We start from the raw sequence: 227816 nt of genomic DNA, 5'->3' as shown, positions 1-227816 counted from the left end.
TCTCCGCCAGTTTGGCGCTTCTCGCGGGAAGCGCACATAACAGGCGGATGCGAGTCGAGCTGACGTGACGGCTCGCATTGCACTGCACGTCAAAAAAGCCCGCATGGTTTGCGCCATGCGGGCTTTTTCTTTGTCTGCTGCTCTGTAGGCCGCGCAGCCTGACATGCGCGCCCCATCCGAAGATGACGCGCGCATCCATGCATCAGCCTTGACCGACGCTCTCCGGCACGCCTGCGGTCACGTTGAAGCCGCAATCGACGTAGGTGATCTCGCCGGTCACGCCGCTGGCCAGGTCTGACAGCAGGAACGCGGCCACGTTGCCGACTTCCTCGATCGTGACGTTACGGCGCAGCGGGGCCACGTCTTCCATGTACTTCAGCAGCTTGCCGAAATCCTTGATGCCGGACGCGGCGAGCGTTTTGATCGGGCCGGCGGAGATGCCGTTGGCGCGAATGCCCTTCGGCCCGAGCGCGCCGGCCAAGTAGCGCACGCCGGCTTCCAGCGACGCCTTGGCCAGGCCCATCGTGTTGTAGTTCGGGACGATGCGCTCAGCACCCAGGTACGTCAGGGCGAGCAGCGAAGCATTCGACGACAGCATCGGCAGCGCAGCTTTTGCCAGCGCGGGGAAGCTATACGCCGAGATGTCGTGCGCGATGCGGAACGATTCGCGCGACAGGCCATCGATGAAGTTGCCGGCGATCGCTTCGCGCGGTGCAAAACCGATGGAATGCACCAGACCGTCGAAGTGGCCCCAGTGCTGGCCGAGGTCTTCGAACACCTTGGCAATCTGTTCATCGCTGCCGACGTCGCAGTCGAACACCAGCTTGCTGTCGAACTCGGTGGCGAATTCCGTGATGCGGTCCTTGAAGCGTTCGCCGACGTAGGTGAAGGCCAGTTCCGCGCCTTCGCGCTTGCAGGCATTGGCGATGCCGTAGGCGATCGAGCGGTTGGACAGAAGGCCGGTAATCAGAATGCGCTTGCCAGCGAGGAATCCCATGGTTTCTCCGTACAAATGTGGGGCAACGTCGCGCCCGTATGTTGCTGTGGTCACTCGTCACTGCGGCTGCGCAGCGTCGGCATCCGGGGCACGAGGCAATTAGGTGGGCGCGATCATACCGGAAAGCGCGGGGCGCCTGCCCATTTGCGCAGTGCCGCACAATCCCCGCCAGCCTTGTCAATGCGGGACGATCCCGGGCCGGAATTGGTGGGATTGCCGCGTGAGGGCGTTAGAATCGTCGAAAACAGTTTTTCAGACAGCGATCAATCGGATCAACGCATGCAAGGACTTTGGGGGCAAGGGGCGCAATGAGCGTGCGCGTTGTGGCACACAAGCGATTCATGGCGCTGTTCAGCCTGCTGGCGGCGATCTGCGCGACACCCACCCGGGCGGCACACGGCTACGCCGAATATGGCGACCTCAAGTATCCGGCCGGTTTCTCCAACTTCGGCTATCTGAACCCGAAGGCGCCCATCGGCGGCATGCTGCTGCTCGGCAATCCGGACCGGCGCACGAGTTTCGACAAGTTCAATCCGTTCACGATCAAAGGGACGTCGGCGCCGGGCCTGAATCAGTTGGTGTTCGAAAGTCTGCTCATTACGAGTTGGGACGAAACCGCCAGCGGCTATGGCCTGCTTGCGGACGACGTGGCAGTCGCACCTGACGAACTTTCGGTCACGTTTCACATCAACCCGCGTGCGCGATTCTCCAATGGCGATCGCGTGCGCGCGTCGGACGTCAAGTACTCCTACGACATGCTGATGGGCAAGGGCGCGAGTCCCGCCTATCGCAGCATGACCGCGGATGTGGCCAAGGTGACTGTGGTGGACGCCAGCACCATCCGTTACGACTTCAAGCGCAAGAACAAGGAGCTGCCGCTTATCGTCGGCGGCCTGCCGGTGTTCTCGCCCAAGTGGGGCAAGGCCAGCGGCAAGCCCGACGACCCGGATGGCGGCAAGGATGTCGCATTCGACAAGCTGACCTTCCAGGATCCGGTGGCCAGCGGGCCGTATGTGGTCGAGCGCTTCGATCCGTCGCGCGGCATCACCTTTCGGCGCAATCCCGAGTATTGGGGGCGTGACCTGAACGTGCGCCGTGGCTCGTTCAATTTCGAGCGCATCCAGTACAAGCTCTACAAGGACGAAACCGCCCGCCTGGAGGCGTTCAAAGCTGGCGAGTACGACGCCATGGTGGAGTACCGCGCCAAGAACTGGGCCAAGAGCTATGTCGGCGTGAAGTTCCGCAGCGGCGAGTTGATCAAGAGCGAATTCCCGCATCGGAATGGCGCGGGCATGCAGGGCTTTGTGATGAACCTGCGGCGGCCGCTGTTTCAGGATCTTCGCGTGCGCAAGGCGCTGGCGTTGGCGCTCGATTTCGAATGGCTCAATCGACAGCTTTTCTATGGCGCATATCGCCGGCTGGACAGCTACTTCGCCAATAGCGAGCTGGCCGCGTCGGATTCGCTCACGGGCACGCCCAGCAAGGGTGAGCTGACGCTGCTGGAGCCGCTACGCAGCAAGCTCGACCCGGACGTGTTTGGCGTGCTGTCCGCCCCGCCTTCGACGGATCCCCCCAGCTCACTGCGTGACAACCTGCGGCAGGCGCGTCGCCTGCTGGCCCAGGCCGGTTGGACTTACACGGACGGCGCGCTGCGCAACAGCAAGGGCGAGCCGTTCGTCTTCGAGATGCTCGACGACGGCGGCGCCATGAGCCGTGTCATGGCGGCGTATGCGCGCAACCTCGAGAAGCTCGGCATCCAGGTCAACCAGCGTATGACCGATTTCGCGCTCTACCAGAAGCGGTTGGAAGAGTTCGATTTCGACATGATCTCGCTGCGCTTTCCGGATTCGCAAAGCCCCGGCAACGAGCTGAAGGACCGCTTCGGGTCAGCGGCGGCTGACGAGGCCGGCTCGGACAATGTGATCGGCCTGAAATCGCCTGCCGTGGACGCGCTGATCGACGATGTGCTGCGCGCCGACAATCGCGACGAGCTGATCACGGCATCGCGCGCGCTCGACCGTGTGCTGATGCAAGGCTGCTATGTGATTCCGCACTGGTATTCGGCCTCGCACCGCGTGGCTTACAACAAGAACCTGATGTACCCGGATCGTTTGCCGTATTACTACTCGGCCGAGGCCTGGGTGCTGACGGCCTGGTGGCGGATGCCGGAATCCGCCCAATCGGCTGCCAAATGACCGCATCGGTGACACCATGTTCGCGTACCTGATCAAACGGTTGCTGCTCCTGATCCCGACGCTGATCGGTGTGATCACGCTCACGTTTGTCGTGATCCAGTTCGTCCCCGGCGGGCCGGTCGAGCAGATGATGATGGAGATGAAGGGGCGGGGCGGTGGCGGCGAGGCCAGCGGTGGCGGCGCGTTCGACTATCGCGGGCGTCGGGGCGTCGACGCCGAGAAGATCAAGGAAATCCGCGCCTTGTATGGTTTCGACAAAAGCCCCGTCGAACGCTACTTCCTGATGCTTGGCCGTTTTGCGCGCTTCGATCTGGGTGAGAGCTACTTCCAGCACCGCAGCGTGTGGGATCTCATCAAGTCGAAACTGCCGGTATCGATTTCGATCGGCCTGTGGACGTTCTTTCTCACGTATCTCATAGCGGTGCCGCTCGGCATTGCGAAGGCCGTGCGCGCAGGCAGCCGGTTCGATCTGGTGACCAGCATCATCGTGCTGGTCGGCTATGCCATCCCGGGGTTTGTCCTTGGCGTGCTGCTGCTGGTGCTCTTTGGCGGCGGTACCTTCTTCCAGTGGTTCCCGATCCGTGGCATCACGTCCGACAACTGGGATCAGCTCAGCCTGCTCGGCAAGATCACCGATTACCTTTGGCACATCACGCTGCCCGTCATGGCGTCGGTGGTCGGCAGCTTTGCCGTCATCACCATGCTGACGAAGAACGCGTTCCTGGAGGAAATCCGCAAGCAGTACGTGCTGACCGCGCGTAGCAAGGGCCTGTCGGAGCGGCGCGTGCTGTGGAAGCACATCTTCCGCAACGCACTGCTGCCGCTGGTGACGGGCTTCCCGTCGGCGTTCATTGGTGCATTCTTCACAGGTTCGCTGCTGATCGAGCAACTGTTCTCGCTCGACGGCATGGGGCTGCTCTCGTATGAGGCCGTGATGCGACGCGATTATCCGGTCGTGCTCGGCACGCTGTACTTGTTCACGCTGATTGGCCTGGCGGCGCGTTTGATTTCCGACGTGTGCTACGTGCTGGTCGATCCGCGCATCCACTTTGGCTCGGTTGGGCGATAGGCGGGCCGGCAACCATGACCCAGTATTCGCGCGCTTCCACGCATGCATCCAACACGGCAGCGCCGCATCCGGTGCGCCATTCGCCGTCGCCGCTCAAGCGCGCGTGGCGTCGCTTCAAGCAGCATCGGCTGGGCTATTGGAGTCTGCTGATCTTCGTCGTGCTGTTCGTGCTCAGCCTGGGCGCGGAGTGCATCTCCAATGACCGGCCGCTGGTCGTCAGGTATCACGGCAACTGGTATTTCCCGATCGTGAAGACCTACCCCGAAACGACCTTCGGCGGGGATTTTCCGACACCGACGGATTACCTCGATCCGTTCATCCGAGACAAGTTCAAGGAGCCCGGCAGCTTTGCGATTTACCCGCCCAACCCGTATTCGTACGAGACGCTGAACTACTTTTCGAAAGAGCCCAATCCGGCACCGCCTTCAGCGGAAAACTGGCTCGGCACGGATGATCGCGGCCGCGATGTGTTTGCGCGGCTGCTGTATGGCTTCCGTGTGTCGGTACTGTTCGGCTTGGCGCTGACCGTGCTCGGCGTGCTGGTCGGCACGCTCACGGGCGCGCTGATGGGCTTCTTCGGCGGGCGCTTCGACATGGTGTCGCAGCGGCTGATTGAAATCTGGAGTTCGATGCCCGAGCTGTATCTGCTGATCATCTTCGCGTCGATCTTCACGCCCAGCCTCGGGCTGCTGATCATCCTGTTGTCGCTGTTCGGCTGGATGAGCCTGTCGGATTACGTGCGTGCGGAGTTCTTTCGCAACCGCTCGCTCGACTACGTAAAGGCTGCCCGGGCGATGGGCCTGTCGAGCTGGCAGATCATGTGGCGCCACATCATGCCCAACAGCCTGACGCCCGTGATTACCTTCCTGCCGTTCCGCATGAGCGCGGCCATTCTCGCGCTCACGAGCCTGGATTTCCTTGGCCTCGGCGTACCGCCATCGACGCCGAGCCTGGGTGAGCTGCTTGCGCAAGGCAAGGCCAACCTGGATGCGTGGTGGATCTCGCTGTCGACCTTCGTGGTGCTCGTGCTGACCCTCGTGCTTTTGACGTTCATGGGCGACGCGCTGCGCGATGCCTTCGACACGCGCCTGTCATTCGCGCAGCTGCGCACGCGCCAGAAACCGGCGGGGGTGAAATGACCCGCGTTGATCTGCGTGCCTCCGCCCCGAAGTACGACGGTCCGCTGCTGCGCCTGGATGACCTGTGCGTCAATTTCGAATCCGAGCACGGCGAGGTGACGGAAGCCGTCAAGCATGTCTCGCTCGACTTGCACGCCGGCGAGCGCTTCGCGTTGGTGGGGGAATCGGGCTCCGGCAAGTCCGTGACAGCGCTATCGATCATGCGACTGCTGGCCGATGCGCACTACAGCGGCCGCATCCTGCTCGAAGGCCGCGACCTGCTGGCCGCCAGCGAGCGCGAAATGCGCGGCCTGCGCGGCGCCGACGTCGCCATGGTGTTTCAGGAGCCGATGACGGCGCTCAACCCGCTGTACACGATCGGCAACCAGATCGTCGAAACGCTGGAATTGCACGAAGGCCTGGACAAGCGCGCCGCCAAGGCACGAGCGATTGCGCTGCTGGAACGCACCGGCATCGCCGAGGCGCCGCGCCGGTTTGACGCTTTCCCGCATCAGCTTTCAGGCGGTCAGCGACAGCGCGCCATGATCGCCATGGCGCTGGCATGTTCGCCCAAGCTCCTGTTGGCCGACGAGCCGACCACCGCGCTCGACGTGACGGTGCGCATGCAGATCCTGCAATTGCTGCGCGAGCTGCAGGCCGAATTCGGCATGGCCATCATGCTGATCACGCACGACCTGAACATGGTCCGTGCCTTTGCCGAGCGCGTCGGCGTGATGGAGCGCGGCGTCTTGGTCGAAACGGGCAACACGGCCGACGTGTTTGCCGCGCCACAGCATCCTTATACCGTGCGCCTGCTCGAGAGCCGTCCGCAGCGCGATGTGCTGCCGCTGGTGCCACTGGCGCCCGTGCTGCTCGAAGCCGACAAGCTGACCGTCACCTACGAACGCCATCGCCCCGGTTTTGCCGGCTGGTTCCGGACTGACCCCTTCACCGCGGTCGATGCCGTGTCGTTGCAACTGCGCGAAGGCGAGACGCTCGGCATCGTCGGCGAATCCGGTTCCGGCAAGACGACGCTCGCGCAGACGCTGCTGGGCCTGCAAACGGCAAAGAGCGGCGACCTGCGTTTCCTGGGCAACTCGCTGCTGCGCATTTCGCGCGACGAGCGCCGGGCGGTGCGCGCGCGCATGCAGGTGGTCTTTCAGGATCCGTACGGCTCGCTGTCGCCGCGCATGACGATTGAGGAGATCGTCGGCGAAGGGCTGGCGCTGCACCAACCGCACGTTAACGCCACCGAGCGCCGTCACCGCGTGATCGAGGCGCTGCGCGAAGTGGGCCTCGACCGCACGGCGCTAGGCCGCTATCCGCATGAATTCTCGGGTGGGCAGCGCCAGCGCATCGCCATTGCGCGTGTGCTGATCCTCAAGCCGCAGTTGCTGGTGCTCGATGAGCCGACTTCGGCACTTGACGTGTCGATCCAGCAGCAGGTGCTTTCGCTGCTGTCAGCCCTTCAGAAAAAGTACAACCTGTCGTATCTATTCATCAGCCACGACCTTGCGGTCATTCGTGCGATGTCACATCGCGTGGTGGTGATGAAGGACGGGAAAGTGGTGGAAGAGGGCGACACCGAAGCGGTGTTGGCGTCGCCTTCACACCCGTACACCTGCAAGCTGATGGCAGCGGCTTCGCTCATCCCCTCCCGGGATAACCCGTAAAATCCACCGTTTTCGCCCCAGGGCAGTGCAGTTTGGACGCGCTGTTTTTGTAAGAATGCGCATCTAAAGTCATGTCTAAGTACATGATTTGCATGTGGATTCCGAAGAATTTGTAACGACCTTTGACAAGTCAAAGTGTCACTTTTATCATCCTGCGAGATTGTTTTAACAAGATTCGGACTGTTCTCATTTGCGGTGGCGTATGTCGACCGCATCATTACAAGTTTCCGAGGGAGAGCCAATGCAGCATTTCGTACTTCATTCCATGGCGCGCCTGGCGGTAGGGGTTGTGATCGGCTGCGGCGTGATCGTGTCGAATGCAGTGCATGCTGATACGGTCTTCAAGGACACGGAAGTCCGCGCCGACGTCAAGCCCGAAGCCAAGCCGGGCCTCATTTCCAACGTGATGAGCAAGACCGGCGACGTGGTCATGAACGCCCTGGGCATGATCGGGCTGCGCTACCGTTTCGGCGGCAACACGCCGGAATCGGGCCTCGACTGCAGCGGCTTCGTCCGCTACGTTTTCAACGACACGTTCGGTTTCCTGCTGCCGCGTCGCGCCGTGGAAATGAGCCGCGTCGGCACCAGCGTGGACACGGCTGAACTGCGTCCGGGCGACTTGGTGTTCTTCAACACCATGCGCCACACGTTCTCGCACGTCGGTATCTACATCGGCGACAACAAGTTTGTGCACGCACCGTCCACCGGCAGCAAGATCCGCGTGGACGACATGACCGCCTCGTACTGGGTGACGCGCTACAACGGTGCCCGCCGCATCGAAGGCAACTCCGGTGCCGCAATCAAGGACGGCGCCGACAACTTTGTCGAGCAACTCAAGCGCGTCGACCCGAACGCCGCCGGCAAGCCGCTGGCCATGTACGGCGGTTGATTCGCTGGGATTCGCTGTCACGCAATAGAAAAAAGACCGCTGCGGCGGTCTTTTTTGTTGCCTGCTGACGGCGGCGTCAGTGCGGTGGCAGCGGGGCGCCCACGACGGTCTGCGTCAGATGCAGCTTCTCACGCAGCAGCGGCATGGCGGCCTGGGCAGCCTGCTCGCCTGCGAGGATTGCCTCGTTGCGGGCGGTAAAGTCGCTGCCCTTCACAAACGGCAGCGAAGGCGTGATCACCACATCGGCCTGGGCCAGCTCCGTCTTGCTGATGCTCTGGCCCATGATGGCCGTCGTCTGCAGCAGCATGCTGGCCTGTCCAGACACCGCCTGGTTGGCGGGGTCTGCCGAGATGTTCACTGCAATCACGAACGTCGCGCCCATCTGCCTGACGTAGGTAACGGGCACGGGCGCCACCAAGCCGCCGTCCACATATTGGCGACCGCTGATCGTTACCGGCTGGAACACGCCCGGGATGCTGCAGGACGCACGCACCGCCTGACCGGTATTGCCGCGCCGGAAGAGGATCGGCTTGCCGCTCGCCAAGTCCGTCGCGACGATGCCGAGCGGAATGCGCATCTGCTCGATGCTCTTTTGCTTGACCAGCCGGTTGATGTATTTCTCCAGTGCCTCGCCCTTGAGCCAGCCGCCAAAGCGCGTGCCGAAGGGCAGGGCCCAGTCGGCGATCATGGCCTCGTCCATCTTGAGTGCCATGCGATTCATCTCCAGCCCCGACATGCCCGATGCGTAGATCGCCGCCACCACGCTACCCGCGCTCGTGCCGGTGATGAAGTCGATCTGAATGCCCTGGGCTTCCAGCATCTTGATCACGCCGATGTGCGCAAAACCGCGCGCGGCGCCGCCGCCCAGTGCCAATCCGATCCGCAGGGGCTGCGTGGCTGGCTGGGCCGTGGGCGGAAGCACGGCCGTGGCGGGGGTCACGGGCGTTTCGGTTTTGCCGGACGAAAAGCCCGTCACGGTGCAGGCGGAGAGCATCGAGGCGCCGGCGGCGCCCAGGAAGAGGCGGCGTTGCATGAGGAGGTTGGGGCGGTTGGGTATGTCGCGCAGTGGTGTTCGGTCGTACCCGAGCGCGCTGCGGCCGGCCGCCATTGTGCCAAAGTTCGGCGACGGATCGGCCAGACAGGCGCAGCTCGGTTGCTATAATTTCGGTTTTGATAGAGGCCGCTCAGGATCCGCGCTCAGGATTCGCTCACGCGGCCTTATTCGTTCAGCCATTCCTATGACACAGCGCGTCCGCACTCGTTTCGCCCCCAGCCCCACCGGCTTCATCCACCTTGGCAACATCCGCTCGGCACTTTATCCGTGGGCCTTCGCACGCAAGATGAAGGGCGATTTCATCCTGCGCATCGAAGACACCGACGTGGAGCGCTCCAGCCAGGAAGCCGTCGACGTGATCCTGGAGGCGATGGCGTGGCTGGACATGGATATCGACGAAGGTCCGTTCTACCAGATGCAGCGCATGGACCGTTACCGCGCCGTGGTCGCGCAGATGGTGCAGCAGGAACTGGCTTACCCGTGCTACATGAGCACCGAAGAACTTGACGCCCTGCGCGAAGCGCAACGCGAGCGCGGCGAGAAGCCCCGCTACGACGGCACCTGGCGCCCTATGCCTGGCAAGGTGTTGCCGACGCCGCCGGCCGGCGTGCAGCCTGTGATCCGTTTCAAGAACCCCATTGGCGGGAGCGTCGTATGGGACGACGCCGTGAAGGGCCGCATCGAAATCTCCAACGACGAACTCGACGACCTAGTGATCGCGCGCCCCGATGGCACGCCCACGTACAACTTCTGCGTGGTCGTCGACGACATGGATATGCAGATCACCCACGTGATCCGCGGCGATGACCACGTCAACAACACCCCTCGCCAGATCAACATCCTGCGCGCGCTCGGCGGTACGCCGCCGGTCTACGCGCACTTGCCGACCGTGCTCAACGAGCAGGGCGAGAAGATGAGCAAGCGCCACGGCGCCATGGCCGTCACGGGCTACCGTGATGCGGGCTATCTGCCCGAGGCGATCGTCAACTACCTTGCCCGCCTGGGCTGGGCCCACGGTGATGCCGAGATCTTCTCGCGCGAACAGTTCATCGAATGGTTCGACCTCGAGCACCTGGGCAAGTCGCCGGCGCAATACAACCCCGAAAAGCTCGCCTGGCTGAACAACCACTACATCAAGCAGGCCGATAACGCGCGCCTGGCCGATCTGGTGAAGCCGTTCATTGAAGAGCTGGGTGGCAAGGTCGATGGCGGCCCCGTGCTGGCCGACGTGATTGCGCTGGTGAAGGATCGCGCCAACACGCTCCGTGAAGTCGCCCAGACGGCGCTGCTGTTCTATCGCACGGATATCACCGTCGAGCCGGAACTGGCCGCGCAGCATCTTACCGACGACGTACGCCCTGGCATTGCCGCGCTGGCAGAGAAGCTCGGCGCGCTGCCTGAGTGGAAACGCGAGGCCATTGGCGCTGCCTTCAAGGAAGTGTTGGCTGCACAGGGCTGGAAGATGCCGAAGCTGGCAATGCCGGTGCGCTTGCTGGTGGCGGGCCAACTGCAAACGCCGTCGATTGATGCCGTGCTGGAACTGTTCGGTCGCGACGTTGTTCTGCGTCGCTTGGCTGCGTGATGAATGCGGCTCAAAAATTTTTGCGAAAGGGTATTGCCAAGCGCTAAACACTTCCCCTATACTCTTGTTTTCGCTGCAACACGAAGCGAAATGCAGTAAGAAGCAAGCAGTAAAAGGCAGTACCTTGGGGCTATAGCTCAGCTGGGAGAGCGCTTGCATGGCATGCAAGAGGTCAGCGGTTCGATCCCGCTTAGCTCCACCAAAATGCCGGAAGATTCGATTCAAAAATAAATTTTGAAAAGAGGCTTCCAAAACGCAAAAAAGTTCGTTATAGTAGCGGACTTCGCAGCGTAAGACAGAAAGCGTTGCAAAACAGTTTCTGTCCCCTTCGTCTAGAGGCCTAGGACATCACCCTTTCACGGTGAGTACAGGGGTTCGAATCCCCTAGGGGACGCCAAAACAAGAGCTTAACCAGAAGCTCATTAGCGAAATCAGTCTCTAGCTGATTTTGCAACCGACACGGAGCGGTAGTTCAGTCGGTTAGAATACCGGCCTGTCACGCCGGGGGTCGCGGGTTCGAGTCCCGTCCGCTCCGCCAAATCAAAACCCGCTGCTTGCAGCGGGTTTTTTCTTTTGCGCTTTCTATTCAATTCCAGTCGATCCGGATTGATGTCGTTTTAAAGCGGCCGCGAATGGCTTGCTTTAATCGGCGGTGCGGCTGACGCGATTGAAATAGCTGAGCAGCAACGCGCCGGCCACCATCAAACTGAGCGCATTGGCCGCCCAGAACCCGGCTGCGCCACGCAGTGCCGTCGCAACGTCCCCCAGCAGTCCAAATCCGAGCACATAGCCGCCGCCCAGGCCTACGCCCCACAGTGAGAGTGCGTAGATCACGGTCGGGATGAGCGCGATCTTGTATGCGCGCAGGATAAACGCCGTCATAACCTGCACCGCATCGAACATCTGGTAGAAGGCAATGAAAGGCAGCAGCGGCACTGCAACCGCCAGAACAGCGTCATCGGTCGTATACAGCCCCACCAGCTCCCGCCGCAGGAACAACACCGCCGCGGCAACGACAACCGCACACATCACCGCCAACCTGATGCCGTTCAACGAGATGCGCCGGGCCGCCACGCGATCGCGCGCGCCGATCGATTGCGCAGCCAGTGTCGATGTCGCGATCGACAGGGACAGCGGCACCATGTAGGCCACCGCGCCAAGGTTGGCGGCAATCTGATGTCCTGCCAGGACTACCGTGCCAAGGCGTGCGATGAAGATCGCCATCAACGTGAACGACGTGATCTCGATCAGGTAGGTGAAGCCCATCGGCACACCCAGGCGTACCAGCGCCCACAGCCGCGCCCGATGGGGCGGCGAGTACTGCGTGAAAATCGCAAACGGCTTGTACGCTGGATTACGCATCAGGATGGCAGCCGCAGCGACAAACCAGAGCCAACTGATGATCATCGAGGCGAGTGCGCATCCCGGGCCGCCCATCGCCGGGATGCCCATGCCGCCATACAGGAACAGCGCATTCAGCGGAAATTTGAGGACGAGGCCGGCAAGCTGCAGCACCGTCACCATCACAGGCCGCGACAACGCGTTGTTCAGCGCGGAGTAGATCCGGAAGCCGAGCGCTGCAGGCAACGCGAGCGCTTCATACCGCAGGTAGGCGGTGGCTTTCTCGGTGAGTTCCGGCGTGGCGTCCGCCAGTTGGAGAAGTGGGGCAGGGAACCACAGGATCAGCATGCCGATCGCCGCGAGCACCAGTCCGAGCCAAACAGCCTGGCGCACTTCCTCGCCGATCTCGCTGTGCCTTTGCGCGCCGTACAGTTGTCCGGCGATGGGCGAGAGCGCTTGCAGCACGCCCATCAAGCTGATGTAGACCGTCACGTAGATCGACCCGCCGAGCCCGATGGCAGCAAGATCCGCCGCCGAGGCGCGGCCCGCCATCGCCGTATCCAATACGCCGAAGGCAATCACAGCCAACTGGCCGATCAGTACCGGCCAAGCCAGTGCGGTAATGCGGCGGACGTCGGCGACAAACATGTGCGTGCTACCGGATGCGTTACGGGCGCAGCTTGCGTCGGCGTGTGGTGGCCGGTGTGGGCGGCGGATGTGTGGCGGCAGCAGCCTCGGTCAGGCGGTACATGCGGAAGTGCTCGTCGCGGTCGGCGGGGCGGCGGCCTTCCCAGATCAGGCGCCACTCGTAGTTCGACACGCTTGTCGGCGCGCCGTAGTCATACGGGTCATGACGGAGCAGGATGTCGCAGTTGTCCTCGGCGCTGCCAAAACGGATATGGCCGAAGTATGCGAACGACGCGAGCTGCGCATCGCCCATGCGGATCGGCTGCACACACGTGTAGGTGCGCGGCAGCGCCAGGGCGGCGGACTGCGCGACATCGCGGTACGTCTTGGCGTAGTTGATGGTGGGCAACCACAGCGTCATCATCAGCACCCACATGAGCGTGGTGCCGGCGGCCGAGATCACCACCGCGCGCCAGATGGCCTTGGGCGCGCGCGATGTGCGCCAGACGACGATCAGCACCCACGCCGCAGTCACGAGCAGCGCGCAGACCAGTGCAGTCCAACTGAACTCGGGGCGATAGCCCGGCACGATGCGGTACACGTTGCGCGCAAGCTGAGGCGGAAAGCCGGTCATCTTGGCGATCCACAGCAGCCAGAGGGTGCCGCCTAGAATGGTGAAGGCCAGCAGCGCAAACCAGTCGATTGCGCTGATCGCCCCACGCTTGAGCGTGGGTAGCGCGAACGTCGCCATCACGGCCATCGGCGGAATCAGCAAGAGGAAACCGTCGTCGCCCGGATGAGGCTGCATGAGCAGCAACACAAATTGCGGCAGGAAGACAGCCAGCGGCAGCGTGATATGCGGAGCGGTACGCATGCCGCCCCAGCTCTTCCACGCCCATGCGGCCAACGGCCAGACCGGCCAGGCAAACAGCGGCAGGTTGCGTGCGACAAAGCCAAGCGAATGGGCGGTCGGGCCCGCGTATTGGTGGCGATCGAAGCGCGCCCATTCGCGGATATAGGTCACGGCGTCAGTCGGATTATTCGCCAGCAAGTACGCCATTGCCGGCCACGAGCAGCCGAGTACGAGCGACACGGGCAGCGCCACTGTCAGCAGCGGACGCAGTGGCACCACGCGCGTAGCATGTGCGGCGATCAATACGGCCACCGTGATTGCCAATGGCAGGATCGGGCCGCCAGCCAGCGACAGGCAACCGATGCCGATGCCGTAGATGAGGCTGCCGTGCACCGGTTTGTCGAGCGCTCGGATCAAGCCATACACCGCGACCGCCACGAAGCACAGCGCCCCAACGAGCGGCGTCGTCTCGTGGCCGCGCTGCGCAAGGCCCACACAGGCCAGGAAGATCAGCAGCGCACCATCCGCCAGCGTACGGCCGTAGTCACGCGTGTTGGGCTGGCCGCCGAAGACGAATTCAAAGGGTTGGACTTCTGCGCGGCGACCCAGCAGATACGCGCCATACCAAATGCACGCGCTGGTGACGAAGAAGAAGAGCGCGGTGGCCAGGCGCGACGCATCTGCCGGCCCTAGCCATTGTCCGAAGAGGCGAATGAAGGCACCACCGATCCAGAACACCAGCGGCCCCGATTGCACGATCGGGCGGCCGACGATGTTGGGCATCAGCCAGTCCTGCGCATTGCCCGTGGCCAGCGTCCACATTGCGCCGAAGCCCGCGGCGTCTTCGTTTTTCCACGGGTCGCGCGAGAACAGCCCCGACAGGCCGTAGATGACGCAGATGGCGAGCAGCAGCCAGCGCGGCAACTCGCGGGTGGCGGCGGCAGTCAGGCGGATGCGCGAGACGCGGGTGGTGTTCATCGAGTGTCAGACCGGGCGAGCCCGGCCGGGGTTGCACAGCGACGTGCGGATCGTAAAGAGGGGCCGAATCAATGGCCTACCATGTGCCGAGAAACAAAAAAGGCAGCCGGAGCTGCCTTTTTCTGACCACTGAGACGGTCTGCACTGAGCGGGTCATGCGCTGAGCCGTCTCCGGCGCCGGTATTACTTGGCAGCCTTGCCGATCTTGCTGCCGAACTTGTTGCGGAACTTTTCGACGCGGCCGGCCGTGTCCAGAACCTTTTGCTGGCCCGTGTAGAACGGGTGCGATTCGGACGAGACTTCGATCTTGGCCAGCGGATATTCCTTGCCGTCCAGCGTGATCACTTCCTTGGTCTGGATGGTCGAGCGGGTGATGAACTTGAAGTCGCTGGACATGTCCTGGAACACGACTTCGCGGTAATTCGGGTGAATGCCTTCTTTCATGATGGGCCCTGGGGTAGAGGTAGCCAATTCGCGGCGCGCTTCAGGTGCTCAAAGGGTAGGAGCCACCGTGCGACCAGCCCTCGAATCACTTGCCGGGTGGAGAAACGAGAATTATGCCAGAGAAACAAAGGCTTGAGCAACGCGCTTGCCGCAAAATCCGTCGTGCCGGCGTATCGAAAAGTGACTAATCAAGCCTATTTCGATCACGGCGCGGCCAAGCGCTCGATCGTCAGCACGCCGTGGCCGTCCAGATCCATCGTTTTGGTGTCGCCGATGCGCAACGAGGTGTCGAGGTTGCGTGTCCAGGTATCGACCCGGGCAGGGGCCTCCGCGTCGGGGGAGGGCTGGAACCGATGGAGCGTTACGCCGATGGAGAGTGTTTGAAACTCGCCCGACACGACCATCGGCCGCAGGGTGACGTCGACGCCGGTCTTGGCCCAGCGGTGACGTATGAATTGGCACGTGGTGGTGTCGCAGCCCTGCGGGATCGTGTCGTCGGGCAGGCCGGCGGCGAAGCGCGTCTCCCATTCTTTGCGCGGCATGGAACCGCCCACGTCGTACGTATGCGTACGTTCGAGCAAGGCAACGTGCTGCCCCGTGGTGGACGTGTCCGTCGCAAGCGTGACGCGTTTGGTTTCGGATTGCCCATCGAATTGCGCGGTGATGCTGAGGACCACGGGCACGGTGGGTTGTGCCAACACCGTACCGGCAGCGAGGCAGCAACCGAGCAGCGTTGCACGAAGCGCTTGGCGAATCGTCATGGCAGGAAGCCCTCCTGGCGTTGTTCAGATTCCAGCACGCGCCGTGCCGGATCCTGCAGGTAGAAGGTCTGCAGGAGCGCGTACAACGACGGCAGCGTCTCTAGCATGGCCACCGGTTCGACGAAGAACACCTCCGACGCCACCGCAAAGAACTCAGCCGGATGCTCTGCGCCAGAAGGGTCGAGCAACGACAGGATCGGATCGTCGCTCCACCGGCGCTCCGGAATCTGCTCGCAACGATGGGCAAAGGCGTCGTACTCGGCGTAGAGGTCATCGGCCCATTGCTCGCGGTCGACGCTGCCATGCAGGCGCGATGAAAACGCCGGGATGCCGTCCGACTCGCCGTTGAGCATGTCCAGCTTGTGCGCGAACTCATGCATGACCACGTTGTACGGCTGCGCGCCGGGCTCGGCCAGTGCACCTCCGAGTTCGATGTCCTGCCACGACAGGATGACCGGGCCGTGCTCCCATGCTTCGCCGGCGGCTTCTTCACGCACGTTGTGGACCACGCCGTCTTCGTCCATGACTTCCTTGCGGATGATGAACTCGCCGGGGTAGATCACCACGCCGTGCCATCCGCCGTACCACGAGATGCCAAGCTCCAGGATCGGCACACTGGCCTGCACGGCAATGCTGATCACGATGTCGTCGGTGAGCGGCAAATCGTGCGCGGTGGTGAATTCCTTTTCGGCGATGAAGAGCGTGGCTGTTTCACGCAGGCGCGCGAGGTCCGTGTCGGACCAGTCGAGCAGAAAGGGCAGGCCATCGAGCGCGCGTGACCACAGCGCGTCGGAGATGGCGTAACGCGCCAGGCGCCGCGTACGTGCGCGGCCTGAGAACCAGCGGAAAACAGACGAAAGCATGCGGCCAGTATATCGGCCGTCGCGTGCGACTCTGCGACGTGCGCTCTCGCTTTGGATGGAGTCAGGCGACCGAGAGCAGGCGCGCGCCGCGCTGATTGGCGACGTACACCGCTTCGGTGCGGCTGCGGACCTTCAGGCGTCGATACAGCGTGCTGATATGCGCCTTTGCTGTTGCTTCGGAGATATTCAGCATGCGGCTGATGGTCTTGACCGGATGCCCGCGCGAGAGCAGCACCAGAATCTCGTACTGCCGCGGCGTAATCCCGAGCAGCTTCGGATCGGTCTGCGGATCGCCTGCCAGCGCCGGGTTAGGCGCGCCATCCAGGCGCGACTCCGGTAGCAGGGCGCTGGCCGGAATGTATTGACCGCCCACCAGCACGAGTTCAAGAGAGGCCGCGATGACTTCGCCGGGCGAATGCTTGAGCGTGTAGCCGGACAAGCCCATCTGCATGAGCGTGCGGATGATGTCGGGCGATTCGGATTCGGCCAGCACGACCACGTGGCGCGCGTGCGGCCTGTGCATGATCTCGCCGATGGCTGACAGCTCATCGAGATGTGGCAGCGGCAGGCCGATGACAAGAAGGCCCGCGTCGGCATTGGTTTCGATGGCGTCGAACATCCCTTCGTCTGGCTCGACGACAGTGACGCCAGTGACGCCCTTGAGCGTCCGTAGCAGGTGCGCAATGCCTGTACGCACCAACGGATGGGCTTCGATCAAAACAGTGTTCATCGTTGTTCTCGACCTGTTACCGATCTTGCGAACATCCTTGTCGCCCAGGCGAGATACAGGCCGGAGCAGACCCCCGTTCCGAATCATTTTAGTGGCGGAAGTCAAAAATGACAGCCGCCACGGCCATGCCTCGGGACCTTCGTTGCCGAGTCCTGGCTACTGTAGCCCAGCGTTTGCCAGGGTGCGCAATTCGACCACCTGAGAGCCTGTACCCGTCAGCAGCGGCATTTTTATCGCGCCAGCTGTTTCAATCGCGACACAAAAATCGCGTGCAATGCCGGGTTGCTTGGTTCTCTGCGTGGAAAATATCCCGTTAAAACAAGGCGTTAGCCGTCATGGCATGGATGTCGCTCTATACCCTTCGGGGAGGAGCGAGCCATGCCGACATTCGCGCAGCGCTGTGCTCGACGTTTGCCGTTTGGGTGGACGGTCGAGAAGACGGGAGTGGTCGCGAATCGCACGGCCATGGTCGTCATGAGGCCGGCGTCCGGAGTAGACGGCGATTTCATCGTGCGGCGTGCAATCACGCTGCTGATCGCCCTTCGAAGTGTTCTCGCCGATACGTTGCCGGCGCGACTCGCCTTCGGTGTCATTCCCACCCGCGCATTCGATCCATCCACTGATTCTGTCGTGTCCGCGCTCACGGACGGCGAACTGAGTACGTCGCATGCGTGGCTTAACAATCCAACGGCGACGGGGCTTGCGCAATCCCCCCGGAAGTGGGGTGTGTATCGATATATGCCCGCTGCCAGGCCGGATTCCAGACGCCGCGACCGTCTTTGGCCAGTCTCGTTACGCGTTGCGCGACGCCGCACGCACCAAAATGTGGCGCTTTCGCAACGTGCTGCGAACGCCCTGTCGCCGCAGCTGTTCAACGGTTTCGTGCTCCGTCCCCCGGCGGGCACTCTTTTCTCTGCCGCTATCCTCGAGTGGGGTCACGATGCAAACCAATCTCACGGCGTTCGCCGCGCTGGCGCCGCCGCTTTATTCCGCGTCCGCAGTTCAATCCGGTGCATTGAACCAGGTCATGGATGGATCGGATGAGGGAAGGAGGGCGTCCTGATCGAGCGTTCCTGCCGCATCCAAGTACGCGAGAGGGCGCAGCCTCAAGCCGCGCCCTCCTGAGAGGAATCGCTCCGATGCGACGATGCCTAAGCCGGATGCAGCGGATGCTCCGCCCGAATGCCGTGCTTCTGCATCAACCGATACAGTGTGACCCGCGACACCGCCAGTTCGCGTGCCGTCATGCCCATATGAAAGCCGTTGCGGGCGATGGCCGTGCGGATGGCATCCGACTCCGCACCTTCGCGTGCTTCTTCCAGCGTCTGGCCCGACACGGATGCGTAGCCTTCGAGGTGCAGATCGGCGGCGGAGATCTTGCGGTTGTCGGTCATCACCAGTGCGCGGCGCACGCGGTTGATGAGTTCGCGTACGTTGCCCGGCCACGGGTAATGCATCATCGCGTGCAACGCGCAGGGCGTGAAGCCGCGGATGCGGTGCGAGGCTTCGCTCGCGTGCTGCGCCAGAATGTGTTCGGCCAGCAGCACGATGTCGCTGCCGCGCTCGCGAAGCGGCGGCACGGACAAGGTCAGCACGCACAGTCGATGAAACAGATCGGTGCGAAAGCCGCCGTGGTGCTGGGCCGCTTCCAGATCCACGTGCGTTGCCGAAATGATGCGGATGTCCAGCGGAATCGCCTGGTGCCCGCCAAGCCGCGTAATCGTGCCTTGCTGCAGGAAGCGCAGCAGGCTGACTTGGCTCTCGAGCGGCAGGTCGCCGATTTCATCGAGGAACAACGTGCCGCCGTTGGCGTGCTCGACCCAACCGATATGACGCTGGTGCGCGCCGGTAAAGGCGCCTTTTTCGTAGCCGAACAATTCTGACTGGATCAGATGCGGCGGAATCGCCCCGCAATTGATGGCAATGAACGGGCCGCCTGCGCGCGAGGACGCCTCATGAATGGCCTGCGCCGTCAGCTCCTTGCCGGTGCCCGACTCGCCCGCGATGAACGCCGGTGCGCTGTTTTGGGCGACCTTGCGAATGGCGCGAAACAGGCCGTGCATGGCGGGGCACTCGCCCAGCATGCGCGCATGATTGGCCTTCGGCGCTGGCGTGACTTCCTGCGCGAGCGACGCCATGCCCCAGGCGTGACGCAGCGAATACGCAGCCTCGTCGGTGCGCAGCGGCATCTGCACGTAGTCCACGCAGTAATCGCGCACGAGCTGGCGTACGCGTTCGTGATTCAGCATGGCCGGCGGCAGCGCGGCCACCCAGCCCACATGCGGCACCTGCATGCAGCGCTCGAGCAAATCCAGCTCCGCAGCCGAGAACGCGCTGCCGAAATCGACCAACCCCGCCTTGGGAACGCCGTCACGAATGGCACAGCCCAGCTCACGCATTGACGTCACGCGTCGCACGTGCCAGTCCGCACCCAGAATCGTCTCGTCGATCTCCCCCATCCCCGCACGTGACGCCACTACGACGGTTCGGCACGCAGCAGCACATTCCAGCGACTCTTCGCGCATGGTTTCCCCCGTTCGATTTTTGGTGTGGTTCCTTCTTTGCCGAGGCGGCTCAGCCAGGGCAGGCTTGCAGTATGGTTGCCGGGTTTCTGTTTTGCGATGACGTTTAAGGACGATGGTGGCAAACGCTTGCGCCCGGCACCTGTAATGCAAATGAACTAGCGAATTTCACAACTTTGACGAGAAAATCCGCTGGGAAAACAGGCGATTGACGGGGCAATAAAAAAGCGCACCACAACGGGTGCGCTTTTCGCTATGCAGGCAGGAGACTTAGCCGCCGCGTCGCATCATGTCGAAGAACTCGGCGTTGTTCTTCGTCGTCTTGAGTTTGTCGAGCAGGAATTCCATCGCCTCGACTTCATCCATGTCGTGAATGAACTTACGCAGAATCCACACCTTCTGCAGGATGTCCGGCTTGATCAGCAGTTCTTCGCGGCGCGTGCCCGACTTGTTCAGGTTGATGGCCGGGTAGACGCGCTTCTCGGCCAGGCGGCGTTCCAGGTGCACTTCCATGTTGCCGGTGCCCTTGAATTCTTCGTAGATCACGTCGTCCATGCGGCTGCCGGTTTCGATCAGCGCCGTACCGATGATGGTGAGCGAGCCGCCTTCTTCCAGGTTACGTGCGGCACCGAAGAAACGCTTCGGGCGCTGCAGCGCGTTGGCGTCGACACCGCCGGTCAGCACCTTGCCCGAGGTCGGCACCACGGTGTTGTAGGCGCGGGCCAGACGCGTGATCGAGTCCAGCACGATCACCACGTCTTTCTTCAGCTCGACCAAGCGCTTGGCTTTTTCGATGACCATTTCCGCCACTTGCACGTGACGCACGGCAGGCTCATCGAACGTCGATGCCACCACTTCGCCGCGCACGGTGCGCTGCATTTCGGTCACTTCTTCCGGACGCTCGTCGATCAGCAGCACGAACAGCTCGGCTTCCGGATGGTTCGTCGCGATGGCGTGCGCAATGTGCTGCAGCATCACGGTCTTGCCCGACTTCGGGCTTGCCACCAGCAGTGCGCGTTGGCCGCGGCCGATCGGGGCAATCATGTCGATGATGCGGCCGGTGATGTTCTCTTCGGCCTTGATGTCGCGTTCGAGCGTGAGCGGCTTGTTCGGGTGCAGCGGCGTCAGGTTCTCGAACATGATGCGGTTCTTGACCGCCTCAGGAGGCTGCGCGTTGACCTTGTCGACCTTCACCAGCGCGAAGTAGCGTTCGCCGTCCTTGGGCGTGCGGACTTCGCCTTCGATCGTGTCACCGGTGTGCAGATTGAATCGGCGAATCTGCGACGGGCTGATGTAGATATCGTCGGTGCTGGCCAGATACGAAGTCTCGGGCGAGCGCAGAAAACCGAAGCCGTCGGGCAGCACTTCAAGCGTGCCATCACCGAAAATCGTTTCGCCCTGTTTCGCCTTCTTTTTCAGGATGGCAAACATCAATTCCTGTTTGCGCATGCGCTGCGCGTTATCGATCTCCAGCTGCCCCGCCATTTCCAGCAATTGGGACACGTGCAAGGATTTCAGTTCTGTCAGATGCATAGACGAAAGATGAGGGAAGGGCCCGAACGGGCGGCGAAACGAGAAACGGGGGAGGGGGGAAAGGTCGAGCGAACGCTCGGGGAAACAGATTGGCTGCCATCTTAGCACAACGCTGGCGAGCTTCCAGGCGGAAGTGCGCCAGCGTGTGTGGGGGGCAACGCGAAGGGTTGCCCGCAGCCGAAAACGGCTTACAGGTGGCTGTCCAGGAATGCGGTCAGTTGCGACTTGGATAGCGCGCCGACCTTCTGGGCGGCCACAGCGCCATTCTTGAACAGAATCAGCGTCGGGATGCCGCGAATGCCGAACTTGGCCGGCACGCCCTGGTTCTCATCGACGTTGATCTTGGCGATCTGCACTTTCTCGCCGTAGTCCTTGGAAACTTCGTCCAGGATCGGGGCGATCATCTTGCAGGGACCGCACCATTCGGCCCAGAAATCGACCAGCACGGGTTTGTCGGACTTGAGCACGTCTGCCTCGAAGGACGCGTCGCTCACATACTTGATCTGTTCGCTCATGGCGGGAACCTCTGTTATTTCGTAAAAGCTGGCGACGTGCGCCGAACCCATACATTACACGATTACACGAACCGGCGTGTATTGGGACCACTGTCGGCGCGGGTGCTGCTGATATAGTACCGAGGCCCCCATTTTCAACCGATTTGACCGTTGATTGTGGCTATCGCGCCGATAGCTGCAGGTCTTCGCTTCCCGGTATATCGCCCTATTCCACGCATGCAGACGCTTGCCTTCGCGCCTGGCCCAGCATTTCTTTCCCGTGCCGCCGACGCTGCATGGCGCTTTCTGGATGCGCATGCGCAAAACTCTGGCAGCGCCACGATCGTCGTGCCGACCGCCGCGCAGATACCGGGCGTGCGCAGTGCCCTGCATGCCAGCGCGCAGGCGGCCGGCACGCTGCGTTTGCTGCCGCGCATTCTGACCTTGGGGCATTGGTTGCTCGATTTGCCGCCGGAAGCAGGTTTGCCCGCCGCGCGCACGCCGCTGTCGCGATTGCTTGCGGTGCAGCAGGCCCTCAAGACACAGGCTTGGCTGCGTGAAGCGCTCGGTGCGCAGGACGATGCCGCCCTCTGGGGCGTCGCGCAGGTGCTCGTGACGGTGTCGGATGAGCTGTCGCAACGCTGGCTGACGCTGGACGCTGCGCACAGCGGCGCAGATGGACGGCCCGATGAGCTGGAGTCGGCGTTGGCCGAGGCGTTGGAGCGCACCTACGCGCAATTGTCCGAACGCTTTCTCGGTACCGAATCGCGCATTGTGCTGACGTTCTGGCGCTTGCTGTCAGGCGCGACGGACCCGATTCCCATGCGCTTGCGGGCCATGCGGCGTCTGCTTGACGAACTGGACGGCCCTGTCGTCTGGATGAGTCCGACGGACGCCGAGGCGGTCGATCTGGATTTCCTGCAGCGCGCCGCGGAGCGCGTGCCGGTGCTGAGCATCGGCTACGACTGGAATGCGCCCGAGACCGGTACATCTGCGGCGCCTTCCACGCATGCGGATTTTCGCGACCTGCTGCTGCACGCGTGGCCCGAATGCGCGACGGCCGCACAGGCTGCGGACGATGGTGCCGATGCGCAGATGCCGGCGCCAATCCTGCGCATTGCCGGCGCCGCGCGCTTTGAGGACGAAGCGGCCTTCGCTGCGCATACGCTGGTCGATTGGCTGAACGCCGGACGCCGCTCGTTGGCGTTGGTGGCGCAGGATCGCATCGTGGCGCGGCGTGTTCGCGCGTTGCTGGCGCGCGTGAACGTGCCGGTGCGGGATGAGACCGGCTGGAAGCTTTCGACGACGCGCGCCGCCGCAGCGCTCATGCGCTGGGTCGACGTGGTGCAGGGCGACGGCGATACCGCGGCGCTGCTGGATCTCGTCAAAAGCCCATTCTGTTTGCGTGACGCCGATGCCGGCACTGCCACGCCTGCATGGGTCGCAGAACTGGAGCGCCGGGTGCGCCGGCACAACGTTTCGGGCGGTTGGGGGCGGTTGCGCCGACTGGTGGCAGACCGCTCCGCCAATGAAGCCGATGGCGAAGTAAAGGTCAGCCGCCTGGCCGATCGCCTCGGTGTGTTGGCTGACGAAGCGGCGTTATGGCGCCGGGCAGGCAGCGCGACGCTTGACGCGTGGGTAACGCTGCTGGCCGGTACGCTCGATCGCCTGCATATGCGCACCGGCTTGCAGAACGACGATGCCGGCCGCCAGTTGCTGGATTGGATTGATCGTCTGCGCACATCGATACACGGCAGCACCGATGCGGGCGCGCGGTTCTCGCTCACCGAGTGGCGTGCGTTGCTGTCGATGCTGCTCGAATCCGCGGTCTTCAGCGAGCCTTCACCGCCGGCGGATCGGCGCGTTGTCATCCTGCCGCTGAATGGCGCGCGCATGCGGCGCTTTGATGGCGTGGTGGTGGTCGGCTGCGACGATGCGCAGCTGCCGTCCGCACAGCCGGAGTGGCTGTTTTTCTCCAACGACGTGCGCCGTGAATTGGGTTTGCCCGACCGCGCCCAGCGCTTTGCGCAGCAGGCGCGGGACTTGGCGGAAGTGCTGCTCAATCAGCCCGAGGTGGTGTTGTCCTGGCAACGCCACGGCGGACGCGGCGAGCCGCATCGCCTTTCCGGCTGGCTCGAACGCCTGCAACGCCGGTTGGCGGTGAGCGGCGTGCATATCGATACGTCCGTCACGTTGCCGAGCCTGCAGACCACCAGCCAGCCGACCGACATGCCGGCACCCTCCGCGCCAATGCTAGTGCCGTCCACGCTGAGTGCGGCTGCTTACAACAGCCTGCGCCGCTGTCCTTACCAATTTTTCGTCGGCCGCATGCTGCGCCTGGGCGAGTTGGAAGAGGTGTCCGACGAGCTGGAGAAACGCGACATCGGCGAGATTTTGCACGCGATCCTGCATCGCTTTCACCGGCAGTTGCTGGAAGCGCCGATGCACGATCCGGCGGATCGTCAGGCATTGCTGCAGGCCATCAGCGACGAGCAGTTCGGCCCGCTCCTGGCCGATGACGGCAACGCGCTGCGCTTCTATCGGCGCTGGCTTGGCGTGATGCCGTCGTACCTGGCATGGCAGGCCGCGCGCGAGGCCGACGGCTGGCGCTTTGAGGCGGGCGAGGTCGATGTCGATACGTCCATCACGTTGCCGGACGAGCGCCCGCTGCGCCTGCGCGGTCGCATCGATCGCATTGACGTGCACGACGAACACGGCGTGGCGGTGCTCGATTACAAGACGCAATCGCAAATGGTGCTCGTGCGTCGCGCCAAGACGCCGTTTGAGGATTGCCAGCTGCCGTTCTACGGCGTGCTCGATGCGCGTGCGGACTCCGGCGGCTGGGTTTCGCTGGACGGCGAGGCGCGCGGGGACAAGCGCGATGTTGCATTGCCCGACTTCACGCAAGTCGTCGAGTGGTTGATCGAACAGATGCAAAAGGACATGACGGCCCTCGCCGCCGGTGCGCCGCTGCCGGCATTCGGTGATGAATCGGCGTGCCGCTATTGCGCGGCGCGTGGTTTGTGCCGCAAGGGGTATTGGACCGACGGCGCGCCCCGCGAACCGGAGGATGAGGCATGAGCGATCACGCTTACGAACGCGACGGCGCGGCCGTCTCGCCCGAGGCTTTTTCGCGCGCGGCGTGCGATCCGCAGCGCTCGGTGGTCGTGGAAGCGTGCGCGGGCAGCGGCAAGACCTGGCTGCTGGTCACGCGCATGTTGCGCTTGCTGCTGGCAGGCGCTGCGCCGGCGGACATTCTCGCCATCACGTTTACGCGCAAGGCGGCCGAAGAAATGCGGCAGCGTTTGCTCGACATCCTCGCGCAGCTGGCCAGCGCCGACGATGAAGGCGTCGTGCGAGAACTCATCGCGCGCACGGTGGATGAGCGCGATGCACCGGCGCTGATCGAGACCGCGCGCGGGCTGTATGCGCGCGTGCTGGAATCGCCGTCGCGTATGGCGATCGATACGTTTCACGGCTGGTTTGGTTCGCTGCTGCGCGGGGCGCCGTTGTCGTCTGGCGTGCAGCAGGGCGCGTCGTTGCGTGAAGACGCCGGGCGGCTGCGGCGTGAAGCGTGGGCGCCGTTCTGGCGCGGCTTGCTCGCCGAGGATCACGCTGAATTGCGCGCCGCGTATGAAACGCTTGCCGATCTAGTCGGCGATTTCCAGGCCAGTCGCCTGCTCGACGCCATGTTCCATCAGCGCAGCGATTGGTGGGCGTACAAGACGCAGGCAGGCGGTCGTCCGCTGGATGCGTTGGATGAGCTGCTCGGCGACGATGCGACGGTCGACCCGCTGATCGAAGCGCTGCAGGATGCAGCGTTGCTCGCCGACATGCTGCGCGTGTCCGGCTGGCTCGGGCAGGGCGGTGCGGCCGAGGGCAAGCGTGCGGTGGCCATTGAATCTGCGGTCACCGCGGCGCGCGGAATGGACCTGTCGGATGAGGCAGCCCGCGCGCAGGCCTTTGACGTGCTGTTTGCCGCTTTCCACACGCAGGCCGGCAAGGCGCGCGCGTGCAAGCCGACCAAGGCGCTCATCAAAGCCGTCGGCGACGAGCACGCGCAAACGCTGGTGACCTTGCACACCACGCTCTGCGAGGCGCTGACCACCATCCAAGCCCGCCGCCAGGAAGCCCGCGTGCGCGCCGTCAACGCTGCATTGTTTGCGCTGGGCGACGCGCTCATCGATCGCTATCAGGCGTACAAGCGCCAGGCGCGGGCGATGGACTTCACCGATCTCGAATGGGAAGCGGCGCGCCTGATGCAGCAAGACGATACCGCCGCCTACCTCCAGGTGCGGCTCGACGCGCGCTACAAGCATCTGCTGCTCGACGAGTTTCAGGATACGAACCCGATGCAGTGGCGCATCCTGCAAGGCTGGCTGGCCGGCTATGCGGGCACCGGCACGCAGCCTAGCGTGTTTCTGGTGGGCGATCCGAAGCAATCGATCTACCGTTTCCGCCGCGCGGATGCGCGATTGTTCGATGCTGCGCGGGAAATGCTGGTCGCTGAATTCAACGCGACCGTGCTGCGCACCAACCGCACGCGTCGCAATGCGCCGGCCGTGCTGGAGTGGGTCAACGCCGTGTTCCTGCAGGCGCGGGCGCGCGGCGACTATCCCATCTACGCTGAGCAAAGCACCGCCGTGGATGCGCCTGTGGGCCAAGCGCTGCTGTTGCCGCTGGTGCCCGTGCCTGAAGTCGAGCAGGCCGACGAAGCTGCACCCCGCGATACGCTGACCGAACCGCGCGAAGAGGCCGGCGATTCGCAGCGATATGCGGAAGGCCGCCAGGTGGCTGCGTGCCTGCATGCGTTGCACGCGAATGAGCGCATTCGCGAAGGCGGTGTCGAGCGTCCTGTGCGCTGGAGCGATTTCCAGCTGCTCGTCCGCCGCAAGCGCTATCTCGCCGATTACGAACGCGCGCTGCGCGACGCGGGTGTGCCTTATCTGAGTCCGCGCCGCGGCGGTCTGCTCGCAACGCTCGAAGCGCTCGATTTGTGCGCGCTGCTCGATTTCCTGATGACCCCGCAGGCCGATTTGTCGCTCGCGCATGTGCTGCGCAGCCCGGTCTTTGCCGCCTCGAACAACGACCTCATCGCGCTGGCGCAGTTTGGCGAAGGTGCCGTCGCATTGACATGGTGGGAGCGGCTGACCGCGTTGGCGGGTCACGCTGACGCATCGGCGACTTTCCGTTACGCGCATCGCATGCTGTCGCGTTGGCTGGCGGTGGCGCCCACGCTGCCGGTGCACGATCTGCTGGATCACATCGTCTACACCGGCGAACTCAAGCGCCGCTACGCTGAGCGCGCACCCGCCGCCAATCGCGACCAAGTACTCGCCAACCTGGATGCATTTTTGAAGCTCGCGCTCGATCTGGACGGCGGCCGGTATCCGAGCCTGCCGAAATTCATGGCGGAGCTGCGCGCCATCCGCCAAGGCGACGAGGACGAAAGCCCCGACGAAGGCATGCAGGGCGACACGGACGCGCCGGATGCCATTGACGCCGAAGTCGCCAGCGAAGGGCTCGACGCTGTACAGATATTGACCGTACATGCGTCGAAGGGGCTCGAAGCGCCGTTCGTCGTTTTGCTCGACAGCCATCACAGCGACGCGCGCGTCGACACCGCCGGGATCTTGATCGACTGGCCGCCCGGCGCGCCGGCACCCGCGCATTTCTCGGCGTTTGGCAAGACATCCGAGCGTGGCTTGGCGCGCGAGTCTCTCTTCAAGCAGGAAAACGAGCTTGCGGAACGCGAGAACTGGAACCTGCTCTACGTGGCGATGACGCGCGCGCGGCAAGCGCTGATCGTTTCCGGCGTCGCCAACAAGCGTGATGCCACGGCGGCCCAATCTGTCGACGAGGGCGATGCGCCCGAAGTGGACGGCACGGCCAGCTGGTACACGTTGCTCGCTACGGCAGGCGTCGCATCACCCGCGCCGATGCTTGATGGCGCAACCGATTCGGCCGTCAACGCGGCCGCGGCGGAGGCCGTTTCCTACCACGACTTCCGCGCGCCGCTGACGGTGACGGTGCGTGTCGGTGCGGCTGGCGCATCCGCCGAGGGGCCCGCCGATATCGTGTTCGACCAAGGCGCCGTGGCGCAGGGCGAACTGCTGCATGCGGTGCTCGAGCGCCTGACGCGCCGGGGCTTGCCCGAACAGGCGCCCGACGCCGAGACGATCGCGCGCTGGTTCGGCGCGACCGGCGTCACGCAAGCCGATGCCACACGTGCCGCCGATGCCGTGCGCCGGATGCTTTCCGCCCAAGCGCTGGCGCATGTCTTCGACCCCGCGCACTTCGACGCCGCGCATAACGAGATCGAATTGTTCGGCCCCGACGGTGCGCTGTTGCGCATCGATCGCCTGATCGAACGTGGCAGCGACATCCTCGTGGTCGACTACAAGCTGCGCCTGCTGCCCGTCGAACGCGCCGCCTATGCGGACCAGCTGCGCGGCTATGTGGCCGCCGTCGCGCCGATGTATCCGGGGCGCAGCGTGCGTGCGGGCGTGGCGACTGCGCAAGGGGAGTGGATCGGCCTGGATGCGCTGCCCAAGCCGGTACAGGCGTCACACGACGACAGCCAAGGCGCGTTGTTCTGACGCGGGCAGGACAGACGAAAAGGCGAAGGGTGATGCGGAAGGGAAAAGAGAAGGGGGACGAGCCTGACCCTCGGCACTGGCGGAAAACGGCTGTGGCTGCTTCGTTCCCGACCTGACCAGGTTGACCGCGCCACCATGCGAGGAGGCCCGTCCGACCGCCATTGTAACCGACTCGCACGTCCCCACTTGAATATCCTTGCAATTCGCTCGGCGCGCATGGCGGTTGACCCCTCCAAAACCGCGTCGGAAATCCACCTCGCTTTGCTACAATCCGCCGCATGAGTTATCAAGTGCTCGCCCGCAAGTGGCGCCCTCGCGATTTCACCACGCTGGTCGGTCAGGAACACGTGGTGAAAGCGCTCACGCATGCGCTCGAACAGCAGCGCCTGCACCACGCATACCTGTTCACGGGTACGCGCGGTGTCGGCAAGACGACGCTGTCGCGCATCCTTGCCAAATCGCTCAATTGCGTCGGCGCGGACGGGCAGGGCGGCATCACTGCGCAGCCTTGCGGCGTGTGCCGCGCCTGTACCGAGATCGATGCCGGGCGCTTTGTCGATTACATCGAGATGGATGCCGCCTCCAACCGCGGCGTCGACGAGATGGCGCAGCTGCTGGACCGTGCGGTCTACGCGCCCACAAGCGGCCGCTTCAAGGTCTACATGATCGACGAAGTGCACATGCTGACCAACCACGCCTTCAACGCGATGTTGAAGACGCTGGAAGAGCCGCCTGAGCACGTCAAGTTCATCCTTGCCACCACCGATCCGCAGAAGATTCCGGTGACGGTGCTCTCGCGCTGCCTGCAGTTCAACCTCAAGCAGATGCCGCCGGGACACATCGTGTCTCACCTCGATCGCATCCTCGGGGAAGAGGGCATCGCCCACGAGCCGAACGCGCTGCGTCTGCTAGCGGCGGCCGCACAAGGTTCGATGCGCGACGCGCTTTCGCTCACCGATCAGGCCATCGCGTACAGCGCCGGCGAGGTCAGCGAAGCCGCCGTGCGCGGCATGCTCGGCGCAATTGATCAAAGCTACCTCGTGCGGCTGCTCGACGCGCTGGCGGATGAGAACGGCGCCGCGCTTGTCGAGATTGCGGACGAGATGGCCGGGCGCAGCCTGAGTTTTTCGGGCGCGCTGCAGGATCTTGCATCGCTGTTGCAGAAGATTGCACTGGCGCAGGTCGTGCCTGCCGCTGTGCAAGACGACTGGCCCGAGGCCGACGACGTGCGCCGGCTTGCCGAGCGGTTCGATGCGCAGTCGGTGCAACTGTTCTACCAGTTTGCCAATCTGGGCCGCAACGAATTGGCGCTGGCGCCGGATGAGTACGCCGGCTTCACGATGACGCTGCTGCGCATGCTGGCGTTCCAGCCCGGGCAGTCGGGTGGGGACGCGGTGCCGCCTTCGGGTGGCGGCGGCGGGAAGCGCGCGATGCCCTTGGCGGCAACACCGGCCACGTCGACGCGTCCTGCCGTCACAGCGACTGCGCCGGTCACCGCACCGGCTACCCAGGCCGCGCCAGTGGCGACGCGTGCGGAGCCGATGGTTGAGGCGCCGCGTGCGACTTATCAGGCGACCCCGCCGGCGCCCGCGCCGGTACCCGTTGCAGCCGCTGTGCAGGCGCCGGCTGCGGCACCCGCGCGTCGCTCGCCGGCCATGGAGGCATTGGCCGCTGCGCGCCAAGCGTCGAGTCGTGGTCGGGGCGGAGCTTCTGCACCTGCCGCCACGCCGGTAGCGGCGCCGGCACCGGTCGCGCGTCCTGCTCCCGTGGCAGGCCCGCGCCCGAATCCTGCTGTGCCGGCATCAGCCTCATCGCCGCAGCGGCGTGAACCGCCGGTTGCGGCTGCTGCACCTTCCGACGACGGCCCGCCGCCTTGGGATGAAATGCCGGGCGAATTGGCTTCGCCGTCGCTTGAAGAGATGGATGCGGCGTTTGCCGGCTGGGATTCCGCTTCGAGCGTGCGCCCTGGAGCGCCTGAGCCGGCAGAACGTCCGGCACAGATCGAGGCGCCGGTAGCCGCGTCGGCACCGACCAAGGCAGTCGCCCCAGAGCCGGTAGCCCCAGCTACGCCGCCTGACCTGAGCGCCAGCGGCCTCACCACCTTCGATGGCAATTGGCCGGCGTTGGCCGCTAGCCTGCCGATACGCGGTCTGGCCCAGCAACTGGCTTACCAGAGTGAGCTGGCAGCCGTGGAAGGCGTCACGATGCGCCTGCGTGTGCCGTTGCCTCCGCTGACCGATGCCAACGTCGTCGAGCGCCTGGAAGCCGCATTGACGGAACACTTCGGCACGCCCGTTCGCGTGGCGTGCGATATCGGACCGGCACGCGCCACCGCCGCAGCCGTCGACGCCGAGCAGCGTGCCGAGCGCCAACGCAATGCCGAAGACGCCATCGCCGCCAACCCGTTCGTGCAGGCGCTGGTGCGGGACTTTGCCGCGCAGGTTGTGCCCGGTTCAATCCAACCGCACGCGCACTGAACCGACTTCCAAGACTGAACATTGAACATCGGCGCGCCCATGAGAGCGGCGCGCCTTGCATGACCCATTTCAAGGAGCAACGACCATGATGAAAGGCCAGATCGCCGGGCTGATGAAGCAGGCCCAGCAGATGCAGGAAAACATGAAGAAGGCGCAGGAGCAGCTTGCCCTGATCGAGGTGGAAGGCGTGTCCGGCGCGGGCCTCGTGAAGGTCGTGATGACCTGCAAGAACGACGTGAAGCGCGTGTCGATCGATCCGAGCCTGCTGGCCGAAGGCGAAGACAAGGATCTGCTGGAAGACCTGATCGCCGCCGCGTTCAACGACGCCGTGCGCAAGGCCGAGACCACTACGCAAGAGAAGATGGGCTCGCTCACTTCCGGTCTGGGTGGCATGGCGAGCATGCTCCCGCCCGGCTTCAAGCTGCCGTTCTAAACAAAGCCCGCCAGGATCGCGCCATGGTGCTGCATCCGCGCTGCTGCACGTCAGGCCCGGCCAGGAGGCCGCCTTCGAGGCGGCCTTCGGCGAGGCGCGTCACATCATCGGTGCGATGCGGGGGTTCGTTTCGCTGTCGTTGTCGCGCTGCATGGAGCGGGCGAGCGACTATCTGCTGCTCGTGCAGTGGCAGACGCTGGAAGACCACACCATCGGCTTCCGGCAGTCGCCCGAGTACCAGCGCGGGCGTGCGCTGCTGCACCACTTCTACGATCCAATGCCGGAAGTGCTGCACCACAAGACTGTTCTGGAGCACGCGTGATGCGTAACGCTCCAGGCACGCCGTCGGCGCTGCAGATGCTGGTCGAGGCCTTGCGCGTGCTGCCGGGGGTCGGCCCCAAGTCCGCCCAGCGCATGGCTTATCACCTGATGCAGCATGACCGCGAGGGCGCGGCGCAGCTGGCCCAGGCGCTGTCTGACGCGACGGAATCCATCCAGCATTGCAGCCGCTGCAATACCTTTACCGAGCAGGAAGTTTGCGAGACCTGCCTGGACACGCGCCGCGATGCATCGGTCTTGTGCGTGGTGGAAACGCCCGCTGATCAGATGATGATCGAGCAGACGCTGACCTATCGCGGCCAATACTTCGTGCTGATGGGGCGGCTCTCGCCGCTGGACAACATCGGTCCGAAAGAGATCCACCTCGAACGCTTGCTGGCCCGTGCGACCGATCCTGCGCTGGGCGGGCCGTGCACTGAGGTCATTCTCGCCACCAACTTCACCAGCGAAGGGGAGGCGACGGCGCACTACATCGGCGAGATGTTGAAGGCCCGCGGCATCAAGGCAACGCGTCTGGCGCGTGGCGTGCCGGTGGGCGGTGAGCTGGAATACGTGGACGCGGGCACCATCGCCCGCGCGGTGCTGGATCGGCGTCAGCTCTGAGCCGGCGCCGCTGAACGTCAGAACTCGGTATGCAGGCGCGTACCGAAAAATACGGCGGGGCCGCGATCCGCGTTGTAGCCGGGGTTGCGAATCCATTGCACATCGGCGCTGACCCACAGGTGCTTGGTCGCCTGGAAGCTATAGAACGCCTCGACGATCTGCTCGGGCGCGTAGTTCAGCTTGCCGTCTCCCAGGAATACGCCCACGCCGCCTTGCTGCAGGTAGCGGCGGTGATCCGGCGACAGCATGTTGATGGCCGCGGCCAGGCCTACCGTGTCTTCCGAACGTCCCCATTTGCTGCCCTTGACGATCGTGCCGAACGACACCGAACGGTCGATTTCCGTGAAGGCGTAGGTTTCCGTCTTGCCGTCCGCCCACGACGCACGAGCGAAGACGCCAATGTCGTCGTTGATCTGCTGTTCGCCGCCGATGCCGACACCGACCTTGGTGTTGTCGCGTCGCGTGAGGCTAACATCTGGCGCGCTGTCTGTCGATTGACCCAGGGCGAGGGCATCGTTGTAGCGCGCCATATTGGTTCGGTTGCGGAACAGCATGACGCGCAGCTTGCCTGGCTGGCCGGCAAGCGTGTGGCTGCGCTCGACTTCAAAGACATCGCCGTAGTGGCGGCCGATGCGTGTGTCCAGCGGCAAGCCGTTGGACTCTTCGGGCTGGATGAAGCGGCCGATGCGGTACGCCCAGTCGCCGTCGTAATACTCCAGGGCCGCGCCCCAGGTGTAGCCGCGGGCATCGGCGGCGTAGTCGAACGCGCCGTGCGTGAGGAATGACCAGTTCAGGAATTGCGTGCGCGGGTCATGTGCGTACGTGACGCTGTCGAACACGTCCAGCACCGAAAAATTACCTGCCGTAACGACCAGGCGACGCTTGTCGACCGGGCCGGCAAACTGGTTCATCTCGGCTTCCTGGTCTTCGGTGCCGCCGCCCAGGCCAACGGTCTGGCGGAAGAAGGCGCGTGCGCGGTAGAGCGTCGGATCCGGGCCGGCCGTCTTTGCCAGCTCACCGTTGGTGAATCCGGCCAGACCATGCAGGCCCGAGAACGGCTGACCGAGCGCCATTTCGGGGTTGATATGGACTTCGGCGCCTTGCCAGAGGCGCATGCCCAGATCAAGCGTCGTCGTGACCGAATAGCTCGTCGTCGACTTGCCCGACAGGCTGTTCGGCCCGCTGTACGGCGAGTGGAACGACAGGTCGTGCTGCCAGACGTACGTCGCCTGGCCGTGGACGGCAAAGCGGTCTGGATCGTTGATCGCCCACTTGCTGCTGTCATCTGGTGTGCTTTCAGCTGCCAAGGCGTGGCCGGCGCTCAGGGAGAGCGCGCACAGGGCAGTCAGGCGGGCAAGACGGAACGGAAGCAACATGGCAGCAAGCAGGGAGAACGCCGTTAGAATCCCTTCTCGGATCGGGGAACGGCCAAAAGCCCGCCATGTTAACCGTGGGCGGATGACGGCCGGATGAAACGCGCAGGAAACATGCCCTGATATTGCATCGATGTTGTGTATTTCCCACCTTCAGCTCTCCGCGATGAATCTCGCCCGCTTCGATCTCGTCACCCTTGGCCTGTTTGTGGCGGTGGCCCGGCTGGGCAGCATCTCGGCTGGGGCCCGCCAATCGCACTTGGCCGTGGCCGCGGCGAGCAAGCGGATTTCCGATCTCGAAGCGGCCGTAGGCGCGCCGTTGCTGTATCGCCATGCCGCGGGCGTGGAGCTGACTGAAGCCGGCCAGGCGTGCTTCCGCCACGCCGTGGGCATCCTGCAGGACGTCGAGCGCATGGCGGGTGCGTTGTCGGACTTTGCCGCCGGAACGCGGGGGCTGGTGCGCGTGTGGGCCAACACCTCGTCGATTACGCAATTCCTGGCCGACGACCTGGCCGCGTTCATGCTGGCCAATCCGGCCATCCGCATCGCGCTGGAGGAGCAGGACAGCGGCGATATCGTCGCCGCGCTGCGCGAGAACCGGGCGGATCTCGGCATCTTCGCGGCCGGTACGCCGTGCGACGGGCTGCAATCGTTCGACTACCGCGAAGACGATCTCGCCTTGGTCACGCCGCGCGGACATCCATTGGCCGGGCGCAAGCAGGTCCATTTCGCCGACGCCGTGGATTTCGACTTCGTCAGCCTGCCGCCAGGCACGTCGCTGGCCGCGCAGCTGGTCGACGAAAGCCTTCGCCTGGGCAAGCCGCTGCGCCTGCGCATCCAGGTACGCAGCTTCGAAGCCGTCTGCCGGATGGTGGCCTCTGGTCTGGGCGTGGGCGTGTTGCCGCGCATCGCCGCACAAGGGCATGTATCGAGCCTGCCGGGCGCGGGTCTGGCGCTCGTGCCGCTCCAAGACGAATGGGCACATCGCCGCCTGCTGGTGGGCGTGCGCGACCCCGATGCGCTGACCAGTTCCGCGCGCCTGCTGATGACGCATCTGCTCGGCAACCCCACCGCACTCTGAATTCAACGCTTTCCATACGACCATGCCGACACAGGTTTTGCAGGACATCCGTGTGCTCGAACTCGGGCAGCTGATCGCCGGGCCGTTTGCTGCCAAGACGCTCGCCGACTTTGGCGCCCAGGTCATCAAGATCGAGCCGCCGGGGCAAGGCGATCCGCTGCGCAAATGGCGGATGCTGCATGAGGGCACGTCAGTCTGGTGGGAGGCGCAATCGCGCAACAAGCAATCGGTCTGCGTCGACTTGCGTGTCCCGGAAGGGCAGGAGGTTGTTCGCAAGCTGGCTGCTGAAGCCGATGTGCTGATCGAAAACTTCCGCCCGGGGACGATGGAAAAGTGGGGGCTGTCGTACGAAGCGCTTTCCGCCATCAACCCGAAACTGATCATGCTGCGTGTGTCGGGCTACGGCCAGACGGGCCCTAAACGGGATGAGCCGGGCTTTGCGGCCATTGCCGAAGCCATGGCCGGCCTGCGCTATTTGACCGGTGAGCCGGGGCGCCCGCCTGCCCGGGCGGGGCTGTCGCTCGGCGACACCATCGCCGGTTTGCATGGCGCGTTGGGCGTGCTGCTGGCGCTGTACGAACGCGACGCGCGCGGCGGCAAGGGGCAGGTGATCGACGTGGCGCTGTATGAATCCGTGTTCAACCTGACGGAGAGCCTGCTGCCGGAGTATTCGGTGTTTGGCGCGATCCGCCAGCCGGCGGGCGGGGCGCTGCCGGGCATCGCACCGTCGAACGCCTATCGCTGCGCCGGTGGCGAATACGTTCTGATTGCCGCCAACGGCGACAACATCTTCCGCCGCCTGATGCAACACATGGGCCGGCAAGACCTGGCTGACGATCCCGGCCTGGCCCGCAACGACGGCCGCGCCGCGCGTGCCGAGGAAATCGACGCAGCCATCAACGCGTGGACGAGCACCTTGCCCATCGCAGATGTTCTGACCGCGCTGCATGCGGCCGAAGTGCCCAGCGGCCCGATCTACACCATCGCCGACATTGCCGCCGACCCGCACTACCGCGCACGCGGCGTGATCGAAACCGTGCGCGCGCAGTCGGGCATCGAGGTCGAGATGCCGGGCGTGGTGCCGAAGCTTTCCGCCACGCCGGGCGCCGTGCAGGCGAGCGCGCCGCGCCTGGGCCAGCACACGCGGGACGTCCTGCGCGGCCACGGCCTCACCGATGCGCAGATCGACGCGCTCGTTTCGCAGGGCATCGTTGCCGAAGCCAAAAGCTAAGCAGCTAGGACGATCCCGCATGTTGTGTTGCAAATCGTTGCGGTAATATCGCCGCCAAGGCAGTGAACGCCACAGAACAGGAGACAGGCATGGGGACACGAGTCATTGGGCGCTGGGCAAAGTGGATGGGCGCAGCACTGTGCGCGACAAGCCTGCTGGCTGCCAGCCCCGCCGTTCTGGCACAGGGCAAACCTGAAAAAAGCAAGGTCACCATCGCGGTGGGCGGCAAGGCGCTGTTCTACTACCTGCCGCTGACGATTGCCGAGCGTCTGGGTTACTTCAAGGACGAAGGCCTGGACGTTGAAATCGTCGACTTTGCCGGCGGTGCAAAAGCGCTGCAGGCTGTGGTCGGCGGTAGCGCGGACGTCGTGAGCGGTGCCTACGAGCACACGCTGGTGCTGCAGGCCAAGGGCCAGATGTATCAGGAGTTCGTGCTGCAAGGGCGCGCACCGCAGATCGTGTTGGCGGTCAACAATAAGACGATGCCCAACTTCAAGTCGATTGCCGATTTGAAGGGCAAGAAGATCGGCGTGACGGCGCCGGGTTCGTCGACCAACATCATGGTCAACTACGTGCTGGCGCGCGCCGGCATCAAGCCGAACGAAGTGTCGATCATCGGCGTGGGCCCGAGCAGCGGGGCGATTGCGGCCGTACGCGCAGGCCAGATCGACGCCCTGGCCAACCTGGACCCCGTGATGTCGATGCTCACGCAGAAGAATGAAGTCCGCGTGGTTTCGGATACCCGCACGCTGGCCGATACCAAGGCGGTGTTTGGCGGCAACATGCCGGCCGGCTGCCTGTACGCGTCCACCGCGTTCATCCAGAAGAATCCGAACACGACGCAGGCGATGACCAACGCCATGGTGCGCGCGCTCAAGTGGCTGCAGAAGGCAGGCCCCTCGGACATCGTCAAGACGGTGCCCGAAGCCTATCTGCTCGGCGACCGTGCGCTGTATTTGGCGGCATGGGAGAAGGTGCGTGAGGCGATCTCGCCGGACGGCACGATGCCCGCCGACGGCCCGACCACGGCGCTGCGTACGCTCTCGGAGTTTGATGCGGAAGTGAAGGGCAAGCAGATCAAGCTCGACCAGACCTTCACCAATACCTTCGTGCAGAAGGCCAACGCCAAATACAAGTAAGTTCCACAGGCTTTCAGCAACGCGCCCGGTTTTGCCCGGGCGCATTGCTTTTGGACCGCAGACCATGCCCCATCCCGCGCTTTCGTTCGATCAGATCACCTGCACGTTCATCTCGCCCGATACGCCGGGCCAGCGTTACACCGCCGTGCAAAACACCTCGCTGGAGGTGCAGGCCGGCGAGTTCGTCTCGGTGGTCGGCCCCACCGGCTGCGGCAAATCCACGTTGCTGAATCTGGCGGCGGGCCTGTTGCAGCCGTCTTCCGGGCAGGTGCGCGTGTTTGGCGAACCGCTGGTCGGCATCAACCGTCGTGCCGGCTACATGTTCCAGGCAGAGGCGCTGATGCCGTGGCGCAGCGCGCTCGACAACGTGATGGCCGGGCTGGAGTTTCGCGGCATGCCCGACAAGGAGGCGCGTGACCTCGCCATGTCGTGGCTCGCCCGCGTCGGGCTGGCCGGGTTTGAAGACCGCTATCCGCATCAACTCTCCGGCGGCATGCGCAAGCGCGTGAGCCTCGCGCAAACGCTGGTGCTCGACCCCGACATCATCCTCATGGACGAGCCGTTTTCCGCGCTCGATATCCAGACGCGCCAGCTGATGGAAAACGAGGTGCTCGACCTCTGGGCCGCCAAGCGCAAGGCGGTGCTGTTCATCACGCACGATTTGGACGAGGCGATTGCCATGAGCGACCGCGTGGTCGTGCTGGCGGCCGGCCCCGGCACGCACCCGATCGGCGAATTCACCATCGATCTGCCGCGCCCGCGCGATGTGGCCGAGATTCGTGACCAGGCCGGCTTTGTCGACCTGCACTCGCGCATCTGGGACGTCCTGCGCGAGGAAGTCCTCAAGGGCTATGCGCAGCACCGCCGCGTGGCTTGACCTGAATCTGATCGATTGCATCCATGGCTAACCGTCCGCTTTCCCCCATCGCGCTGCGCACCTGGCAGCTTGGCCTGCTCGTCGTCACGTTGGGCGTGTGGCACTTCGCCACGCGCTCGCAGGAAGTTGCGTTCTTCTTCGGAGAACCGCTCATCGTTGCCCAGCGCATCTGGGCGTGGTTCGTTTCTGAAGGCGATATCTATCAACACCTTGGCGTGACGTTGGCCGAGACAGTGCTGGCCTTTGCCATCGGCACCGCCACTGGCCTGGGCGCCGGCTTGTGGCTGGCGCTGAGCCCCGCGGCTTCGGCGGTGCTGGATCCGTACATCAAGGCGGCCAATTCGATGCCGCGCGTGATCCTGGCGCCGATCTTCGGCGTGTGGTTCGGGCTGGGGATCTGGTCAAAGGTCGCGCTGGCGGTGACGCTGGTGTTCTTCATCGTCTTCTTCAACGTCTACCAGGGCGTGAAGGAAGTCAGCCCGGTCGTGCTGGCCAATGCGCGCATGCTAGGCGCATCGCAGCGGCAACTGCTGCGTTTCGTCTATCTGCCGAGCGCGACGAGCTGGGTGTTCTCGTCGCTGCATACGTCGGTGGGCCTGGCGTTCGTCGGGGCAGTGGTGGGGGAGTATCTCGGCTCCGCCCGCGGTGTGGGCTACCTGATCCTGCAGGCAGAGGGCACGTTCGACATCAATACCGTGTTTGCGGGCATCGTCGTGCTGACGGTCTTCGCGCTGGTCCTGGATTGGCTCGTCGGCTTGATGGAAAAACGCCTGATGCGCTGGCAGCCGAAAAGCGGCGAGACGGAAAAGCTCTGAGCGCGCGCGGACGACGCAAACGTCACATCGACCCTGTCGTGAGCAGGGTCATGCAACTAGACGGTCGGTCTACTACAATGCCACCCATCATGAGCAAGCACCCCGAACCCGTCACCGCTGAAGGCGCCGAAGCCCGGCACGACACCCGCGACCGCATCCTGGACGCCGGTGCCGAGCTGATCCTCGGGCGCGGTTTTTCGGCCGTCGGATTGGCGGAAATCCTGGGCCGTGCGCAGGTGCCGAAGGGTTCGTTCTATTACTACTTCGGGTCCAAGGAAGACTTTGGCGTTGCCATGCTGGAGCGCTATTTCCAGGACTACGACGCGGGCGTTGTCAGCCTCTTCAACGACACGCGCATCACCGCCCGTGAACGGCTGCTGCGCTATTTCATGGCCTGGATCGATCTGCACGAGCGCAGCGCATGCGAAGTCACGTGCCTCGCGGTCAAGCTGTCGGGAGAGGTGTCGGATTTGTCGGAGCCGATGCGCAAGGTGTTGTCGGCAGGGATGACGCGCATGGTCGAGCGCATCGCCACCGCAATCGAGGCCGGTGTCGCCGACGGTTCGTTGGCGCCCGCGCAGGACGCGCACGAACTGGCCGAAGGCCTGTACGCCATGTGGATGGGCGGTGCACTGCTGGCCAAGGCGCACCGCACGGTCGACGCGTTCAAGAGCTGTGTCGCGCAAACCGAAATGCTGCTCGCCAAGCCAAAACACTGATTCCAATCTGAAACCCATTGCCGGCGAGGCACGTTCCTCGCTTTTTCTTTGATTCCGGTTCTAGATGACCGGTCGAATAGTGCCTTTCAGGAGCTGATATGACTCAACAACTGCTGTCCCCGGTTCAGACCGGCCGTACGACCCTCGCCAATCGTGTCGTCATGGCGCCGCTTACGCGCTCGCGCGCTGGCCAGCCGGGTGACGTGCCGACCGAACTGAACGTGACCTACTACGCCCAGCGTGCCACTGCTGGCCTCATCGTCACTGAAGCGACGCAAATTTCCCGCCAGGGCCAGGGCTACGCCTGGACGCCGGGCATGTACACCGACGCACAGGAAGCCGGTTGGAAGGCAGTGGTGGATGCCGTGCACGCCAAGGGCGGCCGCATCTCGCAACAACTGTGGCACGTGGGCCGTATTTCGAACACGTTGCTGCAGGAAAACGGCCAGGCTCCCGTCGCGCCGTCCGCCATCGTCGCCAAGGGCGCGCAGAGCTTTGTCGTCCAGCCGGACGGCACGCCCGCCAATGTGCCGACCAGCGAGCCGCGTGCCCTGGCCACGGAAGAAATCCCCGGTGTGATTGCGCAATACCGCCAGGCCGTGCTGCGTGCACGTCGCGCCGGTTTCGATTTCGTTGAAATCCACGCCGCCAACGGTTACCTGCTGCACCAATTCCTGTCGACCAACAGCAACCAGCGCACCGACCAGTACGGCGGCTCCCTGGAAAACCGCGCCCGACTGATTCTCGAGGTCGTCGACACCGCCATCGCCGAGATTGGCGCAGACCGCGTCGGCATCCGCCTCTCGCCGCACTTCGTCGCGCACGACATTGCCGATGAACAAGCTGAAGAAAGCGCCCTGTACCTTGCGCGCGAGCTGACCAAGCGCGGCATCGCCTACCTGCACATCGCGGAGCCGGATTGGGCCGGCGGCCCCGAGCTGAGCAACGATTTCCGTCGCCAACTGCGCGACGCCTTCAAGGGCACGCTCATCGTGTGCGGTCAATACACGGCGGAAGAGGGCGAACAGATGATCGCCTCCGGTCTGGCGGATGCCGTTGCGTTCGGTCGCCCGTTCATCGCCAATCCCGATCTGGTGGCGCGCTTCCGTGCCGGCGCATCGCTCAACAAGCCGGATCGCGCAACGTTCTACGGCGGCCAGGAAAAGGGCTACACCGACTATCCGACGCTGGAAGAAGCGGCCTGATAGACCGTTGCATCAAAGAAGAAAGCCGCGCAGGCGATCAACCTGCGCGGCTTTTTTCGTTCAGCGCTGACGTTTTTAAGGCTGGATCACGACCTTGCCCGTCACCTTGCGCGCCGCCATGTCCAGCAGCGCCTGCGTCGTCTGCTCCAGCGGATAGCGCGCAGAGATATGCGGCCGGATCTTGCCTTCCTGCATCCAGCCGAGCATCTGCATCATGTTCGCCAGATTCGCCTTCGGCTCGCGGCGCGCGAATTCGCCCCAGAACACGCCCACCAGCGACGCGCCTTTCAGCAACGCCAAATTCAGCGGCATCTTGGGGATCTCTCCGTTGGCAAATCCGACCACGAGGTAGCGGCCCCGCCAGGCGATCGAGCGGAACGCCGGTTCCGCGTAGATGCCGCCGACCGGGTCGTAGATCACGTCCGGGCCTTTGCCGTCGGTCAGTTCCTTGATGCGCTCGCGCAGGTCTTCGGTCGAATAGTTGATGAGGGCGTCGGCGCCGTGGTCCTTGCAGACCGCCAGCTTCTCGTCGCTCGATGCCGCAGCGATGACGCGCGCACCGATCGCCTTGCCGATCTCGATAGCGGCCAGTCCGACACCGCCTGCGGCGCCGAGCACGAGCATCGTTTCGCCGGCCTTCAGTTGCCCGCGATCGACCACCGCGTGGTGCGACGTGCCATAGGTGAGCGTGAACGCGGCAGCGGTGTCGAACGCCATGCCCGGCGGCATTGGCATCACTACCTTGGCCGAGGCCTTGACCTGTGAAGCAAACGCGCCCTGGCCAAGAAACGCGATCACGTGGTCGCCGGCCTTCAGATGCGACACGCCTTCGCCGACCGCATTGACCACACCCGCGACTTCCGAGCCGGGCGTAAACGGCAGCTCCGGCTTGAACTGGTACTTGTTCTGGATGATGAGCACGTCAGGAAAATTCACCCCCGCGGCCTTTACGTCGATCACGACTTCGCCGGCGCCGGGCGAGAGGTCCGGCAGCGTTTCGATCACCAGCGATTCGGGCGGGCCCCAGGTCTTGCAGACGACGGCTTTCATCATGTGTCTCCTCAACAGTCTTGCGTTGGATTGTTCGCCATCTCGCATGCATTGCACGCGATCTCGTCCGGCAGTGTAACCGAATAAAAGCACGGTCGTTCGATTTGGCCGGGCGCGATGAATCCCGCGGCTTGTCGATGCATTTTTTGTAAGCGTGCAGACGTATGCGCGAGCACGATTCGCGAACGTTGCTCGGTTACAATCCGCGCCATGCATATTCTCATTGCCAACGACGACGGATACCTCGCCCCCGGGCTCGCGGCGCTGTATCGTGCGCTGAGCCCGCTGGGCCGCGTGACGGTGGTCGCGCCGGAGCAGAACCACAGCGGCGCCTCCAACTCGCTTACGCTGCAGCGTCCGCTTTCGGTGTTCGAGGCGACGGAAGGTGCCCAGAAGGGTTTTCGTTTCGTCAACGGCACACCGACGGACTGCGTGCACATTGCGCTGACCGGCATGATCGAAGAGAAGCCCGACTTGGTCGTCTCCGGTATCAACCAGGGCCAGAACATGGGCGAAGACGTGCTGTATTCCGGCACCGTCGCCGCCGCCATCGAAGGCCATCTGTTCGGTATTCCGTCGATTGCGTTTTCGCAAGTTGACAAGGGCTGGACGCACCTCGACGCCGCCGAGCGCGTGGCCCGCGAGGTGGTCGAGCGCTATCTGTCCGATCCGCTCGATGGGCCGGTCCTGCTGAACGTCAATATCCCGAATCTGCCGTACGCCGAGCTGGCGGGTTGGCGTGCGACGCGTCTGGGCAAGCGGCACCAGTCCCAGCCGGTGATCCGTCAGGCCAATCCGCGCGGCGAGCCGATCTTCTGGGTTGGTGCCGCCGGCGATGCTAAAGACGCCAGCGAGGGCACCGATTTCCACGCCGTTGCGCACGGCTTCGTCTCGCTGACGCCGCTGCAGCTTGATCTGACCGATACGGCCCAACTGCGCACCGTGCGCCGCTGGCAGACGCCATGATCGGCATGGTGGCTCATGTCTGAACGTCCGCGCGACCGGCGTTTTCCGTTGACGCTCGATGCAGTCGTCGAGCGCAAGCCCGTGGAGCGCCAGCGTGAAACGCGCATCTCGTCCGGGGTGAGCGCGGTGTCACGCCCTACGCCGGCGCGTGCGGCATCGGTCGAGCGCGCGTCGCCGGCTTCCGCCCCGGCACCTGCGCCGCAGCGCGTGGCGGGTGTCGACGCTGCGGTCGGCGCCGTTGCTGCGAGCGCGGTGCAGGCCCGCACAGCCGCAGCACATGCGGCGGCTGGCGGTATGGCGTCGGACCGTGCGCGTCAGGCATTGGTCGGTCGGGTGCAAGCCGGCGGCGTGAGCGACAAGCGCGTGCTGGCAGCCATCAGCACCGTGCCACGCCATTTGTTCGTCGATGCCGGCCTGGCTTCGCAAGCCTACGAAGATTCCGCGTTGCCCATCGGCCATCAGCAAACGATCTCGAAGCCGTCGGTGGTCGGACGGATGATTGAGTTGTTATTGAGTGGGCGGCCCAGTCGCACCGGCCTGCCGCTCGCGCGCGTGCTGGAAATCGGTACCGGCTGCGGCTACCAGGCCGCCGTTCTGGCGCAGCTCGCCGACGAGGTGTATTCGATCGAGCGCGTTCGGCCGCTGCATGAAAAAGCCAAAGCGAACTTGCGGCCACTCCGCGTGCCAAACATCCGTCTGCACTATGGCGACGGCATGCTCGGGCTGCCGAAGGCCGCGCCGTTTGACGCCATCATCCTGGCGGCGGCGGGGCTGGAGGTGCCGCAGGCGCTGCTCGACCAGCTCACCGTTGGCGGCCGGCTGATCGCCCCTGTGGCCACCGACCGCAGCAGCGGCCCGGCGCAGCAGCTCGTTCTCATCGAGCGCCGCAGCCGCTTCCAGTTTCACAGTACCGCGCTTGAAGGCGTTTTCTTTGTCCCGTTAAAATCAGGAACTGTTTAGCATGTTCATTTCCCGGAGCTCCATGAACCGTCCAAGCCCCGCACGCGCAGGCCGGCTCGCCGTGGCGATGGTGTCGGCCGCACTATTGGCGGCTTGCGCATCCTCCGGCAATCAGGCCCCCGTTCTCGACCGCACCTCGCGCGCCGGCAGCACCGGGGCCACGTCGCAAGAGCCGCCGCCCCCCGGCTACTATCGAGTCAAGCGTGGCGATACCTTGTACAGCATCGCCCTGCGCAACGGCCAGGCCCCGCGAGATTTGGTGGCGTGGAACAACATCGCCAATCCGAACCAGATCGAAGTCGATCAGCTGTTACGCGTTGTTCCGCCGAACGCCGATGTCAGCAGCACCGCGGCCGTCGTCACACCGGTTCGCCCGCCTAACACGACTACGCAGCCGGTCGATTCGACGCCCGCCACGCCGCCGTCCGCAGCGTCGTCCGGCGCTCCTGCCGGGGCAAGCGACAGCGCAATCTCGCTGGCCTGGCCGGCACGCGGCTCGCTCATCAACCGTTTCGATGACAAGAGCAACAAGGGCATCGACATTGGTGGCAAACGTGGTGATGCCGTGGTCGCTGCCGACGACGGAAAAGTGATCCACGTTGGACCCTTGCGTGGGTACGGGAATCTTGTCATCATCAAACACAACGACACGTTCCTGACCGCCTACGGCAACAACGACAAGGTTCTGGTCACCGAGCAATCCACGGTCAAGAAAGGGCAGAAGATCGCCGAAATGGGCAGTACTGATGCGGATCGCGTGAAGCTTCATTTTGAAGTGCGCCGCAACGGTAAGCCGGTCGATCCGATGCGCTACTTGCCGCCTCAATAGAGGAATGCATGCCGCGCCAGAAAGCTGCCACGCCCATCACCCCCGCCGATGACAACATCGACGCTGCTGTAGAGGGCCAGCGCACCCCAAATGGGCGCGCGGGGCGGCGTGCGCGCGGCGCGGCACAGCCTCCTACTGAAGAGATCGAAGTCGTCGACGCGCTGGTCGACGATCTACCTGCCTCCGATTCTGCTGATCTCAACGACACGTCGGACAGTGCTGACGAGCCGGATGAAGAAGAGGACGAGGGTGAAGAGGCAGAGGAGGCCGCACCCGAGGAAGATTTCCGCAAGGTGCTGCAGGCCGAACTGGCCGCCGACACGGTTCAGCACTATCTCAATCGCATCAGCATCAAGCCGCTTCTGACGCCAGCGGAAGAACTGCATTTCTCGACGCTGGCCAAGGCGGGCGAATTTGCCGCGCGCCAGGTCATGATCGAGCGCAACCTCCGCTTGGTCGTGAGCATCGCAAAAGGCTATCTGAACCGCGGTGTGCCGCTGCTTGACCTGATCGAGGAAGGCAACCTGGGTCTGATGCACGCGATCGAAAAGTTCGATCCGGAGCGCGGGTTCCGCTTCTCGACGTATGCAACGTGGTGGATCCGCCAGAGCATCGAGCGCGCGATCATGAATCAGGCGCGTACGGTTCGCCTGCCGGTGCACGTGATTCGCGAACTCAACCAGGTGCTGCGTGCCAAGCGTCATCTGGAAAAGAGCGGCGTGGACGGCCGAGACGCGAGCCTTGAAGACATCGCTCACTTGCTCGGCAAGACCACGGAGGAAGTGCAGGACGTGCTCTCGCTCAACGAGCACACGACTTCGCTGGATACACCGTTCGATCTGGATCCGGGCACGAGCCTGCTCGATTTTCTCTCGGATGAGCATGGCGCCTCGCCGGACCAGGAGGTGGCACATCGCGAGCTTTCGCTGCTGATGAAGTCGTGGCTTGCTCGCTTGTCCGACAAGCACCGCTATGTGGTGGAGCGCCGCTTCGGCCTCAACTACATCGAGCCTGCGACGCTGGAAGAGCTGGCCGCCGAGATGGGCCTGACGCGCGAACGTGTTCGTCAGATTCAGCAGGAAGCGCTGGTCAAGCTCAAGCGCCATTTCGCTTCGCAGGGCGTGCGTAAGGATGCGGTGCTGTAAGGCGCCGCAGCCTCTCTTCTTTCTCCTCCAGTTTCATTCAGTCGTTCCGCAGCTCCAGCAGCATTGGTTGGTGATCCGATGCTTGTGTGGTGCTGCTGACTTCCGTCCGCAGCACGCGCGGTTTCAATGGATCGCTGATCAGCATGAAATCGCACGCGTAGGCCGGTTCGATCCAGCCATGGCGGTCATGCACGCCGAAAGTCGGCGGTTGCGGCGTTGTGCCGTGGGCAATCTCCCAGGCGTCATGCAAAGCGGGTTCCCGGCTGAACGGCACGGTCGCTAGACGTTTAGGCGTGGAGTCCGGCTTGCAGTTGAAATCGCCGCAGACAATGGTTGACGTCGTCTGTGCGAGCGGGCGGAAGGGGCCGACCTCGGACTCTGTGCCAAGTACCGATGCTTGATTTGCACGCGCACACCCTTCCGAGTGGATGGCGCGCAATGCGTCGATTTGCGCCAGCCGTTGAAGCTCCGAGTAGTACTCCAGATGCGTTGTGATGATGCGCAACAAGCCGAACGGCGTCTGCACGATCGCCTCGATGGCCATGCGCGGCATATACGGTGTGGCATCCGCCGGACAAGGTAAAGCGTGGCGCCGGATGTGATGGACCGGCAGCCGTGTGGCAATCGCGTTGCCGAAGCGCTGCACATGCGTGCCGTTGTGGCGCTCCAGCGCGAAGCCGCCGATCACGGTGTATTCAGGGCCAAGCGCGTCGGCGAGTTCGGTCCATTGATCGATGCCCGGTTGGCCGGGCAGATCGCTAAAGCCGGACGTGACTTCCTGGAGGCACAGCACATCGAACTCGGCCATCTCACGGGCTTGCGTCAGTTGGCGCGTCAGGCTGACGTGCCCGTCGGCGCCACGGCCCCACTGGATATTCCACGTCAGGATGACGGTGCCCATGCTGGTCCTCCGGTGTCTTACAATGCCGCCCTTGTCCTCAATTTGCCCAGGCTCGCTCGTGTCTCAAGCTGCACCTAACGTCACGCCTTCCTCTCCTGATTCAGCAATCGCCGCTCCGGACGCGCCGCCCGCTAAGCCCCGTGGGCGTCGTAAGCCCGAGATGCCCGTGGCTGGCCCCCTGGAAATCGTTTCGCTCGACGGTGAAGCACGCGGTATCGGTCGTCTGACCAACGAGGATGGCACGCCGGGCAAGGTGGTCTTCGTGGAAGGCGCATTGCCTGGTGAGCGCGTGATGTATCGCAGTCACCGCGTGAAGCCGTCATACGAGCAGGCGAGTGTGGTGAACATTCTGCGCCAGTCCGCTTCGCGCGTGACGCCGCAGTGCAAGTTCTTTGGGGTGTGCGGTGGCTGCTCGATGCAGCATCTGGATTCGCGTGCACAGGTCGCGATCAAGCAGCGCGTGCTGGAAGACGACCTGTGGCATCTGGCCAAGCTGCGTCCGGACGTCGTGTTCCGACCGATTGCCGGCCCCGACTGGGGCTACCGCTATCGCGCCCGCTTGACCGTGCGCCATGTTGCGGCCAAAGGTGGTGTGCTGGTGGGCTTCCACGAGCGCAAGAGCAGCTACGTGGCCGACATGACGTCGTGCGAGGTGCTGCCGCCGCACGTATCCGCGCTGCTGGTGCCGTTGCGCGAGTTGGTGGGGCGCCTGTCGATCGTGCAACGTATGCCGCAGATCGAACTGGCGGTCGGGCAGGACGTGACCGCGCTGGTTTTGCGCAATCTGGAGCCCATCACCGCCGAAGATGAGGCCGAGCTGCGCACTTTTGCCGATCAGCACAACGTGCAGTTTTGGTTGCAACCCAAGGGGCCGGACACCGTCTATCCGTTCCATCCCCTCGACCGCACGCTGACGTACACGCTGCCGGAGTTCGGCATCACGATGCCGTTCAAGCCGACGGATTTCACGCAGGTCAATCACCAGATCAACCGGGTGCTGATGTCTCGCGCCCTGAAGCTGCTCGACGCCCAGCCCAGCGATCGGCTCCTTGACCTGTTCTGCGGTATCGGCAACTTCACGCTGCCAATGGCCACACGGGCGCGCGAAGTCATGGGCATCGAAGGCAGCGAGGCGCTGACAACCCGGGCGCTCGCCAACGCTCAGCACAACGGTTTGGATGCGAAAACGACATTCGCGTGCCGCAATCTCTTTGAAGTGTCGGCCGATGATATTGCCGCACTGGGCAAGTTCGATCGCTGGCTGATCGATCCGCCGCGTGAAGGGGCGTTGGCCGTGTCCAAGGCCCTCGCCGAGTTGTCTCAGCGAGGCGGCGAGGCGGCTGATCTGCTGCCGAAGCGCATCGTCTATGTGTCATGCAATCCGGCGACGCTGGCGCGCGATGCGGGTTTGCTCGTGCATGAAGCGGGTTATCGATTGGCCGGCGCGGGCGTGGTCAACATGTTCCCGCACACGTCGCATGTGGAGTCGATGGCGGTATTCGAGCGCGACTGACCGTTCGTCGGGCGTTTCGCAGACAAAGAAAAACCGGCGCCTGATGCGCCGGTTTTCTTTTCGCGCCATCGCCGGCGCTTGTGAGGCTGAATTTCGTTAGTTGCGATTTCCGCCAAAGATTCCGAGGATCGCCAGCAGGTTCGTGAAGATGTTGTAGACGTCCAGGTAGATGGCCAGGGTAGCCGTCACGTAGTTGGTCTCGCCGCCGTTCACGATGCGCTGCACGTCGAACAGGATGTACGCCGAGAAGATCGCGATGGCCAGCACCGAGATGGTCAGCATCATCGCGGGCAGCTGCAGCCAGATGTTAGCTACCGAGCCAACGATCAGCACCAGCACGCCCATGAACAGCCACTTGCCCAGGCCCGAGAAATCGCGCTTGCTGACCGTGGCCACCGTCGCCATCACGCCGAAGATGACCGCGGTGCCGCCGAACGCCGTCATGATGAGTGACGCACCATTCGAGAAGCCCAGAATCATGCCGATCAGCCGCGACAGCATGAGCCCCATGAAGAACGTGAAGCCGAGTAGCAATGCCACGCCGACGCCGCTGTTCTTGAAGCGCTCAATGGCGTAGAAGAAGCCAAAAGCCACTGCCATGAAGATGACGAAACCCATCAGGGGGTTGCGCCCCATCAGGTTGAAGCCGGTGGCGACTCCGATCCAGGCACCGAGGATGGTGGGGATCATGGAAAGCGCGAGCAGCCAATAGGTATTGCGCAGCACGCGGTTGCGGACGGCCAACGCGCCGGCGGTGCCGGAAGCGCCAAAACCGTACGTGTTGAGTTGGTTGTCCATGCGAACTCCTTGGGTGAATGACATTGCAGACAATGCGACGACACAGCGAATGTGGCATCCGAAGCGGGCTTTTGCAAGCCACATCGTCCTTACTTGGAGAGTCAGGATGCCACGCGGTTCCGGCTCCTGGTTGGTGCTTGCGGCGGAAAATACCCTTCGTGAGTGACTTTTTGTGCTCCCCATAAGGGGATGCTAAGGCGCGTTCGTAAAGCCGGCGAGGCCTGCAAAGACAAGTGACGATATCGTCTCCTTGCGCGACCGGCGTACGCGGCATCCGGTTGCACCGCTTGACATCCATCCGGTTCCCGCCCGTGCTAGAATCTAACGTTTATCTTTCACGTAACACCTTCATTTTTTGGAGTTTTTGATGGCGCTCGAACGCACTTTGTCGATTATCAAACCGGATGCCGTGGCCAAGAATGTCATCGGCCAGATCTACGCCCGCTTCGAAGGCGCCGGCCTGAAGATCGTCGCAGCCAAGATGATCCACCTGTCGCGCGCAGAAGCCGAGCAGTTCTACGCCGTGCACAAGGAGCGCCCGTTCTTCAAGGATCTGGTGGACTTCATGATCTCGGGCCCGGTGATGGTCCAGGCGCTGGAAGGCGAAAACGCAATCGCCAAGAACCGTGATCTGATGGGTGCAACCGACCCGAAGAAGGCAGAGAAGGGCACGATCCGCGCCGACTTCGCTGACAGCATCGACGCCAACGCCGTGCACGGCTCGGACGCTGCTGAAACGGCCGCCGTGGAAGTCGCATTCTTCTTCCCGGGCCTGAACATTTACAGCCGCTAAGCGTCAACACTAGACTGGGATTGTGGTTTCGGGTTGCAAGTCATGAGCGATGTGGTGAATCTCCTCGATTTCGACGCACAGGGCCTTCTCGCGTATTGCGAGAGCCTGGGTGAGAAGTCGTTTCGCGCCAAGCAGTTGCAGCGCTGGATTCACCAGTCGGGGGCGTCCGATTTTGGCGAGATGACCGATCTCGCCAAGTCGCTGCGCGAAAAGCTTGCGACCCGCGCAAACATCCAGGCACCGGCGGTCATTACCGATCACCTTTCGTCGGACGGTACGCGCAAGTGGCTGGTCGACGTAGGGCAGGGCAATGCCGTCGAGACGGTCTACATCCCCGAAGAGACGCGCGGCACGTTGTGTGTGTCGTCTCAGGCGGGATGTGCCGTCAACTGCCGGTTCTGCTCGACCGGCAAGCAGGGTTTCTCGCGCAACCTCAGTACTGGCGAGATCATCGGCCAACTGTGGATGGCGGAATTCGCCATGCGCAAGCAGCTCGGTCGCGGGCCGAAGGACGACCGCGTCATCACCAACGTGGTGATGATGGGCATGGGCGAGCCGCTCCTGAATTACGACGCCGTGGTGCCTGCTCTGTCGCTGATGCTGGACGACAACGCGTATGGCCTTTCGCGCCGGCGCGTAACGGTATCCACCTCAGGCGTGGTGCCGATGATGGACCGCCTCGCGCGCGATGTGCCCGTGGCACTCGCTGTGTCGCTGCACGCGTCCAACGATGCGCTGCGCGACGTGCTCGTACCGCTCAACAAGAAGTATCCGCTGGCCGAATTGATGGCTGCCTGCCGCCGCTATCTGGAGTTCGCGCCGCGCGATTTCATCACCTTTGAATACTGCATGCTGGATGGTGTCAACGATACCGTCGAGCATGCCCGTGAACTGCTGCGCGTCGTGGCCGACGTGCCGTGCAAGTTCAACCTGATCCCGTTCAACCCGTTCCCGGAATCGGGATTGAAGCGCTCGAACAATGAGCAGATCCGCCGCTTCTCGCAAGTGCTGTTGGATGCTGGCATTGTCACCACCATCCGCAAGACGCGAGGCGACGACATCGATGCGGCTTGCGGGCAGCTCGCCGGCGAGGTCAAGGACCGCACACGTCTGGCCGAGCGCGGCAAGTTTGGCAAGATCGTCGAGATCCCCGTGGTCGGGGCCGACTCCACTCACCGCATGGGTACCGCATGAAGCGTTGGTCGACTGCTGTCAGTCTGGTCTTCACGCTGGCAGCCGCCGGGTGCGCATTGTCGCCGCCGGTCCAGACACAGACACGAGAAGTCACGACCGCCCCCGATCAAAAGGCTGACGCCGGTCGTCGGGCTGCAATCCGATTACAACTCGCGACGCAATACTTGGAAGCCGGTCAGAATGCGACAGCGCTTGAGGAAATCAAGAACGCCATCGCAATCGATCCGAATGTGCCGAACGCGTATCACATCCGCGCGCTGGCTTACATGAACCTCGGCCAGCGCGAGCAGGCTGATGAGAGCTTCCGCAGCGCTCTGGCTGCGACGCCACAAGATGGCGACCTGCTGAACAACTACGGCTGGTTCCTGTGCTCGCAAGGCGGCAAGCCCGATCAAGGCATGGCGATGCTGCGCCAGGCCATCGAGGCGCCGGCCGCCGGCAGCCCCGCCAAGCCATGGACAAATCTGGGTGTCTGCCAGATGCGTCAGGGCGATCTGGATGGCGCGGAGAAGAGCCTCACCCGCGCCACTTACATCGATGCAAACAATCCGCTGACCAACTTGACGTTGGCGCAGCTGTACTACAAACGACGCGAATATTCACGTGCCATGCCGTTTATCGAACGTGTGAATGGCCGCGGCAATCCGACGGCTGAAAGCCTGTGGCTGGGCGCTCGTATCGCCCGCCGTCTGGGCGACACTTCGCAGCAGAACGCATGGAGCGCGCAATTGCAGCGTCGCTTCCCCAATGCGCCCGAAGAGGCGGCATTCGAACGAGGAGCCTGGGATGACTGACCGCGACGTGGCAAGCGCAGCCGACTTCTCTCACGGCGCGGCGCCTGCCTCGAATCCGCCCGCCGCTGTTTCGCCGGACCGCGACGATGCGCTGCGCGAGATCGCCGAACGCCTGCGTGCCGGCCGAGAACGGCAGCGGCTGACGGTCGACGATCTGGCGGGGCGCCTGAAGGTCGCACCAGGCAAGTTGTCGGCGGTGGAGTCGGCAGATGTCAGTGCATTGCCTGACATGACCTTTACCAAAGGGCTCATCCGCGCCTACGCACGTGCTTTGCAGGTGGATGTCGATGACCAGCTTGCGCGTTTGAATGCCCGTGCGCCGGTCACCAACATCGGCTTGCGCCCAGAAGGCGGGCTCGGTGAATCGTTTTCCGACAAACCGAGCTTTGCGAAGCGTCGCAGTGGCGGTGGCCGCTGGCTGATTGGCGTGCTCGTTGCGGTGGTTGTGGCAGGCGGTGCGTTGGCTGGTATGGACCGTCTGAAGCAGTGGTTTGCCTCGCAAACGGCAGCCACGCAAAACACCGAGTCCACGACGAAGGAAGCGCCGGCGGCCGAGCAAACTGCGCCCGCGCAAGCGGCTCCGGCGGCTGAGCAGGCTCCGGCTGAAACACCGGCCGCTTCGATGCCGACACCGTTGACCCCGGTTGCCCCGGCGGCCCCGGCCTCGGGCGTGGTAACCGCGCCGCTGGCTCCACCGGCAACGCTGCCGCGTTCAGACAACGGTGCTGCTGTTCCGGCGGCCGCTGTAGCTGCTGCAGGTGCTAAGGCTGCTGTGGTCAACGTCGAGGCTCCAGTTGCCGTTCAGCCGGCGGAAACTGCCAAACCGGCTGAATCGGCGGGTGGCAGCGGTGCGGTCTCGGTGCGCTTCTCCGGTTCCTCTTGGTATGAAATCAAGGACAAGACCGGCAAGACGCTCGCCAGCGGCATCTCCAAGGAAGGCGACGCACGCGATCTGACCGGCACGCCGCCGTTCAAGGTCGTTTTCGGCAATGCAGAAGCGGTTGAATCGCTGGCTGTGGGCGGTGCGTCCGTCGATCTTCAGAAGTACGCCCGCAATCGCGTGGCACGGGCCACGTTGCCCTGAACCGTTTTGTAAATGGCGCGGTGCCTTTGGCGGCGCGCCTTGTCTGATCATGGAAATCTCCACGCCTCTCGATTGCGCTCCAGCCTTGGTGGGCCCGCTGCCGCGCCGGAACTCGCGCGCCGCGCAAATCCGCTGGGGCGACCGTGTCGTGCACGTTGGCGGCGACGCGCCAGTCTGTGTGCAGTCGATGACGAATACCGACACGTCGGACGCCATCGGCACCGCAATCCAGGTGAAAGAATTGGCGCGGGCGGGCTCGGAGTTGGTGCGTATCACAGTGGACACGCCCGCCGCGGCCGCCGCGGTGCCCGCCATCCGCGAGCAGCTCGACCGAATGGGCGTGGATGTGCCGCTGGTCGGCGATTTTCATTACAACGGCCACAAGCTGCTGCAGGACTATCCGGAGTGCGCGCAGGCGCTGTCCAAGTACCGCATCAATCCGGGCAACGTCGGGCAGGGTGCCAAGCGGGACACGCAGTTCGCGCAGATGATCGAGATCGCTTGCCGCTACGAGAAGCCGGTGCGTATCGGCGTGAACTGGGGCAGCCTCGATCAGGATCTGCTTGCGCGGATCATGGATGAGAACGCGCAACGCGCAACGCCGTGGGACGCCCGCGCGGTGATGGTCGAGGCGCTGATCACCTCGGCGATCCAGTCGGCGCAAAAGGCGGAAGAACTTGGCTTGCCGGGCAGCCAGATCATCCTGTCGTGCAAAGTCTCGGCGGTGCAGGACCTGATTGCTGTGTATCGCGAACTGGCGCGTCGCTGTAACTATGCGCTGCACCTCGGCCTGACCGAGGCCGGCATGGGCAGCAAAGGCATCGTGGCTTCCACGGCGGCGTTGTCGGTGCTTCTGCAAGAAGGCATCGGCGACACGATCCGCATTTCTCTCACGCCCGAGCCCGGCGCGCCGCGCGAGAAGGAAGTCATCGTCGCGCAGGAGATTCTGCAGACCATGGGTCTGCGCAATTTCACGCCGATGGTCATTGCGTGCCCTGGTTGCGGACGCACCACGAGCACGGTGTTTCAGGAACTGGCCGCGCGCATCCAGTCGTACTTGCGCGAGCAGATGCCGAAGTGGAAGACGCAGTACCCCGGCGTTGAAGAGTTGAATGTGGCCGTGATGGGCTGCATCGTCAACGGGCCCGGGGAGAGCAAGCACGCCAACATTGGCATCTCGCTCCCGGGCACGGGCGAATCGCCCGCGGCGCCGGTATTCGTTGACGGCGTGAAGGTGAAAACGCTGCGCGGCGAACGCATTACAGAAGAATTCCAGACGATCGTCGACGAATACGTGCGGACGCATTACGGCGCACAGGCCTCGGCGACAGTCTAAAAACGGCATCAGGCTTCGGGACTCGAAGTCGAAGCAGGAAACGACCGGCCGGCCCCGCATGGAGCCAAATGCGAGAGGCCGGTTTTTAACGTGACATCATGAGCGATACACAAAAACAACGCGTGCAGAAGATCGCCGGCGTCAAAGGCATGAACGACTTGTTGCCCAGCGACGCCCCGCTGTGGGAGCACTTTGACAACGCCGTGCGCAGCATGCTGCGCGCCTATGGCTACCAGCAGATCCGCACGCCGATCGTTGAGCAGACGCAATTGTTTGTGCGTGGCATCGGCGAGGTGACGGACATCGTCGAGAAGGAGATGTACACCTTCACCGATGCATTAAACGGCGAACAACTGACCATGCGCCCCGAAGGCACCGCTGCTGCCGTGCGCGCCGTGATCGAGCACAACCTGCTGTACGACGGCCCGAAGCGCCTGTGGTACACCGGCCCGATGTTCCGCCACGAGCGTCCGCAGCGTGGTCGCTATCGCCAGTTCCATCAGGTGGGCGTGGAAGCGCTCGGCTTTGCTGGCCCCGACATCGACGCAGAAGTCATCCTGATGTGCCAGCGACTGTGGGATGACCTCGGCCTTGTCGGCCTGAAGCTCGAGTTGAACTCGCTCGGTCAGGCGGAAGAGCGCGCTGCGCACCGTGCCGATCTCATCAAATATCTGGAAGGTTTCCAGGACATTCTGGATGAGGACGGCAAGCGCCGCCTCTACACCAACCCGCTGCGTGTGCTCGACACCAAGAACCCGGCGCTGCAGGACATGGCCGCCGGCGCGCCGAAGCTCATCGACTACCTGGGCGACGAATCGCGCGCGCACTTTGAGGGCGTGCAGAAACTGCTCAAGGCGAACAACATTCCGTTCACCATCAACCCGCGTCTGGTGCGCGGCCTGGATTACTACAACCTCACCGTCTTTGAGTGGACGACCGACAAGCTGGGCGCGCAAGGCACCGTGGCCGGCGGTGGCCGCTACGACCCGCTGATCGAGCAGATCGGCGGCAAGCCCGCCCCCGCATGCGGCTGGGCGATGGGCGTCGAGCGCATCATCGAACTGCTGCGCGAAGAAAAGCTTGAGCCCGAAGCGCAGGGCTGCGACGTCTACATCGTCCATCAGGGCGATGAGGCGCAGGTGCAGGCGCTGATCGCCGCAGAGCGACTGCGCGACGCCGGTCTCGACGTCATCCTTCACGCATCGCCGGAAGGGCGCAACGGTAGCTTCAAGTCGCAGTTCAAGCGCGCTGACGCAAGTGGCGCATCCTATGCGGTTATCATTGGCGACGATGAAGTCACCCAAGGTGTTGCGCAGATCAAGCCCCTGCGCGGTGATCCGACCGCGGATGCCCAGCAGACCGTGCCGTCGGACCAACTGGTCGACCGCCTGATCGATGCCATGGTGGCCAACAACGACTAACCGCGGCAGTGCCGCTCGCCGGCGAACGACCGCGATTCACCTCCAATATTCAAGCTCTGCAAAGCATGGCCTACGATCTCGAAGAACAGGAACAGATAGAGAGTCTCAAGCACTGGTGGCGTGACAACGGCAACGTGATCACCTGGATTGCCATCGTCGTGCTGCTGGCCGTGGCCGGTTGGTTCGGCTGGAAGAACTGGCAGCGCAAGCAGGCCGGCGAAGCGTCGGTGCTGTACGAGCAGGTGCAGAAGGCCGTTGATGGCAAGGACGCTGAAAAGATCAAGCGTGCCGCCACCGACATGGAAGACAAGTTCGGCGGGACGGCCTATGCGCAGATGACCGCGCTGGCCACGGCCAAGGCCCTGTACGAAGCCAACGATGTGGCGGGCGCCAAGGCGCAGCTGCAATGGGCGGTCGATCATGCGCGCGACGATGAATACAAGGCGCTGGCCAAGCTGCGCCTGGCTGGGCTTCTGCTCGACGAGAAAGCCTACGATCAGGGCATCGCGCTAGTCTCCGGCGACGTTGCTCCGGCCTTTGCTGGCTTGTACGCCGATCGTCGCGGCGATCTGCTGGCCGCGCAGAACAAGAACGAAGACGCCCGCGCGGCTTACAAGCTGGCGTTGGAGAAGTTCGGTCCGGCTGATGCTTCGGCTCGCCAGATCGTGCAGTTCAAGCTGGATGTCCTGGGCGGTGCCTGATTGGCGTAACCCGAGCAATTCAACGCATAACAAAAGGATCCCGATTTCATGATTCACGCACTTGAGCAGGGTGGTGTCGCGCGCGGTGTTGCCCAGGCGGCACGCGTTGCAGTGCTGGCACTGGCAGCGACGGCTGTCCTTGGCGGTTGCTCGCTGTTCAGCAGCAAGAACAAGCATGAGCCGGCCAAGCTGAAGGAGGTTCAGCAAGTGCTGGCCGTGCGGCAGGTGTGGAGCGTGAGCGTCGGGAAGAGCGGTCGCTACGTGATGCAGCCGGCAGTGGCAGGCAACAACGTTTACGTGTCGGCCGCCGGCGGTACTGTGACCGCCCTGGATGGCGCTACCGGCCGCACCATCTGGCAAGGCAAGGCGGATGTGGATCTGACGTCCGGCCCGGGCAGCGATGGCACGCTGACGGCGGTGGCGGGTGAGAAGGGCGCAGTCGTCGCCTTCGACGAAAAGGGTGCGCAGAAGTGGAAGGTCGCCGTCAACGGTGAAGTCCTGACAGCGCCGCTGGTGGGCCAGGGGCTGGTGATCGTTCGCACGACGGACGGCCGCGTCCTGGGTCTGGACCCCGCCAACGGCGAACGCAAGTGGATCTATCAGCGTTCTCCGTCGGCGCTGAATCTCCGCAGCAGCCTGCCGATGGTTTTTGCCGGCGATAACGTCATCCTCGGTTTTGCGGGTGGCAAGCTCGGTGCACTTTCGGCCAGCAACGGCGCGCTGCGGTGGGAAGCCGCCGTGTCGTATCCGCGCGGCGTGTCGGAGATCGAGCGTCTGAACGATGTGACCGGAGCCCCGTCGATCAGCGGTTCGCAAGTCTGCGCAGCCAGTTTCCAGGGGCGCGTGGCGTGTTTCGATACGAGCACCGGCGCACCGCGCTGGGGACGAGATTTCTCGTCGCCGAGCGGTGTGACGCAAGACGATGACGGGCTGTTCGCTGCTGACGAGAAGTCGGTCGTCTATGGCTTTAACGCACAGAATGGTGCCGATCTCTGGAAGAACGATGCCCTCCTGTGGCGCGATCTCGGCACGCCGCTGGCCTTCGGCCGCGCGGTCATCGTCGGCGATTCCGAAGGCTGGCTGCATTTCCTGTCGCGTGACGACGGCAAGTTCGTGGCCCGTGTGAAGACCGACAGCAGTGCCATCGGCGCAGCCCCGGTAGTGGTCGGCCAGACGCTGGTGGTTCAGACCCGCGGTGGTGGCGTCTACGGCTATCTGCCAAAGTAACATTGGCCGCCTTGGCCCGAGGGGGCGGGGGCGGCACACGCATCACCTCAGGGTGGCAGCGCCGCCTTGAACTTGCGCCCGCGTACTCCGCGGGCGTCTTGCATCTGTGTCATCAGGCATTCAGCCGTGCAGATGCCAACCGCAGTTGCAATAATCAGAATTTGCCGTGGCGCCATTCGCGTGCGGCACACAAGCATGAAACCAGTCATTGCCCTTGTAGGGCGGCCGAATGTCGGCAAATCGACCCTCTTCAACCGCCTGACGCGCTCGCGTGACGCATTGGTTGCGGATATTCCGGGCCTGACGCGCGATCGCCACTACGGTGAAGGCCGCGTGGGCGATCGTCCATTCATCGCCATCGATACCGGCGGCTTCGAACCCGTCGCCAAGGAAGGCATCGTTGCGGAGATGGCCAAGCAGACACGTCAGGCCGTGGTCGAAGCCGATGTCGTCATCTTCATCGTCGACGGCCGGCTGGGGCTGGCGCCACAGGATCGCGTGATCGCTGACTACTTGCGCAAAACCGGACGTCGCATCCTCCTGGCCGTCAACAAGGCCGAAGGCATGCGCTATACCGCCGTCGCCAGCGATTTCTATGAGCTTGGTCTGGGCGACCCGGCCGCCATCTCGGCTGCGCACGGCGATGGCGTCAACGACCTTGTGGCCGAGGCGCTGGATCTGGCCTTTGACGAGCGCCCTGAGCTTGCCGAGGCAGCCGATGCGCATGACCACGGTACCCGCATTGCCATCGTCGGCCGTCCGAACGTAGGCAAGTCGACGCTCGTGAATGCGCTGATCGGCGAAGAGCGTGTGATCGCCTTCGATATGCCGGGCACCACACGCGATGCCATCTACGTGGATTTCGAGCGCAACGGCAAGCCGTACACACTCATCGACACGGCCGGCCTGCGCAAGCGGGGCAAGGTGTTCGAGGCGATCGAGAAGTTCTCGGTCGTGAAGACCTTGCAGTCGATTGCCGACGCCAACGTGGTTGTGCTGATTCTCGACGCGCAGCAGGACATTTCCGACCAGGACGCACATATCGCCGGCTTCATCGTCGAATCCGGCCGAGCGCTGGTGATCGGCGTGAACAAGTGGGACGGCCTCACCGGACATGCTCGCGATCGCATCAAGCACGATATGGAGCGCAAGCTCCAGTTCCTGTCCTTCGCCAACGTGCATTACATCTCCGCCAAGGAGCGCACTGGCATTGGCGCGCTGATGAAGTCCGTGGACGCTGCCTATGCTGCCGCCATGGTCAAGCTGCCGACGCCCAAGCTCACGCGCGTGCTGATGGAGGCGGTCGAGTACCAGCAGCCGCGACGCGCAGGCGTCTCGCGTCCGAAGCTGCGCTACGCGCACCAGGGCGGTTCCAACCCGCCGATCGTGGTGATTCACGGCAACGCGCTGTCGAATATTCCCGAGACCTATCGCCGCTACTTGGAGGGGCGCTTCCGCGAAGCCTTCCAACTGAAAGGCACACCACTGCGAATCGAATTTCGTACGAACAAAAATCCGTACGCCCAATCCAACGAGTGAGCGCCGCGCGGGCGGTGCTCGACGGCGGGAGCGTGTGATGCGGGGCATTCGAACGGAGGATGACCAAAAAGGCCGAGCCATTTCATATGGCGGGGTCTTCGGTTTTCCGTTTGCTTTCCCTGATTTCTAAGGCTAAATTCTCGAGACATGGCGCTTGGTGTCTACAAATCCAGGCGCCATTGGCGTCATTTGGACGCGTCTGGCCGACTCTTTTGACGAACTTTTTTTGCGTCGCCTGCTTGAACCCGGGCTTCCTAGCCCCATAACCCACCACTAAACCTATAAATCTGGAGTGTGCCATGAGCAACAAAGGGCAATTGCTACAAGACCCGTTTCTGAATGCGCTGCGTAAGGAGCATGTGCCGGTGTCGATCTACCTCGTCAACGGTATCAAGCTGCAAGGCAACATCGAGTCGTTCGACCAATACGTCGTGCTCCTGCGTAATACCGTGACGCAGATGGTGTACAAGCATGCAATCTCCACCGTGGTGCCGGCTCGTGCCGTGAATTTCCGCGTGGACGAAGCGCCTGACGCCTGATTCTGCCTCGCTCCCGCCGCCCTCCGCGCGGCGGGACGCACCCACCCCCGTTTCTCCCTTCCTTATTTCCCCGTTTGGCATCCCATCCCACCTCCAGCTCGGAGCCGACGCGCGCCATTTTGGTCGCCGTCGATTTCGGCAAACACGATTTTCAGGAAAGTCTGAGCGAACTGGCCCTGCTGGCCTCGACGGCCGGTTCTGAGCCGGTGCGCGCCGTCACGGGCAAGCGCTCCAGGCCCGACGCCGCGCTGTTCATCGGCGCCGGCAAGGCGGAAGAGGTGAAGATCGCTGCCGACGAGGAAGACGCAGAGATCGTCATCTTCAACCACGCGCTGAGCCCGGCTCAGCAGCGCAACCTCGAGCGCTTTTTCGGTCGCCACGTGGTGGACCGCACCGGCCTTATCCTCGACATCTTCAGCCAGCGCGCGCAAAGCCACGTGGGCAAGGTGCAGGTCGAACTGGCGCGCGTGCGTTACCAGGCAGCCCGGTTGGTCCGGGCGTGGAGTCACTTGGAGCGTCAGAAGGGCGGCGTCGGCCTCCGCGGCGGCCCCGGTGAACGTCAGCTCGAGCTGGATCGCCGGATGCTCGATGAGCGCGCCAAGCGTCTGTCGTCTGAGTTGGACAAACTGCAGCGTCAGCATGACACGCAGCGCCGTTCGCGCAGTCGCAACGACGCTTTTTCTGTCTCGTTGGTCGGTTATACCAACGCCGGCAAATCGACACTCTTCAATGCGCTGACCAAGGCGCGCGCGTACGCTGCCAACCAGCTGTTTGCCACGCTGGACACCACCTCCCGCCGGCTGTACCTCGAAGGGCTGGGCAATGTGGTGCTGTCGGATACGGTGGGTTTCATCCGCGATTTGCCGACGCAGCTGGTGGCCGCCTTCCGCGCCACGTTGGAAGAAACCGTGCACGCCGACGTGCTGCTGCACGTGGTGGACGCCGCCAGCACCGTCAAGCACGAGCAGATGGAGCAGGTCGATCGCGTGCTGGATGAAATCAACGCGAGCGGCATCCCCCAGATTCTGGTGATGAACAAGATCGACGCGGCGGAGGAGCTGCGCGTCGCTGGCCCGCGTATCGAGCGCGACGAGACTGGCGCCGTGCGGCGCGTGTTCGTTTCCGCCATCGAAGGGACCGGGCTCGATCTGTTGCGCGAAGCGCTGGTCGAGACCGCGACCCGCCTGCGTGAGCACCCCGCGTCGCATGGCGGCGATTTCGATCCGCGCTTCGACACTCGCCGCGATTTGCTGCCGGAGCACCGTGACGAACTGTCGCAAAGCTTGCCGAGCAGCGGTTCTTCCGCCAAAGGTGACGAAGAGGGCTGATAGAATGCCCCGTTACTTCTTCGCAGTCAGACAATCAGGACAAGCCCGACCGCTCATGCCCGAGATTTCGACCCAGTCTTCTTCCATGGCCTCGCCGCGTTCGGCGCGAGGTTTGTGGCACCGCTTGCGCGTGCTGCTTTCGCTGAACGATCCCCGGTGGGGTCGCGGCGATGACAACAATGCCGAGCGCGAAGACAAAGATGAGCCGAAGCGCCAAAGCAAGCCGCCCCAGGATGGTCCTCCGGACCTCGACGAGTTGTGGCGCGACTTCAATCGCCGTCTGAACAACCTGTTCGGCCGCAAGGACAGCGGTAACGGTAACGACGGTCCCACGCCGCTGCGTCCCGGTAGCAGCCGAGGTGGCTCGGGGCTGGGCGTCGGCGTGCTGCTGGCGGTGCTGGTTGGCCTGTGGCTGGCCAGCGGTTTCTTTATCGTGCAGGAAGGCCAGACAGGCGTGATCCTGCAGTTCGGTCGCTTCAAGTATCTGGCAACGCCGGGTATCAACTGGCGTCTGCCGTATCCGATCGAGTCGCACGAAATCGTGAACCTGTCGGGCGTGCGCACGCTTGAAATTGGTCGCACGACCCAGATCAAGGACACGAACCTGAAAGACTCCTCGATGCTCACGCAGGACGAGAACATCGTCGACGTGCGCTTCTCGGTTCAGTACAACATTGCCAACCCGGTCGATTACCTGTTCTACAACCGTACGGACCGCGGCGGCGATGAAGAATTGGTGACACAGGCGGCCGAGACGTCGGTGCGCGAGATCGTCGGCCGCAACAAGATGGATGCGGTGCTGTACGAAGGTCGCGATGCGGTTGGCCGCAATCTCGCGGAATCGATTCAACGCATCCTGTCGGCTTACAAGACCGGCATCCGCATTCTCAGCGTCAACGTGCAGAGCGTGCAGCCGCCGGAGCAGGTGCAGGCCGCGTTCGATGACGTGACCAAGGCCGGCCAGGATCGCGAGCGTGCCATCTCCGAAGGTCAGGCTTACGCCAACGACGTGGTGCCGCGTGCCAAGGGTACGGCCGCCCGACTGGGCGAAGAGGCGCAAGGCTACAAGGCACGTGTCATCGCACGGGCGGAGGGTGATGCGGCCCGCTTTGCCTCGGTGCAACGCGAATATGCGAAGGCGCCACAGGTTACGCGCGATCGCATTTATCTGGAAACCATGCAGGACATTTACGCCAACTCGACCAAGGTCCTGGTTGACCAGAGCAATGGCAGCCTGTTGTATTTGCCGCTGGACAAGCTGATCGCGCAAACGCAGGGTGACACCTCCCGTCCGGCAGCGGCGCCTGGCGCCTCAGCGCAGGACAGCGGTTCTGCGCAGGGCGTACCGACCCCCTCCAATCCGTCACCGGCCAATGACGCAGACTCGCGCTCGCGCGAAGCACTGCGCAACCGTGACCGTGATTCGCGCTAACAGGAGGGCACTATGAATCGTCTGATTTCTGCCTTCGTGGCGCTGGTCATTGCCCTGGCGGTGTTTTCGTCGGTGGTGTTCGTGGTGGATCAACGGCAGTACGCCGTGGTGTTCGCCTTTGGTGAGATCAAGCAGGTCATCAAGGAGCCCGGGCTGCATTTCAAGCTTCCGCCGCCGCTGCAGAACGTTGTGTTCATGGATAAGCGCCTGCAGACCATTGATGTCGCCGGCGCCGATCGTTTCATCACGGCGGAGAAGAAGAACCTGCTGGTCGACTGGTTCGTGAAGTGGCGCGTGTCCGATCCGCGTCTGTTCTACGTGAGTTTCAAGGGCGATAACCGCCTCGCGCAAGACAGCATGACGCAGAAGATCAACTCTATCGCCCGCGATGAGTTTGCACGCCGCACGGTGTCCGATGTGGTCTCGACTGATCGTGAAGCCGTGATGCAGAGCATCCTCAAAGGCGTGCAGGAGTATGGCAAGTCCGTCGGCGTGGACATCATCGACGTGCGCCTGAAGCGTGTCGATCTGCTGGCCAGCGTGACGGAATCCGTCTATCGCCGCATGGAGGCCGAGCGTAAGCGTGTGGCCAACGAGCTGCGTTCGACGGGTGCCGCCGAGGGTGAAAAGATCCGCGCCGATGCCGATCGTCAGCGCGAAGTCGTCCTCGCCGATGCCTACCGCGATGCGCAGAAGATCAAGGGCGAGGGCGACGCCCGTGCTGCTGACATTTATGCCGATGCGTTTGGCCGCGATCCGCAGTTCGCCGCCTTCTGGCGCTCCATGGAAGCGTATCGCGCGTCGTTCCGTGATCGGAAGGACGTGATGGTGCTGCAGCCGAACAACGATTTCTTCAAATACATGCGCAGCCCGAACGGCGGCAACTCGGCGGCGGCACCGGCTGCCCAGACGGGGCGCCATCGCTAGTACAATGCGTCGCTGATCATTTGAGGCGGACAGACCCCGGCTTGCCGGGGTTTTGTTCGTTCGCCAACCGCATCCCATGGAAGAGTCACTCCCCAACGTTTTGCTCGCAGCGTGCGCGCTGGTGCTCGTATTCGAGGGCATTCTGCCGTTCGTGGCGCCGCAGGCCTGGCGACGCGCGTTCGAGACGCTGACCGATCTGCCCGACGAAAAGCTTCGCGTGATCGGCCTGGTGTCGATGGCGATTGGGCTGATCCTCCTGCGGTTGCTGCATCGCTAGCGCACTTCCTGCGTTTTTACCGAATTTCTGCTGTACCAGACTCCCGAGCGAGACCGTCATGCCGACCACTTGGCTGCTGCCTGAATCCATTGCTGATGTGCTGCCTTCCGAGGCGCGCAAGATCGAAGAGTTGCGCCGCTGCATGCTCGACCTGTTCCGCACCTATGGCTACGAACTCGTCATGCCGCCGATGCTGGAATACATCGAGTCGCTGCTCTCCGGCACTGGGCATGACCTCGATTTGAAGACGTTCAAGCTGGTCGACCAACTTTCCGGCCGCACCATCGGCCTGCGCGCCGACATCACGCCGCAAGTGGCCCGCATCGACGCCCACTTGCTGAACCGCGCCGGCGTCACGCGCCTGTGCTACGCCGGTTCGGTATTGCACACGCGTCCGAGTGGATTTCACGTCACCCGTGAGCCGCTTCAGATCGGTGCTGAAATCTACGGTCACGCCGGGCTGGAAGCCGATCTGGAAATCCAGGAGCTGATGCTCGCCGCGCTGTCGGCCGCGGGTCTGGCCGATGTGCGTCTGGATCTCTGTCACGTCGGCGTGGTGGCCGCGTTGCTGGAGCAATCACCGATTGCCGCACGCATTCAGGACGATCTTTTCACGGCGCTGGCCGCCAAGGACGTGCCGGCCTTGCGTGCCATCACGGCTGATCTTCCGGCGGCGCAGCGCGACGCCATCAATCTGCTGCCGGCGCTGTACGGCGGTGTCGACGTGCTTGAGCTTGCGCGCAAGCAGTTGCCGGCGTTGCCTGCCATCGGCCGCGCGCTGGACGACTTGGCTACGCTGGCCGAGCGTGCAGGCGGAGCGACCGTCAACATCGATCTGGCCGATCTGCGCGGCTACCACTACCACAGCGGTGTGATGTTCGCTGCCTATGTGGCCGGTGTGCCGAATGCCGTGGCGCGCGGTGGCCGGTATGACAAGGTCGGCGAGGCGTTCGGCCGCGCCCGTCCGGCGACAGGCTTTTCACTGGACCTGCGCGAAGTGGCGGGTATCTCGCCGGTGGAGGCGCGCGCCGCCGCCATCCACGCGCCATGGTCGGGTGATGCCAAGCTGCGCGAGGCGATTGCCGCGTTGCGCGCTGCGGGCGAAATCGTGATCCAGTCGCTGCCGGGCCACCCGGAAGATCTGGAGGAATTTGCCTACGACCGGCAGCTCGTCGAAGAGGGCGGTCGCTGGATCGTCAAGCCCCGCAACGCTTCGATCTGAGGCTGTTGCATAACGTTGTGTAAATACCCCGTAATTTCAGGGAAGCCCTTGGCAACAAGGGTAGAATACGTTTTTAACCCATCTGCAAATTCAACATGTCCGCACCAGCAGTGAGCCAAGGACGCAATGTCGTCGTCATCGGCACCCAATGGGGTGACGAAGGTAAAGGGAAAATCGTCGATTGGCTGACCGATCATGCGCAAGGCGTGGTTCGTTTCCAGGGCGGACATAACGCAGGCCATACCCTCATCATCGGCGGCAAGAAGACGATCCTGCGTCTGATCCCGTCGGGCATCATGCGCGACGGCGTCGCGTGCTACATCGGCAACGGTGTTGTGCTGTCGCCCGAGGCATTGTTCAAGGAAATCGACGAGCTGGAATCGGCCGGCGTGCAGGTGCAGAACCGACTGCGCATTTCGGAGGCGACCAACCTGATCCTGCCGTACCACGTCGCCATCGACAAGGCGCGCGAAGCCAAGCGCGGCGCCGCCAAGATCGGCACCACCGGCCGCGGTATCGGCCCAGCGTACGAAGACAAGGTGGCCCGTCGCGCGCTGCGCGTGCAGGACCTCTTCGACCCGGCTTACTTTGCCGAGCGTCTGCGCGAAAACCTGGATTTCCACAATTTCGTTCTGACGCAGTACCTGAATCACCCGGCGCTGGATTTCCAGCAGACGCTCGACGAGATGCTGTCGTATGCAGACCGCCTCGCCCCGATGGTGACGGACGTATCGGCCGAGCTGTTTGCCGCCAACGCTGCCGGCAAGAACCTGATGTTCGAAGGCGCGCAAGGCACGCTGCTCGATATCGACCACGGCACGTATCCGTTCGTCACGTCGAGCAACTGCGTCGCGGGTAATGCCGCCGCGGGTGCAGGCGTCGGCCCGGGCCAACTGCATTACATCCTCGGTATTACCAAGGCGTATTGCACGCGCGTGGGCTCTGGCCCGTTCCCGAGCGAGCTGTACGACGCGGATAACCCGGCGCGCCAGGATCCGATCGGCGTGCGTCTGGCCAATGTCGGCAAGGAATTCGGTTCGGTCACGGGCCGCCCGCGCCGCACGGGTTGGCTGGATGCCGCTGCGCTGCGTCGCGCGATCCAGATCAACGGTGTCTCGGGCCTGTGCATGACCAAGCTGGATGTGCTGGATGGCCTGGAAACGCTCAAGCTGTGCGTGGGCTACACGCTCGACGGCAAGGAAATCGACATCCTCCCGCGCGGCTCCGATGCTGTGGCGCGTTGCCAGCCGATCTACGAAGAATTCCCGGGCTGGAATACCTCCACCTTCGGCCTGAAGGAGTGGGATGCGCTGCCCGAAACGGCTCAGGCTTACCTGAAGCGTGTCGAAGAAGTGGCCGGTATTCCGATCGCCATGATCTCGACCGGCCCCGACCGCGACGAAACCATCCTGCTGCGTCATCCCTACAAGGACTGACGCGTTGCTCCCAGATTCGCCCGGTGATTCGCCGGGCGAATTTGCATGGAGCGCTGTTTTTCATAGAACACGATAGCGGCAACTCACGCCGCATTCACGATACGAAGAGGTACACCATGAACCAGCCTATCAACGACGACTCGCACCTGTGGGTGTCTTGGGATGACTACCATGGCCTGATCGAGCGTCTGGCGCTCATCGTGCACGAGTCGGGCTGGAAGTTCGACAAGATCCTGTGCCTGGCGCGTGGCGGCTTGCGTGTTGGCGATCAGCTTTCGCGCATCTACGACCTGCCGTTGGCCATCCTGGCAACCAGCAGCTATCGCGAAGCCGCCGGCACGCAGCAGGGCGATCTCGACATCGCGCAATACATCACGATGACGCGTGGCGAGCTGTCGGGCCGCGTCTTGCTGGTGGACGATCTGGTGGATTCGGGCGTCACGCTTGAGCGTGTCGGGCGTCACCTGAAGGAGCGCTATCCGGCCGTGACCGACGTGCGCACCGCTGTGCTGTGGCACAAGGCATGCTCGAAGATCAAACCGGATTACGCCGTGCAGTTTCTTGCGACCAATCCGTGGATCCATCAGCCGTTCGAGGAGTACGACACGCTGCGTCCTCACAACCTGGCGGCGTGGATCAAGCGCGGCAAGTCGCGTTCGGCCGGTAACGGCGAAGCATCGGCGGCTTGAGCGTTGGTCGATTGCGTCGAGTGTGAATGGAGTGGCGTGTGCGGCTTGCGTCGTGCGTGCCACTTCGGTAACCTGACGTCACGGGCCGCAACATTGGCCCGAAACCCGCGTACGGATTGGCTTTGCAGGACATGCCAATACGAGCAGCGCGGTTGATCGAAGCGTGGTGCATCGATGTCGATGTGCCAGGCTTTGAACCCACCCAGCGTCTAGGGCAGGTGAGGCCGGTGATCCTGGCTCGGCCCTGGCGTGATAGCCAAGACACAATGCACGTCGTCCTTCGCGGAATGTCGCGTCAGCTACTGAATAACGATAATCCGGTCGCGGAAAAGAAAAACGGCGCAACTTGCGTTGCGCCGTTCCTAAACTCTGGTGCCCAGGAGAGGACTCGAACCTCCACGGAGTTACCCGCTAGTACCTGAAACTAGTGCGTCTACCAATTCCGCCACCTGGGCAGGTGTGCGTGTACCGAAGCTGTAATTATTACGGGATCCAGCGATCCTGTCAACACTCTAGAAGAAAAAATTGAATCAACCGACTTATCCGATCCCGAGCCGCGAGGAAATCCTCGGTGTGCTGCGCACGTCGGGGTCTCCGCTGTCTGCCACCGACATTGCCAAGGCGCTGTCGGTCACGCGCAAGGAGCATGACGGCTTTATCAAGCGTCTGACCGCCATGGAGCGGGATGGTCAGATCGAACTCAACCGCAAGGGGCGCTACGAACTGGCGCACCAGCCCAATTTCATCGAAGGCCGCGTCATTGGCCATCGCGATGGCTTCGGCTTTTTCGTCCGCGATGACGGCGAGCCCGACATCTTCCTGCCAGAACGAGAGATGCAGAAGGCCATGCACGGCGACCGCGCCCTGGTGCGCGCCGTCGGCTACGATCGCCGCGGGCGTTCGGAAGGGCAGATCGTCGAGATCCTGCAGCGCGCCAACAAGCGCGTTATCGGCCGGTTGCTCTCGGAAAGCGGCACGCTGGTCGTGGCGCCCGAAGACAAGCGTCTGGGCCGCGACATCCTGATCGCGCCGAAGGGGCAGGGCAAGGCCAAGGTCGGCCAGGTGGTGAGCGTGGAGATCCTGGAATATCCGGATCGCTACGTTCAACCGATTGGCCGCGTGGTCGAAGTGCTGGGTGAGATCGACGACCCGGGCATGGAGATCGAAATCGCGGTGCGCAAGTACGGCGTGCCGCACGAGTTTTCGGAGCCGACACAACGTGAGGCGGAGGCGCTGCCGGACGTGGTGCGCGACGCCGATCTGGCCGGCCGCATCGATTTGCGCGACGTGCCGCTGGTCACCATCGATGGTGAAGATGCACGCGACTTTGACGACGCCGTCTACGCAGAGCCGGTGAAGATCGGCCGCACCAAGGGCTGGCGCCTGATCGTGGCGATTGCCGACGTGTCGCATTACGTGCGGCCTGGGCATCCGCTGGATGCAGACGCCATTGATCGCGCGACTTCGGTCTACTTCCCGCGCCGCGTGATTCCGATGCTGCCGGAGAAGCTTTCCAACGGTTTGTGCTCTCTGAACCCCGAAGTGGACCGCCTGTGCATGGTCTGCGATGCCGTGATTACGGCCAAGGGTGAGATCAAGGCTTATCAGTTCTATCCGGCGGTGATGCACTCGAAGGCGCGCCTGACCTACAACGAGGTCTGGGCGATCCTGTCGAACGTGAAGGGGCCGGAAGCGGCCAAGCGAGCGCCGCTGGTGCCGCATCTGCAGGATCTGTACGAGCTGTATCAGACGCTGCTGAAGGCGCGCCGTGAGCGTGGCGCGATCGACTTCGACACCACCGAGACGTACATTGTCTGCAACGCACAGGGCAAGATCGAGCAGATCCTGCCGCGCACCCGCAACGACGCACACCGGCTGATCGAGGAGTGCATGCTGACGGCCAACGTCTGTGCGGCCGAGATGCTCGAGAAATACAAGCACCCGGCGCTGTACCGCGTTCACGCAGGCCCGACCGAAGAAAAGCTGCAGGCGCTGCGCGCGTTCCTGAAAACCAGCGGCTTGACGCTGGGCGGCGGTGACAAGCCGCAGGCGTCCGATTACGCCGAACTGATGGAAAAGGTGGCCGCGCGCCCCGACGCGCCGATGCTGCAGACCATGCTGCTGCGCTCCATGCAGCAGGCGGTCTACAGCCCGGACAATATCGGCCACTTTGGCCTGGCGTATCCGGCGTATGCGCACTTCACGAGCCCGATCCGCCGCTACCCCGACTTGCTGGTGCATCGCTCCATCAAGGCGATCCTGAATCGCACGCGTTATGTGCCGGCGTTGGCGCCGGGCGTGCAGTTGAACAGTGCGCTATCGCCCAAGGCGCGTCGTCTGCAGGCCGAAGCTGAGAAGGGCGTGCCGGCTGCGGTCGTCAACAAGGCCAAGGTCGAAGCGATCTGGCATGAGCTTGGGGTGCATTGCTCCGCCAATGAGCGCCGCGCCGACGAAGCCTCGCGCGACGTCGAGGCCTGGCTCAAGTGCTATTTCATGCGCGACAAGCTCGGCAACGAGTTCTCGGGCACCGTCAGCGCCGTCACCTCGTTCGGCATCTTCGTGCAGCTCGACGAACTGTATGTGGAAGGTCTGGTGCACGTGACCGAGCTGGGCAGCGATTACTTCCAGTACGACGAAGCCCGCAACGAGCTGCGCGGGGAGCGCACGGGCATCCGTTATCGGTTGACCGACCGCGTGCGTGTGCAGTTGCTGCGCGTCGATCTGGATGCCCGGAAGATGGATTTCCGCCTGATCCAGGAGCCGTCGACCAAGGCGCTGCGTCCGGCCAAGGTGACCGGCGCACCGGAAGCCGCGGCCGCGCGGCAAGCTGCAGTGGCGACGCCGGCACCGCCAGTCGGCCGCAAGAAACCGCGCCAGCTGGCAGCATTGCTAGGCGGTACGGCGAAGCCGGAGGAGTCGTTCGACGAGACGTTGGATCGCGTCATCGAAGAGCAGCCGGTCTTCGAGCCGGGCGGCCGGGCACTGCCCCCGGGCCATCCCCACGCCAAACCTGCGCGTAAGAAGCAGGCGGCGCGTGGCACGAAGCCCAAGGGTGGCGCCAAGACTGCAGCGCCACGCAAGGTGGCAGGCAAGGCCCCGCGCAAGACCAAGGGGCGTTAAAGCGGTTAAGCGGTTAAAGCGGCCGAGGAGCGAGGGCAGACGGGTACAATCGCGCCATGTCTAAATCCAAGCTCCTCATCGGCTTTCATGCCGTGACCGCCCGACTGCGCCACGGCGCCAAGTCGATCGACGAAATCTACTTCGAGGCCAACCGCCGCGACCGCCGCATGCAGGATTTCCTGAAAGCGGCGGAAGCAGCGGGCGTGCGCCTCATTCCTGCTGACGCCGACCGCCTGCGCGGCATTGCCGGCACCGACCGCCACCAGGGCGTGGTTGCCAAGGCAGAGTCGCTGTCGCTGGCGCTCAATCTTGATGAACTGCTCGACGGCATCGAAGGCACGCCGCTGTTGCTGGTGCTCGACGGTGTGACCGATCCGCATAACCTTGGTGCTTGCCTGCGCGTGGCGGATGCTGCCGGCGCGCATGCCGTGATCGCGCCCAAGGATCGCAGCGTTGGGATCAACACGACGGTCGCGAAGGTCGCGAGCGGTGCGGCCGAAACCGTTCCGTACATCACCGTGACCAACCTGGCGCGCACGCTGCGCGAGTTGCAGGAGCGCGGCGTCTGGGTGATCGGCACGGCCGACGAGGCCGAACAAAATCTCTACCAAGCGGACTTCAAGGGCCCCATCGCCATCGTGATGGGCGCCGAAGGCGAGGGCATGCGCCGCCTCACGCGTGAGACGTGCGACGCGCTGGTCAGCATTCCGATGGCGGGCAGCGTGGAAAGCCTGAATGTGTCGGTGGCGAGCGGCGTGTGCCTGTTCGAAGCGGTACGCCAACGCGCCGCGGCACCTGCCAAGAAGTAATGAGCATCGAACCCACAGCCGTATCCGATGCGGCTGCATTGGCCCAGGCCCACGCCTGGGTCGAGGCCGCCCACCGCATCATGGTGCTGACCGGTGCGGGCGTCTCGGCTGAATCCGGTGTGCCGACGTTCCGTGATGCGCTGACCGGCCTGTGGTCGCGATTCAACCCGGAAGACATGGCCACCGAGGCCGCGTACCGCAAGCACCCGCGCATGGTGTGGGACTGGTATCAGGAGCGCCGCGAGCGCGTGCTGCAGGCGCAGCCGAACCCCGCTCATCTTGCGATTGCCGCGCTCGCCAAGCGCAAGACGGTGACGCTCGTCACGCAAAACGTCGATGGTTTGCATCAGCGCGCCGGCAGCGAAGGGGTGATCGAGCTGCACGGCAACCTGTTTGCGGACAAGTGGCTGGGTGGCTGCGGCAAATGCGATATCGCCACCGCCGAGCCGGGACGCCCACCGCGTTGTGCGACGTGTGGCGCGATGCTGCGCCCGGGCGTGGTGTGGTTTGGCGAACAACTGCCGCTCGTGGCGAACTACCGCGCTGAAGAGGCGGCCAATACGTGCGACCTTTGTCTGGTGGTCGGCACATCGGGCATGGTGTATCCGGCCGCCGGGTTGCCGGGGTTGGCGAAGGACCACGGTGCCAAGGTGATCGTCGTGAATCCGGAACCGAGCGCCCTGGATGCAACGGCCGACTTGGTGATCCACCAGCCGGCGGGCGTGTGCCTGCCCGCCATGCTGGGATAAGGCCCGGCTTTCTTCTTATGCCGCTGCGCGCAGCGGCTCAATCAACGCTTCCAACTTGATCGCGTCCGCCGCAAACAGGCGGATGCCTTCAGCAAGTTTTTCGGTGGCCATTGCGTCTGCATTCATGTGCCAGCGGAACGATTTCTCGTCGGCGGGCAGGCGCACGATATTGGCCGCGTTGGCGTTGTCCGGAGACAGCTTGCGCTCGACCGGCGCATCGGATTGCTGCAGCTGGGCGAGCAGATCGGGGCTGATGGTCAGGAGGTCGCAGCCAGCCAGTTCGACGATCTGCGAGACATTGCGGAAGCTCGCGCCCATGACCTCAGTGGGATAGTCGAACTTCTTGTAGTAGTTGTAGATGCGCAGGACGGACTGCACGCCGGGGTCGTTCGCGCCGCCTTGGGCGACCGGATCCCAGTTGGCGCCGGCATCCTTTTTGTACCAGTCGTAGATGCGGCCGACGAACGGCGAGATGAGTTGCACGCCCGCTTCCGCGCACGCCACGGCCTGGGCCAGCGAGAACAGCAGCGTCATGTTGCAGCGGATGCCTTCGGCGCGGAGTTGATCCGCCGCGCGGATGCCTTCCCACGTCGACGCAATCTTGATCAGCACGCGCTCGCGCGCCACGCCTCGCGCTTCGTACAGCGCAATCAAATGCTTGGCCTTGGCGACCGTCGCTTCGGTATCGAACGACAGGCGCGCATCGACTTCGGTCGACACGCGGCCCGGGATGATCGACAGGATCTCGCAGCCGAATGCCACGAGGACGGCATCGATGATGTCCTCGACGCTGTCGCTGCGGGCATCACGCACGGCTTGCTCCAGCAGCGGGCGGTATTCGGCTTTCTGCACGGCCTTGAGGATCAGCGACGGGTTGGTCGTCGCATCGTGCGGTGCGTAGGCACGCATGGCCTGGAAGTCGCCCGTATCGGCGACGACGGTGGTGAACTGCTTGAGTTGATCGAGCTGAGTCATGAAGCAAGTCCGTAGTGCGTTCCAGCGTTGCGCTGGAGGTGAAAGGATGAATCGATTGTACTCCGCAGGTTTGGCTCAGCGAGCCGGCCAGGGGCGATCGTATTGATCCGGTACACTACCGGGTTTTCCGATCCGACCGAGTTTTTGCGATGACGCAGGATGAACTGAAGGCGCTGGTGGCACAGGCCGCCGCAGACTACGTATTGGCCAACGTGCCCGAGGGCGCCGTGCTGGGTGTCGGCACCGGCTCGACGGCCAACCTGTTCATCGACGCGATGGCGCCGCACAAGGCACGCTTTGCCGGCGCGGTGTCCAGCTCCGAAGCTTCGACGCGCCGCCTGCAGGGCCACGGCTTTACGGTGCTCGATCTGAACGAGGTCGACGCCATCCCCGTCTACGTGGATGGTGCCGACGAGATCGACGCCTCGGGCGCCATGATCAAGGGCGGCGGCGGTGCGCTCACGCGCGAGAAGATCGTCGCCTCGGTCGCCAGCGTGTTTGTCTGCATCGCCGACGGCAGCAAGCTCGTCGAGACGATGGGCGCCTTCCCGTTGCCGGTGGAAGTGGTGCCCATGGCACGTGCAGCCGTGGCGCGCCAACTGGCTGCGCTGGGCGGTCAGCCGCGCCTGCGCATGACCAAGGAAGGCCAGATCTACAAGACCGATAACGGCAACGTGATTCTCGACGTGACGGGCCTGCGCATTGCCGATCCGAAGGGGTTGGAATCGGTGGTCAACGATATTCCGGGCGTGGTGACGGTCGGCCTGTTTGCCAAGCGCGGCGCCAATGTGCTGCTGCTCGGGACGGAAGCGGGGGTGCAGCGTCGCGATTTCTGATCGCCGTGCGTGCCTCATCGAAAAGCTGCTCATGCAAATGGGCAGCTTTTTTTTTTGCCCGTTGCGGCGCGTTGAATTGGCGTTGCCCAAACAAACAAGAAGCCGTTCAGTTTGCGCTGAACGGCTTTGGGGTAACGGCAGATCAGGCCGAAGGCGGCGGCACGTAGCCGGCGGCCTCGTCTGCACCATCGCCAAAGAAGTACTTCTCGGTCTGCTTGAGCAGGTACTGGCGTGCGCGCGAATCGGCCATGTTGAGGCGGTTTTCGTTGATCAGCATGGTCTGGTGCTTGAGCCAGCCGGCCCACGCTTCTTTCGAGACGCTTTGCCAGAGTTTCTTGCCCAGTTCGCCGGGCAGGGGCGGGAAGTCGAGACCTTCGGCTTCCTTGTTGAGCTTGACGCAGTGGACCATGCGGGCCATGGGGATTCCTCTTGTGTGGCGGGAGCGCCGCTCAAGCGCGACGCAGGTGCCGCTATTGTAAAGGCCGCGCGCTGCGGGGCTCGGATTCCACGACGCGCGCCAAGGGTTTAGAGCTTCTTCATCAGCACCATCGAGCGCCGCTGCCAGTTGTACAGCTTGCGGCGGTCTTCCGGGAGGTCGTCCACGCTGGCGCGCACGAAGCCGCGCTTGAGGAACCAATGCTCCGTTCGCGTGGTGAGCACGAACAGGCGTTTGAGGCCGAGCGCACGGGCGCGCACTTCGGTGTGCTTGAGCAGGCGTTCGCCGTCGCCGGTGCCCTGGCTGTCGGGCGAGACGATCAGGCACGCCATTTCGGCCATGCCGTCTTTCGGGTACGGATACAGCGCCACGCAGCCAAAGATGATGCCGTCGTGCTCGATGACCGAGAAGTTGGCGATGTCGCGCTCCAGCAGCCGGCGTTCGCGCGGCACCAGCGTGCCGTCCGCCTCGAGCGGCTCGATGAGCGAGACGATGCCGCCTACGTCGTCCAGCGTGGCATCGCGCAGGTATTCCAGGTCGGTGTGCGACACCATGGTGCCCACGCCGTCGTGCAGGAACAGTTCCAGCAGGATGCTGCCGTCCAGCGCGAACGGGATGACGTGTGCCCGGCGCACGCCGCCGCGCATCGCCTTGACGATGTGTTGCAGGTAATAGGCGGTGTCGTGCGACAGGCTGCCGTCGCGCAGGCGCTCGATGGCCGTTTCCATCGACAGATCCTGCTGCAGCTTGCCCACGCGGTCCATGATGCCGGGCAGCTCCGTGATGAAGATGAGCTTGTCGGCTTTCAGCGCCGTGGCGGTGTTGGCAGCCACGTCTTCCATCGACAGGTTGAACGCCTGGCCCGTGGGCGAGAAGCCCAGCGGCGAGAGCAGCACGATCTTGCGGTTGGACAGCGAGTGCTGGATCGACTCCGCATCGATCTTGCGTACCAGCCCCGTGTGCTGGAAGTCCACGCCGTTGACGATGCCCACCGGCCGCGCCGTCACGAAGTTGCCCGACACGACGGACATGCGTGCGCCGGCCATCGGCGTGTTCGGCAGGCCCTGGCTGAAGGCGGCTTCGATATCGAGGCGCAGTTCGCCCGACGCTTCCTTGGCGGATTCCAGCGCGGCGCCGTCCGTCACGCGCACGCCATCCACGAACTGGGTTTGCACGTTGCGAAGGGCGAGCTGTTCTTCCACCTGCGGACGCGAACCATGCACCAGCACGATGCGCATACCCATGGCGTGCAACAGGGCGACGTCGTTGACCAGCGCACCCAGCATGTCGGCCTTGACCAATTCGCCGCCAAAGCCGATCACGAAGGTCTTGTCGCGGAAAGCGTGAATGTAAGGCGCCACCTCGCGCAGCCAGTGCACGAACTGTTGCTGTTCCGGGGTGGGAGGAATCGGGGCGACGTCGACGGGGGCGGGCGTGTGCGCCGCCAGCGAAACGCCGGAGGCGGGGGCGGAGGAACGAGCGGTCACGGGCGGAGGAGGAAAAGCGGCACGGGGCGCGGGCCGGCATAGGAAAGATGCGCGGATTATAATCCCGCCCGATGTCAGATTCCCACGCCCAGCCGCCCCGGCCACGCCCGGCGGCGCCCTCCCAGAAATCGCCCAAAGACACGCCGCCGCCCGAGCGCAAGCCCGGCGGCAACGGTCGTCCGCAGCGCCGCCCGAAGCCCACGCCGGAAGAACTCGCCGCGGCGCTGGAGGCGCGCCGCGCACGTGCGAACCGCGTTCCGCCGATCACGTTTCCCGAAGCGCTGCCCGTGTCGGCCCGGCGCGACGAAATCGCCGAGGCCATCGCCGCCAACCAGGTGGTGATCGTCTCGGGCGAAACCGGCTCGGGCAAGACCACGCAGTTACCGAAGATCTGCCTGTCGATCGGGCGGGGCATTGGCGCGGGCGGTACCGGGCTGATCGGCCATACGCAGCCGCGCCGGATTGCCGCGACGTCTACCGCCAAGCGCATCGCCCAGGAAATCGGTACGCCGGTGGGCGAGCACGTGGGCTTCCAGGTGCGCTTCAACGACACGCTGTCTGCGGGTGCGTCGGTCAAGCTGATGACCGACGGCATCTTGCTGGCCGAGACGCAGAACGATCCGCTGCTGCGCGCCTACGACACGATCATCATCGACGAGGCGCACGAACGCAGCCTCAACATCGACTTCCTGATCGGCTATCTCAAGCAGCTTCTGCCGCGCCGGCCTGACCTGAAGGTCATCATCACCTCCGCGACCATCGACGCGCAACGGTTTGCCGAGCACTTTGCTGGCCCGAAGGGGCCGGCGCCGGTCATCGAAGTCAGCGGCCGGTTGTATCCGGTCGAGGTGCGCTACCGCCCGATCCAGCGCGACGAGAAGGACAAGGAACGCGATCTTTACGAGGCGCTCGTCGATGCGGTGGACGAACTGGCCCGCGAAGGCCCGGGCGACGTGCTGATCTTCCTGCCCGGCGAGCGCGAGATTCGCGAGGCGGCCGAGGCGCTGCGTAAGCACCATCCGGCGCATACCGAGATCCTGCCGCTGTTTGCGCGTTTGTCCGTGCAGGAGCAGGAACGTGTGTTCCGGCCGTCCAACGCGCGGCGCATCGTGCTGGCGACCAACGTGGCCGAAACCTCGTTGACGGTCCCGGGCATTCGCTACGTGGTCGATACGGGGCTGGCGCGCGTGAAGCGTTATTCGTATCGCAACAAGGTCGAGCAACTGCAGATCGAGCCGGTATCGCAGGCTGCGGCCAACCAGCGCGCCGGTCGTTGCGGCCGGGTCGCCGACGGCGTCTGCATTCGCCTGTATGACGAGGCGGATTTCATTGCGCGGCCGCGTTTTACCGATCCGGAAATCCTGCGTTCGTCGCTGGCGGCGGTCATCCTGCGCATGAAGGCGCTGCGGCTGACGGATGTCGAGCAATTTCCCTTCATCGAGCCGCCGCTGGGCCGTGCCATTGCCGACGGCTATCAGCTCTTGCAGGAACTCGGCGCCGTCGACGATGAAAATGCGTTGACTCCGCTGGGCAAGCAGGTCGCCCGCCTGCCGCTGGACCCGCGCGTGGCCCGGATGATCCTGGCTGGCCGCGACCATCAATGCCTGCGCGAGATGCTGATCATCGCGAGTGCCTTGTCGGTGCAAGACCCACGCGAGCGCCCGCAGGAACTGCAACAGCAGGCCGATCAGGCGCACCGGCAGTTCGCCGACGAAAAATCGGAATTCCTCGGCTGGGTGAAGCTGTGGAAGTGGTTTGAAGAGGCCATCGCGCACAAGAAGTCGAACAAACAATTGCAGGATCAGTGCCGCTCGCACTTCCTGTCGCATGTGCGGTTGCGTGAATGGCGCGACGTGCATTCGCAGTTGCATACCACGGTGGCAGAGCAGGGCTGGAAGCTCAACGAATCCGACCCGACGTACGAGCAGCTGCACTTGGCGTTGCTGACGGGCCTGCTCGGCAACATCGGTGTGCGCATCGAGGAGGCCGACGGTAAGGGCCGCGAGTACCTCGGTGCGCGCGGCATCAAGTTCTTCCTGTGGCCGGGTTCGGTCATCGCGCGCAAGGCGGGCAAGTGGGTCGTGGCAGGCGAGTTGGTCGATACCAGCCGCCTGTTCGGCCGTACGCTGGCGCGCATCGAGCCGGAATGGGTGGAGAAGGTCGGCGCGCACCTGTTGAAGGTGTCGTGGAGCGATCCGCATTGGGAAAAGAAGGCCGGCCAGGTGATGGCGTTCGAGCGCGGCACGCTGTACGGTCTGCCGATCTATCAACAGCGCCGCGTGCACTTCGGGCCAATGCAGCCGAAGGAGGCGCGCGAGATGTTCATCCGCCGCGCGCTCGTCGATGGCGAGTTCGAAACGCGCCTGCCGTTCTTCACGCACAACCAGCGCCTGGTGCGCGAGATCGAAAACCTCGAACACAAGTCACGCCGGCAAGACGTGCTGGTGGACGACGAGCTGATCTACGCGTTCTACGACAGCCAGATTCCGGCGGACATCTACAACACCGTGTCGTTCGAGCGCTGGTATGCCGAAGCCGCCAGCGCGGGTGGCAAGAGCGGCCAGAAGCTGCTGTACCTGAATCGTGATGATTTGATGCGGCACGAGGCGGCCGGCATCACGACCGACCTGTTCCCGAAGGTGCTGCCGATTGCCGGCATCGACATGGGCCTGACGTACCACTTCGAGCCCGGCAGCCCGCGCGACGGCGTGACGCTGACCGTGCCGCTGTATGCGCTCAACCAGGTGCCCGCGCAACGTACCGAATGGCTGGTGCCGGGCATGCTCAAGGAGAAGGTGCATCTGCTGCTGAAGAGCCTGCCGCAGAAGCTGCGCCGCCATTGCGTGCCGCTGCCCGACTACGCTGCCGGATTTGTCTCGCGGGTGCGGTTGGGCGATGGCGACCTGCTCGACCGCTTGATTGCCGACGTGCGCGAGCAGACCGGCATCGCGCTCAAGCGCGCCGACTTCAAACTCGAAACGCTGCCCGCGCATCACTTCATGAATTTCAAGGTGATCGACGAGCACGGTCGCCAGCTCGACATGGGGCGCAATCTTGCCCAGCTACGGGCGGAACTCGGCGGCCGCGCGCAGCAGACGTTCCAGTCGATCGCTGCGCAGGATGCCGCCGTGGCCGGCGTTCAGAACGACGGCGCCAAGCCCGGCAAGGCAGGCAAGAGCGGCAAGTCGGAAGCGCCGGCTAACGCCGCGCTGTACTCGGGCCTGACGACGTGGAACTTCGGCGAGTTGCCGGAGCTGCTGGAAGTCCGCAAGGGCAACCAGACGCTGTTCGGCTATCCGGCGCTCGTCGATGCCGGCGACCACTGCGATGTGGAGGTCTTCGACGACCCGGCGGAAGCTGCGCGCATCCATCGGCTGGGCTTGCGACGGCTGTTTGCGATCCAGCTGCGCGAGCCGTTGAAATACCTGGAAAAGAACATCCCAGGCTTGTCGCAGATGGCGATCCAGTTCATGAACCTCGGTACGCAGGATGAGTTGCGCGACCAGATTCTGGATGCCACGCTGGAGCGTGCCTGCCTGCAAGACCCGCTGCCGACCGATGACGCCAGCTTCGGTGCCCGCAAGGATGAAAGCCGCGCACGCCTGACGTTGCTGGCGCAGGAGATTGCGCGGCTGGTCGGCGCCATCCTGGCCGAATACGCGCAACTGCCGCGCAAGCTGCAGATCGCCAAGCCGTTTGCCGCGGCCACCGCCGATATCGACGCACAGCTCAAGACGTTGATGCACAAGCGCTTCATCGAGGCGACGCCGTATGCGCAGTTGACGCACTTCCCGCGTTACCTGAAGGGCATCGCGCTGCGCATCGACAAGCTCAAGGCGGACCCCGCCCGCGACACGCAGCGCATGCAGGAAATGGCGCCCCTCATCCAGCAATACCAACGCGCGGAAAAAGCGCTGCGCGTGCAAGGGCAGGGCGGCAGCGACCCACGCATGGAGGAATTCCGCTGGATGCTCGAGGAGTTGCGCATCGCGCTGTTTGCACAGGAACTGCGCACGCCGGTGCCGATGTCGGTCAAGCGGCTGCAGAAGGTGTGGGAATCGATGCAGCGATAGCTCGCCGATGCGTTGTCGGGCGCTGAGAAAGTTCCCGCTTTCTTTTTTTGATTTGTGTCAGCGATGGCCTAAACGGCAGCGTTAGAATGGCTGGCTAAGTTGCTGAATCTTCTCGTTATGTCTGCCTCGCGCGCCTCGTTTGCCCCCCGTTGGTTCTCCACGCTGGTCCTGTCGGCCGCTGCGCTTCTGGCAGCGCATACGGCGCGTGCCGAAGTCGTCACCGTGCTCAATTCGGGCGACGCAAGCGTCTCTTTGATCGACAAGGACACCCGCAAGGTGCTCGAGACGTTCCCGATCGGCAAGGAGCCGCATCACCTGATCGCCACGCCCGACGAAAAGTCGTTGATCGTCGCGAACGCCGTCGGCAACGACCTGGTGTTCCTCGACCCTGTCACGGGCAAGATTCAGCAGCGCGTGCCGCGCATCGACGATCCTTACCAGATCGGCTTCTCGCCTGACCAGAAGTGGTTTCTGACCACGGGCAACCGGCTCGACCGCATTGACGTTTACCGTTGGGACGGCCATGCGCTGACCATCGCCAAACAGATTCCGGCGGCCAAGACGCCCAGCCACATTGCCTTTACCGCCGACAGCAAGATCGCGTTCGTCACCGTGCAGGATTCCAACGAGGTGATGGCCATCGATCTGCCCACGCAGAACGTGATGTGGCGCATGACGATTGGCTCCGCGCCGGCCGGCGTGTGGGTGACGACTGACCAGAAATACCTGCTGGTCGGCATGACCGGCGCCGATTACGTCGAAGTGATCGACTGGCACACCCGCACCAGCGTGAAGCGCATCCCCACCGGCAAGGGTGCGCACAACTTCCGTGCGCTGGGCGACAAGCGCCACCTGTTCCTGTCGAACCGCGTGTCGGGCACGATCAGCATCATCGATCAGCAAACGCTGACCAAGGTGGGCGACATCACCGGCCTGCCGCCCGGCCCCGACGATATGGAATTGACCGCTGACGGCAAGCAACTGTGGGTGACCTGCCGCTGGGCGAAGCGTGTGGCGATTGTCGACGTGGCAAGCCGCAAGGTGGTGGAAGAAATCAAGGTTGGGCGCTCGCCGCACGGTATTTACTTCCGCACGCGCGCTCCGCTGATTTGAGCGTCACGAAACGACGATGAAATCCCGCCTGTCGATGTTGCGCGCTGCAGCTGCCATGGCTGTGCTGGCGCTGTGCGCATTGGCCACGGCTGCGCCCGGTGGGGTGAATGCCGGTGCGTGCAAGGGCACCGTCTATCTGACATTCGACACCGGCAGCATGAGCCAGGCGCAGTTGATTGCCGATACGCTGCGTCGCCATCGCATCCGCGCCACGTTCTTCCTGGCCAACGAAAAGACCATCCACGGCGACAGCACGCTGGATGAAGGCTGGGCGCCGTATTGGAAATCGCTCGCCGCAGACGGCCACGCCTTCGGCACACACACCTTCGATCACGTCTACTACAAGGGCGAGGCGGGTGCAGGCAAGGTCCGCTTCCGCCCGCAGTTTGGCGAACAGGGCGGACGCAATGTCGTGTGGGGCGAGCCTGAATTCTGTGCGGAGCTGAAACGCAGCGCCGAGCGCTTCAAGACCATGACCGGTCAGCCGATGGACGCGCTGTGGCGTGCGCCGGGAGGTCATCTTTCGGCCACGACCGAAGCTTGGGCCAAGCAATGTGGGTTCGCCCACGTGGCCTGGGCGCCTGCCGGTTTCCTGGGCGATGAGTTGCCGTCGGAGCGTTATCCCAACGAAGCGCTCTTGCAGAAGGCGCTGTCCGGCCTGCGCGACGGCGACATCACCATGGCGCATCTGGGCATCTGGTCGCGCAAGGATCCGTGGGCGCCAGCCGACCTGGAGCCGCTGATCGCCGGTCTGGAGCGCAAGGGCTTCTGCTTCGCTACGCTGCGCGATCATCCGCAGTACCAGGCCTGGTTTGCTGCCCACCCGGCACACACAGCGGCACGCTGACATGTTCGACTGGATCGCCGACACCTTCACGCAGGCGCAGGATGTGCTCTTCCAGCACGTCGTGATGCCGATCACCTATGCCGTCGGCCTGGGCGGTTACGTCGAAGATGCCTACCCCGGCACCGAGTGGCTGCTGATGGGGTTGGTGCAGATTGCGGTGTTGCTGCTGATCTTCCGCCCGCTGGAGCGCTGGCGTCCGGTGGAGCCGCTGCAAGACCGCAAGGCCGTGCGCGCCGACATCTTCTACACACTCTTTCACCGCCTGGGTTTCTTCCCGCTGCTGATGTTTTTCACGCTGCAGCCGCTGATCGACGACCTCGACGGCAAGCTGCGTTTCTGGGGCTGGGCGCATTTGAACGTCGAAGACTGGTGGCCCGGCGTCACGTCCGTCGCTGTCGTCAGCTTTCTGATCTACCTGGTGTTGTTCGACCTGCTCGACTACTGGTATCACCGCCTGTCGCACAAGTTCCACTGGTGGTGGAACCTGCATTCGCTGCATCACAGTCAGCAGCAGATGACGCTGTGGTCCGATGACCGCAACCACATCCTCGACGATGTGCTGCGTGGTGCGGTGTTTGCCATCGCGGCGCTCGTCATCGGGGTCGAACCTTCGCAGTACGTGCTGTTGGTTGCCATTTCGCAATTGCTGCAGAGTCTTCAGCACGCCAACGTGCGGTTGCATTTCGGGTGGCTCGGCGACCGGCTGCTGATCTCGCCACGCTTCCATCGCTTGCATCACGCGATTGGGCTGGGGCATGAAGTGCCGGGTAAGCCTGGCGTGCTGGGCGGCTGCAACTTTGGCGTGCTGTTCCCGTGGTGGGACATGCTGTTCGGCACCGCCATCTTCTCGCCCGAGTACCACGCCACCGGTATCCGCGATCAGCTTCCCGCGCCGCATGGGCGCTCGCGCGACTACGGGCGCGGTGTGCTGCGTCAGCAGTGGCTCGGCGTCAAGCGCCTGTTCGGTCGCGCCTGAGACCGTCGCGGGCGGCGCCTGCGGTATTTCCGCACGCTGTGCTAGGCTGTCCGCTCCCCGATTTTCCGACTTCTGCATGAACGACCTGATTCGCTCATTTGGCCGCGCGCTGCTCTCGCAACTGCATCCGCGCATGCTGTTCCTGACCGTCATGCCGTTCGTCGTGGCTGTGGTTGTCTGGGGCGGGGTGCTGTATTTCGGCTGGGATGCCATGAACGGCATGGCCCGCAACGCCGTGGAAGGCTGGGCCTTCATGGGCTGGATCAAGAGCGGCCTCAACGCCATCGGCATGGCAGGGTTGTGGTCGGCCATCGCGCCACTGCTGGTGATCACCTTGCTCGTGCCGGTGATTGTCGTGTCGATTCTCGTGCTGGTGAGCGTGGCGTCGGTGCCGGTGGTCATGCGTTTTCTTGATCGCAGTTATCCGCAGCTTGAGCGTCGCAAGGGCGGCTCGGTGCTGGGCAGCCTGACGCATGCGCTGCTATGCACGCTGGTGGTCATTCTCGTGGCCATCGTTACGCTGCCGTTGTGGCTGATCCCGCCGTTCTTTGCGCTGATCCCGCCGCTGCTGTGGGGTTGGCTTACATACCGCTTGATGACGTACGACGCGCTCGCTGATCACGCCACCGCGGACGAGCGCCGCGCGATCATGCAGCGCTATCGGCTGCCGCTCCTCGGCATCGGCGTGGCCGTCGGCATGCTGGGCTCGGCGCCGACGCTGCTGTGGGTCTCGTCGGTGGTGACGATTGTGCTGTTCCCGATCATCGCCATCGCCGTCATCTGGCTGTATGTGCTGATCTTTATTTTCTCGGCGCTGTGGTTCGGCCATTTCTGCTTGCGTGCGCTGACGCGTCTGCGAGCCGAAGCGCCGCCTGCGCGCATGGTCGAGGCCAGCGTCATCGAGGTCACGACCATCGAACTGCCTCGCGAATAATCAGAAACCATCGGAACTGACATGGCTTTCGGCATGATCATCATCGGCGACGAGATTCTCTCCGGCCGCCGCGAAGACAAACATCTGCGCAAGCTGATCGAAGTGCTCGGCGAGCGCGGCCTGGCGTTGGAGTGGGCCGAGTACGTCGGCGACCAGCCAGCGCGCATCACGAGCGTACTCAAGCGGACGTTCGCCAGCGATGACGTGGTGTTCTGCACCGGCGGCATTGGCGCCACGCCCGATGACCACACGCGCCAATGCGCCGCGGCTGCGCTGGGCGTGCCGTTGGAGCTGCATCCGGAAGCGCGCGAGCAGATCACGCTGCGCATCATCGAGTCGGCCAACGGCGACCCGGTCAAGGCGGATGTCTCAACGCCCGAAAACCAGCACCGCTTCAAGATGGGCGAGTTTCCGCAGGGCGCGCGCATCATCCCGAACAGCTATAACCGCATCCCCGGTTTCTCGGTCGCGCATCACCATTTCATGCCGGGCTTCCCGGTGATGGCGTGGCCGATGATGGAGTGGGTGCTCGACACCTATTACGCCGATCAATTCCACCGCGCGCCGCGCGAGGAGCGCTCGTTCCTGGTGTTCGGCCTGCCGGAGTCGCGGCTCACGCCGCTGATGGAGCGCATCGAAGCAGAGTTCGATGGCGTGAAGGTCTTCAGCCTGCCCAGCGTGGGCGACGCGGCGCGCGGGGAGCGCTATGCCCGCTCGCACATCGACCTGGGCGTAAAGGGTTCACCGGAGGCCGTGGCGCGCGCCTATGTGATGCTGCGCGAGGGCGCGTTGGCGCTGGGCGGAGAAATCTTCGAGGCGGGCGCACCCGCCGGTTCCTGAGGCTGTTTTCGTCAGGCGCCGTGCCAGGGCAGGCCCCGGAAGCACCAGCCTTCCACGGTCTTGCGATGGCCTTCGGTGTCTTTAGCGCCCTCAAAACCTTCCAGCACATCCATCGCGACCGCGTAGCCGGCCTGCGCGGCTGCCGCCGCAGCGTGCTTGGAGCGCGCCGCGCTGCGGCACAGGAACAGCACGGGAGCATCCTTCGGTACGACGGCTTCCAGCGCGCTGAGGAAGTTGGCATTGCGCACGCCGCCCGGATACTGATTCCACTCCACATGCACGAACTGGCCTGGCGAAACGTCGGGCGTGCCCACCCAGTCCAGTTCTGCGCGCGTGCGCACATCCACGAGGCGCGCTTGCGGGTCCGCGGCGAGCAGGGCGGCGGCTTCTTGTGGCGACAGCGCGCCGAAGTACGGCAGCTGATCAGCCTCGCGGCGAGCAGCGGCGGCTTCCAGCAGGGACTCGCGGGTGAGCGTGGTGGCGGTCATGGCGATGTGGGGAAATGGGAAACAAACATTTTAGCGCCGCCGTCACAGGGCACGGGCGAAAATCCCTGGTTTGGTGCGGTTGCACCATTAATGCACGTATTCAGTGCTCAACGGGTTTTTCTGCACTTATTCGGTGCGTTGACTATTCTGCTAGGACAGCTTCAGCCCTTCTCGGGGCCAGTCGTGACGACGCCAGTCCGGCGGTCTGGGAGGGCCGCGCACCGTGTCAGACATGGGTTGGCGCAGCCCTGCACTGTTTGCGGGAGTGCATGCCCCTTGCCGATCAGGAATTGGCATGGTTTCTGCTAAGATTCCCGCGGTCTTTTTCGGGGGCGTCCGTTTGTGTCGGACGGTCTTGCTGGAAAGAAGATGTTTCGGAGTGAGGGCGGTCGCAGCGATCCGTCACACAACCGGCTCACAATGATTTGCGTTAATGCGCTACCAGGAGAATGGCATGTCCCAAAGCATTGCAGACGTGATGAAGCTCGTGAAGGAAAACGACGTCAAGTTCGTCGATTTCCGCTTCACCGATACCAAGGGTAAGGAGCAACACGTCTCGGTCCCCGTTTCGCACTTCGACGAAGACAAGTTCGAAAGCGGCCACGCATTCGACGGTTCGTCGATCGCCGGCTGGAAAGGCATCGAAGCGTCGGACATGCTGCTGGTGCCGGATGCAAACACCGCACACATCGACCCGTTCTACGAAGAGCCGACCCTGGTGCTGACCTGCGATGTGGTCGAGCCGTCGGACGGCAAGGGCTACGACCGCGACCCGCGCTCGATCGCCAAGCGCGCTGAGGCCTACCTGAAGAGCACCGGCCTGGGCGACACCGCCTACTTCGGTCCGGAACCCGAATTCTTCATCTTCGACGGCGTGACCTGGAACATCGACATGCAGGGCTGCTTCGTGAAGATCCATTCCGAAGAAGCTCCGTGGTCGTCGGGCAAGGACTTCGAACACGGCAACTCGGGCCACCGTCCGGGCAAGAAGGGCGGCTACTTCCCGGTCGCCCCGATCGATACGTTCCAAGACATGCGCTCGGAAATGTGCCTGATCCTGGAATCGCTGGGCATTCCGGTTGAAGTGCACCACCACGAAGTGGCAGGCCAAGGCCAGAACGAAATCGGCACGAAGTTCAGCACGCTGGTGCAACGCGCCGACTGGACGCAACTGCAGAAGTACGTGATCCAGAACGTTGCGCACACCTACGGCAAGACCGCCACGTTCATGCCGAAGCCGGTCGTGGGCGACAACGGTTCGGGCATGCACGTTCACCAGTCGGTGTGGAAGGACGGCCAGAACCTGTTCGCAGGCAATGGCTACGCTGGTCTGTCGGAATTCGCGCTGTACTACATCGGCGGCATCATCAAGCACGCCCGCGCGCTGAACGCCCTGACCAACCCGGGTACGAACTCGTACAAGCGCCTGGTGCCGGGCTTCGAAGCTCCGGTCAAGCTGGCTTACTCGGCACGTAACCGTTCGGCTTCGATCCGTATTCCGTACGTTGCGAACCCGAAGGGCCGTCGTATCGAAACCCGCTTCCCGGATCCGCTGATGAACCCGTACCTGGGCTTCTCGGCACTGCTGATGGCCGGTCTGGATGGCGTGCAGAACAAGATCCACCCGGGCGAAGCTGCCGACAAGAACCTGTACGACCTGCCGCCGGAAGAAGACGCAAAGATCCCGACCGTGTGCTCGAGCCTGGATCAGGCCCTCGAGTACCTGGACAAGGACCGCGAATTCCTGACCCGTGGTGGCGTGTTCTCCAACGCCATGCTCGACGCCTACATCGAGCTGAAGATGGAAGAAGTCACGCGCTTCCGCATGACGACGCACCCGCTCGAGTTCGAGATGTACTACTCGCTGTAATCTGCGAGCGCCCCGAGCGATGTGTCGGGGCGAAGAGACGGTTGTGAGAGGAGGGGCGGCGCAGGTCGCCCTTCCTTTTTATGAAGCGGGGTTTTGTGGCTAGAATGATCGTCCGCCGGACTCCGGCGCCCGATCGACGTATCCGCCAGGTTCCATTCATGTTCCGTCCTTCCCCACGCATCGCATCCGGACTGCTTGCCGCCGCTGCGGCGGTGTTTGCCACGCTGTCCGCGCAGGTGCCCGCGTATGCTGATGACGTCTATCTGTGCACCGGCCCGAACGGCGTGCCGGAGTACCGCAACAGCGGCAACGTGAAAGGCTGCAAGAAGCTGACACTGCCCGATGTGGTGACCGTGCCTGGCACGCGCAGCCCGCGCAGCGCCGGGGCGGCACCGGCACCGGCGCAAAACAATGCAGGTGGTGGCTTCCCTCGCGTGGACAACGCCACGCAGAAGGCGCGTGACGGCGAACGCCGCCAGGTGCTGGAGGCCGAGCTGGCAGACGAGGAGCGCAAGCTCCAGGCGTTGAAGACCGAATACAACAACGGTCAGCCCGAGCGCCAGGGCAACGAACGTAACTATCAGAAGTATCTGGACCGCACCGCGCAGTTGAAGGGCGACATCGAACGCAGTCAAGCCAATGTCGATTCCATCCGCCGGGAGCTGGGCAATCTCAAGGAGTAGGTAAACGATGCGTCGACTGATCCGCAAAGCGGCACGCCGCGATGAACAGGAACAGACGACGCCATCTGCGCCGTCAACCTCCGCCTCTACGCGCGAGGCGTTCGGAAGCGAGCCCATCGACGGGCCGCCGCCCATTCCGTTTTCACATGGTGCACCGCCGTCGTTTCCTGGGCTCGATGCGGTGCCCAATCCCATCCTCTTCGTCCGCCACCCGGCGCTGACGATCTTCTACGCCAACCCCGCCGCTGAAGCCGCCCTGGCCGTGTCTCGCCGCCAGCTGGTGGAGATGTCGCTGTTCGAGCTGTTTGCCGATCCGTCTGAACTGGGCGAGATGATCGCCACCGTGGCGGTTCGCCAGTTCGATGCCAAGCGGCGTGATGTCTCGCTCGAGCGCGTGGGCCACGAACCGCTGCACGCGCATGCCGTTGTGGGCGCACTCGACTTTGCGCCGGCATCGGTGCTGCTTGAGCTGCTGCCCAACGAGCAGAAGATCCGCAGCGAGCGCGAGGAGCGCTTGCTGGACCTGACCTCCGCCAACAAAGAGCTGATCCGCAATCTGGCGCACGAGATCAAGAATCCGTTGGGCGGCATCCGGGGCGCCGCGCAGTTGCTGGAGTTCGAGCTGCCGGAGCGTTCGCTGCGCGAGTACACACAAGTCATCATCAAGGAATCCGACCGCCTGCAGACGCTGGTCGACCGCCTGCTGGAACCACACCGGCATCCGCACATCGTTGGCGATGTGAACATCCATGAGGTGCTGGAGCGCGTGCGCTCGGTGGTGCTGGCGGAGTTCCCCCAGGGCCTGCATATCGTGCGCGACTACGACGCGAGCCTGCCGGAGTTTCGCGGTGACAAGGAGCAGCTCATCCAGGCGGTGCTCAACATCGTCCACAACGCGGCGCATGCGCTGGGTGCCCGGATTGCGCAGGGAGACGGCGAAATCATTCTGCGCACGCGCGTGGCGCGCAAAGTTACGATTGCAAAACGTCTTTACAAGCTGGCATTGGACTTGCATGTAGTGGACAACGGTCCTGGTATCCCGGACGACATCCGCGAGCGAATCTTCTTCCCGCTGGTGTCAGGAAGGGAGGGGGGAAGTGGGCTGGGCCTGACACTCGCGCAGACGTTCGTGCAGCAGCACGATGGTCTGATCGAATGCGAGAGTAGGCCAGGCCAGACGGATTTCCGCATTCTCGTGCCGCTGCACTGAAGCGTCGCTTCAACGACGCGGCGCGAGAAGGCCCAGGCGAGACGAAGTCAAGCAGACGAACCAACACATGAAGCCAATCTGGATAGTCGACGACGATCAATCCATCCGCTGGGTCCTCGAGAAGGCACTGGCACGTGAGAGCCTGCTTTCGCGCAGCTTTACCAACGTGCGCGACGCGCTCAACGCGCTCGATGAAGAAACACCGCAAGTCCTGATTTCCGACGTCCGCATGCCGGGCGGCTCGGGGCTGGATCTGCTGCAGGCCATCAAGGCTAAGCACCCCGGCCTGCCGGTCATCATCATGACCGCGTATTCGGACCTGGACAGCGCCGTGGCGGCGTTCCAGGGCGGCGCGTTCGAATATCTCGCCAAGCCGTTCGACGTGGATCGTGCGGTTGAACTGATCCGCCGCGCGCTGGAAGAGAGCCTGCGCGAGGAGGAAATCGACGATCGCCTGAGCGATGCGCCCGAGATTCTCGGTCAGGCGCCGGCCATGCAGGACGTGTTCCGCGCGATCGGGCGGCTGTCGCAGTCGAACGTGACCGTGCTGATCACCGGTGAATCCGGCACGGGTAAGGAGCTGGTGGCCCGGGCGCTGCATAAGCACAGCCCGCGCGCGAGCGGCCCCTTCATCGCGCTGAACACGGCGGCGATTCCGAAAGACCTGCTCGAATCCGAACTGTTCGGCCACGAGCGCGGCGCGTTCACGGGCGCGCAGACCATGCGCCGCGGGCGCTTCGAACAAGCCGAGGGCGGCACGCTGTTCCTTGATGAAATCGGGGACATGCCGTTCGATCTGCAGACGCGGTTGCTGCGCGTGCTCTCGGATGGGCATTTCTATCGCGTGGGTGGTCACAACCCGCTCAAGGCCAACGTGCGCGTCATTGCGGCTACGCACCAGAATCTTGAAACACGGGTCAAGGACGGCCTGTTCCGCGAGGACTTGTTCCACCGCCTGAACGTGATCCGTCTGCGCTTGCCCGCGCTGCGCGAGCGCCCGGAAGACATCACGCTGCTGGCGCGCCATTTCCTGCAGAAGAGCGCCAAGGAACTGGGCGTGGAGCCCAAGCGCATGTCGGACGATGCGCTCGCACATATCGCCACGCTGCCGTTCCCCGGCAACGTGCGGCAACTCGAAAACCTCTGCAACTGGCTGACCGTGATGGCGCCGGCGCAGACCATCGAAGCCAAGGACTTGCCCGCCGACCTGGTGCGCGGCAATGCGCAGATGCTGCCGACCATGGGCGACACCGCAGCGCGCCCAGCCTTTGTCGGCGAGCCTTCGCTGGGTGGCGAACCTTATGGTGTTGCGCCGTCGGTCGACACGCTGCTCTCCACGACTTCCGTGGGCGCGTCGATTGCGGCTGGGTGGGAGCGGGCGCTTGCCGGCGAGGCCAAGGCCATGCTGGAAGCGGGGCAGCCTGACGTCATGGACGCGCTGACGCGTCGCTTTGAGAAGGCGATCCTCGAGGCTGCGCTTGGTGTCACGCGCGGTCGCCGTGTTGAGGCCGCAACGCGGCTGGGCATTGGGCGCAACACCATCACGCGCAAATTGCAGGAGCTGGGCTTCGACTGACGCACCGTCAGCAAGGCCGGTCCACCGAATATCGTCGAGCTTGGCGATTGGGATTGGGCGGATTTCCGATACGGGAGTCCGCCCCTTTTTTTGTGCGCCGCGGACGCTTGTCGCGCTTAATGCAGCTTGTGCTTGAACTGGGACAACTCTTCGTGGGCGCGCATCACGGCAGATTCCACGGACTGGTCTACCTTGCCGGAGGCGTTCTGGCAGGCCATCTTCGCGCGGTCGGAATACGCCTCGAGCTTGTCGATGGCTTCGACGAAGGTCTGCTGGTCTTCAGCGCCTTCGAGGCGCGAGTGGCACTGGCGCGCCTGGTCATCCAACTGCTGGATCGATTGCTTCAGCGAATCGGGCACATCCTTGTGCGAGGCGCAGGTCCGGGCCAGTTCCGCGATGGTGCTTTCCGCATGTTCAAAACGCTGGCGCAGTTTCTCTGTTTGCATAGAGGGCTCCTGTCGGTTGCGTGAAAAGGCGTTGGCGCCGCATGCACCGTTATGAGGCGGTCACATGGCGCAAGGCGGTGCAACGCCCAATTTCGGCGCAAGCGACGTGCCGCGTGCGGCAAGCGGCGCAGGAGCGGGGCTTCTATCGTGCTGTGAGGCTGCCGTGTCAGTTGCGCGGGGCGGGCAGCGCCAGGGAGCGTGCCTCAAGGATGCGCTCGGCGACTTCGGCAAAGCCGCCGCCGCCTTCGGCCTCGGTGAGGTACGCCGGTGGCATGGGCAGCGTATCGATCACGTCCAGTACATTGGCCACGCCCACCGAAAGTGGGAAGAACTCGAACATTGCCGCATCGTTGGCGGAGTCGCCTACGAACACCCAACGGTCGCGCTCGGCATGCAGGTCCAGGCCGAATGCGCGGCGTGCGAGCGACACGCTGGCGCTCAGCTTGTCGTGCTTGCCGAACCAGCCGTTGACGTGGATCGAGCTGACGGTGGCATGCATCCCGTGCGTACGCATGATGTCGACGATGTGCTGTACGGCGTGCTGCGGCAGCGGCGGGACTTGCTCGGCATGATCGACAGCCAGATCGGCAGCGTGCCACGCCTGGTCCGTCGCCAGGGCTGAGCCCGGCACTGCGCGCCGGATCTCCGCACCCACTTCACGAATGCGCTCCAGATTGCGTGCGCGTGTTTGGGCGTCGTCGACAAAATCGGTCGCCAGATGCCCGCGCGAATCGACGCGCATGGCAAACGCGCCGTTTTCGCCGATCACGGCATCGACAGGCCACAGCCGCGCAATGACTTCGCACCAGGCAATCGACCGTCCCGTGACCGGCACGACCTTGATGCCGGCGCGATGCAGGCGCTCCAACGCGGAGTAGGTCTGCGCAGGAAGCTTCCCCCGCGTGGTGAGGGTTCCATCGACGTCGGTGAAGACGCCGGTGATATTGCGCAGTGCATCATCCGGGAGCTGATGCAGGGGCAGCGGAACACGTCGTTCGGCGATGACCGGCGTGGTTTCAGGCGAGTCCGGAGCGGCAGGAGTGGCGGGTGGGGCGAGCATGCTGCGGGTGCAATAGAGAGTGTCTTCAATCCATTTTAACGGCCGTTGCAAGCCAAACCTTGGAGGGATTTCCCGATTTCTTTGTGACTGAAAGCCAAGTAACATCCCGCTGTCATAAAAATGACCGACCGTGCATTTACAGTCGGCGCGCCGTGGGCGGAGCGAGGGAGCCCGCCGGGTCGAAACAAGGAGAAATGATGTCGATCAAGAAGATTGCGGGGGCCGCAGCAGTACTGGCCGCGTGTACGTTTGCGCAGGGCGCGTACGCAGTGACGGAAATCCAGTGGTGGCATTCGATGGAAGGCGCCTTGAACGACAAGGTGAACGAGATCGCCACCAAGTTCAACGCCAGCCAGTCCGACTACAAGATCGTGCCGGTCTACAAGGGCCAGTACGATGAATCGCTGGCTGCGGGCATCGCAGCCTTCCGCGCCGGCAATGCACCGGCCATTCTGCAGGTGTTCGAGGTCGGTACCGCGACGATGATGAACGCCAAGGGCGCCATCGTGCCGGTCGCCAAAATCATGAAAGACGCCGGCGAGAAGTTTGACCCGAAGGCCTACGTGCCGGCCGTGGCGGGTTATTACACGTCGAACAAGGGCGAGATGCTGTCGTTCCCGTTCAACAGCTCGACGACGATCATGTATTACAACAAGGACGCCTTCAAGAAGGCCGGCCTTGACCCGAACAAGCCGCCCGCAACGTGGCAGGAAGTGGCTGTCGACGCGGCCAAGCTGAAGGCAGCCGGCGTGGCTTGCGGCTACACGACCGACTGGCAGTCGTGGGTGCATCTGGAGAGCTTCTCGGCGTGGCACAACGTGTCGTTCGCCACCGAGAACAACGGTTTTGGCGGTGCCAAGGCTCGCCTGAACTTCAATGGTCCGGTGCAGATCAAGCACATCGAGAACCTGCTCGACATGCAGAAGAAGGGCTACTTCACCTACGCCGGCCGCAAGGACGAGCCGAAGGCGAAGTTCATCGCCGGCGAGTGCGCCATGCACACGGGTTCGTCGGCAGCGCTGGCGAACATCCGCAAGAACGCCAAGTTCAACTTCAGCCCCGCGCCGCTGCCGTACGAAGCCGGCGTGGCGGGTGCCCCGCAGAACACGATCATCGGCGGCGCTTCGCTGTGGGTGATGGGCGGTCACAAGGCCGAGGAGTACAAGGGCGTAGCGAAGTTCTTTACGTTCCTGTCGCGTCCGGAAGTGCAGGCCGACTGGCACCAGTCGACGGGTTATCTGCCCGTGACGCTGGAAGCGTATGAGCTGACGAAGAAGTCCGGTTTCTATGAGAAGAACCCGGGCGCCGACGTGGCCGTTAAGCAGATGATCGTCAAGACCACCGACAAGTCGCGCGGCATCCGTCTGGGCAACTTCCCGCAGATCCGCCAGGTGATCGACGAAGAGCTGGAATCCGTCTGGGCCGGCAAGAAGGCGCCGAAGGAAGCGCTGGACACGGCTGTGTCACGCGGCAACGAGCTGCTCGTCCGCTTCGAAAAGACCGTCAAGGAATAAGCGCCGATTCAGCGCTCGTCTAAACCGCCGGCCTCGTGCGCTTGCACCGGCCGGCGGTGCGTTTTTGGAATGTCGCATGGAAAAACGCGTCGTTTTCCGATCGCGCTGGCTGCCGTATGTGCTGGTGGCCCCGCAGATCGTCATCACTCTGGTGTTCTTCTTCTGGCCGGCGGGGCAGGCGCTGTATCAGTCGCTGCTGCGCCAGGATGCTTTCGGCATCAACCTCGAATTCGTGGGGCTGGAGAACTTTCACGACCTCTTTGCCGATCCGACCTATCTCGGCTCGTTCAAGACCACCGCGGTATTTGCCATCGGGGTCGCGCTGGTTGGCCTCGGCACTTCGCTGGCGCTGGCGTACTTTGCCGATCGCGCGCTGCGTGGCGCCACGTTCTACAAGACCCTGCTGATCTGGCCGTACGCCATTGCGCCGGCCGTGGCAGGCGTGCTGTGGAGCTTTCTCTTCAACCCCTCGCTGGGCATCGTCTCGTTCGTGATCCGCAAGTTGGGCGTGGACTGGAACTTCGTGCTCAACGGCGGGCAGGCGCTGACGCTGGTGGTGATCATCGCGGCGTGGAAGCAGATCAGCTACAACTTCCTCTTCTTCCTGGCGGGGCTGCAGAGCATTCCGAAGTCGCTGATCGAAGCGGCGGCCATTGACGGCGCCGGGCCGTGGAAGCGCTTCTGGTCGATCGTGTTCCCGCTGCTGTCGCCCACCACGTTTTTCCTGATGGTGGTGAACGTCGTGTACGCGTTCTTCGATACCTTTGCCATCATCGATTCGGTCACGCAAGGCGGCCCGTTCAAAGCGACGGAGACGCTCGTGTTCAAGGTCTACCAAGACGGCGTGCGCGGTCTCGATATCGGTGGATCGGCGGCGCAGTCGGTGATCCTCATGGGCCTGGTGATCGTGCTGACGATCGTCCAGTTCCGCTATGTCGAACGCAAAGTCCAATACTGAAAGGGGGGCACCGCACCATGATTGAACGCCGTCCGTTCCTGGACTTCCTCACCCACGTCGTGCTGATTCTCGGTGTGATCGTCGTGGCGTTTCCGGTGTACGTCGTGTTCGTCGCGTCGTCGTTGACGGCCGAAGACGTCCTGCAGGCGCCCATGACGCTGATCCCCGGTCCGCACCTCATCGAAAACTACCGCACGGTGCTCACGTCGGGCATGGGCAACTCGGCCACGCCGGTCGGCACGATGCTCATGAACAGCCTGATCATGGCGCTGGGCATCTCGCTCGGGAAGATCGCGATCTCCATCATCTCGGCCTTCGCGATCGTCTATTTCAAGTTCCCGCTGCGCAAGACGTTCTTCTGGCTCATCTTCGTCACGCTGATGCTGCCGGTCGAAGTGCGCATCCTGCCCACGTACAAGGTGGTGTCGGATCTTGGCATGCTGAACAGCTACGCGGGCCTGACGATTCCGATCATCGCGTCGGCCACGGCAACGTTCCTGTTCCGGCAGTTCTTCCTGACGATTCCCGATGAACTGGCGGAAGCTGCGCGCATCGATGGCGCGGGGCCGCTCAAGTTCTTCTGGGATGTGGTGCTGCCGCTTTCGCGTACCAGCATCGCGGCACTGTTCGTGATCCAGTTCATCTACGGCTGGAACCAGTACCTCTGGCCGCTGTTGATCACGACGGAAAAGAACATGACCCCCATCGTGCTGGGCGTGACGCAAATGATCTCGCGCTCCGGCGATTCCGCCACCGACTGGAACCTGCTGATGGCCACCGTGATGCTGGCCATGCTGCCGCCCGCGGCAATCGTGATCGGCATGCAGCGGTGGTTCGTGAAGGGCCTCGTCGAAACCGAAAAGTAAAAGAAGCAAGATGGCAAAACTTTCGCTACGCAACGTCCAGAAGCACTACGCCAACCTCCAGGTCGTGCACGGCATCGACATGGAAATCGGCGACGGGGAGTTCATCGTCATCGTCGGCCCGTCGGGCTGCGGCAAGTCCACACTGCTGCGCATGGTGGCGGGCCTCGAACCCATTACCGGCGGCGAGGTTTGGATTGGCGACCGCGTCGTCAACGAACTCGAGCCGGCCGAGCGCGATATCGCGATGGTGTTCCAGAACTACGCGCTGTATCCGCACATGAGCGTGTTCGACAACATGGCCTACGGCCTGAAGATCCGCGGCTTGCCCAAGGCCGATATTCAAGCGCGTGTGGAGCAGGCCGCGGGCATTCTCGAACTCGGCAAGCTGCTGGATCGCAAGCCGCGCCAGCTGTCGGGCGGTCAACGCCAGCGTGTGGCCATGGGCCGCGCGATCGTGCGTGAGCCGGCCGTGTTCCTGTTCGACGAACCGCTCTCCAACCTTGACGCCAAGCTGCGCGTGCAGATGCGCCTGGAGCTGAAGGATCTGCATCGCCGTTTGCGCACGACCAGCCTGTACGTCACGCACGATCAGGTCGAAGCGATGACGCTGGCCGATCGCATGATGGTGCTCAACGGCGGCCGGGTCGAGCAGATCGGCACACCGCTTGAGGTGTACTCGCGTCCGGCGAGCACGTTCGTGGCCGGTTTTATCGGCTCGCCGCCGATGAACCTCGTGCCTGTGTCGCGCAACGCCGGTGGCGACACGCAGATCCGGGTGGATGGCGCGAAGCAGGGGGATGCAGCTGCCACGCTCGGCCACTTGCCGATGGGGCTGCACCTGCCTGAGCGCGCGCTGATGGGTTTGCGCCCCGAACACATCGAACCATGCTCCGCTGACCAAGCCATCGCCTTGATCGACGTACGCGTGGTCGAAGCGCTCGGCGCGGACGCATTTGCGTATGGCACGCTGGCCGGTCATCCGGTCGTGGTTCGTCTTGAGCCGCACGCCAGCGTCAAGGCTGGTGACAAGCTGCCGATCACCGCCTCGGCCGAGCACCTGCACTGGTTCGATCCGCAATCCACGCGCCGCATCGAGGCCCTGGCATGACGGGCGCGCGCGCCTTGCCGGCCTGGCCGTATCCGCGTGCCATCGCGCACCGTGGCGCGGGCAAGCTGGCGCCCGAGAACACGCTCGCGGCGTTCCGCCATGGCGCGTCGTTCGGCTACCGCATGTTCGAGTTCGACGTGAAGCTCGCCGGCGACGGCGCATCGGTCCTGCTGCACGACGCCACGCTGGATCGCACCACGAACGGCGCCGGCCGCCTCGATGCGCTCACGCTCGGTCAGATCGCGCTACTCGATGCGGGCAGCTGGCACAGCCCGGCCTACGCCGGCGAGCCCGTGCCCACGCTGGCGGCCATCGCCCGCTACCTGCGCGCCAACGGTTTCCTGGCCAATATCGAGATCAAGCCGGTGCCGGGCGCGGAGTGGCGCACCGGCGCAGCGGTCGCGCTGGATGCCCGCACGCTGTGGGCCGGCGCCGACGTGCCGCCGCTGCTGTCGTCATTTTCCGAAGATGCGCTGGCTGCGGCGCGCGAGGCTGTGCCGGAATTGCCACGCGCGCTGTTGCTCGACAAGTTGCCGGCCGATTGGCTCGATCGCCTGCGCGCATTGGATTGTGTTGCGCTCGACGCCAACCATCGCGAACTGACACCCGAAATCATTGACGAGGCACACGCCGCTGGCTTTCGCGTCTGCTGCTATACCGTCAACGACGTGGATCGCGCGCACCTGCTCTGGAATGCGGGGCTGGACGGCCTGATCACCGATTGGGTGGACCGTATTTCGCCCGCCTGAATGTGATGGAAGCATGGCTTTGACGTGGCATAACAAGGGTCGTTTGTCACGTCAAAGAATCAGAATATTGCTTATAAACATGCTATGCTTCCCCTCCGTGAAGACTTAGGTCCTTCCCGCACAACTTGTCTGTAAAAGCTGTCTCGGTACCTCCTTTCTGCCATGCGCGATCCGGTCCGACCAGGTGATTTCAGGCGATTTAGTTTGCGATCCGCTAACCGGTCAAGCCGTGTCGCGGAAGGTTGATGAACCCGCTGAACTCCGGCAGACCCGGAGAAAAGTGAGCGCCCCATGACAGAGCTGTATAAGCAGTACCTGGACACTTCGTACCTGTCCGGCGGTAACGCCGCCTACGTTGAAGATCAGTACGAAGCGTATCTTCAAGATCCCACGTCCGTTAGCGAGGCACTGCGCGCGTACTTCGATGCGCTGCAGAACGTCCCCGCCGTCGACGGTTCCAACGCCCGGGATATCCCCCACGCCCCCATCGTCACCTCGTTCGCCGAGCGCGCCAAGCATGGCCCGATCCGCACGATCGTCGCGTCTGCCGATTCTGATATGGGTCGCAAGCGCGTGGCGGCGACGCAGCTGGTGGCTGCCTACCGCAATGTGGGCCTGCGTTGGGCCGATCTTGACCCGCTCAAGCGTCAGGAGCGCCCGCCGGTTCCGGATCTGGACCCGGCTTTCTACGGTTTCACCGAAGCCGATCAGGACATCGTTTTCAACGCCAGCAATACGTATTTCGGCAAGGAATCGATGAGCCTGCGCGAGCTGCTCAACAACCTGCGCGAAACGTACTGCGGTTCGATCGGCGCGGAATTCATGTACATCAGCGACCAGGCGCAGAAGCGCTGGTGGCAAGAGCGTCTGGAAACCATTCGCTCCAAGCCGACGTTCTCGGCTGAAAAGAAGAAGCACATCCTCGAACGCCTGACGGCCGCTGAAGGCCTTGAGCGTTTCCTGCATACGAAGTACGTCGGTCAGAAGCGTTTCTCGCTGGAAGGCGGCGAAAGCTTCATCGCGGCGATGGATGAACTGATCCAGCACGCCGGCGCCAAGGGCGTGCAGGAAATCGTGATCGGCATGGCCCACCGTGGCCGTCTGAACGTGCTGGTCAACACGCTGGGCAAGATGCCGGCGGACCTGTTTGCCGAATTCGAAGGCAAGCACGTGGACGACCTGCCGGCCGGTGACGTGAAGTACCACAAGGGCTTCTCGAGCGACGTGACGACCCCGGGCGGCCCCGTCCACCTGTCGCTGGCGTTCAACCCGTCGCACCTGGAAATCGTCAACCCGGTCGTGGAAGGCTCGGTCAAGGCACGTCAGGAGCGTCGCGGCGACAAGCACGGCGCGCAGGTGCTGGCTGTGCAAGTGCACGGCGATGCGGCCTTCGCAGGCCAGGGCGTCGTGATGGAAACGCTGAACCTCGCGCAAACGCGTGGTTACGGCACGGGCGGCACGATCCACATCGTCATCAATAACCAGATCGGTTTCACGACGTCGGACCCGCGCGACTCGCGCTCGACGCTGTACTGTACCGACGTGGTCAAGATGATCGAAGCGCCGGTCCTGCACGTGAACGGCGACGATCCGGAAGCCGTCGTGCTGGCCATGCAACTGGCCGTGGACTTCCGTACCGAGTTCCAGAAGGACATCGCGGTCGACATCATCTGCTTCCGTAAGCTCGGCCACAACGAGCAGGACACGCCGGCGATGACGCAGCCGCTGATGTACAAGAAGATCGGCACGCACCCCGGCACGCGCAAGCTCTACGCCGACAAGCTGGTTACGCAAAACACGCTGAAGGCCGAAGAGCCGGACGCCCTGGTGCAGGAATTCCGCGCCGCCATGGATGCGGGCAAGCACACGGTCGACCCGGTGCTGTCGAACTTCAAGAACAAGTTCGCGGTGGATTGGCTGCCGTTCCTGAACCGCAAGTGGACGGATTCGGCCGACACGGCCGTGCCGATGGCCGAACTGAAGCGTTTGGCCGAGCGCATCACCGCCATCCCCGATCACTTCAAGCTGCACCCGCTGGTTGAGAACGTCGTCAACAACCGCGCCAAGATGGGCAAGGGCGAGCTGCCGCTGGACTGGGGCATGGGCGAGCACCTGGCCTTCGCATCGCTGGTGGCATCGGGTTACCCGGTGCGTATTACCGGCCAGGACGCAGGCCGCGGTACGTTCACGCACCGCCACGCCGTGCTGCACGATCAGAACCGTGAGCGTTGGGATGCCGGTAGCTACGTCCCGCTGCAGAACGTGTCGGAGAGCCAAGCGCCCTTTACGGTGATCGACTCGGTGCTGTCGGAAGAAGCCGTGATGGGCTTCGAGTACGGCTATTCGTCGGCTGAGCCGAACACCCTGGTGATCTGGGAAGCCCAGTTCGGTGACTTCGCCAACGGTGCGCAGGTCGTGATCGACCAGTTCATCTCGTCGGGCGAGGTGAAGTGGGGCCGCGCTTCGGGTCTGACGCTGATGCTGCCGCACGGCTACGAAGGGCAAGGTCCGGAGCACAGCTCGGCCCGCCTGGAGCGCTACCTGCAGCTCTGCGCAGACCACAACATGCAAGTGGTGCAGCCGACCACGCCGGCGCAGATCTTCCACCTGCTGCGTCGCCAGATGATCCGGATGTTCCGCAAGCCGCTGATCATCCTGACGCCGAAGTCGCTGCTGCGCAGCAAGGACGCTGTGTCGCCGCTGTCGGATCTGGCCAAGGGCCATTTCGAGACCGTGATCGCCGATACGGCCGAAGATCTGAACGCCGCGAAGGTCAAGCGCGTCGTGGCCTGCTCGGGCAAGGTGTACTACGACCTGGTCAACGCCCGCAAGGAACGTGGCCTGACCGACACGGCCATCATCCGTGTGGAACAGCTCTATCCGTTCCCGCACAAGGCGTTCGCAGCCGAGCTGAAGAAGTATCCTAACCTCGCTGAAGTGGTGTGGTGCCAGGACGAGCCGCAGAACCAGGGTGCCTGGTTCTTCGTGCAGCACTACATCCTGGAGAACATGACCGAGGGTCAGAAGCTGGGCTACGCAGGCCGCCCGGCATCGGCATCGCCGGCCGTGGGCTACTACGCGAAGCACAACGAGCAGCAGAAGGCGCTGATCGATGCCGCGTTTGGCAAGCTCAAGGGCTTCGTGCTGAACAAGTAAGCGACCTCTGCACCAGGGCGGCAGCTTCGGCTGTCGCCTTGACGCATCTTCGCTCCCGAATTCCACCGTATATCGAATTAGCGCGGCTCCCGCACAAGAGGAGCACGTGCACATGAATCCAAGGAACCACCGAAATGGCTATCGTTGAAGTCAAGGTCCCGCAGTTTTCCGAGTCCGTTGAAGAAGGCACGCTGATCTCCTGGAAGAAGAAGCCGGGTGAGGCCGTGGCCCAGGATGAAATCCTGATCGAAGTCGAGACCGACAAGGTCGTGCTGGAAGTGCCGGCCCCGTCGGCTGGCGTGCTGGCTGAAGTGCTGGTGGCGGACGGCGCAACCGTGACGTCGGAACAGCTGCTGGCCAAGATCGACACCGAAGGCAAAGCAGGCGCCGCTGCTCCGGCAGCTGCTGCGCCGGCTCCCGCAGCTGCTGCTCCGGCGCCGGCACCGGCTGCTGCCGCTCCGGCCGCCGCTGCAGCAGGTGGCGTGGCGATGCCGTCGGCCGCCAAGCTGATGGCTGAGAACAACCTGTCGGCTGGCCAAGTGGCCGGCACGGGCCGCGATGGCCGCATCACCAAGGGCGACGTGCTGGGTGCCGTGGCTGGTGGCGCCAAGCCGGCTGCTGCTGCCGCTCCGCAAGCCGCACGTCCGGCGCTGCAGCAAGTGGCTGCGCCGGTGGACTTCGCCGCCCTGGGCGACCGTCCGGAAGAGCGCGTGCCGATGAGCCGCCTGCGTGCCCGTATCGCCGAGCGCTTGGTGCAGTCGCAATCGACCAACGCCATCCTCACCACCTTCAACGAAGTCAACATGAAGCCGGTGATGGACTTGCGCGCCAAGTTCAAGGATCAGTTCGAGAAGACCCACGGCGTGAAGCTGGGCTTCATGTCGTTCTTCGTGAAGGCGGCTGTCCACGCGCTGAAGAAGTACCCGGTCATCAACGCATCGGTTGACGGCAACGACATCGTCTACCACGGCTACTTCGACATCGGTATCGCTGTCGGCTCGCCGCGTGGCCTGGTAGTGCCCATCCTGCGCAATGCCGACCAGATGAGCCTGGCCGATATCGAGAAGAAGATTGCCGAATTCGGCCAGAAGGCCAAGGACGGCAAGCTGACGCTGGACGACCTGACCGGCGGTACGTTCTCGATCTCGAACGGCGGCACGTTCGGCTCGATGCTGTCGACCCCGATCATCAACCCGCCGCAGTCGGCCATCCTGGGCGTGCACGCCACCAAGGATCGCGCCGTGGTGGAAAACGGCCAAGTCGTGGTTCGCCCGATGAACTACCTGGCCATGTCCTACGACCACCGCATCATCGACGGCCGCGAAGCCGTGCTCGGCCTGGTGGCCATGAAGGAAGCGCTGGAAGACCCGGCCCGCCTGCTGCTGGACCTTTAATCGACCGCGTTGATGACACGAGACGCCGCCCACGCTGCGCGGCGGCGTCCGAATCGAGGATTTCTCCATGAGCAAAGAATTTGACGTGCTGGTAATCGGCGCCGGCCCCGGCGGCTACATCGCCGCCATCCGCGCTGGCCAGCTGGGCCTGAACGTGGCCTGCTGCGAAGACAACCCCTATGACGATCCAAAGGGCGAGCCCCGCCTGGGTGGCACCTGCCTGAACGTCGGTTGCATTCCGTCGAAGGCGCTGCTGGCCTCGTCGGAAGAGTTCGAGAACGTGAACCACCACCTGGCCGACCACGGCATCACGGTGGATGGCGTCAAGGTCGACGTGGCCAAGATGCTCAAGCGCAAGGACGACATCGTCGGCAAGATGACGAAGGGCATCGAGTTCCTGTTCCGCAAGAACAAGGTGACGCTGCTCAAGGGCCACGGCAAGTTCGTCGGCAAGACCGACGCCGGCTATCAGGTCGAGATCGCGGGCAAGGCCGGCACGGAAGTCGTGACTGCCAAGCACGTGATCATCGCCACGGGCTCGAAGGCTCGCCATCTGCCGGGCGTGAAGGTCGACAACGTGACCATTGCCGACAACGAAGGCGCACTGAAGTTTGCCGAAGTGCCGAAGAAGCTGGGCGTGATCGGCGCTGGCGTGATCGGCCTGGAGCTGGGCTCGGTGTGGCGCCGTCTGGGTGCAGAAGTGACGATCCTCGAAGCGCTGCCGAGCTTCCTCGGTGCGGCTGACGAATCGGTGGCCAAGGAAGCCAACAAGCTGCTGACCAAGCAGGGCCTGAAGATCAACGTCGGCGTGAAGGTCGGCGAGATCGAATCGTCTGCCAAGGGCGTGAAGGTCAACTACACCGACGCTGCCGGCGCTGCGCAAGTGCTGGAGTGCGACAAGCTGATCGTGTCGATCGGCCGCGTGCCGAACACCGACAACCTGGGCCTGGAAGCGATCGGCCTGGCGGCGGATCAGCGTGGCTTTATCGAAGTGGACGAGCACTGCGCGACCAAGCTGCCGAACCTGTGGGCGATCGGCGACGTGGTACGCGGCCCGATGCTGGCGCACAAGGCAGAAGACGAAGGCGTGGCCGTGGCCGAGCGCATCGTCGGCCAGAAGCCGCACATCGACTACAACTGCATTCCGTGGGTCATTTACACCTATCCGGAAATCGCATGGGTGGGCAAGACGGAGCAGCAACTCAAGGCTGAAGGTCGGGAGATCAAGGCTGGGCAGTTCCCGTTCCTGGCCAACGGCCGTGCGCTCGGCATGGGTGCATCCGACGGTTTCGTGAAGGTCATCGCCGATGCGAAGACCGATGAAATCCTGGGCGTGCACATCGTCGCAGCCAACGCCTCGGACCTGGTTGCCGAAGCCGTGGTGGCGATGGAGTTCAAGGCTGCAGCCGAAGACATCGGCCGTATCTGCCACCCGCACCCGTCGATGTCGGAAGTGATGCGCGAAGCTGCGCTGGCCGTCGACAAGCGTCAGCTCAATATGTAAATCGCAAGCCGCAAGGCAAGCACGATGCCCGGTGAATCCACAAGATTGCCGGGCATTGGTCCATTTGGGCCCGCAAACGGTGCCCCAAGCACATCAAGCAGATGAACGTCCAGGAAACCTACCTACAGGAACTGAAGGCGCGTGGCTATCAGCCCGACGAAGCGCAGCAACGCGCCGTCGACCGCCTGCAGCGGTGTTACGACGAATGGGTCGCGTACAAGGCCCGGCGGTCGAATGCGCTGCGCAAGATGCTCGTGCGTCCCGATTTGCCGCGTGGCGTCTACATGTGGGGCGGGGTGGGGCGCGGCAAGTCGTTCCTGATGGATGCGTTCTATAGCTGCGTGCCATTGGTGCGCAAGACGCGTCTGCACTTTCACGAGTTCATGCGGGAAGTGCATCGGCAGCTGGAAGAGTTGCGCGGGCGTGCCGATCCGCTGGACGAACTGGCCCGCCGCATCGCCAAGCGCTACCGCCTGATCTGCTTTGACGAATTCCACGTCAGCGATGTTGCCGACGCAATGATCCTGCACCGCTTGCTCGATCAGCTGTTTGCGAACGGCGTGCAGTTTGTGATGACGTCCAACTATCGACCCGACTTGCTGTATCCGGACGGCTTGCACCGCGAGCGCGTGCTGCCGGCCATTGCGCTGCTGCAGGAGAAGCTCGACGTCCTCAACGTCGACGCGGGCGTCGATTACCGCAAGCGCGCGATGGAGCAGGTGCAGGCCTACTACACGCCGCTGGGCGCGAAGGCCAACTCGGCGTTGCGCGATGCATTTACGGCGGTGGCCGGCGTGCCGGACGAGTCGCCGGTGCTGCGCATCGAGCATCGTGAGATCCGGGCAGCCCGTAAGGCCGGCGGTGTGGTGTGGTTTGACTTTGCCACGCTGTGCGGGGGGCCGCGGTCACAGAACGATTACCTGGAAATCGCCTCGCGCTTTCACACCGTCATCCTGGCCGACGTGCCCAAGATGACGCCGCGCATGGCGTCCGAAGCGCGCCGCTTCACGTGGCTGATCGACGTGTTCTACGACCACAAGGTCAAGCTGCTGATGTCGGCGGAGGTGCCGGCAGACGAGCTGTACACCGAAGGCCAGATGGCCAACGAATTCCAGCGCACTGTGTCGCGCATCGTCGAGATGCAGTCGCGCGAATACCTCGAGGCACCTCGCCGCGAGGTGGATACGTCGCTGACCTAACCTCGCCTTGTCCCGCACCCCTGGGGCTTAGGGTGATGTCGGCGGCGGGTTGCGGTGCGACGGCGGTGCCTGCGAGGGCCGCAGGCTTGCGCCAAAGAAATCCTGCGGCAGGCGCTCGGTTTTGCGATTGACGTTGCGGAACGCGCCTTCCACCAGCATGGGCGCGACGTTGCTCACATCGGTTTGCGACGCCATGGTCACGTCTTCGGTAAAGCCGCGTTCGCACAGTTCGCGGCCCGACACGGAATCGAGCAACCACGCTTTCATCATGCCGGTCTGCGACGCCTCCCGATAGATAGCACGGGCGGCGAGTGCTTCGGGGGACAGGGCTTGCGGCAGGAACCCTGCCACGGTTTCCGACAGGTGATGCACGATCGCACCGGCTGCGAGCCAATCTTCCAGGGCCGGGCGCAGGCTGCCGTCGGCCCAGCGTTCTCCTGAGGCCACCACGGCCACGCGCCGGCCCAGCCGCGAAGCCGCTTCTGCGACGGCGCGCGCGTTGCGCAGGCAACCCGCAAAGGTGGGTGTCGATCCGGTGGCGAGTGCCAGCGTCGCGCCATTCGGCGACGGCAGGACCAGGCTGCTGCCCATCGGCAATTCCCGCAGCGACGCCGGCGAGAGCGTATAGCCTGCCTGGCCGCGGTTGCAGCCCGCCAGCATGGCGCCGGCGCGGCGTGCGAAGGTCTCGGCGCTGGCGTCGCGCCATGGGTACGGATAGATGCGTGCCCCGCGCGCCACGGCCACATCCACACAGGTGCAGAAAGAGAGCACGTCCACCACGATGACGGCGTCGCAATGCGGCGCCAGCGCGGACGCCCCGTGCTCGCCCCATTCGCAGTGGATGTTGTACAGGCTGAATTCGGTTGCCATGTCGCGCCCTCCTGTTTGGCTGGTGCAGCTCTTCACTATAGGCGGCCTGTGTTTTTATGGGAAAGGCAGGCTGCTGCGAGTGCGCTGAGGGTCGCATGTCGCGTGTGTTCTTATTGCCGGTCGCTTGACGCGCATCAAGGGCGGGCAGGGGGATGCTGGCTAGCATCGTCCTCATAATGACGACGACATTCGCCCCCATCCACCCGGCCGCGCATCCAACTGCACCGGTTGCCGGCTCAGGCTCGCCTATTGGTCCGAGCGGGGCTGGCGCGTCGCACGCCACCTGCTATCACTGCGCATCGCCGCTCGATGGCGCCTCTGCGGTCTACGCAGATGTCGGCGGCACATCTCGAGAATTTTGCTGTGCCGGCTGCCAGGCAGTCGCGCAAACGCTGCACGCCTCCGGCATGGGCCACGTCTATGACGGCCCAATTGCCTTTGCCAAACCCATCGAAGGTGACCGCCGCGCCGAAGCCGAAGCGGTTTGGGCGACGTACGACTTGCCCGTCATGCGCGAGCGCTTCGTGCGCAAGCGTGCTGACGGCGCAGAAGAACTCTCGCTTGCCATCAGCGGCATGCGTTGCGCTGCGTGCGTCTGGTTGATCGAGCGCGCGCTTTCGCAAGTGCCCGGCATCCGCGAGAGCACCGTCAATTACGCCACGGAGCGCGCGCGCATCGTCGCAGATGCGGGGGCGATGCGGTTGTCCGCGGTATTTGCCGCCATCGCCGACGTCGGATATGAAGCCTGGCCCGACCAGCCATCCGCCCGCCGCACTGCCGAGGCGCGGGAACGGCGCAGCCTGCTGATCCGCTTGGGATTGGCCATGCTGGGGATGATGCAAGTGATGATGTACGCATGGCCGGTGTACCTGCACGGCGGCGACATCCCCGTGAGCCAGACGCGCCTGATGCAGTGGGCGAGCCTGTTGCTGACGGTGCCGGTGGTGCTGATCTCTGCACGGCCCATTTTTATCAACGCGTGGCGGCAGGTACGGCATGCGCACGTCGGCATGGACGTGCCCGTGGCGCTGGGCATTGGCGCAGCGTTCGTTGCCAGCGTAGTCGCCACCGTGCGCGGTCATGGTGAAACGTATTTCGATTCAGTGACGATGTTCGTCGCTTTCCTGCTCGCGGCGCGTTATCTGGAGCTGCGTGCGCGGCAAAGCGCAGCGTCGGGCGCCGAAGCGTTGGTGCGTCAGTTGCCGGCCACCTGCCGGCGCATCGATGCCGAAAGCGGTGCGCTGGAAACCATCCCCGTCGCGACCTTGCAGCCAGGCGATTGCGTGCAGGTGCGCGCCGGTGAAGTCCTGCCTGCAGACGGCATCATCGAACACGGCACCACCGAGGTCGACGAATCGCTTCTCTCCGGCGAAAGCGTGCCGCGTCCGCGCGACGTGGGCGCGACCGTGCTCGCCGGCAGTTACAACGTTGTCAGCGCCATTCGCGTGCGTGTGAACCGCGTGGGCACCCAGACGCGCCTTGCCGCCATCGTCGATCTGCTTGAACGCGCCTTGACGGACAAACCGCGCATGGCGGAACTCGCCGATCGTGTGGCCGGGCGATTCGTGGCTGTGCTGCTTGGCTGGGCCTTGCTGACTGCGATTGCGTGGTGGTGGATCGACCCGACACGCATGTTTGCCGTCACCGTGGCGGTGCTGGTGGTGAGTTGTCCATGCGCGCTGTCGCTGGCCACGCCGTCTGCGCTGGCTGCTGCCAGTGGCGCGCTGGCCCGGCGCGGTGTGCTGGTCACGCGCGGTCACGCCATCGAGAGCCTGGCGGCCGCTACGGACGTGCTGCTCGACAAGACCGGCACGCTCACGGAGGGGCGCCTGCGCCTGCTCAGCATCGAGACCTTCTCCGACCTCGACGCAGAGGACTGCCTCGCATTGGCTTGCGCGATGGAGCAATCCGAGAACCATCCGATCGCCCAGTCGTTGCGGGCCGCCGCATCAGATGCAATGCCGTTGCCCACCTTGGGGTCGGTGACCAACGTACCGGGGCAGGGCGTGTATGCCATGACCCGTCACCAATTGATGCGGTTGGGCACGCAGTCGTTTGCGGCGAGGCAATACGCAAATCACACGATCACTTCCACCCGCTACAGCACGGAAACGCCCATGGAGGAGGTGCCGCCCGCGGCTGCATGTACCTCGGTCTGGCTCGGGCGCAATGGTGAGCCGCTTGCGCGCTTCACGCTGGCCGATACGCCGCGTGCCGATGCGCCTGCCTGCCTGAGTGCGCTTCGTGCACAGGGCTTGTGCTTGCATCTCGTTTCCGGTGATGCGCCTGAGACTGTGCACTGGTGGGCCAACCGACTCGGCATCGACCACGCCGTCGGCGGCGCAAGCCCCGAAGACAAACGCGCCTACGTGCGCAAGCTGCAGGCAAACGGCGCCCGCGTGCTGGCAGTGGGTGACGGCATCAACGACGCGCCGCTGCTTGCGCAGGCGCAGGTCTCCATCGCCATCGGATCCGGTGCGCCACTGGCCCAGGCAGGCGCGGACGCGATTCTCACGGAGCCCCGGCTGCTCGCCATCAGCGAAGCCGTGTCGATTGGTCACCGCGCATTGCGGGTGGTGCGCCAGAACCTCGGCTGGGCCTTCGCTTACAACGCGATCAGCATTCCGCTGGCCACCCTCGGGTGGCTGTCTCCGTTGGCGGCGGGCATCGGTATGTCGGTGTCATCGCTGCTGGTGGCGCTCAACGCATGGCGCCTTTCGCGCGCGACTTAGAAGGAGAGGCCATGGAAACGCTGTTTCTGCTGATTCCACTGTCGCTGATGCTCGTGGTGGCGATCGTGGGTGCGCTTTGGTGGGCGGTCGGCTCCGGGCAGTACGACGATCTCAAGGCACCCGCCGAATCGATTCTGTTGGACCCCGATACCCCCACACGCGACGCAGTGTCGCACAACGGAACTGCTTAACCACATTGGCCGGGTTGCCTTGATGCACGTCAAGGCCCTCCAGCGGCCTGGTTCTTAACATGACCACATCACACCAACTATCTTGGGGAGCAAGCATGCAATCGTCCAGCGCGTTGCAGCCCACCCAGACCTTCAACTACCGCGTTGTCCGCCAGTTCTCGATCATGACGATCGTCTGGGGCATCGTCGGTATGGCGGTCGGTGCGCTGATCGCGGCCCAGTTGATCTGGCCGCAATTGAATTTCGGAGTGCCGTGGTTGACCTACGGCCGGCTGCGTCCTCTGCACACGAATGCCGTCATCTTTGCCTTTGGCGGCAGCGCGCTGTTTGCGACGTCTTACTACATCGTTCAGCGCACGTGCCAGGTGCGGTTGCTTTCCGACACGTTGGCCGCCTTCACGTTCTGGGGCTGGCAGGCGGTGATCGTGGCCGCGGCCATTACGCTGCCGCTGGGCATCACAAGCTCCAAGGAGTACGCCGAACTCGAATGGCCGATCGACATTCTCATCACCGTGGTGTGGGTGGTTTATGCGATCGTGTTTTTCGGCACCATCATCAAGCGCAAGACCCGGCACATCTACGTGGCCAACTGGTTCTTCGGCGCTTACATCATCACCATCGCGCTGCTGCATATCGTCAACAACGCCGAGCTGCCGGTGTCGCTGTGGAAGTCGTATTCGGCTTATGCCGGCGTGCAGGACGCGATGGTGCAGTGGTGGTACGGCCACAACGCGGTGGGCTTCTTCCTGACCACCAGCTTCCTGGGCATGATGTATTACTTCGTGCCCAAGCAAGCAGAGCGTCCGATCTATTCGTACCGCCTGTCGATCGTGCACTTCTGGGCGCTGAATTTCACCTACATGTGGGCGGGCCCGCACCACCTGCAATACACCGCGTTGCCGGACTGGGCTCAGTCGCTTGGCATGGTGTTTTCGCTGATCCTGCTGGCGCCGTCGTGGGGCGGCATGATCAACGGGATCATGACCCTCTCGGGTGCCTGGCACAAGCTGCGCACGGATCCGATCCTGAAGTTCCTCGTGGTGGCGCTGTCGTTCTACGGCATGGCGACGTTCGAGGGCTCGATGATGTCCATCAAGACCGTCAACGCGCTGTCGCACTACACCGATTGGACGATCGGCCACGTGCACTCCGGCGCCCTGGGCTGGGTCGCGATGATCACCATCGGCTCGATGTACTACATGATTCCGCGCCTGTTCGGCCAGCAGAAGATGTACAGCACGCGCCTGATCGAGGTGCACTTCTGGGTGGCGACCATTGGCGTGGTGCTCTACATCGCCGCCATGTGGGTGGCCGGCGTGATGCAAGGCCTGATGTGGCGTGCCACCGAGGCCGACGGCACGCTCACCTACAGCTTTGTCGAGGCCGTTAAGGCAACGTACCCGTTCTACCTGATTCGGTTGCTGGGCGGCCTGTGCTTCCTGGGCGGCATGCTGCTGATGGCGTTCAACGTGTTCAAGACCATCCAGGGCAGCAAGGCAATCGATGCGCCGATTCCTCAACCCGCCCAGACCCCGATGGTCGCGGCACAGTGAGGAGGGGAACATGAGCAATCAATCCAACAAGTTTTTCTCGCACGAGACGCTCGAAAAGAACATCGGCTTCCTGATCGTGCTGACCCTGGTGGTGGTCAGCATTGCCGGTCTGGTGCAGATCGTGCCGCTGTTCTTCCAGCATTCGACCACTGAGCCGGTCAAGGGCATCGCACCGTATTCACCGCTGCGGCTGGCGGGGCGCGACATCTACATTCGCGAAGGCTGCGTTGGCTGCCACTCGCAGCAGGTGCGTACGTTGCGCGCCGAAACCGAGCGCTACGGCCACTATTCGCTGGCGGGTGAATCGGTCTTCGACCATCCGTTCCTGTGGGGTTCCAAGCGCACGGGTCCGGACCTGGCGCGCGTGGGCCAACGCTACTCGGATGACTGGCATCGCATTCACCTGCGTGATCCGCGTGAGGTGGTGCCCGAGTCGAACATGCCGTCGTATGCGTGGCTGTCGAAGACGCCGCTGGACAACAGCGACATCGAAAAGAAGATGCACGTCCTGCGCCAGCTTGGTGTGCCGTACACGGATGCGCAGATTGCCGGAGCGCGCGAGCAACTGGTCGGCAAGACGGAAGAAGACGCCGTGGTCGCCTATCTGCAAGGGCTGGGCCTTGAACTGCGCAACGTCCGGGATGTGGCTGCCGCGCCGGCTGCTGCACCCGCCACCGTTGCTGCCAAGGAGTAAGCCATGGCCATGCTGAGTGCAATTGCGACTGCCGTCTTCCTCGTGCTGTTCGTCGGCATCACGTGGTGGGCATTCTCCGCGCATCGTCGCGCCGCCAATGCGGAATCGGCCATGCTGCCGTTCCTGCTGCCCGATGAGGCCGAGGTCGCCGGTGCGCGCGCAGACGCGTCGCGCCCGCATCAATAAGGACACAGAATCATGAGCGACTTCATTTCGGAGTTCTGGGGGTATTACATCGCAGCGATCGCCCTGGTCGGCATCGTGTGGTGCATCTGGCTGCTGTTCTCCCAGCGGCGTATTCAAGTGGCACCCGGACAGAGCGCCGGTGAAGATACCGGCCACGTTTGGGATGGCGATCTGCGCGAACTGAACAATCCGCTGCCGCGCTGGTGGATGTGGATGTTCTTGCTGTCGTGCATCTTTGCGCTGGGATACCTGATCCTGTACCCGGGCTTGGGCGCATATGGCGGTGTGCTGGGTTTCTCCACACGCGGCGAGCTGGCCTCGCAGCGTGCGGCCGCCGATGCGCAGGTCCGCCCGCTCTACGAGCGCTATGCCGGCATGGACATCAAGCAGATCGCCGCCGACCCGCAGGCCCATGAGATTGGCCAGCGCCTGTTTCTGAACAACTGTGCGCAGTGCCATGGCTCCGATGCCGGCGGCTCGAAGGGCTTTCCGAATCTGACCGACGGCGATTGGCTGTACGGCGGCGAGCCCGACACCATCCTGACCACGATCACCAAGGGCCGTCACGGCGTCATGCCGTCGCTGGCGGCGGTGGTGGACGGCAACCAGGCGGTCAACGTGGCGAACTACGTGCGCTCGCTGTCGGGCCTGTCGTATGACCCGATCAAGGCAGCGCGGGGCGAGCCAACGTTCAAGTCGGTCTGCGCGGCTTGCCACATGGCAACCGGCAAGGGCAATCAGGCGCTCGGCGCTCCCAATCTGACCGACCGCGTCTGGCTGTACGGCAGTTCGGAAGCGACCATCGTCGAGACCATCCTCAAGGGCCGCGACAACACGATGCCGGCACACGAAAACCTGCTCTCGCCGGAGAAGATCCGCATGCTGGCGGCCTATGTCTGGGGCCTCTCCAATAGCAACACGAGCCACGCGCAATGAGCGACAAAGAACCAGCCTGGCGCCCCATGACGCCCGCCGTTGCGGCGGCGGGCGCCGAGGACGCGCCGACCGAGCAAATGCTTTATGAGGTCCGGCGCAAGATCTATCCGCGCGCCGTGACCGGGGCGTTTGCGCGTTGGCGCGTCTGGCTGGTGCTGGCCACGCAGGCCATCTTCTATGGCTTGCCGTGGCTGCAGTGGAATGGTCGCCAAGCCGTGCTGTTTGACCTGGGCGCACGCAAGTTCTACCTGTTTGGCCTCGTGTTATGGCCGCAGGACGTGATTTACCTGACGGTGCTGCTGGTGCTGTCGGCGTTGGGGCTGTTCCTGTTCACTGCGGTGGCAGGGCGGCTCTTTTGCGGTTATGCCTGCCCGCAGACGGTCTACACCGAGATCTTCATGTGGATCGAGCGGCATGTCGAAGGTGACCGCTTTGCCCGCATCCGCCTCGACGGTGAGCGTTGGAGCCTGCGCAAGTTTCGCCTGAAAGCCGCAAAGCATTCTGCGTGGATTCTTATCGCGCTATGGACGGGCTTCACCTTTGTTGGCTTCTTCACGCCGATCCGCGATCTCGGCATGGAGACGTGGACGCTTTCTCTCGGCCCGTGGCAAACGTTCTGGATGCTGTTCTACGCTTTCGCCACATGGGGCAACGCCGGCTTCATGCGCGAGCAGGTGTGTCGCTACATGTGCCCGTACGCGCGTTTCCAGAGCGTGATGGTCGACCCCGATACCTACGTCGTCACGTACGACACGCAGCGGGGCGAACCGCGTGGCAGCCGCTCCCGCAACGCCGACTTCGAAGCGCAGGGCCTGGGCTCGTGCGTCGACTGCAGCATCTGCGTGCAGGTGTGCCCAACCGGCATCGATATCCGCCAGGGGTTGCAGTACGAATGCATTGGCTGCGGCGCATGCATCGACGCCTGCGATCAGGTCATGGACAAGATGCGCTACCCGCGCGGCCTCATCCGCTATACATCGGAGCGGGCCATGCACGATCGGCTCAGCCCGAAAGAGGCGCGCCGGCATCTGTTGCGCCCGCGCGTGCTGATCTACAGCGCGATCATGCTCGCGCTCATCATTGGCTTCATCGTGGCCCTGATGATGCGTCAGCCGCTCAAGGTGGATGTGATCCGCGATCGTGGTGCACTTGCGCGCGAAGTGGATGGCGGCAAGATCGAGAACGTTTACCGCCTGCAGTTGATGAACGCCTCCGAGCAGCCCATGCGCGTGACCATCACCGCAGAAGGCATGCCGGAACTGGACGTGGAAGGCGGTCGAGGCGAATCGACCACGCTGGAATTGCCGCCTGCCGCCAATCGTCTGGTGCCGGTGCGCGTGCGTCGACCCGCTGACGACGCAACGCCTGGTTCGCACAAGATCCATTTCGTCATTCAGGCAGATCACGGCAATGGCAGCCTCGTGCTGCGCGAGCCCTCAAGCTTCATCGTGCCGCGCTAGCGTGGCACGAGCGGCATCTCCAACAGGAGGCAACGATGCACGCAACGCAAACTTCAGCACCCGCACGCCCCTGGTGGCGTGAGCCCTGGCCGTGGCTCCTGATGGCCGGACCGTTCGTTGCCATCATCGGCTGTGGCGTGACGATCTGGCTGGCGGCTTCGCATCTGGATGCCGTCATTCACGATAACGTTGTGCGGCGCGGTTTGGTCGTCGAAAAGCCGGCTGCCGCGCCCGCGCATGCCATGCCCGCGGAGGCCCGATGAAGCGTCGACTGCTGATGTGGATTCTGTGGCCGGCTTTTCTGTCGGCCGCGCTGGCTGAGCTTGTGGTCTTCGCAGTGGTGGACCCTGCCGACCTGCGCTTCTTCGGCGAGCAGATCACGGTGTCGGCCCAGGCGGTCTACACCGTGTCGTTCTTTGTGTTCTGGTTGCTGTGCGGATTGTCGAGCGCGCTGACGCTCTATGTATCGCCGGGTATCGGCAAACTGGAAGCGCACGAACACCCGCTCGTGTGAGCGGGTGCCATGGACGGTAACTTAGGCGGCCTGACCGCTCATCACCTGGCGCAGGCCGGCCAGGTCGATCAGCTTGACGTGGCGTTGGCGGATCTGAATGAGGCCCGCTTCAGCAAAGCGCGAAAACAGGCGGCTGACGGTTTCCAGTTTGAGACCCAGATAGCTGCCCAGTTCTTCGCGGCTCATGCGCAGTACGAATTCGGTCGACGAATATCCGCGCTGCGCCGAACGCTTGGAAAGATTGAGCAGGAAAGCCGCGAGACGTTCTTCTGCGCGCATGGACCCCAGTGTGAGCAGCATCAGGTGATCCTGCGAGATTTCCTTGCTCATGATGCGCAGGAACTGATGCTGCAGCGAAGGCAGTCGGCGCGAAAGCTGCTGCAGCTCGTCGTAACGCACCACGCAGACTTCGGTGTCTTCCAGCGCAGTCGCGTCCGACACATGGCGCATATCGCCAATGCCATCGAGCCCGACGATTTCACCTGGCAGGTGGAATCCCGTGATCTGGTGACGGCCGTCTTCAAGCGTCAGATGGGTTTTGAGCGTGCCGAAACGAATGCCGTACACGGCTTCAAGCGGCTCGCCCAAAGCATAGAGCGATTGCCCTTTCTTAATGCGGATGCGCTCACCGACCAAATCGTCCATCTTGCGCACGTCGTCGGAGTTCATTCCCACCGGCAGGCAGATTTGTCCGAGTACGCAGGTGGAGCAGCGCGAGGCTTGGTCAGTAAGTGCGATTCGAGTGAGCACGGGCGGGGCGACTGGATTTCGAGAAAGTGAAATGAGTAATTCTTGTGGTGCAACTCAACTTATTATAACGGCGACCTTCTTGCCGTCGGACATTTCCGATGCGGCAAAACGCGTCAATTACGCTGAGTTCGCCACAGCAAAACGAAAACCTTAGCCCATATCAAAAGAGCGTCAAAAAGATGAGTGCCGCGGCGCTTCTGAGTGTTTTTCTGATTGCACTGCTCGGCGGTGTGCATTGTCTGGCGATGTGCAGCGGTATCGCACTGGCGGCGGAACGCGGGACCGTGTCGGTGCGAATTGTGTCGCGTCGCCGGTTGTGGTTCGAGCAGGTCGTCATGCATGCGGGGCGGCTGACCACGTATGCGTTGCTCGGCGCCATCATGGGAGCGATGGGCGCGACCATCTGGCGCCAGCAATGGCTACCGATCCAGCGCGGCTTGTTTGCCTTTGCCAGCGCTTTGTTACTTGCCTACGGGGTTCTGCTGCTCGTGCGTTCCGCCTCCGATACGTGGCGCAGCGTGTGGATTGAGCGGCTGCTTGGTCGCGTCGCCGGCGCGCTGTCCCGGGTGGCGGGCACGCTGGGCGGCAGGCTGCAACGTCGGCCGCCGTTGCTGCGCCGGTATATCACCGGATTGGCCTGGGGCCTGGTGCCGTGCGGGATGGTCTACGGCGCATTGGCCGTGGCGTTGTTGGCAGGCAACGGCCCGTCCGGGGCTGTCGTCATGCTCGCCTTTGGTGCCGGTACGCTGCCCAATCTATTGATGATGTCCGGTCTGGCCGGCTGGCTGCGCGGCCTGTCGCGGCAGCGGTGGGCGCGCGGAGCTGCGGGCGTCGCTATCGCCGTGTTCGGGATCTGGGGGCTGGCGCACGCGATCTGGCTGCCGGAGATGCTCAACGCACACGGCTTCTGTCTGGTGCTGTAGGCGTTTAAAGCACGCGAAAATCGCCATCCTGCCTGGGACGGGCGGCTAGGACATCTTCCCGGTTGCGGCGCCGCGGGAAATTGCCCTACAATCGACAACAATTCGATTCGCCACCCGCGCACATTAACAATCCCAAGCGCGGCGCCAAGCGATGCCATCCAGCGGTAAAGTCACCCTGGACAGTCGATTCGGGCGGGCTGCCATTCTTCGTTGACAGTCGTCCGGCGCAGTATCCGTCCCCATGGCGGCGGAAGAAATTGCCCTTGTGGTGCCTGACCGGCACCGGATCAACTCGCTCCTCCGGCCCTACTTTGCGGGCATAGTCACTGCGTTTCGGTGCAGGGCCCAATTGAATAATTGGCCTTCGCGCGCCAGGCCCGGGTGGGCAACAGCATTCAGAAATGCCGCGTGCTTCGCGGTGGGACGACAAACCTCAAGCGTGACGGCGACTTGCCGCGCGCGAGCAATGACGAGCCGCTCAACCCGATGAATACCCAAGAGGCGAAGATCGTCCTCGAGACCGCGCTGATCTGCGCGCAGGACCCGTTGCGAGTCAATGACTTGCGCAAGCTGTTCGACGAAGATGTTTCCGCAGACACCATCCGTGTGCTGCTCGAAGAGCTGCGCCAGGACTGGCTCAATCGCGGTGTCGAACTGGTTGCGCTGGCCTCCGGCTGGCGTTTGCAGAGCCGCCCCGAGATGCGTGTGTATCTCGATCGCCTGCATCCGGAAAAGCCGCCCAAGTACTCGCGTGCCGTCATGGAAACGCTGGCGATCATCGCCTATCGCCAGCCGGTGACGCGCGGCGATATCGAAGACATTCGCGGCGTGACGGTCAACACGCAGGTCATCAAGCAGATTGAAGACCGCGGCTGGATCGAGGTCATCGGTCATCGTGACGTGCCGGGCCGTCCTGCGCTGTATGCGACGACCAAGCAGTTTCTCGACGACCTCGGCCTGCGCTCGCTGGACGAGCTGCCGCCGCTGGAAGATGCCCGCGCGCAGGCGCAGGCAAGCCTGCTCGAGCAGGGCGCCATCGAATTCGAGGGCGGCGCAATTGCAGTGGAAGAGTTGACGGCGATGGTCAACGACGCGCCGGAAGGTGCCGAAAGCACAGACGTTTCGGTGGCGGAAACCTCAGAATTGCCGGTGGCCGAGGCGCCTGTCGAGGTGGTTGCTGAAGCGCCGGCGCAGTCTGAGGTGGTCGCGGGCCAGGAATCGTCTCTGGAGGCCGAATCGCAGGCGGTGAGGGCGACCGAAGTCGCGTCCGAAGACGAACACAAAACACCGGCCGAGCCACCCGTGGCTCCTGCCAATGAACATTCGTAACACCATGTCCGCCGCGCAGTCGGCGCATGGTTTGAACCCCTAGATTTGAAAGACGTTGTGAGCACTCAGCCAGATTCCATGGATACACGTATGCCGGCCGACGCCGACGCTCAGCCGCCGCGACAAGACGGCGGTGACGGGACTGAGGCCGCGCCTCGTCGCAAGGGATTGCGCCGCGGCTTGCGCAACCTCGTGGCTTCCCGCCGCCAGCAGCAGGATGGTCGCCCCGAAGGCGAAGTGGCTGAGGCGGGTGCCGCAGACGCCGGCCAAGCTGCGCAACCGCGCAAGAGCCGCGCCCCCCGGGCACGCAAGCCTAAAGAGGTAGCCGGCGCCGGCGAGCCGGCGGCCGTTGCCGCAGAAGGCGCCGCTCCTACGGAACAGGCGCCCCCCGAAGGGGGCGAGCGACGTGGCCCGCGCGGCCGTTTCGGCAAGAACCGCCGTCGCCAGGGCGAAGGCCAGCCGGCAGAACGTGCCGAGCGCGCCGAGCGCACGGAAGGCGCAGCTGGCAAGAACGCCGGCGGTCGTGGCAAGCAGCAGAACCGCAACGGCAAACCGCAAGGCAAGGCGGGCGGCCAGAACCAGAATCGCGGCGGCAAGGGGCCGAAGGGCGGCAAGGGCTCCGAAGACGTCTTCCAATACGTGATTTCCGGTGCGTATGACTCGGAGGCCGACACCGGCGGCGCATCGCAGCCTCCAAAGACGCGCGAACTGACTTCGGACGACGACGCGCCCAAGCTGCACAAGATCCTGGCTGATGCTGGGCTGGGTTCGCGCCGCGACATGGAAGATCTGATCCTGCAGGGTCGCGTCTCCGTGAATGGTCTGCCGGCCCACATCGGCCAACGCATTCTCGCGACCGACCAGGTGCGCGTGAATGGCAAGCTCATCCAGCGCAAGCTGCCGAACAAACCGCCGCGCGTGCTGCTGTATCACAAGCCGGCCGGTGAAATCGTCAGCCAGTCCGATCCGGAAGGCCGTCCGACCGTGTTCGATGCATTGCCGCGCATGAAGACTGGCAAGTGGGTCGCCGTGGGTCGCCTCGACTTCAACACCGAAGGCCTGCTGATCTTCACGACCTCCGGCGACATCGCCAACCGTTTCATGCACCCGCGCTATGGCGTTGAACGTGAATATGCGGTGCGTACGCTCGGCGAATTGACTGAGACCGACCGCCAGAAGCTGCTGCACGGGATCCCGCTCCAGGACGGCGAAGCGAACTTCCTGCGCTGCGTCGACGGCGGCGGCGAGGGTGTCAACCACTGGTACCACGTGGCTCTGACCGAAGGCCGGAATCGTGAAGTCCGACGCATGTTCGAGGCGGTCAATTTGACCGTGTCACGCCTGATCCGTACGCGCTATGGCAGCTTCGTGCTGCCGCGCGGCCTCAAGCGCGGCCGCTGGCAGGAGGTGTCGGCAGAGGATGTGCGTACGCTGATGGGCACGCTGGGCATGAAGGTGCCGACGGCGAGTTCTAGCGGTGGACAAGATCGCCCGGGCAACCGTCGCCGTGGGCCCGCGCCGGTGCTGATGGGGCCGATGTCGTCCGGTTTTGCCGGGGAAGCGAACTTCCAGTCACGCGGTATGGGCATCGAGAACGGGAATCGCGCGCAACCCGCGCAGCGCCGTCCGTCCAGCCCGCGCCAGCCCGATCCGATGCAAACCTCCATGGGTTACATCAATGTGGGCGGCCCGACCACGCTGACGGCACGCACCCGCATGGGCGAGCGTCCGAATGGCCGTGGAGGCGCTGCCGGCGGTGGGATGCGAGACGGCAATCGCACGCCGGGTAACAAACGCCCTGGAAAGGGCGGCGGTGGCATGCCGAATGGCAATAAGGCGCCGCGCGGCGGTGGCAAGCGAGGCGGTAAGCGCTAAGAAATGCGGGCGTTGTGTGCGGCATCCGTCGCAGCGCCCCCTTTTGTGGCGGCTTCTGGACAATTTTTGCGTTTTGCCTCGAGACGTATTACAATGTGAGTCTAATCAAAAGTCATCCTGTAGAAGATGGGCGAATGATATGGGCGTTGCGCCCATTTTTTTTTTGCTTCGGCAGGTTGGCCATACCGGGAAATTCTTCAGGAAAAACGTGCATCTGACTGATCTGATTGAGAAAACCCTCGCCGCCATGGGTTACGAGCTGGTGGAAGTGGAGCGCGCGCCCGCCGGGCTGCTACGCGTGTATATCGATCAGGCAGAGAACGGCATCGTCATTGAAGATTGCGAAAAAGTGAGCCATCAGCTCACGCGTGTGTTCGAAGTTGAAAACGTCAACTACGAACGGCTGGAAGTGTCGTCGCCGGGGCTGGACCGCCCACTGCGCACGCTGGCCGACTTCACCCGCTTCGCCGGCCTTGACGCCAAGGTGACGCTGCGCTTGCCAGTGGGCGGGCAAAAGAATTTCACGGGAATCATTCAGGCTCCGACGGGCGAGCCAGGCCAGGAACGCATCGGCCTTGAGTTTGAGGGCCAGGAAGGCCCCGCGCTGCTGGAATTCACGCTGTCGGAACTCGACCGCGCCCGGCTGGTGCCCGTGCTGGACTTCAAAGGAAATCGAAACAAAGGGAACAAGCAATGAGCCGCGAAGTTCTGTTGCTCGTCGATGCGCTTGCGCGCGAAAAAAACGTCGACAAGGATGTGGTGTTCGGGGCGCTGGAAGCCGCATTGGCTTCGGCAACCAAGAAGCGCTTTGAAGAAGACGTGGATGTGCGCGTGGCGATCGACCGTGAGTCGGGCGAACACGAAACCTTCCGTCGCTGGCTCGTCGTTCCCGACGATGCAGGCCTGCAGGAGCCGGACAAGCAGATTCTGCTGTTCGAAGCCAAGGAGCAGAACCCTGACCTCGACGTCGACGATTTCGTCGAAGAGCAGATCGAATCGGTCGAGTTCGGCCGTATCGGCGCGCAGGCCGCCAAGCAGGTGATCCTGCAGCGTATCCGCGATGCCGAGCGCGAGCAGATCCTGAACGACTATCTGGATCGTGGCGAAAAGGTCATGACCGGCACGATCAAGCGCGCCGACAAGAAGGGGCTGATCGTTGAAACCGGCCGCGTCGAGGCGCTGCTGGCCCGCGACCAGATGATCCCGAAGGAAAACCTGCGCACGGGCGACCGCGTCCGCGCATATATCTTGAATGTCGACCGCACAGCACGCGGCCCGCAGATCGAGCTGTCCCGCACCTGCCCCGAGTTCCTGATCAAGCTCTTCGAAAACGAAGTGCCGGAAATGGAACAGGGCCTCCTGGAGATCAAGGCCGCCGCGCGCGATCCCGGCGTGCGTGCGAAAATCGCGGTCGTTGCACACGACAAGCGCATTGATCCGATCGGTACCTGCGTCGGTGTGCGCGGCACGCGTGTGACCGCCGTGCGTAACGAAGTCGGCGGCGAAGCGGTGGACATCGTGCTGTGGTCGGAAGACCCGGCGCAGTTCGTGATCGGCGCGCTGGCTCCGGCGCAAGTGCAGTCCATCGTCGTGGACGAGGAAAAGCACAGCATGGACGTGGTGGTCGACGAGGAGAACCTCGCCGTGGCCATCGGCCGTAGCGGCCAGAACGTTCGCCTGGCGTCGGAATTGACCGGCTGGCAGATCAACATCATGACGCCGGCTGAATCTGCGCAGAAGCAGGCTGAAGAAAGCTCCGTCGTTCGTCAGTTGTTCATGGCGAAGCTGGACGTGGACGAAGAGGTTGCCGACATCCTGATCGAAGAGGGCTTCAGCTCGCTCGAGGAAGTGGCCTATGTGCCGCTGCAGGAAATGCTGGAAATCGAAGCGTTCGACGAAGACACCGTCAACGAGCTGCGCAACCGCGCTCGCGACGTGCTGTTGACGATGGAGCTGGCGAAGGAAGAAAAGGTCGAGAAGGTGTCGCAAGACCTGCGCGACCTCGAGGGGCTGACCCCGGAGCTGATCGGCAAGCTGGCCGAGGGGAACATCCAGACGCGTGACGACTTGGCCGAGCTGGCCGTGGACGAATTGGTCGAGATGACCGGCGTCGACGAAGAACAAGCCAAGGCGCTGATCATGAAGGCGCGTGAACACTGGTTTTCGTGAGTCGCATAAACGTTGATCGTTTATCGCAATCCTCACTGAAACCAAGCATCGAAAGGGTTTGAATGGCAAGCACAACAGTTGCCCAACTCGCTGGCGAATTGAACCGTAGCGCATCGGCGCTGCTGGAACAATTGCAGGCCGCGGGCGTGCAAAAGGCGACGCCGGAAGACGTCATCACCGAATCGGACAAGACCCGTCTGCTCGACTATCTCAAGCGAGCACACGGCAGCGCCGAGGATGGCGCGCGCAAGAAGATCACGATCACCAAGCGCGAAACCAGCGAAATCCGCCAGGCGGACGCCACCGGCAAGACGCGCACCGTGCAAGTGGAAGTCAAGAAGAAGCGCGTGCTGGTCAAGCGTGATGAGCCGAACGCCGCACAGGCTGAATCGGAAGCCGCAGAGGCCGCACCAGTGGTCGATGCCGAGGAAATCGCGCGTCGCGAGGAAGAACAACGCCGCCAGGCCGAATTGCTGGCCCGTCAGGAAGCCGAGCTGAAGGCGCGCCAGGAAGCGATGGAGCGCGAGGAAGCCGAGCGCCGCGCCCGCCAGGAAGCCGCCGAAGCCGAGCAGAAGCGTCAGGCTGAACTCGCCGCCAAGAAGGCGGAAGAGGAAGCCGTTGCCGCGCGTGCAGCCGCTGAAGCGTCGGACGAAGCCCCGCGCCGCAAGGCCGAGGAGGACGCTGCACGTCTGGCAAGCGAGCGTGAGGCCGCACAGAAGGCCGCTGACGAAGCGCGCGTTGCTGCGGACAAGATCAAGGCCGAGGAAGACGCTGCACGTAAGCGCCGCGAAGCTGCCGAAGCCGAAGCCCGCGCCATCCGCGAAATGATGAGCGCCCCGGCCCGCGTGTTGAAGACGCCTGCCGAGCGTAAGGCTGAAGAGGTCAAGAAGGCCGAGCAATCGGGCACGCTGCACAAGCCGGTCAAGCCGGCTGGCGAAGCACGCCCGGCTGCGGCTGCCAAGAAGCCGGCTGCCCCGGCACCTGCTGCGGCTGCGCCTAGCTCGCCGTCGGGTGACAAGAAGGGCGGTCGTGGCAAGTCCGGTTGGCAAGACGACAACCGTACCGGCAAGCGCGGCGGCCTGAAGACGCGCGGCGACACCGGCGGTGGTGCCGATGGCTGGCGCTCTGGCTCCAAGGGCGGGCGTAACCGTCATGGCGACGACAACCGCAATGCATTCCAGGCACCGACCGAGCCGGTCGTGCGTGAAGTGCACGTGCCGGAAACCATCTCCGTAGCCGATCTGGCGCACAAAATGTCGGTCAAGGCCGCCGAAGTCATCAAGCAGATGATGAAGCTCGGCCAGATGGTCACGATCAACCAGGTGCTGGACCAAGAGACCGCGATGATCGTGGTCGAAGAAATGGGCCACCAGGCGGTCGCGGCCAAGCTGGACGATCCGGAAGCGCTGCTGATTGGCGGCGTGGAAGAGCCGACCAATGCCGAGGCTGAAACCCGTCCGCCGGTCGTGACCGTGATGGGTCACGTCGACCACGGCAAGACCTCGCTGCTGGATTACATCCGTCGTGCGAAGGTCGCGGCGGGCGAAGCCGGTGGCATCACGCAGCACATCGGCGCGTATCACGTCGAAACCGATCGCGGCGTCATTACGTTCCTGGACACCCCGGGTCACGAGGCCTTCACGGCCATGCGTGCACGCGGTGCCAAGGCAACCGACATCGTGATCCTGGTGGTGGCGGCCGACGACGGCGTCATGCCGCAGACGAAGGAAGCCATCGCGCACGCGAAGGCGGCCGAGGTGCCCATCGTGGTGGCGATCACCAAGGTCGACAAGCCAGAAGCCAACCCCGACCGCGTCAAGCAGGAACTGGTGGCTGAGAGCGTGATTCCGGAAGAGTACGGCGGCGATGTGCCGTTCGTGCCGGTGTCCGCCAAGACTGGCGAAGGCATCGACAGCCTGCTGGAAAACGTGCTGCTGCAAGCCGAAGTGCTGGAACTGAAGGCGCCGGTCAACGCGCCGGCCAAGGGTCTGGTGGTGGAAGCGCAGCTGGACAAGGGCAAGGGCCCGATCGCTACGGTGCTGGTGCAGAGCGGTACGCTCAAGCGCGGCGACGTGGTGCTCGCGGGCACGGCCTACGGCCGCGTGCGTGCCATGCTCGACGAAAACGGCAAGCCGGCGAAGGAAGCCGGTCCGTCGATCCCGGTGGAAATCCAGGGTCTGTCGGAAGTGCCGGGCGCCGGCGAAGAAGTGCTGGTGCTGCCGGACGAGCGCAAGGCACGCGAAATCGCGCTGTTCCGCCAAGGCAAGTTCCGCGATGTGAAGCTGGCGCGCCAGCAGGCTGCGAAGCTGGAAAACATGCTGGAGCAGATGAGCGAAGGCGACGTGAAGTCGCTGCCGCTGATCATCAAGGCAGACGTGCAGGGTTCGCAGGAAGCACTGGTGCACTCGCTGCAGAAGCTGTCGACCGACGAAGTGCGTGTGCAGGTCGTGCACGCCGCCGTGGGTGGTATCACCGAGTCGGACGTCAACCTGGCAACCGCGTCGAAGGCCGTCATCATCGGCTTCAACACGCGGGCCGATGCGGGCGCACGCAAGCTGGCCGAGCATCAGGGCATCGACATTCGCTACTACAACATCATCTATGACGCTGTGGATGAGGTGAAGGCGGCAATGTCCGGCATGCTGTCGCCGGAAAAGCGCGAAGAGACGACGGGCCTGGTGGAGGTGCGTCAAGTCTTCCACGTGCCGAAGGTTGGCGCGGTGGCCGGCTGTATGGTGCTCGACGGCTTCGTCAAGCGCAATTCGCTGGTGCGGGTGCTGCGTGCGAACGTGGTCATCTTCTCGGGCGAACTCGATTCGCTCAAGCGCTTCAAGGACGATGTGAAGGAAGTGAAGCAAGGCTTCGAATGCGGCCTGTCGATCAAGAACTTCAACGACGTTCAGGAAGGCGACCAACTCGAGATCTACGAGATCACCGAGGTGGCGCGTACGCTGTAATACGTTGGCCGGACGCTGCGGTGTCCGGTTCGATTTGCGACGGTGGCCCGGGCGCGTCCCGCGCCACCGTTTTGTCTTTTTGGGCTGCGTCGGCGCGTGCTGGCGGCGGCCACGTGAGGAAACACACTATGCCGAAGAAATCGGGATCGGCCGCTGGCCGCAATGTGCGCATCGCTGATCAGATCCAGCGTGATCTGGCCGAATTGATCCAGCGCGAAATCAAGAACCCGGCCATGGGTCTGGTGACGCTGCAATCCGTCACGCTCACGCCTGACTACGCGCACGCCAAGATCTACTTCACGGTGCTCGGTGCCGAGCCGGAAGTCGCCGGCGCCATCCTGAACGAGAAGGCGGGTTACCTGCATTCGCTGTTGTTCAAGCGCCTGCACATCCACACGGTGCCGACATTGCATTTCCACTTTGACGGTTCGGTCGAGCGCGGTATCGAGATGTCGCGACTGATCGACGAGGCCAACGCCACGCGCGCCAAAGACGACTGAAGATGGCTGAGCAACATGCGCCCAAGCCACAGAAGCCGCCGCGTCGCGAGGTGCACGGTGTGTTGCTGCTGGACAAGCCGATCGGCTGGTCGAGCAACGATGCGCTGATCCGAGCCAAGCGCCTGCTGTGGGCCAAGAAGGCGGGGCATACCGGTACGCTGGACCCGCTTGCCACGGGATTGCTGCCGCTGTGCTTTGGTGAGGCGACCAAGTTTTCCCAGGACTTGCTGGATGCGGACAAGACGTACGAGACCATCGTGCGCCTTGGTATCAAGACGAGTACTGCGGATGCGGAAGGCGAGGTGCTGAGTGAGCGCCCGGTATCCGTCACGCGGGAGCAACTGCAGGCCGTCATCGCGCGCTTTGTCGGCGAGATCCATCAGGTGCCGCCGATGCACTCTGCGTTGAAGAAAGACGGCAAGCCGTTGTACGAATACGCGCGCGCGGGGCAGACGGTGGAACGCGCTGCGCGGCGGGTCACGATCCACGCGATTGACGTGCTGGGGACGGATCTGGAGTCGGCCGAGCCGACGATTACGTTGCGTGTGTCCTGCAGCAAGGGGACCTACATCCGCACATTGGGTGAAGACATTGGCGAGGCGCTGGGCTGCGGCGCACATCTGGTTGCGCTGCGTCGCACGCAGGTAGGCAACCTGACGCTGAGCGGTGCTGTCACGCTCGAAGCGTTGGACGCTGCAGCTGAAGATACCCGCACCGACTTGCTGGCGCCGGTCGATGCGCTGCTGCAGACGCTGCCGCGCGTGGAGCTGGATGCGGAAGAGAGCCGTCGCTTCCTGCATGGTCAGCGCCTGCCATTGCGATTGGCGTTGCCGAATGCGGACCAAGTGCGCGTCTACGGCGTGCGCGACGCGATGGCAGCGGATGCCGCTGCGTCGCTGCTCGGGGTGGCTGCCTGGCAGGGCGGTGTGCTCCGGCCGGAGCGGCTCGTGCATCTTTAAGCCGCTCGACCCGCAACAAAAAAGCCACGCGTCGCTGCGTGGCTTTTTTGTTTGCGGGATGTCCGCTCAGTGTGCCCCGGCTGCCGCTTCCGCACCGCCTGCCGACTTCGCTGGTTTGGTCAACCAGATGAAGACGATCAGCACGATAAACAGCACCGCCGAAATCCAGAAGATATCGTTGGCCCCCAGCATGGCGGCTTGCTGTGAGATCACACGTTCGATCGCGCCGTTGGCCTGCAGGTTAGGCATGCCAAGTTGCGTGTACTGATTGATCGACGACGTGTAGGCGGGGTTGTACGCGTTCGCATGCTCGACCAACTGGGCGTGGTGCAGGGCAGAGCGGTTGTCCCAGATCGTGGTCGATATCGATGCACCGATACCACCGAACATGATCCGCACGAAGTTCGACAGGCCCGAGGCCGCCGGAATCCGCTCGGGCGCCAGACCCGACAGGATGATCGACGTGAGCGGGATGAAGAACATCGCCATTGCTGCGCCCTGAATGAGCGTCGGGATCAGCAGTGTCCACGTATCGATCTGCGTGGTGAAGTGCGAGCGCATCCAGAACACCAGCGCGAACGTCAGGAACGCCGTTGTGGCCACCCAGCGCGCGTCCATCTTCGGCAGGTTCTTGCCGATGACGGGCGACAGGATGATGGCGAAGATGCCCACCGGCGCCATGATCAGGCCAGCATCGGTGGCGGTGTAGCCGACGATGGTCTGCAGCCACAGCGGCAGGATCACCAGGTTGCCGAAGAACAGCCCGTACGCCACCGAGATGGCGACCACCCCGGCGCTGAAGTTGCGGCCCTTGAACAAGGTCAAATCCACCACCGGGTGGTCTTCGGTTAGCTCCCAGATCAGGAAGAAGGCGAAGCCCACGACGGCGACGACGGTCAGCACAATGATCTCGGTCGAGTTGAACCAGTCGAGTTCTTTGCCGCGATCCAGCATCAACTGCAACGAGCCCACCCAGATAACGAGCAGGGCCAGCCCGATCTTGTCGATCGGCAGCGAACGTGTTTGCGATTCACGGTCCTTGTAGATGACCCACGTTGCATACGCCGCCAGAATGCCCACCGGGATGTTGATGTAGAAGATCCACGGCCACGTCATGTTGTCCGAGATCCAGCCACCCAGAATCGGCCCCATCACTGGCGCCACCAGCGTCGTCATCCCCCATAGCGCGAGCGCCATCGAACTCTTGGCTGGGGGATAGGTCGACAGCAGCAACGATTGCGACAGCGGGATCATCGGGCCCGCGACCGCACCCTGGATGATCCGCGCGGTGATCAACGTGCCCATGTTGGGCGCCAGGCCGCACGCCCAGGATGCCAGCACGAACAGGATGATGGAGGTCACGAACAGGCGCACCTGCCCGAAACGCTGCGTCAGCCACCCCGTCAGCGGCACCGAAATGGCATTGGCCACCGCAAACGAGGTGATGACCCACGTGCCCTGGTTCGGGGCCACGCCCAGGTCACCCGAAATTGCCGGGATCGACACGTTGGCGATGGACGAATCCAGCACGTTCATGAAGGTGGCCAGCGACAGCGCAACTGTGCCGATCGCCAGTTTGGCGCCGGTCAGTGGCGGTAGCGGCTTGGGCGCGGCGGTTGCCATGCGTCAGACCTTGGGTGCGGGTTGCGAAGTGCGCGGAGCCGATACGGCCGGCACGTTGGAAGCAGCCGGCGCGGTTGCACCGCCGCGACCAGCGTTGGCGCTGATGATGCTTGCGATGACCTGATCGGCGTCCTTGCCGGCCTGGTCGTAGACCGTCGTTTGCAACGGCGATGCAACCGGTGTTGTCGCCAGGCTCTGGCCGCCTTCATCATGGATGTCGACCTTGGCCTCCATCGACAGACCCACGCGCAGCGGATGGTCCTTCAGCTCCTTCGGGTCGAGCGACACGCGCACCGGCAGGCGCTGCACCACCTTGATCCAGTTGCCAGTAGCGTTCTGTGCCGGCAGCAGCGAAAACGCCGAGCCCGTACCCGCCGAGAAACCGACCACCTTGCCGTGGTACGTCACGCTGCTGCCATACACGTCAGCCACCAGTTCAACCGGCTGGCCCACGCGCATGTGGCGCACCTGCACTTCCTTGAAGTTGGCGTCCACCCAGAGCTGGTCCAGCGGCACGATGGCCATCAGCGGCGTGCCCGGGGCGACGCGCTGGCCGACCTGCACCGAACGCTTGGCCACATAGCCCGTCACCGAAGCCGGCAGGCTCGTACGCGCATAGGCGAGATAAGCCTCGCGGACCTTGGCGGCGGCTTGCAACACGTTCGGGTGACGCTCCAGCGTGGTCTGTTCGGTCAGCACGCGGTTGCCCTGCAGCTGTTCCTTGGCGGCTTCCAGTGCGGACTGCGCAGCCTGCACAGCGGTCTGCGCGTGCGAGATTTCTTCCTGCGACACAGCGCCCGTACCGGCGATCTGCTTGCGGCGGGCCAGGTCGTCCTTCGCTTTGGCGAGATCGCTTTCGCGCATGGCCAGCGTGGCGGTGTACGCGCTGGTGTTCGAGTACAGCGTGCGCACCTGGCGCACCGTCTGCGCGAGCGCAGCTTCGGCCTGCTCGAGCGCAACGCGTGCATCGGCGCGGTCCAGTTCGATCACGGGCTGGCCGGAGGTGACGAGCTGCGTGTCGTCGGCGCGAATGGCGACCACGGTGCCCGCCACCTGCGGCGTTACCTGGACCACGTTGCCTTGCACGTAGGCGTCGTCGGTGGACTCGAACCAGCGGCCGTACAGGCCCCAGTAGAGGCCGTAGCCGACGCCGGCAACCACCAGTGCGGCGGCCAGCGTGGTCAGCATGCGCTTGCGCTTTCCGTTGGCATTGCCGTTGCCGGGGGGCGTTGCCGCGGGGGCTGCGGGGGCGGGGGCAGCGGACGGTGCGGCTTGGGGCTTGTTGTCACTCATGATGTTGGCTCGAAAGAATGCGTTGGAACGGTCGGTTCAGTTCAGTTCTGTTCAATTCAGTGCAGGTCAGCCATGCGACGCGGCAGCCTCGGGCTTGGCGCCCGGCAGGTCTTCAGCCGTATAGCCGCCGCCGAGGGCCTTGATGAGGGCCATCTGCGCGTCGAGGCGGCGTGCCTGCAGGTCGGTCGCGAGCTTGCGTTGCTGCAGGACGGTCGTCTCGGCATTCAGCACGACCAGTTGGGTGCCAAGGCCAGCGCTGTAGCGCGTACGGGCCAAGCTGTAGGCGCGCTCGGCCTCGCTCAGGGCCGTACGCTGGATCGCGATCTGCGCGTCGATGCTATGCAGCGCGGTGATCTGGTCCGCGGTGTCGTGCAGCGCTTCGGTCAGCGTCTGGTTGTAGCTGGCGACAGCGGCGTCATAGTTGGCGTACTTGCCGCGCAGATTGGCGCGCAGCTTGCCGCCCTGGAAGATCGGCAGCTTGAGCGCGGGGCCGATACCGAGCTGACGCGATGCGCCCAGCAGCAGGTTTTCCGGCGCAATCGAAGCGAGCCCCAGGAATGCAGTCAGGCTGATGTCCGGCAAGAATTGCGCCTTGGCCACATCGATGTCCTTCGACGCGGCTTCCACGCGCCAGCGCGCGGCCACGAGGTCCGGGCGACGGCCAATCAAATCGATGGTGAGGTTGTTAGGCAGCTTGGGCGTGGCTTGTGCAAGCAGCGTGGGGCGTGCAATCGCCAAACCGCGGTCCGGGCCCTTGCCCAGCAGTGCGGCGAGCTGGTTGCGTGCGAGCGTGATCTGCTCGTCGACCTGCTCAAGTTCCGTTTGCGCGGCCGCCACGTTGGCGCGTGCCTGTGTGGTTTCGACTTGCGTATCCAGACCGGCACGCAGGCGCTGCCCGGCAAGGCTGGTCAAATCCTTGCGTTGCACGATCGCACGTTCAGCCACGTCCCGCTGCGCGTAGAGCGCGGCCAGCTTGGCGTAAGTGCGGGCAACCGTGGTCGACAGCATCAACCGCGAAGCCTGGCTTTCCGCTTCCATTGCCTTGTCGTCAGACAGCGCGGCTTCCAGCGCGGAGCGATTCTTGCCCCAGAAATCCAGGTCGTAGCTCACGCCGAGCTGGATCTTCGACTCCGTGAACCAGCGGCCGGCCAGCGGCGTGCCTTCAAACATGTCGTATTCCGACAGGCGCTGGCGCGTCATCTCGGCATCGAGCCCGACGCTCGGATACAGATTGCCTCGCACCACATCGGCCATCGCACGCGAAGCACGCACGCGCGCAAAGGCGACCTGCAGGTTCGGGTTGTCTTTGATCGCCTCGTCCACCAGCGCACGCAGTTGCGGATCGTTGAACTGGTCGACCCAGCTCTGCGACGGCCATTGGCCGCCTTGCGAGGGCAACGATTGCGCGCTCGCCAACTGGTCCGGCGTTGTCAGTGTCTGTGTGCTGTGCGAATTGCCGAGGTTGGCGCAGCCGGCCAGCACAGCCAGCGTCACGGCGGAAAGCGCCACGCCCAGGCGCGCCGGCCATTGCGCGCGCGTGCTGCCTGCGCGGCTTTGGGGCGAAAGTGCCTGAGGGGCGGAGTTCAAGGCGTTCATGTTGTTTGATGTATCAAGCGATCGAGGAGGGCGTTCGGGGCAGCCGGTGCAATGTCGGACAGAGCGGCGTCAGTGATCGGCAGGGCGCGCGCGATGGCCTTCCGTGGCGGCGCCGTTGCTGAGAATGCGCTTGAGAAGCTCGCGCAGCGTATCGACGTCAGCCGGAGTAAAGCCGGCAAAAAAACGGTTCAGCACGTGCGTGTAGATGGCCGGCATGCGGTCGGCCAAGTCGCGGCCGGCTTCGGTCACCTCCAAGTGCACGACGCGGCGGTCGGACTCGCTGCGCACGCGCTCGATCAGGCCGCGCTTTTCCATGCGGCTGAGCATGCGGGTGAGCGAACCGATGTCGGTGTTCAGTTCGCGGCCGAGATCGGTGGCGGTCTGACAGCGGCCGTTGGCGAGCAGCACCAGGCAGCTGGCTTGGGAGTGCGTCACATCCATCGCGGCAACTTCTTGCTCGATGGCCATGGACAGCGCCGTCTTGGCGCGCCCCACGAGGTAGCCAACGCTTTCGCACATGCGGTAGTCCTCCACCCGGAAGAGCGTTCCGGCAGCAGCAACTTCGGTGGCAGGTCTTGTCTGTTCGGACATCTTATGTATGCACAATCATTGTCCGGACAAATATACGAATTGGCGCAGCAAACGGCAAGGTACTGAATGTGCGATTCCAGTTTTAGAAATAATGAGTGACCTGAAAAGCGCTCCGGCAACGTTCCTTCATCGTTTAGTCAAGGAGTGTCATCTCTTGCGCATCGCAGCATGCTAGAATGTCAGGTTATTCCGCGAGCTGAATTTGGGTGCTGTCCCGGGCTCGTGTCACGTCTTTTCGAGTTCACATCCCATGCGCGCGCTTCGCAACATCGCAATCATTGCCCACGTTGACCACGGCAAAACCACACTGGTCGACCAGCTCCTCCGCCAAGCCGGCACGTTCCGCGAGAACGAGCAGATCGCCGAGCGCGTGATGGATTCGAACGACATCGAAAAAGAACGCGGCATCACGATCCTGGCCAAGAACTGCGCGGTCGAATACAACGGCACGCACATCAACATCGTCGACACGCCGGGGCACGCCGACTTCGGCGGCGAGGTGGAGCGTGTGCTGTCGATGGTCGACGGCGTGCTGCTGCTGGTGGATGCCCAAGAAGGTCCGATGCCGCAGACGCGCTTCGTGACGCGCAAGGCGTTGGCCCTGGGCCTGAAGCCGATCGTTGTGGTCAACAAGGTGGACCGCCCGGGCGCACGTCCGGACTGGGTGATCAACGAGACCTTCGAACTGTTCGACAAGCTGGGCGCCACTGACGAGCAGCTGGACTTCCCCATCGTGTACGCCTCGGGCCTGAACGGCTACGCCGGCTTGACCGACGATGTGCGCAGCGGCGACATGAAGCCACTGTTCGAGACCATTCTCGAGAAGGTGCCGCAGCGTGACGATGACCCGAACGGCCCGCTGCAGCTGCAGATCATCTCGCTCGACTACTCGAGCTACGTTGGCAAGATCGGTGTGGGCCGTATCACGCGTGGCCGCGTGCGTCCGCTGCAGGACGTGGTGGTCAAGTTCGGCCCGGAAGGCGCACCGATCAAGGGTCGCGTCAACCAGGTGCTGAAGTTCCGCGGCCTGGAGCGCGAGCTGGTGCAGGAAGCGGAAGCCGGCGACATCGTGCTGATCAACGGTATTGAAGAGCTGGGCATCGGCTGCACGGTGTGTGCTCCGGACGCCCAGGACGCGCTGCCGATGCTGAAGGTGGACGAGCCGACGCTGACGATGAATTTCTGCGTCAACACCTCGCCGCTGGCGGGCCGCGAAGGCAAGTTCGTGACGAGCCGCCAGCTGCGCGACCGTCTGGACCGTGAGCTGAAGTCGAACGTGGCACTGCGCGTGAAGGACACCGGCGACGACACGGTTTTCGAAGTGTCGGGCCGTGGCGAACTGCACCTGACGATTCTGGTGGAAAACATGCGCCGTGAAGGCTACGAACTGGCCGTGTCGCGCCCGCGCGTGGTGTTTAAGGAAATCGACGGCGTGAAGTGCGAACCGTTCGAACGCCTGACCGTGGACGTGGAAGACAGCCACCAGGGCGGCGTGATGGAAGAGCTGGGCCGCCGCAAGGGCGAACTGCTCGACATGGCGTCGGACGGCAAGGGCCGTACGCGTCTGGAATACCGCATTCCCGCCCGTGGCCTGATCGGCTTCCAGGGTGAATTCCTGACGCTGACGCGTGGCACGGGCCTGATCAGCCACATCTTCGACGACTACTCCCCGGTCAAGGAAGGCGACCTGGGCGAGCGTCACAACGGCGTGCTGATCTCGCAGGATGACGGCGCTGCCGTGGCCTACGCGCTGTGGAAGCTGCAGGATCGCGGCCGCATGTTCGTGTCGCCGGGCGACGCGCTGTACGAAGGCATGATCATCGGCATCCACAGCCGCGACAATGACCTGGTCGTCAACCCGATCAAGGGCAAGCAGCTGACCAACGTGCGTGCGTCGGGTACCGACGAAGCCGTGCGCCTGGTGCCGCCGATCCAGATGTCGCTGGAATACGCGGTGGAATTCATCGCCGACGACGAGTTGGTGGAAGTCACGCCGAAGAGCATCCGCCTGCGCAAGCGCCACCTGAAGGAACACGAGCGCAAGCGCGCATCGCGTGAAGAAGCGGTCTGATCGCCAGTCGATCTGCCAAGAAGAACGCCCCGAGGTTTCGGGGCGTTTTTTTGCTCGGCGATAACGCTGGCGTTATGCCTGAATGCGCGCGAAGGCTTGCGCCAGATCGTCGATCAGGTCTTGCGGGTCTTCCAGTCCGATGTGCAGGCGCACGATCGGGCCGGCGGCGGACCAATCCGTGCAGGTGCGCGTGCCCGCCACGTTGCTGACCGTTGCCAGGCTCTCGAACCCACCCCACGAGGCGCCGATGCCGAACAGCGTTAGCGCATCGACGAAGCGCGCGGCGGTTTGCAGATCGGCGTGGGCAAATTCGAATGAGACCAGTCCGTTGGTGCCGGTGCAATCGCGTTGCCAGAGGGCGTGTCCGGGATCGTCGGGAAGGGCGGGGCAGAAGACCCGAGCGACGTCTGGCCGCGCCACCAGCCAGCGCGCAATCTCCAGCGCGTGGCGTTCGTGCATGGCAAGGCGCGCCGCCAGCGTGCGGGTGCCGCGCAGCACGAGGTAGGCATCGTCAGGGCTGACCGCCACGCCCTGCGCGTCGCACATCGTGGCGAGGGTTTGCCAGCACGCTTGCGTGGTGGTGACTGTGCCCATCATCACATCGGAGTGGCCGCTGAGGTATTTGGTCGCCGCCATGATGGAAACGTCTGCACCGAGCGTGAGCGGACGGTATTGCAGGCCCGAGCCCCACGTGTTGTCGGCGACGACGAGTGCTCCATGGCGATGCGCGATCTCGGCCAGTGCAGGCAGATCGCACATCTCGTAGACGAGCGAGCCCGGGCATTCCACGTAGACGAGCCTGGTCGTCGGCTTGAATTGCTGTGCGACATCGGTGCCGTCCGCGCGGAAGTACGTCACTTCCACGCCCCAGGGGCGCAGGAACGTATCGACGAAATGGCGCAGCGGCTGGTAGACGCAATCGGCAATCAACACATGCTCGCCAGGGCGCGTGAAGGCGAGGAACACCATGGAGATGGCGGCGAGCCCCGTCGGGAAGAGTCGCGTGCGATGGCCGCCTTCGAGTTGGGCGACGACGTCTTCCAACGCGAAGCCCGTCGGGTTGCCGCGCGCGCCGTAGGTGAACATGCGTTCGGTGCCGCGGCGGCGCCGTGCGTCGTTCATGTCGTCCATCGAATCGAACAGCACGGTGGAGGCGCGCACGACGGGCGGGTTGACGGCCCGACCGCCTTCGAATGCCGGCGAGGTGCCGCCTTTGACCAGGCGGGTGGCCAGTCGTGGCTCCGTTTTCTGCGATGACATGGTGTGTGGATCCTGTCGGTTGCGTGTCATGGCTGTACGGCAGCGGCGCCCACGCGGAAGGCGCCAAGTTCCTGCGCATCGAGCTGGGCGAGGAGGCCGGTTTCCCAGGCCAGGTATTGCCTGGCCGCAGCCTTGTTGCCGTCGTGCCGATCATGCACGAAGAAGAGATAGTCGATGCAATCGGCGTCGGGCGGTGCGTTCTCGGAACCTTCGGTGGCGTAGCCGGCGGCAGTCCACGCATTGATACCGCCGCCCAGCAGTTTGAGTCGCGATGCGGCCTGCGGCGCTTGTGCGATCCAATCTGCCGCGGCGAGCTGTGCGATGCGCGGATCGTCGGCAATCAGGACGGTGTCGCGATCAACCGCCAGAGCCGGCAAGCGCGGGCGAATGGCCCAGGTGGCGCCAGGCACATGGGCGCGGCGGAAAGCCATGCTGGGGCGCAAGTCGATGACGTGCGCGGTGCCTGCCCCCAGCGCGCCGGCAAGTGCCTGCGCGCTGATCTCGGGCAACGGCTGCGGCAGCGTGGTCGTGGGGGCCGGCAGGCTCGCATTGCTGTTCAACCCCTCACGCAGCACATAGGCATCGTGGCCGAGTTGCCGCAGCCAGCTCGCAACGATTGGCGCGCGCACGCCGTCGGCGTCGAACAGCACAAGGCGGGCATGGCGCACGCCGACGTACTGATCGGTTGCCTGGATCAACTGGCCGCCCGGCGCATGCTGTGCCCCCGGCAGGCTGCCGCTGGCGAACTCCTCGGGTGTGCGGACATCGCAGAGGAAGAGGCTGTGTTCGCCTTGCGCAACCCAGCGTGCGAGCGTGGCCGCATCCACCTCGGGCACGGCAAAACGTGTGGCGAGTTGCTGGCTGGCCTCGCGCATGTCTTTGACGGTGGCCGGGGCAATGACATCGGGATAGCGACGTGTGCTGCCATGCTCCAGCGGCAGGTCTTCCAGATACCAGCCTTGCGTGCCGTTCTCCAGGGCCATCACCGGGTTCGGGATGCCGAGGTTGATGAGCGTCTGCGCGCCGATGATGCTGCGCGTGCGGCCCGCGCAATTGACCACGATCGGTGTGGTCGCGTCGGGCACAAGCTCGCGGATGCGCAGTCCCAGCTCGCCGTTCGGGCAGCAGATCGACGACGGGATCGTCATCTTCAGGTATTCGCTGACGGGGCGGCCATCGACGATGACGACGTCGTCGCCGCGTTCACGCATGGCCGCAAGTTCACGCGCAGTGACGCGCGGCGTGTGGTACGCCATCTCGACGAGTTCACCGAAGGTCTTGGAGGGCACGTTGACGCCGGCAAACAGCGTGAAGCCTGCGTGCGCCCAGCCTTGTGCGCCGCCTTCAAGTACGTGCACGCTGGTGTAGCCGATGGCGTTCAGGCGTTCGGCGGCGCGCTCGGCAACGCCGTCGTTGTCGTCATAAATGACCATGCGCACAGCGCGGCGGGGCGCGAGGCGCGGGGCGTCGATCTCAAGACGGCTGTACGGCAGCGGGATGGCGTAGAAGAGGTGGGCTTCGCCGTACTGGCCGTGCTCGCGCACGTCGAACAGCGCGATCTCGGCGCCGTCGTGCAGCCACGCTTTCAGGGTCTGGGCGGTAACGAACGATGTCATGTCGATGCGATACGAATCAAAGGGGTGAGCGACGCCCCCGCGCACGCAGCGCGGATTTCAAGCAACGCGGTTTGGATGGCGGCTAGCTGGTTAGCGGCGCGTCTTCACGCCGATGCCCATGGTCTGATAGCGGCCGGTTTCGAGGTCGAACGTGATGCGCTCGGTCAGCGTTTCGAGCGCGCGTCCGTACATGTGCAGATGGCGGATCGGCGCCTCGCCCTTGATCTCGACGGCGTGGATGTCGTCGGCCGCCAGCGCGATGCCGGTACCGGGCTCGACGACGACGGTGTCGGTCATTTCCAGCGTGCCGACACCGGGCGTGGCGCGGTCGTCGGTGCGGCGGTAGACATAGTTGTATTCCGTGCCGTCCACCGCGGCGATGCAGGCCCACGTGGTGTGGTTGTGCGGCGTGATCTTCTTGCCGGGGCGCATGACGTTCAGGTACAGCGCGTACGTCTGGTCGGCGTCTTCGTGAATCAGGTAGCGGGCTTGCAGCTCGCCGTCGGCGGGGGCCGGGAAATCGGTGTCTTGCCAGAACTCGGTGCGCGCGGCGAGGCCTTTGACCTCTTCGAGCACGTCGGCCAGGGCGCGACGCGTTTCACCTTCGGGCGCGAGCGCGGCTTTCATGGCGGCAATGGCATCGGTCACGGCCGCTTGGCGTTGTTGAGGAAGAGACGTGGTCATGAATGGATTCTCCTGAGGGATTGGGGCGCCTTGCGTTGTATTTCGCGGCGTTGTTGTCGTTGTCGGTGTCGGCATCAGGCGACGAGTTCGGCAATGCGGGGCGCAGGTCGCAGGACGTCTTGCAGGAAGCGCTGTGCGCGGGCGTGCTTCGGGCGACTGAAGAACTGGTCGGGCGGCGCGTCCTCCAGCAGCTGGCCCTGGTCCATGAACCAGACGCGGCTCGATACGTCGCGCGCGAAGCCCATCTCGTGGGTCACGATCATCATCGTGAGCCCGTCGCCGGCCAGCTCGCGCATCACATGCAGCACCTCTTGCACCATCTCGGGATCGAGCGCGCTGGTCGGCTCGTCGAACAGCATGAGCGGCGGCTTCATTGCCAGCGCCCGCGCAATGGCCACGCGCTGCTGCTGGCCGCCCGACAGGTTGGCGGGCATCGCGTCGATCTTGTGAGCAAGGCCCACCTTGGCAAGCAGCGCCTCGGCCTGCGCCGTCGCTTCGTCGCGCGACAGGCCGAGCACCTTGGTCGGCCCGAGAATCAGGTTCTGCCGCACCGAGAGGTTCTGGAACAGGTTGAAGTTCTGGAACACGAAGCCGATGCGCGCACGCAGCTCGTTGACGCGCATGTCGCGTGCATGGACATCGCGCCCCTCGAAGCGGATGCATCCGCCCTGGATGGCCTCCAGCCGCGTGACGGTGCGGATCAACGTGGATTTTCCCGAGCCCGAGGGGCCGCACACCACGACGACTTCACCGCGCTCGATGGTGGCGTTGATGCCTTTGAGTGCGTGGTAGTCGTCGTAGTACTTGTCGACGTTTTGAAATGCCAGCATGGGATGGTGTCTCCGGCAGGGATTGTTCCTAGGCCAGCCCGGCGCGATGGCGGGCAATGCGGCGCTCCAGCTGTCCCGCGAACCGCGAGATGGCGAAGCACAAAACGAAGTAGAAGGCTGCCAGCACGAGAAAGGTCTCGAGCGGCTTGGTCAGCGTGATGGTGTTGACCTGCGCGGCCGAGTACGTCAGCTCCGGCACGCCAATCACATAGGCGAGCGACGTTGCCTTGATGATCGACACGAACTGGTTGACGATCGACGGCAGCATGTTGGTCAGCGCTTGCGGCAGCTGCACGTAGCGCATGCTCTGTAGCCACGACAGGCCATTCGAGCGCGCGGCTTCCATCTGCCCGCGCGGCAGGCCTTCGAGCCCGGCGCGCACGATCTGCGAGAGGAATGCGCTTTCGTAAACGATGATTGCGCAGACCGCCGTGGTGAACGCCGACACCTCCTTGCCCACTAGCAGCGGCACCGCAAAGTACGCCCAGAAGATGATCATCAGCAGCGGAATGCCGCGCACCAGGCGCGACCACACACCGGCAATGCGACGCAGCCAGCGCCAAGGGCTCACGTGTGCCAGCCCGATCAGCACGGCAATCGGGAACGATATCACCAAGCCCAGCACCGAGAGCACCAGCGTTACCGCCACGCCGCCGAGCGGCCCATTCGGCCACGACCCGACCAGGAACAACGCCAGATAGTCATGCAGGATTTCAAGCATGGCGTCAGACTCCCAGCGGCGTCGTTCGACGCTTGGCCACGCGTTCCGACAGTGCCATCAACGCGAGCGTGCCGAGCAGATACAGCAGCGTGGCGATGAGGAATACGTCGAACGTGCGGAAGGTGAGGTTGTCGATCTGCCGGGTGCGATAAAGCAGTTCATGCACACCGATGGCCATCGCCAGCGAGCTGTTCTTGAACAACAGCAATGCCTGGTTGAGCAGCGCGGGCAGCGCCACGCGAATCGCCTGCGGCAGGATCACGTAGCGCAGCGCCTGCAGATGCGTCAGGCCTATCGACCACGCCGCCTCCTGCTGCGTATGCGGAATCGCACGCAGGCCCGAACGCAGGTCTTCGGAGATGAACGCGCCTGAGTTCAGCGCCAGGGCAATCGCCGCAAAGAAGAATTCGGTGTTGCCGGCGTTGATCCAGGCTTTGAGCGATTCCGGCAGCAACTGCGGCACGCCGAAATACCACACCAGGATCTGCACCAGCATCGGCACGTTGCGGTGGTATTCCACAACCACGATGACGAACGCCTTGAACACGCGCACCGGCAGCGCCCGCAGCGTTGCCAGCGACACCCCGACGGCGATGGCCAGCAGGCCCGAGACGACAAACAGACGCAGCGTGGTCAGAATGCCGTCCCGCAAGAGGCGCAAATAGCCGTCTTCGAGCAGGAAGGAGAGATCGAACATGTCGGCCGCCCGGGGCTTACTGCGGCTTGATCGGTTCGACCTTGTAGTCGCGCGAGAACTTGTAGACCGACTTGGCGCCGAGCCACTTGTCGAAGCTCGTCTGCAGGCCGCTCGATTGGTCGTAATCGGCCAGCACCTTGTTGACGGCGGCCATGAGCGCAGGCTCGTTCTTGTTCATCACCACGCCCCAGCGCTCTTCATAAACCGGCGCGTTCAGCAGGCGATATTGCTGCCCGCCTTTCTGCGCAGCCTCGTTGGCAAAGCGCGCCAGCACGAGCTGCCCCGCCACCAGCCCATCAACCTTGCCTTGCTGCAACGCCAGATACGCCGATGAAATATCGTGGAACGTCAGCAGCCGCGAATCCGGCAGGCGCGTCACCGACACCGCCGCCGAGCTGGAACCTTCCGAGGCGGCGATCTTCTTGTTGGCGAGCTGATCGAGCGTCTGGATGGGCGAGTCCGCCCGCACCAGCACACGGATCGGTGCCACGAAATACTGGTTGCTGAAATCGACCTGCGCGGCGCGCGCCGGCATCCACGCCACGGCAGCGGCCAGGACATCCACGCGATGCGTCTTCAGTTCGGGAATGCGGGCATCGGTCGACAGCGCGCGGTGCTCCAGCTTGACCCCCAGGCCCTTAGCCAATGCGCTGCACACATCCACGTCAAAGCCGACGATCTGCCGCGTTGCGGCGTCGGGAAAGGCATACGGCTCGCTGGCGTTCTGGGTGCCGCAGACGAGCGTGCCGCGCGACTTGATGTCGGCCAGCGCGTCGGCATGCGCCACGCTCGCCACGCCCAGCGTGCCCAAGGTGAGCGTCGCCGCGGCCTGTGCCCATTTCCATACCCACATGATGTTCCTCCTTTGTATGCAACCGATTCTGTGTCGGACCGCGATGTCCCTGCGGCTCGGGTGTCTGCCTGAACGTATTGTTCGTTCAGTGTTATTTGTGTTTCCGGCAGGTTATCGGCCAGAATTGCGCAGAACAATTTAATTTTTGGCTGGAATCGATTAGAAACTCTGAAGTGTCGGGGCCGAGATGAGAAATCTGGACATCGATCTGCTGCGCACCTTCGTGACGATCGCACAGCACGAAACGTTTGCCGCGGCAGCCGCGCGGGTGGGGCGCACGCAGTCTGCGGTCACCCAGCAGATGCAGCGGCTGGAGGAGGAAATGGGCTGTGCGCTGTTCGAAAAACGCGGCCGCCACAAGACGATGACGCCCGATGGCGTGCGGCTCGTTGCCTATGCGCACAAGATCCTGGCGTTGAACGACCAGGCCGTGCAGGTGATCCAGACCGGTGGCCCGATCGAGAAAATCCGCATCGGGTCACCGCACGATGTGGCCGATTCGATCCTGCCGAATCTGCTGCGGCGGTTGTCGAAGCTATCGCCGGAATTGCAGATGGAAATCAACGTTGGCCGCAGCCCGTTCCTGATGGATGCGCTGCGCGACAAGACGCTCGATCTGGCGATCTCCACGCGCTATGACGATGCCTTTCCCGGCATCAAGCTGCGCACGTCGCCGATGGTGTGGATCTGCGCGGAAGACTTCATCTTCAATCCCGCCGCGCCGGTGCCGCTGGTCATGGCCGACGAGCTGAGCCTGTTCCGCCAGCTGTCGATCGAATGCCTGGACGCGCACCACATTCCGTGGCGCACGAGTTATCTGTCGCCCACGCTGACCGGCATCAAGGCCGCGATCAGCGCGGGGCTCGGCGTGACGGCGCGCACGACCGAATTGCTCGATGCCAACATGCGTGTGCTGACCGAAGCCGATGGCCTGCCGCGCCTGCCGGAAGTGGCGTTTTACCTGTACGTGCAGCCGACGTGCACGAGCGCCGTGCTGCGCGATCTGTTCGATTCCACCGATCGCGTCGCCACCCGCTTCGGGCCGCCGTTCATGTGAGCGGCATCGCCTCGGCCGTGACTGCAGCACGCGGGCTGCGCCACTCAGGTGGTTTCCACAGGTAGCGAATGTCCCGGTCGCGGAACACGTCGGCCCACATGTCGCGCCATTCGTGGAAGGTGAGGGTGATCGGGTTGTGTGTGTGGACTTGCCGCGTGATGCCGAAAACGGGGGCATCCTCCTCCGGCACGAAGCTGCCGAACATGCGATCCCAGATGGTCAGCACGCCGGCGTAGTTGCGGTCGATGTACTGCGGATTCTTGGCGTGGTGTACGCGATGCACCGACGGCGTATTCACGTACTGGCCCAGCCAGCGCCAGAAGCCCGCGTAGCGCGAATTCAGCGCCCCCAGCCGCGTATGGACGAAAAACTGGAACGCCAGGTTCAGGCCCACGGCCAGGATTACCCAGTCCGGCGTAAAGCCGATCCACGCAAGCGGAATCCAGAACAGCCACATGCCGGAAATCGGATAGGTCAGGCTCTGGCGGAATGCCGTCGAAAAATTCATGCCTTCCGACGAGTGGTGCGTCACATGCGACGCCCACATCCAGCGCACGCGATGGCTGGCGCGGTGGAAGAAGTAGTACAGAAAATCCTGCAACAGCAGGAGCAGCACGAATGACCACCACGTCTCGGGCACGGCGCGCAGGCCGTGGCTGTACGTCCACGAATACACGGTCTTGATCATCAGCCACAGGAAGAATGCGTCCGACGCCTGGTGCATCAGCGCGAGGCAGGCGTTTGAAACGGTGTCCTTGAAGCTGTAGACGGACGGATCGCGCTTGCGCCAGTACCATGCCTCGGCGCCGATGGTCAGCAGGAAGACCGGCGCGAAGGCCAGCAGGATCAGGCCGGGGTCGAAACTCGACGCGCCCGGGGCGGCGTTGGCAGGGGTCATTGAATTGTTGTGATGTGTGTTGTCTCCAACCGGCAGGTATACGCCCAACACCCGCGCCGCGAAAGGGGGCAGGCTAGAGCCCTTCCTCGCTTCAATACGCGGTCGTGTACAGTGCGAGCCGTGATTCCCACAACAACATCCGAGACATGCAATCCACCGCTTCCCCCGCGCCCCAGGCTGAAGTTCAACCCAACGTGATCGCCGAAGTACGCGGCGGCATCGGCTGGCTGACGCTGAACCGGCCGCAGGCGCTGAACGCGCTGTCGCTGGAGATGATCCGCACGATGTCGCATGCGCTGCTGGCGTGGCAGCACGATCCGGAAGTCCACGCCGTCATCCTGCGCGGCGAAGGCGGCAAGGCCCTGTGTGCCGGCGGCGACATTCGCTTCTTTCACCGCGCCGCCACGGCCGGCGACCCGCAGCTCATCACCTTCTTCACCGAGGAATACCGCCTCAACCACCTGATCTTCAGTTATGCCAAGCCCTACATCGCGCTGATGGATGGCGTCGTCATGGGCGGTGGCATGGGCATCTCGCAAGGCGCGTCGCTGCGCGTCGTGACCGAGCGGACGAAGATGGCGATGCCCGAAACGAACATCGGCCTGTTCCCCGACGTGGGTGGCGGCTGGTTCCTGGCGCGCGTGCCGGGTCATGTGGGCGAATACCTGGGGGTGACCGGGCAGATGATCGAGGCGGCTGACGCGCTGTCGATCGGCCTCGCCGATTGCCACGTCAGCACCGAGGCGCTGGCGTCCATCGTCCAGCGTCTGCGCGACGGCAACTGGGACAGCGTCGAGCAGATCGCCGCGTGCTTTACCGAAGCCGCATCGGCGCCCGATGATGCCAAGGCCATCATCGCGCCGCACCGCGAGGCGATCGACGCCTGCTTCAGCCAGGGCAGCGTGCAAGGCATCTTCGCGGATCTGGCCGGCAGCACGGATGCCGAATGGGCCGCGCAGACCGCGGCGCACATGGCCAAGCGCTCGCCGTTGATGATGGCGGTGACGCTGGAGCTGATCCGCCGCGGCCGCCACACCACGCTGGCCGATGAGCTGCGCCGCGAACTCGACATGATGACCCACGTGTTTGCCGAAGGCGACGGTATCGAAGGCATTCGCGCGCTCGCCGTCGACAAGGACCATGCGCCCAAGTGGAAGCACGCCAGCATCGACGCCGTGCGTGACGACGAAGTCAACGCCTTCTTTGTTTCGCCGTGGCGCCGTGAGCAGCATCCGCTGCTGGGGCTGTCGGACTAGAACCGGTAAACTGCGCGCCTGGATGTTGAATCGTTGACTTGCTGTGACCGCTGAACGCCCCTCGCCGAACCCTCGCCGCTTGTCGGTGGCCCCGATGATGGATTGGACTGACCGACATTGCCGGTTCTTCCATCGCCAGATCTCGCGCCACACGTGGCTCTACACGGAAATGGTGACCACCGGTGCGCTGCTGCACGGCGACGTGCCGCGTCACCTCGATTTCGACGAAGTCGAGCACCCCGTGGCGCTGCAGCTCGGCGGCAGCGAACCTGACGACCTGGCCCAGGCCGCGCGCCTCGGCCAGCAGTGGGGCTACAAGGAAATCAACCTCAACTGCGGCTGCCCGTCGGAGCGCGTGCAGCGAGGGGCGTTTGGCGCGTGCCTGATGGCCGAGCCCAAGCTCGTCGCGCAGGGTGTCAAGGCGATGCGCGATGCGGTGTCGATTCCGGTCACGGTCAAGCACCGCATCGGCATCGACGCCATCGAAGCCTACGATTTTGTGCGGGATTTCGTCGGCACCATCGCCGAGGCCGGCTGCGAGACATTCATCGTCCACGCGCGCAACGCCATCCTCAAAGGCCTGAGCCCGAAGGAAAACCGCGAGATTCCGCCGTTGCGCTACGAGGTCGTCTATCAACTCAAGCGGGATTTCCCGCATCTGGAAATCCTGCTCAACGGCGGGGTGCAGACGCTGGAGCAGATCGACACGCATCTTGCCCACGTGGACGGCGTCATGATTGGCCGCGAGGCGTATCACCATCCGCACCTGATGGCTGCGTTCGATGCGCGGTACTACGGCGCAGGCACCGAGACCCCGACGCGCGCCGAGGTGGAAGACGCGATGATCGGCTACGTCGGCCGCTGGGTAGAGCGTGGCGGCTATGCGGGGGCCGCGGTGCGGCACATGCTGGGGCTGTATCGCGGCGTAGCAGGTGCGCGCGGCTGGCGGCGTGTACTGTCGGATTCCAAGGCGCTTGGCCGCGTCAAGACGTTGGCCGACGCGCATGCGTTGTTTGATGAGGCGCGGGCGCACCTGCGGCGCGGCGAGGAATCGAACGAGGAGGCGGTAGCGGTTTGATGTAGAGGAACGGGGCGCTGCCCCGACCGCTGAACGCAAAAAAGCCCGCGAATGCGGGCTTTTTCTTGAAACTTGGGGTGACTGATGGGATTCGAACCCACGACAACCAGAATCACAATCTGGGACTCTACCAACTGAGCTACAGCCACCGTTGTCGCTTAAACAGCGCGTTGCCGTTCAAGGAAACAGCGATTATACAAACATTCTTTGGACTTGCCTAGAGGGTTTCGCAACGGAGTTCATCGAGTCTCCGCCGCGACTATCGTCCCCTGGTGGTACACAACCTTCCAGCCATCCGCCGTTCGCCGCCACAACGTCGCCCGCCGTGTCGTCCGGTTCGACTGCACCAGCGTGTAGGTCAGCAAGTAGTTGTCCGGCGCGATCTCCTGGCAGCGGAAATCACGCGTTTGCCAGAAATCCTCGCCGATATGGCCGTGCCGCGCATCGAGAACGCCGAGCACATAGCTGCGGCTGTAGCGCTGGCCCGAGGCACCGGTTTCCCAGAAATCTTCCGTGGTCATGCGCTCGAAGTCTTCGCGGCGCGTGCCGAATTCCGGGCGATGGAAAATGGGCTCACGCCGGCGCAGTTCTTCCAGCACGTTCAGCAGACCGGGGGCGGTATCCAGAGACGGTTCCATGCGGCAAGCCTCCTGGGAAAGCCCCAAGCATACCCCGCAGCCGGCGTGGTTTAACGTTTTTCGCGGTGCACAATGCGTAGCTGGCACTTCGCCCCTATGATGGCGCCTTCGCCTTTTCCGGAATCCACTTCGATGCAACGCACTGCCCGTATTGGCCTGTCTTCGCTGACGATCGCACTGTCGCTGGCTTGCGGCGCCGGCGCCTTTGCCGCCACGCTTCAGAAACCGCAACTCGACGCGCTGCTCGCCGCCGAGCAATCCAAGGCATCGGCTGACCTGAACAGCTTTCTCACGGCAGCCGCGAAGGCCGATCCGCAAGTTGCAGGCAGTGTCGCCGCGTATCAGAAGAAAGCCCCCCTTGCCGGCGATGACCTCGTCAATATCGGGCGCCTGCTGGGGCTGTACAACCGCCTGCACAACCAGCAGGCCGTGATTGCTTCGATCGAGAAGATGGTCGCGCTGCCGACAGTGCGCGACGACAAGATCCCGCAGTACGAAAACCCCGCCATCGTCGCGTTTGGCAAGCTGGTCGAAGGCATGGCGCGCGACTTCGGCCTGAAATACCGCAACGTCGACAACCGCGTCTTTGAAGTCACGCTGCCCGGCACCGGCTCGGACGAATTCGGCATCCTGACCCACGCCGACGTCGTGCCCGCAAAGGCGGAGGAATGGGTGCTCGGCGACGGCACCAAGCTCGATCCGTTCAAGGTCACGCGTGTCGGCAATCTGCTGTACGGCCGCGGCACGATTGACGACAAGGGCTCGATTGCCGCCGCGATGTACGCCATGAAAACGGTCAAGGACAGCGGCGTGCCGCTCGCCCGCACGATCCGCCTGATGATCGAAACCACCGAAGAAACCGGTGGCGACGGCATGAAGTATTACCGCGAGCACACCCAATTGCCCGCGTACAACATCGTGCTCGACAGCAAGTATCCGGCTGTGGTCGCGGAGAAAGGTTCGGGCGCGCTCAAGGTGTTCTTCCCCGCGCAGGCAGGCGATGCTTCGCATACGGCCATCGTTTCGATGACGGGCGCGGCGTCGGCCAGCTCGATCCCGCAAACGGCCACCGCCACGCTCAAGGGCGGGGATCTGGGCGTGGCCGCCGCCGCGCTGGAAGCCAAGCGCGACGCGTTTGTGAACAGCCTCGCAGCGCAAGGCAAGTTCTCGATCGACATCGCGCGCACGGCGGACAGCATCGTCGTGAAGGTGATCGGCACGTCGGCGCACGGCTCGCGTCCGGAAGAGGGCGTCAACCCGTTGCCGCGCCTGGCGCTGTTCCTGCGTGCAGCCGATCTTGGCCTGGCAGACAACGCCTACGCTCACGCCGTGCGGTATCTGGCCGATGTGTACGGCACCGACTACCTCGGCAACACCATGGGCGTCGCCTACAAGGACGACTTCATGGGCCCACTGACCATTTCACCCACCGTGATCGGTGACAAGAATGGCCGCGTGGAGGTGACCGCCAACGTGCGCATGCCGCGCGGCAAAACGCCGGACGCCCTGCGCGGCGAGATCGCCGGCAAGATCAACGCATGGGCTAATGCCAACCATGTCGCCCTCGAGATCAACCACGACCAGGGCAACTGGATGGCGCGCGATCCGAAGGGTGCGTGGCTGTCGACGCTGCTCAACATTTACGGCGACACCACGGGCCTCGATGCCAAGCCCGTGCCGACGGCCGGCAGCACGACGGCCAAGCTGATGCCGAACGCCATCAATTTCGGCCCCGCCATGCCGGGCAAGAAATACACCGCGCACAACGCCAACGAGTACAAGGAAGTGCCGGACCTCGATCTCGATATGCAGATGTTCACCGAGATGCTGGTGCGCATCGGCAATCTGCCGTCGATGCAATAACCGACACCGACGGACGATCGCCATGAACATCATCCGCGCCAAATCGTTCACTGCCGAGCGTGCCTGGGGCGCGCTCGATATTGCCAATATGGGCGGCATTACCACGCGCCTGCACTGGACGGACCAGCCTTATCGCTGGCACGTAAACGATGGCGAGGAGGTGTTCGTGGTGCTCGACGGCACGGTCGACATGCATTACCGCGAAGCCGGCGAAGAGAAGGTCGCGACGCTGGCGCCCGGCGACATCTTCTTTGCCGGTGTCGGCTGCGAGCACGTGGCGCATCCGCGCGGCGAGGCCCGCATTCTCGTGGTCGAGAAAGCGGGGAGTGTTTAGGCCCCGGGCCCGTCGCAGCGAAAAAAAAGCCCGCAATCTGCGGGCTTCGAATTCAGCGATCTCATTGCCCCTGAGGGCACTGGCAATACTACTGTCACGTGCGCCAAACAACATCGGGGTAAACGTCCGTTTTGCTGGCGGAACACTGTCGAATGTGCCGCTGCAGCAACATCCGGACAGAAAAAACAGCCCGCTCAAACGGCGGGCCGAAAATCAGTTGAAGAAAGCCCTGTCCTCAGGGCACGGCAAGTGTATGAAATCAGTTGCGGCGGCAGCATTGGGGTATGCCCTGATCGGGCGCCGCGACGCGGTTTGCGGGCCTTGCCCGTCGTTCTTTTCCTCAGCAGCTTTCCGCCCCAGCGACACGTGAGGCCGCCGGAATCGCATCCAGCATGCGGCAGATGGCGGCCATGCTGCCGACCATCGTACGGCGCTGCTCCCCCTGATAGATGCGCACGCCCTGGGTTTGGCGGAAGGGCACCGGCTGTACCGGGCGGCGGCGGGAAGACATCGATCCGAGTCGCATGGCAGACCTCGTGAGTTCGGGTGGAAAAGCGAGTGGCAAGACTCCGCCCTGGCGAGCCCATGGCTCACCTCCAGGTTGGATCAAACAGCGAAGATTTGGCGCGGAGATGCGCCGAAGACTTTATGGAGCGGCAGGCCGGATCAGACCGACGGCCAAGCCCTCCAGGTGAAACTCATCACGATCCAGATCAACGTGGATCGGTTCGAAATCCGGATTCTCGGCAATCAGTTCGACATGGCGGCCCTTGCGCTGAAAGCGCTTGACCGTGACGTCATCGCCAAGTCGGGCCACGACGATCTTGCCGTTGGTGGCTTCGGTGGCACGTTGCACGGCCAGGAGGTCGCCATCCAGAATGCCGGCGTCGCGCATGCTCATGCCGCGCACCTTCAACAGAAAATCGGGTTGTGCAGAGAACAGCGACGGATCGACCTGATATTGGCGATCGATGTGCTCCGCAGCCAGGATCGGACTACCGGCGGCCACGCGGCCCACCAGCGGCAGTGTCAGTTGCATCAAGCCCATCGACGGCAGCGAGAACTGATGCTGCGCCGTGTCGCCTGCCGCCCGCAGCCGAATGCCACGCGAGGCGCCCGGCGTCAGTTCGATCACGCCTTTGCGTGCCAGCGCGCGCAGGTGTTCCTCGGCCGCATTGGGCGACGAGAAGCCGAACTCTGCCGCAATCTCGGCGCGCGTGGGCGGAAAGCCCGTGCGCTGGATCGTCTGGCGGATCAGGTCGTAAATCTGCTGTTGGCGGGGGGTGAGGGTGGCCATCGGCGTACTGTATATTTGAACAGGTGCTGTGATTTTATACAGTGACGCAGGAAGCGCAAGTGATTTTGTTGTGACCTGTTGCGCGCGCACCCAGTCCTTCTGACCGGCGTCAAAACCTACGCGACTGGTTAGAAGCTTATGCGCAATCCATGCAGGCGCGGCCGCAGGGAATCGCATAAAATCAAGGCCTTGACCGATTTTTGCATCGCCACATAACCCGATTGAGCTTCATTGGGTTGGCCCGAACGTCACCATGTCCGCCTTCAATCAAGAGACCGTTCTGAGCGTCCATCACTGGAATGACTCGCTGTTCAGCTTCAAGACCACGCGCGACCAGGCGCTGCGCTTCCATAACGGCCACTTCGTCATGATCGGGCTGGAGGTCGAAGGCAAGCCGCTGATGCGCGCCTACAGCATCGCAAGCCCGAACTATGAAGAGCACCTCGAGTTCTTCAGCATCAAGGTGCAAAACGGTCCGCTGACGTCGCGACTGCAGCATCTGAAGGTGGGCGACAAGCTGCTGGTGAGCAAGAAGCCCGTCGGCACGCTCGTGCTGGATGACCTGCTGCCCGGCAAGAACCTGTACCTGTTCGGTACTGGCACGGGCCTCGCGCCGTTCATGAGCATCATCCAGGACCCGGATACCTACGAGCGCTTCGAGAAGGTCGTGCTGCTGCACGGCGTGCGCCAGGTGAGCGAATTGGCCTATGCCGACTTCATCACCAGCGAGCTGCCGAACAACGAATTCTTCGGCGATCAGGTGCGCGAGAAACTGATCTACTACCCCACGGTCACGCGCGAACCGTTCCGCAACATGGGTCGTCTGACGGACCTCGTCGACAGCGGCAAGCTGTCTGCCGACATCGGTCTGCCCCCGATGGACCCGGCAGTCGACCGCGCCATGATCTGCGGCAGCCCGGCCATGCTGGAAGACACCTGCAAGCTGCTGGACGCCCGCGGTTTCAAGATCTCGCCGCGTATGGGCGAAGCGGGCGACTACGTGATCGAGCGCGCCTTCGTCGAGAAATAATCGATACGGCTTCTGCTGCAAACGCCGGCCTGTGTGCCGGCGTTTTGTTTTTGTCCGCGCCCCGGGCAATCCCGCGTCGGCAAAGGCGCGGCGGGCGGCTACAATGCGCGCCTTGCCCACCACGCATGTCTGCAACGATGTCCTTGCCTACCATCGCCATCCTCGCCACCGGCGGCACGATCGCCGGCTCTGCCGACGACGCTGGCTCCGCCGCACGCTATCGCGCTGGCGCCGTCCCCATCGATCAACTGCTCGCTGCGAGCAAGCTCGGTTTGGAGCGCCTCGCCAACGTGCGCGCCGAACAGGTCGCACAGATCGACAGCAAGGACCTGACGTTCGACGTATGGGAAAAGCTGGTGGCGCGTATCCGTCATTGGATCGACGTCGAGCGTGTGGACGGGGTGGTCATCACGCACGGCACCGACACGCTGGAAGAGACCGCGATGCTGCTGCACCTGACCCAGCAGACCGATACGCCGATCGTACTGACGGCGGCGATGCGGCCGTCGACGTCGCTGTCGGCGGATGGTCCGTTGAATCTGCTGAATGCGGTGCGGCTGGCGGCCAGCCCGTCTGCACGCGGGCGCGGCGTTCTCGTCGCGCTTAACCAGCGGGTGCATGCCGCACGCGATGTGCAGAAGGGTCACACCTATGCGGTGGAGGCGTTCGTCTCGCCGGATGCGGGGCCGTTGGGTTTCGTGCTCGATGCCCAGGTGCAGTTCCAGCGGGCAGCGCAGCGTGTGGCTGCGGAAGACGTCTTGCCGATGCCGCCGGCGGGCCAGTGGCCATGGGTTGAAGTGCTGGCGAGCTATGCGCAGCCTGATGCGCGTGTGGTCGATGCGTTGGTCTATGCCGGCGTGAAGGGGCTGGTGATTGCCGCAACGGGGGCCGGCTCCATCCATGCCAATCTTGAAGCGGCGCTGAACCAGGCCAGTCAGCAGGGTGTTTTCGTCCTGCGCTCAACCCGTACCGGTGCCGGCGTGGTGCCCGCGCAGCCGGGTGTGGAACGCTGGGCGGCAAGCGGCTCGCTCAATCCATATAAGGCCCGTGTGCTGCTGACGTTGCTTCTGGCGTCGGGCCGCGCCCAGGCAGAAGTTGCCTCCCTGCAGCAAGTCATTGATCGATATTGAAAAAATCGCCAAAGCCTGCGTATAATGGCAGGCTAACCAACCTTGCTGCACCGGAGTGTGACGCCCGGGCGGCTTAATCCACAAGGAGCGTCAATGCGTCATTACGAAATCGTATTCATCGTCCATCCGGACCAGAGCGAGCAAGTGCCCGCGATGATCGAGCGCTACAAGAGCACGGTCACCACGCAAGGCGGCCAAGTGCACCGCGTCGAAGACTGGGGCCGTCGTCAACTGGCCTACATGATCCAGAAGCTCGCGAAGGCTCACTACGTGTGCCTGAACATCGAGTGCGGCAAGGAAACCCTGGCTGAGCTCGAGCACGCGTTCAAGTTCAACGACGCCGTGCTGCGTCACCTCATCGTTCAGACCAAGAAGGCTGAAACGGCACCGTCGCCGATGATGAAGGAAGTCGCACGCGAAGAGGCCAAGAAGGCCGCTGCTCAGACCGAACAGGCCGCCTGATGCCGCGCGGTGCTGCGCAAGCCTGATCGCGCATCGCCAGCATGAACGAAACCCACGGGGACAACGCCATCAACCATCTGCAGCTCGTCGCCACTTTGGTCGAGCGCGAGGTGATGCGATACACCCCAGCCGGCGTGCCGATCGTCAATTGTCTGCTTGCCTATAGCGGACAGGTGATCGAAGCGCAGACAGTGCGACAGATCGAGTTTTCGATGGAAGCACTGGCGGCCGGCAAGATGGCTTCCGTTCTGAATCGCATCGCTCCGGGCACCGTTCTGGATTGCGTCGGATTCCTGGCTCGCAAGCACCGCAGCAGTAAGGCACTGGTCTTTCACATCTCCGGATGTAACGTATTCGTAAAGGATTGAATCATGGCATTCATGAACAAGAAGCAGCGCGACGCGAAGAACAAGAAGCGCTTCCAGCAGCAAAACCCGTTGTTCAAGCGCAAGAAGTTCTGCCGCTTCACCGTGGCCGGCGTTGAGCAGATCGACTACAAGGATCTGGACACGCTCAAGGATTTCATCGGCGAGAACGGCAAGATCACCCCGGCCCGCCTGACCGGCACGCGCGCGATCTATCAGCGCCAGCTGGACACGGCCATCAAGCGCGCACGTTTCCTCGCGCTGATGCCGTACACCGATCAGCACAAGCACTAATCAGCGGGATAAGGAGAACTCACAATGCAAATTATTCTGCTCGAGAAGGTCGTCAACCTGGGTAACCTGGGCGACGTGGTGCGCGTGAAGGACGGTTACGCTCGTAACTTCCTGATCCCGAACAAGCAAGCCCGCCGCGCTACCGATTCCGCCATCAAGGAATTCGAAGCCCGCCGTGCTGAGCTGGAAAAGCTGGCTGCTGAAAAGCTGGCCGCTGCGCAAGCCGAAGGCGAAAAGCTGAACGGCCTGACGCTGCAACTGTCGCAAAAGGCTGGTGTGGATGGCCGTCTGTTCGGCTCCGTTACCAACCACGACATCGCTGACGCACTGGTTGCACAAGGCTTCAAGGTCGAGAAAGCGCAAGTGCGTCTGCCGAATGGCCCGCTGAAGACCGTGGGCGACCACCCGGTCGTCGTGTCGCTGCACACCGACGTGGCAGTTGACGTGAACGTGTCGGTGCAGGGCGAGTCGGTCTAAGCACGCACGCAGTACCTCGCGGCGCCCGGGTCACCCGTCGACGCGAGTCAAGAAGGCAGGGACGAAAGTCTCTGCCTTTTTTTGTTGTCCTTTGTGTCAGGGGTTCAGATTGAAGACTGAGCAGCGCCGTTATAATCCCGCCATGAACGCGCCCTCCGATCCCCAGCTCGATTCCCTCAAGGTGCCGCCGCATTCCATCGAGGCCGAACAATCGGTGCTCGGCGGGTTGCTGCTGGATAACGCCGCCTGGGATCGCATTGCCGATTTCATCAACGAGCACGATTTCTACCGCTACGATCACCGGCTGATTTTCCACAACATTGGCAAGCTGATCTCGCAGGCCAAGCCGGCCGACGTGATCACGGTGTACGAGCAGTTGCAGGCGGCCGGCAAGGCGGAAGAGGTGGGCGGTCTGGCCTACCTCAACGCCCTGGCACAGAACACGCCGAGCGCCGCCAACATCCGCCGCTATGCGGAAATTGTTCGTGACCGCGGTGTGCTGCGCCAGCTGGTGACGATTGCGGATGAGATCTCCGCCGGCGCTTTCAACCCGCAGGGCCGCGACGTGCGGCAGCTGCTGGATGAGGCCGAATCCAAGGTGTTCGCCATTGCCGAAGAGGGCTCGCGCGGGCAGAAGGGCTTCCTGGAAATCCAACCGCTGCTGACGCAGGTGGTCGAGCGCATCGACGAGCTGTACCACCGCGACAACCAGAGCGACATCACCGGTGTGCCAACCGGCTTCGTTGACCTCGACCGCATGACCAGCGGTATGCAGGGCGGCGATCTGATCATCGTTGCCGGTCGCCCCTCGATGGGTAAGACGGCGTTCTCGCTCAATATCGGCGAACACGTTGCGGTGGAGCAGGGCCTGCCGGTGGCCGTGTTCTCGATGGAAATGGCGGGCACGCAGCTCGCCATGCGTATGTTGGGTTCCGTCGGCCGATTGGATCAGCACCGCCTGCGTACCGGCCGACTGCTCGACGAGGATTGGCCGCGCCTGACGCATGCCATCCAGAAGATGAACGATGCGCAGCTCTTCATTGATGAGACGCCCGCGTTGAACCCGATGGAATTGCGTGCGCGTTCGCGCCGGCTTGCACGGCAGTGCGGGCAGCTCGGCCTGATCGTCATCGACTACCTACAGCTGATGTCGGGCTCGGGCGGCGGTGAAAACCGTGCGACCGAGATTTCGGAAATCTCGCGCTCGTTGAAGGGCCTGGCGAAGGAACTCAACTGCCCCGTGATTGCGCTGTCGCAGTTGAACCGAAGCTTGGAGCAGCGTCCGAACAAGCGTCCGGTGATGTCGGACTTGCGTGAATCCGGCGCTATCGAACAGGATGCCGACGTGATCCTGTTCATCTATCGTGACCAGGTGTACAACCCCGATTCTCCGGACAAGGGGACGGCCGAAATCATCATCGGTAAGCAGCGTAACGGCCCGATTGGTACCGTTCGTCTCACGTTCCTGGGTGAATACACGAAGTTCGATAATTTCACCGGGGGCAATGCCTTCTTTGACAACGATACGTAACGTGTAATACGTGTCGGCCGGTCACAACGTGCCGCGTGTCGCGGGGCCGGTTCCGGTAAAATATTGCGTTTTAATGACAGCGCCGGCGGTGATCCCGTCCGGCGTTGTTTTTACGACTCCTGCTTTTTTCCGTTCCCAAGGATCATCATGTTCGGTCGCTTCATGCCCACCGAAGGCAAGTTTTTTGAGTACTTCAACCAGCACGCCGAGTGCGCCGTCAAGGCGGCCCACGCGCTCACGGAACTGGTCAATGACTTGCCCAATGCCGAAATGCATGCACGCAATGTGCAGAACTTTGAAAAGAAAGCCGATCGCATCACGCATGACACGATCGAGCTGCTGCACAAGACCTTCATCACCCCGCTCGACCGCGACGAGATCCACAAGCTGATCACGACGATGGACGACATCCTCGACCTGATGGAAGACGTGTCGCTCACCATCTCGTTGTACGACGTGACCAACCTGACGGACGAATCGCGCCAGCTCGCGACGATCTGTGTGGCGTGCTGCGAGGAAGTCCGCAAGGCGGTCGCGCTGCTCAGCGACATGAACAACGGTCGTCAGATTCTGACCATCGCCCAGGAAATCGACCGCCTCGAGTCGGAAGCCGATCGCGTGATGCGTGCCGCCATGGCCAAGCTGTTCCGCACCGAAAACGACATCAAGCTGTTGATCAAACTGAAGGCCATCTACGAGCAGCTGGAAAGCGTCACCGATCGTTGCGAGGATGTCGCCAACATCATCGAAGGCATCGTGCTCGAAAACGCCTGACGAGACGACGCCTCATGCATACGCTTCAGATCAGTCTCTGGGTGGTCGTTCTACTGGTGGCGCTGGCCATCGTGTTCGACTTCATGAATGGCTTCCACGACGCCGCCAACTCCATTGCGACGGTGGTGTCGACCGGCGTGCTCAAGCCACAGCAGGCAGTAGCGATGGCTGCGGCCTGCAACGTGATCGCCATTTTCATCTTCCACCTCAAGGTGGCAACCACGGTGGGGCGTGACACGATCGATCCGTCCATCGTCGATCACTACGTCATCTTCGGAGCGTTGGTGGGCGCCATCGCGTGGAACATCATCACGTGGTACTACGGTATTCCGTCAAGCTCGTCGCATGCGCTGATCGGTGGCCTGGTCGGCGCGGCTGTAGCCAAGTCTGGCACGGGCTCGCTGGTGGCCAGCGGCTTGCTCAAGACCGTGGCGTTCATCCTGATTTCGCCGTTGCTGGGTTTTATTCTCGGCTCGCTCTTGATGGTGGCGGTGTCCTGGCTGTTCTTCCGAACGCCGCCATCGAAGGTGGACCGATGGTTCCGGCGCTTGCAGTTGCTGTCGGCCTCGCTGTACAGCCTGGGCCACGGCGGCAACGACGCGCAAAAGACGATCGGCATTATCTGGATGCTGCTGATTGCCGGTGGGTACGCCTCCGCTACTGCAACCGAACCGCCGATCTGGGTCATCGTCTGCTGCTATGTGGCGATTGGCCTGGGTACGCTGCTGGGCGGCTGGCGGATCGTGCGCACGATGGGGCAGAAGATCACCAAGCTCAAGCCGGTGGGCGGTTTCTGCGCTGAAACCGGTGGCGCCATGACGCTGTTCTTCGCGTCGGCGTTGGGCGTGCCGGTGTCGACCACGCATACCATCACGGGCGCCATCGTCGGTGTCGGTGCGGCGCAAAAAGCTTCCGCCGTGCGTTGGGGGGTGGCAGGCAACATCGTCTGGGCGTGGGTGTTGACGATTCCCGCGTCGGCGTTCATGGCCGCGATCGCCTGGTGGATTGGCCGACACGTCCTGTAACGAAAGCCGGTTGCTGATTCACAGCAAAAACGAAACGCCCACCAAACCGGTGGGCGTTTTGCATAGGCGCGAGCGATGCGCTATTGCGTGGCGAAGCGCGCGATGGGGTCGTCGTCCGCTGGCGGCGTTGCAGCCGGCGGTATCCGCGTTGACATCAGGCTCTCAGCCTGGGCCTCGCGCGTGCGGGCGAGGGTGCCGAGCGGGTCATCGTCGATCGGGCGGGCAGGGCTGGCAGGTGCCGGCGTGATTGGCGTGTTGGCGGGCGCGGGTCCGTCCGGCAGGTTGCTCGCGGCGACGACGCGGCGCGCGCCCATGTAGCGGCTTGCCCAGTACGACTTCGTCATGTCTTCCAGACGCACCGTGCCACCTGTGGCCGGTGCATGAACAAACCGATTCTGGCCGACATAGATGCCCACGTGCGAATTGGGCTGGCCGGTCGTGTTGAAGAAGACGAGGTCGCCCGACGCAACTTCGCGACGGTCGAGCGAGGTGCCGCGGCGGCCCATTTCGGCGGCGGTGCGCGGCAGGTTCACGGAAGCGGCGCGCTGCACGACGTAGCGCACGAGCCCGCTGCAATCGAAGCCGCTGTCGGGCGTATTGCCGCCGTAGCGGTAGGGCGTACCGACCAGCGCCATGGCTTCGATGGAAATCTCTTCCAGACCCGCGCTCGGATCCTGGATAGGCGCGCCGCGTGTGCGCAGGCCTTGGTCGCGGGAGGCGGTGGAACGCGTGGGTGTCGACGAGCAGGCGGACAGCAGGCAGACCAGTGCAAGCAGAGCCGCGCCTGCGAGTCGGGTAGTGCCATAGGAAAAGCTGTACCGCGTCAGCATGCGCCATCAGGAGAGTCCGGATAGCGAGCATGCTATGCGCGCCGCGTCAGAAAGCCAAACTGCGTGTTGGCGAGGCGCAACGCCAAGCAGGGCGCGGGTCTGCGAATTTTGCCCTGATGGCGTCGCGTTTTGCGGGCAGTTTTACCAGCGCAGTTGGACGTTACGCGTGCTGCCGGTCTGTACCGTTGCTCGTTTGGTGGTGCCTTGGTATGTGGCGATGACGTTATAGCTGGCCGGCGGTGCCTTGATCAGACAGCGCGGGCCGTCGGCGCGAAAGCTTGCGACCTCCTTGCCGTGCCGCGTTAGCTGGACGTCGACGTCGGCCAGATACTCGCCGCGTGCGCCTTGGGTGAATAGCAGAGAGAGGTTGTAGTTGCGCGACTCACTGTTCAGCGCCTGCTGTTCGTCCTGTGCAACGCCGCCGCAGACGTAGCTGATCTGGCCGGCGGTCTTTGGCGTGAGGTCGTCGGCGAGCGCAACGGATGCGCCGGCGGACAGCATCATCGCCAGCGCGGCCGACGTCAGGGTCAAGCGCGATCGGGTCTGCAGGTTTGGCTGCATGGGCATCTTTGTCCTCCATCGGGAAAAAAGACAGGTGCCCGGAGTGCAGCAAAAAAAAGGCCGCGCAAAAGCGCAGCCTGATAGCACAACGGTTTGCGGCAGATGATTTTGCCGCGGCGTGATTTTTACAGCACGTCGGAGGCGTGATCTGCGAGTCGCGAGCGCTCGCCGCGCGCCAGCGTGATATGCCCGCTGTGGCTCCATCCCTTGAAGCGATCCACCACGTAGGTCAGGCCCGACGAACCTTCGGTCAGATACGGCGTGTCGATCTGCGCAATGTTCCCCAGGCAGACGATCTTCGTGCCGGGGCCCGCGCGCGTGACCAGCGTCTTCATCTGCTTGGGCGTCAGGTTTTGCGCCTCATCGATGATCAGGAACTTGTTGACGAAGGTGCGGCCGCGCATGAAGTTCATGCTCTTGACCTTGATGCGTGAGCGGATCAGCTCCTGCGTGGCTGCGCGGCCCCATTCGCCGGCGTTGTCGTCGGACTTTTGCAGCACCTCGAGGTTGTCGTCGAAGGCGCCCATCCACGGCTGCATCTTTTCTTCTTCCGTGCCGGGCAGGAAGCCGATGTCTTCGCCAACGGGCACCGTGGCGCGCGTGATGATGATCTCGTTGTAGAGCTTCTGATCCAGCACCTGCTCCAGGCCCGCTGCCAGTGCGAGCAGCGTCTTGCCCGTGCCGGCCTGGCCCAGCAGCGAAACGAAGTCCACTTCCGGATGCATCAGCAGGTTCAGCGCGAAGTTCTGCTCGCGGTTGCGCGCGGTCACGCCCCAGACATTGTTTTTCTGGTGCGTGTAGTCCTTGAGCGTCTGCAGCACGGCGGTCTTGCCGTTCAGTTCCTTGACTTGCGCATACAGCGGCAGGCTGCCGTCATTCGGCTCCAGGAAGACAAACTGGTTGACCAGGAACGATGGCACCAGCGGTCCCGACAGGCGGTAGAACGTCGTGCCCGTCTTCGGGTCCTGCCAGCTCTCGATGTTCTTGCCGTGCTTCTGCCAGAAATCTGCCGGCAGCGCCATGATGCCGCTGTAGAGCAGGTCGGTGTCTTCCAGCACGCGGTCGTTGAAGTAGTCCTCCGCCGGCAGGCCGAGGGCGCGCGCCTTGATCCGCATGTTGATGTCTTTGGACACCAGCACGACCGATCGGTCCGGACGCTGCTGCTGCAACGCGGCCACCACGCCGAGGATCTGGTTGTCCGCCTTGCCCTGCGGCAGCCCATCGGGCAGCTTGATGTCGTTCAGGCGCGTCTGGAAGAACAGGCGCCCCTGCGCATCGCGATTACCCAGCTTGGCAAGCGGCAGGCCGTCGTCCATGACGCCGTCGGTGCCCCCCACGAGCTGGTCAAGCGTGCGGCTCACCGTGCGGGCATTGCGCGCGACTTCGCTCATGCCCTTCTTGTGGTTGTCCAACTCTTCCAACGTCATCATCGGCAGATAGACGTCGTGCTCTTCAAAACGGAAGAGCGATGTCGGGTCGTGCATCAGCACGTTGGTGTCGAGCACGAACAGCTTGGTCGGCCCCTCGTCGCGGCGCGTGCGGCGGCGGGCGGCTGTTTCGGTCGATTTGCCTGTCGCGCTTACTTTGTCGACGGCCTTGGCGAGAATGCCCGCATGTTCGCGCGAACTGTCTTTTGCCATGGGAGACGCTTCGCCCGAGCGGGCGCGGGCCGTGCTGGCGGCATTGCGTTTAGGTTGCGCACGGCCGGTTTCTGACAGCGCCTCGCGCTCGAGCGCTGGCACCGGTTTTCGAGGTTCCTGACCCGCCTTCGGCTTTCCGGCTTTGCCGAAAGGCTTGAATTCAGCCGGGTCAAGCAATTGGGCTGGCTGGGTGGGCATGGTCGGCAGCGGCATGCTTCGATTACCTCTCTGGGTGGAACAACGACGAACCACCGCCCGCGCACATGGCGAGGCGGTGCTGGCGGAAAGCATGGGAAAACGGATGGGCGCGTCGCAGGGTTCGATGCATGGGCGACGGCCACAAAAAAGCCGCCATGACCTGCGAGAGGTGAGGCGGCCTGGATGAACGCCACGACAAGCTGCACGATTCGGACGTTCTGCCCAGCCTGTTTGCCGGGAAAAACGCAGAAGCGGTATCAGGCCAACTTGGCCGCCGGTACCGTCGTGGGCTATCGGAATGGCATCCGGATTTCGTACTCATCGGTTCCGACTGTATCGGAAGCTTTTGTGATTTGCAATCCGTCACACATGACGTGTGGCGCCGTCCAAACTGCGCCACGATTGATGACGAAATCAACGGAAAAGCAAGCGCCCTGCATGCCGTGCACGGCGCTTTCGTGCGCGATCGGCTTGACGCGCAGTTATAACGCGCGCACCGCCGCCAGCACATCGTCCACGTGGTTGGGCACCTTCACGCCCCGCCATTCCTTGCGGAGCACGCCCTTGCTGTCTATGAGGAATGTGCTGCGCTCGATGCCGCGCACGTCCTTGCCGTACATCTTCTTCATCTTGATCGTGTCGAAGATGTTGCAGACGGCTTCGTCGGCGTCGGAGATCAGCTCGAATGGCATCTCCAGCTTTGCCTTGAAGTTTTCGTGCGATTTCAGGCTGTCGCGTGAGATGCCGAACACCACGGCGCCAGCCGCTTCAAAGGCGTCGTACTGGTCGCGGAAATTCATCGCCTCGGTGGTGCAGCCGGGCGTGTTGTCCTTCGGATAGAAATACAGCACAACGATCTTGCCGCGCTGCGATGCGGGCGAAAACGTGATGCCGCTGGTGGCTGGTGCGGAGAAATCGGGAAGAGGCTTGTCGATCGTGACGGGCATGGTGTGTTCCGGAAAACCTCGGGAAGAGACAGGAAGCTCGTGGACGAGCAATGCTGAGGCACTGCGCCAGCCGCCAAACCGGCGATCGGAAGGATCAGGCCGGTTGAACGATCAGGCTGCCGCTGCGGCCGGCAACTTCGCCCCACGTAACGGGCTGCACGGGCAGGGTACTGCGATCGAGCGTTGCGTAGTAATCGCCCATCGACCCAAGCCGATGGCCTTGCGCGCGCCAGCCTCGCAGCAACTCGCGGAAGATCGGGGCGAGTTTCTGCCCTTCAAGTTCCGCATGCAAGGTAAATACCTGGTCGCGGTCGGACTCGGTCATCTTCAGGATGTGCCGCGCGACGTTGTCGAGGGTGATGTCCTCCACGCCGATCAGTTCGTCCAGCGTGGGCAGCGTGGTCGGCAATTGCACGTGGTTCAGCGCCTTGCCGTCAACGCTCGGGATGTACGGATGCGTGCCCCGGCCGTCGGAGGCGTAGGCCATGCCCCAGTTGTCGATCTGGCGGAACGCGTGGTCGTTCATTTGCCAGCCGGCGGCACCGTGGGTCACGGGGGGCCTGCCGAATACCTGGATGAAGCGCGCATGAGCGGCGGCCATTTGGCGGGCGGTCCAGCCGGCATCGCGCTGGCGCACGTTGTCTTGCCAGAGCACGTGATCCCACGTGTGGATGCCTGTCTCGAAATCTGCCTCGGCAATGGCTCGCATTTCGGCAGCGGCTTTGCGGCCGATGTCGGGGCCGGGCAGCAGCACGCCATACATCAGCGTACGAAAGCCGTAATGCTCGACGACCGACGTGCGGGAAACCTTTTTCAGGAAACCGGGGCGGAAGGCCCGGCGCAGCGCCCAGCCGGTGTGATCCGGTCCGAGGCTGAAGAGGAAGGTCGCGCCCGCCTCGTGCTCGCGCAACATGCGCGCGAGGTTGGGCACGCCTTCGCGGGTGCCGCGCAGGGTGTCGACGTCGATCTTGAGAACGATGAGAGCCATGGACCTGCGCGGGGTGTTGCCTTTACTTGTTGCCGCTGCCGTCTTCGACCAGGCTGCGGGCTTCAGCCACGTGCGTGCGATACGCTTCGAAGATGTTCGCCAGCGCGTCCTTCATCACCGTGGTCGGCTTCCAGCCGAGGTCTTCCATGGTGTTGGCGATCTTCGGCACGCGGTTCTGCACGTCTTGGTAGCCGGTGCCGTAGTAGGCGCCGGAAGTCGTTTCCACCAGCTGGACCTGCTTGGCGGTGTCTTTGTACTCGTCGATTTGGGCGGCCTGTTCCAACATCATGTTGGCCAGTTCACGCACCGAGTAGTTGTTCGACGGGTTGCCGATGTTGTAGATCTTGCCCGAGGCCACGCCGTCCTTGTTGGCGATGATGCGCACCAGCGCGTCGATGCCGTCGTCGATATACGTGAACGCGCGTTTCTGGCTCCCGCCGTCGACGAGCTTGATGTTCTCGCCGCGCACGATGTGGCCGAGGAACTGCGTCACCACGCGCGACGAACCTTCCTTCGGGGTATAGATCGAGTCCAGGCCCGGGCCGATCCAGTTGAACGGACGGAACAGCGTGAAGTTCAGGCCTTCCATGCCGTAACCCCAGATCACGCGGTCCATCAGCTGCTTGGAGCAGGCGTAGATCCAGCGCGGCTTGTTGATGGGGCCGTAGATCAGCGGCGAGGCTTCCGGATCGAATTCGGAATCGCTGCACATGCCGTAGACCTCGGAGGTCGACGGGAAGACGAGGTGCTTGCCGTACTTGGCAGCCGAGCGAACGATCGGCAGGTTGGCTTCAAAGTCCAGCTCGAACACGCGCAGCGGGTCTTTGACGTAGGTCGACGGCGTGGCGATGGCCACCAGCGGCAGGATCACGTCGCACTTCTTCACGTGATATTCGACCCACTCCTTGTTGATGGTGATGTCACCCTCGAAGAAATGCATGCGGGGGTGATTGACCAGGTCGCCCAGACGCTCGGTCTGCATGTCCATGCCGTAGACCTCCCAGTCGGTGGTCTCCAGGATGCGCTTGGACAGGTGGTGGCCGATGAAGCCGTTGACGCCGAGGATCAGTACTTTTTTCATGAAGGCAAACTCAAGATCAGGAGAGGGCGAGCTGGCTGGCGAGCTGCTGCGCGGTCACGACAGACGTTCCGCTGGCAGCTTGGGGCTCGACGCGCCAGAGCTCGTGAATGGCGATGGCTCCCCCATCGCCGCACACGCCGAACATCGCATTATCCACGACGTGCAAGCCCGGCGGCAAATTCGTAAAGTTTTGATGCGCCAGGCGGGCCCGCGCCACAATGTAGCGTTCGCTGCCGGCGTCCGTAAAGGCGCCGGGGTAGGGCGGCGCCACGGCACGGATCAGGTTATAGACCTGCTGGGCCGGTTTGGACCAGTCGATGCGGCCGTCTTCGGGCTTGCGGCCGCCAAAATAGCTGCCGTTGGCCAGTACGTTCGGGTGCTGCGGGATTTGCCCGGCAATCATCGCGGGAAGCGCACGCCACAGGGTTTGCTCGGCCGCAACAGTGGCCTTTTCGAACACTTCGTGTGAGGTGTCGTCCGGCAGGATCGGCACGATGGTCTGGTCGACGATGTAGCCGGCATCCGGCTTTTCGACCATTTCGTGCAGGGTGGCGCCGGTTTCGGTCTCGCCGTGCAGGACCGCCCAGTTGATGGGCACGCGGCCGCGGTACTTGGGCAGCAGCGAACCGTGCATGTTGAACGCGCCAAATTTGGCGAGGCTCAACAGGCGCATCGGGATCATGTGCCGGTAATAGAACGAAAAGATGAAGTCCGGCGCAATGGCGGCGATGCGCGCTTGCAGGTCTTCGCCGTTTGCGTTGTCCGGCGTGATGAAGGGGATACCTAATTCCTGTGCGGTGGCGCGCACGCTGCCGAACCAGATGTTCTCCGCAGCGTTGTCCTCATGCGTGACGACGAGTTCGACCTGGATGCCCCGCGCGGCCAGCACGCGCAGGCAACGTACACCGACGTTGTGATACGCGAAAACGACGGCGCGTCGTTTGGTGTCGGAACTCATGCAACACCTCGCTGCGTGCCCGTCTTCAGGCCGGCGGCGCCGGCTTCATGCAGGTGCGATGTTTCCTCGAGCACACCCTGCACCAGATAGCGCGGGCGCTCGCGCACCTGTTGATAGATGCGGCCGATGTATTCGCCGAGCAAGCCGATGCCGAACAGCAGCACGCCCATCAGGAAGAACGTGATGGCGAACAGCGTGAACACGCCCTGGACTTCCGCGCCCAGGACGAAGCGGCGTATCACCAGCAAAATGAACAGGACCGCCGAGGCGAACGACAGCAGCATCCCGATCGCCGAGAACCACTGCAGCGGCACCACCGAGAAGCCCGTCACCAGGTCGAAATTCAGGCGTACGAGCTTGTACAGCGAGTACTTCGACTCGCCCGCGAAGCGCTCTTCGTGGTCGACTTCGATTTCGGTGGGGTTCTTGCTGAAGGTGTAGGCCAGCGCTGGGATGAAGGTGTTGACTTCGCGGCAGCGGTTGATGGTGTCGACGATGGTCCGGCTGTAGGCGCGCAGCATGCAGCCCTGGTCGGTCATCTTGATGTGCGTGATGCGCTCGCGAAGCGAGTTCATTGCGCGCGACGCGGTGCGGCGGAACCAGCTGTCCTGGCGTACGCGGCGGATGGTGCCGACGTAGTCGTAGCCTTCGTCGAGCTTTTCGACAAGGCGGCCGATTTCTTCCGGCGGGTTCTGCAAGTCGGCATCGAGCGTGACGACGCGTTCGCCGCGCGCATGTTCGAAGCCGGCCAGGATGGCCATGTGCTGGCCGTAGTTGCCGTTGAACAGGACGACGCGCGTGCTGTCCGGGCGCGCGCGGAACTGTTCGGCCAGCATGGCGGCGGAGCGGTCGCGGCTGCCGTCGTTGACGAACACGACCTCATACGAGATGGCGAGTGCGTCGAGTGCGGGGTACAGACGCGCAAACAGCGCGGCGAGCCCGTCTTCTTCGTTGTAAACAGGAATGACGACCGAGAGAGCGGGTGTCTTCATTATTGGATTATTGGTACTGGGCGCAAAGTTGGCGGACCGCGCTGACCACGCGATCCACATCGGAATCTTCCATGCCGGCAAACATCGGCAGCGTAACGATGGCACGGCCGATGCGCTCGGCCACCGGGAACATGCCCGGCTTCCAGCCGAGTTCGCGATAGAGCTTGAACAGGTGGATCGGTGGATAATGCACGCCCGCGCCGATGCCCAGCGTCTTCAGGCCGGCCATGAACCCGGCGCGATCGACCTTCAGGCGATCCAGCGGCAGCACGATCTGGAACATGTGCCAGTTGGTATTCGTAAAGTTCTCCACCGGCAGTTCGACGCCGAACGACTCGATGTCGGCCGCGCGCATGCCGGCAAAGTAGCGGCGGGCCAGCGCAGCGCGTCGGGCAGTGACGGCTTCCAGCTGAGCGAACTGCCCCAGGCCGATCACCGCATTCACGTCGGTCAGGTTGAACTTGCCGCCCACCAGGTCGACTTCCATGCCGTCAAAGCCGGTGCGCACGACGCCCTGCAGGCGATATTTTTCGGCCAGCACGGCTTCTTCTGGCGTGTTGAGCACCAGCGCGCCGCCTTCGATGGTCGTGATGTTCTTGTTGGCCTGGAAGCTGAAGCTGACCAGGTCGCCGATCTCGCCGATGCGCTTGTCGCCCCAGCGCGAACCAATGGCCTGTGCGGCGTCTTCCACCACGCGCAGCTTGTGGCGGCGGGCGATGTCGTACAGACGGTCCATGTCGACGGGCAGCCCCGACAGATAGACCGGAATGATCGCCTTGGTGCGCGGCGTGATGGCGGCCTCGACCTTGTCCAGGTCGATGTTGCGCGTCACGGGGTCGATATCGACGAAGACCGGCTTGGCGCCGACCGTCAGCACCACGTTGGACGTGGCGACCCACGAGATCGGCGTGGTGATGACCTCATCGCCGGGGCCGATGCCCGCAATGCGCAGCGCGACTTCCATCGTGGCCGTGCCGTTGGCGAATGTGCGGACGATACGGCCGCCAAAGTATTCCGACAGCGCGGCTTCGAATGCGGCGACCTTGGGCCCCGACGTGATCCAGCCCGAGCGCAGCACATCGGCCACGGCAGCGATGGTCGCTTCGTCAATGGTGGGGCGCACGAAGGGCAGGAAGGGAAGCTCGGCAGTGGCGGTGGTTTGCGTCATGACTTGAATGAGGTTGGGAGCCGGGTGTGGGCGGACCGGCTCACGAACGAGCCAGCACAAGGACCCCGACGAGAATGATGGCGATGCCGATCAGGCGCTGCACCGTCAGCACTTCGCCAAACAGATACCACGCCAGGAAGGCGTTGACCACGTAGCCCAGCGACAGCATCGGATACGCGATGGTCACATCCACGCGTGACAGCCCGAGAATCCACACCACCACCGAGATGACGTAGCACGACAGCCCCCCAATGATGGGCCACTGCGTTGCAAGCTTGATGCCGATCGGCAGGATGTTGTCAGCCGAAAACGCAAAGCGGCCGATGTTGTTGACGCCCGCCTTGAGCAGCAGTTGGGCGCAGGCATTGAGCATGACGCCCGTCAGGATCAGCCCGAAAGTGACCAGATTCATGTGTTCTTTTGATGTTTTGCAGACTGCGGCGGTTTCCCCGTACGAACATTCTCAATCCCGCCGCCGGGGCGCATGTTACGACAATTCCGCTTGCGCGCCCCTTTCGAGAATCCGTGGCGGTAAAACCTAGTTGCGCCGGACGATGACGCGGCGGGCATCGCGGGCGATCACGATCATCGGTACGCCTTGGGCCGTCAGTCGATCATAGGTGCCCGGTCCCATCATGGCGACGGCCTGGCCGCCGGCTTTCCAGCGCGCTACGAACGCTTCGGTGGTCGGCACCCACTTGGTCGGCTCCTGCTCTACGCCGAAGGCCAATTCATCGGGTTCCTGCACCATGATGGTGGGCCTGCCGAGGTAAAACGGCATTGTATGGTCCAGACGCTCGACCGCATAGAACGGCACGTCGGGCTTGAGCCACGGCCGGACGGCAGACACGAGATCGATACCCGACATCGAGCGCCCAAAGGCTTCGTGGCCGAGCATCGCGGCGGTAAACGTCAGGAACCACGCGCACGCAAACGCGACGACGCTCTCGAAGCGCCGGCCTGCCAAGCGAATGGCGAGCCACGTGAACGCAGCTCCCGCCGCGAATGCCACGGCCAGGAATACCGCAAAGCGGGAAAACACTGCATTCGGGTACATGCCGGACGACATCGTCGCCACGTAACCGCTGGCTGCGAGGCCGACCAGCGCAAGCGCCAGGAAGCCCTTGAGTTGCCAGCGCCACGCGCGCTCGCTGGTGTGTTCGAGTACCAGGGCCGCCAGAATCGCCAGCGCGGGAATGATCGGGAAGATGTAGCCCGGCAGCTTCGAGTCGGAAATGCTGAAAAACGCGAAGATCAGGACGGCCCACAGGCCGAGCACCAGCGTCGGGCGGAAGCCGTTGCTGGCAGTTTCGGCGCGCGCCATGGTCAGGCGTGCGGCGCCGGGCAATTGCGCCAGCCAAGGCAGGAAACCGGCCACCAGCAGCGGCACGAAATACCAGAGCGGCGCATTGCGGTTGTGCACGGTCGACGTGAAGCGCTGGAAATGCTCGTGCACGAAGAAGAACCAGGCAAATTCCGGATTCCGCATCGAGATCAACACGAACCAAGGCGCGCCCACGGCAAAGAAGATGATCAGCCCAGTCACGAGATGCAGGCGCTTCCAGAGCGCCCAGTCGCGCGCGACCAACGTATAGACCACCAGCACGAAGCCTGGCAGCACCACGCCGATCAGGCCCTTGCTCAATACCGCAAGCGCCATCGACGCCCAGCAGGCCCACATCCAGCCGCGCTGCTGCGCGCGCGTCGCATCCGGATGCTGTGCGAGCAGCAGCGAGCCCAGGGCCATCGTCATGCAACCGGCTACGCCCATGTCGAGCGAATTGAAGTGCGAGCCGACGTTCCATAGAGGCGCACTCGCCAGCACCAGGCCGCTGATGACGGCCGTCCGCTTGCCCCACCAGCGCGCCGCCGCCAGCATCGTGAAAACAATGCCGATGATGCCGGAAAGCGCGGTGAACAGCCGCGCCTGCCAGTCGCCAATGCCGAACAGCGTATAGGCGAGCGCGGTGCCCCACATCTGCAGCGGCGGCTTCTCGAAATACTTCAGGGCGTTGTAACGGATGGTCACCCAGTCGCCCGAGACGAACATCTCGCGCGCAATTTCGGCGTAGCGGCCTTCGTCGGTGGGAATCAGGTGCCGGTAGCCCAGCGTACCGAGCCAGACGGCAAGGAACGCAGCGGCCAGCAGCCAAAGGGAAGCAGCGTTGCGCCAGGGGAGGGTGGGCGCTTGGGCGGTGCGGTCGATCGGCATGCGGTCAGGCACGCTCGATCAGCAGGGCGGCGGCCACCTTGCGGCCTTCCAGCATCAGGATGTTGTAAGTGCGGCCGGCGGCCTGCAGGTCCATAGCGTCCACGCCGATGCGCTTCTCGGTGAGCGGCACTGTCAGCCGCGGGTGCGGGAAGCGCAGCTTGTTGCCTGTCCCGAAGATCACCACTTCGGCGCCGAGTTCGAGCAAGCGGGAGAAATGCTCGGGCGTCAGGTCTTCAAAGCGCGCAAGGTCCCACGGCACCACGGCGCCCTCGGGCATCACCAGCACGGAGTGCTCGTAGCGCACCTTGTTGATTTCGATATAGCCGTCGCCATAGCCGGTGACGGTATTGAGGATGGTCGACGAATCGGATGAATGGAGCTTCAAGGCGGAATCCCATCGGGCGCCATGACTGCCGCGCATACGGCGGCACGCTGGCAGAGGCGCTAGGTTTCAGACGTTCGGGCGGGTTTCGCTGCGTTGCAAAAATGCCCGCCTAAGTCTGTCATAATGGGCTAAATTATATCTTTTTCTCTCCTTCGCCCGCCGCGCCATAAGCGATGCCCGGAAAGGAATAAGCGCAGCGGTGCCTGCCGCTGTGTGGCGTTACCGTCGCCGCTGTGCTGTGCCACAGAATGCCCGTAGTTCAAGCCCGTTCAACGTCGCCCATCGCCGCCTTGCCCGTGAAAACGATCCAGAAATCCGCCAAGCTCAACAACGTCTGCTATGACATTCGCGGCCCCGTGCTCGAAAAGGCCAAGCAGATGGAAGAAGACGGCCACAAGATCATCAAGCTGAATATCGGCAACCTTGCCCCATTCGGTTTCGATGCCCCGGAAGAGATCCAGCTGGACATGATCCGTAACCTGCCGAATTCGGCCGGCTATTCGGATTCCAAAGGCATCTTCGCGGCGCGCAAGGCGGTGATGCACTACACGCAGGAACAGGGCATCAAGAACGTCACGCTGGACGACATCTATCTGGGCAATGGCGCGTCCGAGCTGATTTCGCTCGCCACCAACGCGCTGCTCGACGCCGGCGACGAGCTGCTGCTGCCGGCTCCCGACTATCCGCTGTGGACCGCCGTGACGAGCCTTTCGGGCGGCACGCCGGTGCACTACACCTGCGACGAAGCCAATGGCTGGATGCCGGACCTGGACGACATTCGCGCCAAGATCACGCCCAACACCAAGGGCATCGTCGTCATCAACCCGAACAACCCGACTGGCGCGCTGTATTCGGACGAACTGCTGCTCGGCATCGTCGCCATTGCGCGCGAGCACGGGCTGGTGATCTTCGCCGACGAGGTGTACGACAAGGTCTTGTTCGACGACAACAAACACACAGCGATCGGTTCGCTGTCGGAAGACGTGCTGACCGTGACGTTCAACAGCCTGTCGAAGAGCTACCGTTCGTGCGGCTACCGCGCGGGCTGGATGGTCGTGTCCGGCGACAAGCGCCCGGCCAAGGATTACATCGAAGGCCTCAACATGCTGTCGTCCATGCGCCTGTGCGCCAACGTGCCGGGCCAATGGGCGATCCAGACTGCGCTGGGCGGTTACCAGAGCATCAAAGACCTGGTGGCGCCGGGCGGCCGCATGCGCCGTCAGCGTGACTTGGCGCACGAGCTGATCACCGCCATCCCCGGCGTGACGTGTGTGAAGCCCAAGGCTGCGCTGTACATGTTCCCGCGCCTGGACCCGGCCGTGTACCCGATCGAAGACGATCAGACCTTCATCCGCCAACTGCTGGAAGAAGAGCGTGTGCTGCTGGTGCAGGGCACGGGCTTCAACTGGCACTCGCCAGACCACTTCCGCATCGTCTTCCTGCCGCACGAAGACGATCTTCGTGAAGCGATTGGCCGAATTGCGCGCTTCCTGGAGCGGTACCGTCAACGTCACGGTACTGGCATCCGGGCCGCATAAGATCGGTCTTCCGCCAGATCAGTCACTTGCGGGGCAGACCGAGGCGTCTGCCCTGTGTGTTTTTTGCTTCTCCGCTTTTTCGTTTCTCTACGACACGTCTCATGAATCCCATCAAGATCGGCCTGCTCGGGCTCGGTACCGTCGGTGGCGGTACCCTCAAGGTTCTGCAACGGAACCAGGAAGAAATCCGCCGTCGTGCGGGTCGCGGCATTGAAGTCGCCATGATTGCCGTGCGCAATCTCGACCGCGCACGCGCCATCGTGCAGGAAGCCGGTGCGACCGTGCCGGTGGTGAACGACCCGTTTGCGATTGTGGATTCGCCCGAGATCGATATCGTCGTGGAGCTGATCGGCGGCTATGACCTGACGCGCGAGCTGGTGCTGCGCGCCATCGCCAATGGCAAGCACGTTGTCACCGCCAACAAGGCGCTGCTGGCCGTGCATGGCAACGAGATCTTCAAGGCTGCGCAGGACAAGGGCGTGATGGTGGCATTCGAAGCCGCCGTGGCCGGTGGCATCCCCATCATCAAGGCATTGCGCGAAGGCCTGACGGCCAACCGCATCGAGTGGATCGCCGGCATCATCAACGGCACCACGAACTTCATCCTGTCCGAGATGCGCGATAAGGGCCTGGACTTCGACACCGTGTTGAAGGAAGCCCAGCGCCTGGGCTATGCCGAGGCCGATCCGACCTTCGACATCGAGGGCTTTGACGCCGCGCACAAGCTGACGCTCATGAGCGCCATCGCGTTTGGCGTGCCGGTGCAGTTCGACCGTGCCTACGTAGAAGGCATCACCAAGCTGGAAGCCGTCGACATCCGCTATGCCGAAGAACTCGGCTACCGCATCAAGCTGCTGGGCATCACGCGCCGTGCCGAGGCCGGCATCGAGCTGCGCGTGCATCCGACGCTGGTGCCGGCCAAGCGCCTGATCGCCAACGTCGAGGGCGCGATGAACGCCGTGGTCGTCAACGGCGATGCCGTCGGCCCGACGCTGTACTACGGCAAGGGGGCCGGCGCCGAGCCGACCGCTTCGGCCGTCGTCGCCGATCTGGTGGACGTGACACGCCTGCACACGGCCGACCCGGAACACCGCGTGCCGCATCTGGCGTTCCAGCCGGACGCGCTGTCCGATACGCCCGTGCTGCCGATCGACGAAGTGCGTTCGAGCTACTACCTGCGCATGCGCGTGGCGGACGAAACCGGCGTGCTGGCCGACATCACGCGCATCCTGGCCGAAGGCGGCATCTCGATCGACGCCATGCTGCAGAAGGAATCGCGCGAAGGCGAGCCGCAGACCGACATCATCATGCTGTCGCACGTGACGGTCGAGAAGCGCGTGAACGCTGCCATCGCCGCCATTGAAGCGCTGCCGACCGTGCTGTCGAAGGTGACGCGCATCCGCATGGAAGAACTGAACTAAGCGCAGGACACGAGCATGCAATACCGATCGACCCGCGGCCACGCAGAGCCGCAAAGTTTCTCCCGCATCCTGCTGGGCGGCCTGGCGCCGGACGGCGGCCTGTACCTGCCCGAGCAGTATCCGCAAGTCAGCGTTGAAGAGCTGACCCGCTGGCGCGACCTGCCGTACGCCGACCTCGCCTTTGAGATCCTGCGCAAGTTCGCCACCGACATTCCCGAAGACGACCTGCGCGCACTGACCCGCCGCACCTACACGCCTGAGGTCTACTGCAACGCACGCGCGGGCGACAACACCGCCGACATCACCCCGCTGCACAAGCTGGGCGAGGAGGGCGGCACGTCGCTGTCGCTGCTGTGCCTGTCGAACGGCCCGACGCTGGCCTTCAAGGACATGGCGATGCAGCTGCTGGGCAACCTCTTCGAATACGCGCTCGATCGTGAGCACGCCGAGCTGAACATTCTCGGCGCCACCTCCGGCGACACGGGCAGCGCCGCCGAATACGCGATGCGCGGCAAGCGCGGCGTGCGCGTGTTCATGCTGAGCCCGCATCGCAAGATGAGCGCGTTCCAGACCGCGCAGATGTTCAGCCTGCAAGACAAGAACATCTTCAACATCGCCATCGAAGGCGTGTTCGACGACGCGCAGGACATCGTCAAGGCGGTGTCGAACGATCTCGACTACAAGGCGCGCCAGAAGATCGGCACGGTCAACTCGATCAACTGGGCGCGCGTCGTTGCCCAGGTCGTCTACTACTTCAAGGGCTACCTGCTGGCCGCCCCGAAGATTGGCGACAAGGTGTCGTTCTGCGTGCCCTCGGGCAACTTCGGCAATGTTTGCGCCGGCCACATCGCGCGCATGATGGGTTTGCCGATCGACAAGCTCGTCGTGGCCACCAACGAGAACGACGTGCTCGACGAGTTCTTCCGCACCGGCACGTACCGCGTGCGTTCGGCCGCCCAGACGTACCACACGTCCAGCCCCAGCATGGACATCAGCAAGGCGTCGAACTTCGAGCGCTTCGTGTTCGACCTGCTGGATCGTGATCCGGCACGCCTGGCGCAACTCTTCCGCGACGTCGACGAAAAGGGCGGTTTCTCGATGACGGGCAAGCCGGAGTTCGACCGCATCGCCGAGTTCGGCTTTGTCTCGGGCCGCAGCTCGCACGACGACCGCGTCGATACCATCCGCGATGTGTTTGCCACCTACGGCACGATGATCGACACCCACACCGCCGACGGCGTGAAGGTGGCGCGCGAGAACCTGACGCCGGGCGTGCCGATGGTGGTGCTGGAAACGGCGCTGCCGGCCAAGTTTGGCGACACCATTCGCGAAGCGCTGGACCGCGAGCCGGAGCGCCCGGCTGGCTACGCCGATATCGAATCGCTGCCGCAGCGCTTCGAAGTCATGCCGGCAGACGCGGACCGCATCAAGGTCTACATCGCCCAGCACACGGGCCTCTAAAGCGATGGAAGCAGTGCCGGATGACGCCGCCGGAGCAGCGTTCGAGCGCTGCCTGCACGACATCCGCGCCTGCCGCGAGTGCCAGGGCGCATTGGCACACGAGCCTCGCCCTGTTGTCGTCGCGAACCGCCGCGCCCGCGTCCTGATCATCGGGCAGGCGCCGGGCCGCATCGTCCACGAGACCGGCATCCCCTGGAACGACCGCTCAGGCGACCGCCTGCGTCAGTGGCTGCACATCTCGTACGACGATTTCTACGCCGACCGCCGCATCGCCGTGGTGCCGATGGGTTTCTGCTTTCCGGGCACCGGCGCGAACGGCGATTTGCCGCCCCGCCCGGAATGCGCGCCCAAATGGCACAGGCCGCTGCTCACAGCGATGCCCGATGTGCGGCTCGCGCTGCTGGTGGGTACCTATGCCCAGCGCAACTACCTCGACGTGCCGCGCGACTGGTCGCTGACCGACGTCGTGCGCAACGGCCCGGTGCACGACGCTGACGGCCGTGTGCTGTTCCCGCTGCCGCATCCGAGCCCCCGCAACCTGGCCTGGTTCAAACACAACCCGTGGTTCGACGCGCACATCGTGCCGGCGCTGCGGGCGGCGCTGGCCGACGCATTCGCTTGATACGGCTGGGCTGATGCATGGCATCGGCCTGGAACCGATACAATCGAAATCTCCTTTTCGATTCTGCTTTCCCATTCCTGCATGTCTGCCAACGATGCTCCCGCCGTCAAACCGTCTTTGCTGACGCTCGATGCGGCGCTGTCGCAACTGCTTGCCGCAGTGCGCGCTTTGCACGAGACCGAAACCGTGTCGACGTTGCACGCCAACGGGCGCGTGCTCGCTGAGGCCGTGCGCAGCAGCCTGAACGTGCCGCCCGCCGACAACACGCAGATGGACGGCTACGCCGTGCGCGCCGCCGACATCACCGCGCCGGGCACGCGCCTGAAGGTGGCGCAGCGCATTCCCGCCGGCCATGTCGGCCAGCCGCTGAATGCGGGCGAGGCGGCGCGCATCTTCACCGGCGCCCTGATCCCGCCGGGCGCCGATGCGGTCGTCATGCAGGAGCAATGCAAGGCTGACCCGGACACGGGTACCGTCGTCATCGAGCACGTGCCGGAATCCGGCGAATGGATCCGTCGCGCCGGCGAGGACATCGCCGACGGCGCCGAAATCCTGCCGCGCGGCACGCGCCTCGGCCCGCAACAACTGGGCTTGGCAGCTTCGGTCGGCTGCGCCAATCTGCACGTCGTGCGTCGTCCGCGCGTGGCCGTGTTCTTTACCGGCGACGAACTGGCCATGCCCGGCGAGCCGCTCAAGCCCGGCGCCATCTACAACTCCAACCGCTTCACGCTGCGCGCGCTGCTGGAAAACCTCGGTTGCGACATTACCGATTTCGGCATCGTGCCCGACACGCTGCAAGCCACGCGCGACACGCTGCGCGAAGCGGCCGAGGCGCACGACCTCATCATCACCTCCGGCGGCGTGTCGGTGGGCGAGGAAGATCACATCAAGCCGGCGGTGGAAGCCGAAGGGCGCCTGAACCTCTGGCAGATCGCCATCAAGCCGGGCAAGCCGCTCGCCTTTGGCGAGGTGCGCCGCCCCGAAGGCATGGTGGGCGGCCCGACCGCATTTTTCATTGGTCTGCCCGGCAATCCGGTGTCGAGCTTCGTCACCTTCCTGCTGTTTGTACGGCCGTTCATCCTGCGCCTGCAGGGCGTGGCCGACGTGGCGCCGAAGCGCATCCCGATGCGCGCCGACTTTGCGCTGCCCAAGGGCGATCGCCGCAACGAGTTCCTGCGTGCGCGCATCAATGCCAACGGCGGGCTGGACCTCTTCCCGAATCAAAGCTCCGGCGTGCTGACCTCCACCGTGTGGGGCGATGGGTTGATCGACAACCCGCCCAACCAGCCGATCGCGCCCGGCGATGTGGTCAGCTTTCTGCCGTTTGCAGGCCTGGTGTAAGGAGCGATGGACATGCAGATCGAGCTTCGTTTCTTTGCCAGCGTGCGTGAACAACTCGGGACTTCGCAGGAGCAGGTGGTCGTGCCGGACGCCGTGCGCACCGTGGGCGATGTGCGCCGCTGGCTCGCGCAGCGCGGTCCCGTCTGGGGCGAAACGCTGGCCGAAGGCCGTGCGCTGCGCATGGCGGTGGACCACCAGATCGTGCCGGCCGATACCGCCGTGCACGACGGCTGCGAAGTCGCTTTCTTCCCGCCCGTGACCGGCGGCTGAGCGCAGGAGAGCAAACATGCCCGTCCGCGTGCAGGAAGCCGACTTCGACCTCGGCGGCGAGATTGCAGCGCTCCGTGCAGGCCGCCCGAACATTGGCGCGGTGGCCAGCTTCATCGGCACCGTGCGCGACATCAACGACGGTACCGGCGTGTCGGAGATGGAGCTGGAGCACTATCCCGGCATGACCGAAAAGGCGCTCGCCGACATCGTGAGCGCGGCCATGCAGCGGTGGGAGCTGATCGACGCGCTCGTCATCCACCGCGTTGGCAAGCTCAAGCCGCAAGACCAGATCGTGCTGGTGGCGGTGGCGTCCAAGCACCGCGGCGAGTCCTTTGCCGCGTGCGAATTCATCATGGATTACCTCAAGAGCGAGGCGCCGTTCTGGAAGAAGGAACAGACGCCCGAAGGCGCGCGCTGGGTCGATGCGTGTGTCACCGACGACAAGGCGCTCGCCCGCTGGGGGATTGCCACCACCAACGCCGCGACACGCACGGCTGATCAGCCCGGCGCATCGGCGCAACCCAACGACTACGAATAACAAGGACGCGACCGCATGGGCGGAATGGGCTTTCTGGCAGTTGGGGTGGGTGCTGTGCTGGGAGCCTGGTTGCGCTGGGCGCTCGCCATCTTGTTGAACGCCATCAATCCGGCCTTGCCGTACGGCACGCTGGCCGCCAATCTGGTGGGGGGCTACCTGATCGGCGTCGCGGTGGGCTTTTTCGATACGCACGCGGGGCTGCCCCCGGAATGGCGTTTGCTGGTCATCACCGGTTTTCTGGGCGGGCTGACGACGTTCTCGACGTTTTCCAGCGAGGTTGTCGCCAACATCCTGGCCGGCGACCACCTGATGGGCGCGGTGCACATCGTGGCGCATCTGGGCGGCTCGCTGTTCCTCACGATGCTCGGCCTCTGGACGGTGCGCACCTTCAGTTGATCGCAAGCCCCGCCTGCAAATCGAGTTGCGAATGAGAAGTTTGGTTCACATACTGGTAGTGCCTGCGGTGGCTTAGGGACGTGCAGTATTGAAGGCCGCCGCGGGTTTGCTTTGTGTTGTTCCATCCATAACGAGAAGGAGACGCAATGAAACCAACCCGAACGGCGCGCCTGCGACGGCACGTCTCGCCCAGCAACCTCATCGCTGCCGGCGCCGTGCTGCTGGCCGGCTGCGGCGTACTGAGCGCCTGCGGCGGCAGCAATGACGGCAACAACGTGCCGGGCAATACCAAACCGGCCTTTGCCGGCAAGGTGACCGTCACGCGGTACGACGGCGTATCGGACGACCTGCTGACCGCCGGGCTGGGGGCAAGCGGCCTGGCCTCGGCCACCGCGCCCGCCATCGCCAACCCCACCGCGCCCACGGCAGCCGAGCTGCGCCGGCTGGCGATCTACGCCAATTACCGGGCGCTGGTCGACACGGCGGCCAAGGGCGGCTACGGCACGCTCTATGGCCCGAACGTCGACGCGAGCGGCAACGTCACACAGGGCTCCGGCATGATCGCCGGCACCGAATACGTGACGTACTCCGATGACGGCACCGGCCAGCAGAACGTGGTGCTGCTCGTGCAGATTCCGGACAGCTTCGACGTCAACAACCCCTGCATCATCACCGCCACCTCGTCGGGCTCGCGCGGCATCTACGGCGCGATTTCCACGGGCGAATGGGGCCTCAAGCGCAAGTGCGCCGTCGCCTATACGGACAAGGGCACCGGCGCCGGTCCGCACGACCTGGCCACCGATACCGTCGCCCTGCAGGACGGCACGCGCACCACGCGCAGCGCAGCCGGGTCGAACGCGCACTTTGCCGCGCCGCTCACCAGCAGCCAGCTTTCTGCCTTCAACGCGGCCACGCCGAACCGGCTGGCGTTCAAGCACGCGCATTCACAGCGCAACCCCGAGAAGGACTGGGGCCTGTTCACGCTGCAGGCCGTGCAGTTCGCGTTCTGGGCGATCAACGACAAAGTCTCGGCGACGAGCGGTGCGCTGGTGGGCAGCGCGCTGCCGGTGCGTCCGGACAACACCATCGTCATCGCGTCGAGCATCTCCAATGGCGGCGGCGCAGCCATCGCGGCGGCCGAGCAGGACACCGGCGGGTGGATCGACGGGGTGGCCGTCGGCGAGCCCGGCCTGAACCTGCCGGCCAACACTGGCGTGCAGGTCGTGCGCGGCGGCACCACGCTGCCGACGACCGGCAAACCGCTGTTCGACTACGTGAGCTACGCCAATGTGTTCCGGCTGTGCGCGGCATCGTCTGCCAGCGTTGCCACGGCACCGGCGCAGGCGTTCTTTGGCAGTCTGACGACCTTCCCCGCGGGCGCGCAGGCCAACCGCTGCGCCGCGCTCAAGGCGGCCGGGCTGCTGACGTCCAGCACGGCCGCTGCCCAGGCTGACGAAGCGCTGCAGAAGATGCGCACCTACGGCTGGGAGCCCGAGTCGGATCTCGTGCATGCGTCGATGTCGTTCTACGAGATCGACCCATCCGTGGCGACCACCTTTGGCAACGCGCTCTCGCGCGCCAGCGTGACCGACAACCTGTGCGGATTGAGTTTCGCGGCAACCGACGCGTCGTTCCATCCGACGGCGGTGAACGCCACGGCGCTCGCGCAGATGGCGGCGGTTGGCAACGGCATTCCGCCCACCTCCGGCGTGCAGCTCGTCAACAACAACGCCCAGGGTGGCCCGACGCGCAGCAACCAGTCGGTCGACTCCACCGGCACGCAGGCTGCCAACCTCGATGGCGCGCTGTGCCTGCGCAACCTGCTGACGGGCGCCGATGCCGCGTCGCAATCGTTGCAGACGGGGATCAGCCAGACGCTGCGCACCGGCAACCTGCAGGGCAAGCCGGCGTTGATCGTGCAGGGCCGCAACGACGCGCTGCTGCCGGTCAACCATGGTTCGCGGCCGTACCTGGGGCTGAACGCCAAGGTGGAGGGCGGCTCGAGCAAGCTGTCGTATATCGAGGTGATGAACGCGCAGCATTTCGATGGCTTCATCGACCTCGTGCCTGGCTACGACACGCTCTTCGTACCGCTGGTGCTCTATGAGCAGCGCGCGCTGGACGCCATGTACGCCAACCTGAAGAACGGCACGCCGCTGCCGCCTTCGCAGGTGGTGCGCACCACCCCGCGCGGTGGCACGCCCGGTGCTGCTCCGGCCATCAACGCGGCCAACGTGCCGAACTTCACGAGCACACCGGCGGCGGGCGACCGCATCTCAGTGACTGTGTCGGGCGGTGTGGCGACGGTCTCGGTGCCCAACTGATGCGATAGCCACGACGGTTTTGATGCACTTCGGACGGCGGCGTTGCCGACAGGCGCGCCGCCGTTTGTTTTGGCGCAAATCTGCATCAAAAGCCGCGTTTCCACGCTTGAAATGCCACCGAAGCTCCCTATCTTTCGGAGCAGTGAAACATTTTCCGCAAGGGGTTTTTAATGCGTTTGGACAAACTGACCACCCGCTTCCAGGAAGCGCTGGCCGACGCGCAGAGCCTGGCGCTGGGCAACGACAATCCGTACATCGAACCGGTCCACCTGCTGCTGGCCATGCTGCGCCAGCCGGACGGGGCCACCAAGAACCTGCTGGCCCGTGCGGGCGTCAATACCGGCGCCCTGGACACGGCGCTGGACCGCGCCATCAAGCACCTGCCGCAGGTGCAGGGTGGCGAACAGGTGCAGGTAGGTCGAGACCTCGGTAGCCTGCTGCAGCAAACCGAGAAGGAAGGCATCAAGCGTGGCGACCAGTTCATCGCCAGCGAGCTGTTCCTGCTGGCCGTGGCCGACGACAAGGGCGAGGCCGGCCGCATTGCGCGCGAACACGGCCTGTCGCGCAAGCCGCTCGAAGCCGCCATCGACGCAGTGCGCGGCGGCCAGACCGTCGGCAGCGCCGAGGCCGAAAGCCAGCGTGAAGCGCTGAAGAAGTACACCATCGACCTCACCGAGCGCGCACGCATCGGCAAGCTCGACCCCGTCATCGGCCGCGATGACGAAATCCGCCGCGCCATCCAGATCCTGCAGCGCCGCACCAAGAACAACCCGGTGCTGATCGGCGAGCCGGGCGTCGGCAAGACGGCCATCGTCGAAGGCCTGGCGCAGCGCATCGTCAACGGCGAAGTGCCAGAGAGCCTGAAGAACAAGCGCGTGCTGGTGCTCGACATGGCGGGCCTGCTGGCCGGTGCCAAGTACCGCGGCGAGTTCGAAGAGCGCCTGAAGGCCGTGCTGAACGACATCGCCAAGGAAGAGGGCCAGACCATCCTCTTCATCGACGAGATCCACACCATGGTGGGCGCGGGCAAGGCCGAGGGCGCGATGGACGCCGGCAACATGCTCAAGCCGGCGCTGGCACGTGGCGAGCTGCATTGCATCGGCGCGACCACCCTGGACGAATACCGCAAGTACATCGAGAAGGATGCTGCGCTGGAGCGCCGCTTCCAGAAGGTGCTCGTGGGCGAGCCGAGCGTGGAGGCGACCATCGCCATCCTGCGCGGCCTGCAGGAGAAGTACGAACTGCACCACGGCGTGGAGATCACCGACCCGGCGATCGTGGCCGCGGCTGAACTCAGCCACCGTTACATCACCGATCGCTTCCTGCCGGACAAGGCCATCGACCTGATCGACGAAGCAGCGGCGCGCATCAAGATGGAAATCGACTCGAAACCCGAGGCGATGGACAAGCTCGACCGCCGCCTGATCCAGCTCAAGATTGAGCGCGAGGCGGTGAAGAAGGAAACCGACGAAGCCTCGCAGAAGCGCCTGGAGCTGATCGAGCAGGAGATCGAACGCCTGCAGAAGGAATACGCCGATCTGGACGAGATCTGGAAGGCCGAGAAGGGCGCCGCGCAAGGGGCGGCTGCGCTGAAGGAAGAGATCGACAAGATCAAGCTGGAGATCACCAAGCTGCAGCGCGAAGGCAAGCTCGAGAAAGTGGCCGAACTGCAATACGGCAAGCTGCCCGAGCTGGAAGGCAAGCTGAAGGCCGCGACCGCCGCCGAGTCGGCCGGCCAGAAGCAGCCGAACAAGCTGCTGCGCACGCAGGTGGGCGCCGAAGAAATTGCCGAAGTCGTCAGCCGTGCCACGGGCATCCCCGTGTCGAAGATGATGACCGGCGAGCGCGAGAAGCTGCTGAAGATGGAAGACCGCCTGCACGAGCGCGTGGTCGGCCAGGACGAGGCCGTGCGCCTGGTGTCGGATGCCATCCGCCGCTCACGCGCCGGCATTGCGGACGAGAACAAACCGTATGGCTCGTTCCTGTTCCTGGGCCCCACGGGCGTCGGCAAGACCGAGCTGTGCAAGGCGCTGGCCGGCTTCCTGTTCGATTCGGAAGACCACCTCATCCGCATCGACATGAGCGAGTTCATGGAGAAGCATTCCGTGAGCCGCCTGATCGGCGCGCCGCCGGGCTATGTCGGCTACGAGGAAGGCGGTTACCTGACCGAAGCCGTGCGCCGCAAGCCGTACAGCGTGGTGCTGCTCGATGAAGTGGAGAAGGCGCACCCGGACGTCTTCAACGTGCTGCTGCAGGTGCTGGACGATGGCCGCCTGACCGACGGCCAGGGCCGCACGGTCGACTTCAAGAACACGGTGATCGTGATGACCTCGAACCTCGGCTCGCAGCTCATCCAGCAGATGGCGACCGAACCCGCGGATGTGATCAAGGGTGCCGTGTGGCAGGAAGTGAAGACGCATTTCCGCCCCGAGTTCCTGAACCGGATCGACGAGGTGGTGGTGTTCCACGCACTGGACCAACGCAACATCGAATCGATCGCGCGGATCCAGCTCAAGCGGTTGTCGGCACGCTTGGCGCAGATGGACTTGGCGCTGGAGATCAGCGACGAGGCGGTGGCCAGGCTGGCATCGGCGGGTTACGACCCGGTGTTTGGGGCACGGCCGTTGAAGCGGGCGATCCAGCAGCAGCTTGAGAATCCGGTGGCACGGATGATCCTGGAGGGCAAGTTTGCTCCGAAGGATGTGGTGCCGGTGGATTATCGGGATGGGGCGTTTTCGTTTGAGAGGGTTGTGCACTGAAGTTGTTTCTGGGCTTCAAAGGACCGCTCTGGGTTTTCCAGGGCGGTTTTTTTTGGTCTGTTTTTTTGTTGGTGGTCCATCCTCCTTTCGTACCCTGCCGGGCACGACTCACTTTTCTTTGTCTTGCCAAAGAAAAGTAAGCAAAAGAAAGGCGCGCCCGAGATGGCGACCCACTCCTTGAATTTCTGTAACCGGGCGGGGAAGGAGGCAAACTCGCTGCGCTCAGACAGGCCTCCTTCCTTTATCCGCCCGCTTACAGAAATTCAAGGCGCCATCAAGGGCAGGAACGTCAACGGCCAAACCAGTGGTTTGCGTGTCCTGTCGGAGTTTCGTTTGTTGCGGTGTGCTGCTTCGCTTCGCTCGCTATCTCAACCTGTTCTTACTGCTTTGCCTCGCGTCTTGCCGCGCATCTACGACTGCGGCTGTGCTTCGATGGTGTGGCCGTACCTTGCCCTAGATGGCGCCTTGAATTTCTGTTGCAGAGAGGAAAAAGGAAGGGAAACTGTCTGAGCGAAGCGAGTTTTTCCCTTCCCCTCTCTGCGACATAAATTCAAGGAATCCTTCGCCATCTCGGGCGCGCCTTTCTTTGCTTACTTTCTTTGGCAAGACAAAGAAAGTGAGTCGCCCCCGGCAGGGGGTGAAACAGGGATGCACCACCAACAAAAAAACCGCCCGGGGCCAAGGAGGCCCCCTTGAGCACGGAAATACTGACACTCCCTGGGGCCGGGGCAATTCACCCTCCAACACCCGAACTCGACCCAAAAACCCTCGAGCCCCACCATCCAAGGGTGGAAGTCGACCCAAAAACCCTCGAGCTCCACCGTCCAAGAGTGGAAGCCCACCCAAAAACCCTCGATCTCCACCATCCAAGAGTGGAACTCGACCCAAAAACCCTCGAGTTCCACCGTCGGAGACTGGAACTCCACACTAAAACCCTCAATCTCGACCCTCCGACATTCAATCCGAGCGACAAAAACAGCCGCCTTCGACCCTCCAACCCTCAAGCGTCACCCAAAAACCCTCAAGCTCCACCCTCCAACCCCCAAGCTCCGCCCAAAAACAGTCGACCCAACGTCTCTCCGAGGCCCGGCTTCCACCCAAAACCCCCGGAGTTCCGCTGTCCAAGGCCCAAGCTCGGCTCTCCGACACCCAAAGTCCGGGGTTTGACCCTCAGGCGCCACGCTTGGCGCCTCGTCTGAAGCCCGTTGCCTCGCATCCACGCAGCCCCAATCCCGCCTTTATGCAAAAAACGATGAACATTCCCTGAAACCATTCGTTCCCCGTACAAGACCCGCTCGGTAGTCTTGCTCCTATTCCAAATCCATCAGAGATCAGAAACGGAGCCTGCAAGATGATTCGCAAGTTTGTCTTCAACACCATCGCGGCTGCCATCGTGGCGGGGGGAACCGTGGGTGCGCATGCGGCAACGACACTGCTGAATGTGTCGTACGACCCGACGCGCGAGCTGTACAAGGAAATCAACACCGAATTTGCCAAGAAGTGGAAGGCCGAAACGGGTGAGGACATCACCCTGCGCGCTTCGCATGGCGGTTCGGGCAAGCAGGCCCGCTCCGTGATCGACGGGCTGGATGCCGATGTGGTGACGCTGGCGCTGGGCTACGACATCGACGCGATTGCCGAGAAGGGCCTGACGGGCAAGGACTGGCAGAAGCGCCTGCCGCACAACGCCTCGCCGTATACGTCGACCATCGTCTTCCTGGTGCGCAAGGGCAACCCGAAGGGCATCAAGGACTGGAATGACCTGGTCAAGCCGGGCATCGCCGTCATCACGCCGAACCCGAAGACCTCCGGCGGTGCACGCTGGAATTACCTGGCCGCCTGGGCCTATGCGCTGAAGCAGCCGGGCGGTTCGGACGCCACCGCCAAGGATTTCGTGCAGAAGCTCTACAAGAACGTGCCGGTGCTCGATTCGGGCGCGCGCGGTGCGACCACCACCTTTACCGAGCGCGGTATCGGTGACGTGCTGATCGCTTGGGAAGACGAGGCGCTGCTGGCGGCGCGCGTGGAAGGCAAGGACAAGTTTGACGTGGTGGTGCCGTCGATTTCCATCCTGGCCGAGCCGCCGGTGGCGGTGGTGGACAAGGTGGCCGACAAGAAGGGCACGCGCAAGGCCGCGGAGGCGTATCTCAAGTTCCTGTACACGCCGCAAGGGCAGGAGATCGGTGCGAAGAACTTCTATCGCCCGACCGACCCGGCTGTGGCGAAGAAGCACGAGAGCGAATTCCCGAAGGTGAAGCTTGTGACCATCGACGACACGTTCGGCGGCTGGCAGAAGGCGCAGAAGACGCACTTTGCCGACGGCGGGCAGTTTGACCAGCTCTATCAACCGGGCAAGTAAGGCCCACACGACGTAACGACATCGGGTGATCCGCATCATGCAAATCCTGACGATTTCCGGCAGCCCTTCGGCGCAATCGCGATCTGCGCGCCTGCTGGGCCACGTGCGTGCGCAGCTCGAGCGCGCCGGCGAGCAGGCGGACCACCTGGACCTGCGCAGCCTTCCGGCCGATGCGCTGCTCGGCGCGCAGGTGTCGGACCCCGCCATCGCCGATGCGGTGGCGCGGGTGGAAGCGGCGGGCGTGGTGATTCTCGCCACGCCGGTCTACAAGGCGGCCTACAGCGGGCTGCTCAAGACATTTCTCGATCTGCTGCCGCAGAGCGGGCTGCGCGACAAGGTCGTGCTGCCGATCGCCACCGGCGGCAGCCTCGCCCATACGCTGGCGATCGACTACGCGCTGCGGCCCGTGCTGACGGCGCTGGCGGCGCGCTCGATCCTGCCGGGCATCTTTGCAGTCGACTCGCAGATCGTTGTGGCAGATGACGGCGTGAGCGTCGACCCAGCGCTGCAGCAGCGCCTGGATGACGGCGTGGAGCGCGTGCATCAGGCACTGGCGCTGGCACGGCATCCGGCCGTGGCGCAGGTCATCGTTTCGAGCCGCAGCGCGGTGCGTGCCACGTTCCAGGCCGCCGACGAAGAACGAATGCGATGTCTGGCGTGATGCGCTGACCGCGCCGCCGTTACACACGCCGCTCACTGCTTTCCCGTTGTTGTCACGCCGCGCAGCCGCTGCGCGCGGATCGTGCCGCCCATACACCCCGCATCGACCGAACTTGCCATGAAAACCCATTCGCCCCTGCGCAGGACTTTGACCCTTGCCGCCACGCTGCTTGCCACGCTCGGCGCGCCCGCCGCATTTGCCAACAGCGATGCGCCGCCCCCGACCGCTGCCAAGCAACTGCGCATCGGCTATCAGAAGTACGGCACGCTGACGGTGCTCAAGGCACGCGGCACGCTGGAAAAGCGCCTTGCCGCCCAGGGCATCGAAGTGAAGTGGACCGAGTTTCCCGCGGGCCCGCAATTGCTGGAAGGCCTGAACGTGGGCGCCATCGATTTCGGCACCACGGGTGAAGCGCCGCCGATCTTCGCGCTGGCTGCCGGCGCGAATCTCGTCTATGTCGGCAACCAACCGCCTGCGCCCACCGGCGAGGCGATCATCGTGCCGAAGACTTCGCCGCTCAAGAGCGTGGCCGATCTCAAGGGCAAGCGCGTCGCCTTCAACAAGGGTTCGAACGTGCATTACCTGCTGGTGAAGCTGCTGGAAAAGGCCAACGTGCCTTACAGCGATATCCAGCCCGTGTACCTCACGCCCGCCGACGCACGTGCCGCCTTTGAACGCGGCGCCGTCGACGCCTGGGTGATCTGGGACCCGTTCTTTGCCGCGGCTGAACAGCAGCTGGGCGCGCGTGTGCTGGCCGACGGCACGGGCGTGGTCAACAACTCGCAGTACTTCCTGGCCTCGAAGGGCTATGCGGGCGCACGGCCCGATGTGCTGAACATCGTGCTGGATGAACTGAAGAAGACCGACACCTGGGCCGCAGCCAACCCGAAGGATGTGACGACCATTCTCGGCCCGCAGCTCGGCCTGGAGCCGGCCGTGGTGGCGCGGTCGGTGTCCCGCATTGCCTATGGCATCCAGCCCGTCGGCGCAGAGGCCCTGGCCGACCAGCAGCGCATTGCCGACACGTTCCACACGCTCAAGCTGATTCCGCGTCCGGTGAAGGTGGCCGACTCCGCGTGGCAGCCGACGACGCAACAAGCTGCGCGCTGATCGCCATGACCATCGACATCCAACGTCGCCGCCTGCTGAGTGCCACCGTGGCAGGCGCATCGCTCGCCACGCTCGGGCCGGTCGCGCACGCTACCAATGCCGCAACCGCCGCCCCGGCAGCTGCCGGCCTGCCCAAGGTGACGCCGCCCGCGCAACTGCGCATCGGGTTCCAGAAGAGCGCGGTCAACCTCGTCATCGTGAAAGAGAACCGGGCGCTGGAGCAGCGCTTTCCGGGCACCAAGATCAGCTGGCTGGAGTTTCCGGCCGGGCCGCAGCAGCTCGAAGCGCTGTCGGCGGGCAGTCTCGATCTCGCCATCACGGGCGATACGCCGCCGGTGTTCGCGCAGGCTGCCGGCAAGGATTTGCGCTACGTAGGCGTGGAGCCGCCCAAGCCGGACAGCTCCGCCATCCTCGTGCAGCAGGATTCGACGCTCAAGACGCTGGCAGACCTGAAGGGCAAGCGCGTGGCGCTGCAGAAGGGTTCGAGCGCGCATTTCCTGATCGTGCGGGGCCTGCAGAAGGGCGGCCTGAGCTTTGCCGACATCCAGCCCGTGTACCTGACGCCGGCCGATGCGCGTGCTGCCTTCGAGCGCGGCAGCGTCGACGCCTGGGGCATCTGGGACCCGTACTACGCCGCCACGGAACTCGCGATCAAGCCGCGCGTGCTCGCCACCGGGCGCACGCTCACGTCCAACAACTCGTTCTATTTCGCGCCGACGGCCTTTACGGAAAAGCACGGCGACACCATCGCCGCCATCTTTGCGGAGCTGTCGCGCGCCGATCGCCTCGTGCAGGAAAACCGCAAGGAAGCCGCGCAGCGCATTGCAGACTTCTCCGGGCTGTCGCTGGCGACGGTGCATCTGTTCCTGTCGCGCCGGCCGCCTTCGCCCGTGCGGCCGGTCACGCCCGAAGCGGTGGCCGAGCAGCAGCGCGTGGCCGATGCCTTCCACGGGCTGGGGCTGATTCCGCGCCCGGTCAAGCCGATCGAACTGGTCTGGCACCCGACCCCGGCGCAACTGGCCATTGCCCGCGCTTGAGTTGTTGCGTTGATCTGAGAACAACACAGTCCAAGGAGCTGTCATGCAAGTTTTCTGGTTCATCCCGACGCACGGCGACAGCCGTTATCTCGGCACGGCCGAGGGCGCTCGCCAGGTCGATCAAACCTATCTGCAGCAGGTGGCCGTGGCCGCCGATACGCTCGGTTACGAGGGCGTGCTGATTCCCACCGGCCGCTCGTGCGAAGACCCGTGGATCGTGGCCGCGAGCCTGATTCCCGTCACCAAGCGCCTGCGTTTCCTGGTGGCAGTGCGCCCCGGGCTGATGGCACCGACACTGGCCGCCCGCATGGCCGCCACGTACGACCGTCTGTCGAACGGCCGCTTGCTCGTGAACCTCGTCACCGGTGGTGACCCGTCGGAGCTGGCAGGCGATGGCCTGTTCCTGGACCACGCGCAACGCTACGAAGCCTCGGAAGAATTCATCCGCATCTGGCGCGAAACGCTGGCGGCCAGCCACGAAGGCGCCGCGCTGGATTACACCGGCAAGCATCTCAGCGTGAAGGGTGCAAAGGTGCTGTATCCGCCGGTGCAGCGGCCGCATCCGCCGGTGTATTTCGGTGGGTCGTCGGAGGCGGCGCACGAACTGGCAGCGGAGCAGGTCGACACGTATCTGACGTGGGGCGAACCGCCTGCCGCCGTGGCCGAGAAGCTGGCCGACGTGCGGGCGCGCGCTGCCAAGCATGGCCGCACCGTGCGCTTCGGTATCCGCCTACACGTGATCGTGCGCGAGACGGACGATGAAGCCTGGGCCGCCGCAGACAAGCTCATCAGCAAGCTTGACGACGACACCGTGGCGCGCGCGCAGGAGGCGTTCCGCAAGATGGATTCCGCCGGCCAGCAGCGCATGGCCGCGCTGCATGCCAACGGCGTCAAGCGCACGCGCGCCGATCTGGAAATCAGCCCGAACCTGTGGGCCGGCGTGGGTCTGGTGCGCGGCGGTGCCGGCACGGCGCTGGTGGGCGATCCGCAAACCGTGGCCGCGCGCATGCAGGAATACGCGGAGCTGGGCATCGATACATTTGTGCTGTCCGGTTATCCGCATCTGGAAGAGGCCTACCGTTTTGCCGAACTGGTGTTCCCGCTGTTGCCGCGCTCGGTGCGCGACAAGCTGCCGGGCAATGTGCTGAACGGGCCGTTTGGCGAAGTGATTGCCACCGGCATCGTGCCGCGCGTGGCGGCAAGCTGAGCCGAGAGGAGCAGGGCGATGGCATCCGAGTCGAAATCCAAATCAACATCGAAACAGAAGGCGAAGGCAAACGCCTTCCTGCGCACCGCCCAGCAACGCCTGGCGCCGTGGATCGTGCCGCTTGTGCTGCTGGTGCTGTGGCAGGCCTCGGCACAGTGGGGCTGGCTGTCGAACCGCATCCTGCCGGCACCGCTGGACGTGGCGAAATCCGCCGTGGCGCTGGCGCGCTCGGGTGAGCTGTGGACGCACGTGGCCGTGAGCACGTGGCGCGCGCTGCTCGGCTTTGCGATCGGTGGTTCGCTGGGGCTGGCGCTGGGCTTGCTGACCGGCACCTTCCGCACTGCCGAGACCCTGCTCGACACCACGCTGCAGATGGTCCGCAACATCCCCGTGCTGGCGCTGATTCCGCTCGTGATCCTGTGGTTCGGCATCGACGAATCGGCCAAGCTGTTCCTGGTATCGCTGGGCGTGTTCTTCCCGATCTACCTGAATACGTATCACGGCATCCGCTCGGTCGATCCGGCCCTGGTGGAGATGGCCCGCAGCTACGGGCTCTCGCGTGCGCAGCTGTATCGCGAGGTGATCCTGCCGGGGGCACTGCCGCAGATCCTGGTGGGCGTGCGGTTTTCGCTCGGCCTGATGTGGGTGACGCTGATCGTGGCGGAGACGGTCTCTGCGCAGGCTGGCATCGGCTACATGACGATGAATGCGCGCGAGTTCCTGCAGACCGACGTGGTGCTGCTGGGCATCCTGCTGTACGCGCTGCTGGGCAAGCTGGCCGATCTGCTGTCGCGTGCGCTGGAGCGCTTCTGGCTGCGTTGGCACCCTGGCTATCAAGCAGCGGCCTGAGGCTGAATTGGAGAGACGCATGCAAAGCAACGCCACTGAACACGCCGCGCTGGCCGGCACCGCCTTGCACATCGAGCACGTCGTCAAACGCTATGGCGACCGTGAAGTGCTGCACGGTATCGATCTGGACATCACCCCGGGCGAGTTTGTCGTCATCGTCGGGCGCAGCGGCTGCGGCAAGAGCACGCTGCTGCGGTTGATTGCCGGGCTGGAAGGCATCGACGATGGCCACCTGCGTCGCGATGGCGACGCCGAAGACGGCCTGCACGACGATGCCCGCGTGATGTTCCAGGATGCGCGCCTGCTGCCGTGGAAGAAGGTGCTCGACAACGTCGCGCTCGGCCTGCCGAAAACACAGCGCGCGCAGGCCGCTGAAGTGCTCGCGCAAGTCGGTCTGGCCGAGCGGGCAGGGGAATGGCCGGCTCGCCTGTCGGGCGGGCAGCGCCAGCGCGTGGCATTGGCGCGTGCGCTGGTGCATCGGCCGCGCCTGCTGCTGCTCGACGAGCCGCTGGGCGCGCTCGACGCGCTGACCCGCATCGACATGCAGAACCTCATCGAAGGCCTGTGGCAACGCCTCGGCTTTACGGCGGTGCTCGTCACGCACGATGTGGCCGAGGCGGTGGCGCTGGCCGATCGCGTGGTGCTGATCGAAGACGGCCGCATTGCGCTGGATGAGCGCATCGACCTGCCGCGTCCGCGCCATCGTGGTTCGCCCGCGTTTGCCCGGCTGGAAGAAGCGATCCTCAACCGCGTGATGCAGCGCAAGAGCGATCCGAACGAAGTGACCGATGTGCGCCCGCACACGGCGTGGGCATCACCCTTCGACGTGTCTGCCACCGCCGTGCGCTGGGCCGTGTAAGGCGCTGCAAACCTTTCTCCTGAAAACATTCATTGGCACGTAGTGCCGTTGTCACCTAAGAAGGAACATCATGAGCATCCAAGCGATTAACGTACGCAACCAGTTTCGCGGGCAGATCAAGGAGATCATCCGGGGCGACGTGCTCTCGGAGATCGACGTGGAGACGCCGGCCGGCATCGTCACCTCGGTCATCACCACACGCTCGGTCGACAGCCTGGGCCTGAAGATCGGCAGCGAAGTGGTTGCGCTGGTGAAGGCGACTGAAGTCTCGATCGCCAAACTGTAAGGACGGGGAGGAGACGGCGACCCAACAAGGAGCCTCACCCATGAGCCTGATGCACACCACAGCAGTCGCACAATTTCTCGGCACATTGCCGAACGCGCCCGCGCCAGATCGCCACTTGTGGCGTGACGCCACCGGCCGCGTGCAGGGTCAGTTCTTCCACTGCGCGCTCACCAGCCTGTTTGAGCCGGTCTGGCAGCTTGCCGCCGATGGCGCGCTGACGCCCGCCGGCCACGAAGCGCTGATGCGCACGTGGACGCGCGACGGCGAGCTGGGCCTGAACCCGTGGAAGGTGTTTTCGCTGGCGTCGGATGACAGCACGCTGGTTGAACTGGACCGCCTGTGCCGGCTGGTGCATACGCTCAACTATTTTTCGCGCACCGATGCGGGGCGGCTGGTCGTCAATGTGCATGGCCGGTTGCTGGCGGCGGTGGCGGCCGACCACGGCAAGGCATTCCACCGTGCGGTGACGGCGCTGGGGCTGCATCCCGAGCAGTTCGTCATCCAGGTGCCGTCGACGGCGAATGACGATCTGGGGCTGCTGCTGTTCGTGGTGGACAACTACCGGCGCAACGGTTTCGCCGTGGCCGTGCAGGCATCGGACCCGGCGGAAGCGGGCGCGCTGCTCGTGCATGCCAAGCCGGCGTACCTGAAGCTCGATGCGCGGCGCGATTGGCGTACGCGGAACGTGGTGTCGCTGGCCGATTCGGCACGCGAGCTGGGCGTGACGCTGGCTTTGCGGCGCTGCGAGCGCCCGAGCGACCTGGAACTGGCGCGTGCCGCCGGCATCACGTATGTGCAGGGCAGCATCCTGCCCGGCGCGGAAGCTGAGCCGGACCCTGCGCCCGCGCCACAGGTGGTGCCAATGGCGCAGGCGCCGCTGGTGCAACAGCAGCAATCCGCGGCCGGCCTTTCTCTGACGCAATGAGCACGACATGGCACGCAGCGCACCCGCATCGGACGCATCCGCCTGGCAGTGGCCGGCAGACGCCGTCATCCTGACCGTTCCCGGCTTGCATGGCAGCGGCCCCGGCCACTGGCAGACGCGTTGGGAACAGCGCTTCCCGGCATGGCGCCGCGTGGAGCAGACGGACTGGTCGACGCCTGATCTGCCGCGCTGGTCGGCCCGTGTGGGTGAAGCGGTGCATGCGGCGCTTGCCGAGCGTCCGCCCACGCGCAGCAGGCGTCCCGTCATCCTGGTGGCGCATAGCTTCGGCTGCCTGGCGTCATTGCATTGGGCGGTGCAGACCAAGGATGCGGTGGCGGCGGTGCTGCTCGTCGCGCCGGCCGATCCGGACAAGTTCGGCGTGCGGGACCTGCTACCCGGCCGCACGCTGCCGTTCCCGGCTACGCTTGTCGCCAGCCGCAATGACCCGTGGATGCCGCAAGGCAGCGCCATCGACTGGGCCGCGCGTTGGGGCACGGAGTTCGTGGATGCCGGCGAGGCCGGCCATATCAACGCCGATTCCAACCTCGGTGAATGGGACGCCGGCCTGACCTTGCTCGATCGCCTGATCGGTCGCGCGAGTGCACAAGACATCACCCGCGACGGCGCCGACTGGCAAGCGCAGTGGGATGTCTTACCGAGCACCCCTTATATCTAAAACGATGATGCACATGCGCAAATATTCGTTTTCGTCATAAGAACAGTCCGCCACAATCGGTTCATCTGCATATCGGCCGCAGTGTTTTGCTCTGCGGCCATTTTTATCGGTGCGCTGATGAGCCTGCCTTCCGCGTTTTTTTCCTCCAAGCGGCGTAAGCCCGCCAATGTGCTGCCCGGCTTCGGGCTGGCGCTGGGCTTTTCGCTGCTGTACCTCGCGCTGATCGTCCTGATCCCGCTGTCGGCAACGGTCCTCAAGACGTTCACCATGACGTGGGACGCGTTCTGGACGACCGTCACCGCGCCGCGCGTGGTGGCGTCGTACAAGCTGACGTTCGGTGCCTCGCTGATCGCGGCGGTGATCAACCTCGTGTTCGGGCTGATCGTGGCGTGGGTGCTGGTGCGCTATCGCTTTCCGGGCAAGCGGCTGATCGATGCGCTGGTCGACCTGCCGTTTGCGCTGCCGACCGCGGTGGCCGGCATTGCGCTCACCGCGTTGTACGCGCCGAATGGCTGGATCGGCTCGCGGCTGGAACCGCTGGGGCTGAAGGTCGCGTTCACGCCGCTGGGCATCGTGGTGGCGCTGACGTTCATCGGCCTGCCGTTTGTCGTGCGCACGGTGCAGCCGGTGCTGGAAGATCTTGAGTCCGAACTGGAAGAGGCGGCTGCCAGCCTGGGCGCCACGCGCTGGCAGACCTTCACTCGCGTGATTCTGCCGACCTTGCTGCCCGCCTTGCTGACCGGTTTCGCGTTGGCCTTTGCGCGTGCCACCGGCGAATACGGCTCGGTCATCTTCATCGCCGGCAACATGCCGATGGTTTCCGAGATCACGCCGCTGATGATCTATTCCAAGCTGGAGCAATTCGACTACGCGGGCGCCACGGCCATTGCCGTCGTCATGCTCGGTATCTCGTTCACGCTGCTGCTGGTGATCAATCTGCTGCAAGCGTGGACGCGCCGCCGCGGCAATCGCAACGACGCCATCGAGCGTGCCCCCGAACCCCCGACCGCCAACGCGGCAGCTGGAGCCTGACATGGCCGGTACTGTTTCCCGTCAACTTGGTCAGGCGCCTGCTGGTGGCCGCCGAGGCGCCACCGCAGAGTCCGCCTGGGTGCGCGCAACCCTGATCCTCGTTTCGTTCGTGTTCCTGGCGCTGTTCCTTTTCGTGCCGCTGGCGAGCGTGTTTGTCGAGGCGTTCAAGAAGGGCGTCGACGTGTATCTCGAGGCGTTGATCGAGCCCGATGCGCTTTCGGCGATCTATCTGACGCTGACCACCGCAGCGATTGCCGTGCCGCTGAACGTGGTGTTTGGCGTGGCGGCGGCATGGGCAATCGCCAAGTTCGAATTTCGCGGCAAGAACCTGCTGCTGACATTGATCGACCTGCCGTTTTCGGTGTCGCCCGTCATTGCCGGCCTGATCTACGTGCTGCTGTTCGGCGCACAGGGCTGGTTCGGGCCGTATCTCTCCGATCACGATTTCAAGATCATTTTTGCGGTGCCGGGCATTGTGCTGGCGACGGTGTTCGTCACGTTTCCGTTCGTGGCGCGCGAGCTGATTCCGCTCATGCAGGCGCAGGGCAGCGAAGAGGAAGAGGCCGCCATCGTGCTCGGCGCCTCGGGCTGGCAGACGTTCTTTCGCGTGACGCTGCCGAACATCAAGTGGGGCCTGTTGTACGGCGTGATCCTGTGCAACGCGCGGGCGATGGGCGAGTTTGGCGCGGTGTCAGTGGTGTCGGGCCACATTCGCGGGCTGACCAACACGATGCCGCTGCACGTGGAAATTCTCTACAACGAATACAACTTTGCGGCCGCGTTTGCCGTGGCGTCGCTGCTGACATTGCTGGCGCTCGTCACGCTGGCGCTGAAGACGCTGGTCGAATGGCGCAGCCGTCGCGAGCTGGCTGATGCTGATGCCGGCGTGGGTGAAGGCCCGGGGCAGCGCGTGGCGCAACCGACATCCCATTCGAACTCGCACGTCTCCGTGCAATCTCCGCTGGAGGGAAGCGCAGCATGAGCATCCAGGTTCAACACATCACCAAGCGCTTTGGCAATTTCATTGCCCTCAACGATGTTTCGCTCGACTTCAAGCAGGGCGAACTGACTGCGCTGCTGGGCCCGTCGGGCTGCGGCAAGACCACGCTGCTGCGCATCATCGCGGGTTTGGAGCATGCCGATTCGGGCACGATTCACCTCAACGGCGAAGACGCATCGGACCAGCATGTGCGCGAGCGTCAGGTCGGCTTCGTGTTCCAGCATTACGCGCTGTTCAAGCACATGACGGTGTTTGAGAACGTCGCCTTCGGCCTGCGCGTGAAACCGCGTGCGCAGCGGCCGAGCGAAGCGCAGATCCGCGCCAAGGTGAAGGAGCTGCTGGAACTCGTGCAGCTGGATTGGCTGGCTGATCGCTACCCGCCGCAACTGTCTGGCGGGCAGCGTCAGCGGATTGCCCTGGCGCGCGCGCTGGCAGTGGAGCCGCGCGTGCTGCTACTCGACGAGCCTTTCGGCGCGCTCGATGCCAAGGTGCGCAAGGAACTGCGCCGCTGGCTGCGCCGCCTGCACGACGATCTGCATGTCACGAGCCTGTTCGTCACGCACGACCAGGAAGAGGCGCTGGAAGTGGCCGACAACGTGGTGCTGATGAACCGCGGCCAGGTGGAGCAGGTCGGCAGCCCCGATGCGGTCTACAACACGCCGGCCACGCCGTTCGTCTACGGCTTCCTCGGTAACGTGAACCTGTTCCACGGCCGCCTGGAAGAGGGCGAGGGCGGCAGCGTGCTGCACGTGGGCGATTCGGCCATCGCCGTGCCGTCGGGCGGTGTGGATTCGTCCCGCGCCGATCAGGCGGTGGCCTTCGTGCGCCCGCACGAAATCGACCTCGAGCGCTATGCACCGGGCGCCGAGGGCATTCCCGTGACGCTGCGCCGCGCGCTCACGCTGGGCGCCATCGCGCAGCTTGAGCTGGAGCGCGAAGACACCGACGACATCATCGAAGTCTCCCTGCCCATCGAGCGCTTCCGCGCCGAGGGCTTCCGTGAAGGCGAAACACTGGTGGTGCGCCCGCGCGCGATCCGCGTGTTCGCGCAAGGCAATGCACGGCCCGTCGCGCAAGCCGCCGTGTAACACGACGCTCCGACGACAACCAATACGAGAGGACACGAGCCATGAACTTCCAGCAACTGCGTTCCATTCGCGAGGCGGTACGCCGCCAGTTCAACCTGACCGAAGTCGCCAACGCGCTGTACACGTCGCAGCCCGGCGTGTCGCGGCAGATTCGCGAGCTGGAGGATGAGCTTGGCGTGGAGATTTTCGAGCGCTACGGCAAGCGGCTGACGGGCCTGACCGAACCGGGTCGCGAGATCGTCCGCATTGTCGAACGGCTGCTGCTCGAAGCCGAAAACCTGCGCCAGGCTGGCGAGGAGTTCTCCGGCCGGCAATCCGGCCGCCTGACCGTGGCGACCACGCACACGCAGGCCCGCTATGCGCTGCCGAAGGTGGTGCAGTCGTTCCGCAAGGAATACCCGCACGTCACGCTGGCGCTGCAGGAGGCATCGCCCTCGCACATCGTCGAGCTGCTGCTGACGGGGCAGGCCGATATCGGTATCGCCACCGAAGCCGTGGCCAACGAGCCGGGGCTGACGTCGTTCGAGGCGTACCGCTGGCGTCACGTGCTGGTGGTCAGCCCGGACCATCCGCTGACCAAGAATCCACTCCCGACGTTGGAAGACGTGGCGCAGTATCCGCTCATCACGTACGACGCGGGCTTCACGGGCCGACGCAACATCGATGCAGCATTTGCCAGCGCGGGCCTGCACCCCGAGATCGTGCTGACCGCCATGGATGCCGACGTGATCAAGACGTACGTGGCGCTGGACGTGGGCGTGGGCATCATCGCGTCGATGGCGTATGACGGCCGCAAGGATGACAACCTCGTCTGCATCGGGGCCGATCACCTGTTCGAGCCGAACACCACGCGTGTGGCGGTGCGCCGTGGCGCGTATCTACGCGGCTATGCGCATGACTTCATCGGGATGTTCGCGCCGCATCTGTCGCGCGAAACGGTGGCGGAAGCGGTCGCTTCCACGGTGGTGACGCAATCTGCGCGGGAGGCGCTGGCGGCGTAATCGTCCTGCGGGCGGGGCGGCCGCGCACCGTTCATCCGCCCAATCGCACCATTCGTCGCATCGGCATGGCGCCTGCCTGGGCGCCATTCCTATACTGCGGACATCCTCGGTTCCACTAGAGACCGCCATGTCCGCCGTGCCCTATACCCAAGCCTCCCCATCGACCGAATCCGACGCCGCCTTGCTGCGCCGGGCTCGACACCGCGCCGGCGCGCGCCTGGGGTTCCGGATTCACCTGCTGTCGTTTTTGGCGATTAACGCCGGGCTGGCCGTGATTGCGCTGTCGCGCGGCCAGTTCTGGTTTGTCTGGCCGCTGCTGGGGTGGGGCCTGGGCCTGGCCGCACACGGCCTGAGCCTGGCCTGGAGCCAGGGCAACGGTTACCAGCGCATGGTCGAGCAGGAACTCGCCCGTTTGCGCGAGCAAGCCGGCCGCCAGTGATGCGGGAAACCCCAAGCTTCAACGCCGGAGAACCCTCCGGTAAGATCGCCCGCATGTTCGCCAATGTGTCGTTCCCTTCGCTTGCGGATTGCCTGCGCCTAGCCCGGCGCTGGGTGATCCGCTACGCCGTCATCATCGTCATCAATACGCTGATTGCGGCGGTGCTTGCGTTCGGCATCCGGCCGGAAGAGACCTTCTGGAAAGACTTCATCTTCAGCCAGGCAATCGGGCTGGCGATGTTCTCGTTGATCGGCATTCCGCGCCACGTGCTCTGGGGCGACGGCCCGCCCAACAAGAAGGTGTTTCCGTGGATCATCGTGGGCGCAGTGCTGATCGGCGTGCCGCTGGGGCAGTGGATCGCACGGACGATCCTGTGCCTGAATAGCGTCAACCCGGAACCCTGGCGCGCGGACAGCCTGCGCATGAGTTTCATCATCGCCATGCTGGCCGCGCTGGGCGCAACGTATTACTACTGGTCGCGCGGCAAGCTGGCAGCACTGCAGCGCCAGGCGGCACTCGATGCGCTGGAGCGCGAAGAGGCCGAAAAGCAGGTCGTGCGTGCGCAGCTGATGGCCCTGCAGGCGCAGATCGAGCCGCACTTCCTCTTCAACTCGCTGGCGCACGTCGATGTGCTGATTGCGCGCGATCCGGCCGCCGCGCGGCGCCTTCTGCAGCATTTGATCGGCTTTCTGCGCAGTTCACTTTCGCACGCACGCGCCGAGCAGTGCACGCTGGCGCAGGAATTTGCGCTGCTGCGCGCGTATCTCGACATCCAGGCGCTGCGCTTCGGCAATCGGCTGCGTTTCTCATTGGCGCTGGACGATGCCATCGCCAATATCGTCATTCCGCCCATGCTGATTCAGCCGCTGGTGGAAAACGCCGTGGTGCACGGCATCGAACCCGCGCGCGAGGGCGGCGAGATCGCCCTGTCTGCGCGCCTGGCTGCCGGCCATGACGGCGAGCGCCTCGTGCTGGAAGTGCGCGACACGGGCGTCGGCTTCGGCAACGACGGTGCCAAGGGCTCCGGGCTGGGGCTCACGCATGTGCGTGAACGTCTGTCGCGCCTGTTTGATGGCGACGCGCGGCTGACGATCACCGAGACCGTGCCGCACGGCGTGACGATCATCGTCGAATTGCCGCTGGCGCATGAAACGGCGCCTGCACCGTCTCAAGCCGATGCGCCGGAATGGCGCTGCCGCTTCTCTCGCTCCACGGCCAACGCCACTGCCACCGCTGCGCTGTCTTCGCGCGCCTCTGCCGGAACCTGATCGATGCCTGCTTCCCCCCGCTTGCTGATTGCCGACGATGAACCGGCGCTGGCTGAGAACCTCGTCGCCGAGCTGACGGCGCTGTGGCCCGATGCCACGCTGCTGCCGGCCGTGCACGACGGCCAATCGGCGCTCGACGTGATTGACGACGCGGCCGACGGGGAGGCGCCCGATGTGGTCTTTCTCGACATTCGCATGCCGGGGTTGTCGGGGATTGACGTGGCGCGCGAGCTGTCGGCCAGGGAAGACCGGCCGCTGGTGGTGTTCGTCACAGCCTATGACCAGTTCGCGCTCGACGCCTTCGAGCAGGCCGCGGTCGACTACGTGCTCAAGCCCGTGCAGACCGAGCGCCTGGCCGAGACCGTCAAGCGGCTGAAGGACCGGCTCGGCACGCGCCCGAACGGCAACGCCCGCGCCACCGCCGCCACGGACCCGGCGCAGACGCTGGCTGAACTCGTCGAGCGCCTTGCGGGGCTGCAGGGCGCGGCCCAAACGCGAGCCACGCCGCAGGGTGGGTATCTGCGCTTCATCAAGGCGCTGGTCGGGCAGGAGGTGCGCTTCATCCCCGTGGACGACGTGATCTACCTGGAAGCGACCGACAAATACGTCAACGTGGTAGCCGGCAGCGGCGAATCGCTCATCCGCACCAGCCTGCGGGAGTTGCTGACCCAGCTCGACCCGGAGCACTTCTGGCAGGTGCATCGCGGTACGGTGGTCAACGTGGCGCATGTGTCGAGCGCCGTGCATCTGTCGCTGGGCCGTCTGGGGCTGAAGATACGCGGGCGCACCGAGACGCTGCCGGTCGCGCGGCAATACGCGCATTTGTTCCGGCAGATGTAGTCGCCGCGGGGGCGGCTCCGCTATGATCCTTCGTGTCGTCAACGGATCGAGAGCGAAAGCACCCGCCATGGAGACACCCGCCGCACGCCCCGCCAGCAACGTTGCCGAGCCACGCCACGGCGGCCAGATTCTTGTCGATGCACTGGTTGCCCACGGCGTCGACTTGGCCTTCGGCGTGCCGGGCGAAAGCTACCTCTCCGTGCTCGAAGGCTTCTACCAGCGCCGCGACCGTGCACGCTTCATCGTCTGCCGGCAAGAAGGCGGCGCCGCCAACATGGCCGACGCCTACGGCAAGCTCACCGGTCGTCCCGGCATCGTCTTCTGCACACGCGGGCCGGGCGCCACCAACGCCAGCATTGGCGTGCACACCGCATTTCAAGACTCCACGCCGCTGATCCTGTTCATCGGGCAGGTCGGCCGCGATTTTGTCGATCGCGAAGCGTTCCAGGAAATCGACTACCGCCGCATGTTTGGCCAGATGGCCAAGTGGGTCGCGCAGATCGACAGTGTCGAGCGCATCCCCGAATACATCGCGCGCGCCTTCCAGACCGCCACCGCGGGCCGCCCCGGCCCCGTTGTGCTGGCGCTGCCGGAAGACATGCTGACCGAGGTTGCGACCGTGCCGGATGTGCCGCCCGAGGTGGCAACGAAAGCCCGCGCGATGGCCTGGCCCGGCCCGCATGACCTTGCCCAACTGAAGACGCTGTTGCAGAACGCCGAGCGCCCGATGCTGCTGCTGGGCGGCTCCGGCTGGACGCCGCAAGCGGCCGCCCGCATGCAAGCCTTTGCCGAGCGCTGGAATTTGCCCGCGGGCTGCGTGTTCCGCCGGCAAGACCTGTTCGACAACCGCCACCCGAATTACGCTGGCGATGTCGGCATCGCCATCAACCCGAAACTCGCGGCACGCGTGAAAGACGCCGACGTGGTGCTCGCCATCGGCACACGCCTGGGCGAGATGACGACCTCCGGATACACGCTGTTCGATGTGCCACGCCCGAAGCAGACGTTGATCCACGTGCACGCCGGCGCTGAAGAGTTGGGGCGTGTCTACCAGGCCGACCTGATGATCCACGCGTCGATGCCCGCGATGGCCGAAGCGCTGGATGGCGTGTCGCCGGATGCGCCACCGCGCTGGTCCGCCTGGACAGAAGCCGCCAACGCCGACTACCGCGCCAACATCGCGCCGCCGCCGTTCGGTGGCAAGGGCATCGACATGGCCCGTGCCATGCAGTGGCTGCGCGAGCGCCTGCCGCACAACAGCATCCTGACCAACGGCGCAGGCAACTACGCTACGTGGCTGCATCGCTTCTATCAATACGGTGCGCTGGCGGCAGGCTCGCGTACGCAGCTTGCGCCGACGAGCGGCGCGATGGGCTACGGCGCACCGGCTGCCGTGGCCGCCAAGATCGTCAGCCCCAGTACGCCCGTCATCTGCATGGCCGGCGACGGCTGCTTCCTGATGAACGGCCAGGAGCTGGCGACCGCCATGCAGTACAACGCGCTCGTGATCTTTATCGTGGTCAACAACGGCATGTACGGCACCATCCGCATGCACCAGGAGCGCGAGTACCCCGAGCACGTCAGCGGTACGGAGCTGCGCAACCCGGACTTCGCCGCGCTGGCCAGAGCCTACGGCGCTGAGGGGCACACGGTGCGCTCCTTCGAAGGGTTTCAGTCGGCGGTGGAAACCGCGCTGGCGGCAAGCGTTGCCACCGTCATCGAAGTGCAGACCGATCCGAACATCATCAGCCCGCGCGCGACGATCGATTCGCTGCGCGCGCAGTCACGCAGTTGATTCCGCTTTCATTTTTCGTTTTCGCCAACGCCATCCACCCATTGCCATGACGATGATTCCTGTAACCGACCTGTGCGACATGCACGAAGACAAGCTGGTGTACGGAAGCCTGCGTGTGCTCACGCCGGTCTTCCGCAGCTTTGGCAAGCGCGCCGCGTTTGCCGGCCCGGCTTCCACGCTCAAGGTGTTTGAGGACAACGGCCTGGTACGCGCCGCGCTGGAAGAGCAGGGCGCAGGCCGCGTGCTGGTGATCGACGGCGGCGGCTCGTTGCGCTGCGCGCTGGTCGGCGGCAACCTCGGCAAGCTGGCCGAAGAGAACGGCTGGGAGGGCATTCTGCTCAACGGCTGCGTGCGCGATACGCGCGAGCTGGCCGAATGCAACGTCGGCATCCACGCCCTGGCGGTGCATCCGCGCAAGAGCATCAAGAAGAACGCCGGGCAGCGCGAAGTGGGCGTGCAGATGCCGGGTGCGTACATCCAGTCCGGCGAGTGGGTCTATGCCGATGAAGACGGCGTGCTGGTTTCGCAGGACATGCTCGAATGAACCACGCCAATGCCATCCATGTGTTCGTCTACGGCACGCTGCGCGCCGGGGAGGCGAACGACCTGCGGGTTGCTGCGGCAAAGCGCGGCATTCCCGAGCCGGAGCTGCTCGGTACGGCCATGTTGCACGGCCGCCTGTACGACTTTGGTGCGTACCCCGGCCTCGTGCTGGACCCGACCGGCACCGCCGTGCGCGGCGATGTGTATCGGATCGACGCGGCGCTCGTTCCGGTGCTGGACGAGATCGAAGAGGTCTACCCGGGCGGGGACGCGCTGTTCCTGCGCGAGAACCACGCCGTCATGCTGGGCAGCGAACCGGTCGACTGCATTGTGTATCCGGTCAGCCCCAAACACATTGCCGGACGTGCTGTGATTACGGGCGGGGATTGGGTGGCGCATCGCCTGGCACGCACCTGATGAGATTCGAGGCTCAAAAAAACGCCGCATCTGCGGCGTTTTTTGTGCCCCTGCGATGTGATGGGCAGGTGCCCACGATTTTTCACAATGCGGAAAGGGGTTTTGGTCCGCAAAAATTCCGCGTCGCACAGCACCATCGCTGTCTTTCATGATAGAAAAGATCTTTCCGTATCGTGAAATATCGTTGGTAAGCCTTTGAAAAAAAAGAATTAAAAACTTACGCGGGGAAGCATCTTCTCCTTGTTGCATTGCACTGCCCGTTTCTACACTCTTATATAAGACATATGACTTGAGCCACCCAGCGGCGCCCCAAGAAGGCGCCAGCGGCTCAAGGCGCAGAGTGAGTTACCGGTTATTTGATGGATGCGATCAAACAGGAGAGTGCGATGTCACGCGAACTCGAAGTGCAAAAGCTGCAGAAGGAATGGGATACCAACCCGCGTTGGAAGGGCATCAAGCGCGGTTATACGGCTGAAGACGTGGTGCGTCTGCGCGGTTCGCTGCAGATCGAGCACACGCTGGCCAAGCGTGGTGCCGAAAAGCTGTGGGACCTGATCAACAACGAGCCCTTCGTCAACGCCCTGGGCGCACTGACGGGCAACCAGGCCATGCAGCAGGTGAAGGCGGGCCTGAAGGCGATCTATCTGTCGGGCTGGCAGGTTGCGGGCGATGCCAACAGCAATGGCGAGATGTATCCGGACCAGTCGCTGTACTCGGTGGATTCGGTGCCCAAGGTCGTCAAGAAGATCAACAACACGTTCCAGCGCGCCGATCAGATCCAGTGGTCGGAAGGCAAGGACGACATCGACTTCTTCGCGCCGATCGTGGCCGATGCGGAAGCCGGTTTCGGCGGCGTGCTGAACGCGTTCGAACTGATGAAGGCCATGATCGAGGCCGGCGCGGCCGGCGTGCACTTTGAAGACCAGTTGGCCGCCGTGAAGAAGTGCGGCCACATGGGTGGCAAGGTGCTGGTGCCGACCCGCGAAGCCGTGAGCAAGCTCGTGGCCGCGCGTCTGGCTGCCGACGTGATGGGCGTGCCGACCGTGCTGATCGCCCGCACCGACGCAGAAGCTGCCGACCTGCTGACCACCGATGTGGACGAGAACGACAAGCCGTTCTGCACCGGCGAGCGCACCGTTGAAGGCTTCTACCGCACCAAGCCGGGCCTGCAGCAAGCCATCTCGCGCGGCTTGGCGTATGCGGAAGTGGCTGACCTCGTGTGGTGCGAGACCGGCAAGCCGGATCTCGAATACGCCAAGAAGTTTGCCGAAGCCATCCACGCCAAGTTCCCGGGCAAGATGCTGGCCTACAACTGCTCGCCGTCGTTCAACTGGAAGAAGAACCTGGACGACGTGACGATCGCCCGATTCCAGAAGGAACTCGGCGCGATGGGCTACAAGTTCCAGTTCATCACGCTGGCCGGTTTCCATGCCCTGAACTACTCGATGTTCAACCTGGCGTACGGCTATGCCCGCAACCAGATGAGCGCATTCGTGGAGCTGCAAGAGGCCGAGTTCAAGGCGGCGGAAAAGGGCTTCACCGCGGTGAAGCACCAGCGCGAAGTCGGCACGGGCTACTTCGACGCAGTGACGCAGACCATCGAACGCGAGGCGTCGACCACGGCGCTGAAGGGCTCGACCGAAGACGAACAATTCTTCGAAGAAACGGCGCAAGCCAAGAAGGTTGCCTGAGGTTGCCGACGCATCCGGCACCTAGGCAGCAGGGCCTGCCGTGCTGACCACACGCTGGCCTCTCGAACCGCGCTTCCTCAACGGCGCGGTTTTTTTTCGTCAGGCGCGCTTGAAGATCGATTCCAGATCCAGCGCCGACGTGGGTGTGGCGTGCAGGTCGAGCGAGTGCTCGATGTGCTCCAGATGCTCGCGCATCAGGTCGTGCGCACGCTTGGCATCGCCGGTGGCGATCGCTTCGGTCAGGGTGTCGTGCTCGTGTTCAGGGCAGGCGGGCAGGCCGGGGCGGTCATAGAGCGTGATGATCAGGCAGGTGCGCGACACCGCTTCGCGCGTCAGCCGTTCCAGCACATGGTTGCCGGCCATCTCGGCAATGAGGACGTGGTATTCGCCGGACAGACGGATGGTGGCCGCGCGGTCGCCGCGTTCGCGCGCGGCCTGTTCGGCGGCGATGTGTTCGCGCAGGCGTTTGGCCTTTGCCGGCGTGCACGCGTTTGCCAGCATGCTGGCCAGTTCGGGTTCGATGATGCGGCGGGTCTGGAAAACGTCGCGCGCCTCTTTCACGGAAGGCTGCGCGACGAACGCGCCCTTGTTCGGCACGAGGGTCACCAGATGCTCATGCGCCAGCCGGGCCAGCACCTGGCGGATGCGCGGCCGGCCGGCGCCGGTCGCTTCGCACAGCCGTTCTTCGACCAGCTTGGTGCCGGCCGGCAGTCGGTGCTCCATGATGGCCGTCAGCAGGCCCTGGTAGATCGGTTCGGCAGCTGGTTGGCTGTCGGCAGGTTCCCGTGCGGGTGCGGGCATGGCAGGTGGCGGTGCAGAAGAAAAAGCGGAATGGTGCATGGTAGCAAATGCGCCACTCCGCCTTGCGCTACGCCAACGCAAAGGGGGCAAGCATCCCTGTATAGGGTTTCGGAAGCGGCCGGGCCCAGTCGCCGCGCTTGCTGGTGGAAAGCCGCATGCCGACCAGCGCCTCGACCAGCTTCACCGCAGCCACCACACCGTCGATGACAGGCACGTGCAGCTCGGCGCTCAGGTCTTCACACAGGTCGGCCATGCCGGCACAGCCGAGCACGATGCAGTCGCTGCGGTCTTGCGCGAGCGCGCTGCGGCAGGCTTCGAGGATGATCTGGCGTGCGTTGGAGCCGGGTTTCTCCAGGTCCAGCACGGGGAGGTCGCTTGCATGCACGTTGCGGCACGCATGCCGCATGCCGTAGCGCTCGGCCAGGTGCCAGGCCATGCCGACGGTGCGCTCGAGCGTCGTCACCACGCTGAAGCTGTTGCCGATCAGGCTCGCCATGTGCATGGCCGCTTCAGCGATGCCGATTACCGGGCCGTGCGCGAGTTCACGTGCAGCGTAGAGGCCCGGATCGCCGAAGCAGGCGATGACGTAGGCATCGGCGCCATCGCGTTCGCCGTGGCGGATTTCTTCCAGGATGCCGGGCACCGAGAGCGCTTCGTCGTAATGGCTTTCGATGGAAGCCGGGCCCATCTTCGGGCTCACCGCCGTGATGCGCGTGCCCGACGCGGCCGCGGCCTGCGCGCAGCGGCCGATGAGCGCAGTCATGCTCGTCGTGGTGTTGGGGTTGATGATGCGGATGTCCATGTTGTTGATGCGTGGATGACGCCGGTTAGCGGGAGAGGGTGCTTTGCTTGCGGCTGAGCACGGTGTAGAGCACCAGCGCGATGCCCACGCCGATGAACCAGCTGTAATTGGCCAGCACATGCAGCCGTTCGAAGACCACGCACGCCATCGGAATCAGCGCGGACGGGATCATCGTCCAGACGGCGGCGGGGTTGTAGCCGTTGCGGTACCAGTAGCGGCCCGTGGGGCGCAGCGTGTAGAGATCGTCGACATGCACCTGCTGCCGCTGCACAAAGTAGTAGTCCGCGATCAGGATGCCGAACAGCGGGCCGATGAACGCGCCCAGCACGTCGATCGTGTAGTGGATCACCTCGGGGTTGTTGTAGAGGTTCCAGGGCGTGATGAAGATCGACGCGACTGCCGCGATCATGCCGCCCGTGCGCCAGCTGATGTGCTGCGGCGCCACGTTGGAAAAGTCGAACGCCGGCGACACGAAGTTGGCGACGATGTTGATGCCGATGGTCGCGATCATGAACGTGAGCGCGCCGAGCACGACGGCCGTGATGTTGTCGATGCGGGCAACCACGGCGACGGGGTCGGAGATCATCTCGCCGAACACCGGCAGCGTGGCCGAGGTGGTGATGACCGTCAGCAGCGCGAAGCCGAGAAAGTTGACCGGCAGCCCCCAGAAATTGCCGCGTTTGACGGAGGTGAAATCCTTGCCGTAGCGGGAGAAGTCACCAAAGTTCAGCATCGGGCCGGAGAAGTACGACACCACCAGCGCGATCCCGCCGAGCACCACCGGCACGGCATCCCAGCCCTCGTATTTGAGAAAGGAAAGCGTGAGGTTGATGTTGTTCCAGCCGGCCTTGTGCACCAGCCATGCGGCCAGCGCGATCATCACCACGTACACCGCCGGGCCCGCCCAGTCGATGAACTTGCGGATCGATTCCATGCCGTGCCAGAACACGAACGCCTGCAGGACCCACAGCAGCATGAACGCCGCCCAACCGAGCGTCGACAGGCCGACAAAGCCGTGCTGCGCGACGTCGGCATACGGCGCGAGCTGCGGCATGAACTTCAGCGCCAGCACGATGAACGCGCTCGATGCCAGATAGGTCTGGATGCCGTACCAGGCCACCGCAATCAGCCCGCGGATGATGGCCGGAATGTTGGCGCCCAGTACCCCGAACGACGCGCGGCAGATCACTGGATACGGCGTGCCCGTCGCCTGGCTGGGTTTGGCGACGAGGTTGCAGAACACCTGGACGATCACGATGCCCGCCAGCAATGCAAAGAGCACCTGCAGGCTCGACAGGCCCAGCGAGAACAGGCTTGCTGCCGTCAGATAACCGCCCACGCTGTGCACGTCGGACATCCAGAACGCGAAGATGTTGTAGGTGCCCCAGGACTGCTTGCGCAGCGGCGCCAGATCTTCGTTGGTGAGCCGCGGGTCGTAGTGCGGCTTGATGATGACGTGGGGATGCGCGTGTGGCGAATCAACCGCCTGCGCCGCCGAAGCGGTGGTCGTGGTCATGCTGTCTCCTTTGGTTTTTTGCCGGTTTCAGGACCGGGCGATCTTGTGCGCAAAAATGTACACAACTTGTTTTTGTTTTGTGTACAAAGTTGTATGCGTCAGGAAGCCAAGAGTCAAGGAGAAAAAAAAGCCGCCTGAAAAAGGCGGCTGGTTATCGTGCTTGCGGGAGGTCGCTTCAGCGGTAGACGATCACCGGAATCTCGGTATGCGTGAGCACCTTCTGCGTTTCGCTGCCGAGCAGCAGCCCGGCCAACCCGCGCCGCCCGTGCGAGGCCATGAAGATGACGTCGCAGCCATGGCGTTCGGCCGCGTCGATGATGCCCATGTACGGGACGGCGAAGCAGCTCATGTCGGTGTCGCAGCTGATGCCGGCGCTGACGGCGGCGTCTTCCACGTCCTTGAGGACCACGCGCGCTTGCGCTTCGACGCGCTCCTTGAACGCCTGGGGTGTCTCCACGACGATCTCGGAAAACGGCGTGTACGGGTATTCCTCCAGGCAGGTGTAGGCCGTCAGGCGCGCGCCCAGCGTCTTGGCGAAGTCGAGCGCCCCTGCCACCGCCTTGCGCGACAGCTCGGAACCATCGGTCGGGATGAGGATGTGCTGGAACATGCGGCCTCCTGAGGTGGGATGCGGGAAGACGTTCTTGTCTTGATTGTAGGCCGCATGCGGTGTTTCACCCACTCGGGGTGATTGCTAATCCATCCCGATCAAGGCGTCTGCCCGGCGCCAGTAGGCCGGGTTGCCATACGTGTTCTTGAGGAAGTCGATGAACAGCCGCACGCGCAGCGGCAGATGCTTGCGCTGCGGAAACACTGCGTGGATGCCGATCGGCGGTGCTTCAAAGGCGTCGAGCACTGTCACCAGCTTGCCCGTGGCAATGTCATGCCCGACCTCCCACCATGAGCGCCACGCCAGGCCGTAGCCCTGCAAACACCACTCGCGCAGCACGGCGCCGTCGGTGCATTCCATCGTGCCCGACACCTTCACGGTGACGGCCTTGCCGCCTTGCTGGAAGACCCAGCCGCGCTGCACGTTGGCGCTGGCGCCAAAGGCCAGGCAGTTGTGGGTGGAAAGCTGCTCCACCTGCGTCGGAACGCCACGGCGCTCCAGGTACGACGGCGCAGCCACCACCACGCGGCGGTTTTCCCACAGGCGGATCGACACGAGGCTCGAATCGGGCAGATCGCCCAGGCGGATGGCGCAGTCGAAACCTTCGTTGACGAGGTCGACGACGCGGTCGCCCAGGTCCAGCGTCATCGAAACATCCGGATGGGTCTCGATGAAGTCCGGCACCATCGGCGCGACATGACGGCGGCCGAAACCGGCGGGGGCGGTCACGCGCAGATGCCCGCTGGCTTTCACGCCACCAGCCGAGACGCTGGCCTCGGCGTTGTGCAAGTCGTTGAGAATGCGTTGGCAATCTTCGAGGAAGGCCGAGCCCTCGAACGTCAGCGTGATGCGCCGCGTGGTGCGGACGAGGAGTTTGACACCGAGGCGTTCTTCCAGCGCGTCGATACGGCGCCCGATGATGGCAGGCGCTACGCCTTCAGCGGCGGCGGCGGCGGATAAGCTGCCGCGCGTGGCGACGGCGACAAAGGTTTCGAGCTGCTTGAAATGATCCATGCCTGATGTATACCGTGCCGACCGGGGCCTGCGGGATTGTGACGAATATAAAGGTTATCACTCGTCATTCCGTCGGTAAAAGTTAAAGATCAAGTGACCATTGCCGTCTTTGTGCGGTGCGTCAGCTTTTCTACAATGGCCCTCGTTGCGAAGGTCGGCAAGGCGTTCTGCGTGATGGAACGCTCAATTGCGGGACTTTCGGGTCCGTGGAGCTTCTGATGAGTTCGATTCGCGCGGTGGTCTTCGATGCCTATGGCACGTTGTTCGACGTGTATTCCGTGGCCGCGCGCGCCGAGCAACTGTTTGCCGGCAAGGGCGAAGCGCTGTCGGTGCTGTGGCGCGACAAGCAGATCGACTACACGCGCATCCGCTCGCTGGCCGGCCCCTCGGGCGAACACTACAAGCCGTTCTGGGACATCACCGTCGATGCGCTGCGCTATGCGGCCGCACGCCTGGGTGTCGAGCTTTCGGCCCACGACGAAGCCACGCTGATGCGCGAATATGCGTGCCTGTCGGCGTTTCCCGAGAACGTGCCTGCGCTGCGCCGCCTGCGCGAGATGGGCTTGCCGCTGGGCATCCTCTCCAACGGCAACCCCCAGATGCTCGACATTGCGGTGAAGAGTGCCGGCATGTCCGGGCTGTTCGATCACGTGCTGTCGGTCGATGCGGTCAAGCTCTACAAGACCGCGCCGCAAGCCTACGCGCTGGCGCCACAAGCGTTTGGTGTGCCGGCGGAACAGATTCTGTTTGTCTCGTCCAATGGCTGGGATGCCTGCGGCGCGACTTGGTACGGCTTCACAACGTTCTGGATCAACCGCCTGGGGCATCCGCCCGAGGCGCTCGACGTGGCACCCACCGCGGCCGGCCACGACATGCGCGATCTGCTGCAGTTCGTGCAGGCAACACAAGCGACGTAAGGCATTGCATTGAATCGGTCCAGCCATAGGACCAAAGTAAGACCAAAACGCGTTCAACCCTCACATCATCTTCTGGAGAACAACCATGGCGCTCACGCTGCCCCAAGGCATGGAGATCAAGGCCGAGATTCTGCCGGCCTACGAAGACATTCTGACCCCCGAAGCACTGGCGCTGGTCGCCAAGCTCCACCGTGCCTTCCAGCCGCGTCGCAAAGAGCTGCTGGCTGCCCGTGTCGAGCGCGCCAAGCGCCTGGATGCCGGCGAGCGCCCGGATTTCCTGCCGGAAACGAAGGCCGTGCGTGAAGGCGACTGGAAGGTGGCTCCGATCCCGCCGGCACTGCATTGCCGCCGTGTCGAAATCACCGGTCCGGTCGATGCCAAGATGGTCATCAACGCGTTCAACTCGGGCGCGGACAGCTACATGACCGACTTCGAGGATTCGAACTCGCCGAGCTGGCACAACCAGATCCAGGGCCAGGTCAACCTGAAGGCCGCCATCCGCCGCACGCTCACGCTGGAGCAGAACGGCAAGACCTACAAGCTCAACGACAAGATCGCCACGCTGCAGGTGCGTCCGCGCGGCTGGCACCTCGACGAGAAGCATGTGCTGATCGACGGCGAGCGTGTGTCCGGCGGCATCTTCGACTTTGCGCTGTTCCTGTTCCACAACGCCAAGGAGCAGATCGCGCGCGGCGCCGGCCCGTTCTTCTACCTGCCGAAGATGGAAAGCCATCTGGAAGCGCGTCTGTGGAACGACATCTTCGTGATGGCGCAGAACGAGATCGGCCTGCCGCAAGGCACGATCAAGGCTACCGTGCTGATCGAAACCATCCTCGCCGCGTTCGAGATGGAAGAAATCCTGTACGAACTGCGTGAGCACAGCGCGGGCCTGAACGCCGGCCGCTGGGACTACATCTTCTCGTGCATCAAGAAGTTCAAGGTCGACAAGAACTTCTGCCTGGCCGACCGCGCCAAGGTGACGATGACCTCGCCGTTCATGCGTGCCTACGCGCTGCTGCTGCTCAAGACCTGCCACAAGCGCGGTGCACCCGCCATCGGCGGCATGAGCGCGCTGATCCCGATCAAGAACGATCCGGAGAAGAACGCCATCGCCATGGCCGGCATCATCAACGACAAGAAGCGCGACGCGACCGACGGTTACGACGGCGGCTGGGTGGCACACCCGGGCCTGGTCGAGCCGGCCATGAAGGAATTCGTGGCAGTGCTGGGCGACAAGCCGAACCAGTTCGAGAAGCAACGCCCCGACGTGGAAGTGAAGGCTGCCGACCTGCTGGACTTCCAGCCGGAAACGCCGATCACCGAAGCTGGCCTGCGCATGAACATCAACGTCGGCATCCACTACCTGGGTGCCTGGCTGGCCGGCAACGGTTGCGTGCCGATCCACAACCTGATGGAAGATGCCGCCACGGCAGAAATCTCGCGCTCGCAGGTGTGGCAGTGGATCCGCTCGCCCAAGGGCAAGCTGGAAGACGGCACCAAGGTCACGGCTGAACTGGTGCGCAAGCTGATCCCGGAAGAATTGGCCAAGGTGAAGGAGACGGGCGCGGTGGGCCACTTTGACCGCGCTGCAGAAATCTTCGAACAGATGTCGACGTCGGAAGACTTTGCGGAATTCCTGACGCTGCCGCTGTACGAAGAGATTTGAAGTTAAGCGACGCTTAAAGCGCGCTGAGGAAACGCCGGCCGGGGCAACCCGCCGGCGTTTTTTCATTTGGCGCAAGGCAGGCCAAGCCGCGCGATAATGTCACGAAATCTTGCGGAGGCCGCTTTGCGCTTTGAACACCTGGTGGAAGTCAACGATCCACTGAACCCCCTCATCGACACGCTGACCCTGAACCAGATCTGGCAAGGCCTGGTGCTGCGCGTGCGCGAGCAAACCGAATTTGTCGAAAGCCTGGACGAATGCATCATCACCGCTGAAGGCGACGGCTGGGTCGAGCGCGAACTCGTGTTCGGCAAGGCGCGCATCCAGGACCGCGTGACCCTCGAGCCCCACAAGCGCGTGACGTACACCACCGAAGCCACGGGCGAACACGCCGGCGGCTCGCTGACCATGACGATCGAGAGCAACGAGGCCAACGCCGCGTTCATCCGCTTCATCTACGACACGACGCTGCCCAACGCCGACGAAACCGGCGACACGCGCTACGCCGAGATCGTCAAATCCGCCTACCGCGAATCCGACATCGACACCGTGCGCCGCATCCGCGAGATCGCCGCCACCGGCCGCCTCGGCTGACGTGTCCCGCCCGTCCGGCGCTGGAGGAGGCGCCGGCCGGGCTTGCTCTGCCTGCACCCTGGTCGTCTCACACATCACGACAACGAGACCATGACGACATTCACGCCCACCCTGGAGGCGCTGCGCGCGCGTTACGGCGAGCGCTTCAAGTGGCTCGTTCTCTTCACGCTGATGGTGGGTGCGGTGTCGTCCGTCATCTCCGCCACCATCGTGAATGTGGCGATTCCCGATCTGAGCCGGCATTTCGTGCTCGGGCAGGAACGCGCGCAGTGGGTCTCAGCCAGCTTCATGGTGGCGATGACGTTGTCGATGCTGCTGACACCGTGGCTGCTGCTGCGTTTCGGGCTGCGTCGTACGTTTATCGGCGCGTTGCTGCTGCTGGGCGTCGGCGGGCTGGCGGGTGGCCTGTCGCCCAATTACGAAGTGATGATCGCCATGCGCGTCGTGGAAGGGATTGCGGCCGGCATCATGCAGCCGCTACCCAACATTCTGATCCTGCGCGTGTTTCCGGAGCGGGAGCAGGGCAAGGCATTCGGCCTGTTCGGTTTTGGTGTTGTGCTAGCGCCGGCCGTGGGCCCGAGCGTGGGCGGTTTCCTGGTGGAGTTGTTCGGCTGGCGCTCGATCTTCTTCGTGGTGATGCCGTTCACGCTGATCGGCTGGGCGATGGCGCGGCGCTTCATGGCCATCAACTCGTCGATGGCGGGCGAGCCCAAACCGCTTGATTGGCGCGGCCTGCTGTTGATCGGTGGTGCGACCGTCACGCTGCTCAACGGGCTGGTCGCGCTGCACGGCGATGCTGCACACGGCGTTGTGCTGATGCTCGTGTCGGCCGTGTGCCTGGCGGGCTTCGTGTTCTGGCAGCGGCGGGTGGATTCGCCGTTGCTCAACCTGCGGCTGTTCAGCTACCGGCAGTTTGCGATGGGGGCGGTCGTGGCCTTCATCTACGGGGCGGGGCTGTACGGCTCGACGTACCTCGTGCCGGTGTATATGCAGGTGGCGCTGGCGTATGCGCCGTCGCGCGCCGGGCTGGTGCTGCTGCCTGCCGGCTTAGTGCTGGCCGTCACGATCATGCTGGCCGGGCGGCTGACCAATCGCATCGAGCCGTTCCGGTTGGTCTCGTTCGGGCTGGCAGCGCTGGCGCTTTCGTTCTTCCTGATGGCGACCAACACCCGGGCAACGAGCTACTTGCTGCTCATCGCCATCGCCGTCATCGGGCGGATCGGGCTGGGTTTCGTGCTGCCGTCGCTGAGCCTGGGCGCCATGCGTGGTGTCGATTTCACGTTGATCGCGCAAGGCTCCAGCGCTGTCAATTTCCTGCGCCAATTGGGCGGGGCGATCGGCGTGTCGGCGACGGGCATTTTTCTGCAATGGCGGCTCGCCACGCGCGGTATCGAAACGGTGCACGGTGCGGCAGTCGACCCGGAGGCGCGCATCCTGGCCTTTGACGAGACCTTCATCTTTCTCGGCACGCTGTGCGCACTGGCCGTGCTGGCTGCATGGCGCATGCGCCGCCGCGAGCTGCCGTCTGCCATTCCCGCAGCGCAATAAAAAACCGGGCACGGGGCCCGGTTCTTCGTTGGCGATTCGACGATCAGGTCGTTGCGCCGCTCTTCAGTTCTTCGACGAGGTCGATGTACTTTTGCTTGGCCTCGTCCTGCGACGTGCCTTTCAGGCCTTCCCACGCCTCGAATTTGTAGCGGCCGACGATGTCGGTAAAGCCAGGCTTGTCGCAGTGTGCGTCACCTTCAGCGCCTTGCTTGTACAGCGCGTACAGACGCAGCAGCGTCATGTTGGCGGGGCGCTCGGAGAGGCCCTTGACGTCGATTTGGGCTTGGTCGAAACGGGCTTGCAGGTCGCTCATGATGATTCCCGGCTGAAAACAATGGTCTGGCGATGATAGCGCCGCGGTTCGGCGGTCGGGCCGTTTGAATTCGAGGACGGCTTCGGTTTTCTGCGCGATGTTTGGCCCGGTTTCCCGAGGCGCAGCCACGGGTTTGCGCATTCAGGCGCCACACCAGCCGGTACAATGCCGCCATGCCCTGGATTCTTGCTTTCGATACCTCCACCGAGTTCTGTTCCGTCGCCCTTGGTGATGGCACGCGCACGCTGTTCCGCCATGAACATACCGGCCCGCGCTCCAGTAGCCGCGTGCTGCCGGCGGCTTCCGAATTGCTGGCCGAGGCCGGTATCGCCCTGGCCGATTGCGCGGCGATTGCCTTTGGCGCCGGGCCGGGTTCCTTTACCGGGCTGCGCACAGCGTGCGGCGTGGCGCAGGGTTTGGCGTTTGGTGCCGATCTGCCGGTCGTGCCCGTCAACTCGCTTGTTGCCTGTGCCGAGCAGACGCGCGCAACGTTGCCCGGCGGCACAGCCGTGAGCATCGCGCTCGATGCGCGTATGGACGAGTGCTACTGGGCCAGCTTCGTTCCCGCCGATGCGGCGCAGGACGCATCGGGTTGGCACGCGCTTTCCGCCATCCAGGTCAGCGGGCCCCAAAACGTTATCGCGCCGTCGCAGCCGTATTGGCTGGCGGGCAACGCCGTAACGGTGTTCGGCGATCAGTTGAGCATCGCTGCAGGGGCCGCCGCTGTGTTGCCCGAAGTTGCGCCGCACGCTCGGGAAATCATCGCCGTGGGTCTGCGCCTGCTGGCCGCCGGCCATACCGTGCGGCCTGAAGATGCGGCGCCGCTCTATGTCCGTGACAAGGTCGCGCTCACCATTGAAGAGCGCCAAGCGGTGCAGCAGGCCAAGGCGGCCGCAGGTGCCCAGCCATGAGCCTGATCGACAACGCACTCGCCCGCGTCATCACGCAGGCGCCGCTGCCTGCGGGCTGGCGCGCAGAACGCATGACGGCACGCGATCTGGATGGCGTTGCGGCGGTGGAGCTGGCGGCGTTCAAATTTCCCTGGTCGCGCGGCAACTTTGAGGATTCGCTCAAGTCCGGCCACCTCGGCATTGTCTTGCGTGACGGCGGCAACGAGGTCGCGGGTTACCTGATTCTCATGCCGGTGGTGGACGAGATGCACCTGCTCAACGTGACGGTGGCACCGGCGTGGCAACGGCAAGGCCTCGGCCATTGGCTCATGCGTCTGGCAACAGCGCTCACGTTGGTGCATGGCTTCGGCAGCCTGCTGCTGGAAGTGCGTCCCTCCAATACCGGCGCGATTGCGCTGTATCACCGTATCGGGTTTGCCGAGATCGGCCGGCGCAAGCGCTATTACCCGGCTGAAAACAACACGCGCGAAGATGCGCTCGTCATGCGCATGGTGTGCGAGGCGAGCGGGGTGGAGGCCGCATGAATCGTCGATCCCGAATGCTCGAAGCGCTGGGCGTTTCGACCGAATGGACCTTGCGCGGGGCTGAGCCGGCCGGGGTGGAGGCCGTCGAGGTCGCTGTCGCCGAGCCGGTGGCCGTCGAGGTGGAAGCCGATTCGTTTGTCGCTGCCAACTCTGAGCCAGTGCGACTTGAAGCGCAAACGCCTGTCATGGAGGTGGAAGCGCCATCTGACACGGCTGTCCCACGCGCCCAGCGCATCGCCGCGTTCGACTGGGCACAGCTCGAAGCCGCCGTTTCCAACTGCACGTCGTGCAAGCTGTGCGAGCGCCGCACGAACACCGTGTTCGGCGTTGGCGATCGCGAGGCGGAATGGATGCTGATCGGCGAGGCGCCGGGCGAGCAGGAAGACAAGCAGGGCGAGCCGTTCGTCGGGCAGGCCGGCAAGTTGCTCGACAGCATGCTGCGATCGATCGGCCTGTCGCGCGAGAAGGGCGTGTTCATCGCCAACGTGCTCAAGTGCCGCCCGCCCGGCAATCGGGATCCGGAGCCGGACGAAGCCGCGATGTGCGATCCGTATCTCAAGCGTCAGATTGCGCTGGTCAAGCCGCGCATCATCGTCGTGCTGGGCCGCATTGCAGCGCAAAACCTGCTGCAGACGCAAACGCCTGTCGGCAAGCTGCGCGGCAAAGTGCATGAGGTGGAGGGTGTGCCCGTGGTGGTGACGTACCACCCGGCGTACCTCTTGCGCACGCTGACTGACAAGGCGCGTGCTTGGGAAGACCTCTGCCTGGCGCGCAAGATCTACGCGGAGCGCGGCGGCCAGTAGTCAGTTGCCCGCCTGCGGGGCGGGCACTGCGTCAGTGGTGCTTGTCTTCGCCGATGAGCGCGGCGGTGTGAAACAGCTTTTCGTTGAGGCGATGCCGGCGCATGACCAACGCCATCGTCACGCAGACGAAGATGCCGAACGACACGATCACGACGCTCACCGACACGTTGAGCTTGATGAGCAGCGCGTAGAGGCACAGCATCAGCAGCACGGAGACATTCTCGTTGAAGTTCTGCACGGCAATCGAGTGGCCGGCCGAGAGCAGCACGTGTCCGCGGTGCTGCAGCAGTGCGTTCATCGGCACCACGAAAAAGCCTGACATGGCGCCCACGATCATCAGGAACAGGTAGGCGATCATCATGTACAGCGGCAGCTTCATATGGCCGATGTGGAACGTGACTTCCGGGATCGTGTGCTTGGTGTAGAACGCCATCAGCATCACAACTGCGCCCATTGCCACGCCCACCGGCAGCACGTCGAGCGAGCGGCGCAGCGGAATCTTCACGGCGGCAGCCATGGCGCCGGCCGCCACGCCGACGGCCACCACGGCTTGCAGAATGGCGCCCTGCGAGAGATTCAGCTCCAGCGATTGCTCGGCCCACTTCAGCACGATGAATTGCAGCGTGGCGCCCGCGCCCCAGAACAGCGTCGTCACCGCCAGGGAGATCTGGCCCAGCTTGTCGCGCCACAGTGCGTTGAAGCAGTCGGCAAACTCCGAAATGAGACGTACCGGATTCTTTTCCTGCTGCGGATAGCGCGCGCCGGTGTCGGGAATGCGCGTATTGAACAGCGCCGCGATCAGGTAGATCACCATGATCACCAGCATCGCCGCTTCGGCTGGGGTGTCGATGCGCTCGAGCCCCGGAATGTCGAACGACAGCAGCCAGGCCGACACATGGTTTGAGATCAGCGCTCCGCCGAGCACGGTGCCCAGGATGATCGAGCCGACGGTAAGGCCTTCGATCCACCCATTGGCGGCGACGAGTTTTTCAGGGGGAAGGAGTTCGGTGAGGATGCCGTACTTGGCGGGCGAATAGGCCGCTGCACCAAAACCGACCACGCCATAGGCGAGCAGCGGGTGCAGACCGGTGAGCATCACACCGCAGCCCACCAGCTTGATTGCATTGGTGATGAGCATCACCTTGCCCTTGGGCCGGGAATCGGCAAACGCGCCGACGAATGCGGCAAGTAAAACGTAAGAGAGCACGAAGAACAGCTTGAGCAGCGGGGTCATCCACTGCGGCGCATGCATCTCTGTCAGAAGGGCGATGGCGGCAATGAGCAGCGCATTGTCGGCGAGCGACGAAAAAAACTGCGCCGCCATGATGGTGTAAAAACCCTTCTTCATACCTTCGAATTCATCCCCGTAGACCGCGGTGCCATCTTCCTCTTCACGACCTGCCGGCAGCATGCCGGCACTCGGAAGTGCCCCCCGGGGGTGCCGGCCAAGCGTTGCGACGGCCGACCGGCCGTGCAGCGCACAGGTGCGCGGTGGCGGCATCGAAGCCTGTGCCCGCGCGGGCTCCCCTGGTTGTGGTTCCCTTGGACGGGGCCCATGCAGTGCTGTAAGACATGCATCGCCGGGCAACCGCGGGAATCTTCACTGACAGACGTTCGGGCCATGCGTTCCGCCCGGAATGTGTTTTGGTCTCGCCTGCTCGCATGGTCAAACCGGATGTGACCGCATCGCGCAAAAAGAAGTGGCGGGTGCCCAACTTTCCTTATGCTGACAGCGCATCACAACTGTTTTCCCATGCCTGAATTGAACGGCTTTATATCATGAAACTTGTGCGCTTCCGGTGACGGCGGCGCACTTTCTTTTTGGCGCGCCGATGACAGCTGCGAACCAGTTGGCGTCCTGTGGTCAAATAGAACGCTCATCGCGTGAGGTCGGGCGCACCGGCCCCGCAACGTCCATTTGCCTGTTGCATTGCAGCACCGACGCCGCGCCACAAGCGCGCCATCGCATTCACGTTTTGCAGGTTTGCCGTCATGCCAAGACCCATCCAGGCCGTCATCCACGGCCCAGCACTTGCCAATAATCTCCAGGTTGCCCGCCGTCATGCGCCCAACTCGCGCGTGTGGGCCGTCGTCAAAGCCAACGCGTATGGCCACGGCATCGAACGCGTGTATGAAGGCCTGCGCCAGACCGACGGTTTCGGCCTGCTCGATCTGGACGAGGCCGTCCGCCTGCGCCAGCTCGGCTGGCAGGGGCCGATCCTTCTGCTGGAAGGTTTTTTCAAGCAGGAAGACCTGGCCATCGTCGAGCAGTACCGCCTGACCACCACCGTCCACTGCGAAGAGCAACTGCGCATGCTGGAACTGGCGCGCCCGAAAGGGCCCATCAGCGTGCAGCTCAAGATCAATACGGGCATGAGCCGCCTCGGCTTCGCGCCTGCCGCCTACCGCGCCGCGTGGGAGCGCGCCCGCGCCATTTCGGGCGTCGGCACGATCGTCCACATGACGCATTTTTCCGATGCCGACGGCCCGCGCGGCATCGAGCATCAACTCGTCGCGTTTGAACAGGCCACGCAAGGTTTGCCGGGCGAGGCGTCGCTTTCCAACTCCGCGGCCACGTTGTGGCACCCGAAAGCGCATCGCGACTGGGTGCGCCCGGGCGTGATCATGTACGGCGCCTCGCCGACGGGCGTGGCAGCGGACATCGACGGCACGGGCCTGATGCCGGCCATGTCGCTCAAGAGCGAGCTGATCGCCATTCAGGATCTGCAGCCCGGCGCGACGATCGGTTATGGCTCGCGTTTTGTTGTGGAACACCCGATGCGCATCGGCATCGTCGCGTGCGGTTATGCCGACGGCTACCCGCGTCATGCGCCCGGCTGGGACGGCAACCATACGCCGGTGCTGGTCGATGGCGTGCGCACGCATATCGTGGGCCGCGTGTCGATGGACATGATTACCGTGGACTTGGCGGGCGTGCCCGAAGCGCGCGTCGGCACCCCCGTCACGCTGTGGGGCGAAGGTTTGCCGATCGACGACGTCGCGCAGGCGTCCGGCACGGTCGGCTATGAGCTGATGTGTGCGTTGGCGCCGCGCGTGCCGGTGTCGGTTGAACCGGTCAGCACGGCAGAGGCCGGCGACCTGGGCAAGGCTGCCTGAGCGCAGCATCGTCAATACAAAGATCAAGCGGCGGCCGCCCATGCGCGGCGCCGTAAGCAGGGGGTTGTTTGGCCAAGAGCAAGACGGTCTATACGTGCACGGAATGTGGCGGCACGGCACCGAAGTGGGCGGGGCAGTGCCCGAATTGCCAGCAGTGGAACACGCTGGTGGAAACCGTCGCGCAGCCGACGTCCGGCGCGGGCGCGCGCTTCCAGTCGCTGGCGTCGAGCGCGACGGTACGCAAGCTGTCGGACATCGACGCGGTGGATGTGCCGCGCTTCTCCAGCGGCATCGACGAATTTGACCGCGTACTGGGCGGCGGCCTGGTCAGCGGCGGTGTAGTCCTCATTGGCGGCGATCCGGGGATCGGTAAATCGACGCTGTTGCTGCAGGCGCTGTCCAACCTGTCGACCGATCGGCGGGTGCTGTACGTAAGCGGCGAAGAATCCGGCTCGCAGATCGCGCTGCGTGCACGGCGCCTGGGCATCGAAAGCCCGAACCTCGCGCTGCTGGCAGAAATCCAGCTTGAGCGCATCCAGGCGACCATCGAGACGGAAAAGCCGGAAGTCGTCGTCATCGATTCGATCCAGACGCTGTATTCCGAGGCGCTGACCTCGGCGCCGGGCTCCGTGGCGCAGGTGCGCGAGTGCGCGGCGCAGCTGACGCGCATTGCCAAGCGGCTGGATGTGACCACCATTCTGGTCGGCCATGTGACCAAGGAAGGCGCGCTGGCGGGCCCCCGTGTGCTCGAACACATTGTCGATACGGTGCTGTATTTCGAGGGCGATACGCATTCCGCCTACCGGCTGGTGCGTGCGTTCAAGAACCGTTTTGGCGCCGTCAACGAGTTGGGCGTGTTTGCGATGACGGAGCGCGGCCTGCGCGGCGTGGCCAATCCGTCGGCGCTGTTCCTGTCGCAGCACGAGCAGGTGGTGCCGGGTTCGTGCGTGCTGGTAACGCAGGAAGGCACGCGGCCGCTGCTGGTCGAAATCCAGGCGCTGGTGGATACGGCCAACGTGCCGAATCCGCGCCGCTTGGCGGTGGGGCTGGAACAGAACCGGCTCGCGATGTTGCTGGCGGTGCTGCACCGTCATGCCGGCATTGCGTGCTTCGATCAGGACGTGTTTCTCAACGCGGTGGGCGGCGTGAAGATTACCGAACCGGCGGCGGACTTGGCGGTGCTGTTGGCGATCCACTCGTCGATGCGCAACAAGGCGCTGCCGCGCGGGCTGGTGGTGTTCGGCGAGATCGGCCTGGCCGGGGAAATCCGCCCGACGCCGCGCGGCCAGGAGCGGTTGAAGGAAGCCGCCAAGCTGGGCTTCTCGATTGCCGTGATCCCGAAATCCAACGCCCCCAAGCAGGCGATCGACGGGCTGGAGGTCATTGCCGTCGAGCGCATTGAACAGGCGATCGACCGGGTGCGGTCGCTGGAGGCTTGATCGTTCAACATTTCGCAACGGTATCGCTGATGCCATTTGAAAATGCATGTGCCGTTGCGGTGCGATAATCCGCCAACTTTTCTCCATGACTTCTCTGAACTGACGCCGCCATGCAAGCCAACTCGCGCGCCTTTTTCCTGCTGATTGCCGTGATCTCCTTCGGGTTGGTCGGCTATGCGCTGTACCTGCAGCACGTTGAGGGGCTGCAGCCATGCCCCCTGTGCATCCTGCAGCGGTTTGCGTTCCTCGGCATCGGCGTGTTCTCGCTGCTGGCGGCGCTGTCGTCGGCCACGCGGCTGCTGTGGCACGGGCTCGGCATGCTGTCGGGGCTGGCCGGCCTGTGTGTCGCGGGGTACCACGTATCACTGCTGCTGAACCCCAAGGCAACGTGCGGCATCGATCCGATCGAGAACTGGGTCAACGCGCTGCCGACTGCCAAATGGTTGCCCCAGGTGTTCGAAGCCGATGGCCTGTGCGTCGGGCCGATGCCGCCGGTGCTGGGCCTGTCGGTGCCGGTGTGGTCGCTGATCTGGCTGGTGATTCTGTCGCTGACGCTGGTGGTGGGGATGATCCGCCGCGAGCGCCGCTGAGCCGGGGCCGCCGATCATGCAACGCGTGCTGGTGAGTGCCTGCCTGCTGGGCCAGCCGGTGCGCTATGACGGCGGCACGGTCGCCACCGAGGGCGGCATCCTGGCGCGCTGGCAGATGGAAGGGCGCATCGTGCCGATGTGCCCGGAGATGGCCGGCGGTTTGCCGGTGCCGCGTCTGCCCGCAGAAATTCACGGCGAGGGCGGTGGCGCGGCGGTACTGCGCGGCGCAGCCCGTGTCGTCGAACACCACGGCCACGATGTCACCGAAGCGTTTCTCCAAGGCGCGCAGCGCGCACTGGAAGCGGCGCAGGTGGCCGGCGTGCAAGTCGCCGTGCTCACCGAGCGCAGCCCGTCTTGCGGTTCTGCGTTTCTCTACGACGGGACGTTTTCCAGCCAGCTGCAGGAAGGCGAGGGCGTGACGGCAGCGCTGCTGCGTCAACACGGCATCCGCGTGTTCAGCCAGCACGAGTTGGAAGAAGCCGGGCGCCTGCTCGATGCGCTCGACGCGCAGGACCGCGCCGATTCGTCAATCGGCAAACCGTAGCGGCAAGGCGAGCTGCACGGGCTCGCCGTTCTCCTTCACCACGCTGTTGCGCTCGACAAAGAGCGGATGTTGCAACGCTTCTTCCATGCGCAGCACGGGCGTGACGCAGCAATCGGCATCGGCAAAACGGGCGGTCCATTCGGCTTGCGTGGCGGTCAGGAAGAGCGCAGCAAGTTCATCGCGAATGGCGCGTGCCTCATCGCCGCCGACGCGCTGGCCGAGCGCCCAGTGCTGCGCTTTCCATTCGGGCTTTTCGATGACCTCGCACATCGCCTGCCAGAACTTCAATTCGAGCGCGCCGACGGCCATGAAGCGATCGTCCGCCGTGCGATATACGCCGTAGCACGGCACGCCGCCATTGAGCAGATCGGCGCCCGCGGGGCTGGCCTTGCCGCGCGTGCCGACGGCAAAGAACGCCATCAGGTTGTGCGCGAACACCGACTCCGTCATCGATACGTCGATGTAGCGGCCGCGGCCCGTGGCGCGCGCGTCGACCAGCGCGGCCAGGATGCCGACCACCGCCGTGAGCGCGCCGCCCAGCAGGTCGCCGATCTGCACGTTCGGGACGATGGGCGTGCCGTCTGTGCTGGCGAGCTGGTCGAGCATGCCCGCATAGCCGACGTAGTTGATGTCATGGCCGGCGGCTTGCGCCAGCGGGCCGTCCTGGCCGTAGCCGCTGATGGAACACATGACGAGCGCCGGGTTGGCCGCGCGCAGGGTGTCCCAGCCGACACCGAGGCGCGCCATGACGCCAGGGCGGAAGCTTTCGATGAGCACATCGGCGTGGCGTACGAGTTCGATGAGCGCGTCGCGGTCTTCGGCGCGTTTCAGGTCGAGCCGCATTTCGGTCTTGCCGCGATTGAGCGAGCGGAAGAACAGGCTCGGGCGTTCTGCCGCGCGGTCGGCGGGGGTGCGCATCATGTCGCGCGCGTAGTCGCCGGCGCCGGGGTCTTCGATCTTGATGACTTCTGCGCCGAGATCGGCCAGGTGGCGCGTGGCGGCCGGGCCGGGCAGCAGGCGCGTGAGGTCGAGCACGCGCACGCCGGTCAGTGGCTGATGCGTGGCGGTGTCCGGCGACGGCGATGTCATCAACAGGTCTCCTTGGCCGGACGCGCCAGCCTCAATTGATTTGTTCGAGTTGTTCGTGCAGCTCGAGCCAGCGCTCTTCCAGCGCGTCGAGTTCGGCGTTCAGTTCGGCCTGGCGGCGCAGGCTTTCCATCATGCGTGCCTTGTTGGCCTCTTCATACGCGGCGCCATCGGCGAGGAAGGCTTCGATGTCCGCCTTTTCCTTTTGCAGCGGCGCCATGCGTTTTTCGATGGCGTCGACGTTCTTCTGCAGCGGCTTGCGCAGCGCATTCAGGCGTTGACGTTCGGCGGCCTCTTCGCGCTTCTGGTCGCGGCGGTTGGTGGCCGGTGCACCATCTGCATCGGCCGAAGCCGCCTGTGCGCCGGCGGCGGCGCGCTTGGCCGCGGCCTGCTTGAGCAGCCAGTCGCGGTAGTCGTCCAGATCGCCGTCGAACGGGGCGACGGTGCCCTGGCCGACGAGCAGGAACTGGTCGGTCGTGGCGCGCAGCAGATGCCGATCGTGCGAGACGAGGATCAGCGTGCCGTCGAACTGGGCGAGCGCCATCGTCAGCGCTTCACGCGTGTCGAGATCCAGGTGGTTGGTCGGCTCGTCGAGCAGCAGCAGGTTGGGGCGCTGCCAGACGATCAGGGCGAGCGCCAGGCGCGCCTTCTCGCCGCCAGAGAACGGCTCGATGGGCGAGGTCGCCATGTCGCCGCGGAAATTGAAGCTGCCGAGAAAGTCGCGCAGTTCCTGCTCGCGCACGTCGGGTGCCAGCCGCGCCAGATGCAGCAGCGGCGAGGCGTGATCGTCCAGCGTTTCGAGCTGGTGCTGGGCGAAGTAGCCGATCTGCAGCCCCTTGCCGCGGCGGATCGTGCCGGACAGCGGCGCCAGCGTCTCGGCCAGCGTTTTCACCAGCGTCGACTTGCCCTGGCCGTTGGCACCCAGCAGGCCGATGCGCTGGCCGGTCTGGATCGAAAACGTCAGGTGCTTGAGGATGGTGATGGGCTCATCAACGCTCGGGCCGGGATAGCCGCAATCGACGCCTTCAAACGTGAGCATCGGATTGGGCGCCGCCTCAGGCTCGCGGAATTCGAACGAGAAGCCTGCCGCCGCATGCACGGGCGCGAGGCGCTCCATGCGCTCCAGCGCCTTGACGCGGCTCTGCGCCTGCTTGGCCTTGCTGGCCTTGGCCTTGAAACGCGTGATGAACGATTCGAGATGCGCGATCTGCTTCTGCTGCCGTGCGTACGACGCTTCCTGCAGCGCCATCTGCTGCAGGCGCTGCGTCTCGAACTGCGTGTAGTTGCCGCCGTAGCGTTTGAGTTTCTGGTGCTCGATATGCAGCGTGACGTTGCAGACACCGTCGAGGAATTCGCGGTCGTGCGAAATCATGACGAGCGTGCCGGCGTAGCGCGACAGCCAGTCTTCCAGCCAGACCACGGCGTCCAGATCCAGGTGGTTGGTCGGCTCGTCGAGCAGCAGCAGGTCGGATGGACACATCAGCGCCTGGGCCAGATTCAGACGCATGCGCCAGCCGCCCGAAAAACTCGCCACCGGCTGCGAGGTCTGCGCCATCGTGAAACCGAGACCGAGCAGCAGCGCCTGCGCGCGCGCCGGTGCGGTGTAGCCGTCGGCATCGGCAAAGGCGGTGTGGGCTTCGGCCTGTGCGTGGCCGTCGTGCGCCGCTTCGGCCGCGGCTAGGCGGCGTTCGATGTCGCGCAGGCGGGTGTCGCCGTCGAGCGTGTAGTCGAGCGCGCTGCGGTCGACGGCCGGCGTTTCCTGCGCCACGTGCGCGACCTGCCAGGTGGGCGGGATGGCGACTTCGCCGCCGTCGGCGTGCAATTCGCCGCGCAGCATTGAAAACAGCGTGGATTTGCCGCTGCCGTTCACGCCGACAAGGCCGACCCGTTCACCGGGGTTGAGGGTGGCGGTGGCGTGGTCGAACAGCACCTTGGTGCCGCGCTGGAGGACGAGGTCGTCGAATCGGATCACGAAAAACTGCGCTTGAAGGCAAATCGGAGAAGGCTGCGATTGTAGCGTGCTGCGTCGCACGATCCTGGCGCGCCGGAGGCGTTTGGACTGGTGCATTGCACCGTGCCGAAGCAGCGCTCGCCCGCAATCTGTGCGGCGGCATTGGACCTAGGGAAAACCATAGGTCTTCATGAAAGTTTTTTTCTTTACACGGCCGATTCGTGAAAATACATTTACACAAAATTTTCACGGCCCAGGAACATGGCGAAATCCACCAGCAAGCGCACGGATGTGTCGAAAGGCGCATTCGCCGCCGATGCGACGGTCTCCGAGCGCATTGGAGCGGCCCTTGCCACGCTCACGCCGGCACACCAGCGCATGGCGGAATACGTGCTGGCGAACCCGTTCCGCGCGGCCACCATGCGCATCGACGAGTTTGCCGCCGCGGTCGACATGTCGATTGCCACGGCCAACCGTTTTGCGCTCGCGCTGGGCTTTGACGGCTATCCGCAGTTCCGCGCGGGGCTACTGCGCGGCTTCGAGGCGACGCTCGCGCCGGTGGAAAAACTGCGCCACGAGCTGGCACGCCCGGCCACCAGCGCGGAGATCTTTGCGGCCTCGCTCAACGAAGACATCGCCAACCTTGATGCCACGCGCCGCATGCTCGATGCCGCTGCGTGCGAACGCGCGGTCGACGCCATCCTCGGCGCCCAGCGCATCTACGTGATGGGCTTTGGCGCCAGTGGCTATCTGGCGGGGCTGCTGCGCCATGGGCTCGATCTGTACTGCGATACGGTGATCTCGGTTTCGCAGCCGGGCGGCGCATCGGATGCGGCGCGCCAGCTGCGCAAGATCGGGCCGAAGGATCTGCTGATCGCCATCGCCTTCCCGCGCTATGCGGCCGACACCATCACGCTGGCCAAGCAGGCCGGCAAGCAAGGCTGCCAGCTGCTGGCGCTGACCGACAGCCCCACATCGCCGCTCGCGCCGCTGGCCGACATTGCGTTGTATGCGCGGCCGGAGCGGCAGTTCTCGGCAACGTCCGACACGGCTGCCGTGGCGCTGTTCGAAGCGCTGTGCGGCGCGGTGGCGCATCGCTCGGCGCATTCGCTGGAATCGGCCGAACGCCTGACTGAATTTGTGCTGCCGTGGCTGCATACCGCCCCGGCGCCGCGCGCCAACGACGCCGCGAACGCTCCCGGCACATCGACGACCACCCGACGCGGCCGCAAACGCACCGCTGAAAACTGATTTACATCGAGCCACGCATGACTACGCCCATCCTCGCCATTCACGGCGGCGCCGGCACCATCACCCGCACGGCCATGAGCGCCGACAAGGAAGCCGCCTACCAGCAGGCGCTGCACGACATCCTGGCCGCCGGGCAACGCATTCTCATGGACGGCGGCAGCGCCCTGGATGCCGTGACCGAAGCCGTGCGCCTGCTCGAAGAGTGCCCCCTGTTCAACGCGGGCAAGGGCGCGGTGCTCACCAGCGCAGGCACATACGAACTCGATGCCTCGATCATGGACGGCGCCACGCTGGCGGCCGGCGCAGTCACCTGCGTCAAGCGCCTGCGCAACCCGATCCTCGCGGCCCGCGCGGTGATGGAGCGCAGCGAACACGTGTTGTTCACCTCCGAAGGCGCCGAGGCTTTCGCGCAAGCGCAGGGCCTGGAGTTTGTCGAGCCCGACTACTACTACACCGAGGCGCGCTACGCCCAATGGCAGCGCGCTCGCCAGCAAGACGGCATGGCGCTGCTCGATCACGATGCCGCGTCGCTCATGGCCAAGGAAGCGGCGCCCATCGACCCCGACAACAAGTTCGGCACCGTGGGCGCCGTGGCATGCGACGCGCAAGGGCGCCTCGCGGCGGCCACCTCCACGGGCGGCGTCACCAACAAGAAGGTAGGCCGCGTGGGCGACACGCCCATCGTCGGCGCGGGCTGCTTTGCGAACAACGTGGCAGCGGTGTCGTGCACGGGCACGGGCGAGATGTTCATCCGCGTGGTGGCAGCCTATGACGTGGCTGCGCAGATGGAATACGCCGGCAAGTCACTGGCCGATGCCACCGACGACGTGGTCATGCGCAAGCTCATGGCCATCAACGGCCGCGGCGGGCTGATTGCCGTGGACGCACAGGGCAACGTCGCGTTGCCGTTCAACACCGAAGGGATGTACCGCGGGTTCGCACGCGGCGCGCAGGCGCCGGTTGTGTCGATCTATCGGTAAGAAGCAGCGAAGCAGGACAGCAGGAGATTTGTCGTGACAGCAACCAAACAGCCCAGTGCCAGCAGCGCCATTGCCATGCCCGATCAGCGCGTCGTGCAGGTGCAAGACCTGAGCGTGCGCTTTGCCACCTCCGAACGTGTGGTCGACGCGGTGCGCAACCTGTCGTTCCATGTGGATCGCGGCGAGACGCTGGCCGTGGTGGGCGAATCGGGTTCGGGCAAGTCGGTGACCTCGCTGGCGCTGATGCGGCTGGTGGAGCACGGCGGCGGCAAGATCATCGGCGGACAGATGCACCTGCGCCGGCGCAACGGCGAGGTGCTGGACCTGGCCAACGCCAGCCCCGCGGCCATGCGCGGCGTGCGCGGCGCCGACATCGCGATGATCTTCCAGGAGCCGATGACCTCGCTCAACCCGGTGTTCACCGTGGGCGAGCAGATTGCCGAATCGATCCGCCTGCACCAGGGTAAGCCCGCCAGTGAAGCCAAGGCCGAGGCGCTGCGCATGCTGGAGCTGGTGCGCATTCCGGAAGCGCGCAATGTGCTGGGGCGCTATCCGCACCAGCTGTCGGGCGGCATGCGCCAGCGCGTGATGATCGCGATGGCGCTGTCATGCAAACCGTCGCTGCTGATTGCGGATGAGCCCACCACCGCGCTGGACGTCACCATCCAGGCCGAAATCCTGCAACTGATCCGCGCGCTGCAGCAGGAGTTGCACATGGCCGTGGTGTTCATCACGCACGACATGGGCGTGGTGGCGGAAGTCGCCGACCGCGTGCTCGTGATGTACAAGGGCGATCGCGTGGAAGAGGGCCCGTCGGCCACGGTCTTCGCACAGCCGGCGCATCCGTATACGCGTGCGCTGCTGTCGGCGGTGCCGCGCCTCGGCTCGATGCAGGGCACCGATGGCCCGGCGCGCTTTCCGCTGTTGCGTGTGGATGGCACCGCCGCCGCAGTCGATACGACACCGCAACCGGCGGCGTCGCACGATGTGCAACCCATTTTGCGTGTGCGTGATCTCGTCACGCGCTTTGACGTGCCCACGGGCATCTTCGGCCGCGTCACGCGCCGGGTGCATGCGGTGGAGCAGGTCAGTTTTGATCTCTACCCTGGTGAGACGCTGGCGCTGGTCGGCGAATCGGGCTGCGGCAAGTCGACGACGGGACGGTCGCTCTTGCGTCTGGTGGAGTGCCAGAGCGGCAGCATCGAATTTGCCGGCCAGAACATCGGCGAGTTGAAGGGGCCTGCGCTCCAGACGCTCCGCCGAAACATCCAGTTCATCTTCCAGGACCCATTCGCCTCGCTGGACCCGCGCGTGCCGGTCGGCTACTCCATCATGGAGCCGCTGCTGGTGCACAAGGTGGCCTCCGGCAAAGAGGCGCAGCAACGCGTGGAATGGCTGCTCGACAAGGTGGGCCTGCAGGCCGCGCATGCGTCGCGCTATCCGCATGAGTTCTCGGGCGGGCAACGCCAGCGCATCTGCATTGCGCGCGCGCTGGCATTGAACCCGAAGGTAGTGATTGCCGATGAGTCGGTGTCGGCGCTGGACGTGTCGATCCAGGCGCAGATCGTCAACCTCATGCTCGACCTGCAGAAGGAGTTTGGCGTTGCGTTCCTGTTCATCTCGCATGACATGGCGGTGGTGGAGCGCATCAGCCATCGCGTGGCCGTGATGTACCTCGGCCAGATCGTCGAGATCGGCCCGCGCCGCGCGATCTTCGAAAACCCGCAGCATCCCTATACGAAGAAGCTGATGTCGGCCGTGCCGATTGCGGACCCGGCACGCCGTCACCTGAAGCGTGAACTTTCCACGCACGAAATCCCGAGCCCGATCCGTGCCGTTGGCGACCTGCCGGTGGTGCAACCGTTGGTGCAAGTGGCGCCAGACCACTTTGTTGCCCGCCATTCGATTGGCGGCGCGTATTAATCGCAATACAGAACGCAGTGAGACGTCATCTTTGATGAGGAGGAAGGAAATGTTCAATCGCTTTGCCCACCGAGTCGCATTCGGCCCGCGCGCAGCCATGGTTGCCAGCGGCCTGGCCCTGGCGGCATTCACCATGCCGGCCTTTGCCGCCAAGGACGCCGTGATGGCGGTCTACTCGACCTTCACCACGATGGACCCGTACGACGCCAACGACACGCTGTCGTTCAGCGCGGCCAAGTCGTTCTATCAAGGCCTGTTCGGCTTCGACAAGGACATGAAGCTGGTCAACGTGCTGTGCGACAGCTACGACGTCAGCAAGGACGGCTTGGTCTACACGTTCAAGCTGAAGAAGGGCGTGAAGTTCCACGACGGCACCACGTTTGACGCCACCGCCGTCAAGGCCAACCTGGACCGCGTGACGGACCCGGCCAACAAGCTCAAACGTTTCGTGCTGTTCAACCGCGTGGCGAAGACCGAAGTGGTGGATCCGTACACCGCGCGCGTGACGCTCAAGGAGCCGTTCTCGCCGTTCATCAACGTGCTGGCGCACCCGTCGGCGGCCATGATTTCGCCCACGGCACTCAAGAAGTACGGCAAGGACATCGCCTTCCACCCGGTCGGCACCGGCCCGTTCGAGTTTGTCGAATGGAAGCAGACCGACTACCTGAAGGGCAAGAAATTCGACGGCTACTGGAAGCATGGCCTGCCGAAGATCGACACCATCACCTGGAAGCCGGTGGTCGACAACAACACGCGCGCCACCGTCATGCAGACGGGCGAAGCCGACTTTGCATTCACGATTCCGTTCGAGCAGGCCGCGGTGCTCAAGAGCAGCCCGAAGGTTGACCTGATTGCAGCGCCGTCGATCATCCAGCGCTATGTCAGCTTCAACACGAACGTGAAGCCGTTCGACAACCCGAAGGTGCGTCAGGCGATCAACTACGCCATCAACAAGGATGCGCTGACCAAGGTGGCGTTTGCGGGCTACGCCGTGCCGTCTGAAGGGGTGGTGCCGCCGGGCGTGGACTACGCCGTCAAGCTGGGCCCGTGGCCGTACAACCCGGCCAAGGCGAAAGAGCTGCTGAAGGAAGCGGGCTACCCGAACGGCTTCGAGACGCAACTGTGGTCGGCCTACAACCACACGACGGCGCAGAAGATCATCCAGTTCGTGCAGCAGCAACTGGCACAGGTCGGCATCAAGGCCTCGGTGCTGGCGCTGGAAGCCGGCCAGCGCGTCGAGCGCGTCGAAAGCGTGCCGAAGCCGGAAGACGCCGGCGTGCGCATGTACTACGCAGGCTGGTCGTCGTCGACGGGTGAATCGGATTGGGCGCTGCGTCCGCTGCTGGCCTCGGAAGCCATGCCGCCCAAGTCGTTCAACACGGCGTACTACAAGAACGAGCAGGTGGATGCCGACATCGCCGGCGCGCTGCGCACGACCGATCGCGCAGAGAAGTCGAAGCTCTACACCGACGCGCAGAAGCGCATCTGGGAAGACGCACCGTGGGCCTTCCTGGTGACGGAGAAGATCGTCTACGCACGTTCGAAGCGTCTGTCGGGTGCCTACGTGGCGCCGGACGGTTCGTTCAGCTTCGACGACATCGACGTCAAGCAGTAAGCCTCATTGCCGTACCGGCCCGCGCAGCCTTGCGCGGGCCATTGAAATGCCGCCTGCGGTGGATTTTCCATGCTGAACTATTTCATTAAACGTGTGCTGGGCGTGATCCCGACATTGCTGATCGTGGCAGTGCTGGTGTTCCTGTTCGTGCATCTGTTGCCCGGCGACCCGGCGCGTTTGGCCGCCGGCCCCGAAGCGGACGAGACGACGGTCGATCTCGTACGCAAGGACCTGGGCCTGGACAAGCCGATGCACGAGCAGTTCGTGCGCTTCTTCGCCAACGCCGCACGCGGTGAATTCGGCAACTCCATCCGCACCAAGCGCCCGGTGAGCGAAGAGATTGGCGAACGCTTCTGGCCGACGCTCAACCTGACGATCACCAGCATGGTGTGGGCGGTGATCTTCGGCATGGTGATCGGCATCACATCCGCCGTGTGGCGCAACAAGTGGCCCGACCGTCTGGGCATGACGCTCGCCGTGTCGGGCATTTCGTTTCCCGCGTTCGCACTGGGCATGCTGCTGATGGAGGTGTTCTCGGTGCAGCTCGGCTGGCTGCCGTCCATCGGCGCAGATACCTGGAAGCACTACGTCCTGCCTTCGCTCACGCTGGGCGCGGCCGTGGCCGCCGTGATGGCGCGCTTCACGCGTGCATCGTTCGTGGAAGTGCTGCAGGAGGATTTCGTGCGCACCGCCCGTGCCAAGGGCGTGCGCGAGACGGTGGTGGTCATCAAGCATTGCCTGCGCAACGCGATGATCCCGGTGGTCACGATGATGGGTCTGCAGTTCGGCTTTCTGCTGGGCGGCTCGATCGTCGTGGAGAAGGTGTTCAACTGGCCGGGCCTCGGACGCCTGCTGGTAGATGCGGTGGAAATGCGCGACTACCCGGTCATCCAGGCCGAGGTGCTGTTGTTCTCGCTGGAGTTCATCCTGATCAACCTCGTGGTGGACATGCTGTACACCGTCATCAACCCCACCATTCGCTACAAGAAGTAAGGAGGCCGCCATGACCCAAGCCGCAAGCCAGGCGGTTGCACCGCAAACCGCAAGCGAACCCGTCCGCACCCCGTGGACAGAGTTCTGGCGCAAGTTCCGCAAGCAGCATCTGGCGATGGGCGCCGGTGTATTCGTGATCGCGCTGGTGTTGATTGCCATCCTCGCGCCGCACATCGTGCCATTCGACCCGGAAAACTATTTCGACTACGACGCGCTCAACGCGGGGCCGTCGGCGCAGCATTGGTTCGGCGTCGACTCGCTCGGCCGCGACATCTTCAGCCGCATCCTGATGGGCACGCGCATCTCGCTGGAAGCGGGTTTCGTGTCGGTCATCATCGGCGCCATCGTGGGCACCATGCTCGGCCTGCTGGCCGGCTACTACGAAGGCTGGTGGGACCGCATCGTCATGCGCATCTCCGACGTGCTGTTCGCCTTCCCCGGCATCCTGCTGGCCATCGGCATCGTGGCCATCCTGGGCAACGGCATGATCAACGTGATCTTTGCCGTAGCGGTGTTCAGCATTCCGGCGTTTGCGCGGCTGGTGCGCGGCAATACGCTCATGCTCAAGCACCTGACGTATGTGGAAGCCGCACGCAGCATTGGCGCATCGGACTGGACGATCATCATGCGGCACATCCTGCCGGGCACGATTTCATCCATCGTCGTGTACTTCTCGATGCGGATCGGCACCTCGATCATCACCGCTGCCAGCCTTTCGTTCCTGGGCCTGGGCGCACAGCCGCCCACGCCGGAGTGGGGCGCGATGCTCAACGAGGCGCGCGCCGACATGGTGACGGCGCCGCACGTGGCGATCTTCCCGAGCCTGGCCATCTTCCTGACCGTGCTGGCGTTCAACCTGCTGGGCGACGGCCTGCGCGACGCGCTGGATCCGAAGATCGACCGCCGTTGATATGCCGATCCGCCTTCCTGCCATCGGCACGCTGCCGGCCGGCACACGCAAC

At 63.9% G+C, this 227816-nt stretch carries 206 protein-coding genes, 6 tRNA genes and 1 other RNA gene (2 of these 213 only partly in view); 150 read left to right on the top strand and 63 right to left on the bottom strand.

What is annotated here, in order from left to right; translation table 11 throughout:
• Nucleotides 1-9 (top strand) — tRNA-Ser (locus ABIC76_RS19435) (it extends 85 nt beyond the left edge of the window).
• Between the two features lie 193 nt (nt 10-202).
• Here ABIC76_RS19435 and fabI read toward each other — a convergent pair.
• The gene (gene fabI / locus ABIC76_RS19430) at nt 203-997 is read right to left on the bottom strand and encodes an enoyl-ACP reductase FabI (protein WP_354534941.1); all 795 of its coding nucleotides are present in this window, start codon (nt 995-997) and stop codon (nt 203-205) included.
• A 308-nt stretch (nt 998-1305) separates the two neighbouring features.
• On the opposite strand from fabI, the gene ABIC76_RS19425 reads away from it, so the two are divergent.
• From ABIC76_RS19425 to ABIC76_RS19405, 5 genes are all read left to right on the top strand, one after another.
• The gene (locus tag ABIC76_RS19425) at nt 1306-3192 is read left to right on the top strand and encodes an extracellular solute-binding protein (RefSeq protein ID WP_354534940.1); all 1887 of its coding nucleotides are present in this window, start codon (nt 1306-1308) and stop codon (nt 3190-3192) included.
• A gap of 16 nt (nt 3193-3208) precedes the next feature.
• Nucleotides 3209-4261, top strand: a complete 1053-nt coding sequence (locus tag ABIC76_RS19420; RefSeq protein WP_354534939.1) for a microcin C ABC transporter permease YejB — start codon at nt 3209-3211, stop codon at nt 4259-4261.
• A 14-nt stretch (nt 4262-4275) separates the two neighbouring features.
• Nucleotides 4276-5400 carry an ABC transporter permease gene (locus tag ABIC76_RS19415; protein ID WP_354534938.1) on the top strand — a complete coding sequence of 375 codons (1125 nt, stop codon included), beginning with the start codon at nt 4276-4278 and terminating at the stop codon, nt 5398-5400.
• Nucleotides 5397-7052 carry an ABC transporter ATP-binding protein gene (locus ABIC76_RS19410; RefSeq protein ID WP_102066981.1) on the top strand — a complete coding sequence of 552 codons (1656 nt, stop codon included), beginning with the start codon at nt 5397-5399 and terminating at the stop codon, nt 7050-7052. Before ABIC76_RS19415 ends, ABIC76_RS19410 begins: the two co-directional genes overlap by 4 nt.
• Before the next feature lie 241 nt (nt 7053-7293).
• Nucleotides 7294-7941: a C40 family peptidase gene (locus ABIC76_RS19405; RefSeq protein WP_027677664.1), complete on the top strand. Its 648-nt coding sequence runs from the start codon at nt 7294-7296 to the stop codon at nt 7939-7941.
• A 76-nt stretch (nt 7942-8017) separates the two neighbouring features.
• Here the strand turns inward: ABIC76_RS19405 and ABIC76_RS19400 are convergent, their stop codons facing one another.
• Nucleotides 8018-8974, bottom strand: a complete 957-nt coding sequence (locus tag ABIC76_RS19400; protein ID WP_354534937.1) for a patatin-like phospholipase family protein — start codon at nt 8972-8974, stop codon at nt 8018-8020.
• A 205-nt stretch (nt 8975-9179) separates the two neighbouring features.
• Here ABIC76_RS19400 and gltX point away from each other — a divergent pair, with 205 nt between their 5' ends.
• From gltX to ABIC76_RS19380, 4 genes are all read left to right on the top strand, one after another.
• Nucleotides 9180-10577, top strand: a complete 1398-nt coding sequence (gltX, locus tag ABIC76_RS19395) for a glutamate--tRNA ligase (RefSeq protein WP_027677662.1) — start codon at nt 9180-9182, stop codon at nt 10575-10577.
• Nucleotides 10578-10703: 126 nt separating this feature from the next.
• Nucleotides 10704-10779 (top strand) — tRNA-Ala (locus ABIC76_RS19390).
• A gap of 119 nt (nt 10780-10898) precedes the next feature.
• Nucleotides 10899-10974: transfer RNA gene (locus ABIC76_RS19385), tRNA-Glu, on the top strand.
• A gap of 64 nt (nt 10975-11038) precedes the next feature.
• Nucleotides 11039-11115: transfer RNA gene (locus ABIC76_RS19380), tRNA-Asp, on the top strand.
• Between the two features lie 104 nt (nt 11116-11219).
• On the opposite strand, the gene ABIC76_RS19375 is transcribed toward ABIC76_RS19380, so the two are convergent.
• From ABIC76_RS19375 to ABIC76_RS19350, 6 genes are all read right to left on the bottom strand, one after another.
• On the bottom strand, nt 11220-12566 hold the full coding sequence (locus ABIC76_RS19375; protein WP_354534936.1) for an MATE family efflux transporter: 1347 nt from the start codon (nt 12564-12566) through the stop codon (nt 11220-11222).
• 19 nt (nt 12567-12585) lie between these two features.
• Nucleotides 12586-14376 carry an ArnT family glycosyltransferase gene (locus ABIC76_RS19370; protein WP_102066985.1) on the bottom strand — a complete coding sequence of 597 codons (1791 nt, stop codon included), beginning with the start codon at nt 14374-14376 and terminating at the stop codon, nt 12586-12588.
• Between the two features lie 183 nt (nt 14377-14559).
• On the bottom strand, nt 14560-14820 hold the full coding sequence (locus ABIC76_RS19365) for a type B 50S ribosomal protein L31 (protein WP_027677659.1): 261 nt from the start codon (nt 14818-14820) through the stop codon (nt 14560-14562).
• Between the two features lie 203 nt (nt 14821-15023).
• On the bottom strand, nt 15024-15581 hold the full coding sequence (locus ABIC76_RS19360) for a hypothetical protein (protein ID WP_354534935.1): 558 nt from the start codon (nt 15579-15581) through the stop codon (nt 15024-15026).
• Nucleotides 15578-16444, bottom strand: coding sequence for a M90 family metallopeptidase (locus ABIC76_RS19355; protein ID WP_354534934.1), 867 nt, complete (start codon nt 16442-16444; stop codon nt 15578-15580). The genes ABIC76_RS19360 and ABIC76_RS19355 overlap by 4 nt, the downstream gene beginning before the upstream one ends.
• Before the next feature lie 61 nt (nt 16445-16505).
• Complete coding sequence (locus ABIC76_RS19350; protein WP_009238433.1) at nt 16506-17174, bottom strand: LuxR C-terminal-related transcriptional regulator; 669 nt, start codon at nt 17172-17174, stop codon at nt 16506-16508.
• A 378-nt stretch (nt 17175-17552) separates the two neighbouring features.
• Here ABIC76_RS19350 and ABIC76_RS19345 point away from each other — a divergent pair, with 378 nt between their 5' ends.
• Nucleotides 17553-18218, top strand: a complete 666-nt coding sequence (locus ABIC76_RS19345) for a hypothetical protein (RefSeq protein ID WP_354534933.1) — start codon at nt 17553-17555, stop codon at nt 18216-18218.
• Nucleotides 18219-18325: 107 nt separating this feature from the next.
• Here the strand turns inward: ABIC76_RS19345 and ABIC76_RS19340 are convergent, their stop codons facing one another.
• The 3 genes from ABIC76_RS19340 to trxA form a co-directional block, all read right to left on the bottom strand.
• A complete protein-coding gene (locus ABIC76_RS19340; protein ID WP_343548366.1) occupies nt 18326-19699 on the bottom strand; it encodes a sigma-54 dependent transcriptional regulator in 1374 nt (457 codons plus the stop codon).
• Between the two features lie 267 nt (nt 19700-19966).
• Nucleotides 19967-21229: a transcription termination factor Rho gene (gene rho / locus ABIC76_RS19335; RefSeq protein ID WP_027677655.1), complete on the bottom strand. Its 1263-nt coding sequence runs from the start codon at nt 21227-21229 to the stop codon at nt 19967-19969.
• A gap of 188 nt (nt 21230-21417) precedes the next feature.
• Nucleotides 21418-21744 (bottom strand): thioredoxin TrxA, encoded by a 327-nt coding sequence (gene trxA / locus ABIC76_RS19330; RefSeq protein ID WP_004626253.1) that lies wholly within the window; start codon nt 21742-21744, stop codon nt 21418-21420.
• A 216-nt stretch (nt 21745-21960) separates the two neighbouring features.
• Between trxA and ABIC76_RS19325 the strand changes: the two genes are divergently transcribed.
• Both ABIC76_RS19325 and ABIC76_RS19320 read left to right on the top strand, forming a co-directional pair.
• Nucleotides 21961-24804, top strand: a complete 2844-nt coding sequence (locus ABIC76_RS19325; protein WP_354534932.1) for a PD-(D/E)XK nuclease family protein — start codon at nt 21961-21963, stop codon at nt 24802-24804.
• Nucleotides 24801-28322 carry a UvrD-helicase domain-containing protein gene (locus ABIC76_RS19320; protein ID WP_354534931.1) on the top strand — a complete coding sequence of 1174 codons (3522 nt, stop codon included), beginning with the start codon at nt 24801-24803 and terminating at the stop codon, nt 28320-28322. The genes ABIC76_RS19325 and ABIC76_RS19320 overlap by 4 nt, the downstream gene beginning before the upstream one ends.
• Before the next feature lie 53 nt (nt 28323-28375).
• Here ABIC76_RS19320 and ffs read toward each other — a convergent pair.
• Nucleotides 28376-28474: signal recognition particle sRNA small type (gene ffs, locus ABIC76_RS19315), an RNA gene on the bottom strand.
• 126 nt (nt 28475-28600) lie between these two features.
• Here ffs and ABIC76_RS19310 point away from each other — a divergent pair.
• From ABIC76_RS19310 to recR, 4 genes are all read left to right on the top strand, one after another.
• A complete protein-coding gene (locus ABIC76_RS19310; RefSeq protein ID WP_354534930.1) occupies nt 28601-30799 on the top strand; it encodes a DNA polymerase III subunit gamma/tau in 2199 nt (732 codons plus the stop codon).
• 85 nt (nt 30800-30884) lie between these two features.
• Entirely contained in the window at nt 30885-31232 is a 348-nt protein-coding gene (locus ABIC76_RS19305; protein ID WP_027677651.1) for a YbaB/EbfC family nucleoid-associated protein, read from the top strand.
• 40 nt (nt 31233-31272) lie between these two features.
• Entirely contained in the window at nt 31273-31554 is a 282-nt protein-coding gene (locus tag ABIC76_RS19300; RefSeq protein ID WP_354535066.1) for an antibiotic biosynthesis monooxygenase family protein, read from the top strand.
• Nucleotides 31554-32174 carry a recombination mediator RecR gene (gene recR, locus ABIC76_RS19295; RefSeq protein ID WP_102066993.1) on the top strand — a complete coding sequence of 207 codons (621 nt, stop codon included), beginning with the start codon at nt 31554-31556 and terminating at the stop codon, nt 32172-32174. The genes ABIC76_RS19300 and recR overlap by 1 nt, the downstream gene beginning before the upstream one ends.
• Nucleotides 32175-32191: 17 nt before the next feature.
• Here recR and ABIC76_RS19290 read toward each other — a convergent pair whose 3' ends face one another.
• The gene (locus tag ABIC76_RS19290; RefSeq protein ID WP_354534929.1) at nt 32192-33550 is read right to left on the bottom strand and encodes a carbohydrate porin; all 1359 of its coding nucleotides are present in this window, start codon (nt 33548-33550) and stop codon (nt 32192-32194) included.
• A 163-nt stretch (nt 33551-33713) separates the two neighbouring features.
• Between ABIC76_RS19290 and ABIC76_RS19285 the strand changes: the two genes are divergently transcribed.
• The 7 genes from ABIC76_RS19285 to ABIC76_RS19255 all read left to right on the top strand — a co-directional run bounded on the left by ABIC76_RS19285 (nt 33714) and on the right by ABIC76_RS19255 (nt 40614).
• Nucleotides 33714-34628 (top strand): LysR substrate-binding domain-containing protein, encoded by a 915-nt coding sequence (locus ABIC76_RS19285; protein WP_354534928.1) that lies wholly within the window; start codon nt 33714-33716, stop codon nt 34626-34628.
• Nucleotides 34629-34650: 22 nt separating this feature from the next.
• On the top strand, nt 34651-35859 hold the full coding sequence (locus ABIC76_RS19280; protein WP_354534927.1) for a CaiB/BaiF CoA transferase family protein: 1209 nt from the start codon (nt 34651-34653) through the stop codon (nt 35857-35859).
• 89 nt (nt 35860-35948) lie between these two features.
• A complete protein-coding gene (locus ABIC76_RS19275) occupies nt 35949-36998 on the top strand; it encodes an ABC transporter substrate-binding protein (RefSeq protein ID WP_027677646.1) in 1050 nt (349 codons plus the stop codon).
• A gap of 64 nt (nt 36999-37062) precedes the next feature.
• Nucleotides 37063-37875: an ABC transporter ATP-binding protein gene (locus tag ABIC76_RS19270; protein WP_027677645.1), complete on the top strand. Its 813-nt coding sequence runs from the start codon at nt 37063-37065 to the stop codon at nt 37873-37875.
• A gap of 23 nt (nt 37876-37898) precedes the next feature.
• Nucleotides 37899-38690 carry an ABC transporter permease gene (locus ABIC76_RS19265; RefSeq protein ID WP_354534926.1) on the top strand — a complete coding sequence of 264 codons (792 nt, stop codon included), beginning with the start codon at nt 37899-37901 and terminating at the stop codon, nt 38688-38690.
• Between the two features lie 89 nt (nt 38691-38779).
• Nucleotides 38780-39409: a TetR/AcrR family transcriptional regulator gene (locus ABIC76_RS19260; RefSeq protein ID WP_354534925.1), complete on the top strand. Its 630-nt coding sequence runs from the start codon at nt 38780-38782 to the stop codon at nt 39407-39409.
• Between the two features lie 98 nt (nt 39410-39507).
• The gene (locus ABIC76_RS19255; protein WP_102066998.1) at nt 39508-40614 is read left to right on the top strand and encodes an alkene reductase; all 1107 of its coding nucleotides are present in this window, start codon (nt 39508-39510) and stop codon (nt 40612-40614) included.
• A gap of 75 nt (nt 40615-40689) precedes the next feature.
• Here ABIC76_RS19255 and ABIC76_RS19250 read toward each other — a convergent pair whose 3' ends face one another.
• The gene (locus ABIC76_RS19250) at nt 40690-41664 is read right to left on the bottom strand and encodes an NADPH:quinone oxidoreductase family protein (RefSeq protein WP_009238416.1); all 975 of its coding nucleotides are present in this window, start codon (nt 41662-41664) and stop codon (nt 40690-40692) included.
• A gap of 210 nt (nt 41665-41874) precedes the next feature.
• Between ABIC76_RS19250 and surE the strand changes: the two genes are divergently transcribed.
• From surE to rpoS, 4 genes are read left to right on the top strand one after another with little or no spacing between them, the layout of a single operon-like run.
• A complete protein-coding gene (gene surE, locus ABIC76_RS19245) occupies nt 41875-42630 on the top strand; it encodes a 5'/3'-nucleotidase SurE (RefSeq protein WP_354534924.1) in 756 nt (251 codons plus the stop codon).
• Between the two features lie 15 nt (nt 42631-42645).
• Complete coding sequence (locus ABIC76_RS19240) at nt 42646-43590, top strand: protein-L-isoaspartate(D-aspartate) O-methyltransferase (protein WP_354534923.1); 945 nt, start codon at nt 42646-42648, stop codon at nt 43588-43590.
• A gap of 1 nt (nt 43591) precedes the next feature.
• Complete coding sequence (locus tag ABIC76_RS19235; protein WP_354534922.1) at nt 43592-44419, top strand: peptidoglycan DD-metalloendopeptidase family protein; 828 nt, start codon at nt 43592-43594, stop codon at nt 44417-44419.
• An 8-nt stretch (nt 44420-44427) separates the two neighbouring features.
• Complete coding sequence (gene rpoS, locus ABIC76_RS19230; protein ID WP_354534921.1) at nt 44428-45564, top strand: RNA polymerase sigma factor RpoS; 1137 nt, start codon at nt 44428-44430, stop codon at nt 45562-45564.
• Nucleotides 45565-45601: 37 nt separating this feature from the next.
• Here rpoS and ABIC76_RS19225 read toward each other — a convergent pair whose 3' ends face one another.
• Nucleotides 45602-46465 (bottom strand): endonuclease/exonuclease/phosphatase family protein, encoded by an 864-nt coding sequence (locus ABIC76_RS19225; RefSeq protein WP_354534920.1) that lies wholly within the window; start codon nt 46463-46465, stop codon nt 45602-45604.
• Nucleotides 46466-46625: 160 nt separating this feature from the next.
• On the opposite strand from ABIC76_RS19225, the gene rlmD reads away from it, so the two are divergent.
• Nucleotides 46626-47978 carry a 23S rRNA (uracil(1939)-C(5))-methyltransferase RlmD gene (rlmD, locus tag ABIC76_RS19220; RefSeq protein ID WP_354534919.1) on the top strand — a complete coding sequence of 451 codons (1353 nt, stop codon included), beginning with the start codon at nt 46626-46628 and terminating at the stop codon, nt 47976-47978.
• A 96-nt stretch (nt 47979-48074) separates the two neighbouring features.
• Here rlmD and ABIC76_RS19215 read toward each other — a convergent pair whose 3' ends face one another.
• Nucleotides 48075-48776 carry a Bax inhibitor-1/YccA family protein gene (locus tag ABIC76_RS19215; protein ID WP_027677634.1) on the bottom strand — a complete coding sequence of 234 codons (702 nt, stop codon included), beginning with the start codon at nt 48774-48776 and terminating at the stop codon, nt 48075-48077.
• Nucleotides 48777-49143: 367 nt separating this feature from the next.
• On the opposite strand from ABIC76_RS19215, the gene ndk reads away from it, so the two are divergent.
• The 17 genes from ndk to ABIC76_RS19130 all read left to right on the top strand — a co-directional run bounded on the left by ndk (nt 49144) and on the right by ABIC76_RS19130 (nt 66715).
• Nucleotides 49144-49569 (top strand): nucleoside-diphosphate kinase, encoded by a 426-nt coding sequence (gene ndk / locus ABIC76_RS19210; RefSeq protein ID WP_004626298.1) that lies wholly within the window; start codon nt 49144-49146, stop codon nt 49567-49569.
• 42 nt (nt 49570-49611) lie between these two features.
• Complete coding sequence (gene rlmN, locus ABIC76_RS19205) at nt 49612-50763, top strand: dual-specificity RNA methyltransferase RlmN (protein WP_102067006.1); 1152 nt, start codon at nt 49612-49614, stop codon at nt 50761-50763.
• Nucleotides 50760-51557, top strand: a complete 798-nt coding sequence (gene pilW, locus ABIC76_RS19200; protein WP_102067007.1) for a type IV pilus biogenesis/stability protein PilW — start codon at nt 50760-50762, stop codon at nt 51555-51557. The genes rlmN and pilW overlap by 4 nt, the downstream gene beginning before the upstream one ends.
• Nucleotides 51550-52641 (top strand): RodZ domain-containing protein, encoded by a 1092-nt coding sequence (locus ABIC76_RS19195; protein ID WP_354534918.1) that lies wholly within the window; start codon nt 51550-51552, stop codon nt 52639-52641. The genes pilW and ABIC76_RS19195 overlap by 8 nt, the downstream gene beginning before the upstream one ends.
• Nucleotides 52642-52690: 49 nt before the next feature.
• A complete protein-coding gene (ispG, locus tag ABIC76_RS19190; protein ID WP_354534917.1) occupies nt 52691-53977 on the top strand; it encodes a flavodoxin-dependent (E)-4-hydroxy-3-methylbut-2-enyl-diphosphate synthase in 1287 nt (428 codons plus the stop codon).
• Between the two features lie 98 nt (nt 53978-54075).
• A complete protein-coding gene (gene hisS, locus ABIC76_RS19185) occupies nt 54076-55398 on the top strand; it encodes a histidine--tRNA ligase (protein ID WP_027677629.1) in 1323 nt (440 codons plus the stop codon).
• A 65-nt stretch (nt 55399-55463) separates the two neighbouring features.
• Nucleotides 55464-56099 carry a YfgM family protein gene (locus tag ABIC76_RS19180; RefSeq protein ID WP_354534916.1) on the top strand — a complete coding sequence of 212 codons (636 nt, stop codon included), beginning with the start codon at nt 55464-55466 and terminating at the stop codon, nt 56097-56099.
• Between the two features lie 48 nt (nt 56100-56147).
• Nucleotides 56148-57326, top strand: coding sequence for an outer membrane protein assembly factor BamB (gene bamB, locus ABIC76_RS19175; RefSeq protein WP_102067011.1), 1179 nt, complete (start codon nt 56148-56150; stop codon nt 57324-57326).
• A 195-nt stretch (nt 57327-57521) separates the two neighbouring features.
• Entirely contained in the window at nt 57522-58865 is a 1344-nt protein-coding gene (gene der, locus ABIC76_RS19170) for a ribosome biogenesis GTPase Der (RefSeq protein ID WP_354534915.1), read from the top strand.
• Between the two features lie 299 nt (nt 58866-59164).
• The gene (gene hfq, locus ABIC76_RS19165; protein WP_004626316.1) at nt 59165-59404 is read left to right on the top strand and encodes an RNA chaperone Hfq; all 240 of its coding nucleotides are present in this window, start codon (nt 59165-59167) and stop codon (nt 59402-59404) included.
• Nucleotides 59405-59478: 74 nt separating this feature from the next.
• On the top strand, nt 59479-60732 hold the full coding sequence (hflX, locus tag ABIC76_RS19160) for a GTPase HflX (protein ID WP_354534914.1): 1254 nt from the start codon (nt 59479-59481) through the stop codon (nt 60730-60732).
• Between the two features lie 55 nt (nt 60733-60787).
• Nucleotides 60788-62164 (top strand): FtsH protease activity modulator HflK, encoded by a 1377-nt coding sequence (hflK, locus tag ABIC76_RS19155; RefSeq protein WP_354534913.1) that lies wholly within the window; start codon nt 60788-60790, stop codon nt 62162-62164.
• A 12-nt stretch (nt 62165-62176) separates the two neighbouring features.
• A complete protein-coding gene (hflC, locus tag ABIC76_RS19150) occupies nt 62177-63091 on the top strand; it encodes a protease modulator HflC (RefSeq protein ID WP_027677622.1) in 915 nt (304 codons plus the stop codon).
• 76 nt (nt 63092-63167) lie between these two features.
• Nucleotides 63168-63368, top strand: coding sequence for a DUF2065 domain-containing protein (locus ABIC76_RS19145; RefSeq protein WP_354534912.1), 201 nt, complete (start codon nt 63168-63170; stop codon nt 63366-63368).
• Between the two features lie 58 nt (nt 63369-63426).
• Nucleotides 63427-64590, top strand: coding sequence for an ATP phosphoribosyltransferase regulatory subunit (locus tag ABIC76_RS19140; protein WP_102067015.1), 1164 nt, complete (start codon nt 63427-63429; stop codon nt 64588-64590).
• Nucleotides 64591-64685: 95 nt separating this feature from the next.
• The gene (locus tag ABIC76_RS19135; protein WP_206275363.1) at nt 64686-66026 is read left to right on the top strand and encodes an adenylosuccinate synthase; all 1341 of its coding nucleotides are present in this window, start codon (nt 64686-64688) and stop codon (nt 66024-66026) included.
• A 116-nt stretch (nt 66027-66142) separates the two neighbouring features.
• Nucleotides 66143-66715, top strand: coding sequence for a phosphoribosyltransferase (locus ABIC76_RS19130; RefSeq protein ID WP_027677618.1), 573 nt, complete (start codon nt 66143-66145; stop codon nt 66713-66715).
• Between the two features lie 370 nt (nt 66716-67085).
• On the opposite strand, the gene ABIC76_RS19125 is transcribed toward ABIC76_RS19130, so the two are convergent.
• A tRNA-Leu gene (locus tag ABIC76_RS19125) sits at nt 67086-67170 on the bottom strand.
• Nucleotides 67171-67240: 70 nt separating this feature from the next.
• Between ABIC76_RS19125 and rnr the strand changes: the two genes are divergently transcribed.
• Genes rnr through ABIC76_RS19110 form a run of 3 tightly spaced genes read left to right on the top strand, consistent with a single transcriptional unit; the run spans nt 67241 to nt 71393 of the window.
• On the top strand, nt 67241-69835 hold the full coding sequence (gene rnr / locus ABIC76_RS19120; RefSeq protein WP_354534911.1) for a ribonuclease R: 2595 nt from the start codon (nt 67241-67243) through the stop codon (nt 69833-69835).
• A 56-nt stretch (nt 69836-69891) separates the two neighbouring features.
• Nucleotides 69892-70644 (top strand): 23S rRNA (guanosine(2251)-2'-O)-methyltransferase RlmB, encoded by a 753-nt coding sequence (rlmB, locus tag ABIC76_RS19115; RefSeq protein WP_316875911.1) that lies wholly within the window; start codon nt 69892-69894, stop codon nt 70642-70644.
• The gene (locus ABIC76_RS19110; protein ID WP_354534910.1) at nt 70644-71393 is read left to right on the top strand and encodes an SIR2 family NAD-dependent protein deacylase; all 750 of its coding nucleotides are present in this window, start codon (nt 70644-70646) and stop codon (nt 71391-71393) included. The genes rlmB and ABIC76_RS19110 overlap by 1 nt, the downstream gene beginning before the upstream one ends.
• A gap of 15 nt (nt 71394-71408) precedes the next feature.
• Here ABIC76_RS19110 and tal read toward each other — a convergent pair whose 3' ends face one another.
• Nucleotides 71409-72368 (bottom strand): transaldolase, encoded by a 960-nt coding sequence (gene tal / locus ABIC76_RS19105; protein ID WP_027677615.1) that lies wholly within the window; start codon nt 72366-72368, stop codon nt 71409-71411.
• A gap of 149 nt (nt 72369-72517) precedes the next feature.
• Here tal and rpiA point away from each other — a divergent pair, with 149 nt between their 5' ends.
• Entirely contained in the window at nt 72518-73204 is a 687-nt protein-coding gene (rpiA, locus tag ABIC76_RS19100; protein ID WP_027677614.1) for a ribose-5-phosphate isomerase RpiA, read from the top strand.
• Between the two features lie 142 nt (nt 73205-73346).
• On the opposite strand, the gene ABIC76_RS19095 is transcribed toward rpiA, so the two are convergent.
• The gene (locus ABIC76_RS19095; protein ID WP_004626344.1) at nt 73347-73622 is read right to left on the bottom strand and encodes an oxidative damage protection protein; all 276 of its coding nucleotides are present in this window, start codon (nt 73620-73622) and stop codon (nt 73347-73349) included.
• A gap of 107 nt (nt 73623-73729) precedes the next feature.
• Nucleotides 73730-75127 carry an amino-acid N-acetyltransferase gene (argA, locus tag ABIC76_RS19090; protein ID WP_102067019.1) on the bottom strand — a complete coding sequence of 466 codons (1398 nt, stop codon included), beginning with the start codon at nt 75125-75127 and terminating at the stop codon, nt 73730-73732.
• A gap of 71 nt (nt 75128-75198) precedes the next feature.
• Between argA and hrpA the strand changes: the two genes are divergently transcribed.
• From hrpA to ABIC76_RS19060, 6 genes are all read left to right on the top strand, one after another.
• The gene (gene hrpA / locus ABIC76_RS19085; RefSeq protein WP_354534909.1) at nt 75199-79200 is read left to right on the top strand and encodes an ATP-dependent RNA helicase HrpA; all 4002 of its coding nucleotides are present in this window, start codon (nt 75199-75201) and stop codon (nt 79198-79200) included.
• Between the two features lie 117 nt (nt 79201-79317).
• Nucleotides 79318-80313, top strand: a complete 996-nt coding sequence (locus ABIC76_RS19080) for a YVTN family beta-propeller repeat protein (RefSeq protein WP_354534908.1) — start codon at nt 79318-79320, stop codon at nt 80311-80313.
• 16 nt (nt 80314-80329) lie between these two features.
• Complete coding sequence (locus tag ABIC76_RS19075; RefSeq protein WP_354534907.1) at nt 80330-81160, top strand: polysaccharide deacetylase family protein; 831 nt, start codon at nt 80330-80332, stop codon at nt 81158-81160.
• Between the two features lies 1 nt (nt 81161).
• A complete protein-coding gene (locus tag ABIC76_RS19070) occupies nt 81162-82136 on the top strand; it encodes a sterol desaturase family protein (RefSeq protein ID WP_102067023.1) in 975 nt (324 codons plus the stop codon).
• 76 nt (nt 82137-82212) lie between these two features.
• The gene (locus ABIC76_RS19065; protein WP_354534906.1) at nt 82213-83070 is read left to right on the top strand and encodes an EI24 domain-containing protein; all 858 of its coding nucleotides are present in this window, start codon (nt 82213-82215) and stop codon (nt 83068-83070) included.
• Nucleotides 83071-83091: 21 nt separating this feature from the next.
• A complete protein-coding gene (locus tag ABIC76_RS19060) occupies nt 83092-83910 on the top strand; it encodes a competence/damage-inducible protein A (RefSeq protein ID WP_102067025.1) in 819 nt (272 codons plus the stop codon).
• Nucleotides 83911-83921: 11 nt separating this feature from the next.
• Here ABIC76_RS19060 and ABIC76_RS19055 read toward each other — a convergent pair whose 3' ends face one another.
• Nucleotides 83922-84398 (bottom strand): rhodanese-like domain-containing protein, encoded by a 477-nt coding sequence (locus ABIC76_RS19055; protein ID WP_102067026.1) that lies wholly within the window; start codon nt 84396-84398, stop codon nt 83922-83924.
• A gap of 454 nt (nt 84399-84852) precedes the next feature.
• Between ABIC76_RS19055 and ABIC76_RS19050 the strand changes: the two genes are divergently transcribed.
• The 4 genes from ABIC76_RS19050 to ntrC all read left to right on the top strand — a co-directional run bounded on the left by ABIC76_RS19050 (nt 84853) and on the right by ntrC (nt 89737).
• On the top strand, nt 84853-86268 hold the full coding sequence (locus ABIC76_RS19050) for a 3-hydroxylaminophenol mutase (RefSeq protein WP_027677605.1): 1416 nt from the start codon (nt 84853-84855) through the stop codon (nt 86266-86268).
• Between the two features lie 158 nt (nt 86269-86426).
• The gene (locus ABIC76_RS19045; protein ID WP_354534905.1) at nt 86427-86951 is read left to right on the top strand and encodes a DUF4124 domain-containing protein; all 525 of its coding nucleotides are present in this window, start codon (nt 86427-86429) and stop codon (nt 86949-86951) included.
• 7 nt (nt 86952-86958) lie between these two features.
• On the top strand, nt 86959-88161 hold the full coding sequence (gene glnL / locus ABIC76_RS19040) for a nitrogen regulation protein NR(II) (protein WP_354534904.1): 1203 nt from the start codon (nt 86959-86961) through the stop codon (nt 88159-88161).
• Nucleotides 88162-88228: 67 nt separating this feature from the next.
• Nucleotides 88229-89737, top strand: a complete 1509-nt coding sequence (gene ntrC, locus ABIC76_RS19035; RefSeq protein WP_027677602.1) for a nitrogen regulation protein NR(I) — start codon at nt 88229-88231, stop codon at nt 89735-89737.
• Nucleotides 89738-89853: 116 nt separating this feature from the next.
• On the opposite strand, the gene ABIC76_RS19030 is transcribed toward ntrC, so the two are convergent.
• Together ABIC76_RS19030 and ABIC76_RS19025 are read right to left on the bottom strand one after the other, a co-directional pair.
• On the bottom strand, nt 89854-90183 hold the full coding sequence (locus tag ABIC76_RS19030) for a hypothetical protein (protein ID WP_354534903.1): 330 nt from the start codon (nt 90181-90183) through the stop codon (nt 89854-89856).
• Nucleotides 90184-90349: 166 nt separating this feature from the next.
• Nucleotides 90350-91243, bottom strand: coding sequence for an HAD family hydrolase (locus tag ABIC76_RS19025; RefSeq protein ID WP_354534902.1), 894 nt, complete (start codon nt 91241-91243; stop codon nt 90350-90352).
• 197 nt (nt 91244-91440) lie between these two features.
• On the opposite strand from ABIC76_RS19025, the gene ugpB reads away from it, so the two are divergent.
• The 9 genes from ugpB (at nt 91441) to zapE (ending at nt 103691) form a co-directional block, all read left to right on the top strand.
• The gene (gene ugpB / locus ABIC76_RS19020; protein WP_027677600.1) at nt 91441-92757 is read left to right on the top strand and encodes a sn-glycerol-3-phosphate ABC transporter substrate-binding protein UgpB; all 1317 of its coding nucleotides are present in this window, start codon (nt 91441-91443) and stop codon (nt 92755-92757) included.
• Nucleotides 92758-92833: 76 nt separating this feature from the next.
• Entirely contained in the window at nt 92834-93715 is an 882-nt protein-coding gene (gene ugpA / locus ABIC76_RS19015; protein ID WP_102067029.1) for a sn-glycerol-3-phosphate ABC transporter permease UgpA, read from the top strand.
• Between the two features lie 17 nt (nt 93716-93732).
• Nucleotides 93733-94581, top strand: coding sequence for a sn-glycerol-3-phosphate ABC transporter permease UgpE (ugpE, locus tag ABIC76_RS19010; protein ID WP_027677598.1), 849 nt, complete (start codon nt 93733-93735; stop codon nt 94579-94581).
• Between the two features lie 10 nt (nt 94582-94591).
• Nucleotides 94592-95689, top strand: coding sequence for a sn-glycerol-3-phosphate import ATP-binding protein UgpC (locus ABIC76_RS19005; protein WP_102067030.1), 1098 nt, complete (start codon nt 94592-94594; stop codon nt 95687-95689).
• Complete coding sequence (gene ugpQ / locus ABIC76_RS19000; protein WP_354534901.1) at nt 95686-96438, top strand: glycerophosphodiester phosphodiesterase; 753 nt, start codon at nt 95686-95688, stop codon at nt 96436-96438. The genes ABIC76_RS19005 and ugpQ overlap by 4 nt, the downstream gene beginning before the upstream one ends.
• Nucleotides 96439-96729: 291 nt before the next feature.
• Nucleotides 96730-99594: a 2-oxoglutarate dehydrogenase E1 component gene (locus tag ABIC76_RS18995; RefSeq protein ID WP_027677595.1), complete on the top strand. Its 2865-nt coding sequence runs from the start codon at nt 96730-96732 to the stop codon at nt 99592-99594.
• A 134-nt stretch (nt 99595-99728) separates the two neighbouring features.
• Nucleotides 99729-100988: a 2-oxoglutarate dehydrogenase complex dihydrolipoyllysine-residue succinyltransferase gene (gene odhB / locus ABIC76_RS18990; protein ID WP_027677594.1), complete on the top strand. Its 1260-nt coding sequence runs from the start codon at nt 99729-99731 to the stop codon at nt 100986-100988.
• Between the two features lie 67 nt (nt 100989-101055).
• Nucleotides 101056-102492 (top strand): dihydrolipoyl dehydrogenase, encoded by a 1437-nt coding sequence (gene lpdA / locus ABIC76_RS18985; protein WP_027677593.1) that lies wholly within the window; start codon nt 101056-101058, stop codon nt 102490-102492.
• 101 nt (nt 102493-102593) lie between these two features.
• Nucleotides 102594-103691 (top strand): cell division protein ZapE, encoded by a 1098-nt coding sequence (gene zapE, locus ABIC76_RS18980; RefSeq protein WP_102067033.1) that lies wholly within the window; start codon nt 102594-102596, stop codon nt 103689-103691.
• A 27-nt stretch (nt 103692-103718) separates the two neighbouring features.
• Here zapE and ABIC76_RS18975 read toward each other — a convergent pair whose 3' ends face one another.
• Nucleotides 103719-104561 carry a 2-phosphosulfolactate phosphatase gene (locus ABIC76_RS18975; RefSeq protein ID WP_102067034.1) on the bottom strand — a complete coding sequence of 281 codons (843 nt, stop codon included), beginning with the start codon at nt 104559-104561 and terminating at the stop codon, nt 103719-103721.
• A gap of 176 nt (nt 104562-104737) precedes the next feature.
• Between ABIC76_RS18975 and ABIC76_RS18970 the strand changes: the two genes are divergently transcribed.
• From ABIC76_RS18970 to ABIC76_RS18930, 9 genes are all read left to right on the top strand, one after another.
• The gene (locus ABIC76_RS18970) at nt 104738-107293 is read left to right on the top strand and encodes a heavy metal translocating P-type ATPase (protein WP_354534900.1); all 2556 of its coding nucleotides are present in this window, start codon (nt 104738-104740) and stop codon (nt 107291-107293) included.
• Between the two features lie 11 nt (nt 107294-107304).
• Nucleotides 107305-107484: a cbb3-type cytochrome oxidase assembly protein CcoS gene (gene ccoS / locus ABIC76_RS18965; protein WP_027677589.1), complete on the top strand. Its 180-nt coding sequence runs from the start codon at nt 107305-107307 to the stop codon at nt 107482-107484.
• Nucleotides 107485-107579: 95 nt separating this feature from the next.
• Entirely contained in the window at nt 107580-109037 is a 1458-nt protein-coding gene (gene ccoN / locus ABIC76_RS18960) for a cytochrome-c oxidase, cbb3-type subunit I (RefSeq protein ID WP_354534899.1), read from the top strand.
• Nucleotides 109038-109047: 10 nt separating this feature from the next.
• Nucleotides 109048-109731, top strand: coding sequence for a cytochrome-c oxidase, cbb3-type subunit II (gene ccoO / locus ABIC76_RS18955; RefSeq protein ID WP_102067038.1), 684 nt, complete (start codon nt 109048-109050; stop codon nt 109729-109731).
• A 3-nt stretch (nt 109732-109734) separates the two neighbouring features.
• Nucleotides 109735-109917: a cbb3-type cytochrome oxidase subunit 3 gene (locus ABIC76_RS18950; RefSeq protein WP_027677586.1), complete on the top strand. Its 183-nt coding sequence runs from the start codon at nt 109735-109737 to the stop codon at nt 109915-109917.
• A gap of 12 nt (nt 109918-109929) precedes the next feature.
• Nucleotides 109930-110853 (top strand): cytochrome-c oxidase, cbb3-type subunit III, encoded by a 924-nt coding sequence (gene ccoP, locus ABIC76_RS18945; protein ID WP_343549518.1) that lies wholly within the window; start codon nt 109930-109932, stop codon nt 110851-110853.
• Nucleotides 110850-112313 carry a cytochrome c oxidase accessory protein CcoG gene (ccoG, locus tag ABIC76_RS18940; RefSeq protein WP_354534898.1) on the top strand — a complete coding sequence of 488 codons (1464 nt, stop codon included), beginning with the start codon at nt 110850-110852 and terminating at the stop codon, nt 112311-112313. Before ccoP ends, ccoG begins: the two co-directional genes overlap by 4 nt.
• A gap of 35 nt (nt 112314-112348) precedes the next feature.
• Nucleotides 112349-112576, top strand: a complete 228-nt coding sequence (locus ABIC76_RS18935) for a hypothetical protein (RefSeq protein WP_354534897.1) — start codon at nt 112349-112351, stop codon at nt 112574-112576.
• On the top strand, nt 112573-112827 hold the full coding sequence (locus ABIC76_RS18930; protein ID WP_004626404.1) for a hypothetical protein: 255 nt from the start codon (nt 112573-112575) through the stop codon (nt 112825-112827). Before ABIC76_RS18935 ends, ABIC76_RS18930 begins: the two co-directional genes overlap by 4 nt.
• Nucleotides 112828-112848: 21 nt before the next feature.
• Here the strand turns inward: ABIC76_RS18930 and fnr are convergent, their stop codons facing one another.
• On the bottom strand, nt 112849-113577 hold the full coding sequence (fnr, locus tag ABIC76_RS18925) for a fumarate/nitrate reduction transcriptional regulator Fnr (protein WP_081785303.1): 729 nt from the start codon (nt 113575-113577) through the stop codon (nt 112849-112851).
• A gap of 179 nt (nt 113578-113756) precedes the next feature.
• Here fnr and ABIC76_RS18920 point away from each other — a divergent pair, with 179 nt between their 5' ends.
• The 8 genes from ABIC76_RS18920 to truB all read left to right on the top strand — a co-directional run bounded on the left by ABIC76_RS18920 (nt 113757) and on the right by truB (nt 124289).
• Complete coding sequence (locus ABIC76_RS18920; RefSeq protein ID WP_354535065.1) at nt 113757-114500, top strand: sulfite exporter TauE/SafE family protein; 744 nt, start codon at nt 113757-113759, stop codon at nt 114498-114500.
• A 486-nt stretch (nt 114501-114986) separates the two neighbouring features.
• Nucleotides 114987-115829, top strand: coding sequence for an SMC-Scp complex subunit ScpB (gene scpB, locus ABIC76_RS18915; RefSeq protein ID WP_354534896.1), 843 nt, complete (start codon nt 114987-114989; stop codon nt 115827-115829).
• Between the two features lie 90 nt (nt 115830-115919).
• Nucleotides 115920-117704, top strand: a complete 1785-nt coding sequence (locus tag ABIC76_RS18910; protein WP_354535064.1) for a pseudouridine synthase — start codon at nt 115920-115922, stop codon at nt 117702-117704.
• A gap of 208 nt (nt 117705-117912) precedes the next feature.
• Complete coding sequence (gene rimP / locus ABIC76_RS18905; RefSeq protein WP_354535063.1) at nt 117913-118401, top strand: ribosome maturation factor RimP; 489 nt, start codon at nt 117913-117915, stop codon at nt 118399-118401.
• A complete protein-coding gene (gene nusA, locus ABIC76_RS18900; RefSeq protein WP_027677577.1) occupies nt 118398-119873 on the top strand; it encodes a transcription termination factor NusA in 1476 nt (491 codons plus the stop codon). The genes rimP and nusA overlap by 4 nt, the downstream gene beginning before the upstream one ends.
• A gap of 62 nt (nt 119874-119935) precedes the next feature.
• Nucleotides 119936-122830 (top strand): translation initiation factor IF-2, encoded by a 2895-nt coding sequence (infB, locus tag ABIC76_RS18895; RefSeq protein ID WP_102067043.1) that lies wholly within the window; start codon nt 119936-119938, stop codon nt 122828-122830.
• A gap of 128 nt (nt 122831-122958) precedes the next feature.
• A complete protein-coding gene (gene rbfA, locus ABIC76_RS18890; RefSeq protein ID WP_004626422.1) occupies nt 122959-123330 on the top strand; it encodes a 30S ribosome-binding factor RbfA in 372 nt (123 codons plus the stop codon).
• 2 nt (nt 123331-123332) lie between these two features.
• Nucleotides 123333-124289, top strand: a complete 957-nt coding sequence (truB, locus tag ABIC76_RS18885; RefSeq protein ID WP_102067044.1) for a tRNA pseudouridine(55) synthase TruB — start codon at nt 123333-123335, stop codon at nt 124287-124289.
• A gap of 66 nt (nt 124290-124355) precedes the next feature.
• On the opposite strand, the gene ABIC76_RS18880 is transcribed toward truB, so the two are convergent.
• The 4 genes from ABIC76_RS18880 to ABIC76_RS18865 all read right to left on the bottom strand — a co-directional run bounded on the left by ABIC76_RS18880 (nt 124356) and on the right by ABIC76_RS18865 (nt 129392).
• A complete protein-coding gene (locus ABIC76_RS18880; protein ID WP_065857741.1) occupies nt 124356-125912 on the bottom strand; it encodes a DHA2 family efflux MFS transporter permease subunit in 1557 nt (518 codons plus the stop codon).
• A gap of 3 nt (nt 125913-125915) precedes the next feature.
• A complete protein-coding gene (locus tag ABIC76_RS18875) occupies nt 125916-127205 on the bottom strand; it encodes an HlyD family secretion protein (protein WP_102067045.1) in 1290 nt (429 codons plus the stop codon).
• A 66-nt stretch (nt 127206-127271) separates the two neighbouring features.
• Complete coding sequence (locus ABIC76_RS18870; protein ID WP_102067046.1) at nt 127272-128801, bottom strand: AdeC/AdeK/OprM family multidrug efflux complex outer membrane factor; 1530 nt, start codon at nt 128799-128801, stop codon at nt 127272-127274.
• 69 nt (nt 128802-128870) lie between these two features.
• Nucleotides 128871-129392, bottom strand: coding sequence for a MarR family winged helix-turn-helix transcriptional regulator (locus ABIC76_RS18865; RefSeq protein ID WP_257878195.1), 522 nt, complete (start codon nt 129390-129392; stop codon nt 128871-128873).
• Between the two features lie 250 nt (nt 129393-129642).
• Between ABIC76_RS18865 and typA the strand changes: the two genes are divergently transcribed.
• Entirely contained in the window at nt 129643-131463 is a 1821-nt protein-coding gene (gene typA, locus ABIC76_RS18860; protein ID WP_102067047.1) for a translational GTPase TypA, read from the top strand.
• A gap of 72 nt (nt 131464-131535) precedes the next feature.
• Here typA and metC read toward each other — a convergent pair whose 3' ends face one another.
• From metC to ABIC76_RS18825, 7 genes are all read right to left on the bottom strand, one after another.
• Nucleotides 131536-132723: a cystathionine beta-lyase gene (metC, locus tag ABIC76_RS18855; protein ID WP_354534895.1), complete on the bottom strand. Its 1188-nt coding sequence runs from the start codon at nt 132721-132723 to the stop codon at nt 131536-131538.
• A gap of 26 nt (nt 132724-132749) precedes the next feature.
• A complete protein-coding gene (locus ABIC76_RS18850; RefSeq protein ID WP_354534894.1) occupies nt 132750-134339 on the bottom strand; it encodes a rhodanese-like domain-containing protein in 1590 nt (529 codons plus the stop codon).
• A gap of 90 nt (nt 134340-134429) precedes the next feature.
• The gene (locus ABIC76_RS18845) at nt 134430-135023 is read right to left on the bottom strand and encodes a cysteine dioxygenase family protein (RefSeq protein ID WP_260780724.1); all 594 of its coding nucleotides are present in this window, start codon (nt 135021-135023) and stop codon (nt 134430-134432) included.
• A gap of 74 nt (nt 135024-135097) precedes the next feature.
• The gene (locus tag ABIC76_RS18840; RefSeq protein ID WP_102067049.1) at nt 135098-135853 is read right to left on the bottom strand and encodes an amino acid ABC transporter ATP-binding protein; all 756 of its coding nucleotides are present in this window, start codon (nt 135851-135853) and stop codon (nt 135098-135100) included.
• 28 nt (nt 135854-135881) lie between these two features.
• On the bottom strand, nt 135882-136574 hold the full coding sequence (locus ABIC76_RS18835) for an amino acid ABC transporter permease (protein WP_102067050.1): 693 nt from the start codon (nt 136572-136574) through the stop codon (nt 135882-135884).
• A gap of 4 nt (nt 136575-136578) precedes the next feature.
• Nucleotides 136579-137271, bottom strand: a complete 693-nt coding sequence (locus ABIC76_RS18830) for an amino acid ABC transporter permease (RefSeq protein ID WP_147213545.1) — start codon at nt 137269-137271, stop codon at nt 136579-136581.
• 16 nt (nt 137272-137287) lie between these two features.
• Nucleotides 137288-138124 (bottom strand): transporter substrate-binding domain-containing protein, encoded by an 837-nt coding sequence (locus ABIC76_RS18825; RefSeq protein WP_102067052.1) that lies wholly within the window; start codon nt 138122-138124, stop codon nt 137288-137290.
• Nucleotides 138125-138311: 187 nt separating this feature from the next.
• Between ABIC76_RS18825 and ABIC76_RS18820 the strand changes: the two genes are divergently transcribed.
• Nucleotides 138312-139181, top strand: a complete 870-nt coding sequence (locus tag ABIC76_RS18820) for a LysR substrate-binding domain-containing protein (RefSeq protein ID WP_102067053.1) — start codon at nt 138312-138314, stop codon at nt 139179-139181.
• Here the strand turns inward: ABIC76_RS18820 and ABIC76_RS18815 are convergent.
• Entirely contained in the window at nt 139174-140079 is a 906-nt protein-coding gene (locus ABIC76_RS18815; RefSeq protein ID WP_354534893.1) for a sterol desaturase family protein, read from the bottom strand. The two genes, ABIC76_RS18820 and ABIC76_RS18815, sit on opposite strands and share 8 nt — an antisense overlap.
• A gap of 146 nt (nt 140080-140225) precedes the next feature.
• Between ABIC76_RS18815 and ABIC76_RS18810 the strand changes: the two genes are divergently transcribed.
• Both ABIC76_RS18810 and dusA read left to right on the top strand, forming a co-directional pair.
• The gene (locus tag ABIC76_RS18810; protein WP_354534892.1) at nt 140226-141335 is read left to right on the top strand and encodes an enoyl-CoA hydratase/isomerase family protein; all 1110 of its coding nucleotides are present in this window, start codon (nt 140226-140228) and stop codon (nt 141333-141335) included.
• Nucleotides 141336-141378: 43 nt separating this feature from the next.
• Nucleotides 141379-142413: a tRNA dihydrouridine(20/20a) synthase DusA gene (dusA, locus tag ABIC76_RS18805; RefSeq protein WP_354534891.1), complete on the top strand. Its 1035-nt coding sequence runs from the start codon at nt 141379-141381 to the stop codon at nt 142411-142413.
• Between the two features lie 73 nt (nt 142414-142486).
• Here dusA and ABIC76_RS18800 read toward each other — a convergent pair.
• A tRNA-His gene (locus tag ABIC76_RS18800) sits at nt 142487-142562 on the bottom strand.
• A gap of 90 nt (nt 142563-142652) precedes the next feature.
• Nucleotides 142653-143051: a nuclear transport factor 2 family protein gene (locus ABIC76_RS18795; protein WP_354534890.1), complete on the bottom strand. Its 399-nt coding sequence runs from the start codon at nt 143049-143051 to the stop codon at nt 142653-142655.
• 132 nt (nt 143052-143183) lie between these two features.
• Between ABIC76_RS18795 and ABIC76_RS18790 the strand changes: the two genes are divergently transcribed.
• Together ABIC76_RS18790 and ABIC76_RS18785 are read left to right on the top strand one after the other, a co-directional pair.
• Nucleotides 143184-144914, top strand: coding sequence for a dipeptidase (locus ABIC76_RS18790; protein WP_354534889.1), 1731 nt, complete (start codon nt 143184-143186; stop codon nt 144912-144914).
• A 22-nt stretch (nt 144915-144936) separates the two neighbouring features.
• On the top strand, nt 144937-145248 hold the full coding sequence (locus ABIC76_RS18785) for a cupin domain-containing protein (RefSeq protein WP_102067058.1): 312 nt from the start codon (nt 144937-144939) through the stop codon (nt 145246-145248).
• A gap of 340 nt (nt 145249-145588) precedes the next feature.
• Here the strand turns inward: ABIC76_RS18785 and ABIC76_RS18780 are convergent, their stop codons facing one another.
• Both ABIC76_RS18780 and lexA read right to left on the bottom strand, forming a co-directional pair.
• A complete protein-coding gene (locus ABIC76_RS18780) occupies nt 145589-145774 on the bottom strand; it encodes a hypothetical protein (RefSeq protein WP_102067060.1) in 186 nt (61 codons plus the stop codon).
• 120 nt (nt 145775-145894) lie between these two features.
• Entirely contained in the window at nt 145895-146545 is a 651-nt protein-coding gene (gene lexA / locus ABIC76_RS18775) for a transcriptional repressor LexA (RefSeq protein ID WP_354534888.1), read from the bottom strand.
• A gap of 253 nt (nt 146546-146798) precedes the next feature.
• Here lexA and ABIC76_RS18770 point away from each other — a divergent pair, with 253 nt between their 5' ends.
• The 7 genes from ABIC76_RS18770 (at nt 146799) to ABIC76_RS18740 (ending at nt 151834) form a co-directional block, all read left to right on the top strand.
• The gene (locus ABIC76_RS18770; protein ID WP_027677555.1) at nt 146799-147575 is read left to right on the top strand and encodes a ferredoxin--NADP reductase; all 777 of its coding nucleotides are present in this window, start codon (nt 146799-146801) and stop codon (nt 147573-147575) included.
• A gap of 137 nt (nt 147576-147712) precedes the next feature.
• Nucleotides 147713-148705: an asparaginase gene (locus tag ABIC76_RS18765; RefSeq protein ID WP_354534887.1), complete on the top strand. Its 993-nt coding sequence runs from the start codon at nt 147713-147715 to the stop codon at nt 148703-148705.
• A 93-nt stretch (nt 148706-148798) separates the two neighbouring features.
• Nucleotides 148799-149167, top strand: coding sequence for a 30S ribosomal protein S6 (rpsF, locus tag ABIC76_RS18760; RefSeq protein ID WP_027677553.1), 369 nt, complete (start codon nt 148799-148801; stop codon nt 149165-149167).
• Nucleotides 149168-149208: 41 nt separating this feature from the next.
• A complete protein-coding gene (priB, locus tag ABIC76_RS18755; RefSeq protein ID WP_354534886.1) occupies nt 149209-149535 on the top strand; it encodes a primosomal replication protein N in 327 nt (108 codons plus the stop codon).
• 12 nt (nt 149536-149547) lie between these two features.
• The gene (gene rpsR / locus ABIC76_RS18750; protein ID WP_037022304.1) at nt 149548-149826 is read left to right on the top strand and encodes a 30S ribosomal protein S18; all 279 of its coding nucleotides are present in this window, start codon (nt 149548-149550) and stop codon (nt 149824-149826) included.
• A gap of 24 nt (nt 149827-149850) precedes the next feature.
• Complete coding sequence (rplI, locus tag ABIC76_RS18745) at nt 149851-150303, top strand: 50S ribosomal protein L9 (protein WP_027677551.1); 453 nt, start codon at nt 149851-149853, stop codon at nt 150301-150303.
• Between the two features lie 142 nt (nt 150304-150445).
• The gene (locus ABIC76_RS18740) at nt 150446-151834 is read left to right on the top strand and encodes a replicative DNA helicase (protein WP_027677550.1); all 1389 of its coding nucleotides are present in this window, start codon (nt 150446-150448) and stop codon (nt 151832-151834) included.
• A gap of 21 nt (nt 151835-151855) precedes the next feature.
• On the opposite strand, the gene ABIC76_RS18735 is transcribed toward ABIC76_RS18740, so the two are convergent.
• Complete coding sequence (locus ABIC76_RS18735; RefSeq protein WP_354535071.1) at nt 151856-152110, bottom strand: hypothetical protein; 255 nt, start codon at nt 152108-152110, stop codon at nt 151856-151858.
• Between ABIC76_RS18735 and ABIC76_RS18730 the strand changes: the two genes are divergently transcribed.
• Both ABIC76_RS18730 and ABIC76_RS18725 read left to right on the top strand, forming a co-directional pair.
• The gene (locus tag ABIC76_RS18730) at nt 151997-152608 is read left to right on the top strand and encodes a DUF47 domain-containing protein (protein ID WP_354535062.1); all 612 of its coding nucleotides are present in this window, start codon (nt 151997-151999) and stop codon (nt 152606-152608) included. The genes ABIC76_RS18735 and ABIC76_RS18730 overlap by 114 nt on opposite strands.
• A gap of 14 nt (nt 152609-152622) precedes the next feature.
• Nucleotides 152623-153633, top strand: a complete 1011-nt coding sequence (locus tag ABIC76_RS18725) for an inorganic phosphate transporter (RefSeq protein ID WP_004626498.1) — start codon at nt 152623-152625, stop codon at nt 153631-153633.
• 80 nt (nt 153634-153713) lie between these two features.
• Here ABIC76_RS18725 and ABIC76_RS18720 read toward each other — a convergent pair whose 3' ends face one another.
• The 12 genes from ABIC76_RS18720 to ABIC76_RS18665 all read right to left on the bottom strand — a co-directional run bounded on the left by ABIC76_RS18720 (nt 153714) and on the right by ABIC76_RS18665 (nt 165593).
• The gene (locus ABIC76_RS18720; RefSeq protein WP_354534885.1) at nt 153714-154463 is read right to left on the bottom strand and encodes a C40 family peptidase; all 750 of its coding nucleotides are present in this window, start codon (nt 154461-154463) and stop codon (nt 153714-153716) included.
• Between the two features lie 141 nt (nt 154464-154604).
• Nucleotides 154605-155030 carry a hypothetical protein gene (locus ABIC76_RS18715; protein WP_027677547.1) on the bottom strand — a complete coding sequence of 142 codons (426 nt, stop codon included), beginning with the start codon at nt 155028-155030 and terminating at the stop codon, nt 154605-154607.
• A 119-nt stretch (nt 155031-155149) separates the two neighbouring features.
• Nucleotides 155150-156877: a PhoH family protein gene (locus ABIC76_RS18710; RefSeq protein ID WP_027677546.1), complete on the bottom strand. Its 1728-nt coding sequence runs from the start codon at nt 156875-156877 to the stop codon at nt 155150-155152.
• A 467-nt stretch (nt 156878-157344) separates the two neighbouring features.
• Nucleotides 157345-157809 carry a peroxiredoxin gene (locus tag ABIC76_RS18705; protein WP_009238321.1) on the bottom strand — a complete coding sequence of 155 codons (465 nt, stop codon included), beginning with the start codon at nt 157807-157809 and terminating at the stop codon, nt 157345-157347.
• Between the two features lie 94 nt (nt 157810-157903).
• On the bottom strand, nt 157904-158797 hold the full coding sequence (locus ABIC76_RS18700) for a 4-deoxy-4-formamido-L-arabinose-phosphoundecaprenol deformylase (RefSeq protein ID WP_354534884.1): 894 nt from the start codon (nt 158795-158797) through the stop codon (nt 157904-157906).
• Nucleotides 158798-158819: 22 nt separating this feature from the next.
• Nucleotides 158820-159878, bottom strand: coding sequence for a bifunctional UDP-4-keto-pentose/UDP-xylose synthase (locus tag ABIC76_RS18695; protein WP_354534883.1), 1059 nt, complete (start codon nt 159876-159878; stop codon nt 158820-158822).
• Nucleotides 159879-159894: 16 nt separating this feature from the next.
• Nucleotides 159895-160836, bottom strand: coding sequence for a formyltransferase (locus ABIC76_RS18690; protein ID WP_354534882.1), 942 nt, complete (start codon nt 160834-160836; stop codon nt 159895-159897).
• Nucleotides 160833-161828, bottom strand: a complete 996-nt coding sequence (locus ABIC76_RS18685; RefSeq protein WP_354534881.1) for a glycosyltransferase — start codon at nt 161826-161828, stop codon at nt 160833-160835. The genes ABIC76_RS18690 and ABIC76_RS18685 overlap by 4 nt, the downstream gene beginning before the upstream one ends.
• A gap of 7 nt (nt 161829-161835) precedes the next feature.
• On the bottom strand, nt 161836-162996 hold the full coding sequence (locus ABIC76_RS18680) for a DegT/DnrJ/EryC1/StrS family aminotransferase (RefSeq protein WP_027677541.1): 1161 nt from the start codon (nt 162994-162996) through the stop codon (nt 161836-161838).
• 40 nt (nt 162997-163036) lie between these two features.
• Nucleotides 163037-163408, bottom strand: coding sequence for an SMR family transporter (locus ABIC76_RS18675; RefSeq protein WP_012761830.1), 372 nt, complete (start codon nt 163406-163408; stop codon nt 163037-163039).
• A 126-nt stretch (nt 163409-163534) separates the two neighbouring features.
• Entirely contained in the window at nt 163535-165208 is a 1674-nt protein-coding gene (locus ABIC76_RS18670; RefSeq protein ID WP_354535061.1) for a glycosyltransferase family 39 protein, read from the bottom strand.
• 4 nt (nt 165209-165212) lie between these two features.
• A complete protein-coding gene (locus tag ABIC76_RS18665) occupies nt 165213-165593 on the bottom strand; it encodes an Mth938-like domain-containing protein (protein ID WP_027677539.1) in 381 nt (126 codons plus the stop codon).
• 296 nt (nt 165594-165889) lie between these two features.
• Between ABIC76_RS18665 and ABIC76_RS18660 the strand changes: the two genes are divergently transcribed.
• From ABIC76_RS18660 to aceA, 31 genes are all read left to right on the top strand, one after another.
• Nucleotides 165890-167131 (top strand): pyridoxal phosphate-dependent aminotransferase, encoded by a 1242-nt coding sequence (locus ABIC76_RS18660; protein ID WP_009277534.1) that lies wholly within the window; start codon nt 165890-165892, stop codon nt 167129-167131.
• Nucleotides 167132-167232: 101 nt separating this feature from the next.
• Nucleotides 167233-168552 (top strand): homoserine dehydrogenase, encoded by a 1320-nt coding sequence (locus tag ABIC76_RS18655; RefSeq protein WP_027677538.1) that lies wholly within the window; start codon nt 167233-167235, stop codon nt 168550-168552.
• 15 nt (nt 168553-168567) lie between these two features.
• Nucleotides 168568-170013, top strand: a complete 1446-nt coding sequence (thrC, locus tag ABIC76_RS18650; RefSeq protein ID WP_343549569.1) for a threonine synthase — start codon at nt 168568-168570, stop codon at nt 170011-170013.
• Nucleotides 170014-170017: 4 nt separating this feature from the next.
• Complete coding sequence (locus tag ABIC76_RS18645; RefSeq protein WP_354534880.1) at nt 170018-170635, top strand: uracil-DNA glycosylase family protein; 618 nt, start codon at nt 170018-170020, stop codon at nt 170633-170635.
• A gap of 81 nt (nt 170636-170716) precedes the next feature.
• A complete protein-coding gene (locus ABIC76_RS18640) occupies nt 170717-171976 on the top strand; it encodes a molybdopterin molybdotransferase MoeA (protein ID WP_102067073.1) in 1260 nt (419 codons plus the stop codon).
• A 12-nt stretch (nt 171977-171988) separates the two neighbouring features.
• Nucleotides 171989-172246, top strand: coding sequence for a molybdopterin converting factor subunit 1 (gene moaD, locus ABIC76_RS18635; protein ID WP_232042652.1), 258 nt, complete (start codon nt 171989-171991; stop codon nt 172244-172246).
• Nucleotides 172247-172262: 16 nt separating this feature from the next.
• Nucleotides 172263-172784 carry a molybdenum cofactor biosynthesis protein MoaE gene (locus ABIC76_RS18630; protein ID WP_354534879.1) on the top strand — a complete coding sequence of 174 codons (522 nt, stop codon included), beginning with the start codon at nt 172263-172265 and terminating at the stop codon, nt 172782-172784.
• 15 nt (nt 172785-172799) lie between these two features.
• The gene (crcB, locus tag ABIC76_RS18625) at nt 172800-173180 is read left to right on the top strand and encodes a fluoride efflux transporter CrcB (RefSeq protein WP_354534878.1); all 381 of its coding nucleotides are present in this window, start codon (nt 172800-172802) and stop codon (nt 173178-173180) included.
• Nucleotides 173181-173326: 146 nt separating this feature from the next.
• Entirely contained in the window at nt 173327-175504 is a 2178-nt protein-coding gene (locus ABIC76_RS18620) for a 3-hydroxybutyrate oligomer hydrolase family protein (protein WP_354534877.1), read from the top strand.
• A 170-nt stretch (nt 175505-175674) separates the two neighbouring features.
• The gene (gene clpB / locus ABIC76_RS18615; protein WP_354534876.1) at nt 175675-178263 is read left to right on the top strand and encodes an ATP-dependent chaperone ClpB; all 2589 of its coding nucleotides are present in this window, start codon (nt 175675-175677) and stop codon (nt 178261-178263) included.
• 1351 nt (nt 178264-179614) lie between these two features.
• Entirely contained in the window at nt 179615-180622 is a 1008-nt protein-coding gene (locus tag ABIC76_RS18610; RefSeq protein ID WP_102067077.1) for a sulfate ABC transporter substrate-binding protein, read from the top strand.
• Between the two features lie 37 nt (nt 180623-180659).
• Nucleotides 180660-181283 carry an NADPH-dependent FMN reductase gene (gene ssuE, locus ABIC76_RS18605; protein WP_045787849.1) on the top strand — a complete coding sequence of 208 codons (624 nt, stop codon included), beginning with the start codon at nt 180660-180662 and terminating at the stop codon, nt 181281-181283.
• 117 nt (nt 181284-181400) lie between these two features.
• The gene (locus tag ABIC76_RS18600; RefSeq protein ID WP_354534875.1) at nt 181401-182393 is read left to right on the top strand and encodes a sulfonate ABC transporter substrate-binding protein; all 993 of its coding nucleotides are present in this window, start codon (nt 181401-181403) and stop codon (nt 182391-182393) included.
• A gap of 5 nt (nt 182394-182398) precedes the next feature.
• A complete protein-coding gene (locus tag ABIC76_RS18595; RefSeq protein WP_354534874.1) occupies nt 182399-183430 on the top strand; it encodes an aliphatic sulfonate ABC transporter substrate-binding protein in 1032 nt (343 codons plus the stop codon).
• Between the two features lie 43 nt (nt 183431-183473).
• Nucleotides 183474-184637, top strand: coding sequence for an FMNH2-dependent alkanesulfonate monooxygenase (gene ssuD / locus ABIC76_RS18590; protein ID WP_027677527.1), 1164 nt, complete (start codon nt 183474-183476; stop codon nt 184635-184637).
• Between the two features lie 18 nt (nt 184638-184655).
• Entirely contained in the window at nt 184656-185486 is an 831-nt protein-coding gene (gene ssuC, locus ABIC76_RS18585) for an aliphatic sulfonate ABC transporter permease SsuC (RefSeq protein WP_354534873.1), read from the top strand.
• Nucleotides 185487-185505: 19 nt separating this feature from the next.
• Nucleotides 185506-186345 (top strand): ATP-binding cassette domain-containing protein, encoded by an 840-nt coding sequence (locus tag ABIC76_RS18580; RefSeq protein WP_354534872.1) that lies wholly within the window; start codon nt 185506-185508, stop codon nt 186343-186345.
• Nucleotides 186346-186415: 70 nt separating this feature from the next.
• Complete coding sequence (locus ABIC76_RS18575; protein WP_004626558.1) at nt 186416-186631, top strand: TOBE domain-containing protein; 216 nt, start codon at nt 186416-186418, stop codon at nt 186629-186631.
• Between the two features lie 40 nt (nt 186632-186671).
• Nucleotides 186672-187556, top strand: coding sequence for an EAL domain-containing protein (locus tag ABIC76_RS18570; RefSeq protein WP_343549635.1), 885 nt, complete (start codon nt 186672-186674; stop codon nt 187554-187556).
• A 7-nt stretch (nt 187557-187563) separates the two neighbouring features.
• Nucleotides 187564-188232 (top strand): RBBP9/YdeN family alpha/beta hydrolase, encoded by a 669-nt coding sequence (locus ABIC76_RS18565; protein WP_354534871.1) that lies wholly within the window; start codon nt 187564-187566, stop codon nt 188230-188232.
• Between the two features lie 117 nt (nt 188233-188349).
• On the top strand, nt 188350-189264 hold the full coding sequence (gene cysT, locus ABIC76_RS18560) for a sulfate ABC transporter permease subunit CysT (protein ID WP_147216560.1): 915 nt from the start codon (nt 188350-188352) through the stop codon (nt 189262-189264).
• A gap of 1 nt (nt 189265) precedes the next feature.
• Nucleotides 189266-190246, top strand: coding sequence for a sulfate ABC transporter permease subunit CysW (gene cysW, locus ABIC76_RS18555; RefSeq protein WP_354534870.1), 981 nt, complete (start codon nt 189266-189268; stop codon nt 190244-190246).
• Nucleotides 190243-191352, top strand: coding sequence for a sulfate/molybdate ABC transporter ATP-binding protein (locus tag ABIC76_RS18550; RefSeq protein ID WP_354534869.1), 1110 nt, complete (start codon nt 190243-190245; stop codon nt 191350-191352). Before cysW ends, ABIC76_RS18550 begins: the two co-directional genes overlap by 4 nt.
• Before the next feature lie 41 nt (nt 191353-191393).
• On the top strand, nt 191394-192353 hold the full coding sequence (locus tag ABIC76_RS18545; RefSeq protein ID WP_027677519.1) for a CysB family HTH-type transcriptional regulator: 960 nt from the start codon (nt 191394-191396) through the stop codon (nt 192351-192353).
• 127 nt (nt 192354-192480) lie between these two features.
• Entirely contained in the window at nt 192481-192792 is a 312-nt protein-coding gene (locus tag ABIC76_RS18540) for a 2TM domain-containing protein (protein WP_354534868.1), read from the top strand.
• Nucleotides 192792-194060 (top strand): sensor histidine kinase, encoded by a 1269-nt coding sequence (locus ABIC76_RS18535; protein WP_354534867.1) that lies wholly within the window; start codon nt 192792-192794, stop codon nt 194058-194060. Before ABIC76_RS18540 ends, ABIC76_RS18535 begins: the two co-directional genes overlap by 1 nt.
• A gap of 3 nt (nt 194061-194063) precedes the next feature.
• Nucleotides 194064-194900 carry a LytR/AlgR family response regulator transcription factor gene (locus ABIC76_RS18530; protein WP_354534866.1) on the top strand — a complete coding sequence of 279 codons (837 nt, stop codon included), beginning with the start codon at nt 194064-194066 and terminating at the stop codon, nt 194898-194900.
• 67 nt (nt 194901-194967) lie between these two features.
• Entirely contained in the window at nt 194968-196695 is a 1728-nt protein-coding gene (locus ABIC76_RS18525; protein ID WP_354534865.1) for a thiamine pyrophosphate-binding protein, read from the top strand.
• A 46-nt stretch (nt 196696-196741) separates the two neighbouring features.
• Entirely contained in the window at nt 196742-197239 is a 498-nt protein-coding gene (gene rraA / locus ABIC76_RS18520) for a ribonuclease E activity regulator RraA (protein WP_027677514.1), read from the top strand.
• The gene (locus tag ABIC76_RS18515) at nt 197236-197655 is read left to right on the top strand and encodes a gamma-glutamylcyclotransferase family protein (protein WP_027677513.1); all 420 of its coding nucleotides are present in this window, start codon (nt 197236-197238) and stop codon (nt 197653-197655) included. The genes rraA and ABIC76_RS18515 overlap by 4 nt, the downstream gene beginning before the upstream one ends.
• 386 nt (nt 197656-198041) lie before the next feature.
• Nucleotides 198042-199346 (top strand): isocitrate lyase, encoded by a 1305-nt coding sequence (gene aceA / locus ABIC76_RS18510; RefSeq protein ID WP_024975843.1) that lies wholly within the window; start codon nt 198042-198044, stop codon nt 199344-199346.
• A 99-nt stretch (nt 199347-199445) separates the two neighbouring features.
• Here the strand turns inward: aceA and ABIC76_RS18505 are convergent, their stop codons facing one another.
• The 5 genes from ABIC76_RS18505 to ABIC76_RS18485 form a co-directional block, all read right to left on the bottom strand.
• Entirely contained in the window at nt 199446-200186 is a 741-nt protein-coding gene (locus tag ABIC76_RS18505; protein ID WP_354534864.1) for a GntR family transcriptional regulator, read from the bottom strand.
• A gap of 28 nt (nt 200187-200214) precedes the next feature.
• Nucleotides 200215-200949 carry an aspartate/glutamate racemase family protein gene (locus tag ABIC76_RS18500; protein WP_092970622.1) on the bottom strand — a complete coding sequence of 245 codons (735 nt, stop codon included), beginning with the start codon at nt 200947-200949 and terminating at the stop codon, nt 200215-200217.
• A 25-nt stretch (nt 200950-200974) separates the two neighbouring features.
• Nucleotides 200975-202465 (bottom strand): NCS1 family nucleobase:cation symporter-1, encoded by a 1491-nt coding sequence (locus ABIC76_RS18495; RefSeq protein ID WP_354534863.1) that lies wholly within the window; start codon nt 202463-202465, stop codon nt 200975-200977.
• A gap of 175 nt (nt 202466-202640) precedes the next feature.
• Nucleotides 202641-203075, bottom strand: a complete 435-nt coding sequence (locus ABIC76_RS18490) for a universal stress protein (RefSeq protein ID WP_147216580.1) — start codon at nt 203073-203075, stop codon at nt 202641-202643.
• Nucleotides 203076-203159: 84 nt separating this feature from the next.
• On the bottom strand, nt 203160-204089 hold the full coding sequence (locus ABIC76_RS18485) for a LysR family transcriptional regulator (protein ID WP_004626580.1): 930 nt from the start codon (nt 204087-204089) through the stop codon (nt 203160-203162).
• A 218-nt stretch (nt 204090-204307) separates the two neighbouring features.
• On the opposite strand from ABIC76_RS18485, the gene ABIC76_RS18480 reads away from it, so the two are divergent.
• The 4 genes from ABIC76_RS18480 (at nt 204308) to ABIC76_RS18465 (ending at nt 208814) form a co-directional block, all read left to right on the top strand.
• Entirely contained in the window at nt 204308-205006 is a 699-nt protein-coding gene (locus tag ABIC76_RS18480; protein WP_012761859.1) for a haloacid dehalogenase type II, read from the top strand.
• An 85-nt stretch (nt 205007-205091) separates the two neighbouring features.
• The gene (gene aceB, locus ABIC76_RS18475) at nt 205092-206672 is read left to right on the top strand and encodes a malate synthase A (RefSeq protein ID WP_102067094.1); all 1581 of its coding nucleotides are present in this window, start codon (nt 205092-205094) and stop codon (nt 206670-206672) included.
• A 123-nt stretch (nt 206673-206795) separates the two neighbouring features.
• Entirely contained in the window at nt 206796-207266 is a 471-nt protein-coding gene (locus ABIC76_RS18470) for an SRPBCC family protein (protein WP_027677508.1), read from the top strand.
• Between the two features lie 90 nt (nt 207267-207356).
• Nucleotides 207357-208814, top strand: a complete 1458-nt coding sequence (locus ABIC76_RS18465) for a DHA2 family efflux MFS transporter permease subunit (protein ID WP_354534862.1) — start codon at nt 207357-207359, stop codon at nt 208812-208814.
• A gap of 43 nt (nt 208815-208857) precedes the next feature.
• Here the strand turns inward: ABIC76_RS18465 and ABIC76_RS18460 are convergent, their stop codons facing one another.
• Nucleotides 208858-209127, bottom strand: a complete 270-nt coding sequence (locus ABIC76_RS18460) for an acyl-CoA-binding protein (RefSeq protein WP_354534861.1) — start codon at nt 209125-209127, stop codon at nt 208858-208860.
• 173 nt (nt 209128-209300) lie between these two features.
• Here ABIC76_RS18460 and tsaB point away from each other — a divergent pair, with 173 nt between their 5' ends.
• From tsaB to ABIC76_RS18445, 3 genes are read left to right on the top strand one after another with little or no spacing between them, the layout of a single operon-like run.
• On the top strand, nt 209301-210038 hold the full coding sequence (gene tsaB, locus ABIC76_RS18455; RefSeq protein ID WP_354534860.1) for a tRNA (adenosine(37)-N6)-threonylcarbamoyltransferase complex dimerization subunit type 1 TsaB: 738 nt from the start codon (nt 209301-209303) through the stop codon (nt 210036-210038).
• On the top strand, nt 210035-210562 hold the full coding sequence (gene rimI, locus ABIC76_RS18450; protein WP_354534859.1) for a ribosomal protein S18-alanine N-acetyltransferase: 528 nt from the start codon (nt 210035-210037) through the stop codon (nt 210560-210562). The genes tsaB and rimI overlap by 4 nt, the downstream gene beginning before the upstream one ends.
• A complete protein-coding gene (locus ABIC76_RS18445) occupies nt 210559-211365 on the top strand; it encodes a uracil-DNA glycosylase (protein WP_354534858.1) in 807 nt (268 codons plus the stop codon). Before rimI ends, ABIC76_RS18445 begins: the two co-directional genes overlap by 4 nt.
• Nucleotides 211366-211396: 31 nt before the next feature.
• Here the strand turns inward: ABIC76_RS18445 and lplT are convergent, their stop codons facing one another.
• On the bottom strand, nt 211397-212713 hold the full coding sequence (lplT, locus tag ABIC76_RS18440) for a lysophospholipid transporter LplT (RefSeq protein WP_027677502.1): 1317 nt from the start codon (nt 212711-212713) through the stop codon (nt 211397-211399).
• Nucleotides 212714-213357: 644 nt separating this feature from the next.
• Between lplT and alr the strand changes: the two genes are divergently transcribed.
• From alr to ABIC76_RS18420, 4 genes are all read left to right on the top strand, one after another.
• Entirely contained in the window at nt 213358-214482 is a 1125-nt protein-coding gene (gene alr, locus ABIC76_RS18435) for an alanine racemase (protein WP_354534857.1), read from the top strand.
• A 68-nt stretch (nt 214483-214550) separates the two neighbouring features.
• Nucleotides 214551-215921, top strand: a complete 1371-nt coding sequence (gene radA / locus ABIC76_RS18430; protein WP_009238271.1) for a DNA repair protein RadA — start codon at nt 214551-214553, stop codon at nt 215919-215921.
• Between the two features lie 110 nt (nt 215922-216031).
• Nucleotides 216032-216511 carry a disulfide bond formation protein B gene (locus ABIC76_RS18425; RefSeq protein WP_232042687.1) on the top strand — a complete coding sequence of 160 codons (480 nt, stop codon included), beginning with the start codon at nt 216032-216034 and terminating at the stop codon, nt 216509-216511.
• Between the two features lie 16 nt (nt 216512-216527).
• Nucleotides 216528-217055 (top strand): 2-thiouracil desulfurase family protein, encoded by a 528-nt coding sequence (locus tag ABIC76_RS18420; protein WP_354534856.1) that lies wholly within the window; start codon nt 216528-216530, stop codon nt 217053-217055.
• On the opposite strand, the gene ABIC76_RS18415 is transcribed toward ABIC76_RS18420, so the two are convergent.
• Together ABIC76_RS18415 and ABIC76_RS18410 are read right to left on the bottom strand one after the other, a co-directional pair.
• Nucleotides 217038-218144, bottom strand: coding sequence for a CaiB/BaiF CoA transferase family protein (locus tag ABIC76_RS18415; protein WP_354534855.1), 1107 nt, complete (start codon nt 218142-218144; stop codon nt 217038-217040). The two genes, ABIC76_RS18420 and ABIC76_RS18415, sit on opposite strands and share 18 nt — an antisense overlap.
• Before the next feature lie 31 nt (nt 218145-218175).
• Nucleotides 218176-220113, bottom strand: coding sequence for an ATP-binding cassette domain-containing protein (locus tag ABIC76_RS18410; RefSeq protein ID WP_354534854.1), 1938 nt, complete (start codon nt 220111-220113; stop codon nt 218176-218178).
• 240 nt (nt 220114-220353) lie between these two features.
• Between ABIC76_RS18410 and ABIC76_RS18405 the strand changes: the two genes are divergently transcribed.
• The 7 genes from ABIC76_RS18405 to ABIC76_RS18375 form a co-directional block, all read left to right on the top strand.
• Nucleotides 220354-221343, top strand: a complete 990-nt coding sequence (locus ABIC76_RS18405) for a MurR/RpiR family transcriptional regulator (RefSeq protein ID WP_102067103.1) — start codon at nt 220354-220356, stop codon at nt 221341-221343.
• A gap of 17 nt (nt 221344-221360) precedes the next feature.
• Entirely contained in the window at nt 221361-222323 is a 963-nt protein-coding gene (locus ABIC76_RS18400) for an isoaspartyl peptidase/L-asparaginase family protein (RefSeq protein WP_354534853.1), read from the top strand.
• A 75-nt stretch (nt 222324-222398) separates the two neighbouring features.
• On the top strand, nt 222399-224246 hold the full coding sequence (locus ABIC76_RS18395) for a dipeptide ABC transporter ATP-binding protein (RefSeq protein ID WP_374220547.1): 1848 nt from the start codon (nt 222399-222401) through the stop codon (nt 224244-224246).
• Between the two features lie 49 nt (nt 224247-224295).
• The gene (gsiB, locus tag ABIC76_RS18390; RefSeq protein ID WP_354534852.1) at nt 224296-225861 is read left to right on the top strand and encodes a glutathione ABC transporter substrate-binding protein GsiB; all 1566 of its coding nucleotides are present in this window, start codon (nt 224296-224298) and stop codon (nt 225859-225861) included.
• A gap of 69 nt (nt 225862-225930) precedes the next feature.
• Complete coding sequence (gene gsiC, locus ABIC76_RS18385; RefSeq protein ID WP_027677493.1) at nt 225931-226854, top strand: glutathione ABC transporter permease GsiC; 924 nt, start codon at nt 225931-225933, stop codon at nt 226852-226854.
• A gap of 10 nt (nt 226855-226864) precedes the next feature.
• Nucleotides 226865-227764: a glutathione ABC transporter permease GsiD gene (gene gsiD, locus ABIC76_RS18380; RefSeq protein WP_354534851.1), complete on the top strand. Its 900-nt coding sequence runs from the start codon at nt 226865-226867 to the stop codon at nt 227762-227764.
• 1 nt (nt 227765) lies between these two features.
• Nucleotides 227766-227816, top strand: partial view of a DmpA family aminopeptidase gene (locus tag ABIC76_RS18375; protein WP_354534850.1) — the 5' end (the start) only. The gene runs 975 nt beyond the window's last position; 51 of the gene's 1026 nt are visible here — the first part of the coding sequence; the start codon lies at nt 227766-227768; its stop codon lies off the right edge, out of view.

Origin of the sequence: Ralstonia sp. 1138 (assembly GCF_040544795.1) — a bacterium.
Lineage (GTDB): Bacteria > Pseudomonadota > Gammaproteobacteria > Burkholderiales > Burkholderiaceae > Ralstonia > Ralstonia flatus.
This window is presented reverse-complemented; position numbering and strand designations above follow the sequence as displayed.

Excerpts from the sequence above, each read along its gene's own strand:
- fabI (WP_354534941.1), bottom strand. The coding sequence starts at position 997 with ATGGGATTCCTCGCTGGCAAGCGCATTCTGATTACCGGCCTTCTGTCC.
- ABIC76_RS19425 (WP_354534940.1), top strand. The coding sequence starts at position 1,306 with ATGAGCGTGCGCGTTGTGGCACACAAGCGATTCATGGCGCTGTTCAGC.
- ABIC76_RS19420 (WP_354534939.1), top strand. The coding sequence starts at position 3,209 with ATGTTCGCGTACCTGATCAAACGGTTGCTGCTCCTGATCCCGACGCTG.
- ABIC76_RS19415 (WP_354534938.1), top strand. The coding sequence starts at position 4,276 with ATGACCCAGTATTCGCGCGCTTCCACGCATGCATCCAACACGGCAGCG.
- ABIC76_RS19410 (WP_102066981.1), top strand. The coding sequence starts at position 5,397 with ATGACCCGCGTTGATCTGCGTGCCTCCGCCCCGAAGTACGACGGTCCG.
- ABIC76_RS19405 (WP_027677664.1), top strand. The coding sequence starts at position 7,294 with ATGCAGCATTTCGTACTTCATTCCATGGCGCGCCTGGCGGTAGGGGTT.
- ABIC76_RS19400 (WP_354534937.1), bottom strand. The coding sequence starts at position 8,974 with ATGCAACGCCGCCTCTTCCTGGGCGCCGCCGGCGCCTCGATGCTCTCC.
- gltX (WP_027677662.1), top strand. The coding sequence starts at position 9,180 with ATGACACAGCGCGTCCGCACTCGTTTCGCCCCCAGCCCCACCGGCTTC.
- ABIC76_RS19375 (WP_354534936.1), bottom strand. The coding sequence starts at position 12,566 with ATGTTTGTCGCCGACGTCCGCCGCATTACCGCACTGGCTTGGCCGGTA.
- ABIC76_RS19370 (WP_102066985.1), bottom strand. The coding sequence starts at position 14,376 with ATGAACACCACCCGCGTCTCGCGCATCCGCCTGACTGCCGCCGCCACC.
- ABIC76_RS19365 (WP_027677659.1), bottom strand. The coding sequence starts at position 14,820 with ATGAAAGAAGGCATTCACCCGAATTACCGCGAAGTCGTGTTCCAGGAC.
- ABIC76_RS19360 (WP_354534935.1), bottom strand. The coding sequence starts at position 15,581 with ATGACGATTCGCCAAGCGCTTCGTGCAACGCTGCTCGGTTGCTGCCTC.
- ABIC76_RS19355 (WP_354534934.1), bottom strand. The coding sequence starts at position 16,444 with ATGCTTTCGTCTGTTTTCCGCTGGTTCTCAGGCCGCGCACGTACGCGG.
- ABIC76_RS19350 (WP_009238433.1), bottom strand. The coding sequence starts at position 17,174 with ATGAACACTGTTTTGATCGAAGCCCATCCGTTGGTGCGTACAGGCATT.
- ABIC76_RS19345 (WP_354534933.1), top strand. The coding sequence starts at position 17,553 with ATGCCGACATTCGCGCAGCGCTGTGCTCGACGTTTGCCGTTTGGGTGG.
- ABIC76_RS19340 (WP_343548366.1), bottom strand. The coding sequence starts at position 19,699 with ATGCGCGAAGAGTCGCTGGAATGTGCTGCTGCGTGCCGAACCGTCGTA.
- rho (WP_027677655.1), bottom strand. The coding sequence starts at position 21,229 with ATGCATCTGACAGAACTGAAATCCTTGCACGTGTCCCAATTGCTGGAA.
- trxA (WP_004626253.1), bottom strand. The coding sequence starts at position 21,744 with ATGAGCGAACAGATCAAGTATGTGAGCGACGCGTCCTTCGAGGCAGAC.
- ABIC76_RS19325 (WP_354534932.1), top strand. The coding sequence starts at position 21,961 with ATGCAGACGCTTGCCTTCGCGCCTGGCCCAGCATTTCTTTCCCGTGCC.
- ABIC76_RS19320 (WP_354534931.1), top strand. The coding sequence starts at position 24,801 with ATGAGCGATCACGCTTACGAACGCGACGGCGCGGCCGTCTCGCCCGAG.
- ABIC76_RS19310 (WP_354534930.1), top strand. The coding sequence starts at position 28,601 with ATGAGTTATCAAGTGCTCGCCCGCAAGTGGCGCCCTCGCGATTTCACC.
- ABIC76_RS19305 (WP_027677651.1), top strand. The coding sequence starts at position 30,885 with ATGATGAAAGGCCAGATCGCCGGGCTGATGAAGCAGGCCCAGCAGATG.
- recR (WP_102066993.1), top strand. The coding sequence starts at position 31,554 with ATGCGTAACGCTCCAGGCACGCCGTCGGCGCTGCAGATGCTGGTCGAG.
- ABIC76_RS19290 (WP_354534929.1), bottom strand. The coding sequence starts at position 33,550 with ATGTTGCTTCCGTTCCGTCTTGCCCGCCTGACTGCCCTGTGCGCGCTC.
- ABIC76_RS19285 (WP_354534928.1), top strand. The coding sequence starts at position 33,714 with ATGAATCTCGCCCGCTTCGATCTCGTCACCCTTGGCCTGTTTGTGGCG.
- ABIC76_RS19280 (WP_354534927.1), top strand. The coding sequence starts at position 34,651 with ATGCCGACACAGGTTTTGCAGGACATCCGTGTGCTCGAACTCGGGCAG.
- ABIC76_RS19275 (WP_027677646.1), top strand. The coding sequence starts at position 35,949 with ATGGGGACACGAGTCATTGGGCGCTGGGCAAAGTGGATGGGCGCAGCA.
- ABIC76_RS19270 (WP_027677645.1), top strand. The coding sequence starts at position 37,063 with ATGCCCCATCCCGCGCTTTCGTTCGATCAGATCACCTGCACGTTCATC.
- ABIC76_RS19265 (WP_354534926.1), top strand. The coding sequence starts at position 37,899 with ATGGCTAACCGTCCGCTTTCCCCCATCGCGCTGCGCACCTGGCAGCTT.
- ABIC76_RS19260 (WP_354534925.1), top strand. The coding sequence starts at position 38,780 with ATGAGCAAGCACCCCGAACCCGTCACCGCTGAAGGCGCCGAAGCCCGG.
- ABIC76_RS19255 (WP_102066998.1), top strand. The coding sequence starts at position 39,508 with ATGACTCAACAACTGCTGTCCCCGGTTCAGACCGGCCGTACGACCCTC.
- ABIC76_RS19250 (WP_009238416.1), bottom strand. The coding sequence starts at position 41,664 with ATGAAAGCCGTCGTCTGCAAGACCTGGGGCCCGCCCGAATCGCTGGTG.
- surE (WP_354534924.1), top strand. The coding sequence starts at position 41,875 with ATGCATATTCTCATTGCCAACGACGACGGATACCTCGCCCCCGGGCTC.
- ABIC76_RS19240 (WP_354534923.1), top strand. The coding sequence starts at position 42,646 with ATGTCTGAACGTCCGCGCGACCGGCGTTTTCCGTTGACGCTCGATGCA.
- ABIC76_RS19235 (WP_354534922.1), top strand. The coding sequence starts at position 43,592 with ATGTTCATTTCCCGGAGCTCCATGAACCGTCCAAGCCCCGCACGCGCA.
- rpoS (WP_354534921.1), top strand. The coding sequence starts at position 44,428 with ATGCCGCGCCAGAAAGCTGCCACGCCCATCACCCCCGCCGATGACAAC.
- ABIC76_RS19225 (WP_354534920.1), bottom strand. The coding sequence starts at position 46,465 with ATGGGCACCGTCATCCTGACGTGGAATATCCAGTGGGGCCGTGGCGCC.
- rlmD (WP_354534919.1), top strand. The coding sequence starts at position 46,626 with ATGCCCGTGGCTGGCCCCCTGGAAATCGTTTCGCTCGACGGTGAAGCA.
- ABIC76_RS19215 (WP_027677634.1), bottom strand. The coding sequence starts at position 48,776 with ATGGACAACCAACTCAACACGTACGGTTTTGGCGCTTCCGGCACCGCC.
- ndk (WP_004626298.1), top strand. The coding sequence starts at position 49,144 with ATGGCGCTCGAACGCACTTTGTCGATTATCAAACCGGATGCCGTGGCC.
- rlmN (WP_102067006.1), top strand. The coding sequence starts at position 49,612 with ATGAGCGATGTGGTGAATCTCCTCGATTTCGACGCACAGGGCCTTCTC.
- pilW (WP_102067007.1), top strand. The coding sequence starts at position 50,760 with ATGAAGCGTTGGTCGACTGCTGTCAGTCTGGTCTTCACGCTGGCAGCC.
- ABIC76_RS19195 (WP_354534918.1), top strand. The coding sequence starts at position 51,550 with ATGACTGACCGCGACGTGGCAAGCGCAGCCGACTTCTCTCACGGCGCG.
- ispG (WP_354534917.1), top strand. The coding sequence starts at position 52,691 with ATGGAAATCTCCACGCCTCTCGATTGCGCTCCAGCCTTGGTGGGCCCG.
- hisS (WP_027677629.1), top strand. The coding sequence starts at position 54,076 with ATGAGCGATACACAAAAACAACGCGTGCAGAAGATCGCCGGCGTCAAA.
- ABIC76_RS19180 (WP_354534916.1), top strand. The coding sequence starts at position 55,464 with ATGGCCTACGATCTCGAAGAACAGGAACAGATAGAGAGTCTCAAGCAC.
- bamB (WP_102067011.1), top strand. The coding sequence starts at position 56,148 with ATGATTCACGCACTTGAGCAGGGTGGTGTCGCGCGCGGTGTTGCCCAG.
- der (WP_354534915.1), top strand. The coding sequence starts at position 57,522 with ATGAAACCAGTCATTGCCCTTGTAGGGCGGCCGAATGTCGGCAAATCG.
- hfq (WP_004626316.1), top strand. The coding sequence starts at position 59,165 with ATGAGCAACAAAGGGCAATTGCTACAAGACCCGTTTCTGAATGCGCTG.
- hflK (WP_354534913.1), top strand. The coding sequence starts at position 60,788 with ATGCCCGAGATTTCGACCCAGTCTTCTTCCATGGCCTCGCCGCGTTCG.
- hflC (WP_027677622.1), top strand. The coding sequence starts at position 62,177 with ATGAATCGTCTGATTTCTGCCTTCGTGGCGCTGGTCATTGCCCTGGCG.
- ABIC76_RS19145 (WP_354534912.1), top strand. The coding sequence starts at position 63,168 with ATGGAAGAGTCACTCCCCAACGTTTTGCTCGCAGCGTGCGCGCTGGTG.
- ABIC76_RS19140 (WP_102067015.1), top strand. The coding sequence starts at position 63,427 with ATGCCGACCACTTGGCTGCTGCCTGAATCCATTGCTGATGTGCTGCCT.
- ABIC76_RS19135 (WP_206275363.1), top strand. The coding sequence starts at position 64,686 with ATGTCCGCACCAGCAGTGAGCCAAGGACGCAATGTCGTCGTCATCGGC.
- ABIC76_RS19130 (WP_027677618.1), top strand. The coding sequence starts at position 66,143 with ATGAACCAGCCTATCAACGACGACTCGCACCTGTGGGTGTCTTGGGAT.
- rlmB (WP_316875911.1), top strand. The coding sequence starts at position 69,892 with ATGTCTAAATCCAAGCTCCTCATCGGCTTTCATGCCGTGACCGCCCGA.
- ABIC76_RS19110 (WP_354534910.1), top strand. The coding sequence starts at position 70,644 with ATGAGCATCGAACCCACAGCCGTATCCGATGCGGCTGCATTGGCCCAG.
- tal (WP_027677615.1), bottom strand. The coding sequence starts at position 72,368 with ATGACTCAGCTCGATCAACTCAAGCAGTTCACCACCGTCGTCGCCGAT.
- rpiA (WP_027677614.1), top strand. The coding sequence starts at position 72,518 with ATGACGCAGGATGAACTGAAGGCGCTGGTGGCACAGGCCGCCGCAGAC.
- ABIC76_RS19095 (WP_004626344.1), bottom strand. The coding sequence starts at position 73,622 with ATGGCCCGCATGGTCCACTGCGTCAAGCTCAACAAGGAAGCCGAAGGT.
- hrpA (WP_354534909.1), top strand. The coding sequence starts at position 75,199 with ATGTCAGATTCCCACGCCCAGCCGCCCCGGCCACGCCCGGCGGCGCCC.
- ABIC76_RS19080 (WP_354534908.1), top strand. The coding sequence starts at position 79,318 with ATGTCTGCCTCGCGCGCCTCGTTTGCCCCCCGTTGGTTCTCCACGCTG.
- ABIC76_RS19075 (WP_354534907.1), top strand. The coding sequence starts at position 80,330 with ATGAAATCCCGCCTGTCGATGTTGCGCGCTGCAGCTGCCATGGCTGTG.
- ABIC76_RS19070 (WP_102067023.1), top strand. The coding sequence starts at position 81,162 with ATGTTCGACTGGATCGCCGACACCTTCACGCAGGCGCAGGATGTGCTC.
- ABIC76_RS19065 (WP_354534906.1), top strand. The coding sequence starts at position 82,213 with ATGAACGACCTGATTCGCTCATTTGGCCGCGCGCTGCTCTCGCAACTG.
- ABIC76_RS19060 (WP_102067025.1), top strand. The coding sequence starts at position 83,092 with ATGGCTTTCGGCATGATCATCATCGGCGACGAGATTCTCTCCGGCCGC.
- ABIC76_RS19055 (WP_102067026.1), bottom strand. The coding sequence starts at position 84,398 with ATGACCGCCACCACGCTCACCCGCGAGTCCCTGCTGGAAGCCGCCGCT.
- ABIC76_RS19050 (WP_027677605.1), top strand. The coding sequence starts at position 84,853 with ATGTCCCAAAGCATTGCAGACGTGATGAAGCTCGTGAAGGAAAACGAC.
- ABIC76_RS19045 (WP_354534905.1), top strand. The coding sequence starts at position 86,427 with ATGTTCCGTCCTTCCCCACGCATCGCATCCGGACTGCTTGCCGCCGCT.
- glnL (WP_354534904.1), top strand. The coding sequence starts at position 86,959 with ATGCGTCGACTGATCCGCAAAGCGGCACGCCGCGATGAACAGGAACAG.
- ntrC (WP_027677602.1), top strand. The coding sequence starts at position 88,229 with ATGAAGCCAATCTGGATAGTCGACGACGATCAATCCATCCGCTGGGTC.
- ABIC76_RS19030 (WP_354534903.1), bottom strand. The coding sequence starts at position 90,183 with ATGCAAACAGAGAAACTGCGCCAGCGTTTTGAACATGCGGAAAGCACC.
- ABIC76_RS19025 (WP_354534902.1), bottom strand. The coding sequence starts at position 91,243 with ATGCTCGCCCCACCCGCCACTCCTGCCGCTCCGGACTCGCCTGAAACC.
- ugpB (WP_027677600.1), top strand. The coding sequence starts at position 91,441 with ATGTCGATCAAGAAGATTGCGGGGGCCGCAGCAGTACTGGCCGCGTGT.
- ugpA (WP_102067029.1), top strand. The coding sequence starts at position 92,834 with ATGGAAAAACGCGTCGTTTTCCGATCGCGCTGGCTGCCGTATGTGCTG.
- ugpE (WP_027677598.1), top strand. The coding sequence starts at position 93,733 with ATGATTGAACGCCGTCCGTTCCTGGACTTCCTCACCCACGTCGTGCTG.
- ABIC76_RS19005 (WP_102067030.1), top strand. The coding sequence starts at position 94,592 with ATGGCAAAACTTTCGCTACGCAACGTCCAGAAGCACTACGCCAACCTC.
- ugpQ (WP_354534901.1), top strand. The coding sequence starts at position 95,686 with ATGACGGGCGCGCGCGCCTTGCCGGCCTGGCCGTATCCGCGTGCCATC.
- ABIC76_RS18995 (WP_027677595.1), top strand. The coding sequence starts at position 96,730 with ATGACAGAGCTGTATAAGCAGTACCTGGACACTTCGTACCTGTCCGGC.
- odhB (WP_027677594.1), top strand. The coding sequence starts at position 99,729 with ATGGCTATCGTTGAAGTCAAGGTCCCGCAGTTTTCCGAGTCCGTTGAA.
- lpdA (WP_027677593.1), top strand. The coding sequence starts at position 101,056 with ATGAGCAAAGAATTTGACGTGCTGGTAATCGGCGCCGGCCCCGGCGGC.
- zapE (WP_102067033.1), top strand. The coding sequence starts at position 102,594 with ATGAACGTCCAGGAAACCTACCTACAGGAACTGAAGGCGCGTGGCTAT.
- ABIC76_RS18975 (WP_102067034.1), bottom strand. The coding sequence starts at position 104,561 with ATGGCAACCGAATTCAGCCTGTACAACATCCACTGCGAATGGGGCGAG.
- ABIC76_RS18970 (WP_354534900.1), top strand. The coding sequence starts at position 104,738 with ATGACGACGACATTCGCCCCCATCCACCCGGCCGCGCATCCAACTGCA.
- ccoS (WP_027677589.1), top strand. The coding sequence starts at position 107,305 with ATGGAAACGCTGTTTCTGCTGATTCCACTGTCGCTGATGCTCGTGGTG.
- ccoN (WP_354534899.1), top strand. The coding sequence starts at position 107,580 with ATGCAATCGTCCAGCGCGTTGCAGCCCACCCAGACCTTCAACTACCGC.
- ccoO (WP_102067038.1), top strand. The coding sequence starts at position 109,048 with ATGAGCAATCAATCCAACAAGTTTTTCTCGCACGAGACGCTCGAAAAG.
- ABIC76_RS18950 (WP_027677586.1), top strand. The coding sequence starts at position 109,735 with ATGGCCATGCTGAGTGCAATTGCGACTGCCGTCTTCCTCGTGCTGTTC.
- ccoP (WP_343549518.1), top strand. The coding sequence starts at position 109,930 with ATGAGCGACTTCATTTCGGAGTTCTGGGGGTATTACATCGCAGCGATC.
- ccoG (WP_354534898.1), top strand. The coding sequence starts at position 110,850 with ATGAGCGACAAAGAACCAGCCTGGCGCCCCATGACGCCCGCCGTTGCG.
- ABIC76_RS18935 (WP_354534897.1), top strand. The coding sequence starts at position 112,349 with ATGCACGCAACGCAAACTTCAGCACCCGCACGCCCCTGGTGGCGTGAG.
- ABIC76_RS18930 (WP_004626404.1), top strand. The coding sequence starts at position 112,573 with ATGAAGCGTCGACTGCTGATGTGGATTCTGTGGCCGGCTTTTCTGTCG.
- ABIC76_RS18920 (WP_354535065.1), top strand. The coding sequence starts at position 113,757 with ATGAGTGCCGCGGCGCTTCTGAGTGTTTTTCTGATTGCACTGCTCGGC.
- scpB (WP_354534896.1), top strand. The coding sequence starts at position 114,987 with ATGAATACCCAAGAGGCGAAGATCGTCCTCGAGACCGCGCTGATCTGC.
- ABIC76_RS18910 (WP_354535064.1), top strand. The coding sequence starts at position 115,920 with ATGCCGGCCGACGCCGACGCTCAGCCGCCGCGACAAGACGGCGGTGAC.
- nusA (WP_027677577.1), top strand. The coding sequence starts at position 118,398 with ATGAGCCGCGAAGTTCTGTTGCTCGTCGATGCGCTTGCGCGCGAAAAA.
- infB (WP_102067043.1), top strand. The coding sequence starts at position 119,936 with ATGGCAAGCACAACAGTTGCCCAACTCGCTGGCGAATTGAACCGTAGC.
- rbfA (WP_004626422.1), top strand. The coding sequence starts at position 122,959 with ATGCCGAAGAAATCGGGATCGGCCGCTGGCCGCAATGTGCGCATCGCT.
- truB (WP_102067044.1), top strand. The coding sequence starts at position 123,333 with ATGGCTGAGCAACATGCGCCCAAGCCACAGAAGCCGCCGCGTCGCGAG.
- ABIC76_RS18880 (WP_065857741.1), bottom strand. The coding sequence starts at position 125,912 with ATGGCAACCGCCGCGCCCAAGCCGCTACCGCCACTGACCGGCGCCAAA.
- ABIC76_RS18875 (WP_102067045.1), bottom strand. The coding sequence starts at position 127,205 with ATGAGTGACAACAAGCCCCAAGCCGCACCGTCCGCTGCCCCCGCCCCC.
- ABIC76_RS18870 (WP_102067046.1), bottom strand. The coding sequence starts at position 128,801 with ATGAACGCCTTGAACTCCGCCCCTCAGGCACTTTCGCCCCAAAGCCGC.
- ABIC76_RS18865 (WP_257878195.1), bottom strand. The coding sequence starts at position 129,392 with ATGTCCGAACAGACAAGACCTGCCACCGAAGTTGCTGCTGCCGGAACG.
- typA (WP_102067047.1), top strand. The coding sequence starts at position 129,643 with ATGCGCGCGCTTCGCAACATCGCAATCATTGCCCACGTTGACCACGGC.
- metC (WP_354534895.1), bottom strand. The coding sequence starts at position 132,723 with ATGTCATCGCAGAAAACGGAGCCACGACTGGCCACCCGCCTGGTCAAA.
- ABIC76_RS18850 (WP_354534894.1), bottom strand. The coding sequence starts at position 134,339 with ATGACATCGTTCGTTACCGCCCAGACCCTGAAAGCGTGGCTGCACGAC.
- ABIC76_RS18845 (WP_260780724.1), bottom strand. The coding sequence starts at position 135,023 with ATGACCACGTCTCTTCCTCAACAACGCCAAGCGGCCGTGACCGATGCC.
- ABIC76_RS18840 (WP_102067049.1), bottom strand. The coding sequence starts at position 135,853 with ATGCTGGCATTTCAAAACGTCGACAAGTACTACGACGACTACCACGCA.
- ABIC76_RS18835 (WP_102067050.1), bottom strand. The coding sequence starts at position 136,574 with ATGCTTGAAATCCTGCATGACTATCTGGCGTTGTTCCTGGTCGGGTCG.
- ABIC76_RS18830 (WP_147213545.1), bottom strand. The coding sequence starts at position 137,271 with ATGTTCGATCTCTCCTTCCTGCTCGAAGACGGCTATTTGCGCCTCTTG.
- ABIC76_RS18825 (WP_102067052.1), bottom strand. The coding sequence starts at position 138,124 with ATGTGGGTATGGAAATGGGCACAGGCCGCGGCGACGCTCACCTTGGGC.
- ABIC76_RS18820 (WP_102067053.1), top strand. The coding sequence starts at position 138,312 with ATGAGAAATCTGGACATCGATCTGCTGCGCACCTTCGTGACGATCGCA.
- ABIC76_RS18815 (WP_354534893.1), bottom strand. The coding sequence starts at position 140,079 with ATGACCCCTGCCAACGCCGCCCCGGGCGCGTCGAGTTTCGACCCCGGC.
- ABIC76_RS18810 (WP_354534892.1), top strand. The coding sequence starts at position 140,226 with ATGCAATCCACCGCTTCCCCCGCGCCCCAGGCTGAAGTTCAACCCAAC.
- ABIC76_RS18795 (WP_354534890.1), bottom strand. The coding sequence starts at position 143,051 with ATGGAACCGTCTCTGGATACCGCCCCCGGTCTGCTGAACGTGCTGGAA.
- ABIC76_RS18790 (WP_354534889.1), top strand. The coding sequence starts at position 143,184 with ATGCAACGCACTGCCCGTATTGGCCTGTCTTCGCTGACGATCGCACTG.
- ABIC76_RS18785 (WP_102067058.1), top strand. The coding sequence starts at position 144,937 with ATGAACATCATCCGCGCCAAATCGTTCACTGCCGAGCGTGCCTGGGGC.
- ABIC76_RS18780 (WP_102067060.1), bottom strand. The coding sequence starts at position 145,774 with ATGCGACTCGGATCGATGTCTTCCCGCCGCCGCCCGGTACAGCCGGTG.
- lexA (WP_354534888.1), bottom strand. The coding sequence starts at position 146,545 with ATGGCCACCCTCACCCCCCGCCAACAGCAGATTTACGACCTGATCCGC.
- ABIC76_RS18770 (WP_027677555.1), top strand. The coding sequence starts at position 146,799 with ATGTCCGCCTTCAATCAAGAGACCGTTCTGAGCGTCCATCACTGGAAT.
- ABIC76_RS18765 (WP_354534887.1), top strand. The coding sequence starts at position 147,713 with ATGTCCTTGCCTACCATCGCCATCCTCGCCACCGGCGGCACGATCGCC.
- rpsF (WP_027677553.1), top strand. The coding sequence starts at position 148,799 with ATGCGTCATTACGAAATCGTATTCATCGTCCATCCGGACCAGAGCGAG.
- priB (WP_354534886.1), top strand. The coding sequence starts at position 149,209 with ATGAACGAAACCCACGGGGACAACGCCATCAACCATCTGCAGCTCGTC.
- rpsR (WP_037022304.1), top strand. The coding sequence starts at position 149,548 with ATGAACAAGAAGCAGCGCGACGCGAAGAACAAGAAGCGCTTCCAGCAG.
- rplI (WP_027677551.1), top strand. The coding sequence starts at position 149,851 with ATGCAAATTATTCTGCTCGAGAAGGTCGTCAACCTGGGTAACCTGGGC.
- ABIC76_RS18740 (WP_027677550.1), top strand. The coding sequence starts at position 150,446 with ATGAACGCGCCCTCCGATCCCCAGCTCGATTCCCTCAAGGTGCCGCCG.
- ABIC76_RS18730 (WP_354535062.1), top strand. The coding sequence starts at position 151,997 with ATGCCCACCGAAGGCAAGTTTTTTGAGTACTTCAACCAGCACGCCGAG.
- ABIC76_RS18735 (WP_354535071.1), bottom strand. The coding sequence starts at position 152,110 with ATGCATTTCGGCATTGGGCAAGTCATTGACCAGTTCCGTGAGCGCGTG.
- ABIC76_RS18725 (WP_004626498.1), top strand. The coding sequence starts at position 152,623 with ATGCATACGCTTCAGATCAGTCTCTGGGTGGTCGTTCTACTGGTGGCG.
- ABIC76_RS18720 (WP_354534885.1), bottom strand. The coding sequence starts at position 154,463 with ATGCTGACGCGGTACAGCTTTTCCTATGGCACTACCCGACTCGCAGGC.
- ABIC76_RS18715 (WP_027677547.1), bottom strand. The coding sequence starts at position 155,030 with ATGCCCATGCAGCCAAACCTGCAGACCCGATCGCGCTTGACCCTGACG.
- ABIC76_RS18710 (WP_027677546.1), bottom strand. The coding sequence starts at position 156,877 with ATGCCGCTGCCGACCATGCCCACCCAGCCAGCCCAATTGCTTGACCCG.
- ABIC76_RS18705 (WP_009238321.1), bottom strand. The coding sequence starts at position 157,809 with ATGCCCGTCACGATCGACAAGCCTCTTCCCGATTTCTCCGCACCAGCC.
- ABIC76_RS18700 (WP_354534884.1), bottom strand. The coding sequence starts at position 158,797 with ATGGCTCTCATCGTTCTCAAGATCGACGTCGACACCCTGCGCGGCACC.
- ABIC76_RS18695 (WP_354534883.1), bottom strand. The coding sequence starts at position 159,878 with ATGAAAAAAGTACTGATCCTCGGCGTCAACGGCTTCATCGGCCACCAC.
- ABIC76_RS18690 (WP_354534882.1), bottom strand. The coding sequence starts at position 160,836 with ATGAGTTCCGACACCAAACGACGCGCCGTCGTTTTCGCGTATCACAAC.
- ABIC76_RS18685 (WP_354534881.1), bottom strand. The coding sequence starts at position 161,828 with ATGAAGACACCCGCTCTCTCGGTCGTCATTCCTGTTTACAACGAAGAA.
- ABIC76_RS18680 (WP_027677541.1), bottom strand. The coding sequence starts at position 162,996 with ATGACGCAAACCACCGCCACTGCCGAGCTTCCCTTCCTGCCCTTCGTG.
- ABIC76_RS18675 (WP_012761830.1), bottom strand. The coding sequence starts at position 163,408 with ATGAATCTGGTCACTTTCGGGCTGATCCTGACGGGCGTCATGCTCAAT.
- ABIC76_RS18670 (WP_354535061.1), bottom strand. The coding sequence starts at position 165,208 with ATGCCGATCGACCGCACCGCCCAAGCGCCCACCCTCCCCTGGCGCAAC.
- ABIC76_RS18655 (WP_027677538.1), top strand. The coding sequence starts at position 167,233 with ATGAATCCCATCAAGATCGGCCTGCTCGGGCTCGGTACCGTCGGTGGC.
- thrC (WP_343549569.1), top strand. The coding sequence starts at position 168,568 with ATGCAATACCGATCGACCCGCGGCCACGCAGAGCCGCAAAGTTTCTCC.
- ABIC76_RS18645 (WP_354534880.1), top strand. The coding sequence starts at position 170,018 with ATGGAAGCAGTGCCGGATGACGCCGCCGGAGCAGCGTTCGAGCGCTGC.
- ABIC76_RS18640 (WP_102067073.1), top strand. The coding sequence starts at position 170,717 with ATGTCTGCCAACGATGCTCCCGCCGTCAAACCGTCTTTGCTGACGCTC.
- moaD (WP_232042652.1), top strand. The coding sequence starts at position 171,989 with ATGCAGATCGAGCTTCGTTTCTTTGCCAGCGTGCGTGAACAACTCGGG.
- ABIC76_RS18630 (WP_354534879.1), top strand. The coding sequence starts at position 172,263 with ATGCCCGTCCGCGTGCAGGAAGCCGACTTCGACCTCGGCGGCGAGATT.
- crcB (WP_354534878.1), top strand. The coding sequence starts at position 172,800 with ATGGGCGGAATGGGCTTTCTGGCAGTTGGGGTGGGTGCTGTGCTGGGA.
- ABIC76_RS18620 (WP_354534877.1), top strand. The coding sequence starts at position 173,327 with ATGAAACCAACCCGAACGGCGCGCCTGCGACGGCACGTCTCGCCCAGC.
- clpB (WP_354534876.1), top strand. The coding sequence starts at position 175,675 with ATGCGTTTGGACAAACTGACCACCCGCTTCCAGGAAGCGCTGGCCGAC.
- ABIC76_RS18610 (WP_102067077.1), top strand. The coding sequence starts at position 179,615 with ATGATTCGCAAGTTTGTCTTCAACACCATCGCGGCTGCCATCGTGGCG.
- ssuE (WP_045787849.1), top strand. The coding sequence starts at position 180,660 with ATGCAAATCCTGACGATTTCCGGCAGCCCTTCGGCGCAATCGCGATCT.
- ABIC76_RS18600 (WP_354534875.1), top strand. The coding sequence starts at position 181,401 with ATGAAAACCCATTCGCCCCTGCGCAGGACTTTGACCCTTGCCGCCACG.
- ABIC76_RS18595 (WP_354534874.1), top strand. The coding sequence starts at position 182,399 with ATGACCATCGACATCCAACGTCGCCGCCTGCTGAGTGCCACCGTGGCA.
- ssuD (WP_027677527.1), top strand. The coding sequence starts at position 183,474 with ATGCAAGTTTTCTGGTTCATCCCGACGCACGGCGACAGCCGTTATCTC.
- ssuC (WP_354534873.1), top strand. The coding sequence starts at position 184,656 with ATGGCATCCGAGTCGAAATCCAAATCAACATCGAAACAGAAGGCGAAG.
- ABIC76_RS18580 (WP_354534872.1), top strand. The coding sequence starts at position 185,506 with ATGCAAAGCAACGCCACTGAACACGCCGCGCTGGCCGGCACCGCCTTG.
- ABIC76_RS18575 (WP_004626558.1), top strand. The coding sequence starts at position 186,416 with ATGAGCATCCAAGCGATTAACGTACGCAACCAGTTTCGCGGGCAGATC.
- ABIC76_RS18570 (WP_343549635.1), top strand. The coding sequence starts at position 186,672 with ATGAGCCTGATGCACACCACAGCAGTCGCACAATTTCTCGGCACATTG.
- ABIC76_RS18565 (WP_354534871.1), top strand. The coding sequence starts at position 187,564 with ATGGCACGCAGCGCACCCGCATCGGACGCATCCGCCTGGCAGTGGCCG.
- cysT (WP_147216560.1), top strand. The coding sequence starts at position 188,350 with ATGAGCCTGCCTTCCGCGTTTTTTTCCTCCAAGCGGCGTAAGCCCGCC.
- cysW (WP_354534870.1), top strand. The coding sequence starts at position 189,266 with ATGGCCGGTACTGTTTCCCGTCAACTTGGTCAGGCGCCTGCTGGTGGC.
- ABIC76_RS18550 (WP_354534869.1), top strand. The coding sequence starts at position 190,243 with ATGAGCATCCAGGTTCAACACATCACCAAGCGCTTTGGCAATTTCATT.
- ABIC76_RS18545 (WP_027677519.1), top strand. The coding sequence starts at position 191,394 with ATGAACTTCCAGCAACTGCGTTCCATTCGCGAGGCGGTACGCCGCCAG.
- ABIC76_RS18540 (WP_354534868.1), top strand. The coding sequence starts at position 192,481 with ATGTCCGCCGTGCCCTATACCCAAGCCTCCCCATCGACCGAATCCGAC.
- ABIC76_RS18535 (WP_354534867.1), top strand. The coding sequence starts at position 192,792 with ATGCGGGAAACCCCAAGCTTCAACGCCGGAGAACCCTCCGGTAAGATC.
- ABIC76_RS18530 (WP_354534866.1), top strand. The coding sequence starts at position 194,064 with ATGCCTGCTTCCCCCCGCTTGCTGATTGCCGACGATGAACCGGCGCTG.
- ABIC76_RS18525 (WP_354534865.1), top strand. The coding sequence starts at position 194,968 with ATGGAGACACCCGCCGCACGCCCCGCCAGCAACGTTGCCGAGCCACGC.
- rraA (WP_027677514.1), top strand. The coding sequence starts at position 196,742 with ATGACGATGATTCCTGTAACCGACCTGTGCGACATGCACGAAGACAAG.
- ABIC76_RS18515 (WP_027677513.1), top strand. The coding sequence starts at position 197,236 with ATGAACCACGCCAATGCCATCCATGTGTTCGTCTACGGCACGCTGCGC.
- aceA (WP_024975843.1), top strand. The coding sequence starts at position 198,042 with ATGTCACGCGAACTCGAAGTGCAAAAGCTGCAGAAGGAATGGGATACC.
- ABIC76_RS18505 (WP_354534864.1), bottom strand. The coding sequence starts at position 200,186 with ATGCACCATTCCGCTTTTTCTTCTGCACCGCCACCTGCCATGCCCGCA.
- ABIC76_RS18500 (WP_092970622.1), bottom strand. The coding sequence starts at position 200,949 with ATGGACATCCGCATCATCAACCCCAACACCACGACGAGCATGACTGCG.
- ABIC76_RS18495 (WP_354534863.1), bottom strand. The coding sequence starts at position 202,465 with ATGACCACGACCACCGCTTCGGCGGCGCAGGCGGTTGATTCGCCACAC.
- ABIC76_RS18490 (WP_147216580.1), bottom strand. The coding sequence starts at position 203,075 with ATGTTCCAGCACATCCTCATCCCGACCGATGGTTCCGAGCTGTCGCGC.
- ABIC76_RS18485 (WP_004626580.1), bottom strand. The coding sequence starts at position 204,089 with ATGGATCATTTCAAGCAGCTCGAAACCTTTGTCGCCGTCGCCACGCGC.
- ABIC76_RS18480 (WP_012761859.1), top strand. The coding sequence starts at position 204,308 with ATGAGTTCGATTCGCGCGGTGGTCTTCGATGCCTATGGCACGTTGTTC.
- aceB (WP_102067094.1), top strand. The coding sequence starts at position 205,092 with ATGGCGCTCACGCTGCCCCAAGGCATGGAGATCAAGGCCGAGATTCTG.
- ABIC76_RS18465 (WP_354534862.1), top strand. The coding sequence starts at position 207,357 with ATGACGACATTCACGCCCACCCTGGAGGCGCTGCGCGCGCGTTACGGC.
- ABIC76_RS18460 (WP_354534861.1), bottom strand. The coding sequence starts at position 209,127 with ATGAGCGACCTGCAAGCCCGTTTCGACCAAGCCCAAATCGACGTCAAG.
- tsaB (WP_354534860.1), top strand. The coding sequence starts at position 209,301 with ATGCCCTGGATTCTTGCTTTCGATACCTCCACCGAGTTCTGTTCCGTC.
- rimI (WP_354534859.1), top strand. The coding sequence starts at position 210,035 with ATGAGCCTGATCGACAACGCACTCGCCCGCGTCATCACGCAGGCGCCG.
- ABIC76_RS18445 (WP_354534858.1), top strand. The coding sequence starts at position 210,559 with ATGAATCGTCGATCCCGAATGCTCGAAGCGCTGGGCGTTTCGACCGAA.
- lplT (WP_027677502.1), bottom strand. The coding sequence starts at position 212,713 with ATGAAGAAGGGTTTTTACACCATCATGGCGGCGCAGTTTTTTTCGTCG.
- alr (WP_354534857.1), top strand. The coding sequence starts at position 213,358 with ATGCCAAGACCCATCCAGGCCGTCATCCACGGCCCAGCACTTGCCAAT.
- ABIC76_RS18425 (WP_232042687.1), top strand. The coding sequence starts at position 216,032 with ATGCAAGCCAACTCGCGCGCCTTTTTCCTGCTGATTGCCGTGATCTCC.
- ABIC76_RS18420 (WP_354534856.1), top strand. The coding sequence starts at position 216,528 with ATGCAACGCGTGCTGGTGAGTGCCTGCCTGCTGGGCCAGCCGGTGCGC.
- ABIC76_RS18415 (WP_354534855.1), bottom strand. The coding sequence starts at position 218,144 with ATGACATCGCCGTCGCCGGACACCGCCACGCATCAGCCACTGACCGGC.
- ABIC76_RS18405 (WP_102067103.1), top strand. The coding sequence starts at position 220,354 with ATGGCGAAATCCACCAGCAAGCGCACGGATGTGTCGAAAGGCGCATTC.
- ABIC76_RS18400 (WP_354534853.1), top strand. The coding sequence starts at position 221,361 with ATGACTACGCCCATCCTCGCCATTCACGGCGGCGCCGGCACCATCACC.
- ABIC76_RS18395 (WP_374220547.1), top strand. The coding sequence starts at position 222,399 with ATGCCCGATCAGCGCGTCGTGCAGGTGCAAGACCTGAGCGTGCGCTTT.
- gsiB (WP_354534852.1), top strand. The coding sequence starts at position 224,296 with ATGTTCAATCGCTTTGCCCACCGAGTCGCATTCGGCCCGCGCGCAGCC.
- gsiC (WP_027677493.1), top strand. The coding sequence starts at position 225,931 with ATGCTGAACTATTTCATTAAACGTGTGCTGGGCGTGATCCCGACATTG.
- gsiD (WP_354534851.1), top strand. The coding sequence starts at position 226,865 with ATGACCCAAGCCGCAAGCCAGGCGGTTGCACCGCAAACCGCAAGCGAA.